The organism is Nocardia sp. NPDC057668 (genome assembly GCF_042799795.1).
Classification (GTDB): Bacteria; Actinomycetota; Actinomycetes; order Mycobacteriales; family Mycobacteriaceae; genus Nocardia.
Genome location: NZ_JBHVIC010000001.1, coordinates 55625 through 280739, shown reverse-complemented (window position 1 = coordinate 280739; position 225115 = coordinate 55625). Strand labels below are relative to the sequence as shown.

Sequence of the window (225115 nt, the reverse complement as noted above, 5' to 3'; positions counted from 1 at the left end):
GGGCATGGCGGGCTTTCGGGGTCGGCTGCTCGGGTGGGCGGTCGGTGTTCGGTGGGGTGCCCACTCGTCGCCGTGCGTACCGCCGGTACGAGTTTCGATACTGGCAGTACGTTTTGGGTGAGCGCAATGCCGGGTGGTTGATCGGGGTTGTGGCCTCGGTCACGCGATGTTCGGGTTGTCGCACGGTTCGGCGGGCGAGGGTGCGCTGGGAGCCCGTCGTACCGTCGGTACATGTACACTGCGCTGGTGGTTCGGACATCTGCCGGTACGGCCGCGGTGACCCGCGATGACATCGTGAACGCGGCGATTCGGGTGATCGATCGTGATGGTCCCCGGCCGAGCATGGATGACATCGCTCGTGAGGCGGGTATCACCAAGCCGCGCCTGTATCGCCAGTTCGCGGACAAGGGTGATCTGTTCACCGAGATCGCCACGCGGATGTCGCAGCGCGCGTTCTCGGCGGCGGGTTCGGATATGACGCTGATGCTGGCGCCGCCGCGGGTGGCGTTGCGGCGGGTGTTCACCGATTACGCGAACGGAATCCTGGAGCACCCCAATGTGTTCCGGTATCTGGGGCAGGCGCCTGTGTTGCAGCAGTCGGGGGTGTTGCAGCTGGATCTGGGGCGGGAGGCGTCGGGGCGGTTGTCGGCGATGGCGCGGTCGGTGGCCGAGGCGGTGCCGCTCGAGACCTCGGGGATCGATTATCTGTCGCGGGCGCTGGTGGGTGCGGTGGTGGCGATCACCGATCTGTGGTTGCGCGATTCGGATCGGCCGTCCCCGGGTGAGACCGATGAGTTCATCGATCAGGCAACGGAATTGGTGTGGGGGTTGATCGATGGGTTCTTGCGCAGGCAGGGGATCGAGGCCGATCCCGATGTTCCGATCTTCACCACGTTCGCCGAGGTGAATCAGTCACGGGCGGGGGATGCGGGGTAGTGCCGGGGGCCGGCTGTTGACACTTTGTTGACACGATGCCAATAGCAGTGCACCCTTGTCCACGAGGCGCGGTGGTGCGCGCCCGGGACACGAAGGAACGACAATGGCACGCCCGGCATGGAGCGACGACGAGGTCGAGGCCGTACGCGGACTCGCGAAAACCTTCTTCGAGAAGGAGGTGGTCCCGCACGAGGACAAATTCATCGAGCAGGGCCATCCCGACCGCGAGCTCTACCGGCGCGCGGGTGAACTCGGCCTGCTGTGCGCTGCGATCCCGGCCGAATACGGCGGCGGCGGTGGCACTTTCGCGCACGAGGCGGCCATCATCGAAGCCCAGTGCCAGCAGGGCGACGGGGCCATGGGCATGCCGGTGCACTCCTCGATCATCGCGCCCTACATCCACGAGTTCGGCTCCGAGGAGCTCAAGCGCTCGGTGCTGCCGCGCGCGGCCAGCGGTGAGATGGTGCTCTCGATCGGTATGACCGAGCCGGGCACCGGTTCGGATCTGCAGGCGATCAAGACCCGCGCGGTGCGCGAGGGCGACGAATACGTCGTCACCGGATCGAAGATCTTCATCTCCAACGGGTGGCTGTGCGACGGCATCATCCTGGCGGTCAAGACCGATCCGGCGCTGGGCGCGGCCGGGGTCTCGCTGATCTTCGCCGAGGTCGGGGACGACACCCCCGGATTCACGCGCGGGCGCATCCTGTCCAAGATGGGCGGCAAGGGCCAGGACACCGCCGAGCTGTTCTTCGACGGGCTGCGGGTGCCGGCCACGAATCTGCTGGGCTCGGCCGAGGGCCAGGGCTTCTATCAGATGATGCAGATGCTGGCCCAGGAACGCCTGGTCACGGCCATTATGGCGGTGGCGATGACCGAGCGCGCGGTGGAATTGACCATCGAGTACACCAAGGGCCGCGAGGCGTTCGGCAAGCCGCTGTTCGCGATGCAGAATACCCGCTTCGAGCTCGCGGAGTGCGCGACCATCGCCAAGGTGGGCCGGGTTTTCCTGGACGACTGCATCAGCAAGCACCTGCGCGGTGAGCTGGACATTCCCACCGCTGCCATGTCGAAGTACTGGTTGACCGATCAACTCGGTAATGTGGTGGATCGCTGCCTGCAGTTCTTCGGCGGCTACGGGTACATGACCGAATACCCGATTGCCCAGCTGTACACCGGCGCCCGGATCCTGCGGATCCTCGCGGGCGCCAACGAGGTGATGAAGGACCTCATTGCCCGCTCACTCTGACAGTCACGCACCGTCGAAGCCCGGCGGTACCGGCCCGGTGACCGCCGACGACGCCCCGTCGCGGCGGCGCCGGCTCGAGCCCGACGAACGCCGCGCGCAGATACTGTCCTGCGCGATCGACATGTTCGGCGAACGTCCGTACGCCGCGGTGTCCACCGCCGAGCTCGCCCAGCGGGCCGGGGTGGCCCGCGGGCTGATCAACCATTACTTCGGCAACAAGCGCGACCTGTACCTGGCGGTCGTGCGCCGCATGGTGACCCTGCCGCGCGCGCTCGAGATGGGGGTGCCCACCGGCACCACCCGCGAGCGCGTGAACGCCAGCGTGGCATGGCTGCTGGACACCATCGGCGAACACGGCACCACCTGGGTCAAGGTCACCGGCCTCGAGGGGATCGGCGACGACCCCGAGGTGCAGCGCATCCTGGACGAGGCCGACAACGCCGCCGCGATTCGCGTCGTGCAGATGGTCGGGCTCGAGGATTCGCTGCACAGCGCCGAACTCCAGGCCCTGGTCCGCTGTTACGGCGGGCTGGTCAAAGCCGCGGGCCGCGAATGGATCGTGCGCGGCAGCCTGACCCGCCCCCAGGTCCACGACCTGCTCGCCGACACCCTCACCACCCTGATCGGCGAGTCCTTCCCGAAGGTCCACGGCGCGCGCTGATCTCGGGCACGCACCGCAGGCGTGCACTCGATGCGACAACACCCGATGGTCCCGGCTCGAACCGGGACCATCGCGGTATCGCCCGGTTACGGGGTGTGCGGAACGAAGACCGGCGCCGGGTCGGTCCGGACAGGTGCGCGCGTGGGTCGAATCGGCCGACCGCGGCTCGGTCGGCGGCGATCTCCTGCGCCAGACAGTCCTGATCAATGTCGTCCAGATTCGCACGCGCGCAGCCGAACCCGAACCGAAGCGACAGGCCATCGTCATCCGCGCGACCGTGGAGAACGTCTGGGGGGCGCTGGCTCGTCAGCGACATCGACTCCCCATTGATGTAAGCCGAGCATCAGGTGCGCCCCGCCCGATCGGCAGTGAATGTCCGGGTGGGGGTGGCCGGGCTCGCTAGAGGCGGGGGTCGAAGACCAGGCGGAAGCCGGTCAGGGTCAGGGTGTTGTCGGGGGCGTGGGCGGCCTCCACCCAGAACTCGCGGCCGGGCAGCTCGTTGCGGGGCAGGTCGGCTTGGGCGGCTATCTGGGCGGCGGGCCATTGGATGGCCATCCAGGATGGGTGCCAGGGGGTTTCGAGGTAGGCGATCGCTTTGTCGCCCTCGCCGATTACCAGGACGCAGCGCACCTTCACGCGCTCGGTGCTCACCCCACCATGGTGCATCGGGGACCGGTGCGGCGGGGGCGGCGTGCGCGGTTGTGCCGACAATGCGGCCGCGCAGTTACCCGGCGGGCCGGTGCGGCGGCGCACGCCGAGTGCCGGTCACAACGGCGAACAGTCACCGTCCACCAGCCGCGTTCGGTCGTACCCGGGTCCGGGCGCGGCCGATGAAGTGGGCGGCCGGTGCGGAATGTGCCTGCCGTGCACGCTTATCGATGTTCTTGCGGCACGCGGAGTCCGGCATGCGCGAGCGCCGCGCGGACCACTCTGCTGCTAGTCGGCGTCCTTGCGGGCCCGTGAGGGTTGTACCCGCGAGGGCTCGTTCGGCATTTTCGGGTACTGCGGGGGCCAGGGAGCATCCTGGAGGCCCGCGGCCAAATCCTTGTCGGACAGCTCGAGCAGGGGAGTCAGGTCCTGGGGCGTGCGGTCGGACCAGGGGTCGCCGAACTCGGCGACGCGGGCGGGGACCGTGGCGATGGTCAGCTCGTCGTTGGTGACCTCGGGCAGCGCGTCCCAGGAGATCGGGGTCGAGACCTGGGCGCCGACCTTCGGGCGCACGCACCAGGCGCCGAACACCGTTTTGTGCGGGGCGTTCTGGTTGTAGTCCACGAACACCCGGGAGCCGCGTTCCTCTTTCCACCACTGGGCGGTGATGGTGTCGGGGTGCCGGCGTTCGAGTTCGCGGGCCAGGGCGACCGCGGCCGCGCGCACCTGGTAGCCGTCCCAGCGCGGTTCGAGCAACGCGTACAGGTGCAGCCCGCGCGACCCGGATGTCTTGATACGCACGTCGATTCCGAGTTCGCCGCACAGCTCGCGGGTGCGCTGGGCCGCGGCGCGCAGATCGTCGAAGGAGATGCCGGGCGAGGGATCGAGGTCGATGCGCAACTCGTCGGTGACCCCGGTCGGGGGCAGCAGTTCCCCGGCCGCGTCGTACACCGGCGGTGCGGTGCCGGCCGCGGGGGCGTCGGCGTGGGTGGGCCAGACGTGAAATCCCAAGCAGCCCAGGTTGACCGCCCACAGCAGGTGCGCCATGTCCGCGGCGACCAGGGCGTCGCTGACCGTGCCGTTGGGGGTGGAGACCTCGGTGGTCTGCAGCCAGGACGGCACCGATTTCGGGACGCGTTTCTGGAACCAGGACTTGCCGCCCGCGCCGTCGGGATAGCGTTCGAGCAGCACCGGGCGGTCCCGGATGGTGTTCATGATGGGTTCGGCGACCGCGAGGTAGTAGTTGACCAGATCGAGCTTGGTCTCCCCGCGCTTGCTGAAGTAGATCTTGCCGGGGTTGGAGATGGCGACGGTGCGCCCGTCGACCTCGATCTCGACCGAATCGCTCACCGCACAGTGCCTTTCGCCGCTCGGGCTTGATCGAAGATGTCGGCCAGCTCGGCGGGGGCGACCTCGTCGAGCTGGGCGTAGGTGCACGATCGCGGGGTGCGATCGGTGCGGAAGCGGGCCAGGCGCCCGCCGTGGCGGAACCGCCCGGCCATGACGTGTTCGTAGCGGACCTCGGCGACCAGTTCCGGGCGCAGCGGCTCCCACGACAGGTCCTTGCCCCCGGTCCAGCGGCTCACGCCGCCGGGCATCTTGCCGTCCGCGCGGGCCTGGGCGGCCGCGTCGGCCCATTCGCGCCACGGATGGTTCTCGAGCGCGTTCTCGCGCAGCGGGGCGAGTTCGGTGACGAGTTCTTTGCGGCGTTTGGCGGTGAAGGAGCTGGCCACGCCCACGTGATGCAGGTTGCCGTCCTCGTCGAACAACCCCAGCAGCAGCGAGCCGACCCCTTCGCCGTCCTTGTGCCAGCGAAATCCCGCGACCACGCAGTCCGCGGTGCGTTCGTGTTTGACCTTGAACATCACCCGTTTGTCCTGCAGGTAGCCCAGATCCGCGGCCTTGACCATGACCCCGTCGAACCCCGCGCCCTCGAACCGGGTGAACCAGTCCTGGGCGACCTCGGGATCATCGGTCATCGGCGTGAGGTGGATGCGGGTCGCGCCCGCGTCTGGTCCGCGCGTATCGAGCAGGGTTTCCAGCAGGGCGCGGCGTTCGGCGAACGGTTCACCGGTCAGATCCCGGTCCCCGAGCGCGAGCAGATCGAAGGCCACGAAACTGGCCGGGGTCTCGACCGCGAGCTTGTTCACCCGCGAGGCCGCGGGGTGCAGGCGCTGTTGCAGGGTGTCGAAGTCGAGGCCGTGCTCGGTGACGATCACGATCTCCCCGTCGATCACGCACTTGTCCGGCAGCACCGTGCCCAGCAGTTCCACCAGTTCGGGGAAGTACCGGGTCAAGGGGCGATCGTTGCGTGAGCCCAGTTCGATCTCGTCCCCGTCGCGGAACACGATGCACCGGAAGCCATCCCATTTGGGTTCGTAGCGCAGTCCGGATTCTCGCGGCAGGGCCGAGACCGATTTGGCGAGCATCGGTTTGACCGGCGGCATGACGGGCAGCTCCACACGACCTCCTCGGGTTGTCCTACCCAGGTAGACGGTGCGACCGGTGACAAATCACCGGTCGCGGTCCCTCGAGATCGTACGGGGTGAGCGGTCTGTTGTGCCCGAACCTCTAGCTTTCCAGCCACCCGTGCTGATCGGCGAACGCGGTCAGCCGGTCGCGGATGGTCAGTATTTCCCCGGCGGTGAGCGCGGGTGAGGCGTCCAGCAGCAGTTCGGTGATGAGCCGGCGATGTTCGGCCGCACTCAACTGACCGTGCACCCGTTCCTTGCTCTTGTGGGTGCGCACCGGCGGCGGCGGTGCGCTCGCACCCGCGGCCAGCGCCAGATTGACCGCCTTGGGTCCCCGATCACCTTCGGTCACGTCGAATTCGAAGACCCGCCCCTGCCGCAACTCGTCTTCATCCAGTCCGATGTCGTTGACATGGACGAACACGTCCGGCCCACCGTCTTCCGGACGGATGAAACCGAACCCCCGAGAGCTGTCGAACGACACCAATTTCCCGATGGACACCTGAACACCTGCTCCTCGTCGCCGCGTCCCTCGCGGTAACTCTAGTCCGCGGCTCGATCATTGTCGGAGGAAAGTGCCTTTTGCAACGAATTGAAGACAGTCAGGCCCTGACCAACCATGCCATTGATGATTTCGCCGACCCCCTCTGGGCCATTGAGGACCGTAACATTAGCGTGCGCCAAACCGGCCGCCGCGCTCTTGACGATCTCCGGAAGTTGTTCGATCAGAAGCTGATCCAGCGCGATCCGATTGTTCGAGGCCGCCGCCTCGGCCTGGATCCGGGTGCGGTTCGCCTCGGCCTCGGCCAGAATCCGCACCCGCTCGGCCTCGGCCAGCGCGGGCTTGACCACCTCGGCCTGCAACTGCTGTTCGCGCAGCTCGGCCTGTTTGCGCGCCTGCTCGGCCTGGGCCTCGAGCACCTCCTGCAACGCCACCGCCTGCGCGAGCGGACCGGCCTGGGCGGCTTCGGCATTGGCCTTGTCGATGTCGTGCTGATACTGCGCGCGCAGAATCGAGGTCTCGCGCGAATACTCGGCCTGGCGGCGCAGCGATTCCTGTTCGGCCTGGGCGGCGGCCTGCGCGGCCGCGGCCTGGGCGATCTGGGCATCACGCTGGACCGCGGCGTTGTGCGGGGCGGCCAATGCTGTGATGTAGCCGAGGTTGCCGTCATCGATCGACTGGATCTGGAACGAATCGACCGAGAGCCCGATGTTGCCCATCTCGACCTTGGAGGCCACCAGCACCTCATCGGCCAGGCGCTGGCGCTCGCGGATGATCTCCTCCACCGTCATCGAGCCCACGATCGAGCGCAGATGACCGGAGAAGATGCGCCCGGTCAGCACCGACATCTCCTGTTCCTGTTCGGACAGGAAGCGTTGGGCGGCATTGACGATGGACTGGGTGTCGTTGGCGACCTTGAACGCGATGACCGCGCGCACATCGAGCTGAATGGCCTGTTTGGTGACGCATCGTTCGGCGATCTCGGCCTCGAACATCGCCAGCGACAGGAACCGCACCTTGCGGAAGAACGGCAGCACCCAGGTGCCGTGACCGATCACCACCCGGAACGGCGCGTTGTCCTTGCTGCCCCCGCCGCTGACCAGCATGGCCTCATCGGGGTCGGGTACGTGATAACCCAGCACTGTTGTCTCCCTTGATAATTCACATGTCCCCACGATGGCCGCCGGGTAAGGGGATCCACGGCACCACATCGACGATCCGCCCCGGATGCACGCCCACCACCAGCACGGTGGCGCCGGAGTCCAGCGGCTCCGCGGCGCGCGCGATGTACAGCTCGGTCCCCCCTCGAATGGCGACCAGAACCTCACCGAGCATGTGCGGGCCCCGGATCGGCGTGGTCAGCGTACCGGTCAGTCCCAGCACGGGGTCGGACATCGCTGGGAACTCCTTGCCATTCACGGTGAATGCTCAGCGTACGTGGACAAGTGGAGCGTTCCGCGGCCTCGGGGAGGTGAATTCTCGGCCGAATTGTTAGCTAAAGATTCGCTATTTCTCAGTATCGTGGCTGAGGTCCGACGCTGGATGGCGCTGTGTGCGATGGCGAAAGGATCTCGAATGGTTCAGCGAGGTGGAGCCGGCGAAATATTCGGGCGTGTCGGGGCGAACGGCTATTGGTTCTGCGGCGATCGAGCTGGCAGGCTTAAGCGGTGACCACTCCTCCGGATTTAAGCAAAGCGGGTGCGCCCGGCGATGACAAACTCGACGCCGGCGTACTGAAGATCGCCGGCGTCGTCGTTCTCGGCGCCATCATGTCGATTCTCGACATCACCGTGGTGACCGTCGCGATCCCCAAGTTCCAGGAAACCTTCGACACCACGTATGCCATCGCGGCGTGGTCCATGACCGGCTACACCCTGGCCCTGGCCACGGTCATCCCGCTGACCGGCTGGGCGGCGGACCGATTCGGCACCAAACGCCTCTACATGGCGGCGCTGGTGTTCTTCGTGCTCGGCTCGGTGCTGTGCTCCACGGCCTGGAGCATCGAATCGCTCATCGCCTTCCGCGTCATCCAGGGCCTGGGCGGCGGCATGCTCATGCCGCTGGGCATGACGATCATGACCCACGCCGCGGGCCCGCACCGGATCGGGCGCGTCATGGCGGTCCTGGGTGTGCCGATGCTGCTGGGCCCCATCCTGGGCCCGATCCTGGGCGGCTGGCTCATCGACAGCTTCTCCTGGCACTGGATCTTCCTGATCAACCTGCCCATCGGCATCGTCGCTCTCGCGCTGGCGGCGATCATCTTCCCCGCCGACCGGCCCGAACCCTCCGAATCGTTCGACTTCGTGGGCATGCTGCTGGCCTCACCGGGCCTGGCGCTGTTCCTGTTCGGTGTGTCCTCGATCCCCGAGGCCGGCACCGTGGCGTCCAAGCGCGTGCTGATCCCGGCGATCATCGGCCTGGCGCTGATGGTGGCGTTCGTGTTCCACGCCATGCGCGCCAAGCACCCGCTGATCGATCTGCGCCTGTTCCAGAACAAGTCGCTGCGCTACGCGGTCATGACCATGACCCTGTTCGCGATGGCGTTCTTCGGCTCGGGGCTGCTGCTGCCCAGCTACCTGCAGCAGGTACGCGGGGAATCCACGCTCATGGCCGGCCTGCTCATCGCCCCCCAGGGCTTGGGCGCGATGCTCACCATGCCGATCGCGGGCCGCCTGGTCGACAAGATCGGACCCGGCAAGATCGTGCTCACCGGTATCACGGTGATGTCGCTCGGAGTGGCGTTCCTGACCCAGGTCAGCGCTGACACCCCGTACCCGATGCTGTGCGCGGCGCTGTTCGTCACCGGTCTGGGCATGGGCTGCACCATGATGCCGACCATGACCGCGGCCATCCAGACCCTGACCCACGCGCAGGTCGCGCGCGGCTCGACCCTGATGAACATCGTCAACCAGACCGCGGGATCGATCGGCACCGCGGTCATCTCGGTGGTGCTGACCAACCTGCTCAACAACCAGACCCTGGCCCAGCCCGCGATCGCCTCGAACTACGACCCCACGATCGCCGACAAACTGCCACCGGGTGCGCTCGAGACCGGATTCGACCAGGCCGCAACCGCTTTCGGGCACACCTTCGTGGTGGCCCTGGTGCTGCTGGTGGTCACCCTGATCCCGGCGTTCTTCCTGCCCCGGGTCAAGCCCAAGGATCCCGAAGTGGCCGGACAGGTCGTGGCCGCGCACTGATCCGCGCGCACCGATCCACCCGCCGAAACAGCGAAACCCCGTACCGGACCGCGATTCTCATCGCGGAAAGGTACGGGGTTTTCGTGTTCACGGGCTCGCGACCCGCCAGTGGTGCTCAGCTCACGCGCAGGCGGGGGAGACCACGTTGCCCAGGGTCAGCATGTTGCAGATCCACTCCTTCTGGACCTTCCACTTGCCGTCCTCGACCACCATCGGCACGGTCGCCTGCTGCGGGGCGCCACCGGCGATCGCGGCCTGCGCGTCCGCGGTCAGCGTGCCGTTACCCAGATCGGTCACCCCGGTGACGGTGATGGTGGCCTTGTTCTGCTGGTAGAAGTCGGTCAGCAGCTGGGGCAGGTTCGGGTCGGCCGAAACACCCTGCAGGAACGTGGTCTTCTGATCCAGGGGCACCGCGGGATCGGTCACGCGCTGCAGTTCGGCGTTCAGATCCGCCACGGTCGGGGCGGGCGGGTAGTTGCCCGCCGGGGCGGCCGTGGTCGCCTTCGAGGTGGTGCTCTTGGCGGTCGTGCCGGGCTTGTCGCCCTCACCGCACGCGGACAATCCCAGGGCGGTCACGACGGTCAGCGCGGCGATCGCGATGCGTCCGGTCATGTGAAGCGTCAACTGCTCGTCCTTTTCATTTCGTATACCTCCGGGCCGCAACAGCTCCGGGGCCCAATCCGCACGGCCGCCCCGCGAGCGAGGTGACCGTCCGCTGACAGACCTTACTGAGAAGTACGCGAGAAAACCCGCCCCCGGTCGGTCAGCGGGGTCCTTTGCCGCCGAATCCTCATCGCGCGCTCACCAACTCCTCAGAGTTCTCTAACTCGTCGCGGTCAGGTGATCGCCGTAGAACAGCATCAGCCCGGTCGCCGCGGCCACCGCTCCCAGCAGCCAGAACCGGATCGAGACAGTGGTTTCGGGCCAGCTGCTGAGCTCGAAGTGATGATGCAGCGGCGCCATCCGGAACAGCCGGCGCTTGGAACTTTTGAACACCGCGATCTGCAACAGCACCGACAGGATCTCCGCGCAGAACAGCGCGCCCACGACCACCATCAGCAGTTCGGTGCGCGAGGTGATCGACAACCCCGCCAGCAGCCCGCCCAGCGCCAGCGATCCGGTGTCGCCCATGAAGATCTTGGCCGGGGCCGCGTTCCACCACAGGAACCCCACGCACGCCGCAGCCGTCGCCGCGCACACCATCGCCAGATCCAGAGGATCGCGCACGCTGTAGCAGCCCTGGCCCGGACGGGTGGTGCACGCGTTGGTGTACTGCCAGAACGTGATCAGCACATAGGCGCCCAGCGTCAGGCCCATCGCCCCGGCCGCGAGACCGTCCAGCCCGTCGGTGATGTTGACCGCGTTGGACCAGGCCACCACCAGGAACACCACCAGCAGCAGGAACACCGGGGTGATCAGCGAGAGCCACGGCAGGTCCCGCAGGATCGAGACGTGCCGGCTGCCTGGGGTCAGCCCGGTGCTGTCGGGGAACCGCAGCACCAGCACCCCGAACACCACCGCCGCGCCCACCTGCCCCACATACTTTCCGGTGGCGGTCAATCCGAGGTTGCGGCGCTTGTACAGCTTGATGAAATCGTCCAGGAATCCCACCACCCCCAGGGCGGTGGCCAAACCCAGCACCAGCAGCCCCGACGCGGTGACCCCCGGTTCGTCGTTGCCGATCCCGATCAGATGCGACCCCAGGTACCCCGCCCACATCCCCAGCACGATCGCGATCCCGCCCATGGTCGGGGTCCCGCGTTTGGCCAGGTGCGTGCGCGGCCCGTCCGCCCGGATCTCCTGCCCCAACTGCTGCCGCGCGAAGATCCGCACCAGCACCGGCGTCACCGTGATCGACACCGCCAACGCGATCATCGCCGCGAACAGAATCTGCTTCATAAGGCCCCCACGGGCCGCCGCGAGCCGCGCGGCCCAATAGATCTGACACTGTCCAAAACGTTTCAGATGCTAGTCACAACCGGGCCCGCACACCCATCCGCACACAATCGCACCCCCGCGGGATCGGTCCTCACCCGTAGTGCACGTGCCAGCTCTTGATCGCGTTGAGCCAGCTCGAGCGCAGGCGGACCGGGTCCGAGACCTGGCGCAGGTTCGGCATCACCTCGGCGATCGTGTTGAACATCAGGTCGATCTGCAGGCGGGCCAGGTTCGCACCCGCGCAGTAGTGGGTGCCGTTGCCGCCGAAGCCCACGTGCGGATTGTGGGTGCGCAGGACATCGAAGGTGTACGGGTTCTCGAAGTGATCCTCGTCGAAATTGGCCGAGGCGTAGAACAATCCGACGCGGTCACCGCGCGCTATGCGCTGACCGCCGATCACGGTGTCCTCGAGCGCGGTGCGCTGCAGGGCCACCACGGGGCTGGCCCAGCGCACGATCTCATCGGGGGCCGTGCGCGGGCGCTGATCCTTGTACAGCTCCCACTGCTCGGGGTTGTCCACGAACGCCTTCATCCCGTGGGTGATGGCGTTGCGGATCGTCTCGTTGCCGCCCACGATCAGCAGCACCACGAACCACGCGAACTCGTCCGAGGCCAGCGCCTCGCCCTCGATGTCCGAGCGCAGCAGCGAGGTCGCGATGTCGTCCATCGGGCAGGCGCGCTTCTCCTCGGCCAGACCCCACGCGTACCCCATGACCTCGGCGGTGGCCATGCGGTGATCGCCCTCGAAATCGGGATCCTCGTAGCCCATCATCTGATTGGTCCAGCCGAAGATCTTGTGCCGGTCGGCCTGGGGCACCCCGATCAGATCCGCGATCGCCTGCAACGGCAGCTCCGCGGCGACCTGCTCCACGAAATCACCGCCGCCGCTGCGCTTGGCCTCGTGCACGATCCGCTGCGCCCGCTCGCGCAGCGCATCACGCAGCGAGTCCACCGCGCGCGGGGTGAAACCCTTGGCGATGATGCGCCGGTACTTGGTGTGCCGGGGCGGATCCATGTTCAGCAGCAGCGCGCGCTGGATCTCGATCTCCGGGCGCGTGGTGTCCTCGGTGAACCGGATCACCACCGTGTTCTCCTCCGAGGAGAACACCTCGGGTTTGCGCGAGATCTCTTTGACGTCATCGAGTTTGGTCACCGCCCAGTAGCCGTCGGAGTCGAAGCCGCTGGTTCCGCGCGGCTGCGGATTCCAGTACACCGGTGCGGTGCGGCGCAATTCGGCGAACTCGGCGATGGGCAAACGCTGGGCGAGCAGATCCGGATCAGTGAAGTCGAAACCGGGGGGAATGGACGGCGCGGGCACGGAACCTCCTGTGGCACATGATCATCAGAAGTCAACCACGCCCGCGCCGGGTCGGCGCGCCGTGCGATCGCCCCCGCCCGCTCTCAGCGCCGGCGGATATGTTCGGGCAGGTCGCTCAGGCCCGCGGGATCGGCGGTGATCCGGCCCGAATCGGTGTCGTAGTCGAACAATTCGCCGTAGCGGCCCCAATCGATCGCGATGTCGAGCTGCCGGCGCGCGTCCTCGGCGGAGAATCCGCGCCGCAGCAGATCCAGGAAGAAGTCCGCGCGCACCGTGCCGTCCGCGCTGCCGATCAGCGCGCTGCAAACAGTGCGCACCAGCGGGGCCCGCCGCCGCGCCTGGGTGGCGAAAATGTGTTTGCTGGTGTGAATGTTCGCGGTCGTGATGTTGGCCCCCACATTGGTCAGCAGCACATCACCGGACTCCACCAGCAGGAACCCCAGCAGCGCCGCCGCGTCCACCAGCGGCAGCAGATCATCGAGTTCGAAACTCAGATCATCGGCGATATCGGGCAGATCCGCGCGCCCGTCCGCGGCGTACACCAGCTCGAGCAGGCCCGCGATCCCGCCGACCGAGGCCTGCGGCAGCGGGGTCGCGAACGGGGTGCCCGCATCGGGGGCCGCGCTCTGGATCTCGGTGTCGCGCCCGGTCAGCAGACCGTAGATCTGATCGACCGTGGCGGTGAACCCCGGCGCGCGCCGATTGCGCGGGCGCGGATGCTCGATCGCGACCTCGGCGATGATGTGCCCGGGATTGGCGCCCAGGATCACCACCCGATCGGCCAGCTGCACCGCCTCCTCGATGTTGTGGGTCACGATCAGCACCGCCTTGGTCGGGAAATCGTCCGTGGCCCACAGCTTCACGAGTTCACCGCGCAGATTCTCCGCGGTCAGCACATCCAGCGCCGAGAACGGTTCGTCCATCAGCAGCAGATCCGGTTCCAGGACCAGCGCGCGGGCGAAGCCCACCCGCTGGCGCATCCCGCCCGAAAGTTCCTTGGGATAGGCCGATTCGAACCCGTCCAGGCCGATCCGGTCGATCGCCGCGAGGGCGAGTTCGCGCCGGGTGCGCGGATTCACCCCGCGCGCGGCCAGCCCGAGTTCGACATTGTCCTGCACGCTCAGCCACGGCATCAGCGCGAAGGACTGGAACACCATGGCCGCACCGGGATTGGACCCGGTCAGCGGCTCACCCCGGTAGCGGACCTGCCCGCTGGTGGGGGCCAGCAGGCCCGCCACCGCCCGCAGCAGGGTGGACTTGCCCGAGCCCGAACGGCCCAGCAATGCCACGATCTCCCCGTCGTGCAGGCGCAGATTCACGTGCTCGAGCACGGTGAGAGGTTCCCCGGCCGAGCCGGTGAACGACATGCCGACATCGTCGATGTCGATGAGGACCTCGCCGGATGCGATGGTCATGAGCGTCTCCTTCTACAGCGAGTAGCGGCGTTGCGCCAGTGCGTACAGGCGCCGCCAGAAAATTCGATTGATGCCCACCACATACGCGCTCATCACCAGCACCCCGACCAGGATGCGCGGGGCGTCCCCGGCGGTGGTGGCCTCGGCGATATAGGCGCCCAGGCCCGTGGCGACCAGGGTGGTGGGGCCGAACTCCACGATCTCGGCCACGATCGAGGCGTTCCACGCCCCGCCCGCGGCGGTGATCGCGCCGGTCACATAGCTGGGGAAGATCGCGGGCAGAATGAGCCTGCGCCACCACAATCGGCGCGGCAGGCGCAGATCGGCCGCGGCTTCGCGCAGATCGTTGGGCACCGCCGCGGCCCCGGCGATCACGTTGAACAGGATGTACCACTGCGCGCCCAGCGCCATCAGCACGATGCCCGCCCACTGCAGGCTCGCCCCGGTGGCCACCAGCACCGCGGTCACCAGCGGGAACAGGAAGTTCGCCGGGAAACTCGCCAGCACCTGCACGATCGGCTGCGCGATCCGGGACACCTTGGGATGCAAGCCGATCCACACCCCGATCGGCACCCAGACCGCGGTGGCCACGATCAGCAGCACGATCACGCGCAGCAGGGTGATCGCGCCCAGCTGCGCCGCGTGCGCGAGTTCACCGAACCCGACCGTGTCGCGGATGTAGCGCAGCATCAGCAACGATCCGATGCCCAGGGCCACGCTCACCACCGTCGTGAACGCGATGTCGTTGGCCCGCCGGCGTTTCGCGGGCACGCACAGCCGGTGCTCGGCCAGGCCGAACACGCGCATCACCCGATCCAGCGGATACACCAGCGGCCCGAACGCGCGGCCCAGCAGAGCCGGAATGTGCGAGCGGCGCAACAGATCCCGCACCAGGCTGCGCGGGGCGTGCGCGGCCTCGGTGTCCTCGACCCGGAATCGCTCGGCCCACACCGTGATCGGGCGCCAGAACATGATGTTGAGCCCGACCACCATCACGATCATCGCCACGATCGCCCACAGCACCTTGCCGGTGTCGCTCTCGGCGGTCGCACCGGCCACGTAGGAGCCGATGCCCGGCAACACGTACTCGCGGTTGTTGACGCTGATCGCCTCGGCCGCGGTGAGGAAGAACCAGCCGCCGCCGAAACTCATCATTGCGTTCCACACCAGCGGGAACATGCCCGAGGGCACATCGACCCGCCAGAACCGTTGCCAGCGTGAGAGTCCGAGGTTGCGGGCCGCCTCGTCGAGCTCGCGGGGCTGGGAGATCAGACTGTGGTGGAACGCGAACGCCATGTTCCACGCCTGGGAGGTGAAGATCGCGAAGATCGAGGCCGCCTCCAACCCCAGCGACGAGCCCGGGAACAGGGCGATGAACCCGGTGACGGTGACCGCCAGGAAACCCAGGATCGGCACCGACTGCAGAATGTCCAGCAGCGGCAGCATGATCTTGTCCGCGCGCGGCAGGCGCGCCGCGGCGGTGGCGAACACGAACGTGAACACCAGCGACAGCCCCAGCGCGATGATCATGCGCAGCAGCGAACGCGCCGCGTAGTACGGCAGCGACGCCGGATCGGTGTCGATGCTCGCGGGCGCGGACGCGGCGTCGAAGGGCACATCCATGCCCGCCGACACCCGCACCGCGACCCAGATCAGCACCGCCGCACCGGCGAACACCGCGATATCGGCCCAGCGTGAACGCGGGCGGTCGAGCACCCCGCGCGAGGGGAAAGTGGTGCTCACGCCTGCTCCTCCCGCTCGGGCACGATCCGCCACCCGACGCTGGTCACCGCCGGCTCGAGACTCAACCGGCTCACCGCCGACTCCATCTGACGGTCGTCGCGGCGATCACCGGTCAACTCCGCACGCACCTCGACCCGGCCGGCGACCGTGTCATGACTCGAGATCGAGACCAGCCGGAAATCGGTGCGCGTGAGCGACTGCACCAGCAGCGCCCGCACATGCGCCTCGTGCGCGTCATCGGTCGCGGCGGTGAACGCGTACAGCGAATCGGTGCCCACCCCGTCGGTGAGCGGGCGATCCACCGCCCGTGCCGCACTGCGCAGCGCGGTGTTGACCACCACGACCACGAACGCGCCCGCCACCGCGGTCGAATACATGCCCGCACCCGCGAGCGAACCCACCGCCGCCGCACACCACAGCGTGGCCGCGGTGTTCAATCCGCGGATATTGAACCCGTCGCGCAGGATCACCCCCGCGCCCAGAAATCCGATACCCGAAACAATTTGTGCCGCAACACGAGTCGGATCAGCGGTACCACCGTTGAACCCGTGCGCGGACAACAGCACGAACAGCGTCGCGCCCGCGGCGACCAGCGCGTTGGTGCGCAGCCCCGCCATCCTGGCCCGATACTGCCGTTCGAACCCGATCACCGCACCCAACCCGACACCCGTGCCGAGCCGGAGCAGCATTTCCCACGTGGTCATGACGCCCTCCACCTAGAGGCCGGCGCACTCCACACCGCACGTCAGGGCCGGCACACGAGCAGACCACGAGACACGGAGGAGACGCCTGGTAAACGATTGGCTAACGGAACAGAGTCCAATCCACCGGGCATGACAACCACCTCCTCGACTGCGCGCACGCGCCAGAGGGTGGGAACGGCGATAGTCGCCGGAAAAGGACACCACCCCTCGTAAGACCTTTGGCACTCCACGGCGTAAACCCATCGCACCAGGCGTGGGAGCCGGTCGGGATCACCCCTTAGCTCGGGGAGACCTGTCCTGACCCGGGGCGTCTCTCGACATTTGGGGTCGCCGGCCTGTATCCGCGGAGGAGCCTCAGCTAACGACGGCACCTTGCGTCAGCGAGTAAACACCCCCGCCACCGCCGCGCGCAACCCGATGTGGCGTGGGTCGCAACCGGCCACCGGGCCGGGGACGCCGCCGAGAGTCGCGGTCACCAGCGTCTCACCGCCCGAACCCGGCCAGGCAAGCAGCGACTATGTGGCAACCGAAACGCCGATGCGGCGTCGCGATGCCTCACCGCACGTGCGCGGCCGATCACGCCGTGGCCCCGTCGGCCCGGTTGCGCAATCGACGGCGACCCGGCTGTCTCGACGTCGGTGTACCCCGGTGCCGATCGTTCGCGCCGGACAATGCCTGGTCGCGACCACCCGGCTCGGTGGCGGTCCGGCACTGCGAACCGGCGGATGCTCCGGCCGCCGAGGCGACGAGTCGCGCCCGCTCGGCGACAGTTCCGACCACGCAGGATGCGGTCCACCGCGCCTGCCGGCGGTACGCGATCGTCGTTGCGGTGACCCGGTGACCTCGGCGGACAATCCTGCCATAGTGGAGGTGTTACCCGCCGGGCGAGGGAGAATGAATCACGCTGGCGCGGAACGAGATCGGGCGAGAACGCCGTCTCGGCATCGCGCCGGGGCAGGTGGGCGAGCATCGAGCCGAGGGGAGCTGGAACATGCCGCGATATTGGCCGCTCGAGCGGGGGCGGGTGCTCACCAGCGGGTTCGGCCCGCGCGACGGGGGATTCCACTGGGGCGCGGACTTCGGGTTTCCGGGCGGATCCGCGTGGCGCCCGGTCTACGCCACCGGCGGGGGAACCGTCGTATTCGCCGGGCCCGCAGCGGGATTCGGCGGCCCGGACCCCGCCGGATGGGTCGTGATCGACCACCCCTCCCAGCAGGGCAACGGCACCACCGTCTACGGCCACATCGTGCGCGAGGTCGCGCTCGGCCAGCAGGTGCGCCCCGGCCAGCGGATCGGCTACATCAACCCCGACCCCGCCACCAACGGCGGCGTGGCCCCCCACCTGCACTTCGAATGGCACCGCACCCTCTGGTCCCCACCCGGCCCCGACCGCCTGGACCCCCTACCCAAACTCCGCCTGTCCCTGGACCCTCCGCCGCCGCCGACGGTCTCCGGCCCCCGCCCCGCCGCCGCCGACAGCACCCCCACCCCGAAAAGCCCCTGAGCACCTCGTCCCCACACCGGCCACCGGCCTGGCACGCAATTCCCGGTACTGGACCGGCCGTGCCCTCGCACCGACAGACCCCGGCCACCGCCGTCCGATCACACCGGCACAGATCGTGCCGGCCCAGGCTGATCCGGCGCACCCACCGGCACGGGAGCGTGGGGCTGGCGCATCTGCTCTCGCGATGTCGGCATCGGCACGACCTCGCGAAACCCGTTGCGCCAGAAGCTCGGTGCAGTGGGCGGCACCGCCGTCGACGGCAGTACCACGCTCACGGTCAAGAGCGAGAGCAAGAGCCGCACGATCATCGCCATCACGAAGGGATCCATGTAGACGGAGTCTGCTGCGAGGTAGGCGGTCGATGCAGGGGTGCGCATCGTGTTCGGTCACGGACCGGAAATTCGTTCGCCGGACGGGTGGGGTGCTGCGTACGGTGCGCGTATGGAGCAGGAGGACGGGACCATACCGGCGGGTGAATACGTGATCACCGCACGGTCTTTGGACGAGTACCGAGCCATGTTCGGACTCGAGGACGGGCAGGTGCGGGGGCGGATCCTGGACTGCCCGGGCGGGGGATCGAGTTTCGCGGCCGAGGCGGGGGTGCTGGGGGCCGAGGTGATCGCGGTCGACCCGGTGTACGCGATGGGCGGTGAACGGCTGCGGCGCGAGGTGCTGGGGGCGATCGAGAACACCGGGTGGGCCACCGCCCATCCGGAGCGGTTCGTCTGGGACTTCTACGGCGATATCGCAGGGCACCAGGCGATTCGAGAGCGCGCCGCGGCCCGCTTCCTGGCCGACCTGGACTCGAATCCGCGGCGGTACCGGGCGGGCCTGCTGCCCGAACTCGACTTCCCCGACGCGCATTTCGATCTCGTGCTCAGCTCACATCTGCTGTTCACCTACGCCGACCGCCTGGACTACGACTTCCACCTGGCGGCCCTGCGCGAATTGCTGCGGGTCAGCGCCGGACAGGTGCGCGTGTTCCCGCTCGTGGACTACCTCGGCGGCTCGTGCGAGGACCTCATCGACGCACTGAGCCTGGACCTGGCCGCGGACGGCGTGCGCGCCGAGCGCGTCCCGGTCGAGTTCGAATTTCAGCACGGCGCGACCTCGATGCTGCGCCTGCGCCGCGGCTGAGAAACCTCGCGGACGGCCACGAGTACCGCTCCGGCGGCATCAATGAGCTCGCGAATGCCCAGGGTCGTCGGGACCGGCGCGGCGACCCTGGGCACTCGCGCGTGGAGCGGCGACGCTCAGCCGCGAGGTGGGTCGATCCGACCGCCGCCGCGCCTCGGCGAGGCACCGCGAACACCGCTCAGCGGTAGATCCCGCGATAGGCAGCGATCGTCTGCACCAGGTGATCCACGATCTGCTCGCGGCTCGCGCGCAGCGTCCCGTTCAGCCAGGCCGAGAACATGCCCGCGTTCCCGCTGGCCATCGTCACCGCGGCCAGCCGCCGCCGGGTCGGATCCTGGATATGGGCGAACAGATGATCCTGGATCAGCCGGGTGAACGCGGGCATCACCGCGATCGTGGTCTGCCCCAGCCCGGTCGAGGAATACGGCTCCACCAGAAATAGTCGCGACTTGCGCGGATCCTGCAGCACCTTGTCCACCAGCACCTGCGACAGCGCGCGATCGCGAGTGGGATCGTCCGCGACCGCGAACGCGGTCATCGGCTCGAGGAACTCCTCCGCGATCTGCCGATACAGCACATCCAGGAGTTCGTCGCGGCTGGCGAACGATTCGTAGAAGTACCGGTCGGTGAGATTGGCCCGCCGGCACACCGCCCGCATGGTCACCGCGCCCGCCCCCGATTCCCCGATCAGATCCAGTGCCGCCTCGAGCAGCGCGACCCGGCGCGCCTCACGGCGTTCGGTGAGCGTGGTTCCACCCCAGATGCGGGGTTCGGCGTCGGGGGAGGGCTGGCCTGTCTGCACCGTGCCCAGGGTAGTGCCCGGAACCGGGTGTGTGCGCACACCCGGCACCGAACACCGGGACGCACCCCTCACACCACCACGCAGGCGCTACCCAGATTGATCCCGGTCCCCACCGTGATCGAGCCCGTGGCCGCGCTGCCGTAGTAGGAATCGGCGTAGATCCGATGCCACCCGGCGGCCTGCGGCGTCCACGAGGTCGAGGCCCGCCCGTCCGTGCCGATCACCACCGTCTGCGGACTGAACGTGCCGTAACCCTCGATGTCGTAGAACCAGGCCGCATCACCCGGGCGGCCCTGCACGGTGACCGTGTACGAGCAGCCCGCCCCGTACTGCGAGGTGCCCAGTCCGATGGACGTCCCGGCCGAGACGTCCACCCGCCACACTTGAGCGCTCGCGCCCGGCGCGGTCAGGACCAGGGCCCCGGCCAGGGTGGCGAGACCGGCGGCGAATACGGAGGTGCGGTACCGGATCATTGCGATCATCCCCTTTGGGAAATGCCGGTGGAAACGCGCGAAGACACTGGCGCGTATACGCCAGTGTCGGCGCATTTCGGCACCGGCACACCCGGAATGGGACTACTCGTTCGGTAATCGATTGCCGCGCAACACACTTGGTGATCTCTTGCTATCGAGCCGCAATCGCCGCCTCAGCCGAGCTGCTCGTCCAGATAGCACCAGCGCCACGATTCCCCGGGCTCCACACTGCGCATGACCGGATGCCCGGTGTGATGGAAGTGCTTGGTGGCGTGATTGCCGACCGAGGAATCACAGCAGGCCACGTGCCCGCACTCGAGGCACATGCGCAGGTGCACCCACACCAGCCCCTCGGCCAGGCATTCCGCGCACGCGTCGGGCAGATCGGGCACCGCGGTCCGCGGCGCCGCGCGCAGATGCTCACAGCCCGCGGTGACCGGGGCGGTCAGCAGCTCCCCGTCGTCGCCGTCGGTGTCCAGGACCCGGTCGATGGTCGATTCCTCGAGATCCAGGGTCGCCATCACCTCCTGCAGCACCTCGTGATCGACCACGCCCGAATCGCGCACGCGCAGAATGGTTTCGCGTTCGGCCCCCAGCATCGCCAAACGCAGGCGCCGATACTCCCCGCTGGGGGTGACCCGCTGGGATTCCGAGCGCCCCAGCAACTCCCACGCCGAGCGCGCCCGATACTCGACCCGATGGCGCAGCGCGTCCACCACCTCGGGCGGGGTCTCGGGGGTGATGTTGGCCTCGAGCGCGGCCAGGCCCGCGGTGGTGGCCTGCTGCAGCAGATTCGCCTCCTGCAACAGGTCCTCGGCCCGGCTGGGCCCGCGCATGTCGAGCGTGCGCACCAGCAGCGGCAGCGAAAGCCCCTGCAGCAGCAATGTTCCGGCCACCACCACGACCGCCAGCAACACCAGCGTGGCCAACTCGGGGGTGTCCGCGGGCAGCAGCAGCGCCGCGGCCAGGGTCACCACCCCGCGCATGCCCGCCCACGAGAGCACCGCGGGCCCGCTCCAGTGCGGGCGCTGTGCTCCGTGCCTGCGGCCCTCGATCCGCCAGGCCAGATGGGTGGCCGGGAACATCCAGATCGGGCGCGAGAGAATCACCGTGGCCAGCACCGCCACGCACGTGATCGCCAGCGTGGAATGCGGCAGGTCACTGTTCCAGGCGTCCTCGAAGATGTGCCGCACCTGCAGCCCGATGAGCAGGAACACCGTGCTCTCGAGAATGAATTGGATGGTGCGCCAATTGGTCTGCTCGGCGATGCGCGAGGCCGCGGACTGCCAGCGCGGTGCGCCGTGCCCCAGGATCAGCCCGCAGGTCACCACCGCGATCACCCCCGAGGCGTGGAAGCGCTCGGCGGGCAGATACGCGATCCACGGCGCCAGCAGGGACACGCTCGTATCCAGGACCGGGTCGGTGATGCGCCGGCGCAGGAACATCAGGAACGCCGCGGCCGCGCCGCCGATCAGGGCGCCGCCGCCGGCCGCGCCCAGGAAATCCCCGCCCGCCTCCCAGATGGTGACCGTGCCCGCCATGGCCGCGATCGCGGTCCGCAGGGTCACCAGCGCGGTCGCGTCGTTGAACAGCGACTCGCCCTCGAGCAGGGTGATCAGCCGCCGCGGCATGCCCACGCGCCGGGCCACCGCGGTCGCGGCGACCGCGTCCGGCGGGGCCACCACCGCGCCGATGGCCACCGCCGCCGCGAACGGCACCGGCAGCAGCCACACCACGACCCCGGCCACCGCGAAGGTGGTGAACAGCACCAGCCCCACCGACAGCAGCGTGATGGAGACCTTCTTGGGCCGGAAGTCGATCAGCGAGGTGCGAATCGCGGTGGTGTACAGCAGCGGGGGCAGCAACCCCAGCAGCACCAGCTCGGGTTCGATGTCGAACTCCGGCACGAACCACAGATAGGAGCCGATGACCCCCGCCACGGTGAGCACGAACGGCTCACCGACCCCGATCCGGCGGGCCAGCGCCGCCAGCGCGACCGCGGCCCCCACGAGCACGACCAGTCCCAATGCCCATTCCACGAGATCACATCGTGCCAGCACGCCCGCCCACCCCGCGAACCGACCGGCCGGTGCGCCCACCCCGATTCGACCGCCCCGAACCCCGGACCGCCCCCGATGCACACCGGGCCATACCCGCTGCGGGCTCCTCGAGCCCGACGCGGCCGCCCTGGTGCGCGCCCGCCGCCGTCGATCGCGCACCGGCACTCGACGTCGGCGCCGCGCACCCGGTGATGCGACGCGGGTGCCCGAGTGCCCGAGTGCGCGATCAGCCGTTGCGCGGGGCGGACTCCATCGCCTTGCCCGCATCGCGCCAGGCCGCGATCCCGCCCGCCAGGCTGAACGCCTCGTACCCCGCGCGCCGGGCCAGGGCCGCGAAGCGCACCGACAACTCACCCACCGGGCACACGAAAACCACTGGGCGCGAGCGCGAGAACGGGATGCCGTGGGCGAACATGTCCTCGAGCTGATCGTCGCGGATGTTGATCGCCCCCGGCACGTGCGCGATCCGGTAGGCCATGGCCCCGCGCGTGTCGACGATCGTCGGGCGCTGCTCGCGGTCCAGGGTCTCGAGCGCGTCCGGGGTCAGGGCGGGAACCGCGGCCAGCTCCGGGGCGGCCGGGGGCGCGGGACGTCCGGTGCGCCCGAACAACTCGGGGCGGCGTTTGCGAATGTAGGACAGGTACGGCTCGATCCGGTCGCACACGATGAACACCGCGATCAGCGGCCGCTCGCCCGAATGCTCCAGCGCCCCCAGGTGTTCCAGCGCCGCCGCGTAGGTCGCCCCGCTGGTCGGGCCGGCCAGCACCCCGTGCCCGGTCGCCAGATCCAGGGTCGCGTCGACCGCGCGCCCGGCCTCCACCGCCATGATCCGGTCGTAGAAGTCGGGCTGGAACAACCCCACGTCCCACAGTTCGGTCTCCGAGCGGATCCCGGGAATGAAGTCACCGCGCTCGGACACCACCGCCACGGTCCGCAACTCGGGATTGTGCTTGCGCAGGAACGTCGCGGTCCCGCGCGTGGACCCGGTGGTGCCCAGCCCGCCGATCAGATAGTCCACCCGGGTGATGCCGTCGCGCGCCAGATCCTCGTGGATCTCGCGCCCGGTGCCCTCGTGATGGGCCTCGATGTTCTTCTCACTGGTGTACTGCGAGGGGTGATGCCAGGCCCCCGGCGCCCGCGCCATGGTCGCGTCGATCACCGAGTACACATCGTTCGGCGCGGTCGGGTCCGGGCATTCCGAGAGCCCGGGCAGCTCTTCGATATCGGTGCCGAACACCTGCAGCAGCTCGCGCACCTCGGTGACCCTGATGCGGTTGGTGACCGCGCGCAGGCCCACCCCGTGCATCGCGCCCAGAATGCGCAGCGCCTTGGCGGTATTGCCGCTCGAGGCCTCGATCAGGGTCTGCCCGCGCGCGACGATGTCGTCGAGTTCGTCGCGGATCATGCCCCATGCCACCCGGTCCTTGACCGAGCCGAAGGGATTGCAGGACTCCAGCTTCGCGTACAGCTCCACGTGCGCCAGCCCGTGCACTGCCGGATCCAGGCGCAGCAGCGGGGTGTTGCCGATGAGTTCGGTGATGTGGTCGTAGCGCATCAGTGCACCCCGTGCCCCGGGACCGAGGCCCCCTCGGCGGACAGCTCCGCGCGCGGCTCGTACAGCTCATCGGGGCAGACCCGGAATCCCGCGCCGTCCTCGTGCCAGACCGCGAGTTTGGGTGGCAGCGCGTGCATCGCCGCACGCGCGGCCGACAAATCCATGTGGTAGGCCCCGGTGTTGGGGAACACCACCAGATCCCCGGGCCGCGGCCGATGGGGCAGCCACACCTTGTGATTGGTGATCAGATCGCGTTCCAGGCACAACCGCCCGGCCAGGTACACCCCCAGCGGGGCGGGGTCCGCGGGCTCGGCGGCGGGCACCAGCAGCGGATCCACCATCACCTCCTGATCGGCCGGTGTCACGGTGTCCCGGCTCAGATCCAGATTGACCAGGACGCTGCCGTCCGCGGTCTCCTTCACGAATTCCACCCGCGCCACGGTGATTCCGGCGTGATCGACCAGCGCCTTACCGGGCTCGAGCCACACCTCGAGCAGGTTCTCCGCCGCCACCTGCGCGAAGCTGCGCCCGCCGTGCGCCTCGAGCCCGGCATCGAGCAGATCGGCGAGCATGCGGTCCGCGGGCACGGTGTTGGCGTACTTGTGAAAGACCGGGGTGCCGTGCACCGCGCCGCCGTCGAGATGGAACCCGAAGGTGTTGCCGCCCCACGCCATCGGCTCACCCCGCCCCAGCAGCGATTCGCGCAGCGCGATCACGTAGGCGTCGAAGGCGGCGGCGTCGGCGGTGAACACCTGCCGGAATCCGCCGCCGATGTTCAGCACGGCGGGTGCGAGCCCGTGCGCGTAGGCGCGTTCGGTCAATTCCAGGCACGCCTCCACCGCGCGCAGACGCTCACCGGGCTCCCCGGAATCGATGTGAAAGGCGAACCCGCGAAAGGCGATCCGGTCCCGCCGCGCGGTGAGCACCTCGAACACCTCGTCCACCCGATCCAGCGGCACCCCGAACCGGCTCACCGGGGTGCCGGGGATCCCGCACACGCGCACCAGCACCGGGATCGGCGCCCGCCCGCCGGCCAGCTCGGCCACCCGCCCCAGCTCCCACACGTTGTCGACGTTGATCGCGGACCCGGTCGCGGTCAGCGCGCGCAGGAAATCCTCACCCTTGGGCCCGGTGACCTCGATGCGCGCGCACGCGAACCCCGCCCCGCGCGCGCTGGCCAGCTCCTGCGGGGAGGCCACGTCGATGCCGATCCCGGCGTGCTCGGCGGTGCGCACGAACGCGCGCGAATGATTCACCTTGTGCGCGTAGCAGATCCGATACCGCGCGCGCCGGGCCTCGAGCACCGCGCGCAACCGGTCCAGGTTGTCCGCGAACACCTGAGGGAACACCAGATGCGCGGGGGAGCCGAAGCGCGCCACCACCTCGCGCGCCCCGCCCGGCCCGCTCAGGAACGCGCGCACCAGCGGATGGATCTGCGCCGGCAGCCCCGGCGGCATCGGTGCGGTCATACGGCCGATTCGGTGGCCGCGGGCGCGGGCGAGCCCTGGGCCGGGTTGTATCCGCTGTCGCGCAACGCCTCGAACGCGCGATGGCGGTTGCGCGGACTGCGGAACTCCGCGACCACCCGCTTGCTCAGCAGGTCGATCTCGTGCACCGCGATCCCCATCGACTCGAGCACCCCGGTGATGGTGCGCACGCAGTGCTTGCAGTTCATGTCCGGCACCGAGAACACCTGATCCTCGGCCGTCAGCTCCCCGCTCTCGGCCCCGGGCAGCGCCGGGGTCTCGGCCAGGGTGAGCCGTTCGGTGATCACGGTGAACAGCTCGGTGAACGCATCGGCCACCAGCGGCAGCAGACTGTAGTGCTGGCCGTCGATCTGATGCGGCATCGCGGCCAGACAGGCAGGGCGCGTGCCCGGGGGCAGCAGCGCGTACTGGCGTGAGATCACATCCAATTCGTCGTGGTACTTGGCGATCGCCTCGGCCACCGTGAGCTTTTCCACCAGCGTCGCGCGCCGCATCACCCGGTGCGCGTCCTCGATGGTGGCGTCCTTCATCGCGCGCAGGGTCGCCACCGTCTCGAGTGAATAGCGCACCGTGCCGTCGGGCTGGGTGGTCAGCCCGGCCGCGATCATGCCGCGCCGGTAACTCGAGGCCTGCAGCTCCCAGTACCAGCGGGTGGCGACCGCGCTGTAGATGCTCGAATCGCGCATGCCGACCGCGAATTCGTTCGCCGTGCGGTAGGGCGTCCAGCGTGCCAGCAGCGCGTGCTGGGCCAGCGCCCGCCCGGTCGCCTCGATGCCGACCCGGAAGATGTCCAGGGGTTCGTGGTCGGTGGTGGTGCCCTCGAGCACGGCCCGATCGCGCGCGCTCAGGCCCGAGATGCGCTGCGCCAGTCCGGTATCGGCCTCGAGGGCGTGCCACAGCGCCAGGACCGTCTCGCGCATGGCGATGGGCACGATCGGCCCCAGCCCGCCGGTGCGGATGTGCCCGGTGTTGGGAATGCCGTCGCTGTCGGTCCACACGATGCGATGGGTGGCGCTCACGACCTGTTCGGCGCGGCACGGGCGCATGTACCGCTCGAGGTACAACCGCTGGGACAGGGTCAGGTGCGAGCCCGGCTCGGTGACCATGTCGGTGCGGGTGTACTCGATGCGCCGGGCCGGGGGCGCGATGGCCTCCGCGCACAGTCCGGGGCGAGCCAGGGCGGCCAGCACGCGCGAGGCGGCGCGGCGTTCGTAGCGGGGCGGTTGACCGTTCATGGTCGAGAGACCTCCTCGGCGATCGTGGTGACGCAGTCGGTGAACCGGTCGATCTCGTCGTCGGTGGTGTAGAGGTGGGTGCTCACGCGCACCGAGTCGGTGTCGCCGATCTCACGGGCCTCGGGCACGCAGTGCGCCCCGGCCCGCACCAGGAAACCGAGTTCGCCGAGCACGAAACCCAGATCCCCGGCGCTGATCCCCTCCAGGGTGAACGACGCTATGCCGTAGCCGGTCTCGCACGGGGCGTAGGCCGGGCCGGGCAGGAACTCGAGTCCGGGCACGGGGCGCAGTGCGGTGAACAGGCGCTGGGTCAGGGCGAGATTGTGCGCGTGGATCACCTCCGGTGAGACCTCTTCGAGCAGGTCCAGGGCGGCCCCGAGTGCGAGAATGCCCGCGATGTTCGGCGTTCCGCCTTCCAGCAGCTGCGGCATCGGTCCGGGCATGAGGTTCGAATCTACAAGGGAGACACCGGAATTGCCTCCCGGTAGAAAAGGAATGAGTTCGCTGTGCCGTCGCCGGGCGCAGTACAGCACCCCGGTTCCGGTGGTCCCGAACATCTTGTGCGCGGCGAACACCGCGAAGTCCGCGCCGAGTTCGTCCACCCGCACCGGCAGATGCCCGCCGCTCTGACTGCAGTCGAAACACAGCGCGATACCGGGATCGATGCGCCCGCGCAGTTCCTCGAGGGTGCTCAGAGCCCCGAACACGTGATGCAGGTGCGCGACGGTGATCAACCGGGTGCGCGGGGAGATCTTGGCCTCGATATCGGCGATGTCGGCCTCGCCCATGGCATTGACCCGGTACGGCACCGCTCGCACCGTGCGCCCGAATCCGCGCAGCACCCCGCACAACTGCACCCACGGGTACACGTTCGAGGCGTGATCGAGTGGGCTGTACAGGATCTCGTCGCCGTCACGCAGATTCGCCAGCCCCCACGCCAGCGCCACCGCGTTCAGCGCCGCGGTGGAACCGCCGGTGAACACCACCTCATCCGGTGCGGCGCCCACGAATCCGGCCATGCGCTCGCGCACGCCCTCGACCTCGCGGGTGACCGCGCTCGCCCACGGGTAGGTGCCGCGCCCGGCATTGGCGGTGCGCTCGCGGTGATAGCGCTCGACCACCTCGATGACCTGTCGCGGTTTCTGGGTGGTGGCAGCGGAATCGAGGTACACCTCGGCGCATTCGGTCAGGGCCGGGAACAGGTGCCGGGGCAGCCCCGCGCTCCGGGCGAGAGACCCGGCAGTGGAGTCAGGCACACGGGAGCGCAACGTGCCTCTCCCTCCGAGGAGTTCGCGCTGGACGTCACCAACGATACCCACAATTGCCGAACGGCTCGAAGGTTCTCGCGGGCAAGAGTTTTCGCCGACGCTCTCTCGTTACCGCGGGCAACGAACGCTCAGCGTTCGGGCCCGCCCGGATTGCACAGCGTGTTCACCGTCTCCTGATAGCCCACCGCGGGCCGCCACGGCTCCAGATTCCAGCTGGTCTTGTTGGGCGCCACCACCCGCGCCCACTCCCAGTGGCAGATGAACTGATCGCGCATGCCGGGGGTATCGGCGTCGGGGGACAGACCGAGCACCTCCTGCCACGCGCGCTCGCCAGCCGTGGGGAAGGTGTCCTTGCGCCCGGCCTGGGTCGGGAACACCAGCAGCCGGGTGCCGTCGATCGCCTCGGTCCACTCGGTGCGTTCGATGAGTGCCTGATCGGCGAAGGGATCCACCGCCGGGGTCGCCGGGGTCGGGGGAGCGGCGATGGGCGCGCTGCGCGCCACGGTGGTGGGCGCCTGCGCGGGGGCGGGCGCCGCGGACGAGGAGTCCAGTGAGCCGATGACGATGGGCGCGGATTCCTCCGCCGCCCCGCAACCGGCCAGCACCAGCGCGAACGCGGCCAAGCCACCCGATAGTTTCCAGCGCGGCCCCATGGGCTCGGCCCCCTTCCACTGCTGCGAACCGTGCCGAGGCGGAAGCTACCAGCGATAACCGGATGATCGGGAATCGATCTCGGCCATTGAAACGTAATTGTCTCGCATTTGCTAGCGCTGGTGCATTGACCCAGACGGCACCTACGATGTCACGCGCGGGGCGGTTCTCGAAAATGGGGGCCGTCGCGCAACCGTGGTTACCGAATGGTTGTCGTGCCCGCGGTCGTGTTCGCACGGCATGGGGTGGCTGGATCGATGTAGGGGCAGGATGAACTCACCGACAGTGAAATGTCTTGTCTGGGAGGTGGACAACTCCCTGTGGGACGGAGTGGTGTGCGACTCCACCGATGGGGCGCTGCGTGCGGAGGCGGTGCGATCGTTGCGCCTGCTGCGCGAACGCGGCGTCATGCACGCGGTGGCCAGTCGCGGTGAAGGAGAGTGGACGGTCGCGCAATTGCGCAAGCACGGCTTGCACGATCGTTTCGCGATGATCGAAGTCGGGTGGGGGCGGAAGTCAGCCGCCATCACCCGCATCGCCCAGACCCTGGGCGTGGGCCTGGACCAGGTCGGGTACATCGACTCCGAACCGCTCGAGCGCAGCGAGGTGGCGCACGCGCTGCCGCAGGTGCGCTGCTACGCGGCCCGGCACGTGGATGTGCTTCCCGCGCTGCAGGAATTCCGGGCGCCGGTCGGGGCGGTTCCGCCCCCGACCTCACCCATGGGGTTCTCGCACATACACGCGGGCTGACTCCCGTTCGCACGGGACGGCGACCCCGTGCGACAGGTGCATACACGACCCGGCGGCACGAACAATGGCGATGCCCCACCGCACACCGCCCGGGTGTGACAGCGGGGCATGCTCGGATCGGGCCGGGCCCTACGCGGATTCGGTGGTGGGGGTGCGGATCTCGATGATCGGCAGCACCAGTGCCGCGGGCGCGCTCGCGGGCACCACCGGCTGATTCGGCTGCACCGGCGCGATGCGCTGATAGGCGCTGCCCTGGGCCGGGCGGGTGTCGAGCTCACCCTTGTTGGGCCACATGGCCGCCGCGCGTTCGGCCTGCGCGGTGATGGTCAGTGACGGATTCACACCCAGATTCGCCGACACCGCCGCACCGTCCACCACGCTGAGCGTGGGGTAGCCGTACACCCGGTGGTAGGGGTCGATGACACCGGTGTGCGCGTCCGCCCCGATCGCCGCTCCGCCCAGGAAGTGCGCGGTCAGCGGAATGTTGAACACCTCGCCCCACGAGCCGCCCGCCACGCCGCCGATCTTGTCCGCGACCGCGCGGGTGACCTGGTTGCCGGCCGGGATCCAGGTCGGATTCGGTTCGCCGTGACCCTGTTTGGAGGTCAGCGTGCGCCCGAACAGCCCGCGCTTGGTGTACGTGGTGATCGAATTGTCGAGGTTCTGCATGACCAGCGCGATGATGGTCCGCTCGCTCCAGTTCTTCACCGACAGGAACTGCAGCAGCGTCAGCGGGTGCAGCAGCACCGTCCACAGGAACCGCAGCCAGCGCGGCACCCGCCCGCCGCCGTCGACCATCAGGGTCTGCAGCAGGCCCATGGCGTTGGAGCCCTTGCCGTAGCGCACCGGCTCGATATGGGTGTCGGGGGTGGGATGGATCGAGGAGGTGATCGCGACCCCGCGGGTGAAGTCCCGGTTCGGATCCACCTTGCGGGTGGCCGCGCCCACGATGGACTCGGAATTGGTGCGGGTCAGCACGCCCAGGCGCGAGGACAGATCCGGCAGCACCGCCTGATCGCGCATCGCGAACAGCAGCTGCTGGGTGCCGCGCGTTCCGGCGGCCAGCACCACGTGCCCGGCGGTGTAGACCTTGGGCTGCTTGCGGAACCAGGCGCCGGTGCGCACGGTCTCCACGTCCCAGGTGCCATCTTGCAGCGGGCGCACCGCGGACACGGTGGTCAGCGGAACGATCTGCGCGCCCGCCTTTTCCGCGAGGTACAGATAGTTCTTGACCAGGGTGTTCTTGGAGCCGTGCCGGCAGCCGGTCATGCACTCGCCGCATTCGATGCAGCCGGTGCGCTCGGGGCCCACGCCGCCGAAGAACGGATCGGCGACCTTCTTGCCTGGTTCGCCGAAGAACACCCCGACCGGGGTCTGCACGAAGGTGTCACCGACGCCCATGTCCTCGGCGACCTGCTTGAACACCTCGTCCGCGGGGGTCATGTGCGGGTTCTGCACCACGCCCAGCATCTTCTTGGCCTGGTCGTAGTACGGCATGAGTTCGGCACGCCAGTCGGTGATGTCGCGCCATTGCGCGTCCTGGAAGAACGGGGCCGGGGGCACATAGAGGGTGTTGGCGTAATTGAGCGAACCGCCGCCCACGCCCGCGCCCGCCAGAATCAGCACATCGCGCAAGGGGTGAATACGCTGAATGCCATAGCAACCCAATTTGGGTGCCCACAGGAATTTGCGCAGATCCCAACTCGTCTCGGGCAGTTCGTCATCGGCATAGCGCTGACCGGCTTCCAGGACACCGACCCGGTAACCCTTCTCGATCAAACGCAGCGCGGTGACACTGCCGCCGAATCCGGAGCCGACGATCAATACGTCGAAATCGGTCTCGCGTTGGGGCATAGCAAACTCCCTTGTCGTCGTCGACAGTGTGGCGGCGGTTACGCTAACGCGGACAGTAGGAGCTGTCAACGTTGGCCGGTTGCGGTCTCTATGCTGATCGGGTGGATCGATACAGCCGCTCCCAGCTCGCCGAATACAGCGGGGTGCCCGCGCGCACCATTCGCTACTACCACTCGCTCGGTGTGCTGCCCAAGCCCGGACGGGCGGGCAAGGAAGCTGTCTACGGGAGCGAACACCTCGAACGCCTGGAAGCGATCGTGGCCATGCAGGGCCGGGGGCTGCGGCTCGAGGCGATCCGCGAGGTCTTCGACGCCGAGGCGGCCCCCGACGGCGAATGGCGCAAGGTTTTCGATCCACGCTACGCCCGCGCCGACGCCGATGCCGGAGCCGAGACCAGCGGCATCATCGTCGAGGACGAGCAGCTCTCGGAATTGCTCGGCGATCGCCGCCCCGAAATTCTGGACGAACTCGTCGCCGCCGGATACCTGCACCCGCGCGGCCCGCGCTGGCACATCCCCGAACCGCCCATGCTCAGCGGCGCGCTGGTGCTGTACGACGTGGGCGCGGACATCTCCCTGTCCGGGGATCTGCGCACCCTGATCCGCACCCGCCTGGCCGACCTGGCCGATGAGATGGTCAAGACCTTCCGCGCCGCGGTGGGCACCACCTACGGCGGGGAAGGGGTCCGTTCGGACCTCATGCGATTCCAGGAGCGCTACCGGGCCGCCGCGCGCGAAGTCGGCGGGGCGACCCTGGCCGCGGAAATCGAACGCGCCGTGCGCGAACTCGACCTCGAGGACTGAGCGGCGCGCACACCGATGCCGCGGGGTCCTAGCCCGCCGGAATCCGGAACTCCGAGACCTTGTCATCGCGCACGGTCACGAAGGCCTCGGACTCGCCGTTGAACACCCGGCTGCGCCAGCCGAACCGCAGATGCGTCACCGGGCCCCGCACCTCGGCGCCGGTCACCGTCATCTGCGCGCCCGCGCCGATGGCGTCGGTGTTCGCCCAGTCCCGGACCCCGGCCGCGCCCGAGAGCCGCCGGCCCCAGTCGTCCACCACGCCGTCCTCGGTGAACGCGTTGACGAACGCGTCGGTGTCGGCGGCGTTGATCGCGTCGACCACCGCCTGCACCGGCGCGGACACTCGCACATCCTCTGTCATGTCGACTCCCTGATCGGTTGTGGACTCACAGCACGCGCTGACCCATGCTAACGAAACACCCGAGGCGTGGGTAGCCGTGGGATAGCTCGTAGATGCCCATCGAACCGGGGCGACGCGGCGGTGTGCGCCGCGCGCCGAATCAGGGGACGGTGACCGGGGATTCGCAGCTGGCGGGCGGATCGACCAGATTGCAGTCCGACACCGGATGGCGCACCGGGGTGTACCAGGAGGGGACCCCGCCGGAGGTGACGATGCCGCGGTAGGAGTCCACCGCGTCGGTGGGGGTGCGGGTCAGATTCGGATCGGTGGTCACATCGACGGTGTAGAGACCGAAACGCGGTGTGTAGGAACTCCACTCGTAGTTGTCGGTCAGGCTCCAGTAGTTGTAGCCGATGATGTTCATGCCGTCGATCTTGGCGCGCTGGAGCCAGTAGACGGTGTCGCGCAGGTGATCGGAGCGGGTGTAGCCGTCGGCGCGGGGTTTTCCGCCCTCGGTCGGCATGCCGTTCTCCACGATCCACAGCGGCTTGTCCGGGAACTTGCGCGAATAGTGTTGCAGCGCAAAGTAGATTCCCTCGGGACGTACCGGCAGATCCCACATGCCCGCGGGGGCCGGAACCGAGCCGTCGGGGCGATGGGAGACCGCGTTGGAATTGGGCGGCTCGTACCCGAAGTAGTAGTCCACGCCGATGAAGTCCAGACGTTCGCCGATTCTGTCCATCAGCGGGCCGTTCACCTCGGCCTCGGCGCCGGCGACGTAGCCGACGTTGCTGGTGACCTGCGCTCCGGGCTGCACCCGGTGGATGTAGTCGTAGATCTCGTTGTGCGCCATGGCGACCAGATCGAGCATGGCGGGTGCGTCGGTGCCGTTCTGTCTGACCTCGTGCATGATGTACGCGACCGGCTCGTTGATGGTGACCCACACCGGATTCAGCGCCGCGTACCGGTCGACCACGGTGCGCATGTTGGCCAGCCAGTCCTGGACCATGCCCGGGTTGTTCCAGCCGCCGCGATCGGCGGCCCAGCCCGGATACACCCAGTGATCGAGGGTCAGCATCGGCTTCATGCCCGCGTCCAGGATGGCCTGGATGACCGAGTCGTAGAAGCGGAAGCCCTCTTCGTTCCAGGCCGCGGCGGTGGGCTGCACCCGCGCCCATTCGATGCCGATGCGGAACACCTTGACCCCGAGCCCGGCGGCGAGGGCGATGTCGTTCGGATACCGCGAGCGGAAGTCCACCGAATCCTCGTACCGGTCCCAGTCGGGGTTCGCCTGGATGTAGCGCAGCCAGTTGCTGTCGGCGGGGTAGCCCTCGGACTGGAAGCCCGAAGCCGCTACGCCCCACAGGAAGTCCTTGCCGAGCGCCCCGTGCGCGCCGGCCGCCGGGGCCGGCGGGGTCGCCGATCCCACCGCGACGACGGGCAGCAGGGTGGAAGCGGTGGCAATGCCGGCCAGGACCAGGCGTTGCAGCCGTGTGCGCATCGGTTCTCCTCCTGGGGACATGGTCGGATATGTCCCATTCGGAGAGTAACTGGAAGGTAGCTGCATTCCGCCGCAGCCGGAGGCGTGTCGCTACCGGCCCGTGACCGTGCGCGCGGGCGGCGAGCTACGCCCGATCCGACGCGCGACGGGGGCGTATCCGGGCGCGAACCACGCGGGGCTCGAGCGCGGCCGCGATCGGGCGACGGAGGTAGCGGGCGGCCAGCGTACGGGGATCCAGATCCGCCAGCACCTCCCAGCGGTCATCGAGCAGCAGATCTCGGGGCGCGCCGACGGCCGCGCTCGCGTGCTGCTCGGGGTGCTGCTCGCCCGGCGCCTCCCAGCGCACCTCGCGCGGCACGCTCCGGTTCTCGGCGCGCGGCGGTTCCCGATGCCCGGTGACCGTCGGCTGCCACCCCGCGGGGCACGACGGCGGACCGGCCGCGGCGGGCAGGTAGTCGAAGACGATCTCGCTGCCCGGTGCGAGCGCGCCCGGCCGGGGTAGCGGGTGCGCCGGTGCGTCCGCGCGATACCCGAGCCGGATCACGAACACCGGCGCGGACGCGTCGAAATCGGTTGCGGTCAGCACGCTCTCGAAATCGGCGTCGCCCGCGAACTCGAACACCCGCAGCTGCGCGTACGGATTGTGGGAGGCGAAAGTGTCCAGGGCGCCGCCGAACAGGACCGCCTGGCGCAGTCCCGCCGACACGGCGTCGGCGAGGCTGTCCTCGGCGAAACGGCAGCGCGCGGCGCGCAGCAGGCGACGCCGGGCCCGGCACAACTCGGGCGGGTCGGCGGTGGCGGGCATGGTGCGGCTCGCCGATCAGGCGCCGGGAAAGCGCGGCGGGCTGGGCGGCCAGCCCGGAATCGGCGGCATGGGCGGCATTTTCGGCATCTTGGGCAGTTCCGGGAAGGGCGGCGGTGGCGGAACCGGGGGAACCGGCGGCGTCTGCGCGCCCGCGCCGCCGAAGCGCTGGAACGCGGCCTGACGCGAGGTGCCGAAGATCTCGCCGATCTCGGCCCAGGTCCGGCCCTCGTCGCGGGCCTGTGCCACCAGCGAGCGCAGCACGTCGTCGACCACGCTGTCGAGATTGCGCGCCGCGCGCAACGCGGCCATGACCGACGGGGCCGGAGAGCCCTCGGCCGGGTACAGCACCTCGGCCACGAATTCGGCGTTGGAGGACAACATCTTCGCCAGGACCGCGCGTTCGTCGGCGGGGTCGCGATGGTGGGGATCGTTCATGTGTAAATGCTGCCTTTACGCGAATGCTGTTGTCAAGGAATCATTTACATCACGGATCGGCCCGATGTTTGCCGAGTCCCCTCGACGGCGCACCCGAGCACGCGGTCGTTCATCCGGCGGCAAGACGATCGGTCCCGGGTGTGCGAATCGGATTCATCGGCGGTTATCCGGCGCGGCTAGCGTGAGCCCCGGCAGGAAGGAGCCGATGCCATGGAGCTTCGACATCTGGTGTCGTTCCTCGCGATCGCCGAGGAGCTGCACTTCGGGCGCGCGGCCGCGAGCCTGCACATCACCCAGCCCAGCCTCAGCGCCCAGCTGCGCAAACTCGAGAAGGCCGTGGGCGCGCAACTGGTCGCCCGCACCTCGCACGAGGTCCGATTGACCGCTGCCGGACGCGAATTCGAGATCCAGGCCCGCCAGATCGTGGCCCAGGTCGAGCGCGCGGCCCGCGCCGCGCGCGCCACCGCCGCCGGGCGCGCGGGCACGGTGAACGTCGGCTACAACGTGCCCGCCAGCCGGCACGTGCTGCCCGACGCGCTGGTGCGCATGACCGCGCGGCACCCCGACATCACGGTGTCGCTGTGGGAGAAGCGAACCGGGCCGCAACTGGCCGCCCTGACCGCGGGATCCCTCGACGTGGCCCTGGTCTACGGCCACCCCAGCACCGCGGCCTTCCGGTATCGCCGCATGCTGCACCGTGTTCCGCTGGTCGCGGTGGTCGGGCGCGGGCACCGCTGGGCCGAACGCGCGGGCGTGCCGTTCGCCGAACTCGCCGACCAGGAATGCGTGCTGTTCGACCGCGAGCAGTGCCCGGCCATGTACGACGCCATCTTCCGGGCCGCGGCCCAGACCCGGATCGCGCTGACCGTGGGACATTCCGCCGACGATCCCGGGGCCACCGCCCATATGGTCTCGGTGCGGCCCATGGTCGGATTCGCCTCGCTGCCGCGCGCGATCTCCATGGGCATGGGCGCGCCCGGCAGCAGCTCGGTCGCGGTCAAACTCGTCGACCCGGTGCCCACCCTGGACCTGTACGCGGTGTGGCGGGCCGAGGAGGACAACCCGGCGGTCGCGCAATTCGTGGACTGCCTGTCCGCCGCCGCCTCGGTACCGATCCCGGCCTGAGCTCACTTGAGCCCGGACCGCACGAACCCGTCCACGATCTGACGCTGCAGCACCACGTACAGCAGCAGCACCGGCAGGCACGCCGCCCCGGCCACCGCCATCAACGGCCCCCACTGATCGCCCTCGGTCCCCATGAAACCCCGCAACCCCAGCTGGACAACAGCATTGGACCGGCGCAGCACGATCGCCGGCCAGAAGTACTCGTTCCAGGCGTTGATGAACAGCAGAATCCCCAGCGCCGCCAGCGCCGGTCGCAGATTAGGCACCACTACCGTCCACAGAATCGACCACGACGAGCGCCCGTCCACCCGCGCCGCGGCCACCAGCTCACGCGGGAACGCGGCCATGTGCTGGCGCAGCAGCAGGATGCCCAGCGCCGAGCACAGGGTCGGCAGCACCACCCCCGCCAGGGTGTCCAGCAGCCCCAACCGGTTGAGCAACAGGTAGTTCGGCAGCATGGTCACGTGGAACGGCACCAGCCACGTGCCCACGAACGCCAGGTACAGCAGCCGCTGCAGCGGAAAGGTGTACATCGCGAACGCGTAGGAGGCCAGCAGCGCGATCAGCAGCTGCCCGGCCGCCGAACCGGCCGCGATCAGAAAGGTGTTGCCCAGCAGACGGATCAGGTCCACCTTGTGGGCGGCGTCGGCGTAGTTCGCGCCCGAGAGCGGCCACGGCAGCACCGACATCGAGTACACGTCCTCGGGCCTGCGCACGCTCGTGGCGAACATCCAGTAGATAGGGAACGCGCACACCAGCGCCGTGCCCGCGGACAGCAGATGCCCGCCGAGCAGGCGCACACGGTCAATCATCATGGAAGCTCACCTTCTCCGAGAGCCACACCAGCACACCGGCCACGGCGGCGAAACCCAGGAACAGCAGCACGCCCGCGGCCGCGCTGAGTCCGGCGTCGAAACTGTGGAACGCGTACTCCCACAGCAGGTAATAGATGTTCGTGGTCGACTGCGCGGGCCCGCCCTGGGTCATCGAATCGATGATCGGGAAGGTCAGCACCGGACTCAGCAGCACCGTGGTCAGCACCAGGAAAACCAGCGTCGGCGACAGCAGCGGCAGCGTGATCCAGCGCCGGATCTGGCCCGCGCTCGCCCCGTCCGTGCGCGCCGCCTCCGCGTAGTCCCCGCTGATCGCGGCCACCCCCGCCGAGACCACCAGCTGCGCGAACCCCACCAGCTGCCACCCGGTGATCACGATGATCACCCCCAGCGCCGTGCGCGAGTCGTACACCCAGTTGCGATCCGACCCCAGCACCCGATCCACCAGCCCCGATCCCGGATGCAGCAGCCACCGCCACACCGCGGCCGCCGCGACCGGCGCGACCAGGAACGGCGCGAACACCAGCGCCTGATACACCCCGCGCGCCCGCCCCGAAATCCGCTGTCCCGCAAAGGTCAGCGCGACCGGCAACACGACCGTGAAGGGCAACAACCCCACGATCAACACCACGGTGCGCACCAGTGCGTCCCCGAACGCGGGCAGCTCGAGCAGCCGCCGGTAGTTCGCGCCCCCGACCGGCCGCATCGGCACGGCCGGCAGCAGATTCCACGAATAGGTCGACAGCTCGACGGCCTGCGCCAGCGGCCGATAAGTCCACACCACCAGCAACACCAGCGCGGGCGCGAGATACAGATACGGCACCGCCCCCCGCCCGGCCCGCCGCAGGAACCGCCACCGCGCGCCCGGGTACGCCCGTCGACCGAGCCCGTTCACCCCGCCTGCCCGGTCGGTGTGGTCCGGTCCGCAGGACACCTGTGGTTCCGGTGAATCGTCAGTTGGGAGCATCGATTTCGGCGATGCGGCCGGACCTTCGACCACGAGCATCTCGCAGGATGTGGCGCCACCGTGCCGGGCGATCGCCCGGTCGGTGCTGGGCCGGGCAGGTCTCGCACGACCGGGGAGCGGTCGGGGCCGGACATCGGGCGGCCTGCCGAGGCTCTCGTCGGCCACCTCCGGTCCGCGGTAGGCAGTTTCCACACAGTCGGGAGCGGACGGCCAACCATCCCCCTGCCCCGGCTCATCTCCCGCAGTGCCGGCGCTCGCCGGGTGATCTGCCGGTGTGTGTGAACCGGCGGTTCGCGCCCGTGCGCCGAAGGCATCGCCCGGTTCGTCGGGGTGTGACCGGTGTCCGAGGGCACCGGCGGAGGGATGCGGTATGACCGGATTGCGCTGTGGGCCGGATAATTTCGGTGCTTGCGATGGATCGTCGATGACGAACATCGGGCTAGCCGTGTTCGGGGGTCAGGGCGGCCAGGCGGCGCAGCTCGGCCGCCTCGTCGCGGTCGTACAGCGGTGCAGCGGTGGGCACCTCGATCGCGGTCAGGACGAAGGTGTCCTCGATCAGGTCGATCCGGGTGTAGCCCGCGCCCGCGGCGGCCTGCTGGCGGCCGACCGGGGCCATGCCCTCGATCCGGTAGGCCACCGCGGGGCCGATCCAGGCCGGAATGCCCGCCAGGGTGCTCGCGGCCGTCAGGTGATGGTGGCCGGAGATGATTTGGCGCACATCGGTTCCGGCGAGCACCGCGGCCAGCTCGGCGGTGTTGCGCAGGCCAAGCACCTTGGCCGCGGCCAGGGACGAAGGCAGGGGCGGGTGGTGGATGGCCAGTAGCGTGCCGCGCGCGGCCGGGGTCCGCAGCTGGTCGGCGAGCCAGTCGAGCTGACCCGGTTCCAGGTCGCCGTCGTGGCGGCCCGGGATCGTGCTGTCCAGGGCGATGACCCGCAGCCCGTTCACCTCCAGCACGTGATCGTGTGGGCGCGCGGGAACGGATCCCGGTGCGCGCCCGAGCAATTCGTAGCCGAAGGCGCGGCGCTCGTCGTGATTGCCCATCACGTAGAGGACCTGGGCGCCCAGCTCCGCGGCCACCGGTTCGATCGCCGATCGCAGGCGGCGATAGGCGGCCGGGTCACCGGCGTCGGCGAGGTCACCGGTCAGCAGCAGCGCGTCGATCGGCCCGCCGAAGGCGCGCAGCCGGTCCAGCACCCGGGTCAGGTTCGCGTAGGTGTCCACGCCGTGCTGCACCTGCGCGCCGTCGGCGCGAATATGGGTGTCGCTCAGCTGGATCAGGGTCAGCGCGTTCATGCGGCGGGCAGCAGTGCGGCGCCCTGGGCGCGGGCGGCGGCGAGCGTGCTCTGCGGGTCCCTGCCCTGGAAGACAACCGCTTCCACCGCGTCCATCATGCCGTCGCGGATCTGCAGGTAGTTGGTGCCCGGCAGCGCGACCCACGGTTCCATGACCGCCAGCTGCGCCACGTTCGGGGCCAGCAGCGGATTGCGCCGGGACCACTCGTACAGGGCATTGGGCTGCTCCAGCAACCCGGTGCGCAGGGGTAGATAGCCGATCTTCTCCGAGATGGTGGTGTACGCCGATTCACTGGTGAGGAACTTGATCAGCTCCCAGGCCGCGCGCTGCTTGGCCGGGTCCTCGGCCAGGATGTGCAGTCCCGCACCGGAATTGGTCGGCACCGCGGGCCGGTCGCCGAAGCGCGGCATGGCCGCCGAACGCAGCTCCCACTTGTCCTTGGCGCCGGTGACGAAGGTGCCCTGGATCGCGCTGGTCTCGAGGATCATGCCTACCTCGCCGCGCGCGAACGCCTCGTAGCCCTGCTTCTGATTGAGCCGGGGCATCGCGCCGGTGTTCACCAGATCCTGTGCCATGCGGGTCACCTCGACCGCGGGGGCCTCGGCGAATCCCAGGGTGCGCCGATCCTCGGAGAGCACCCGGCCGCCGTTGGAGCGCACCAGCGACTGGAAGCACCAGTCCTTGGCGCTCTTGGTCAGGCAGTCGATGTACACCCCGCCCCGGCCGGTGCGGGTCGCGATCGCGCGGGCGGCCTCGGCGACCGCGGCCCACGTCGCGGGCGGGGAGTCGGGATTCAGCCCGGCGGCGCGGAACAGATCGGCGTTGAGATACAGCACCGGGGTCGAGAACACGAACGGCACCCCGTAGGTGTGCCCGTCACGATCGTCCAGGGTGCGGGCACGGTCGGCGTAGGGCAGGGCGCCGCCGAAATTGCGCTGCACCTCGTCCTTGCCCAGCAGCACATCCAGCGGTTTGGCCCGCAACTGCTCGATCGTGAAATCCAGGTCGCTGAAACCCAATTGCGCCACATCCGGCGGGGACCCGGCCACCAGCTGGTTCTGAATGCTGGATATGGTGTCGCTCGCCGGGTTGGGGCTGTTGCCCTGCGGCTTCTGCGCGGTCACCTTGATATTGGGGAACTTGCGCCCGAAATCAGTGATCAGGGTGTTGAACGTGTCGGTCCACGCCCCGGCCAGACCGTAGTTGTAGGACTCGAACACGATCGACACCTGCTGATCGGCAGCGAGTTCGGGAATGCGTTCGGCGGTGGACTCGGTGGCGACGGTGCCGCCGAGACCACACGCGCCGAGCGTGAGAGCCGCGGCCAGCGCGAGGCTCGACAGGGACAGGGTGCGTTTCACGAGGGTTCTCCTGAGCGGGATGGGGGTTCAGTGCACGGCCGCGACGGCGGGTTGCCAGCGCAGGCGCAGTCCGGAATCGGCATGGAAGAGATGCAGGTCTGTGGGATCGGCGCGCAGGGCCAGGTGCGCGCCGCGCACCACCCCGCACGGGCGCGGCAGGCGCGCGCACAACGGCCCGGCGGCAGTGTCCAGGTGCACGAGTTCCTCGCTGCCCAGGTTCTCCACCAGGCGCACCCGGCCGCGGAAATCGCCGTCCGGATCGATGCGCAGGCGTTCGGGCCGGACACCCGCGGTCACGGCGGTGTCGGTGCTCTGCTCGGCGGCCCAGCCGAGATCGATGTCCGCGTCCCCGGCGCGCAGGCGCAGCACGCCCTCGTGGGACACGGCGCGGGCGGCGAACAGATTCATCGGCGGCGAGCCCAGGAACCCGGCCACGAACACCGACCGCGGCCGGTCGTAGAGTTCCTCGGGTGTGCCGGTCTGTTCGATCCGGCCCGCGTTCAGCAGCGCGATCCGCGACGCCATGGTCATGGCCTCGACCTGATCGTGGGTCACGTACACGAACGTCGAACCCAGCCGCTGATGCAGCGCGATCAACTCCGCGCGGGTCGCGCTGCGCAGGGCCGCATCGAGATTGGACAGCGGCTCGTCCATGAGGAACGCCCCGGGATCGCGAACCATGGCCCGCGCCAGCGCGACCCGCTGCCGTTGCCCGCCCGAGAGCGCGGCCGGACGCCGATCCAGCAGCGCACCCAGCTCCAGCAGCTCGGCGACCTCGGCCACCCGCTGCGCGATCCGCGCCCGTCGCTGCCGGCGCGCCCGCAACGGAAACCCGATGTTGCCCGCGGCCGTCAAATGCGGGTACAGCGCGTAACTCTGGAACACCATCGCCAGATCCCGCTGCTGCGGGGACTGCTCGGTGATATCGCGCCCGTCGAGCAGAATCCGCCCGGACGACGGCGATTCCAGCCCCGCCAGCAACCGCAGCAGCGTGGATTTACCGCAGCCGCTGGGCCCGAGCAGGACCAGGAACTCCCCGTCGGCGATGTCCAGGCTCACCTCGCGCACCGCCTGATGCGCACCGAATTGTTTCGACACCTCGTCGATCTGCAACCGAGCCATGCGCTCAGTCTCGATCCGCGCCACGGGTCTCGGCCTCGGCGATAGGCAGTGACGATCGCCCGAATCGCATTGCCGCATCGACGCTCGGCCGGCGGCGGGCTCGGCCACGGTTGTGCCGACGCGCGGACCGGCCGCGCCGTCACCGCTGGATCAGAAGGACTCGGAAATGAAGAACAGAACGCGCATCCTGGCCACCGGCCTGACCGCGCTCGCGGCGATCACCGTGCTCGAGCAGTCGGCCACGGCCGCACCGGCCACCGACCCGGTCGTCAACTACACCGTCACCAACACCGCGACCAGCACCGTCATTCGCACCGACGCCGGGACCATGGTCGTGGACGACGGCGTGTTCACCGTGCGCTCGGCCGCCGGGGATGCGCTGGCGGGGACCGAATTGTCCTTCCGCGTCGATGATTTCGTCTTCCCCATCGCCGCCGAGGTCACCGACCGGCGCGCCATCCTCACCCCGCGCTTCGATCTCGAGCACGCGCGCTACGCGCCGGTGGCGCTGCCCTTCGAGAACCAGGCTCCCTGGAAGAGCGAGTACGAACGCGAACAGGCCGCCTGGAACCGCATGGCCACCACCATCAGCATGGGCGCCACCATCGGTACCGTGGTCGGCGGCATTTCCGGTGCGGCCCTTGGCTGTTTGCTCGGCGGTGCCGGAGGCGCGGTACTGACCGGTGCGCTCTCGGCCATGTTCGGCGCGCTGCCCGGTGCGCTGGGCGGCTGTCTGGCCGGTGTCGCGGTGATCGGTTTCCTCGGCACCCTGGCCGGGCAGCTGCTGGTCACCGCGCCGGTCGCGATTCTCGCGGCGGCACAGTACTTCACCACGATCAATTCGCCCTTCCCGGGCAAATGATCCGTTCGGCAACTCTCGATTTGCTGGAAGAGGGTTCGGGGCCCGCGACGCGCCTATAACCTCAGAACGCGAGCAAAGGTGCGGGGTGAGGATGCCGATGTTATGACCGATACGGAGAACGAGCACGCGTTGTTCGAGCTGGTCCGCAAGGCCGGGTTCGAGGGGCCGCCGTGGACGCTGCTGGCGGAGAGACTGGTTCGGCACGGATTGGCGGTGGTGGGGCCGTGGATCCGCTCGGGCCGGATCTTCTCGGTCGCGGCGCAGAAGGGCTGGCCCCTGCAGCCCACCATGCAGGAGCGCAGAACGGTCGCGGGCCGGCTCCACGAGGATTTTCTGCAGGAGACGGTGACCCTGGCGCTGGAGAAGTTCCGGCGCAAGGCGATCGACGGCGACGGCTGGCGCTCGGACGGGGGCACCAGTCTCGCAACGTATTTCATCAACGCGTGCGTGCAGGCGTTCGTGGACTACTTCCGCCGCAGCCGCCGTTCGGGCGAGCTGTACGACGTCCATATCGACTACGCCCTGCCCGGGCTGGTCGAGGACGGTCCGGCCGCGGTGGAACTGGTGCCGTGCCGCACCGATGTGGCCGCGCTGGTGGTCAATCGGATGGCCTGGCACAGCCGCCTGGCCCGGCTCGGGGATCGCGATCGCGGGCTGGTGTGGGGCAAGACCGTCGGCCTGCGCGGCGCCGAGATCGCCGAGCTGTTCGGCTGGCCATCGACCAAAGCTGTCGAGCAGCGCTGGTCCAGATTGAAACGCGATACCGATTGGATTAGCGGTCTCACCGGGACGGAGGAGTGATGGGCCACGAGAACGAGGATCTCGCACGGCGGGTCGCCGCGCTGCTCGAAGAGTCCTCGCTGAATGATCCAGTGCTGCAACGCCTGCGCGAGCGGGTGCCGCAGGAACTGGTCGACGCGATCGTGCGGCGGGTGCCCGGCGGCGCCGTCCGGCAGCCCTCGGACTTCGCGACCCGCCTGAACAAACTCTTCGAGACGGTCCACCCGCCCGGCCGCGCGCCCCACACCAATTCCGAGGTGGCCGCCGCCCTGACCGCGGCCGGGCACCCGATCGCCAAACCGTATCTGAGCCAGTTGCGCTCGGGCCGGCGCACGAACCCCTCCGATCAGTTGGTCGTGGCCCTGGCCAACTTCTTCCGGGTCCGCCCGGCCTACTTCTTCGACGATCGCTACGCCGCCACGATCGACCATGACCTGGAGCTCCTGTCCTCCCTGCACGCCTACAACCTGCGCCGCCTCTCCTCCCGCGCCTACGACCTGAGCGCGGAGTCCGCCGACCTCCTGACCGCGATGGCCGAAAAACTACGCGCCAGCGAGGGTTTGCCGGAGATCCCCCCGGACGTCACCGACTGACGCCGGTCACCCGGAAAAGCGGCTCGCGAGCCACTCCCGCGTGAGCCCGGCCCTGCTGACCTGAAAGGCCCGCAGTTCCGGTGAGCCGGAGCCGGCAACCGGCTGTTGCGCTCCCAGAATCCGCACAGCGCACAGCACAGGGCGTCGATGGCGCGCGGGTCGACCGCGGCCACCAGCGGCCGGGTCAGCACCCGATCCGGGTCGGCCCCGGCGTCCAGGAGTTCGGGCAGCAGGCAGGCCAGATCCACCCACGCCGCCCCGCGGCAGGTCCACGCCCAGTCGACCAGCGCGACGGTGCCGTCCGCGCGCAGCAGCATGTTGTCGGGCCGAAGATCGTTGTGCAGCAGCGTGTCACCGGCGACCCCGAGCGACCACTGCGATTCCAGTGCCGCGAGCTCGTCCAGGTGCGCCCGCGCCCACGGATCCAGATCGGCCGGCGGCCCGCCCGCCGAGAAGTCCCGCCACGCGGTGAAGCTCGGTCCGAGCGCGTCCTCGATTCCCACGAGGCCCGCCACCGGCGCGGGCGTCGACACACGCAGCGCGCACTCGACGGCCTCGATGGCCGCGATCAATTCCGCGGGCCGATCGAACCGCGGGTGCCGTCCGGCCACGAACTCGAACACCATGACCAGCCAGTCCGCGACGGACACACTGAACAACATGCGCGGTGCCGGCACCCCCGGCGGCAGCACGAGACCGGTTGCGGCCTCGGTGCGATAGGACTCGATGAGCCGGTCGTCGGTCCGGATCGCCTTGCCGAAAACCGCACGCCCGTCACCGAGTTCGAGCCGCGCCGCCATCCCGTGGCTGAACCCGCCGGTGACCGCACCGACCCCGACCACCCGCGCGCCCAGCCGTTCCTCGACCGCACCCCGTACCGGACCGGGCAGCTGCTCCCACCGCGCTCGATCCACGCCCCGCGCTGTATCCGTCACCGTGCCATGGTCCCCGGGGGACGCCGCGGACGGCGACCGATTTTCGACGGGAAGTCGCAGGCGTGCAGGCAGACCCGGCTCGGGACATCGCGCCGAGTCGCCGGGACTCACGACCACGATCCGCGCCGTATTCTTTCCGGCCACCGGTGCGCAGTTCGGGGTCATGGTCGTTGTTCCGGCCTGCGCCGATCTGATCGCGATCGACATCGCCGCGCGGCTGCAGACCGGCGGGTCCGCACCGCTGGGCGCATCCGGCGGTGTTCGCCGCGCCGCACACCCCGTGCCCGACCATTCCGGGCACGGCATCGCCTACCCGGTGGGCGTGGTGCGGCACCCATGTCGGGCCGGGTCGACCTGCGGACCGAGGGCGCTGTCCGGCTCGGTACGGCGGCGCGAGACCGGCCAGGAAAGACGCGGTCGGGCATGGAGACTCGACCCGGCGCGGCACGGTGGTGACGCGCGGCGTGACAGCGGTCGCTCAGCTCTCGGCCGCTTGGGCACAGAAGTGGGTGCGGGCGGCGGCCACCGTCTTGAAGCTGGTCTTGCTCAGTCCGGGTGCGCTGGTGATGGTGCATACCGGCGGCGCGTCGGTGCCGTTGGTGAACTTCGACTCGGCGATGACGACGGGAACCATGACGTCGTTCTCGTAGGTCCAGAAAGTATGGGTGACGGACTGATAGCCGTTCTTGTGCGCGGTATGAGCCAGACCGTCCGGGGTGGGATCGATTCCCGTGCCGGGGAACTCACCGGCCCGTGTGTACTCGGTGGCATCGCCGGTGGCGTGATAGACGACGAACCGGTACCAGTAGGGGCCCACCTCGACGGGAATGACGAGCTCGTCGCGGCCGTCGGAATCGGTGTCGATGGCCCTGGGGTTCGCGGAGCGGTCACCCGCCTGTTCGGTGATCGTCTGGGTTACGGTGCCGTCGGGGGCGATCACCTCGATCGTGACGGTGCCCTCCGGGGTGCGCCGGGAATCGAAGACCACACCGGTCTTGTCCTGTGTGCGGGCACGGCAGTCGAGCTCGTCGACCACCCCTTCGGGGCAGTCCGGGAGCGCCACCGGTCCGGCCGGAGCGGAACTCGTTGGCGCCGAGGTCGTTTGCGACGTGCTCGAAGCGGTCGCGGCCGACTCGGCGGGTTTGGGATCGGTGTCGAGACCGCTGACGCTGTCGCAACCCGAGACCAGGACGACGGTGGCGAACGCGAAGCAGACCGCGGAGTTCCTCCCCATGCCGGAGAGCATAGTGATCAACTTCGGTTTCGCGAATTCGCCCCCGGGGCGGGGGCGAACAGCGCGGTCGGTACGGGCACGGGTGTGGGGCACAGAAGATTTCATCGCCCGCGAGTGTGCACGCGGCAGGGGAGTTCACGGCGTGTCGCCGCACCGCCCGCACCCTCGCGGGGCCCGAGAACCCGGATCGCCGGCCCGGTTACGGCCGGGTCAGCGCGGCCGCGACAGGTAGGCCAGCCAGCCGCCGTACTCGGTGATGTCGGTGGCCGTGGCGGTCGCGTCGTGGGTCGCGGTGAAGCCCACCACCGAACGACCGTCGGCCAGCTCGATACTGGTCAGCGCCATCGGCGCGGGCAGCGCCGCCAGGAACCGGCCCAGACCGGCCTCGGACACCAGGAACAGCTCCCCGACAATCGGCGCGCCCTGCCCCGGCCCGGTGCGCACCAGGCCGGGCTTGAGCGGGGTGGTGTCCATCGCGGTCAGCCGGTAGGCATCGCTGGTGTGGATGTCCCCGGCGAACCGCGCGCCGAGCTCCTCGAGCTGCCAGTGCAGCGGCTGCCCGCGCAGATGCGCGCCGAACACCGCCAGGTGCACCCCGTGGTCGGCGAAAAGCGGTGCGGGCCCGCCGGTCTGCAGCCGCGCGGCGATGTCGACCGCGATCTGATCGGCGAAGGCCGGAACCACGACCATGACCCCGAACGGCGCACCGGTGGCCGTCGGCACACCCGGCACCGCCACCGCCGCCATATCCAGCAGATTGCAGAAATTGGTGAAGGTGCCCAGCCGGCGGTTGATCCCCACCGGATCCGCGGCCACCGCGGCCAGACTCGGATGCTCGGTGGTGGTGGGCAGCAGCACCGCGTCGAACGATTCCAGCAGCACCGCGGCCTCGGTGCGCGCGCGGGCGAGCGCGTCCAGATCCCGCGCGAACGCCGCACCCGTGGGTGTGGCGGCCGCGCCGATGATCGCCGCCACGGTCGGATCCGCCCCGGCCGGCCCGGTCGCCAGGAATTCCCCGACCGCCGCATACCGCTCGGCCACGATCGCCCCGTCGTACAGCAGCCGGGCGGCATCCAACAGCCCGGTGAGATCCACGGTTTCGACCTTGCAGCCCGCCTCGACCGCCGCGGCCACGGTCTGCTCGAACGCGGTGGCGTACTCCGGGCTCAGCGCCTCCAGATTCGCGGCGACCGGAATGGCCAGGCGCGGGGTGTGCGGCGCGGCGAGCCGGATATCCGACGGCCAGCGCCGGCTGCGCGGATCGCGCGGTTCGGGCCCGGCCATGACGCGAGCCGCGATCGCCGCCGTGTCGAGCGATCCGGCGAACACGGTGAGCGCGTCGTAATCCACGCACGCGGGCACCACCCCGTGCGTGGGAATGATTCCGAGCGTGGCCTTGATCCCGACGATGTCGTGGAACGCCGCGGGCACCCGCCCCGAACCCGCTGTGTCGGTGCCGATTCCGATATCGGCGATGCCCAGCGCGACCGCGACCGCCGAACCCGAACTCGACCCACCGGAGATCAGCTCGGGATCCAGCGCGTTGCGCACCGCCCCGTACGGGCTGCGCGTGCCGACCAGTCCGGTGGCGAACTGATCGAGATTGGTCTTGCCCAGCACGATCGCACCGGCCGCGGTGAGGCGCTCGACCGCGGCGGCGGTATCGGCGGGGGTGTACGCGAATTCGGGGCACCCCGCGGTGGTCGGCAGACCGGCCACGTCCACGTTGTCCTTGACCGCGACCAGCAGCCCGGCCAGCGGCAGGTCAGCGCCGTCGGCGATCCGCTGTTCCACCGCGAGCGCGTCGGCGGCCACATCGGCCCGCTCCCGCAGGGTGATCCACACTTCGGGCCGATCGGCCGCGGCGATGCGGGCGAACGCGGCAGCGACCCGCGCGGACGGGGAGATCTCCAGGTTGGTCATTCAGCGACTCCGATCACGGCTAGTGGGGTTCCGGGTTCGACCTTGGCGCCGGGCGCGGCGAGTACCCGCAGCACGGTGCCGGTGACCGGACTGGGCACGGGCAGTTCGAGTTTCATGGCTTCGAGCACCGCCACCGGATCACCCTCGCGCAGGGTGTCTCCCTCGGCGATGTCGACCCGCCACACGTTGCCGACCATCGGCGCGGTCACCACCGACGCGTCCGGCGGCAGATCCGCGAGCAGGTCGTCGTGCGGTTCGGGCGGCGGTGCTGTCACCACCGAGCGGTCGAATTCACCGGCGGCATGCCAGGCCTGTTTCTCCGCGGCGAACGCGGCGGCCTGGCGGGCTTCGAACGCGGCGATATCCTCGGCGTTGTCCGCCAGCAGCCGTAGGTGATCGGCGAGCGCGAACGTGCCCTCGCTGACCTCGGCGTCGAACCGCCCGGCCTGGGCGGCGGCACGCTGGTCGAGGAGCTGTTCGGCGCTCACCGGCTCCCAGATGATGCGGTCGAAGAACCGGAACAGCCACGGCGTGCCGTCCTCGAACGGCGCGGACTGGCGATAGCTCGACCAGATCGGAATCGTCCGCCCGATGAGCTGATAGCCGCCGGGGGAGGCCATCCCGTAGACGCACAGGTACTTGCCGCCGATGCCGACCGCGTCCGAGGGCGTCCAGGTTCGCGCGGGGTTGTACTTGGTGGTGACCAGGCGATGCCGCGGATCGAGCGGAACGGCAAGGGGCGCACCGAGATACACATCGCCCAGCCCCAGCACCAGGTATTCGGCGTCGAACACCGTGCGCCGCACGTCCTCGACGCTGTCCAGGCCGTTGATGCGGCGGATGAACTCGGTATTGGACGGCAGCCACGGCGCGGTGTCGCGAATTCCACTGCGGTAGCGATCGATCGCCTCGGCGATGGAGGGATCGTCGAAGGACAACGGCAGACGAATCGTGCGACTGGGCACCACCAGATCCCCGGTGGCGGGCAGCTCCTGCTCCAGCTCGGCGAGCAGTCCCAGCAGCCGGCGCTGCGGCAGCACATCGGGATCGAAATGAATGTGCAGGGACCGCACGCCCGGGGTGATGTCGATGATGCCCGCGGGCGCGGCGGCCGTCAGGGCCTGCGCCAGCGCGTGCACCCGCATGCGAAGCCCGAGATCGAGCACCATCTCGCCGTACTCGACCAGGATGTTGTCGTCGCCGCCGCGCAGATAGCGCACCGCGGGCCGATCCGAGCCGGTCTCGGCCGCACCCAGGATGCCGCGATCACGCAGGGCCGCACCTTCGTCGGTGAGCGCGCCGGCGGCCCGGGTCGCGGTGTCGGACCGCAGCGCGGTCGCGGTGTCATCGCCGATCGGCACGAAGCGCAGCGCATCGCCCGGGCGCACCTGGCCGAGCTTCCAGCGATGGGCCGAGACCACGGTCAGCGGGCACGCGAACCCGCCGAGGCTGGGACCGTCCGGACCGAGCAGGATCGGGGTGTCGCCCGAGACGTTCAGCGCTCCGACGCTGTACGGATTGTCGTGCAGGTTGGACGGGTGCAGGCCCGCGTCACCGCCGTCGGCGCGGGACCATTCGGGTTTGGGCCCCTCCAACCGGATTCCGGTGCGGTTGGCGTGACTGCCCACGCGCCACGGCTGCCCGTAGAACTGTGCCATATCGGCGTCGGTGAAGTAGGCGGGCGCGGTCTGCGGACCCTCGCCCACGGCCAGCTCCCACTCGTGGGTGAACACCGGGCGGTGCTCGAGCGGCACCGGCCCCGCCCCGGGATGCGGATCATCGCCGATGGCGGCGATGCCCAGCACGTCACCGTCGGCGACCGCGCGGCCGTTGATGCCGCCGAACCCGCCGAGCGTGAAAGTCGAAGCGCTGCCGTGATACAGCGGGGCGTCGATGCCACCGCGAATGGCGAGGTAGGTGCGCAACCCGGCATCGGCGGGCGCACCGATATCGAGCACCGACCCTGCGCTCACGGTCACCGGCTCCCACTGGGGGACCGGCGCGCCGTCCACGGTGACCGGAGCGGGCGCGCCGCTGACGCAGATGACCGCGGCGCCGGCGAACCGCAGGCGCGGGCCCTGCAGCGTGCATTCGAGCCCCGGGACCCCGGGCTGATTGCCGACCGCGATGTTGGCCAGGGTGAACGAGAGGTCGTCCATCGGACCGGACGGCGGAATACCGACCTCCCACAACCCGATTCGGCCCGGATGATCCTGCACGGTGGTCATCGTGCCCGCCCGCACGACGTCCACGCGGCGGCTCGAGAAGTCGATCTCGGCCAGCGATCCGGTGATGTGCGACCCCGCGCGCACCACCGGAGCGGTGGCGGCGGCGCGCAACTGGGCCAGGTTCGTCTGCACGCCGTAGACGCGCGTCTCGCCGAGCGCGGCGGTCAGCCGGTCGAAGGCCGCCGCGCGAGTGTCACCGTGCGTGATGACCTTGGCCAGCAACGGATCGTAGTAGGCGCTGACCTCGGTGCCGGTGCCGATCCAGGAATCGACCCGAGCGTCCTCGGGAAACCGTGTCTCGGTGATCAATCCGGCGCTGGGGCGGTGATCGTTGCCGGGATCCTCGGCGTACACGCGGGCCTCCACGGCCCACCCGGTGATCGCCGGACCGGCCTCGGACAGCTCGTCCAGCATGGTGGCGTCCCCGCCGGCCAGGCGCAGCATCCACTCCACCAGATCCACGCCGGTGATCGCCTCGGTGACGGGGTGTTCCACCTGCAGGCGGGTGTTCATCTCCAGGAAGGAGGCCGCGCCGCGTTCGGTGTCGTACACGAACTCCACCGTGCCCGCCGAGCGGTACCCGACCGAACGCGCCAGCGCGCGTGAGGTTTCCAGCAGCTCCGCGACGACCTCATCGGAAAGCCCCGGAGCGGGCGCTTCCTCGATGACCTTCTGATTGCGGCGCTGCAGCGAGCAATCGCGCGTGCCGAGGCTGACCACCCGGCCCGCGCCATCGCCGAAGACCTGGACCTCGACGTGTCGGGCGCGAGAGACGAAGCGCTCCAAAAAGACTCCGGCGGAGGAGAAGTTGGCCAGCGCCAGGCGCTGCACGCGGTCGTACGCGGTGACCAGCTCGTCGGCGCTGAAACACGCCTGCATGCCGATGCCGCCGCCACCGCCGATGGCCTTGAGCATGACCGGGTAGCCGATCCGCTCGGCCTCGGCCACCGCGTGCTCGACCGAATCCAGGACGCCGCTGCCGGGCACCAGCGGCACGCCCACGGCCCGAGCGGCTTCACGAGCGGTGTGCTTGTCGCCGAACACGCGCAGTTGATCGGGTGTGGGACCGACGAACGCGAGTCCGGCGGCCTCGACCGTGGTTGCGAACTCGGCGTTCTCGGACAGGAATCCGTAGCCGGGGTGAATAGCGCCCGCACCGGCGGCGAGCGCGGCCTCGATCACGCGATCGGCGCGCAGATACGACTCGGCGGCCGGTCCGGGGCCGAGTCGCAGCGCGGTGTCGGCCATGCGCACGTGGGCCGCGCCGAGATCGGCGTCGGAGTACACCGCCACCGTTTTCAGCCCGAGCGCGCGAGCGCTGCGCATGATGCGGCAGGCGATCTCCCCGCGATTGGCCACCAGCAGGGTGTCGAAATTCAGGCTCATATTCCTACTCCTCGGTCGCCAGGGACATGGCGACCATGGCCCGGCTGACTCGGTCGAGAACGACATCCAACGATTCGCCGATATGCAGGCGCAGCAGGTCGTAGGCCAGCGGAAGGTCTTCCGCCAGCACGGCATCCAGGATCGCCAGGTGTTCGGCGATGGTGACCTCGATGCGGTTGTTGACCATGAAGTCGTACATCCGCACGTGGCGGATGCGAGCGTTGACCGCGAGCAGCGCGCGCACCATCTCGGTGTTGCCCGACGCGGTCAGCAGCGCGACGTGGAATTTCTCGTCCACCACCACGAACGAGGGCTCCTGCACCGGGGGATTGGCCCGCAGGGACAGCCAGCGTTCACGCTCGGCCCACAGCAGCGCGTGATCGTGGCGCACACCGGGGTTGGTGATGGCGCGCTGAATTCCGCCCAGCTCGAGGGTGATTCGCAATTCGTACAGATCCCGCACCAGCGGAATGCTGGGCCGCACCGGGCTGAAGCCGACCTCGTCGCGGCGCAGCAGTCCGTCCGAGCAGAGCATGGCCAGCGCCTCGCGGGCCGGGGTGCGGGAAATGCCGAAGCGAGTGGAGATCTTGGGTTCGGTCAGGCGCTGACTGAACTTGATGCGCCCGTTCATGAGTTCGTCGCGCAGGGTGGAATACACCATGTCGCGCAGGTGTCCGCTCGCTGCGGCGGAGCGGGAATCCACTGTGGTCGACATGCTTGAATACGCTATTGGCCTGGGGTTTCCCGAAAATCACTTCCGGTAACGGGAAAGTAAGCAAGCCCTCACAGGGCATCGGCCGGGCGTGAGATGCGCCGTGCGGGGCCGGACGCGAGATGCGCTGTCGGGTCGGCGCGAATCGTGGATCGGCCGAAGGGGTATGCCGCGCGGTTCGGCGGCTGTCCGGACGGCGGGGCCGCTTGCCCGCGTCGAACCCGCGCGATACCCTGAGATTGTCTCAGACAGCGAGGTTCGTATGGCTGACCAGTGTGACTCGACGTTCGGGCGCTACCTGCGCCCGCCGGAGGGCGTGATCCGCACCCGCACGCAGCACGCCCGGACCGATGCGATGTCGCTGCTCATCGCCGCACCGCGCGAACGAATCTGGGAGCTGGTCACCGATGTCACCGGCATGGGCCGCTGGAGCACCGAGAACCGCCGCGGCTACCGGTTGCACCGGGGGACCGCCCCGCGCACCGGATCCTGGTTCGTCGGCCTCAATCGCATCGGGCCCGTCGTGTGGGCGACCCCGTGCGAGGTCACGGTGGTCGCGCCGTTGCGGCACTTCGAGTTTCGCGTGCACATCGTCGGCCCGCACTGGGGTTACTGCCTCGATCCGCATCCCGAGGGCACCCTGGTCACCGAATACCGGGAGTGGCCGAACGCCTCGGCTTTCCATCGCCTGCTGCGGTTCTCGGGACCGCTGGGCGAGCCGCGGGACAATCACGCGCTGCACGGCATCCCGGCCACCCTGCACGCGCTCAAGGCGCACGCCGAAGCGGTCACCGTGTCCTGACCGGGTCGCGATGTGCCCTAGGGAGATTCCCGCAACGGCCACACCTCGACCACCCCCTGCGCCACCGCGCAGGGCGTTTGCGACACCAGCCGAACGGCGTCCGCCAGGCTCTCCGCCTCGATCACTGCGAACCCGGCAACGGGCAGCTCGGACTTCATGAACGACCCCTCCGAGGTCCGCACCCCGGCCCCGTCATGGTTCCGCACCTGCACCGGCGTCCCCGCGATTCCCATCTCGACCCCCTCCTCCCGCAGCCGCGCATCGTGCGCGTGCGCCGCGTCCCGGATCCCCGCGTCGGTGCCCTCGTAACCGGCCTGGTCGCCGTACCCGATGGTGATGAACTTCGGCATGACAAATCCTCCTGGTTCGAAACCGTTCACCAGTACTGACGCCCCGGGCTCGCACAACTCATCGGTGTCCCTCGAACACCCGGTGTCCGGCAGCCGTGCTCAACGCCCGAGTTCGTGCACCGCCGCGGCGAAGATCTCGAGCGCCCGATCGTCGAACAAGACGAACCGCACCAGCTCGAGATCGGCCTCCGACGCGTTCACCGTCTCCACCGCGATCCGGGCCCCGTCGTCCATGGGCCATCCGAAAATCCCGGTGGAGACGGCCGGAAACGCCACCGTCCGCGCCCCCAATTCCGCTGCCACCAGCAAGGATTCCCGATAACACGACGCCAGCAATCCCGAACGGTCCTCGTCCGGCGACCACACCGGACCCACCGTGTGAATCACCCACCGCGCCGGCAACCGCCCCGCGGTGGTGGCCACCGCCTGCCCGGTACCCAGGCCCTTCCCGTACTTCGAGGCGCGCAGCTCCCGGCAGGCCGCCAGGATCTCACCGCCCCCTTTCCGATGAATGGCACCGTCGACCCCGCCCCCGCCCAGCAGCGAGGAATTGGCCGCGTTGACCACCGCGTCCACCCGCTGCTCGGTGATGTCCCCTCGCACCGCCTCGATCCGCATCATCACCCCATTCTGCCGACCCGGCGGCGATCCGCGCCCGATCAGCGACGACTTTCGAGCAGTCGGCGCAGCGCGTCCTGTCCGGGCGGACCCCACGTCGGCTTGCCGCCGGGCCGCCCGCGCAGTCCGGCGTCGCCGATGAGAATCCCGGCGAAGGCCCGCAAGACCGCCCAGCCGCGAGCCCTGCGCAGCGTCGCGTCCAGGTGTTCCCCGTCCACGCACGGGGTCGTCCCATACGCCGCGTGGAACAGGTCGGTCGCGCCGTCGGGCAACAGAATCCACGCGGCCGCGAGATCGAACGCCGGATCGCCCGCGAAGAGATCGCCGAAGTCGATGACGCCGCGGAGGGCGCCGTGCGCGGTGAGGACATTGGCGGGATGCAGGTCACCGTGCAGCCACAGCGCGGGGCCGCGCCATTCGGGTGCGGCGACGGCGTCCTCCCAGACCGCGCGGACCCCGGCCGGATCGGGAATCAGGCCCAATTCCGTCAGCGCGCCCAGCTGCTCGGCGAACCTGGCCGCGGAGCGCGACAGCGGCCCGCCGCGATCCCGGCCGGCGGGCGCCGTCGCCGGAGCGGGTTGATGCAGGGCGGTCAGGAAAGCCGCCAACCTGGTGGCCGAGGTGGCGCGGGTGATCGGGACGCGATCGGCGGGCTCACCGTGAATCCAGGTGGTCACGATCCACGGCCGGGGAAATCGTTCGGACGGCTCGCCCAGGCGCTGGGGCACGGGAACCGGCAGCGGGAGGTGCGGCGCGATCGCGGGCACCCACGCGAACTCTTTGCGCAACAGCGCATCCGCGGATTCCGTCGCCCACGGCAGCCGCACCGCCAGATCGTCGCCGAGCCGCCACAGCTGATTGTCCCAGCCCCGCGCGCCGAGCCGAACCGGAAGATGCGCCAGGTCGGGGTGTTGCTCACGGAGCAGATCCCGTACCAGCTCGGCGGTCAGGTCCATTCGAGAGTGCATGTCGTCCAACCGTATCCGGCGAGGGCCGCGGCCGTTCGAAGAACGTTCGCGAGTCCGACGAAGTTCGCGAGTCACCGCCCGTTCGGGATCAGCGCCTCGTGCCAGCGAGCGGTGTCGGTGTACTGGTGGAGCCAGCGGATGCGGCCGGAATCCACCCGCCAGAAGTGGGCGAACTCGGCCTCGTAGGCGCGGCCGGTGGCGCGTGCGGTGCCGCGGTAGTGGCCGGTGACGACGATCGTTCCGTCGGCGGTCTCGGACCAGGACTCGGGGTGGGGAGCGGTGTCGAAGTCACGGTTCACCGCACCCCAGACCTTGGCGAGGGCCTCGTGCGGGCCGTGAAAGGTGCCGCCCGCGCCGCTGGGAAGGCCGGGGGCGGTGTGTATCTCGAAATCGGGGTGCAGGACCGCGAGGATCGCGCCGGCGTCGCCGGACAGCACCGCGGTGTAGAAGGTTTCGACGGGTTCGGTAGCGGTGGACATGGCCACTCCTGTATTAGAATCTGGATTCTAGAATGATGAAACTATATGGGAAGCAGGGGAGCGATGGGAAGGCCCGCGAAGTTCACCAGGGACCGGATTCTCGACGCCGCGGCGGCGCTGGCGGGCGAGGGTGGGGTCGCGTCGATCACGATGGCGTCCATCGCCGGGCAACTGGGCGGGCCGGTCGGGTCGATGTATCACCGGTTCCCCTCGCGGGATCTGCTGCTGGCCGCGCTGTGGCTGCGCACGGTCGGCCGTTTCCAGGAGGGGCTGCTCACCGCCCTGGCCGCGGGTGATCTCGAAGCCGCCGCGCTGCACACCCCGCGCTGGTGCCGGGCACACCCGGTCGAGGCGGCGCTGCTGGTACGGCACACCCGTGAAGCCCTCGTGCCGCGCTGGCCCATGGAATTGGCCGCCGACCGCGAACAGGTGAACTCGGCGCTCCTGGACGCGCTGCGGTCCTTCGCCGATCGTCGTGCCGACATCGATTACGAGCGAACGGTTTTCGCGGTCGTAGACGTGCCCTACGGGGCTGTGCGGCGGCATCTGCTGGCCGATCAGGCGGTACCCGGACACCTCGACGAGCTGATCATCGCGACCTGCCGCGCGGTCCTCGCCCTGCCGCCGCTCGACCCCGGTGCCGGTGGGGATTCCGCCGTGCCGTCCGCGTCCAACCCCTGAGGTCCGGCGCCTGCCGGACAAAACCGTTGTGGCACAGCATGTGCTGCCGCTCGAATTCCCGTGGGTCGCATCAGCGGCACGCCGACGCATCAGGCATGATGCACGCCGGTCCCGGGAACTCTCGTGTCATACGCGCGAACCCCGGGATCGGCTCGGCCCGCCCGAGCCCGAAACCGCATGCGCGACAAGAATCGAAGATCGATCCCGCGGCGCCCGCGCCGCGACACGAGGTGAACAGTTCCATGACAACGCTGGGCGATGCCGAGCCCACAACGGCACACGAAGCGGACAGGGCCATCGCCCTGGTGCGAGCCAACGCGCCCGACGCACGCTTCGGCAGATTCACCGCCGCCCCGGTCCCGAATCGCCGCGACACCTGGCAGGTCACCCGTGTCGACGCCGACGGCCTCATCCTGCGGGACGGCTGGACGTTCCTGGTCAACCTGCGCACCGCCGCGGTGACCCGCAAGTCCTGGAAGTCGCTGAATCCGGAGTAGCCGTCGCAGGCGGTCGGACCGCCTGCCGGGGGTGGATCACGCTTTGAAGTAGACCAGCTGATGGCCGGTGGCGAGCAGGGTTCCGTCGCCCGTCCACAGCTCGGCGGTCTGGTCGGCGAAGCCGGTGCCGAAGTGCTGGGAGCGGGCCGTGGCCAGGATGGGCTCGTCGCCGACCTTGTCGATCGTGGCGGCGTCGGCGTGGAAGTAGATGCTCAGCGACACGGTTCCGGCCGGCACGAGCCGCCCGAGACGGACCATGATCCGGGGGATGAACACATCGCTCAGCGCGGTCAGGGACAGCTGATCCAGCAGTCGCGGCGGGTTGTCCCGGACCCACAGCGTCGTGGTCGAATCGCTCGCCGTCGACGAGCCGAGGGCTCCGAGACCGCCCGCGGTGAAGCGCATTTCGTAATTGTCCATCCAGGCGATGCCCTCGGGCGTCGGCTCGGGGTCGATCGTCCGCGCCTCCGCGGAAGGCGGCGGCGTGATCTCGGTGGCGCCGAAGGAGTCGCGACGCACGCCGAAAACCGCTGTGGCAGTGGTGTTCACCACCTCACCCTGGGTCATCGTCACGTTCCAGTGCTGGGTGGAGCGATTGGTCCGCGTGGGTGTCGCGATGATGGTGAACGGCCCGTCGGCGATCGGCGCGGCGTAGTTGACGGTGAGCGAGAGCGGCTCGCCGAGGCGCTGCGGGTGCTGTGTGATGGCCTGCAGCAGGGTCGCGGCGGTGATCCCGCCGAACGGGCCGACCATATTGGCGTAGCGCGGACTGGTTTGCCCGGTGAAGGTTCCGGTGCCGGTTGCCGCGAGATGCACGGCGTCGTCGAACGGATGGTGAATGGCGGTGCTCACGAGTTCTCCTGTCGGAAGGGTGCGCTAGGGGCGCGGCATCAGGCCGCGCGTCAACCGGGTCACGGTGTCGTCGAGCAGATCGTCGATGGCGTCCGGGGCGATCAATCCGGCGCCGGCGAAGCTCGCCAGACCCTGCAGGGCGACCGCGACCGTCCAGCCGATCCGCAGTGGGTCGCCCGCGATCACCTCGCCGCGCGCCTGGCCCTCGGCGGTGATCGCCACCGGCACCGCGAAGGCGCGGGTGACGGCCTCGGCCATCGCCGCGCCGCCGGACGCGCTGTGTTTGCGCGCGAACATCAAGGTCAGCAGCGTCGGATTGTGCAGTGCGAAGTCGAGATACGCGCGTGCCAAGGTTTTGAACCGGTCCTCGACGGGCAGGTCGTCGCCGGTGGCGGCCGCGGCCACGAACGCGTCGCCGAGTCGCCGGAAACCCCTGAGCGCCAACGCGTCCAGCAGCGCCTGCTTGTCCGGGAAATGCCGGCTCGGCGCGTTGTGGGTGACGCCGACTTCACGGGCGACCTGGCGCAGCGACAGCTTTTCGACCCCGTGTTCGCGCAGCGCTTTCTCCGCGCCGTCGAGAAGCTGATCTCGCAGGTCACCGTGGTGGTATCGACGATCGGGGGCCATAGTGCCCCGAGCCTAGCATTCATGTGGACATTGACCACTTTGTGGACAGTGTCTACATTGGGGGCATGACGAACTCACAGTGGAACGCAGCCGATCTCCCCGAGATGAAGGGCCGCACCGTCGTCGTGACCGGCGCGAACAGCGGGCTCGGCCTGGTGACAGCCCGGGAACTGGCCCGGGCCGGCGCGCGGGTGATCCTCGCCGTGCGCGATACCGCTCGCGGCGAACAGGCCGCCCGGCGGATCGAGGGCGACACCGAGGTCCGGGAACTCGACCTGGCCGACCTGGCATCGATCCGCCGGTTCGCCGACGGCTGGTCCGGTGACATCGACGTCCTGGTGAACAACGCCGGAATCATGATGGTGCCCTTCGGAACCACCGCCGACGGCTTCGAACGCCAGCTCGGCACCAACCACTTCGGCCATTTCGCCCTGACCAACCTGCTGCTGCCGCACATCACCGACCGGGTGGTCACGGTCTCCTCCCAGGCCCACCGCCGCGGCACGATCGACCTGACCGACCTGGACTGGCAGCGCCGCCGCTACAACCCCGCCGCGGCGTATTCCCAGTCGAAACTGGCCAACCTGCTGTTCACCCTGGAACTGCAACGCCGCCTCGACGCCGTGCGCGATTCGCGCCGTTCCCTCGCCGCGCACCCGGGCTGGGCGGCGACGAACCTCCAAAGTCATTCGGCCCAGCCCGTTCTCGACTTCGCGATGCGGTTGGGTAACAAGGCCATCGCCCAGGAGCCGGAGATGGGCGCGCTGCCGACGCTCTTCGCCGTGAGCCAGGATCTACCCGGCGCGTCCTATGTCGGCCCGGACGGGTTCTACGAGTACCGCGGTCACCCGACTCTCGTCGGCCGTTCGGCGGCGGCTTCGGATCTCGAGGTTGCCGCTGAACTCTGGAAGGTTTCCGAGTCCCGCACGGGCGTCTCTCTCCGCGTGTAGCGCGGGGGATCGGTCGAAAGACTCAGCCGCCGTAGGGGGTTCCCGCGAAGCCGTGGGTCCGCATGTCCTCGGCCGTTCGCAGATAGGGGTTGCGCGCGGGGTCGAGCCCCGAGAGGAATGCGTCCACTCGCGCGTGCGCGTCTTCGGTGGTCGTCCAGGCGAAGCCGGGCCAGAAGGACTCCGGCGGCACCGGCTTCCACACCAGTTGGGCGTCTTCATCGTCGGGGTCGTCGTCGGCCACCGCATACGACAGCGTCGCCTGCGCGATGGCGTCATTCAACCACCGTGCGAACTCTCGGTGCGGTCCCATCAGCCGCCGGGCCAGCAGGATGAGCGACATGCACTCGCCCTGCAACTCGTCGCCCTGAACGGCTGATCCGTACAACCAGAACAGCAGGGTGCCGCAGACCCACAGCGGCTCTACACTGCGCGGTTCGGCGTGGTCGGCGTACACCGGGGGATCGGTCAGCCGCGCGTAGCGCGGTTCGGCGCACAGCGCCCACATCGCCTCGATCCGCAACCGGACGTCCGCGAGGTCTGATTCGCCGGCGTGCCCGTCCATCCGCGCGACAACCCACTCGGCCGCCGCGATCCCGAGCCCGAAAACCGCTTCGTCTCGCAACAGTCCCAACTGGTCGGCCAACAGCAGATCCCGCTCGTCATCATCGTCGAGCAGGGTGTTACGAATCGGCTCGTCCCAATCGAATTCGAGCGGCAGTTCCGACACCCCGAGCCCCGCCAGGTATCGCGCCCCGGCTCCGCCCCGCCCCGACGCCGGTGTCTCCGCGCCGGAGGCAGGTCCGTGCACTCGGTTCGCAGACGGGTTCTCGGGCATAGCTGGTTTCTCCGTGACTAACGTGCGGCCGCCGATCCGCCGAATCGTATCCGCCTGCGCCCGACCGCTTCTCCCGCCCGGCCCGGCGGTGCGGGAAAAGCGGCGGCGGCAGCTGGGTTAGCGGGGTCATTGACCGGGCAGCAGGTCTGGATCCAGTTTCGACCTCGCACCGAGCACCTCGATACCGACTATGACTCCATTGGCGTCGAGATCGAGGTTGACCATGCCTCCGATCGCGATCGGGTCAACCGGAACCGTCTTGGTCACGCCCCCAGCCGGAATCTCGCGTGTGAGGTATATGTACGCGGCGTCGGCAACCGGGTCGTAGGTGACTCTGGGTTCGATCATGCTCACATCCTGCCCCCGCGCACTCGTCTGCCGCTGACCGCGCCGACCACATTGGCCGGCGCGGGCGTGCATGACACCACCTTTCGATGCCTACAAGTACGAAACCCGCCACACCGGCGTTGACAACTCGAGCTGGCGATACGCGGACGTGACGATCGAGACATGCGCCCACTGCGGCACCAAATGGCTCCGGTACTTCTATGAGCACGAGGCATACCGGAGCTACAGGAAGTGGTATCGCGCGGTCATCACATCCGAAGAGGTGGAGTCGTTGACTCCGACAACCGCGGCTGAATTTCTCGAGTCTCAACCCTGGTACTTCTACGGCGGTAGCTACTGGCGCCCGGCAGGGCGCAAAGGGCGGGGCGCAATAGAGGACTGAACTTTCGATGGACTCCTGCGGACATGCTTCGCAGACCGCCACCGGATCACCGTGGTCAGAGCATTCGCTCCTGCCAATGACCGGGATGGTGCCCGAGCGCGCCATCCTGCCGACCGGCTACCGCGTGCTCAGCTGCAGGTCAGTAGCAACGCGAATGCGTCGAGCAGCTCAGTCTTACGAAAGAGGCGGCCGCCGGTGGCGGCGTCGCCGCTGCGAGGCAAGACGAGGTAGCGCTCAGCCTGAAACAGGAACTCACCCCACGGTTGTCGCGTGTGGACCCGTGCAACCACGCGACTGCAGCCGAGGCATTCGAACCACGGGATAACGACCATCCTCGCGGTGGCGGGGTCGGTTATCCCGACCTCGGAAGGCTCGAACGGTTCTACCTGTTTATCAGGCAAAAGTCGTATCGAGGCATCCTGCTCGGATGCCCTGACGCACATCGCGATCTCGTCGTGTCGGGCGAATCGTTCACCCCAGTGCTCCGCGAGCACTTCGATCTCGACCCGGGTGCGGTCGGTAATGGGAACCTGGTGCTCGAGGAGACTGTGAGTCAACAGCTGCAGGCCTGCTTCCTGCTCTCCGATTTCGCGGCAATCGCGGAACTGTCCGGCGTCTCGGTCCGAGGGTAGGAGAGCAGCCAAGCGTTCCCAGGTATCGAATTCAAAAGTGTCATAACCGCTGTCGCGTCGCACCGTCGGGACGGTACCCGCGGATCCTGGAGATGTGGACAGCGGGCACGAAGGTGCATCGGTGATCGGTGGGCATACAAACCCATCTGCGGCTGATCGCGTTGTTCGGATCGGCCGGTGGCGACCGAGGTACGGAAGCGCCGTGTGCGTGGCAGGGTTTTGGCCCGCAGGGGCGGGATGGTTTCAGGCTCGTCGGGTGAGCGCGTCGAAGCGGTGTGAGGCCCATATGCGGTGAGACCCTGTGCGGATACAGCCGACGCACTTCGACTGTGTCCCAGTGACCCATCGAGCGTGGCCGATCCTGTGGTTCAACGGATTTCGGTCCGATATCGTGGCGGTTGATGATCTATGAAGAGCGTTTCGGGTTCACTGCGAAGTCGGTGCTATTGCTGGTGGGGACGGCGGTGTTGACTCTGAGCGCGGTCTTCGTGTCGGACCGGGGTGCCGTCTTCACGATTGCCTGTGTCGCATTGTTCGGTGGTGGCTTCGTTCTGATTCTGATCAATTCGCTGTCCCGAAAGGTGGCGATTCGAGTCGACGAACGTGGCATTACACTCGGTGGGCCACCGCTGAAGTACGAGGCACAGACGCACCGGGTCGAGTGGAATGACGTCGCGGTCGTGTCACTCTGGCGAGAACGAACGGGGATAGCGGGCAACGTGAACATCGGAATTCTGCGGATCAGCGCCACGCCGCCGCAGACCCGACCTCAGGCAGCGATGTTGTCGGTGGCCTCCGCGCTCAGCGGTCCGCCTGACGACCGTCTCTTGCAGTGTTACCAGTCGGTGGAGGGCTGGGATCTCGACGTCGGGGCGTTGAAGTCGGCGTTGCGAGCTTTTGCCCCGCATGTTCGGTTGTACGACCACCGCTGAGTTGCTCGTCAGACGCACTGCGCCGGAAGCGGATTCGATCTCCCGGCGCACCGGGTAGTTCCTGCGGTCAGGGCGGGGTCCCGGCGCGGACCTCAGGCTTCGGCGCGGAGTTTGGCGGCTCGCTCGCTCGGGTCGTAGCCGGGGCCGACGCCCTCGATCAGCAGCAGGTCGCCGTCGATGTGGTCGGTGCGCAGGTGGGCGATCTCGCGGTAGGCGGGGGAGTGATACCAGGCCCGGGCACGGTCGAGATCCGCGAACTCCAGCAGCACCATGCTGCCGGGCCAGTGGCCCTCCACCACCTCCGCGGGCGGGCCGTGAATGACGAAGCGACCCTCGAACGGGTCCAGGGTGGCCTGGATCCGCTCCAGATACTCGAGGATCTCCGGGTGCGGGCGACGAGCGCGTAGATGCGCGAAACCATAGGCGGACAAGGGAACTCCTTCGAGGAAAGGGCTACGCACCGGGCGGACGGGATCGTGTCACCGAACGACTCTTCGACGGTAGGACGCGATGCCGGGGCATCCAATTACCTCTCGGGTAATGCCCGGGTCCAGAGGCCGGTAGGTTCGCGCCGGCTGATCATCGAACACGGCTTCGCCCTCTTGGACCCGCACACAGCCGGTCGGACGACTAGCGGTGCAGGACGGTCTCCCGGGCCATGCGCGACAGCTTCTCCGGGTTACGTACGGAGTAGAGCCCGGTAATGAGCCCCTCGTCGACGTGGACGGCGATCACCGTGTCGATCTCACCGTCGAGCCGGAGGACGAGTGCCGGGAAGCCGTTGATGGAGACGGGCTCGGCAGACAGTTCGCGTCCTATTCGGGGGAGGGCAGCCGCCAGCAGCTCGGCGACCGCGTCCGATCCCATAATCGGTTGCAGCGCAGCCTGTTTGATGCCACCACCGTCTCCGAGGAAGACGACGTCCGGGGCGAGCCTGTCGAGCAGGCCCTGGATGTCACCGGTGTCGATGGCGCGCCGGAATGCCGCCACCGCGTCCCGTGTGTCCGTCGGGGATACGCTGCCGCGCGGGCGGCGGGCGGCGACGTGCCCCCGTGCGCGGTGGGCGATTTGGCGGACCGCGGCGGAGGTTTTACCGACCGCCTCGGCGATTTCGTCGTAGTCGAGGTCGAAGACCTCGCGCAGGACGAAGACGGCTCGTTCGGTGGGGCCGAGAGTTTCCAGAACCAGAAGCATGGCCATCGACACGCTGTCGGCCAGCTCCACGTCCTCGGCCACATCCGGTGCGGTGAGCAGCGGTTCGGGTAGCCAGGGACCGACGTAGGACTCCTTCCGTCGGCCGAGGGCGCGCAGCCGCATGAGGGACTGGCGAGTGGTGATGCGGACCAGATACGCGCGCCGATCCTGCACGGTCGCCAGGTCGACGCCGATCCACTTGATCCAGGTCTCCTGCAGCACATCCTCGGCGTCGGCGGCCGAGGCGAGCATCTCGTAGGCGATGGTGAACAGCAGGTTCCGGTGGGTCACAAACGTTTCCGTGGCGGTGCTGCCGGGTCGGCTCATCGATACTTCCCGTCCGTTCGATCGTGTCTCTCGCGGACATGGGATGCCGGAGCCGCCCGCTTTGTGACAGCCCGGCGCAGTGGGGTGAGTCACAGCGACACCCTGTCACGGGGCTCGCGCCGTCGGCATCTCATGGTCGTCAAGCACAACAACACCACTCGAAAGACGATGTCATGGAACCCCGTTTCAACCTGTTCACCAACGACCTCGGCGCCAAGTTCGCGAAGCGGTTCGGAAATGCCAGCATGGTGCTCGTCCAGTCGGAGCTACCCCGGGCCACACAGGATCTGGTGATGCTGCGCGTGAGTCAGATCAACGGCTGCGCCTACTGCACCGACGTGCACAGCAAGGATCTCGCGCACGCCGGCGAACCCGCGGTTCGCGTCAATCTGCTCGCGACCTGGCGCGAAGCGACGGTCTACACCGACGCCGAGCGGGCCGCGCTCGCCCTGGCCGAGGAAGGTACCCGCATCGCCGACGCCCACCCCGGTGTCTCCGACGAGACCTGGACCCAGGTGCGCAAACACTACGACGACGACCAAACCGCGGCGCTGGTCGCCCTGGTCGCCCAGATCAATGCCGCGAACCGACTCGGCGTGATCGTCCGCCAGCAGGGCGGTTCGTACGAGCCCGCTTCCTGAGCAGGGATCTCCCAGCGCGGCGATCGAGACCGGAGAGATGACCCGGGCGCTCTCCGGAACCTCAGCGAAGTCGGCAGTTTTTCGATCAGCCGCATGCGAGCGGCTGCCGTGACGTCGTCGCGCATCGGCGCAGCCTTCTCGCGTGCATATCCTGTCGGCGATCTACCCGTCGAGCACGGCCGCATCCGGACTCGGCTCGGTGCGAGCAAGGCCGTTACGATGTCAGCGCTCCATGATCGACTGCCTGTTCCCAGCGGAGTGGTAGTGGGCGACTTTCGTAGAAGGGGGATGGGATATGAGGGGTTTGGCGGGGATACTCGGTCTCCTGATCGCCGTCGCCGGGGCCGTCCTGATGTGCTTCGGATACATGGCTCAGCACGACCTACGTGACGAATCCGCGCGTACACCATTCGATCTGGGCATGATGTGCCAGGCGAATCGGGACCGGCCAGATTTGCAGGAGTGCACTTGGGGTCGGTGGAGTGGGAACAAGAGCACACCGGGCGAGGACGTACTTCCGACGAAGGAGCGCGCCGGTGAGCTCAACGGCGACGTCATCCTGATAGGCGCCGCGCTGTTCGTAGGCGGTTTGGTGTTGACCGCGGGGGCGCTCGCCGCCGGGAGCAGGCCGCATGGCCCTACTGCGCCTGCGCAACAGCTCCAGCCGAACCATGCACCGGCGCAGTGGCCGCCCGCCGGTCATTGACGGCTCTGATCGGAGGGTGCCGGATCTACACCGTTGTGCCACGCCAATATTGCGCTCGGCGGGTCGAGGTTCGGTCGCGGGTTATCCGCACGTCAGTCCGGTAGCCAATGCAGCTCGCGCGCCGAGGTTCTGGCGATTGCCGGGAAGCTATTTGGCCGTGGACCGTGGGGTTGGCGATGCGGTCCGGCAGGTGTATCGGGTAGGCGGAGGTGGTGCGGTGGTCACCGACTACCCGGTGCAGGACGGGCGCGGCTGAGGTTGCCAGAGCGCACGCCCCGCCGATACTGTGCGCTCCGCGCGCAATCGCGCCGCACAGGGGCAATCGCATGGGGGATTACGTTGCACGACTCATTCACCGGTACGCACGCGGGTTCGCACGCACCGCAGCACTTCCCGGCGCCGACACCGGTCACCGCCGCCAACGGCGTGTACTGCCGATACTGCGGTGCGACCCCGGCGGTCCACGTCGACCTGCGCGGTCACCGCGCCTTCATCATCTTCATGCAGTTCCTGCGCTCACCCGGCCCGTTCTGCCGCGACTGCGGCCTGGCGACCTCGCGCCGGCTGACCGAGCAAAGCCTGATCCTGGGCTGGTGGGGGATCATGTCGCTGTTCATCAACCCGATCACGATGCTGATCAACGTCGCCGCACACAAACGGGTCGCCGAGCTGCCGCCCCCGATCCCGGGCAGCCCCCGCCGCCCGATGGATCCGGGCAAACCCCTGATGCGCCGCCCCCTCCCGATCCTGGCTACCGCGGTCGTCGGCATCCCGATCGTGTTGTTCGCGCTGCTGTTCGTGGTCTCGCTGTTCAGCGTCCTGCTCGGGCGGTAGTCCACCCGTGGTCGGCCTCGGCGGGTAGCCGACCACCCCGATCGGTGGCGAGATATGTTCCGGACCAGCGGTATTCACTGATCGGCTGCCCATGACCGCACTCTCATACCGACGGATGATTGTCATGGTTGTCCGGGGCTCAACCCGCCAGCGTGTAAACGGCCCGCCCCAATGACAAGCCGGGTTCAACCATCGAACGCACCATAAATACAGCTCTTGGCGCTGACCGAATCGGACCCGCTCTGGCACAGGCCGCGATCGAGATTGTGCGCGGCACGGACGCGGACCTGCTCTACGGCGAGTACGAGGCGACCGACGGCGTGCTCGAGCGGTTCAACACACCGTGGACACCTGACTAGACTTCGCGGGTCGACGGTGAAATGACATTGGGGGGTTCGTGAAATCTGTTCGGGTGATCGTGGCTGTGGTGGTGTTGGTGTGGGGAATCGCATTGATCATCGGCGGCAGCGTAGGTGTGTCTCGCAGTCAGCAGGTCGCTGTGGACAGCGTGTCCAAGCAGCTGGTCGCGGCCGGAATCGTTCTGCACGAAGACATTCCGGTTTTGCTCGAGGCGTCTCCCACGCGCTCGGTGGTGGAGGACGTCAATCCGGTGTATCGGGCGCTGAGCGCGATGCCGGAGGTCGAGTCGGTCTCGCCGCCGATTCCATCGATGATGTCCCCGGACAAGAGCGCCGCGGTCATCGCCGCGGCCTTGAAAGCCGGAACCGACACCGAGTCCGCCAGGACCGCGATCGCCGACCGGCTCGCGCACCTCGACGGCCTACCCGCAACGCTCGAGGTCACCGTCCTGGGCGCCACCGCGCCCTCGTCGCCGTCGAACACGCCATGGATCGCGCTCGGAATCGGCGCGCTCATGGTGTTCGCTTCCGGGGCAATCGGATTCGCACATCCCTGGCACCGGGGCACAGCATCGCCGCAACCGCAGCCCGCCGCCGGGTGGACCGGTACAACTCCGGCGCCCGTCCCCGCTACGGGATCGCCCCAGCATCCTGCAGGCAGACGCGCGTTGACCGCGGACGAGAGTCGCGACCGCGCACTGATGCTGATATCCGCTGTCCTGACCCTGCTGAGCCTGGCCGGACTCATCTGTCTCTTCTCGATCTTCGACGTGCCGCCCTCGAACCTCACCCGCGTCCCTTCACTCGGGCTGCTGACAATGACCATGGCATTCATCGGCGGCGCGATCAGGATCACCCGGGACTCCCGTCGATCCTGACAAGCACAGGTACTCAGCATCTATCATGCTGATTCCGTGCGGTCGGTGGTTTCAGCTCGGACGCGAGGGCACTACTTCCTCGCGATCCTCTCGAAAACGACCTCTCGACCGCATCAGTTCGAGCGCCGCAGCCGCGACCGGCGCGATGCGCCCAGGCCAGCCCGAAGCGACGAACTCCTCATCGGAGGAAATCCGAGGTGTCGCGGCACAAGCATCAAGGACTGCTCGCCGCACCCTGTCGAGCGCGGCCACCTCTGCCGATGTGAACGTTGACCATTCGCGCCATCGCCACGGCCCGTCATCGTCAATCGTGTCGAAGAACTCGTTGATGTATTCCCCGTACCCCCAGGTACGAACACCCGCGTCCCCCTCTGCGAGTGTCACCAGTGCCTCTATCGCACGGTTTCGCAGTCGCTGCTCGACAACCCGCTCACTTGGCCTGTCCTGGTGTCCCACGCTCGTGATGCTAGTTTCCCCGACGGGCTCTCTTACCGCGTGCGTGCTGACCCTCTGCCATGCGGCCGATCGCGGACCAAGGGCATTCGCTTGCAGAGTTACAGATGCGCCTCCTACGAAGTAGACAGCGGCACCACGACCCTGGGCGCGCCTGCGAGCACGCCCGTTTGCCAAAGATATTCGGCGATCGCTCCGGCGAACTGCGGGGGCAGGAATTCGAGATGCTCGCGGGTCACTATCCCCGTCCAGGCAGCGTCACCGAGCGCGATGACATCGGCGGGATCCACCACATTGGGTACAAGTTCACCGGTGTCGAGGTCTTCGCCGATCCATTCAGAGCACAGCGCTCCCGTCTCCAGCTCGCTGGCGAACTTCTCGGCGTCCACGGCACTCTGCAGGGCCATGAACAGGCCATCGTCCGCATCGGAATCGTCAGCGCGATCGCCGACTATCGTGCGATCGAGGGGAGTCCGGTCCCACTGCTGACCATCCCACCAGCGCACGAACGTGATCACAGGGTCCGACAATCGCGGATGGCTCACTGTCCGATCGATGCCTCGAACCCATCCGGGTGCGGCTGACCACGGATCGTAATCGGTGTCATACAGATCGGTGGACTCGTCGCCCCCGAACAGCAGAGCGCGCTCATCGGTCAGGCGAACCAGGACGTACCAATTTCCTGAACCGTCTTCTTCGGCCAGGCGGCCATCGTTCACGCGGACATACTCGTCCAGCTCCCGCAGCGCCCCTTGTACGTCACTGACATCAGCGATATTCAATGACGTCAGACTGACGGCAATCGTTCTCGCCCAAATCAGTTCGGGGTTAGGCAGCTCACATTCCATGATCTGCAACGTACTTGCCGTCGCCGACACCAACGCCCGGGGAATCTTCCGCCCTCCGGTTACCAAGCCCATGGGTCGGTCGTCGGCATGACGGCCTTCGTGCAGCGGTCTTTCAGGCCGGCCGATCTGGACGCCATCGCCGACGAACTCAACGGACGCCCTCGACAAACCCTCGGATTCCGCACACCATCAGAAGCACTCGAAGACGTGTTGCGATGACTGCCTGAGCCCGCACCGATTATCGAGTGGTGGCCGTCGAACGGACATTGATACAGTGCGAGCCTTCCCACGAAGGGACGAATATGCCCGTGGTGCGGCGGTTCTGGATCGAATTCGATCGGGACCGCGAACCGGCTTGGCCCGGACCTTACGTCGGTGTGACCGGCTACGGTGAGCAGGACTGTCTGGCTATGGTGGCCGATCTGCTCCCCGACGGCGAGGAATTACGCCCGGTGCGCCGCATCACGCCGGATATCGTTGTGGACGAGAACCTTCCGGTGAACATACGCGCTCTCGGAGTCCCGGTGTGGCGCGGCGTCTGGTATCCGCCCAGCAACCTCCGGACCGGGCCGACGTGGCGTCCCCGCGGCGTCGGCCGAAATCCTGCCGCACCCGCCTCCGGCCCGAAACGCCGCACGGATTCACCCACACAGCCGGGGGCTGCCATGCGCCCCGACCCACTGCCGGAGTGGTGGGACGAAATCCCGCATGTCGACAGTCTGCTGTGGCCGGTCGGCATGTTGCCCTACACCTATCTGGGTGATCAGATGTGGCGGTACGCACCAGAACTGCGCCGCGCCATCGTCGAGGAGCCGAGCTATGGGGACATGGTGCGCGAAGCCCTCGACTACGTGATCGCCCGACGTCTGACACCGAATGATTGGTTCGACCCGAACACGACCACGCTCCTCGATCAACAGCATCAGAACGAATATCTGCAAACCTTCCGCGACTACTTGTTCGGACACCACCCGGATCCGATCTACCCTCCCCGCAAACGACTTGCACCCGACGCAGACACCACACCGTTCGACGAATGAGCGCGGGCCATGAGCAACCCGTAATGCCGCGTGGCGCGGTGAGCGAAGCGGTCATGAGGCGGTGGCGGGGTGTCAGACCGCTGCTGTGACGCCGGTGACCCCTCCGCGATGATGGGCGAATGGAGCTTCTGGGATATGTCATGGACGCCGGCGTGCGAGCGGAGTTGTACGACGCGACCGAACTCACTGCGAACCCGGCATTCTGGTCCTATCACCTGTGTGGCACGGTCAACGACGCCGACCAATTCTTCGGGGTATCCGACCACGAGTTCCTGCACATGCGGGATCGCCTGACCGATACCGCGCGCTGGCCGGTGCTGCCGATACCGCTGGCGGACGGGCACGAGATGTTCATCGTGTACGAGAACTACGAGCTGACGCCGGGTACCGACTACGAGTACGAAACCAGCTACCTCCTGCGGCTCGCTGATTCACCGGACCTGTTGGCGCTCAGTACAACTGACATGCACGGCTCCTACGCGGGCATACGCTGGCCGGAACTCGCCGCAGCGGCGGCGCCGGCCGACACCGGTGGGATCCAGCGCACCGCCGCCCGACTCCTGAGCCTCCTCCCGATCCTCGGCGATGCGGCGCTCCCGCTGCCGGAGGCTACCGAGGTGCTCGCGAAGGCGCTGCGCGCGGTAGGTGCGACCGACCCGGCACGCCAGGCGACAGCCCTGCTCACCGACCGCGAATTCTGCGGCGACGAGTCCTGGTCCGTCGACGCCGCCGGGGTCTGGACCTGCGACGAGCCATCCAGCCGACGGCACGCTGCCAATCGCGCCCCAGGGGAGCTGGCCGCGATCAGCCACGCACTCCTGTCGGCGGTGTAGCCGTCGGCGGGCCGACTGGCTCCTCGCGACGGCTGCCCCGTGCCCCGGGGTCAACATCCGCACCTGCCGCTGGTCGTGCGGATCACCAAGCTGCGCCATAGTTCTGCCGGATGCTATGAGCTCTGTGGCGGGCTGTTGCGCGGTAATGGTCCGGCACAGTCCAACGATCATGCGGACGAACGCATCCATCAAGGGAGATCAATGGCTATCGGAGCTGCCACGCTGAGGGAGCATCTCGTTGCACTGCGCTGGCAGGTTGCCCGCATGATTGCCGCGGTCACGTTGATCCTCGCCGCGCTCATGGTCTTCGTGCTGAGGTCGGACCCGCCCGTAGGTGAAGTGCCAGCGGCACCTCTGCCTCCGATCACCGCTCCGTTGGTGCCGGCACCTCACGAGCCGACCTCCCCACCGCTTCGCGATTGACCGAGCACCTCGCATTCGTTGGTCGCACTGACCGAACCCGCTGGCGCCGCCGGTTCGATGAGGCACGAGCCGAGGCGGTGCGGCAGAACACACCAAATTGCCGAGTTGCGGGCGACCCCTACCTATCGTGCACTGTCGGCCCTTAAATGGCGGTTTCCGCCAGATCTCCGGTGATAGTGCACGATAATTCGCCGCTGAGAGCGGCGCCGCCCTTCAATTCCGCACACCATCAGAAGAACTCGATGAGGTGTTGCGATCACCACCTGAGCCCGCACCGCTGATCGCGCTGTCTGAAACGGCCAGCGTGGAGTGGTCGAAGGCTGAGTCGGGTCAACCTTCGAATGGGTCAGTCCCGTGGCCGGTGCAGGGTCGGACCGATCGGAGTGGTTGGTACCAACGGGGAGGTAGCGACAGGTAGCGAGATGGCCGGTACATCCTGCCTCGCAGCGGGATTCGACTGGAGCGGGAGGACTATCGTCGCTGGCAGAACCAGCACCACTTCCCACATCGAATCGGCGAGCGTCGCGGACTCCTCCGCACCTACCGAATGGATGGTTTCGTGTCGGAGGCTCGCGATACTGTGCGAGCGGCTGGCGCTGTGCCAGTCGACTGAACGCAAGACCGGAACCGGGGGAACGGCAATGGGATACGGGATTATGGCCTATGCGGTAGAGATCGAGGTTCTACGTGCGCCGTCCACGTTCGCGGCCGAACCGCAGGAGTTCTTCGACTGGATGGTTCAGGTCCATCGATCCAGCCTCGAGTCCGAGGACCGTCGTACCGCCCTGGAGGAGCTGTTCTTCTCGCGACCGGCTACTGGCAGCGAAGGATTCGAGTACGGCTATGCGCTGAAAATCCTGTGCGAGCGGTTCGGCGGCAGTTTGAACAACGGGCACTGGTACCCGGTCGGATCGAGAGGACTCGATATGATCGGAGAGGCCCTCGCCGGGCTGGGTGTGCAGTTCGATCCCAACGACCTGGCGTACTCCGGATCCCCGGTCCAACTGCCACAGATCGACGACTTCCCGGCAATCGGGCATCTCACCCGCGCGGAGATGGTGCCGCTCGCAAAGGCACTCGAAGACGTCGATCTGTCGACTGTCGAGGACCGCGGCGTCGCCCGAGCCATTGCGGAACTGCGTGAGTGGTGCCTGTTCTGCACGGAGAACGGTTTGGATCTGGTCAGCTTCTATCACTGACCTGCGCGGGCAAATTCGCAGGTGTTGCGCGTACCGGTCCCAGTTACACCGGTACGCGCAACGATGATCGTCGTAGCCCGCCACTGGCGTTCGCAGTCACGTAATGACTGTTCAAGGGGTGGTCGGTATTCGACTACCAGTACTCGACCCCTCACAACCCCAGTTTCGTAACCGCGTTGTCCTCCAACGGATTCGCCGTCCGGATGTACCCGTGCACCGTGCGCGGGTTGGACCAGCGCCCCTGGCGCATGATCTCGCGGTCGCTCGCGCCGCCCAGCGCGGCCTGGGTCGCGAAGCCCGCGCGCAGGGAGTGGCCGGAGAACAGGGCGGGGTCCAGGCCCGCGCGGGCCGCGTAGCGTTTCACCAGTTCCGCCACCGCGCGGCCGGACATCGCGGTGGGGGCGAGGCCGCCGTGGCGGGTGATCGTGGGGAACAGGGGGAGGGACGGATCGGTCAGGGTGGTGCCGGTGAAGCCGTGGCAGCGGTGGATGTGGGCGGGGGCGGGCTCGGTGGACGCGAGCCAGGCCGCGAGGGTTTCGGGGTTGGCCGAATGTGCCTCGCGCAGGCGAATCCAGTCGGCGAAGGCACAGACGGGGCAGGTGTGCGGATGTTTGCCGCGGGGCAGCACCACACGCTGTTCGTGAATGCCGGTGGGATCTGTTTTGGTGGTGGGCAACTGGATGAGGAGCAGCGGTTCGCCGCTCGTGTGGTCGGTGACCACCCGGACATCCGCGATGCGCAGGCCCGCCAGCTCGCTGCGGCGCAGCGCGCCCGCGAAACCGGCGAGCAGCAGCAGGGTGTCACGGCGGCGGGCCGGTTCGGTCGGCCACCCGGGCGCGGGGAGCTCGCCCAGCAGCTGATCGAGCGTGTGCAGCAGGACCGGCCGTTTGCGCTTGGGCTGGGTGCGGCGGGTTCGGCGAATACCGCGCAGGGTCAGGCGCACCACGTCCGCGCGAGTGGGCGAGGGCAGCCCGTTCGCCGCGTGCACCGCCGCCAAAGCGGCGGCCTTGCGTTCGAGAGTGGCCGCGCTGAAAGCCCATTCACCGTTCTCGCGACGGGCGTCGGCGGCAGCGGCCAGATAAACCGCCACGTCCAGGGGATCCGCGGGCAGCGCCTGCCGGCCCTCGGTCACGCACCAGCCCGCCCACGCGATCCAATCCGTGCGATAGGCCCGCACGGTGTTGGCCGACTGCGAAGCCTCCAGGTAGCGCCGCAGCGCCCCGGCCTGCTCGGCGTCGAACCGCTCGCGCACCAACCGCAGTGCGGCGGAATCGACCAGGACACTGCGCACCCCGCGCCGCAGCTCGGTACGCACCGCGTCCGGCACCGCGATCACCGGATCGGCCTCGAACGGCACGACGGCCTGCGACTCCCTCTCACCGGTCATGGCCCCGACCCTACGGCACCGGCGCGGGCGAACTCGCGCACTGCCGCATCGGATTCCGGGTGATCTCACCCGTTCCGATGAGAGGATGGGAGGCTCGATTCTCGAGAAGGACACCCGTCATGACCGGTCCCACACTCTCGTCCGAATACGGTTCGCCCGACGCCCTGCGCGTGCGCATGGCCACGCACGACAACTACAGCGAACGGCGCGAGGATCCCACCGCCGCGGTGCTGAAAGCGCTGCGCCTCAACGGAGAAGAGACGCTCGCCGACATCGGCTGCGGCGACGGCCGCTTCCTGGCCCACCTGCTCGAGCGCGGACATCGCGGTCGCATCGTCGGACTCGACACCTCACCCGGCATGGTCGCGACGGTGAGCCGGATTCCCGGGGCCGCGGCGATCGTCGGCGACGCCGAGCAATTGCCCTTCGCCACAGCGGAATTCGACCGCACCACCGCTCGCCACATGCTCTACCACGTCCCCGACCCGCTGCGCGCGCTGCACGAATTCCGGCGCATCACCAAACCCGGCGGGGCGGTGGTCGTGGCGATCAACCTCACCGAGAGCTACGCCCGCACCCAGGCGGTCATCCTCGAACGCGCCCGCGCCTACGGCCTCGCCCCCATCGGCGAACTGGCCTTCACCGTGGGCCCCCGCACCCTGCCCGGACTGCTGCGACAGGTCTTCCCCTACACCCGCATCGAGCGCTTCGACGACGCGCTCGTCTTCGACACCCCGGCCCCGCTCATCGATTTCGCCGAGGCGATGTTCTCCTTCTGCGGCATCGCCGCGGACAGCCCGCATCGCGCCGCCATCCTCGAGCAGATCACCGAGGACTTCGAGGCCTGGTTCGCCGCCAATCCCGGGCAGCGGTGGCGCGATCCCAAGGGATTCCTGATCGCCACCGCCCCCGTCCCCGGCTGATCCGGATCAGTCCTGCACCCGCAGCGCCTGCCGAATGGTCAACCGCCCCTGCGTCTGCATGAGCGACCGGCGATACACCTTCTCCGCGGTCACCACGATCCCGTAGGTCGCGATCACCATGATCGCCAGCGCGACAATGGGTTCCCACCAGGTCGCGGACCCCTCGGCCAGGCGCGCGGGCATGGCCACGATCGAGATGATCGGCACGTACGACGCGATCACGCGCCCGGTCCCGGTGATCAGCAACCCGCCCAGCAGCACGATGATGATCAACATCGACAGCGGCGTGGAGGTGGCTTGCAGATCCTCGCTGCGCGTGGCCAGCGCCCCCGCGACCGCCCACATGCTCGCCAGCGCCAGGAACCCGACCACGAAGAACACCAGGAACCAGCCCGCCGCCCCGCCGATCTGACCGACCTGCCCACCCTTGCCGGTGGCCGCCAGCCCGATCAACCCGGCCGCGGCGAACATGACCAGCTGCCCGAGCGCCATCACGGTGTTGCCGACCACCTTGCCGATCAGCAACTGCCGCAGCGGAATCGCACTGGCCAGAATCTCCACGATCCGGTTCTGTTTCTCCTCGACCACGCTCTGCGCGATCGCCAGGCCGAACATGATCGAGGCCAGGTAGAACACGAACGCGAACACCAGCGTGACGATCTTCGCGAGACCGGGATCGATCGCGCCCGGTTCGAGCACGTCGTAGTCCACCGCCCCGCCGCGCGAGAGCTGCTCGACCGAGGTCCCCGCGGCGGCCGCGTTGCGCTGCACCGCGAGCTGCCCGGCGGCCGCGGTGAGATAGGTGGCGGCGTTCTCGTTCTCGGCCGCCTTGCCGTACAGCTTCCAGCCGTTCGTGTCCGGGCCCAGCCCGACATCGGCGGACTCGTCGCGCACCTGCGCGGTCACCGCGTCGAGGTCGGGCACGGTGTGCGCGACGAACGACACCTTCTCGTCCGCAGCGGTGGCGAGCTGATTCGCCAGCGTGACGATCTGCGTCGCGTCCGCACCGGTCACGGCCACGTCGAGCGTTTCGGTGCGATTGCTCGCGAACCCGCTGACCACCAGCGACCCGACGATGAGCAGCGTGGTGACAATGGTGGAGATCAGGAAATTGCGGTCGTGCAGCTTCACCGAGATCTCGCGCGCGGCGACTATGCGCCAGATACCCGACGGCGCGGCGCTGTCCCGTTTCGAGTCTTCGATACTCATGCGGTCACCTCGCGATAGATTTCCGACACCGACGGCCGCACCTCGGCCAACTCCCGCACCGAGCCGCGACCCAGCGCCGCGGTGAGCAGCGCATCGGTACTCGCCCCGGTCAGCTCGAACAGCACGCTCGAACCGGTCTGCTCGATCACCCGGATCCCCTCGAACGCGCGGACCCAGTCCGCATCCGCGTCCAGGACGAGTCGATAGCGCAGCGGACCCGCGCCCCGCAGCTGCGCCGCCGAGCCCTGCGCCACCACCCGCCCGCCCGCGAGGATCACCAGCTGATCGCACAGTCGCTCGACGAGATCGAGCTGATGCGAGGAGAACAGCACCGGAACGCCCTGCCCGGCATACTCACCCAGCAGCGCGGCCATGGAATCGATGGCGACCGGATCCAGTCCCGAGAACGGCTCGTCCAGAATCAGCGCGACGGGCCGGGTGATCACCGCCGCCGCGATCTGCACACGCTGCTGATTGCCCAGCGACAGCGATTCCAGCTTGTCCTTGGCCCGATCCCCGAGTTCGAAGCGGTCGAGCAGCTCCTGCGCGCGCCGGGTCGCGTCCGCGGCGCTCACTCCGCGCAGCCGCGCGAGATACACCAGCTGGTCTCGCACCGGCTGTTTGGGATAGAGCCCGCGCTCCTCGGGCATGTACCCGAACGACCGCCGGTCCGCGACCGTCACCGGCCGCCCCGCCCAGCGCACCTCCCCGCCGTGGGTCGCCAAGACGCCCATGATCATTCGCATGGTGGTGGTCTTGCCGGCTCCGTTGCCACCGACGAACCCGGTCAGCGCGCCCGGCGGCACCGTGAACGACACGTCGTCCACCGCCACCGCGTCCCCGAAACGCCGCACCAGATGCGCGACTTCCAACATTGGCTCTCCCCACGTCATTGTCAGCGGTACCTGCGGCCACTCTTCCAGGCCGATCTCGGTCGCGCCCCGCATCGGGATGCGCCGCGCGCGTTCCGGACTCGCTGCGCGACCGCGAATCATCCAGCGCACGGCCCGAATTCGCCGAGAAGCCGCCCGGCACGCGATGCGACTGTGCATACACTGCAACCCGTGGGGGCTTATCCGCGCGGAACGGCGGGGGAGTCCGGAGGGTCGTGCCGGTCGAGGCTTGGATGCGACTGACCGATTTGTTCTGGGAAGTGCCGCGACGGAAGGGGTTCCATCCGCGAGATCGGGCGGGACCGAATTCTCATCGACGAGCAAGGAGGGTTGCCGCATGGTGACGGTTATCGGCGGCGGAATCGCCGGAGCGGCGCTGGCCGGGGCATTGGCACTGCGTGGGGAACGGGTGCGGCTGTTCGAGCAGCAGGCTCGCAACAGCGGGGGCGGAGCGTTCCTGTTCATCGATGACCGTGGGCACCGGGCACTCTCGGAACTGGGCGTGCCGGGCGATCTGGTGCGCGCGGGGTCCTATCCGGTGGCAGGCGGGCTCGTCTACGCCAACAGCCTGGGCCGGCGCGGAGCGATCAACGGCCGGGGACACCGCTTCTGGATGCGGGATTCGCTGGTGCAGATCCTGCGCGAGTTCATCGCCGAGGCCGGGGTGGACACCGTCTACGGCGCCCCGATCACCGATGTCACTGTGACAGAGCGCGGTTGCGTGCTCCGCCGCGGCGACGACACGACCGTGCTCGAGGACGAACTCATCGTCGGGGCGGATGGCATCGACTCGGTCGTGCGGGCCGGCCTCGAACCCGAGCGCGGCACCGAATACGCCGGTGATGTCGTGCTGTACGGCATGACCAGCCGCCCGGTCACCTTGAAGACCGACCCCGCGACCCTGCACTTCTTCGCCGAGATCGAGAACGGCAGGCCCGCGAGCACCCTCGGGCACATTTGGCGCCCGGGCGATCCGGCGGCGCTGTGGTTCCTGCGTGTTCCGCGCGAGGCGCTGCCCGGCAGTGACGACCTGGGCCGGCGGCCGATCGAGGAATGGGCCGAGACCATCACCACCGCAACACCTTCCAATCAGGCCCTGATCAGCGCGTTCCTGGAAACCACGGAGTCGGTGCACGTCAGCAACGCGCGCAATGTGCCGCTGACCGGCGCGGCCACCCCCGTCGACCCGGTGGTCCTGATCGGCGACGCCGACCACGCGATCACGCCCGCCGCCGGTGTCGGCGCTCGCGACGCCCTCGAAGACGCGCATGCGGTGTACGAAGCCCACCTGTCCGGCGCGTCACCGGCGGCCGCCATGCTCGAACGCCGCCGCCGCATCCTCGAAGACCGCGAACTGGCCCTGCGCACCCGCGCCCGCTAGCCCGACCCCGAGCACCTCGCCGGCCCGCCCGCCGAGCCGAGGTTGCCGCCGAAGGGGCGAGCTGTGCGGACCGGTGGCCCGGACGAGGACGCCGCGCCGTCTCCGGTCTCCGCGCACGATCGCGTGCTTCGACCCGCCGCCGAGCGCTTCGGGCTCAGTCGGGCAGGATCGGGACCGAAACGCCCTCACCGCGGCCGAGCAGCGCCGCGCGGGTGACGGTGCCCGCGCCGAACCGATCGCGCAGCGCGTCCAGGGTCGAGTCGAGGGTTGATTCGGCGCGGGGCTCCAGCGGCAGGGTGAGCTGCACGGTCGCGGCGTGTTCGAGGTTGGTCAGGGACAGTCCGACCAGGGTCAGGCCGCGCTCTCGGATCGTGGGCAGCGCCGCGGCGAGCAGGGTGCGGGCGGCGCCGGCGATGGCCTCGCCGCTGTCGGTGGCCTCGGCGAGGGTGTGCGAGCGGGTCGCGCGGGCGAAATCGTCGAAGCGCAAGCGCAGCACGACCGTTCGGCACACCCGGTCGCCGGCGCGCAGCCGGTGCCCGAGTCGATCGGCCAGGCCGTACAGGTAGGCCTCGATCTCGGCATCGGTGCGGGCCCGGCGGCCCAGGGCGCGCTGTGCGCCGATCGATCGGCGGCGTTTGCCGGTCTCGACCCGGCGTGGGTCGCGGGCCCAGGCCAGGGCGTGCAGATGCCGTCCGGCACCGGGGCCCAGGGCCGCGCTGAGCGGTCCTGGGCCCAGCTCCGCGAGCTGACCGACCCGGGTGATGCCCCGCTCCCGCAGCTCGCGGGCGGTCACCGCCCCGACGCCCCACAGGCGTTCCACCGGCAGCGGATGCAGGAACTCCAGCTCCCGATCCGGCGGAACCTCCAGCAGCCCATACGGTTTGGACACCGCGCTGGCGACCTTGGCCAGAAACTTGGTGCGCGCCACCCCGATCGAGATCGGCAGTCCGACCTCGTCCCGCACCCGCACGCGCAGCCGCCGCGCGATCTCCACGGGCGTGCCCGCGATGCGCCACAGCCCGCTCACATCCAGAAACGCCTCGTCGATGGAGATGCCCTCCACCTCGGGCGTGGTGTCCCGGAAGATCGCGAACACCGCCTTGCTCGCCGCCGAATACGCCGACATGCGCGGCGGCACGACGATGGCGTGCGGACACAGCCGCAGGGCCTGGCGGGCGTTCATGGGCGTGCGCACCCCGAACGCCTTGGCTTCGTAGCTGGCCGCCAGCACCACCCCCGAGCCCACGATCACCGGCCTGCCACGCAGGCGCGGATCGTCGCGCTGCTCCACCGAGGCGTAGAAGGAGTCCAGGTCGGCGTGCAGAATCGCCGCCCGCGCGGGGCGGTCGTTCGCACTGCTCACGGGACCGGACACGAACATATGTTCGCATACACGGGTTGCGGGGTGGTCGCTGAGCGTGTCGCCGACCGTCTCAGTACCCCGCTGCACGGCTCGGACCTGCGCAAACGCCGGCCCGCCCGCGATGATCTCTATCCTTGGGCGAATGAGCCCAGGCGCGATGGTGATGGTCGATCCGAATCTGGACACGGTGACGACGGTCGGACCCGAGGATGATCCGGCCGCCGCCGGTCTCACCCCGGCCGCGATCGAGACGATCTGGGCGGCGGTGCGCGACTGGTACAGCCTCGGCACCACGCCCGCCATCCAGCTGTGCCTGCGCCGCGACGGTCACGTGCTGCTGAACCGCGCCATCGGCCACGGCTGGGGCAACGCGCCCAAGGATGGACCCGACGCCGAGAAGCGGCTCATCACCCCCGACATGCCGTTCTGCGGATTCTCCACGGCGAAGGGCGTTTCGGCGGCGGTGATGTTCATGCTCATCGAGCAGGGGGCGTTCGCCCTGCACGATCCGGTATGCGAGTACATCCCGGAGTTCGCCGCGAAAGGCAAGCAGCGCATCACCATCGCCGATGTGCTCTCGCATTCGGCGGGTGTTCCGTTCATCACTCCGCCGTACCGCGGCACCGAGCTGATCCTGGACGAGGAACTGGCCGTGCGCGGGCTGGCGGATATGAAGCCGAGCTGGAAGCCGGGCCGTTTCCGGGTCTACCATGCGCTCACCAGCGGCCTGATCCAGCGCCTGCTGGTGCGGCGCGCGACCGGCATCGCGATGCGCGATCACCTGCGCACTCAGGTCCTGGAACCGCTCGGGTTCCGCTGGAACAACTTCGGCGTCGATCCGGCTGATGTCGACCAGGTCGTGCCGAGCGTGAAGGTGGGCCCCGGCCCGTCGCGTATCTGGCAGCATCTGGCGGGCCGGGCGCTGGGCGGCGGGCTGTCCGGGCCGGCCAGCGAGGCCGACACCCGCGCTTTCCTCACCGCCGAACTGCCCTCGGGCAATCTGATCACCACGGCCTTCGAGCTCTCGCGGTTCTACGAGATCCTCACGCGCGGAGGAGAACTGGACGGTGTCCGCATCATGAAGCCCGAGACGCTGCGCACCGCGGTGCAGCCCGCGCCGTGGATCCCCGGGGTCGCGGGCCGGGTCTCGGTGGCGGGCTACGAACTCGGGGCGCGCCGCTCCAAGTTCGGCCGCGACACCGGATCCCATTTCGGCCGAAGCGGACTCACCACCCAGTACGGCTGGTCCGATCCGGCTCGCGGAGTATCCGGGGCGATCCTGACCAACGGCAAGGCCCTCGCCGACACCGCCCGGCCGCACCGGGTGGTGTCGTTGATCTCCGGGCTGATCGAACCTCACGCCTGAGTCGGTTCCGGCACGGGGTGGCCGCCCCCTGCCGGGGTGAACGGATAGGTGAGCTGGTCCAGGTAGTCGACCGGGAAGTCCGGTTTGGCGGCCATGCCGAGCTGGTCGGAGGTGAAGACCCGCGCCGGATCGTAGGAGTACGTGCGGAACAGGTGATCCCAGATCAGGGTGAACAGGCCGAAGTTCACGTCCCCGATACCCGCCCATTTGAGGTGATGGAAGCGGTGACCCGCGTTGAGCGCGAGCAGGTATCGGGCCGGTCCCACCCGGTAGTCGGCATTGGAATGCTGCAGCAGCAGTTGCACCGCGGTCGCCAGCGCCAGGGCCGCGGCCACCTGGATCGGCAGGCCGATGAGAACGAGCGGCAGCACCCCGGCGGCCATCTCGACGGTCTGGTGCAGCGGATGCTTCATCAGACCGTTGAGCCCGTAGAACCGGGTGATGCTGTGGTGCACGGCGTGGAAGCGCCAGAGCACGCCGATCTTGTGGCTGGCCAGATGGACGACGGTGATGCCGAAATCCGCGACCAGAATCGCGAACAGCACCTGCACGACGAAAGGCCAACTCGCGGGCCAGAGATCGGGCGCGGGGACGATCGCGCTGAGCAGTGGAATGGCGGCCACGCTCACCAGCAGCAGGGTCTCGTTCACGGCGGCGTGGATGCGGTCGCGGCGACTGTCCGGCTGTTCCCCGTTCCACGATGTCTCGTACGGGATGAGGCGTTCGACGGTGAACGACAGAGCGATCGCCGCCGCCAGCAGAAGCAGCAACCAGTATTTCGGGGCTCCGGCCCCGGCGAGCGCGATGCCCAGGCCGTTGACCCCGAGCAGCATCAGGGGTACGTAGCCGTAGCGCGCGAGGCGTCGGACGAAGGTGCGAGTGTGCATGCGCTCGATACTGGGCCGCGGCCCGCCCGCTCGGCTTGAACGATTCGGCTACAGCGAATGCGTGATGTGCCAGTGCACGTTCCGGCTCAGCGCCGACGGCGCCAGGCCGAAGTTCTCGCGGCAGGTGCGGGTCAGATGCGCGCTGTCGGAGAACCCGGCGGCATGGGCCGCTCTGGTGAGATCGCGGCCGGCGGCGACCTCGGCGATGGCCAGGGTCAGGCGCAGCCACAGCGCGTAGCGGCGCAGCGGGAGCCCGACCTGGGCGCTGAACAGGTGGGTGAGCCGGCTGGTCGAAAGTCCCGCTCGGGCGGCGATGTCCGCGGTGCCGACGGTTCCGCCGGCCACCAGCTCGGGTAGCAGGTCCAGGGCGTGCTGGACGGCGGGGTGACGCGGGGTCGCGGCGGTGTGTTCGCCGTCGGGAGCGAGCGTCTCGAGCACGGCGGAGACGAGCCGGTCGAGCCCGAGTTCGTCGGCGGCGTGCGGGATCAGCGGCGCTCCGCTCGTCCAGCCGAGCGAACGCGCGCGCAGTTGGGCGGCGTGCCCGGCAGCGGATTCGGGGTCGAGGAAGACGACGACACCGTTGTCCGCGCCGCGCTCGATCCGGTGGGAAGCGTCGGCGGGAATCACGAATTGTGTTCCCGTACCGCGACTGTCATCGGCGGCGACGACGGTCATGGCGTCCCGGGCCGCCATGAGCTGTACCGCGTGATGGGCGTGCGTGTCCGTGGGGCCGATCGTTCCGGTGAAGGCGAAGACGCCGGGACGGATCAGGACCGCGCCCTGCCAGCTGGTCGCGGACATGCGAAAACACTAGGGCATGAAGCCGAACGGGCACGCCGCGGGCCGAGTGGTGGATGACCGGTGGATGTGGCACGCCGCGATCGCGTCCGCCTCCGGGGTGGTCGCGCCGATCCGTGCGATCCTCCTCGGTATCGCGGTTTCCGGGCGACGCGCGGGGGCTCGGGGGTCATTAGTACAGAATATTCTGTACTGTCAGGGTATGGCCACCATGGTGCACAGCGACGCGCTGTCCCGATTCGGGTACGCGCTCTCCGATTCCACCCGCGCGCAGATCCTGCTGGCGCTGCGCACTGAACCCGGCTATCCGTCGGAATTGGCCGAGCGCATCGGGGTCACCCGCCAGATCCTGTCCAATCATCTGGCCTGCCTGCGTGGTTGCGGACTGGTGGTGGCCGTGCCGGAAGGCCGGCGCAGCCGCTATGAACTGGCCGATCCGCGCATAGCGCGCGCCCTGGACGACCTGCTGGGCCTGGTGCTGGCCGTGGATCCGGCGTGCTGCCCGGACGCCGAGCGCGAAGGATGCTGCTGATGGGCGAGGCATGCTGCGGGGAGCGCGAGCACCGCCCGGCCGACGATCGCGATCAGCGCCTGTGGCAGGTCCGGGACATGCAACTGGCACTGGTCGCGGGTGCGCTCCTGGTGGCGGGCTTCCTCACGCGCAAGCTGGGCGCCGAGACCCCGGGTGGCATCGTCTATCTCGCGGCAGCCGCCATCGGAGGCCGGACCTTCGTTCCCGGCGCCCTGCGCGGGCTGCGGCACGGGCGGATCGGCGTCGGAACGCTCATGACGATCGCGCTGATCGGCGCGCTCGCCCTGGGCGAATACGCCGAGGCCGCCGCGCTGGCCTTCCTGTTCTCGATCACCGAGGCGCTCGAGGAGCATTCGCTCGCGCGCACCCGGCGTGGTCTGCGGGCGCTGCTCGCGCTGGTGCCCAAGCGGATCACGGTGTTGCGAGCGGGAGTTCAACGGGGGATCGAACCCGCGGAGCTCGTCGTCGGCGACGTCATGGTGGTGCGCGCGGGCGAGCGCGTGGCCAGTGACGGGATCGTGCGCGAGGGGCGCTCGGCCGTGGACACCTCCGCCATCACCGGCGAGTCCATGCCCGTCGAGGCCGGCCCCGGCGATCCGGTGTTCGCCGGTTCGGTCAATGCGAACGGGGTGCTGCTCGTCGCGGCGACCGCGACCGTCGAGGACAACTCGCTCGCCAAGGTCGTGCGCATCGTCGAGGACGCGCAGCGGCGCAAGGGCGTGCGCCAGCGCATCGCCGACCGCGTCGCGCGCCCGCTGGTGCCGGTGATCATGGTGCTGGCCGCCCTGATCGCGGGATGCGGTGCGCTGCTGGGTGATCCGGCGCTCTGGTTCGAACGGGCGCTGGTCGTGCTGGTCGCGGCCGCACCGTGCGCGCTGGCCATCTCCGTGCCGGTGACCGTGGTCGCCGCCGTCGGCGCCGCCACCCGGCTCGGCGTGCTGGTCAAGGGCGGCGCGGCCCTCGAGACACTGGGCGCGGTGCGGGCGGTGGCGATCGACAAGACCGGAACCCTCACCCGCAATCAGCCCGCGGTCACCGATATCGTGCCCGCGATCGATGTGCCCGCCGATCGGATCCTTCGGGTAGCGGCGGCGCTGGAAGCGCGCAGCGAGCACCCGCTCGCGGCCGCCATTCTCGCCGCCGCACCGAATCCCGAACCCGCCGTGGATGTCTCGGCCGTCCCGGGCGCGGGGCTCGCGGGTCGCGTCGACGACAGGCCCGCTCGATTGGGCAGCCCGGGCTGGGTCGATCCGGGGCCACTGCATCCCGAGGTGATCCGCCTGCAGGACGCCGGGGCGACCGTCGCGGTCGTCGAGCACGACGGTGACGTGCTGGGTCTCATCGCAATTCGCGATGAACTCCGTCCCGAGGCCGCCGCGGCCATCGCCGGCCTGCACGCCGCCGGGGTCTCGGTCACCATGCTCACCGGCGACAACCGCCGCACCGCGCGGGCGCTCGCGGACCTCGCCGGCATCACCGAGGTGCACGCCGAACTGCGGCCCGCCGACAAGGCCGAGCTCGTCACCCGGCTCCGGGCCGAGCGGCGCGGCGCGGTCGCCATGGTCGGCGACGGCATCAACGACGCACCCGCACTCGCCACGGCCGACGTCGGTATCGCCATGGGCGCCATGGGAACCGACGTCGCCATGGAAACCGCGGACGTGGCCCTGCTCGGAACCGACCTGCGCCACCTCCCGCAGGCCCTGGCCCACGCGCGCCACGCCCGCACGATCATGCTCCAGAACATCGGGCTGTCCGCCGCCATCGTGCTGTCGCTCGTTCCGCTCGCCGCGCTGGGCATCCTCGGGCTGGCCACGGTCGTGCTCATCCACGAGATCGCCGAGGTCTTCGTCATCGCCAACGCGTTCCGAGCGGGGCGACTGCGGCCGCTCGCGGACGGGCGGCCCGGCTCGGCTCCGCAGACCGTTGCGTCCCAGCCGATTCCGTCCGTCCCCGCCGCGGAGGGGTGCGCCTGCTGCCCGACGGACGCCCCGAACCCGGCCGATGCGCCCACCGTATCGGCACCGGCCGCGCTGACCCTCACCATCCGCGAACGCTGACACCGTTCAGAACCCGCCATAGGGGCTGAGCTGCGGAATCCGACAGCGAAACGCCGTCGGAACTAGATCGGTTCGTATCGTCCGGATGTCATCCTGGATCGATGAAGCTCCAGGTGGAGCAGGACAGCGGGCCGTTCTACGACGGGGGCAGGGCCCCGGCCGAGGCGGCGGCCGACGCGGTCGCTCCCGATGCGGTAGTGGTGAACATGCCCCCGGCGAACGAACCCCCGGCGCCGCCGCCCGGACCACCCGGGCCGGTGACGCCAGAGGGCGGCGGACCGGACGATCCCGGCAAAGAGCCCGAACCCGATCTCACGATCGTGCTGGATCGGCGGTTCAACAACGAGACCCGGCGCGAGGAGTTCCGGCTACTGCGGCGGATCGGATACAACGACGACGCGCCGGGAATCGGTGTCGGCACCATTCTGGTGCCCGCCGACCTGGCGAACTGGACCACCGACCTCACGTCGGTGCCTGCCTTCCTGACGTGGCTGGTTCCCAAGACCGGCGCGCATCTACCCGCGGCGATCCTGCACGACGGTCTGGTGCTGAACGGGGACGAACCGGCGAGCTACATCGCCGAACGAGAGATCTTCCGCGACGAGGCGGACCGGATCTTCCGTGATGCCATGGCCAAGACCGGAACCGGGCTCATCCGGCGCTGGATGGTGTGGTCGGCGGTCACCGCCGCGACGATGCACCATGCGCGCCAGGTGGATTGGAGCCCACTGCAGAAACTGCACTACCGCGCCGCGCTCTACGGCACGCTGCTCGTCATCGTGCTGCTCGGACTGTGGTCGACCCTCGACCTGTTCGACACCCCGGGCATCCCCGGCGTCCCGTGGATCGGCGAGGAACCGCTGCGGGCGGTCGTCGGCGGGCTCGCGGGCGCGATCGTCATCCCGTTGATCCTGGGTACCACGTGGGGCAAATTCCGCATCGCGGGCTGGATCATCGGGCCGCTGGTAGCGCTGATCATTCCGGCGGTGCTGCCGATCCTGCTGATCGGTGGCCTGTACGTCGCCGTGGAGCGCCTGCAACGCTGGCGGCCGTGGCTCGCGCAGGCGCTGGCGGTACTGCTGGTGACGACCGCGTTCTGCCTGTTCGTACTGTCCTGGTGGCAGGCCTGAACCGTGCCGGGTGTCCCGCCGGCCAGGGCGGGGCTGTTCGGAGAAGGTCCAGGCTCGGTGCCCCGGAATCTAGGGCGGACACTAGATTTGCGCGACTATTGCGAGAATTCGCAAACGCGTGAATCGCAGAACTCGGCGCGAGTCGTTTCGAATCGAAATCCGCCGCCGTGCAGACTCTGTCGTGCCATGGCGGCCGCACCCGGACAACCCCTGCCCGGGTGCGGACGCCATTGGCGGCCAACGGGGGTCGGTCGACCGGCTCAGCGCCCGCGGGCCTCGGTGCAGGCGAGCCGGGCCAGGCCATTGTGATACCCGGTGTCGTAGCCCTCGCTGAACCCGTACGGATAATCACCGACCCCGGCCGGCGCCACCGGGACGGGCGGATCGCTCTCCGGGTTGTGGAGCATCGCTTGCTTGAAACCTTGCCGGTAGCCGCTTCGATACCCTCTGGTGTAGGCGGGCGTTTGCATCTGAGGACTCCTCGATTCCGCACTGTGGATCGTTGAGGATGCGCGAAGAATGCGTGGTACCAAGTGGTTTCGTGTTCGATGTGCGACGGGCTCGCTGGTCGCTCCGTCGTCGATTTCTCCGCACACCATCGTGGTGGTGAAAACTCACCATCGGCGCCACCCCGCGGTACCAGCCCGGCTCGGCAGCAACCCACTGAATCACGGCCAACCTCTGCCGCGTGGAGAGCGAATGCGGCGATCCCGATTCTTCCACTCGGGTACAGCGACCATCCGGCATTCGGCGCAACGCGCGAAGTAGTTCCGGAATATCCGGTTCGAGATGAACTGCGGCCCAGCGGGAACGGCCGCGGTAGTGGCCCCCGGTCCGGCATCGCCGGAGTCGGAGGCCACCGCGACAGCAAGCAGGCGGCCTATTCCATTGCCCGCTGGATATTTCCACGCTGACGATTTCAAACGGTAGCAGTGGATTTGCGCTCGCGTGGGGCGGGCGCTCGGTTTCTGTCAGAGCTCAAAATCGCCCCGGGGGCGGTTGTCACCGGTGACAAACCGGACAGCGGGAATGATCGAATATTCGGTGGACCGGCGCGGGTCGAATCCGGATGATCGTCGGAATGACTTCCACACCCCAGGAACGGCTTCGGCTGGTCGGTCGCGAAGAGGCGACGCCCGCGGCGATGTCGTGGGTGATGAGCCTGGACGACTCGGACTCGCCGCGCGACATCATCGACGCGCTCGGGCTCGCGCCCTTCGTGAGCGGTGAACACCCCCATGCCCTGTCCGCCGAACTCGAGCGGGTCAAGCCCGATGCCGCGCTCTGCCCGGAGGACGCGCGGATCCTGCGCACCAGTGACGACGAAAGCACCAAAACCGTCCTCGCCGCCGGTGAGGGCTGGATGCTGCGGGTGCTGCGGCGGACCAACGGCACCGCCATGCTGCACGTCAGCGCCGTGACCGAGGAACTCGCCCGCACCGTGATCGAGGTGTGCTCCAAGGACGCCACCGTGGCCGAGGAAGCCGATGACACGCAGGTGTCCATGGGGTTCTGGCACAGTGGCGCACACGGTTTCAGCCGCCGCGAACGCACCATCGGCGCGGCCACGTGGCCCGAGATCGAGCAGAACTACAGCGGTGACATCAGCGCGGCCCTGGGCCGGTTGATGGCCCTGCGCGCCGAGGACGTCAGCGGCCGGTTGCTGCTGCTGCACGGGCCGCCCGGCACCGGCAAGACCTCGGCCCTGCGGGCGCTGGCCCGGGAGTGGGCGCAGTGGTGTCAGGTCGACTGCGTGCTCGATCCCGAGGTGCTGTTCTCGAATCCGGGTTACCTCATGGAGGTCGCGATCGGAGTCGACACCTACGACGACAGCAAGCGGAAATGGCGGCTGCTGGTGCTGGAGGACTGCGACGAGCTGATTCGCGGCTCGGCGAAAGAGTCCACCGGACAGGGGCTTTCGCGCCTGCTCAACCTCACCGACGGCATGCTGGGACAGGGCCGGGACGTGCTGGTGGCCATCACCACCAACGAGAACCTGTCCCGCCTGCATCCGGCCGTGGTGCGACCGGGTCGCTGCCTGGCGCAGCTCGAGGTCGGGCGGCTCTCGCCCGCGGAGGCGACCGCCTGGCTGGATCGCGAACTCGGTGACCGCCCGAAGCCGGCGGTGGAGGCGGGCGGAATGACTTTGGCCGAGTTGATCGAAGCGCGTGATCACCCCACCCGGATTCAGGCCGCGCCGGCGGATACCACCGCGGTGGGCAGCTACCTGTGACCGGTCCGGGGCGTCGCCCGCACGGAGGCGCCCTGGGTCGATCGGTCGATTCCGGTTGCGCCGGAGTCGCTTTCGGCGACATGCCGGTCTACCGGATCGCTCGTTCGACCAGCAGCAGGGTGCCCATGACACCCGCCGCGGCGACTATCGGGTAGAAGCCCTGTGACCTGCAGTAATCGTAGGTCGACGCGGCGATGATCATCGCCAGGGCCAGGAACAGGAAACGCATCTTCACGCTGCTCGCCCCCTAGATGGAATCTCAGGGTACGTAGCACGGAACATCAACTGCCACAGCGGGACTGGCCAGTGGCAGTGTTCGGCTGGTGAAGTGTCAGGGCAGGGGCGGTACGCGTACGGAATCGGTCAAACAGGGCAGTGTGCGGGTCATGGCGCGACGCCGGGCAGAGCCCGCCGCAGCGGCTCCGCCTGCCCGCGCAACCCGCACCGACTTACCAGCCCGAAACAGTGCGCGCAGAAGCCGTTTCGACGCCCAGGGACAGTTCGCGGGGACCGGTACGACGTGCTCGAGACGCTGTCGCGGATAGCCGCGCGCAACCGAGTACCTGGGCCACCGCTCGACGGCGGATGACCTGCTTTCCGCACATGCGCCGGGGCCTGCACGGTGGCCGGTGCGCAATGGACGGCGCGCACCGGCGCGGGTTCAGTCCTTCGGGCCGAGTTCCACCACCGTGCCGGGGTGGGCCAGGGACGCGACGGTGATGCGGCCGCCCTTGGATCGGTCGATGATCTGGCCCTGCCAGGCCACGAAGCAGGAGGCGATCTCGCTGTTGTAGGCCCGATCCAGAATCGGGGCCAGGGTCTTGGCCAGTTCGCCTTCGGCGGCGATGAGCTGGGCGCGGTAGGGGCCGTAGTACGGCAGGATCGCTTCCAGCACAATCGCTTCCACGCCCTGCACCTGGGCGATGATGGGGTCGATGAGCGGTTGGTGCTGGGTGATCACCGGGGAGATCTCGGCCAGCACCGGGCCGACCAGGCGCAGGATCGGCTGGTAGACCGAGCCGAGCGCGAACGCCTCGGAGGAGAAGGGTCCGGCCAGGGGCGCCAGTCCGATGAGCGAGGCCAGTCCGCCCTGCTGTTTCGGTGCGGGCCAGCCCAGCGGGCAGGCGGGCTGGGTGTCGACCGGGGCGGTGGCGAAGGGATTGGCCGCGGCGAGCGGGGTACCCGCGCCCGGGTCGGTGGCCGGCGGCACCGATGCGCCGGGGGCCGAGTTCAACGGAACGGATGCCGCGGGGCCGGCGCCGGGGTTGAGCGGGACGGACGCGGCGGGGCCGCCGCCCGGGTTCAGTGCCACGGTCGCGCCGGGTCCCCCGAGAGCCACACTGGCCGCCGGCCCTTCACCCGGTGGCACAACGGCATTGGGATCTGTGGCCGCGGCGGGCGGGACCGCCGCGGGGGCATCGACACCGGGCGCTGCCGGCGCGGCTGCCACCGGTGCGGCGGGCGCGTTAGCCGCAGTACCCGCATGCTGTCCGGTGGACGTCGAGGCGACCGGCCGCTGGTCGTCATCCAGTACGGTCAGCGCCGTGACGGCGGCCGCGCTGCCGATGACGGTCAGGGCGGCGATGGCGCGGATGGCCGCGGCCACCCCGGGCCGCCTCGTGGTTTCGGCGGTAGTCATCGCCCTGTGCTCCTTGATGTCGTGGTGGGCGAACCCGCCGTCGTGCCGGGTTCGAAGATGCCCTCCAGGTGCCAGACGCCGGTGAAGCCGTTGAACGGCCCGCCGACGATGAGGCTGGTCCACTCGAGGGTGAAGGCTCGGGTTGTCTGGTCGTAGGCGCCGGTGGCAGACGGGCCCTGGGCGGCGTCGGCGCTCGGGCGGTCGAACCAGCGCTGGGCCACCCAGTCCCAGACGCGTTGCACCTGTTCGGCTCCCGCGACCTGGGCACCCTGCTTCTCCGGGGGTTTGGGCGCGCCCTGATTGAATTCCTGATCGTTCCAGGACGCGGCCCAGGCCGAGAGGTCGGCGGTGAGCCTGCCGTTGTCGTTGACCACCGTGGGCGGCGGCACCGGTCGGCGGGTCTGGGGATCCACCGGATTGGTGGAGGTGCCGAACTCCACGGCGAAGAACTTCGTCGGCTTGGTGATCGAGGCCGCGAGCGAATTGCCCTGTGCGAAAGCGGGAACGGGTTCGCTCTGGTAGCCGCCGATCCGCAGCCCGCCCTCGGAGCCCGGTTCCAGCAGGGTGGTGGCACCGCCCTGCGCGGGGGAATCGCCGTTGGGCATGTACGGGCCGTCGGCGGGGGTGCCGCCGGGCTGGACCATGCGGAACCAGGTGCCGGACACCGAGTCGCCGCTGACCGCGCCCGCGGTGAAACGAAGCAGGCCCGTCAGTTGTTCGGGACCAGCGGCGGGTGTGCCCGCATCGTCGCCGCCACAGCCGCTCACCGCGATCGCGGTGACCGCCGCCAGCGCGGCGAGCACGCGTCCGGATCTGCGTCCGAGAACTCTCATGCCGAGGCACCTCCTGTGGAACCGCCTGGGCGGGAATCGATTCGGGACAGTCGCCAGCCCGCGGCCGTGAACGCCAGGGCGAGCGCGCCGGGGATCACGAAGCCCCAGCCGAGAACGCGGAACGCGGTGACGCCCAGCGGGCGGGTCGAATCATCGAGCGCCGCGACGGCGTCGAAGTTCTCGACGTTGTCGTTGAGTACGCCGACCAGGCTCGCGAACCGCGCGGTCATGGGCTGCCAGCGGGTTTCCAGCGCGGTGATGCCCGCGCGTTCCGCCCCGGGGTGCGCGGCGGTGAGCGCGCCGGAGTAGCGGCTGTTCAGTTCGCCGTCCGCGCCGACGATGGTCACGAAGTAGCCCTGCACCGTGCGGACCTGATCGGTGGTCAGGATGGGCCGGAAGTCGTCGATGAGCGGCTGCGCGGCGGGGGCGGCCTGGAACAGTCCGCCGGTGGCGGGCACCAGCAGCAGGCCGAGTCCGGCGAGGGCGGCCACGCCGTACCAGCCGGGTCCGCGCCGGCCGTTCGCCGCGGCGCGCAGGCCGAAGCCGCCCGCCGCGACCAAGGCGAGTCCGGGCAGCGCGAGCAGCCAGGGGAGCGCGCCGAATGATGTTGTGCCCGAGAGCTTGCGGTAGTTCTCCTGATTGGCGTCGATGCGGTCGACCATGCCGGTCAGGTCCGTCTGAATGGCCGGGTAGTCGCGCACGAACTTGTCGATGAGCGGGAACTGGCCGGGCTGTTGCCCGTTCGCCCGGAGCGTGAGCAGGTTCGTGCGGGCGTCGTCGAGCACCCGCAGATCCTCGCGGTAGTCCCGCAGGCTCACCGGATCCATGTGCGGCCGGAACGCCTCGATCATGGCCTCGCCCTTGATCGCTCGCGGAAACATGCCGGTGAGCAAGGGGGCGAGCACGAGCAGGGCGCCGAGGACGATCAGTGCGATGAACGGCCAGCGACTGCCGGCCCGGCGGGGCGCGCTTTCGATATGTGAGACGTAGTCGGCGTAGGCGGGCAGCCCGGTCGACGGTGGTGCTGCGGTCATCGGCGAATCCGGATCCGGGCCAGGCGGCCGGCGCCGAACACGCCGCCGGTGGCGACGACGGCCAGGGCGACCAGACCGGCGATGAGCCACGAATTGCTCTGCTTCGCAGGGAGTTCGGTGACCTGCGCGACGGGGGACGGCGCGGCCTGTGCGGTCTGGGGTGCGGGAATGGCAGGGGCCGTCGCGGCGGGAATGGCGGGTGCGGCCGCCGGAGCCGGGGCTACCGGATCGGTGCCGGGCGCGGCGGCGGCCGGGGGAGCGGCCTGCGGTGCCGCGGGCGCGAGCGGGGCGGCGGCGGGTGCGGCCTGGGGCAGGGCGCCGCGGTACTGCCCGGCCAGATGCCACAGGCCGGTGAAGTTGTTGAACGGCCCGCCGACGATCTGACTGGTCCACTCGATGACGAAATTGCCTGCCGCGTCGATGCTTCCGTTGATCGGGCTGGTCTTGCCGGGCAGGCCGCCGCCGGGCTTGGGCGAACCCTGGTTGAAGACCTGGTTGTTCCAGGTGACGCCGAGGCTGCTCAGGGCACCGGTGAGCCGGCCGCCGTCGCTGAACAGCTGGGGCAGGGCCGCGCCCGTGCCGGTCTGCGGATCGGTGGGGTTGGTGGCGGTGGCGAAGTCGACGCCGTAGAACCGCACGGGCGTGGTGACCCGTCCGGAGACCGCGTTGCCCGCGGGGTCGAACGCCGCGGCGGGCTGGGGCTGGTAGCCGCCGCTGACGAGCCCGCCGTCGCTGCCCGCGGACAGCGGGGTGACCGTCTGGTCGCTGCACCGTGAGTCGCTGTTCTGCAGGTAGGGGCCGTTCGCGTCGCCGGTGGGCAGGATCATGCGGAAGAAGCTGCCGGTCACCGCACCGTTCGCGCACACCCCGGGTGCGAGGGCGAACAAACCGTTGAGCGGTGCGGGATCGGCCTGCGCGGGCGGCGCGGCCAGTACCGTCAGGCCCAGCGCGGCGATGCCCGCAGCAAACCGGTACGAATTGTGACCCATGACGTTTTCCCTCGATCGATGCGGTGCTGGTGTGCTCCAACTTCTCGGACAGCACACACATGGCAACTCGAGTCGAGGAAAAAGTAAGCGTTTGCGGTCAGTCTGATCGCAATCCGCTATATTCCGGCTAAATCCCGGAAACCGCCGCTGACCTCAGCGGTCACCCAGTTCCGCCCGGGTGTCGGCGAACCACTTCTGTGTTCCGACCAACCCCGCGGCGATGTCCTTACGCGCCCCGTTGAATCCGTAAAGGTTGCCCGCGTACCGAGTCAACACGGACCCCTCGTGCTCTTCCACTTCTTCGAGCACCGCACCATCCCCCAACAGATAGGCGACGTCCGCGATTTCCCCCGGTGTCCACTCACCCCGGAACGCCTCCCACCCCCGCTCCCGCACGGCAAGCGCCCGCTCCACCAACTTGGCCCGCAAGGCCGCCCGCTCACCCTCCCCGGGCTCCCGGGACTTCAAATGCTCCCAACTAACCGGCTCCGCACCCATCCCAACCACACCCTTCCGTCAACCCCCACCCCAACCTATCCCACCCCCACCAGGCCCAACGCCCCGCCGGTCCCTCACCGCACCGCGTCGGCGAGCAGCTCCTGCCACCGCAGTAACACCAGGTCGGTGTATGCTGCCGCGTCAATCTTGTAGGCCCCCAGCGCGTATCCGTCATTGGCCTCGACCAACGCGGTCCGTCCGTCCGCCAGTACTCCGAAATCGATCGCGTATGCGGCCGGGGCCGTCCGGGACGCGCGATATTTCGCGAGGGCTTCGCGTACCACGCCCATGTCCACCGGCACGGACGCGTCACCGTCGTAGTGATCCACACCGACGACGTCGGCATCGATGACGTACACGCGATACTCCGACACCCAGGTCACCACCTCGGCGCACCAGATGCGTTGGCGCCGTGTGACATTACCGAGCGCGGCGATGTCGCGTCCGGACCAGCAGACCGCACCGGTGAAGCTCTTCCTGCGATCCGCCGGCTTGACGAACGTGGGTGGTACCGAACCAGTTTCCATCGCACGCTCGAGCTCGCCCAGGGTGCAGGTCCACACCTTCCGGTGCAGGAATTCGCGCAGGCAGTCCGGATAGTCGTCGGGCTCGGGGATGGGCACGCCCAGCTGACGCAGCGCGCCGTGCACGGCGTCCATGTCACCGGCGAGGAAGGTATCCGGTCCCAGCGGCAGCTGACGGCGGTGCACACGTTTGATCGTGTAGTGCCGCACCGGAATTCCACGCTCGAGCAAGCCCGCCGTCAGCAGCGCTTCCTCGTGCCGCAGCGGTCCGCTGCCAGCGTGCTGCAGATAGGCGATCGTGAACATGATGCGCCCATCATGCCGTGGTCAGAGGGTGGGGAGGCGGGCGGTGCGGACGAAGAAGTCGTCTATTTGTTTTATGGCTTCCAGGAAGTGGGGGAGGTCCACGGGTTTCGTCACGTAGGCGTTCGCGTGGAGGCGGTAGCTGCTCAGGACGTCTTCCTCCGAGGCGGAGGTGGTCAGGACCACCACGGGGATGGTGCAGAGGTCGGGGTCGGATTTGACGCGTTCCAGGATTTGGCGGCCGTTGTATTTCGGGAGGTTCAGGTCCAGCAGGATCAGGTCGGGGCGGGGAGCGCCGGCGTGGGGTGGCTCCCGGAAGAGGAAGTTCAGGGCCTCCAGGCCGTCTCGGGCCACGAAGACGGTGTTGTGCGCCTCGTTCTCGCCGAGGGCCTCGAGCGTCATCATCTCGTCCCCGGGATCGTCTTCCACGAGCAGGACGGTGATGGGGTGGCCGAGAAGGTGCACAGAGCGCTCCTGGACTGTGAGGGGTCCCCGGCGGACGGCGGGGGTCGTGGGGGTGCGAGGACATGCTGTACGCGGCCACGACGGCGACCCCGGCCCGGCGGAAATCCGGGCGGGGCGAGCGCGCAGCGGCCCGGCGACCCACGGATGCGGGCCGTCGCGGCGAATGCTGGAACGGCAGAGCTAGAGACGGAACCCCGGCGTCGGCGAGTCGCCGCGCGGGTGTCTCCTGGAAACGGTGATGTTCATTACGCGCGTCTGCCGATGCCTTCCCAGGGGTCGGATACGAACCGTTGCCACCGGGGTCTGGGGTGGAAAAGGGATGAACCGAACATACTGGCCGGCAGCCACTTTCGGTTCGGAACAGATGATAGCCCGGCGCAATCGGAAAGGCCGTGTTCAGCGGCCGGCGGGACGTCCGTCACGTCCGGAGCGGGCCGCGGCACCGTGTCGTAGCGAGCGTGCGGGGTAGTGCGAAAGGACAGGACAACGACGCACGGGAGGTTGGTATGTCCTATGACAGTGAAGCGCTGCTGAAGGTGCTGGCTCGTTTCGCGCGCCTGTTACCCACCGAGTACGACGTGCCCACGGCGCTCGACGAACTGGTCGACGGCGTGGCGACGGTGCTCGATCTCGCCGGCGCGGGCGTCTCGCTCTACACCGACGGGCAACTGCGCTTCGTGACCGCGCCCAACGAGGCCATCGCCGCGATCGAGCGCTGCCAGGAAGCCACCCAGCAGGGCCCGTGCATGGGGGCCTTCGACTCGGGCCTGCCGTTCCCCGTCACCGACCTCGCCGAGCACGCCGAGAGATGGCCGGACTACACGGCCGTCGCCGCCGAGCACAAGATCGTGTCCGCGGCCGGAATCCCCATGCATCTGGGCGAACCGGTCGGTGTGGTCAATCTGTACGACGTCACCCAGCGGGAATGGAAGCCGGCCGAACTCGAAGCGGCTCGCGTGCTGGCCGACATCGCCACGGGCTATGTCGTCAACGCGGACAAACGCCGGCAACAGCAACAACTGATGGAGCAGCTGCAGCACGCGCTCAAATCCCGCGTGGTGATCGAACAGGCCAAGGGCGTCATCGCCACCACCCACCGCATCACCACCGACGAGGCGTTCGAAACCATCCGCCGCTACGCGCGCCAGAACCAGTTGCGCCTGCACGCGGTAGCGGCGGCCATCGTGGACGCGGGCCTGCGGTTATGAGCCGGATCCGCTGACCGGCTCGGTCGCGCCGCTCAGCCGGTCGAAGGCGCCGGCGATGTGCGTGATGCGCGACTCTTCGAGCTCCGGCCGCGGATAGGTGGACCGGAAGATGGCCTCCCCGTCGAACATGTGAATCAGCGAGGTGGCCAGCAACCGGGCCATATCCGCGGGCAGCGCGGGCGAGAGCGCGGCTACCGCCAGCTCCTCGACCTCGGCGAGCAGCGCCCGTGCCACCGGCTCGAGGCGTTCGCGCAGATCGGCTTCGGTACGCGCGGCGACCAGCAGTTCGAACCACACCGCGTTGGTCCGATGCCGGATCTGCCCGCGCACCCGCACCATGAGCTCCACCAGATCGATGGGCCCGGTGCGGTTCTCGGGCCGGATCACCTCGGCCGCACTGCGAATGTGCCGGTGCCGCACCTCGTTCGCCGCGGCCACGACGAGATCGGTGCGAGAGTCGAAGTGCCGGAAGATCGCACCCTTGGAAATCCCGGCACGCTTGCTGATCTCACCCAGCGAAGCCCCGTGATACCCGACCTCGCCGATGGCCTCGATGGTCGCCTCGACCAGCGCGGCGACGGTGGCCGCGCTGCGCTCGGCCTGGGTGCGGCGTCCGATCGTCGCCGTCATCGGCCTCCCGCCCGCAGGAACCGGCCGGTGCGGCGTTTGCCCAGCACCGGCGCCGCGACGCCGTCGCCGAACACGAATTCGCCGCCGATGAAGACCGCCGAGACGGTGGCGTCGTTGCGATTGACCATGCGGGACAGATTGTCATACGCGGGAATGACGTCCTCGGCGTAGGCGTCCAGGCTCGCGTCGAGGTGCTCGGGATCGATGACGATCAGATCCGCGCGATCGCCCTCGCGCAGGCGGCCCGCGTCGATGCCGTACCAGTCCGCGAGCTCGCCGGTCATGCGGTGTACCGCGCGCTCGAGCGAGATGATCGGGCGCCCCGCCTGTTCCGCGCGATGGATCCGGTGCAGGAACCGCAGCCCGAAGTTGTAGAAGGCCATGTTGCGCAGGTGCGCGCCCGCGTCCGAGAAGCCGAGCTGCACACCGGGATCCGCGCTGTAGCGGTCCAGGATCTCGGGCCGGTGATTGGAGATCGTGGTGCGCCAGCGCAGTTTGGTGCCGTACTCCACGACCAGGTCCAGGAAGGCGTCGACCGGGTGCAGGCCACCGCGGTCCAGGCCCACCTGCCCGAAAGTCTTGCCGATGACCGCGTCGTCCGGGCACTCCACGATCTCGGCGTCGAAGAAGTCCCGATGCCACACGCGCATACCGAATTTGGCGTCGTACTCTTTGCGGAAGCGCCGCCGGTACGTCTCGTCACGCAACAGCGCGTTGCGCTCGACCTGATCGGCCAGGTGCAGCGCGGCCGCGCCCGCCCCGAACTCCTCGAAGATCACCAGGTCGATGCCGTCGGCGTACACCTCGAACGGCACCGGCAGATGCTGCCAGCGGAAGTCCCCGCCCAGCGCGTTCAGCAGCCGCGCCAGCGGCCCCATGATGTACACCAGGTAGGGATTGGCCTTGAGGTCGGCCGCGGACAGCAGGGTGGTCTTGAGCCGGGGCCGGAACAAACCCAGCGTGCTCAGCGTCATCGCGGCGATGCTGCGCGGCGAGGCGATGTCCGGCCCCGCCTGCAGAACCCGATCACGCTGTCGCAGAATGCGATTGAGCCGCCGCCGTTCCTTGGCCCGCGCGTAGGTCGAGGGCAGCGTGCGCGACCGGGCCACATCGCCGTCGAGCCTGTCGAACAACAGCTGCTGGGCCGACATCCCCACGAAGCCGGCGTCCAGCGCCTCGCACAGCGCGCCCTCCATGGCGGCCTGTTCGGCGGCAGTGGGCCGCACGCGCTTGCGGGTGGCGCGGTCCAGGCCCATCAGCGCGGTGCGCACATCCGAATGTCCCAGCATGGCAGCCACATTCGGCCCCAAGGGCAACTCTTCTAGAGCCTCGACGTACTCGTGCGCGGTGCGCCAGGTCTTCTGCTCGACCGCCTCGATCACGTGCTGACGCGGAATCGCCTCCACCCGCCCGAACAGATCACCGGCGTCGGTGGCCTCCACGTGCACCGTCGAGAGCGAACACGACCCGAGCATGATCGTGGTGATCCCGTGCCGCACCGACTCCGCCAGCGCGGGGGCCTGCAGCACCTCCACGTCGTAATGCGTATGTATGTCGATCATTCCGGGCACCACCCACTTGCCGGCGGCGTCGATGACGTGCGGGCAGCCGGTCTCGTCGAGCGGTTCGGCCGAGACCGCCGCGACGCGATCCCCGCGCAGTCCGAGGTGGCGAAGGGCGGAGGGCGCGCCGGTGCCGTCGAACCACCGGGCGCCTTTGATGATCGTGTCGTAGGTCACACGAACATTGCAACCGATCGGTTACTAACTGTCAATACGCAAAAGAAACAAGCGCTTTGGGCAGGGTGCACGAGCCCGCAGGGATTCAGGATCGGGCTGAGCGCAACCATTCGGTCGGCCCGTCCCTCGGACTTACGGTGTCCGCACACTTCTTCTCGGGTGAGGACACCGTCCATGACACTGCAATTGGCGCCCCTCGCGCCGGCCGTTTCCCCGGCTCTCGTCGAGGTCGACACCAAGGAATCGGGGACCCGGCTCCGCCGCGTGATCGGTTCGGCGCGCAAGGCCTCCGGGTTGGTGCTGGTCCTGGTGCTGTGGCAGCTGGGCGCGCGGGGCTGGCTCGGTCCCACGACACCCGCGCCCTCGGAGGTGATCGAGGCCGGCTGGGAGCTGATCCGCACCGGCGAGCTGTGGCGGCACCTGGCGGCCTCCTCGCAGCGGGTCGCCATCGGCCTGAGCATCGGCATCTCGATCGGCCTGGTGCTGGGCGCGGCGGCCGGATTGTTCCGCGCCGCCGAGGATCTCGTCAACGGACCTTTGCAGGCGCTGCGCATGCTGCCGACCCTGGCGCTGGTTCCGGTGTTCATCATCTGGTTCGGCATCGGGGATCCGTTCAAGATCGCGCTGATCATCGTCGCGCCGGTGTTCCCGATCTACCTGAACGTGCTCGCCGGCATTCGCGGGGTGGACCGCCGCCTGGTGGAGGCCGCGGAATCGCTGGGCCTCAATCGATTCGAGCTGACCACCAAGATCATCCTCCCGGGGGCGCTGCCGCAGATCCTGGTCGGTCTGCGCCAGGCGCTGGGCATCGGCTGGCTCACCCTGGTGGTCGCGGAGATGCAGACCACCCCCGTCGGGCTCGGCTTCCTGATGAACGACGCCAAGGAGTTCCTGCGCACCGACCAGATCTTCCTGGTGCTGGTCATCTACGCGGTGCTCGGCCTGCTCACCGATACGTTCGTGCGCCTGCTGGAACGACGATTCCTGGCCTGGCGCACCGGATTCGAAGGACAGTGATGACCACGAGCACCGGCGCGGGCGTCCGCATTCGCGGCGCGGCGCGCAGTTTCGCCGGGCGCAGCGTCCTGCGCGATGTGGACCTCGACATCGCCCCGGGTGAATTCGTGGCCCTGCTGGGCGCGAGCGGATCGGGCAAGAGCACCCTGCTGCGCGGGCTCGGCGGCCTCGATCGCGGTTTCAGCGGGGTGTTCGAAGCGCCCAGGACCAAGGCCATCGTCTTCCAGGAGCACCGGCTCATTCCGTGGATGAACGTGTGGCGCAACGTAACCCTGGGCGTGGACCGCGGCTCGAAGGGGCAAGCGCTGGCCGCGCTCGAGGAGGTCGGGCTCGCCGCCAAGGCCGATGTCTGGCCCTCGACGCTGTCCGGCGGTGAAGCCCAGCGGGTCGCGCTGGCCCGCGCCCTGGTCCGCAACCCCGAACTGCTGCTGCTCGACGAGCCCTTCGGCGCGCTCGACGCCCTGACCCGGCTCAAAGCCCAGGCCCTGGTGGCTCGCCTGTGGACTCAGCACCGGCAGGCGGTGCTGCTGGTCACCCACGACGTGGAAGAGGCGCTCCTGCTGGCCGATCGCGCCCTCGTACTGCGCGACGGCGTCATCGCCGAAGCCTTCGACATCACCGTGGCGCGCCCGCGCTCGGTGGTGCACCCCGAATTCTCCGCACTTCGCCGCCGGCTGCTCCTCGCGCTCGGCGTCAACCCCGATGCACCGACAGGAGCGGACCTATGACCGACACATGGCAGCGCAGCACCGACGTCCTGGTGATCGGCGGCGGCCCCGCCGCCTGCTGGGCCGCGATCCACGCCCGCGAAGCCGGGGCGCAGGTGATCCTGGTCGACAAGGGCTACACCGGAACCAGCGGCGCCACAGCGCCTTCGGGCACCGGCGTCTGGTACGTGGCCCCCGAGGCCACCGCCCGCGCCAACGCCAAGGCCAGCCGCGAGGCCCTGGGCGGGCACCTGGCCGACCACTACTGGATGGACCGGGTACTGGATCAGACCTACACGAACATGAACCGCCTCGCGGTCGAGGGGCGCTACCCGTTCCCCGCCGATCCGAACACCGGCGAACCGGTGCGCACGGGCGTACAGGGACCCGAGTACATGCGCCGCATGCGCGCCTGGCTCAAGCGCCTCGACGTCGAAATCCTGGACCACTCACCGGCTTTGGAGTTGCTGGTCGACGCCGACGGCGTGGTTCGCGGCGCGGCGGGCTATCAGCGCCAACTCGACCGTGACTACCGCATCGCGGCGGGTGCGGTGGTGCTGGCCACCGGCGGCTGCGCCTTCCTGTCCCGGGCGCTGGGCACGAACGTGAACACCGGCGACGGCGCGCTCATGGCGGCCGAGGTCGGCGCGCGGTTCTCGGGCATGGAGTTCTCCAACGCGTACGCCATCGTGCCCAAGGGCTCCACCGTCACCAAGACCGCCTACTACGGCTACGCCACCTTCTTCCACGAGAACGGCGACGTCCTCGAGGGCGCGGGCTCGACCAAGGGCCGCTCGGTTATCGCCCGAACCCTGCTGTCGGAGAAGGTGTTCGCGCAGCTCGACCGCGCCGACGCCACCGTGCAGGAGCAGATGCGGGTCGGTCAGCCCAACTTCTTCCTGCAGTTCGACCGGCGCGGTATCAACCCCTTCACCGACCGGTTCGAGGTGGATCTGCTCGCCGAGGGCACGGTCCGCGGCACCGGCGGCATCGATGTCGTCGACGAGCAGTGCGCGACCTCGGTGCCGGGCCTGTACGCGGCCGGCGACGCGGCCACCCGCGAACGCATCTGCGGCGGTTTCACCGGCGGCGGCAGCCACAATTCGGCGTGGGCCATGTCCTCGGGCAGCTGGGCGGGCCGGGGCGCGGCCGGATTCGCGCTCGCGGGAACGCGTCCCGATCACGCCGCGCTCACCGGCGCGGGCCGCACCGGGCTGCACCCGGATGCGGGGGAGCAGGTCACCGCCGACGAGGTGGTGGCCGCCGCCCAGCGGGAGCTGATCCCCTTCGAGAAGAACTACCTGCGCCACGGCGACCGCATTCGCCCGGCCCTGCGGGCACTGGACGGTGTCTGGGAGCGGGCGCGCGGGCTGTCCGGGACCACCGGCGACGAGCGGGTCCGCAACCGGCAGGCCGCGGCCATCACCGCGGTCGGGCGGCTCATGTACGAATCGACGCTGGCGCGCAAGGAAACTCGCGGCATGAGCAAGCGCGCGGATCATCCCGACCTGGATCCGGGCCAGCACCATCACATTGTCTCCGGCGGACTCGACAGCGTGTGGACCGCGACCACCGCCACCGCCAATACCGGACTGGCGGTGGCCTCATGATCGAACTGGTACGCGCGGACGACTGCATCGCCTGCGACAAATGCGTCGACGTCTGCCCGACGAACGTGTTCGACCGGACCGAGAGCGGCATCCCGCTCATCGCCCGCCAGTCGGACTGCCAGACCTGCTTCATGTGCGAGGCGTACTGCCCCGCCGACGCGCTCTACGTCGATCCGAACGTGACCGCGCTGCCGGATCCCACCCTGATCCCGCAGGACCACATCGGCCGCTACCGCAAGGAAATCGGCTGGGGCCGGGGCCGCAAGCCCGGCAGCCTCATCGCGGTCGGCCCCCGCCTGCCGCACGGTGCGCCACCCCCGCGCCTCTCCGAACTCTGATCTCCCCGAAAGCTTTTCATGTTCAAGCTCAAACGCGTTCTGCCCGCCGCCCTCGCCGCGCTCGCACTGGTCGTGTCGGCCTGCTCGTCCGGCGACGACGGGTCGGCGACCCGAACCAAGATCGAAACCCTGCGCATCGGCGTCATCGGCAGCGGCAACGTGCTCACCGGCCCGCTCGGTTTCGCACACCAGCGCGGCGCGCTGCTGCCCGCGCTCGCGCCCCTGGGTGCGGAGAAGATCGAGGTCTTCAGCTTCCCCAACGGGCCGGACCTCAACCAGGCGCTGGTCGGCGGCCGGCTCGATGTGGCCACCTACGGTGACACCCCGGCGCTGGTGGCCAAGGGCAGCGGTCTGCAGACGCGGCTGCTGGCCATCGCCGCGGTCGGCTACAACGCCGGTGTTGTCGCCAAGAATCCAGCCATCAGGACGCTGAAGGACCTGGCGGGCAAGAAGGTCGGCGTGCAGTCCGGCTCGTACATCGACCGCTACCTGCAGGGCGCGCTGAAGGCCGAGGGCGTCGAGGCGGCCCAGCTCATCCACCTGCTGTCCACCGATGCCGAGGCGCCGCTGACCAGCGGCGAGATCGACGCCGTCGCGCTGCCGGACACCAACCCGAACTCCTACCTGCGGGCGTTCCTGGCCAAGGGCTTTCACCAGGTCGATTCGATTCGGGACAATCACCCCACGCTGGCGGGCACCAGCTCCTCGGTGAGCAGCCAGCCGTTCCTGGACACCAACCCCGACTTCGGCGGCACGTGGCAAAAGGTGCTGTCCGAAGCGAACAAGTACGCCCAGGATCACTGGGACGAGTACGTGAACTACGAAGTCGCGCAGTCGAAGCTGCCCGAGGCGGTGGTTCGCGCCGCGGCCCAGCGCGACTACTTCCCCGAGGACGTCTTCTCCGAGCGGGGGATCACCCTGCTCACCGGTACCAAGCAGTTCCTGGTGGAGCAGAAGAAGATTCGCGAGGACTTCGACCTCCAGCAGTGGTTCTACCGGCCGGAGCAGACCAAGAAGGGCTGAGACCCGGGTATCGACGCCCGCTGGGATCCCAGCCGAGTTCGGGGGCGGCATCGTGCACACGCGATGCCGCCCCCGAACGGCGTCACGGTGCGCGTACCGCGACGCGGGAGGAGTCGGGTGACCTACCGGCGTGCCTCCTGGAGCGCCGGGCCATGGTGTCGGCCAATTCGCCGCTGCGGGAGCGCGGGCCGGGTTTCACGGGCGCGGAACGCCGGGTTCTATGGCGGGTCGGCGTACAGCGTGGTCAGCGCCGCCGCGCGCTCGCGCAGGGTGGCCCGCAACCAGGCCGGGGTCAGTGCTTCCCCGTGGGTGCCCAACTGCCACACCGCCCATTCCGCGTGCCGGGGATCCTGGAACGTCACCGTCATGCGCAGCCGGCCGTCCGGCTCGGTCGCTTCCGCGAGCACGGCCAGCACCGTGCCCACGAGCTCCTCGCGCCGCACCGGGTCGACCCGGACCTCGACCGTCACCTGGTCGCCGCCGGTGCGGAATTTGACGCCGTGCTCGCGCCACATGCGGTCCAGATCGACCTGGTCCGGCCGTTGCGCGGGTTCGTCGAGCTCCTCGGCGTCCAGGATGCGCGAGAGCCGGTAGGTCCGTTCGGCCCCGGACCGCATGGCCAGCAGATACCCGTTGCCGCGCACCGTGACCAGGCCGATCGGGTCCACCGTGCGCCAGCTCGTCTCCCGATCCAGCGCCGTGTAGTGGATGCGCAGTCGGTGCCCGGCCAGCACCGCGCGCCGCACCGCGGTCGCGATGGGATCGGGCAGTTCCTGCCCACCGGTCGTGCGCGAGAACAGATCGACCTCCGGGTCGATCAGCAGCCGTTCCGCCGCCCCGGACGCGGTGATCCGATAGCTCTCCGGCAGCGCGTCCACGACCTTGCGCATGGCCGAGGCCAGCGGTGAGGCGAGGCCGAAAGCCTGTGCGCCACGGCGTGATCCGGCCACCAGCAGCGCCAGGGCCTCATCGTGATTGAGTCCGGTCAGTTCGGTCTGGAAGCCGGGCAGCAGTGCGAACCCGCCGAGCCGCCCGCGTTCGGCGTAGACAGGCACGCCCGCCGCCGAGAGCGCATCGATATCGCGCAGCACCGTGCGCGTGGAGACCTCGAGCTCCCGGGCGAGCGCGGGCGCGGACATGCGGCCGTGCCGGCGCAGCAGCAGCACCAGCGACACCAGACGATCCGCACGCATGAAAAAATCTTGTCACAAATACACGACACAAGATGTCGTGATTCGCTGGCAGGGTTGTTCTCATGACCGAGAACAAGATCGCAAACCACCCCCACGAACTTGCCGACCTCTTCGTCCAGCTCGCCAACGCGGGCGACGTCGACGCCCTCGTCGCCCTGTACGAGCCCACCGCCGTCCTGGCCTTCCCGCCCGGCAGCGTCGCCACCGGCCACGCCGAGATCCGCAAGGTGTACGAGGGGTTCGTCGCGCACGCACCGGTGCTGGTCCCGGGGCGGCAGCATCCGACCCTGGTCAGCGAAGACGTGGCGCTGACCGCGACCACCCTCACCACCGGTGAGATCGCCGTCGAGATCGCGCGCCGCCAGCCCGACGGCACCTGGCGCTACGCCGTGGACCAGCCGGTGCTGCTGCCGTGATCCGGCGGCGGTGGGCTCGGCCGGTCCGAGCCCACCGCCGGGCCGCGGCGACATCAACCTGGCGCGCACCCATCGGCGCGCCACCGATCGACTCGGGTACGCCATGACACGAATCCTGACAATCGGCGTCTACGGCTTCACCGCCGAGACCTTCCTCGACACGCTCGCCACCGCGGGCGTGACCCTGCTGCTGGACCTGCGCCAGCGCCGGGGCGTGCGCGGTCCCGACTACAGCTGGGCGAATTCGCTGCGGCTCCAAAGCGCCCTCGCCGCAACCGATATCGAGTATCGGCACATCCGGAACCTCGCCCCGACCACCGAGTTGCGTCAGCTGCAATACCGGGAGGACGACAGGCGCGGGGTAGGCAAGCGCAATCGCGTGGCCCTGGCCCCGGAATACACCGAGCGCTACACCCGCGAAATCCTGACCCCGTTCGACCTGGACGCCCTCGTGGCCGGGCTGCCCACGGACGCGTCCGTCGCGCTGTTCTGCGTCGAACGCGACGCCGGCGCCTGCCACCGCTCCCTGGTCGCGGCGCGCCTGCGCACCGATCTTGGGATGGCGATCACGGACCTGCACCCGGCGGCGGCTATGACAAGGGAGCCGTAGCATCCTCCGAATTCCGGACAGATATGGCGTAACCCGCTGGTGGGGGCCGAGTTTGGGCTGGTCGCGCGTACCATGGCCGGTGAGCGGATGATGGCCGATGTCCCCGTGCCGACAAACCCGCCCAGCGCGTCGATCGATCAGCGTGGCGTGACGAGCCGGGCTTCGTAGGCGAAGATCGCGGCCTGGGTTCGGTCGCGCAGGTGGCGTTTGTCGAGAATTCGGCTGACGTGGGATTTGGCCGTCTGTTCGGAAATGACCAGATCTCCGGCGATTTCGAGGTTGGAGCGGCCACGCGCTATCAGAGTGAGGACCTCTATCTCCCGGCCCGTGAGGCCCGCCAGGCGGTTCTTCACCGGGGCGGGGGGATCGGCCCGGGCGGCGAACTCTTCGAGCAGGCGGCGGGTGACCGATGGCGCGAGCAGCGCGTCGCCGCGCGCGACCACCCGGACGGCGTCCGAAAGCGCTTGGGCCGAAGACTCTTTGAGCAGGAAGCCGCTCGCCCCCGCGCGCAGTGCGGCGTAGACGTACTCGTCGAGGTCGAAGGTGGTCAGCATGATGACGCGGGTGGACGGGGCGGCGGCAGCGATGCGGCGGGTGGCTTCGATGCCGTCCATGACCGGCATCCGAACATCCATCAGCACGATGTCGGGACGATGGTGTTCGACCTCGTGGATCGCTCGCATGCCGTCCTCGGCGAGCGCGACGACGTCGATGTCGGGCTGAGCGTCGAGCAGGACGGCGATGCCCTCGCGAACCAGGCGCTGATCGTCGGCCACCAGCACGCGAACGGTCATGGCTTCGGCTCTCCGATCGGCAGGGAAACGGCGACGCGGAACGCGCCTGACGCGTCGGGTCCGGCGTGAAATGTGCCGCCCAGCAGTGTGACTCGTTCACGCATGCCCGGCAAACCCTGCCCGGTGCCGGGTGCGGTGCCGGCATCGCGACGGATCTCGTTGTCGATCCGGATTCGAATCCGTTCCGGGGCGATGTCGATCGCGATCCGCAAGGGCGCTCCGGGGGCGTGCCGCAGGGCATTGCTCGAGGCTTCCTGCACGATCCGATACGCGGAGAGACCGAGGCCGGGTGGCAATCCGGCGGGGTCGCCGGTCACCGCGCAGTCGACGGGGGTTCCGGCGGCGCGCACCGAGTCGATCAGGGCATCGATGTCGGTCAGGGCGGGCTGGGGGAGTAGTCCGGTCTCCCCGGAGCGCAGCACACCCAGGATGCGCCGCATCTCCCCGAGCGCGGTCACCGCGCTGTCGCGAATGGTGTCGAGACCGGCGAGGGTGGGAGGGGCGGCCGCGGGGTCGCGAACCCGGATCGCTTCGGCCTGGATTGCGATCACCGACATATGGTGTGCCACCACATCGTGCAGCTCGCGCGCGATACGCGCGCGTTCCTCGAGCAGGGCCCCGCGTTCGCGCTCCCGGTCGACGGCATCGCGCTGGCGGCGCAGGGTGCGCCTGGTTTCGAGCAGAGCGCGGGACGCTCCGCCGGCCACCAGTGCGAGACCGGCCAGGACCGCCAACTCGATCGACCCGGCAACCGCGTCCAGGGGGCGTAGCGCCACGGTCAGCCCGACGGCGAGAACCAGTGACACACACCAGTACCCGGCCGCGATGCGTGGTGCCGTGCCGAACGCGATGAGCGCGAGCACGGCGAGGTGGCTGTTGAACATCGGGTCCACCCACAACCCCGCGTCCACCCACACCGAGCACAAGGCCGTCGCCCCGGCCGAGATCGCCCACGCGGCGTGCGGTACGCGCACCGCTATCAGCAACGCGAGCCCCTGCGCCAGGGCCAGCCCGAGGGCCTGCCGGTTCGACAGGCCGGTATCGGATTGCAGGGTGTGCAGCACTATCGCGAAGGTCAGAATCGTCAGCACGGCCGTCGCCGCGAGCCATCCCCACTGCCGGACAACGGGATTCGCGAATCGATTCATACGTCACGCCGATCGAACAGCACGCCCGCGCCGGCCAGCGCGAGCATCGAGTATCCGAACATCACCGCCAGGGCGGCCCAGCCACCCAGGGTTCCCAGGAGCTCGGGCGCGGCGTCCGAACTCTGTGCCAGTTTCGCGACGACCGCCGACGGACTCGCCCCGCTCACCCACGGCCCGGCCCCGCCGAGCAGCGGACCGAGGATTCCGGGCAGCACGGCCACCGACAACATCAGCGCGACCGCGCCGGCGGACGATCGCAATGCCACGCCCGCCGCCACCCCGAGGCAGGCCATCGCCGGATAGCAGGCCGCGACCCCGAGCAGCGCCGGAAACGCATCGCCCGCAGCGTATTTCGATGGATCGAGCAGCGTCGTGCCGAGAGTCAATGCCAGACTGCCGGACAGCGTCCCGACAGTGCTCGCCACGAGCACCGCGACAAGCGTCTTGGCCGCGAGAACCACCTGGCGGCGGGGCCGGGCGGCCAGCACCGCCCACAGCGTGCCCGTCGAATACTCGGTGGTCACCAGCAGTGCGCCCCAGGCCCCGATCAGGGCGAGACCCAGCTCGGCTCCGGTCAGCGACCCACCGAGCACCGTATCGTCCGGACGCAGGCTTTCGGTGAGCCCGACCAGCAGCGCCACCGCCGGGCCGAGCAGCGTCGTCAGCAGTGGCAGCGCGCTGAGCGACCGCACCGATCGGACCTTGTGCGCCTCCGAACGGACCTGTGCGGCCAACATTCACGCCACCTCCCCGGCGACCCGGTGCCGATGACGCCCGTGCGGGGTGACCAGGTCGGTGTACACATCCTCGAGCGAGGCCCGCTGTTCGGTCAACTCGGAGACGATCACCCCGGCCTCGGCCGCTATCGCACCGACGCGGGCGGCGGGCACGTCCCGGATCACCAGCCGGTGTTCGGCATCCGGTTCGATCCGGTCCGCGCCGATTCCGGCGCGGGCGAAAGCCCTTGCCAGCGCGGCATTGTCGTCGGATCGAACCCGGATGGCTCCCGCCGTGCTCCGGGCGATGAACGCGGGCATGGGTTCATCGGCCAGTAATCTGCCGCCGCCGATCACGAGTAGGTGATCGGCCACCAGCTCCATCTCGCTCATGACGTGACTCGACAGCAGCACCGTGCGACCCTGTCCGGCCTGCCCGCGCAGGAAGCCGCGCAACCATCGAATGCCCTCGGTATCGAGCCCGTTGGTGGGTTCGTCCAGCAGTAGCACCGCGGGATCGCCGAGAATGGCCGCGGCGATGCCCAGGCGCTGCAACATGCCGAGGGAGAACCCGCGCACCCGCTGCCGCGCGACCGAACCCAGGCCGACGACGGCGAGCACCTCGGCCACGCGCGCGCTCGGAATCGCATTGCTCAGCGCGAGCATGGTCAGGTGATCGCGGGCGCGCCGATCCGGATGTACCCGGCGGGCATCGAGCAGCGCCCCGACAGTTCGCAACGGTTCACGCAGGGTGCGATAGGGCCGGCCGCCGATCAGCACGGTGCCCCGGCCGGGCAGGTCGAGGCCGAGGATCATGCGCATGGTCGTCGATTTTCCGGACCCGTTGGGGCCGAGGAAGCCGGTCACCCGGCCGGGCTCGATTGTGCAACTCAGCTCCGAAACCGCAACTGTCGCACCGTAGTTCTTGGTCAGGGCATCGCATTCGATCACGCATTCCACGCTATGACCGCGGTTCGCCGACCACATCCGGCGAAGGAGTGCACCCGCGCATCACTCTCGAGGACCATTCGGCACGATCCGATCGCATCGCGCATCCGCCCGGGCGACCACTCGCTGCGCCGATGTCGGCCGAGCGTGCTGACCGGCGGAACGAGAAGACGGGCCGAGGTGATGTGGGCATCGTCCGCATACCGCCATGTCGGCTGGATTGGATGGATGCCAGATCCTGCTCGGCCGATAGCGGGGCGCTCGATCGTTATCCGGTGGGCGAACCGCGTCGAACAGGACGAGCCGACTCGGCGGGAGAGGACTGTCCGCGACCCCGGACATGGGCGGGGGCAAGGAGAGAAATCATCCTTGCCCCACTTCAATATATAGCTCACCCCGGGGCTTGCGGCAAGGCCCGGGTGATGCTGCACAATCATCGGCCGAAGCCGGTACCTGCGGAAATCGGGTTTCGCGACGCATCCGCGCACCGCTTCGCCCGGGGGTTCCGCAGCAGGTGGAATCTCCGGATGAACGGCGCGGGGGAGTCGGGAACGCTCGGTGTGGAGCGGCCGGCCGAGGTGGATCGAGGGAACGGAGAGTTCATGATTGATGTGATCGTGGCCGGCGGCGGGCCGACCGGGATGATGCTCGCCGGTGAATTGCGGCTGCACGGGGTGGAGGTGGTCGTCGTCGAGAGGGACCCCGAACCGACGCCCGTCGTGCGCTCGCTCGGGCTGCACGCGCGCAGTATCGAGATCATGGATCAGCGTGGCCTGCTGGATCGATTCCTCGCGCAGGGCACGAAGCATCCGGTGGGCGGATTCTTCGCGGGCATTCCCAAGCCGTCACCCGAGGGGCTCGACACCGCGCACCTGTACACCCTGGGCATTCCCCAGACCCGCACCGACCGGTTGCTCACCGAGCACGCCCTCGAATCCGGCGCCGAGCTGCGGCGCGGCTGCGCGGTGACCGGGCTCGACCAGGACGAGCAGGGGGTGCGGGTGGAACTGTCGAACGGAACGAGTCTGCGGGCGCGGTACCTGGTGGGGTGCGACGGCGGCCGCAGCACCGTGCGCAAACTGCTCGGCGTGGACTTTCCCGGCGAACCCGGCACGGTGGACACCCTGCTGGCCGAAGCGAAGTTGACCGCGTCCCCGGAGTACATCGACGAGATCGGGGCCGAAGTCCGCAAGACCCAATTACGTTTCGGCGCAATGCCGCTGGGCGACGGTGTGTACCGGATCGTGGTCCCCGCCGCCGCGGTCGCCGAGGACCGTTCGGTGCCGCCGACCCTGGACGAGCTCAAAGCGCAGCTGATCGCGACCGGCGGCACCGACTTCGGCGTGCACTCGCCCCGCTGGCTCTCACGCTTCGGCGATGCCACCCGCCAGGCCGAGCGCTATCGCGCCGGACGGGTGTTCCTGGCGGGCGACGCCGCGCACATTCACCCGCCCACCGGCGGGCAGGGGCTGAACCTCGGCGTCCAGGACGCGTTCAATCTGGGCTGGAAGCTCGCGGCGGCGGTCAACGGCTGGGCGCCGGAGAATCTGCTGGACACCTATCACGCCGAACGGCATCCGGTCGCGGCCGAGGTGCTCGGCAACACCCGCGCGCAAATGCAGCTGATGCTGCTGGAGCCGGGGCCGCAGGCGGTCCGCAAGCTGGTGGCGCGACTGCTCGACTTCGAGGATGTGAACCGCTATCTGACCGAGATGATCCTCGCGATCGGCATCCGCTACGACTTCGGCCCCGGCCCCGACCTGCTCGGAAAGCGCCTGCGCGACATCGAATTGAAGGAAAACGGCCACCTCTACGCCCGCATGCGCCGGGGCCGTGGTCTGCTACTCGATCAAACCGGCAGGCTGTCGGTGGCAGGCTGGGCCGATCGCGTGGACCTGATCTCGGACGCCAGCCACGAGCTCGACGCGCCCGCCGTACTGCTCCGCCCCGACGGTCATGTCGCATGGATCGGTTCCGAGCAGGCGGATCTCGCCGACCACCTGCCGATCTGGTTCGGCACAGCCACCGGGTAGTGCGCCTGGTTGGGCCGGCCGATTTCGAGAGGGTCCGGAATCGGCCGGTACCTGTGCAATTCATCCAACCGAGTCCCGTGACTCCTGGCCCAGCCACTCCGACGTTCGGGGAGATACGGGGGCCGGTGGCTGGAGGACGTTCATGCACATCCGCGCGCAGTCGGCGGCGAGCTCGGCGGCGGTCATGGTGATCGCACCGGACAACCATTCCTCGATGATCTGGTCGACGCCGCCGGTGATGAACAGGCTGGCGCGGCGGAGCCGGGCGGGGTCCGGGGCGAATCCCAGGGCCGCGGGGGCGTATTCGACGACCAGGTCGGCGACGGTGTCGACCACGGCGCGGCGGCGCTGGGCGAGGGCGCCGATGCCTTTGGGGTCACTCGAGATGATGCGATGTAGATGCGGGTCGCTCGCCACGGCTTCGAAGAACGCCTCGAGCGCCGCGACCAAACGCGTTTCGGCCGGTCCGGTGCCCGCCAGTCCGGCAGTCACCATCGCGGCCAGCAGTTCGTCGCGGACCTGGTCCGCGACCGCGAGCAGGAGTTCGTCGAGGTTGGCAAAGTGCTCGTAGAAGTAGCGCGGAGTGAGGCCGGAGGTTTTGCATACGCCCCGCACGGTGACCGCGGTGATGCCCGACTCTCCCCACGCCGCGGTCGCCGCGGCCAGTAGCCGATCACGGCGGGCGGAGCTGCGTTCCGCCGCACTCACACCGCCGTAGGGACGGGACTCCTCAGACATTGACAGCAGTGTAATCGGCTCCTACATTCTGATAACGCTCGTATGCAGAATACGCGCGTTATCAGAATTGGTTCAAAGGAGAACCGCGATGACCACAGCGCGAACCGGCCGGGGCCTGACGCCCTATCAGCAGGTCACAGCCCCGCTACTGGACGAGCACGACTACCGCGTGACCCGGATCGACGGCGCCCTTCCCCCCGACCTGACCGGAACCCTCTACCGCATCGGCCCGGGCAAGTACCAGGTCGGCCGCACACTGCTGCACAACATCTTCGACGGCGACGGGATGATCTCCCAGTTCATCCTCGACGGCCGCTCGGTGCGATTCCGCAACCGCTACGTGCGCACCCGGCACTTCGAGCACGGTCAGAAATCGAACACCGTCCGATTCCGTGGCGTCGGAGATCAGATCCCGGGCGGCTTCTGCGCCAACGTCGGCCGGTTGCCGGAGAACGTGGCGAACACCAACATCGTCAACTACGCCGACGAACTGCTAGCGCTGTGGGAGATCGGCAACCCGCACCGGATCGATCCCGAAACCCTGGACACCCTCGGGCGCACCGACTTCGACGGTCAGCTCGGATACCTCGGCGCCTTCTCCGCCCACCCGAAGTGGGACCCCGTCACCGGCGACATGTACAACTTCGGCCTCGACCTGCTCCCCACACCCCGCATCCGCACGTTCCGGATCGACCGCGGCGGCAAGCTCACCAAACTCGCCACTGTCCCGATGCTGGATCTGCCCTGGAACCACGACTTCGCATTGACCCGGAAGTACATGGTGTTCGTGCTGGACCCGATCATGCCCAACATCGCCAAGATCGCGCTGTCGATGACCTCGTTCGTCGACTCTCTGGAATTCAAGCGCAACAGGGGAACCCGGTTCGTCCTGGTCCCCAGGAACGGCGGTCGCGTCCGCATCGTGGAGCACGAGGCACTGCTGCACGTCCACTTCACCAACGCCTACGACGACGGCGACGATGTCGTCGTCGAACTCCCGCGCCTGGAAACCGACTGGGACAAACTACGGAACATGACCGGGGTGGTCAATCGCACCGACCGCGGCATCCCCGAGTACCCGGACTCCACGCTCATGCAATACCGGATCACCAGGGACGGCCGCATCATCGAGAATCAGATATCGGACCGATCCGGTGAGTTCCCGCAGTACGACTGGCGCCGGGGCACCCGCAAACACCGCTACACCTACTTCGCCGGCAAGGGCGGCCCGGCGAAGCTGTTCAATTCCGTGGTCAAGGTCGATACCGAGACCGGCGAGACCACCGGCTGCGACCTCGGCCCCAGCTCGGTCGGCGAACCACTGTTCATCCCGCGCAGCCGCGACGCGGCCGAAGACGACGGCTGGCTGCTGGCCATGAACCACCATTTGGACGAGGACCGCTCCCAACTCGTCGTCCTCGACGCGCGCGATCTCGAGCGCGGGCCGCTGGCCACCGCCTGGCTCGACCACCACATCCCCTGGGGATTCCATGGCACCTTCAAACACCGGATCGCCGCTCCGGCGCCGGTGTGGTGATCGAGACACCACGCGACACCCCACGGCAACGACGATGCCCGCCCGGAAGACTTCCCGGACGGGCATCGTCGGTACTCCGAATCAGCTGACCGGCACCGGATCCGGCTTCGGCTTGCGCTTGGGCCTGGCGAAATTCTTCATGATCGGCAGATCCACCCAGTGGTACAGCACCGCCGCGATGGCCGTCGCGACCACCAGGCTCAGCAGGGAGAAGCCGGCCCAGCCGAGAATCCCGAACTGCTTGCCGCCGATGAGGTATCGGGTGATCACCACCATGACGGGGAACTGGATCAGGTAGAAGGCGAACGACACGTTGCCGAGCCAGACCATCCGCGGGTGCGAGTTGATGCCGCGGATGCCCGCCAGATCACGGGTGGCCATGGTGGCGACGACCGCGGTCATGGGCACGAGCATCAGTACCGACATCTTGTAGTTGACCGGGACGACCCAGGTTGCCGCGTAGGTGATGGCGAGGGTGAGCAGGGGCAGCACCATACTCGTGTTGCGCCACTTGCCCTCGAGCACCATGCGGGCCGCGAGCACGCCGAGGAAGAACTCCGGCAGGCGCGAGAGCGGGAAGGTGTAGCTCAGCCAGTACGACAGCGAGACGGGGATGTCGGGCTGGGCGAACCACGCTGGGGAGGCGTGCAATTCGTAGTACGGCGAGTTGTCGCCCGGGACCAAACGCGGGGCGAAGGCGTTGGCCGTGCCCTTGAATCCGTCGACCCAGAAGAAGTAGCTGGTGTGCAGCGCCACGATGCCGAGCATGAGCAGGCCCGCGGCCAGGAGCAGATGGCGCGTGGGGATGCGCCGGATCAGCGGCAGCACCAGCGGGAAGGTCGCGTAGAACAGCACTTCCGAGGCCAGCGACCAGGAGGGCACGTTCAGTCCACCGACCGTGGTCCACTTCGGCACCCAGGTGTGCACCAGCAGCAGGTTGGGCACCCAGACCACCACGCGGCTCAGCGGCACACTGGCGGCGACGATGAACGCGGCCGCGGCCAGCAGGTGGGTCGGATAGATCTTGAGCACCCGGCGCCGATAGAACGCGCGCGTGGACATGCCGGGCCGGACCGACCAGTAGATGATGAACCCGGACAGCACGAAGAAGAACGTGACGCCGGCCGCGCCCAACTGCATCGGAATCCACTGGTGGATGGTCTTGAACGTTTCCGACTTCTGGAACGGATAGACCGGCAGGAACACCAGCGCGTGCAGCACGAAGACCGCGAACGCCGCCCACCAGCGCGCGCCGGTCAGCGAGGGCAGCGGGGGCCGAGTCCGATCTGCATCCGCTGCCGTCACCGCGGCAGCGGATTGCACTGGGGGAGCGGTCGATCCGGCTTGCGCCGCAGGCACGACCTCGGGTGGGCGGGTCATCGGACGTACCTTTCGTACAGCGCATTCGCGACTACGGCGTCGCCGGTGGGCGACGGGTGGAACGGCAAGCCATCGAACTTGACGGTCGGATCGAAGACGCCGTTGACCCACGGTTCGGGCGAACACAATCCGTGCCCGGTGGTCACGGCGCGGGCGTCGAAGTACTCCACGTTCAGTTCCCGGGCGGCTTCACGCTGCGCCAGGTCCATCCGGTTGAGGTATTCGACGATGGTGCGGCCTCGCGGCTGAACGAAGGGTACGACACCGAAGAAGTTCAGGCAGACCGTCTCCTGCTCCTCGCGGAACAGTTCGGGATAGCCGACGAGCACGATGCGCGCGGCGGGCGCGTAGTAGCGAATGTAGGTGACCGCGTTGCGAATACGATCGGCGAACGCCGCACCCGTGATGGCCTGCGCGTCGGGCATGCGCCCCTCGGCGACCGCCTCGGTGCCGCAGCCCTCGGCGAGGTCGAAGACGCACGCGCGCATCGCATCCCACAGCGACGTGTCCGACCCGCCCCAGCGATCGTTGAGTCCGAACTGCAGCGTCACGAGTTTGGTGGCGGGCCCGAAAGCCCCCGCCGTGGCGCCGGCCCGCGTCTCGTGGGTCAGCGTGTGTCCCGGCGGGGTGTCGATCGACGCGCCCAGACACGAGATGTCCGCGACCTGCTCGGCGCCACGTGCGCCGAGCCTGCCGGTCAGCTGCGCGGGCCATGCCGTCGGCCCGCGCAGGCACTCGTTCGTGGGCAGCGGGTCCCAGACATTCGCGGTGAACGAATCACCAAGGACGACAATTGGTTTGCCCTCGGGAGCAGGCGCCGCATGCGCTCCCGGAATCGCCGTCAGGGCGGTGGATGCCGCCACTACCGCGGCGCACAACCACCGTCCACTGTTTCCCGACACCTGAGTAGCTCCGAATCCCTCGGCTCAGTAGCCGGCGCGCGGCTCGAAGCCGGGGGCGTCCAGGGTGGGCGGCGCGGGCTTCTCGGGCGCCTTGGTCTCCGGGGCGGGCTTGGGCGCGGGCGCGGCAGGCTGCGGCGCGACCGGCTCGGGGGCGGCGGGCTGCTCGGGGGCGGGCTGCTCCGGCGCGGCCGGCTGCGGAGCGGCCTCGGTGGTGGCGGCCGGGGCGGTGGTCGCGGCGGGGGTGGTGGTGGCGGCCGGCACGGTGGCGCTGGACGGGGTGGTGGTGTCGGCCTTGTCGTCGCCACACGCGGCGACGCCGCCGACGAGCAGCATTCCGCCGAGCACCGCGGCCGCGGAACGCATCACGAACACACCTGGGGTACGCATCTTCATAGAGTCCTCGAATCGAAAAATGAAGTGTGAAAAGTTCACTTCAGCGGGGAGTGTACAAGAGAAACGAGCGTTGTAGATCCGGTTCCCGCAAGCCCCAAAACCGCAGGGCAATACGGTGTTCCGGGTCGATAGCTAATGGCTGTCAACCCTGTTGCGGGGTGGTTTTCGGCCTGCGCCGACCCCGAGAATTCACTTGCCGTAGCGTTCGTAGAGGGCGGTGGCGACCACCGAATCGCCCTTGGTGGACGGGTGGAAGAACAGGCCGTCGATGTCGGTCCGGGGGTCGAAGACGCCGTTGAGCCACGGCTCCTCCGAGCACAGGCCGTGTCCGGTGGTGAGGGCGCGAGCATCGAGGAATTCGATCTTCAACAGCTGCGCGGCCTCGCGCTGGGCCTTGTCGATGCGGTCCATGTACTCGACCACCGCGCGCCCGCGCGGCTGGATGAACGGCGCCGCGCCGAGGATGTTCAGGCACACCGTGCTGGTGCCCGGGGTGAACAGCTCCGGATAGCCGACGAGGACGATCTTGGCGTTCGGCGCGTAGTAGCGGATGTAGGTCACCGCGTTCTTCATGCGCTCGGCGAGCAGCTTGCCCGAGACGCCGTTGAAGTCGGTCATGCGCCCCTGGGCCACCGCGTCGGGATCGCAGCCCTCGGCGAGGTTGAACACGCACGTCGGCAGCGACTTCCAGAGCGTCTGCTCGGAGCCGCCCCACTTGTCGTTGAGGCCGAACTGCAGGGTCACCAGTTTGGTGCGTGGTCCGAAAGCGCCCGCCTTATCCGCTTTCGAGGCCTCCATGCCCATGGTCCAGCCGGGACCGCTGTCGACCGACGCGCCGGGACACGAGGTGTTGACCATCTGGTCGGTCCCGTGCACGCCCATCAGGCCGCCCAACTGCGCGGGCCAGGCGGTATCGCCGTGCCGCAGGCAGGTATTGCTCTCGTCGAAGAAGTCCCACGCGTTGGCGGAGAACGAATCGCCGAGTACCACCAGATCTTTCCCCCCGGAGGCGGATTCCGCCCCCGCCCCCGCGATCCCGGTCATGGAGACCGAGAGTGCTACCCCGGTGGCACACAGCCACCGTTTGCTATTGCCGAACACCTGTATTCCCTGGCCTTCTCATCGCCCGCGGATCGAATCCGGCGCTGCCGGATCGGGGGTGCGGGCTCGTGCGTATGCGGAGCGGGTCCAAACTGAAGTGAACGATGTTCACTTCAGCGGGAGTGTACAAAAGGGCTCCGGACATACCACCCATAACGGTGAAAAAACCTGCCCCGAAAATCCGGGGGGCACGATCACGCCAGGTCATGGGGCGTGATGGGTCAACCGAGCGGGCGGGCCTGCCGTCCGACCTCGTCGAGATGGCGCATGGCTTGCGCGTAGGACACGAAGAGACCGGTCTCGGCGTACGGGACGGCGATCTCGGCGCAGAAGGCCGCGACCATGGGCTGGGCCCGGCGCAGATTCGGCCGCGGCATGGACGGGAACAGGTGGTGCTCGACCTGGTAGTTGAGTCCGCCGAGCAAGGTGTCGATGAAGAAGCCGCCGCGCACGTTGCGCGAGGTGAGCACCTGGCGGCGCAGGAAGTCGGTGGTGTCGCCCTCCTCGAACACCTCCATGCCCTTGTGGTTGGGCGCGAACGTGCAGCCCATGTAGAAGCCGAACAGGCCCTGCTGCACCGCGATGAAGACCAGCGCCTTGCCCGGGGGCAGCACCAGGAACACCGTCGAGAGGTAGCCGATCGCGTGCGCAGCCAGCAGCGCCCCCTCCCAGCGGCGATGCGGGATCGGCCAGCGCAGGCACGCGCGCACGCTCGAGAAGTGCAGGCTGCCCGCCTCGAGGAACAGCAGCGGGAAGAACAGCCACGCCTGGTAGCGGAAGATGAAACGCCGCCAGCCCCGTTCGGCCGCGGCCCGGCCGCCGGAGAAGGCGAGCACGCCGCCGACATCGGGGTCGGCGCCCTCGGTGTTGGGATGCGCGTGGTGCCGGTTGTGGTTGCTCGTCCACCAGCCGATGCTGAGGCCGATGCCGAGGTTGCCGGCGATCAGGCCGTACAGGTAGTTGGCCCTGCGGGTGCGGAAGATCTGCCGGTGGCCGGCGTCGTGCCCGAGGAACGCGATCTGGGAGAACACCACGGCCAGCAACACCGCGGGCGCCAGCGTCCACCAGGAATCGCCGATCAGCGCGAAGGCCGCCCAGCCCGCGAGGAATGCGCCGCCGGTGATCGCGCTCTTGATCGCGTAGTACCCGTAGCGCCGGTCCAGCAGTCGCGCCTCGCGCATGCGTCGCTTGAGCACCGCGTACTCGCTGCCCCGAATGGGGGCCGACTCGGCGACCCGGGGCGGCCGATAGTCGGGCTCGGTCCGCATCGGCCGAAGCGGTGCCATCTCAATTACCACGGTCGCTGCACATCCTGGGTGTCGCTGTTCGAGTCGCCGGACTCGACACGAGCATGACGGGACGCGACCACCGCCGGGTGAACGGACCCGTGGAATAGCGACACATCTGCATGACAATCTCGCGCAGAATGCCGGGTTCACGACGTTTGTCGTGAACTGCCCTCGGGGCGTCAAAACGGCTTCTGCGCAACTTGTTTCGGGTCGGTCAGGCGGTGCGGGTTGCGCGGGCCATTATTCATGACCTTTCGGACGGGTCCGCGCCGGGGGACCGTCAAGGCCCCGCGATCAGGAACGTAGTCGCTCGAGGCCGTCCAGCACCAGGTCCAGGCCGAACTCGAACTCGCTCTGATCGTCGCACCAGCCCAGGGTCGCGCTCTGGTCGTCGTGGCCCGGATCCTCGGCGAGCATGCCCGCGATGTTGGGGAAGCGATCGGCCATGGTCGCGAGGGTCGCGGCGCCTTCGCGTTCGTGTTCTTCGGACATCGGCTGGAACAGTTCCTGGGTGAACCCCAGTGCGCGACTGCCCAGCGCGTGCATGGCGTGGTGGGTCAGGTCGTAGGAGAAGCCGCCCAGGCGCAGCAGGCCGATGATCGAATCGAAGTAGGCGATGATCGAGAGCGTCATGGGTGAGCGCGAGCCGATCAGCGCCGGCGCCCAGGGGTGGGTCAGCAGGACGCCGCGGGCGGTGAGAATTCGGCTGCGCAGCACGGGTTTCCACTCGGCCGGGGAGTTCGCGGTCACCGGGCCGACCGCCACGTTGATCGCGTCGAGCACGACTTCGACCATGCCGTCGAGCAGTTCGGCCTTGTTCGCCACGTGGTGGTAGAGCGACATGGCCTCGACCCCGAGGTCGGTGGCAACGCTGCGCATGGTCACGGCCTCGATGCCGTCGCGATCGGCGCGGGCCACGGCCGCGTCCAGGATCTGTCCCCGGCTCAGGCGGGGTCGTTGCTCGGTGACCATGGTTTCCCAACCTACCGTACGTCGTAAGTTTGCCCGCTCTTGACAGCCTTACGTTGTAAGTGTTTCGCTGGGAAGCGTACGACTTACAACGTAAGGGAGCAATCATGTGGGTTCTCATCGCGATGGCCGCGGGCACGCCGATCGGGCTGGCGCTGGCCTGGTTCCTGTTCCTGGTGGTGGTGATGCAGACCGGCTACGCGCCGGGGCTGGCCGTGGTCCGCCGGTTCAATCGCCGGGTCACCAATCGGGGCGTCATGAAGTCCGCCGGGCAGCCCGGGGCGTCCGCCTCGATCATCCGGCACGTCGGGCGCTCCAGCGGAAAGGCGTATGCCACCCCGGTCGGGATCACCGAAGCCGGGGACGACTTCCTGATCTCGCTGCCCTACGGCACCTCGCCGGACTGGCTGCGCAACGTGCTCGCCGCCGGCCGGGCCGAGGCCGTCCACGAAGGCCGGACCTACGGGGTGGGTTCACCCGAGCTGGTGCCGGCCGCGTCGGTCGCGCGCTATCAGTCGCGCACGGAACGCCTGGGGCAGCGCGTGTTCGGCGTCGATCAGGTGCTGCGGCTGCGCCGGACCGCGATCGAGGGCTGACGGCGCGGGCTGGATCCGGAAGGGGAAATGCCATGACCCGATACGCGATTCGCGCTCAGGGCCTGCGCAAGCGGTTCGGCGATACCGTCGCGGTCGACGGGATCGACCTGGCCGTGCCCGCGGGCTGCGTCTACGGGGTGCTCGGCCCCAACGGCGCGGGGAAGACGACCACGATTCGGATGCTCGCGACGCTGTCACGACCCACCGGCGGGCGGGCGTGGATCTTCGGACACGACGTGGTCGCCGAACCCGCGGCCGTGCGCTCGCGGATCAGTCTTACCGGCCAATACGCCTCGGTGGACGAGGATCTCACCGGAATGGAGAACCTGGTCCTGATGGGCAGGTTGCTCGGACACCGGCGACGAGTCGCCGCCGAGCGCGCCCGGGAACTGCTGGCCGCCTTCGGGTTGGAAGCAGCCGCCGACCGCCCGGCCAAACGCTATTCCGGCGGCATGCGGCGGCGACTCGACATCGCGGCGAGCATCGTCGTCACCCCCGATCTGCTGTTTCTCGACGAGCCGACCACCGGGCTGGACCCGCGCAGCCGCACCGCGGTGTGGGATGTGGTGCGGGAGCTGACCACCACCGGCACCACCGTGCTGCTCACCACCCAGTACCTGGAAGAAGCAGACCGTCTGGCCGATCGGCTCGCCGTGATCGACCACGGGCGCGTGATCGCCGAGGGCACGACGACCGAACTGAAAGCCGCCGCCGGGCACAGCACGCTCGATGAGGTGTTCCTGGCCCTGACCGCCGCCGAAGCGCAAGCCCGCGAGGAGATTCCGGAATGACCACCGATTCGGCCGGCCCGCTGCGGGCGGCACTCTCGACCATCGAACGGCCGCCGCGCGCCGATGCCGTCGCCGCCGTCGCCTCCTTCGTCTGGCGCGCGATGCTGCGCATCAAGCATGTGCCGGACCAGCTTTCGGATGTGACGGTCTTCCCTTTGATGATGCTGGTGATGTTCACCTACCTGTTCGGCGGCGCGCTGGCCGGTTCGACCGGCGACTATCTGCAGACGGTCCTGCCCGGCATCCTCGTCCTGACCGTCACCATGACCACCCAGTCGACCGCGGTCGCGCTCAACGCCGATATCGGCAGGGGGGTGTTCGACCGCTTCCGGTCCCTGCCGATCTGGCAGCCGGCCCCGCTGGTCGGGGCGCTGGTGGCCGATGTCGCGCGCTATGTGATCGCCGCGAGCGTCATCGTGGGAGTCGGTGTGCTGCTGGGCTTCCGGCCCGGGGCCGGGGTGCCGGGGCTACTGGCCGGGGTGGGGTTGGTGCTGGTGTTCGCATGGAGCCTGTCGTGGGTCTGGACCACCCTGGCGCTGCTGGCCCGCACCCCCGAGTCGGTGATGTTCCTGGCGATCCTGGTGACGTTCCCCCTGACCTTCGTCAGCAATGTCTTCATCGACCCGGCCACCCTCCCCGGATGGCTCGAGGCGTTCGTGAACGTCAATCCGATCACGCAGCTGGTGACGGCGGTGCGTGGGCTGATACACGGGATGCCGGCCGGAACGGAGGTCGCGCGGGTGCTGGGGATCTGCGCGGCGCTGGTGGCGGTCTTCGGCCCGCTGACCATGCGGCTGTACCGCCGCGAACGATGAGGCAGGGCACGTAGCTCAGGAACGGTCACGCAATGGCGGCAACGTCTCCGTCGTCGAAATGAATCGACTGGTGCAGCCGACCCCCGAGTGCCATCGCATATCGGGCGAGCACCTCTTGACCGGAGATATGACCTCGTTCGATCTGTGAGATCCGGCCCTTGGTCACACCCATACGCACGGCAAGTTGCTGCTGGGTGAAACCGCGGCTCTTGCGGATCTCGGCCAGCCGATGTCCCACGATTTCCGCAAGAAGCTGTTCCTTGCCGGCCTGCACGGCGGCTTCGCCACCCGCACGCTCGACAAAATCGCCCCGAATGTCCTTCCAACGAGAGTATCCGCTCATCGCCGACCCTCTTCTTCCTCTCGCCGATCCTTCACGTACTGCTCATATCGTTGCTCCGCCAAGGGGATTGCGGTGCGGTACCAGGAAGCCCAGCGTCGCGCTTTGTCGCCCGCCACCAGCAGGATGCACGTTCGCCACGTACATCTCCCACTCCTGGTCGGCCATTCCGGAAGTATAGGAATCACTACACATCCGTGTGTAGAAATCAGCGGAGGCGGAAGCGCGCGAACTCGCCCCGGCCGGCGTGGTGTCAGTTGCGGAACCGGACATAAGGCGGAACGTTGCGGAGGGAGGCCGGATCGGACGGCGCGGTTGGGGTCAGGCGCCCCTGGGGCATCGGGGGCAGTGCGCCTTTGGGTGGTGGAGTCGCCGGAGGCCCGCCGCGGCGAGTTGATAAAGGAACGCAGGTTTATGGCCGACGACCACGCAAGCAAGTTCTACGACAGCGCAGTCGAGTTATTCGACCCCCTGACCGCGGTGGGTGGTGAGCCAGGTGGCGAGGATCTCGAAATCTGTGGGGCCGAGGCCCGTTCGGGGGTTCACTCGGTGGAGGAGGGACGGGGCGGGGTGGTGGGTTGAGGCGTATTCGGTGTCTCTCGGGGTGATTTCGTCGTCCAGCCAGATGAAGGGGCGGGTGGCGGCGTAATCGAGGAGGGGGCGGGTCTTCCAGTGGAGGCCGTACCAGGTGTCCACTGGGTCGTCGGTGCGGGTCGGCCAGGGTACGACCGGGAGGACTGGGAGGTTCAGCAGCGGGCCCAGCGTGTGGTTTGCCTCGTCCATCCACGTTGTTGCCCAAATCAGTTCGCAGGGGAGTGCGGTCAGACGGGGGCCGAGAGTTCGGTCCAGGCGGGAGATGAGGGGGCTCGTGGTGTCTCGGTGCTCGGCGCGGGGTGGCGAAGTGGGCGGGTGGTTGCCGCCGAAGGGGAGCAGGGGGCCGTCGACGTCGAGGAACAGGAGCGTATTCGGCACCGTCGCAGCGTAGTTGGTTGGCGAAGTGGGGGCCGAATTCGAGGCTTCGTTCGATTCGATGAGCCGAATCGATTCGACCTTCGCCGGTTTGATGGTCACGTGACGAATATGCGGGACGTCGGGTGCCGACACTTTCGTACGGCGGCACGGTTTGTGAATTCACGCGCCTTGTTCCGCGGGGTCGTGTGGGGTGCTTGAGTAGGCTCATGGCAACCCGAACCCGTGCGATGGTCGCGCACGAGCGCCGCAGCCTCGCCGAACTGCTGCGCACCCTCACCGCCGAACAGTGGGCCACCGAATCGTTGTGCGCCGGTTGGCAAGTCCGCGACGTCATTGCGCACCTTCTCTATGAATCCACCCCGCCGCTGACCTATGTTCTGGAAACCGTGCGTGCGCGCGGCTCTTTCGACCGGATGAACGCCGACTATGTTCGCCGCGGGCGGGAACTGTCACTCGAAGAACTCCTGACCCGGTTCGAAGCCACCATCGAATCCGGTCTGGCCGCCCGCACCGTTCCCCGAATAGCGCTCGCCGACACCCTGATCCATCACCAGGACATCCGCCGAGCCCTCGCCCTGCCCCGTGTCGTCCCGGCTCCCCATCTGCTCTCGGTCCTGCGCCATCCCGACCCCTTCATCCGCCCCGGACGCCGAACCCGCAGCCTCCGCCTCACCGCCACCGACCTGCCCTGGCAGCACGGCGCCGGACCCGAAGTGACCGGCCCCGGCGAGGCGATCGTCATGGCGATCGCCGCCCGCCCTGCGGCTCTGGCCGACCTCGAAGGCCCCGGCCTGCCGCTGCTCCGCGCCCGCCTCGACTGATCGAGGAAACACTCCCGCTTCGGCCGAATATCGCGGCGGTGGGAGAATGGTCGAATGGCTGGTGCCGGCAGGCAACTGATTTACCGAAATTCCGTAGTTGATTTTGAGGCCGAACCGCAGCACGGAATGGTCGAATCCAGTCGAGATTTGCATATGGCCGGTCAGATAGGTGTTTTTCAGCGCGTCGGCGAATAAGTAACGTGTGCGACCCCGCCACGCGATGTTCAAAACAACATCGATTCAGGAGGTCGAAATGCTATCAGCGAAGCGCATTGCCGCCGGAGCATTTGTTGCAACCGCAGCCGTGGGCACCGTTCTTGCCGGTGGGGGCGCCGCACAGGCGGACGTACCGGTGTGGCAGGCCAACTGCCACGTGTACAACGTCTTCAATACCGGCGGAATGTCCAATTGCGAGCTGCCGACCTGGCATCAGGTGAAGCTCACCTGCGTCGCCTGGCCCGTGCCGTTCACCTACTGGAAGTACGGCCCGCCCCAGTACGGCCAGAACCAGTCCTGGGCCAGCTGCGATTCCTTCAACGCAATGGTGAACATCGAGGTGATTCAGGCGTAGGCGGGCGCGGTTCAATGCCGGTAGCGACCGATGAGGTGCTCCGGCATTTTCCGTGCGGGAATTCGGATCAGCGTGCGGCGCTGTCGAATACGCGGTGAAAGATCTCGGTCGCGTGGCTGCCGGGTTGTGGCGGAGCAGGGTTCAGGTGGAACGTGCGGGCGCCGGTGGGCAACGGGTCGGCCCGGAGAAACAGGTCGGTGGAGTGGGCGGCGGCGTGGCGGGCGCGGGCGAACTCGTAGAGATGGGTGACGAACACGAACTTCACGCCCGATTCGGTGAGGGCGGCGACGAGGGGCGTCGCGATGCGGGTCGCGTCGCGTTCGCTGGTGGAGGCGAAGGATTCGTTGCACAGCAGTAGGGAATCGGGGGAGATGCGGTCGACGATGGCGCTCATGCGGGCGAGTTCGTCCACGAGCTTGCCGTGGGTCATGGTGCGGTCCTCGTCGGTGACGAAGTGGGTGAAAACGCCGTCGCGGACATCGGCTTCGAAGGCATCGGCCAGGACGAACATGCCGGACTGCATCATCAGCTGCGCGGTGCCGAGGCTGCGCAGGAATGTGGACTTTCCGCCGTTGTTGGCGCCGGTGACCACGATCAGGGTGCGGTCATCGGCCCGCACATCGTTGCCGACCACCGCGCGACCCGAGGACAGACACAGAGCGAGATTGCGCAGTCCCGCGCAGCGCAGCCGCGGCCTGCCCGCGTCGTGGACGACCGGCATACAGGTCGGCAAGCCCGCCGCGCCGATCCGATCGTGCAGCGCGAGACAGCCGATGTAGAAGGCGAGTTCGGTGCGCAGCCGCTGGAAGAAGTCATGGACGTGGTCGGCCGCGTAGGCGACGATCTCCGCGACCTCGGCCAGCGCGCGGTCTTGTAACTGCTTGATCGGATTCATCGCCGGATTCGCGGCGGCCTCGGGATCCTCGATGGGGCGGAAGGCGCGATCGGCACGCCGCCCGATCCCGAACCGGGCGCGGCGCGGCCGCACCGGCTCGTGCAGCACGATGTCCGCAATCTTGTTGCCGACGCCGAGCCCGGCGGTGAGGTGTACGCCGTTCTCGAAATACAGTGCGGCCAGGTGTGATTCGACGGTGTCGAGATAGGCGTCGTCGAACCGCTCGCTCACCCCGGCGACCAATCCGGTGAGCCCGGCCGAGCCGAACACGGACGCGTTCCGCTCACACAGCGCGCGCAGCCTGCGCAGGCACGAGAGCAGATCGGTGAACGGTTGCAGCGACAGCAGCATCTTGCCGCCGCTCTGACGTCCCGGGGCGAGCGGCCAGCGGCGAATCTCGGTGGGCTCGACCGCGATCGTGTAGAGCTCGCGCACCACGGCGGGGTGGGCCAGACAGTCGGTGAGCACGGCCTGGCGGTAGCGAATCACCTCCGGGTCGATCAGGGTCGCGGGCACGATCGAGCGCACGGCCTCGAGCACGATCGGGTCACCGGCGGCCATGGCGCTGTACAGCGACTCCATGCCGAGGTCGTCGAACGCGCGGTCGCCGTTGGTCGCGATGCGTGGCGTCACGCCCGCCGGTTGCAGCAGATCGACCCTCATCGTGCGATCCTCGCCGTCACTCGCTCGTAGGTCAGCCCGTATCGTTCGGCCAGCACCACGGCGTGGGCGTTGCCGTCGGCGGGCCGTCGCACGATCCGGAACGTGCGCTGTGCCGAATCATCCGATTCGGTGACCGCCACCATGCTGACCGTCTCCGGTCCCGCGTGCGCCAGCTCGTCGAAGAACGTCACCCACACGGCGATCGACCCCCGCGCGATGATCTGCCGCAGCACCTCGAGGCCGATCCGCACGCCGTCCACGGTGCTCGTCGAGCTGAAGCTCTCGTTCAGGATGATCACGCTGTCCGCGGTGGCGTGCTCGAGCGTGTCGCGTACCCGTTCGAGCTCGGCCAGCAGGCGGCCATCGGTATCGGTGGCCTGTTCGGCGCGCTCGAAATGCGTGGTCAGCCTGTCCGGGAGGGGCAGTCGAGCCGATGCAGCCGGCACGGGGCAGCCGAGTGCGGCCAGGTAGGCGAGCTGGCCGACCATGCGCGCGAAGGTGGTCTTCCCGCCCTGGTTCGGGCCGGTGACCACGAGTATCCGCTCCGGCCCGGACAGCTGGAAGTCGTTGCACACCAACGGCTGATCGCTACCCCGTCGGCGATTCGCCAGCGCGAGATCGAAAGCCCGCTCCGCGCGGACTTCCGCGGTCCCGGAGGCCAACTCCGGCAGGCACATCGTGCGGCCGTCGGCGGCAAGACCCCGGGCGAAGTCGAGGTACAGCAGGTAGAAGTGGATTTCCCGATCGAAGGTGACGACGTCGAGATCGGCGAAATCCCGATGCCCGGCAGCGAATTCGGTCAGCCGCGCGAACGCCTCGGGTCGCAGGGCCACGACCCGGTCGAGGATCTGTTCCTCCATCTGATTCATGTCGGCCCACTCACCCGCCCGTCGAACCGCGGGTGGCGGCCCGGCGCCGAAGCGGGAGAGCAGATCCGCGACCGTCGCGCTGTAGTCCGCGTCGTCACCGGCCGCGCCCACCTCGACGGTCCCGTCGACGAGCCGAATGCTGTATCGAACCGTGGCCAGTGCCCGCTGCACCTCCCGGACATCCTCGGTGAGCCTTCCGAATTGCGAACCCGCGACCGAGAAGTCGAGGAATGCCCGCCACCGCCGCAGTGCCCGCGAGGTCAGATCGAGGTCCGCCAGCTCCGCGGCCATGTGCGAGACCGCCGTGACGTATTCGGCCGCGGCGTCGAGCCGCCACCGCTGTTGCTGCAGGGGATGGGTGAGTTTCTCCGCGCCGGCGAGCCGCCGCCGCATGCGTCGCATACCGGCCGCGAAATCGTCGAAGACCCGGCGGACGGCGTCACTTCCCAGGTCCGCGAAGACTTCCTGCCGATACCGTACGACCTCCAGGTCCCGGACCGGCCGCCTGAACACCGAGTCGAGCTCGTATTCGTGCCCGTCCCGCAGCACCGCGGCGATCACCTGGTCAAGATTCAGATCGGCTACGGTCTCGGGCTCGACCACCATCTCGGCGACTCCCGCCGAGCCGTCCGGCCACAGCACGCTGTCGGCTCGCATCCCCACCCCTCACCGTGTGCACGGCCCGCACGAAGGCGCTCGCACCTACCCCTGGCACCCTAGGTAGCCCTCGGACGAAGCGTCAAGAATGCCGAGCCGAACCGCTCCACGTGTCGCCATCGAGCGGCGGGGGCAGCTCGCGCGTGCGAGGCGGGCGCGGTACAGCGTGCCCAATCCATCCGGGCCATAACCTTCGAGCCCGGCCCGCACGAAAGAGAATGGCCGGGAGTCGCGGCATTCAGGGGGATTCACACACACGAATGCGCGGCCGGTGTGGCTTCGGGTAGCCGCACCGACCGCGCATTCTCGACCCGCCTGCGCGGATCAGCTTCTGGCTCAGGGCTTCTGCTTGCACTCCGCGGGAGCGACGAGACCCTGGTTGGCGACGTTGTTGCCGAGCAGCACGGTCACCTTCGACTCGACCGTGGTCTGGCCGGGGGCCGAGATCTTGACGGTGAAGGCCTCGGTCTTCTCCGTGGCGGACGCGGTGCACAGCGCGGTCCAGGCGATCTTCTGCCCGTTGTCGATGATCGAGAAGGCGATGTAGCCCTTCTTCGGCTCGGCGCTGGTCACCAGTTCGATCTTGGGGGTGACACCGGCGGGAGCGTCGGCCAGTTCGGAGATCGGGGTCTCGGCGCGACCGAAGGTGTTGACCGAGGCGCGATCCTCCTTGGCGGTGAGCTTGGCGCCCTGCCCGGTGCCGACGGTGGTGGTGATGAGGGTGTTGGACGCCGCGGTGGTGTCGAACGCGCCGTTCGGGGCGAAGCCCTTGACGACGGCCTCGCTGGAGATGGCGGTCTTGTCGGGCGTGGTGCCCGCGACCATGACGGTCAGGGTGCCGGTGCCGGGCTTGGCCTTGGTGACCTCACCGAGGTTGAACACGACCTTCTGGGTGCCCTGCAGGGTCCCGCCGGACTGGTAGACGGTGTTGCTCGGGATGGTCACCTCCGCAACGACATTGCTGAAGGTGTCGTTGCCGGCGGTGCTGACGGTCAGGGTGCAGGCCACCTCGTCACCGGGGAACAGGCTGCCCGGGGTCTGCAGGTCGCGGCACTCGTACTTCGAGGTCGGCCCGGCCACGGCGTAGGCCGGGGCGATGCCGAGCTGCATGCCGCCGGCGGCGAGGGCGAACGCCGACGCGGCGAGGACGACTCGTTTGAGGGCGGGCTTGGCGGAGCTGGTCATTGTCTTGTCACCTTTCTCGTGGGTGGACCAGCCCCGCTGGTGCGGTTCGGATCACCGTTGCTTTGTGTCTGAACCCATGGTCGGATGCGCCACTCCGCATCCACCAACGAAGCACTAACGGCCGGATCGCCCCGGAAGAACCGGTCGGGAGCCCCTGATAGAACTCCGTCGTGGTTGATACGACGAACACCGGCCGGGAACACACCCCGCCGGTACCCCCGCAGTTGGAAGCCTTGGCGCACATCGAGTTCGACATACGTGGTGGGTCCGGTGTCGAGTCCGCGATCGGCAAGGCGCGGTCCGAGTTCCCCGAATTCGAGCAGACCATGGCGAGACTGCGCTTCGAGAAGCCTGTGAACTATCCGCTGTTGTTCCCCGCCGAGATGGCCCGGGCGACCCACGCCGAGGTGGCCGCGAAGGTCGATCGGCTGCGGGCGCTCCTGCCGAATGGTGACTATGACGACTACATCGCACAGTTCCCGCCCGGTGTGGAACTCGATGAGCGCCAGCTCCTCGATTCGTACCTCGAGTGCATTGATTTCGAAGCCGAGTACCGAGGCGGCCCGGCCCACGCCGGCTCCCCTCGGGACGATCTCCGGGTGCCTCCCGAGTTGATCGTCCTGTTCGGCATCACCGGGCACCCGCGGGCCGGTTACCTCGACCTCGGTCTGAACCCCCGTCGTCTCCAGGGCGAGATCATGGACCCCGACGGGGAGTGCTGCCGCCTGGACGAGCACTGGATCCGGGTCGGGCTTCTCGGTAACGACCTCTTTCTGGTGAGTCTCACTTCCGGCGAGGTCATGTTCGCGGACCAGTACTTCTGGCGGTACGCCGAGAAGGACGCCTCCCGGGTCGTCGCGCCCGACCTGCTGACCTTCTTCAACGAGTACCTGGTCGGGCCGCGATACCTCGAATTCGCGTCTCCGGAGGAGCTGGAGAACCCGAGGGGATGGTTCGCGTTCCTGCGGAACAACGGCTTCGCGTGACCGGTGTCCCAAGTCCGGGGCAGTACGGCGGTCTCCGATTCGGGCGATCTGGCGGGAATGGGACGGGTGTACAGGGGTGCACAGTTTTTGGTGGGTTTAGTTGTAGATACGTTTCGTTTGATGCGACCACACGTAAACGTATTGTTTGCGACGTCAGAACGGGGAGGTCAGGATGCTGACGCCCGATAAGGTTCACTTATCGGCGGTTAGGGCAAGATGGGTTGATTTGGGGCGGAACGGGATTCGTTTCGTGTTGTTGCGTTGGAAATGACGGAACAAACGCTACGATTCTGCGGTGTCGAGCATCTGCAACTACCCGGGCTGCACCAAGCCGATTACCCGCAACGGGGGGCCGGGCAGGCCCTCGGAATACTGTGAACACCCGGACCACACGCGCTGGCGAGCGTGGCGAGAGCGACAGCGGCTGTCGCAGGAGGAGGTGGCGGGTCCGGCCGCGAACGTCACTGTGACGCAACGCGGTCCGGTGACCGTGGCCCGATTACGGGCCGATGAGCTGCTGGTTCAGTTCCGGACGCTGGCGGAGCAGCTGAACACGACGCTGGCCGCCAGTGTGGCCGAGTTGTCCACGCTGGCCGACCCTTCCGTGGCCGAGGCGCAGGTCCAGGCGGTCCAGGCGGACGCGGGGCGCAAGATCGCCGAGGCCGAGATGGCCATGGTCGGCGCCGAACAGGCCCGGCGCGAGTCGGACGACGCGCGCACCGCCGCCGAGGCCGCCGCGGAGGACGCGATCACCGCGGCCGAGGCGGCCGAGGGCCGAATCGCCGAGGCGCTCAGTGCCCGTGACGACGCGCTCGGAGAAATGGAGCGGATCACCAAGCAGGCCGCCGACGACGTCTTCGCCGCCCGCACCGAGGCCGAGGCCGACGTGCGGACAATTCGCCGGGAAGCCGCCGAGGATGTGGAACGGGCCCGCCAGCAGGCCACCGAGGAGATCGAACTCGCCCGGTCCAAGACCGTCGCGGAGATCGAGCAGGTACGCCGGGACACCACGCAGCGAATTACCGCCGCCGGCGCGGAACGCGATCTGGCCGTGCAGCGCGCCGCCGACGCCGAACGGGCCATCGAACGCGCGGAACAGGCTGTGGCGGAACGCAATCAGGTGGTCGCGGAGACCCGGGACGAACTGGCCCGGGTGCGGGAGGAACTGGACAGGGTGCGGTCCGAGATGGCGGCCGTCCAGCGCGCCGCCGCCGCCGATATCGCCGCCGTGCGCGCGGACTCGGCGACGGCCCTCGAGCAGGTGCGCCAGGAAGCGGCCGCGCGAATGGCCACCCTCGACGACGCCCGGCTGCAGACCCTCACCCGCGCCGAACGCGCGGAGCGGCAACTGGACGAACTGGTCGCGAGCAGTCGCGCCGGGCGCGGCAAGGCCGCCGAGGTGACGGGCTGAGGACATGCGGCGCTACCGGGGCGTGACCTCGATACGGTAGGTTTCCGCATGACTCGCAAACGAATGTGAGTCTCAGTAACGATGCCTGGTGGAACCTGCTGCGGCGCATCGAGGTTCGTCATCCGCAACCCGCGAGCGTTATTGCCATGAGAGGGTCTGAGCGTGGGTTCGTCACGGTATTGTCTGAGGGAAAGCGCGTTCCGTCCGAGCGTTGATCTGGAATGATCTTCAATCAAGGTTCTGCCGGAGGCGAGCTTCCCGTGCGATCGACAAACCCGCTGGTGCACGGAGGGTAAAGGGGTGTGAGAGTTGAACATCAACACCATGCGACAACGGCAATCGCGGCCGAGTGTCGCACGCGTATACAGCTACGTACTCGGCGGCCGGGATCACTACGGTGTCGACAAGGATGTCGGCGACTACTTCAAGGGCGACCTGCCCGGTTCCGACCAACTCGCGATTACGAACCGCCACGCCGTCCGGCGCGCGGTGAGCAGCATGGCGAAGCAGGGCATTCGGCAATTCATCGATATCGGTTGCGGCCTCCCCGATCCCGATAATTCCGACGTCCACCAGGTGGCGCGCGAGCAGCACGCGGACGCCCACATCGTCTACGTCGACAACGATCCGTTCGTGGCGGGCCACGGCCGCGCACTGCTCGCTGTCGACTCCGGTATCGCCTTCGTCGAAGCCGATGCGAGCAAACCCGAAGCGATCCGGGAACACGAAGATGTCAAGCGGCTCATCAACTTTGACGAGCCGGTCGGTATCCTGTTTGCCGCCGTCCTGAGCTTTCTCGAGGACGACGAGGATCCGTCGGGCGTGGTTCGCTACTGGACCGAGCAGGTGCCCACAGATAGCCTGATCTACATTTCGCACTTCCGATCCGGCGAGACCCGCGAGGCCATCGCGACGGAACGGAAGATCATCGACGCGTTCGGGCGCGGCCGGCTGCGCCCGATCAAGGAAATCGAGGCGCTCTTCGGCGATCTCGAACCGCTCGACACTCCGACGGTGCGGCCGTGCGCGGAATGGCGCCCGGACGACACCATGGAGCCGCACAAGCTGACCGACTTCGAGACGATGGTCGTCGCGGGAATCGCGCGCAAGCGCTGAGTACAGCCACAGGTACGACGGCCGGACGCAATCAAGCGTCCGGCCGTCGTGCGTTGTGGCGCGTGTGCGGCCCGTTCATCCCCGGGCGTCGGGGGATTCGGCGGTGCGGCTGATCACGCGTGTCACCCCGAGCGCGGCGAGCTTGTCCGGGTTGCGAATCCCGTAGCCGTTGATGATCTTTCCGCCGGCGAACTCGAGCACGACCACGGCCTCGAGCCGCTCGCCCCGGTAGATCGCGACCGCGGGATCGCTGTTGCAGTGCACCTGCTCGATGCGGGTGTCGGGCAGCCGGTGTATCGCCTTCATCAGGGTCACGAGCATGACGGCCACCCGCGTCGCGCCGGTCATCAGGAGCTCACGCACCGCGAACGCTTTGCCGCCGCTGTCGGTGGTCCAGTGGACGTCCGGCGCCAGCAGCGCCAGCAGCCCGTCCAGATCCCCGGTGGCGGCGGCGTTCAGGAACCGGTCGGTGAGTTCGCCCGTGCGGGCGGTGTCGACGGGGCCGAACCGGTTACGGCGGGCGTGCACGTGCCCGCGAGCGCGATAGGCCAGCTGACGCACCGCCGACGCGGATTTGCCGACCGCCCCGGCGATTTCGTCGTGCTCGAAGCCGAAGACCTCGTGCAGGACGAAGACCGCGCGCTCCTCGGGCGTGAGCGTCTCCAGCAGGATCAGCATGCCCATGGAGACCGATTCGGCGAGCACGACGTCCGCCGCGGCGTCCGGCGCCAGCAGCAGCGGTTCGGGCAGCCACGGCCCGACGTACTCTTCCCTGCGCCGCGTCCGGGACCGCAGGACATTGAGTGCCTGCCGGGTGACCACCTGCGCCAGATACGATTTGGTGTCCCGGACCGCCGACAGCTCGACCTCGGCCCAGCGCAGATAGCTCTCCTGCAGCACGTCGTCGGATTCGGTTGCGGAACCGAGGATCTCGTAGGCGATGGTGAACAGCAGCGGCCGCAGCAGGGTGAAACGCTCGGCGTGCTCGTTGGGGGAGTTCACGGGTTGCCGACCTCCTCGGCGTCGAGCACGACCGCCGCGGGCCGCGGGCCGCCCTTGGCCCAGATGAGTGAGCCGGGCCTGCGGGCTTCGGTGCGGATCGCCCACAGCGTGGCCCGGGTCGCGCCCTCCTTGACCGGGGCCGCGACGCGCCCGCGCAGCACGAGCCGGCGCGGAGTGTCGTCCCTGTGGGTGAACTGGACGACCGCCGCCCGACGGCCCAGGCTGACGTTCGCGCCCAGGAATCCCATGTCCAGTGCCGCGGGCCGCGTTCCCGCGACGCGGCTCAGGATCGTCTCGGCGGCCTGCGCGCCGAGTGGGCCTGCGGCCTGGCAGCTCATGCGCAGCGGCCTGTTCGACGGTGCGGCGGCGTCGCCCGCGGCGAGTACACGATCGTCGTCCAGGCTGGTCAGGGTTTCATCGGTGAGCAGGCGGCCCAGCCGGTCGGTGCGCAGACCACTGCGCCGCGCCAGTTCCGGAACCCCGAAGCCGGCGGTCCAGATGGTGACCGCGCCGGGCACGACGCTGTCGTCGGCCAGCAGCACCCGCCGCGCCTGCACCTCCGTCACCGGCATCCCCTCGATCACCCGGACATCATGTCGCGCCAGCCAATCCGCCAGTGCGTGGCGGGCACGCTCGGAGAAGGTCGGCGCGAGCTTGCCGCCGCACACCAGGGTGACGTCCCAGCCCTGTTCGATCAACTCGGCCGCGGTTTCGATGCCGGTCAGTCCGCCGCCCACGACGGTGACCGGTGCGCCCGGGGGCAGCTCCGCGAGCCGTGCCCGCAGCCGCTCGGCGTTCTCCAATTCGGCCAGGGGATAGGCGAATTCGGTCGCGCCCGGTATCGCGCCGGGCACCGCCGCGGTGCTGCCGACGGCATAGACGACGTAGTCGTAGCCCAGGTCGCGTCCCGAGGCGAGGCGCACGGTCCGGCTCGCGGTGTCGATCCGGTCGGCAGCGTCGACGACCAGGCGCACCCGTTCGCCGAGCAGTGGGCCGTAGTCCGCGGTCACCGTCCCGCTGCCGGCCACCAGCTGGTGCAGGCGCAGTCGTTCGACGAACCTGCTCCGCGCGTTCACGAGGGTGACCGCGACGTCCTCGCGCTGTCCCAATCGGTTGGCTGCGACGGTGCCGGCGTACCCGCCGCCGATGACGACGACTTCGGTCTTGGAGGTGGTGCTGTTTCGAGTCATGCCATCGAGACACCGGCCGTGGCGACTGCGTAACAGCGCGTGACCCAGGTCACGTACTCGACCGGGCGGGGTCGAATACGTACACCGGATGCTCCGACGCCGAGCGAATCATGTCTTCGCGACGGCCCGGCCGCGGTTCCGCGCCGCCCGATCGCCGACCCGAGATCGCGAGACTCGCGAGGCGAGCTTTCGAGTCCCGGATTCAATGTTTGCCAGAAGTAAGCTGTCGCAATGATCAGCCGCCCGGCGAATCAGTCGAACCGTGATGCCGTCCCGCCGCAGGCCCGAACCGGGCGCGAGCAGGCGGATAGGCAGTGGCGAAGACGCAGCCCGCTGACCTGGATCGGCCTGGCACTGTGCGTCTATCTCGCGGCCACCTCGGCCGCCTTCGGTATATTCCCGCCCGCGGCGGCCGCCGCCCCGCTCACCGAGCTCGCCCCCTGGCACTTCCGCCTCGGCGCCATGGCTTTCGGCCTGACCTGCGCCCTCGCCTTCACGGCCTCCGCGATCTGGATCTGGCGCCGCACCGGGCGACCGGCGGGTGCCGGACCCGCCCTCGAGTCACCTCTCACCTGACTCGAGGGCGAGCGACTCAGCCCACTACTTCGTTGAGCTTGCCCGTGGCGACGTCGAACACGAACCCGCGCAGGGACGTGGTGGCGGTGACGAACGGGCTCGACTCGATGCGCCGAATCGATTGGCGCACATCCTCGTCCAGGTCCGGGAAGGCCTCGGCGGACCACGCCGGCTTCAACCCCGTCTCGTCCTGGATCGAACGTTTGAAGTCGTCGTCGGTGAAGGTGAGCATACCGCAGTCGGTGTGGTGAATGAGGATGATCTCCGTGGTGCCCAGCAGTCGCTGACTGATGGCCAGCGATCGGATTTCGTCGTCGGTCACCACCCCGCCGGCATTGCGGATGACATGGGCTTCGCCGTCTCCCAGCCCGAGAATGCGGTACACATCGAGCCGGGCGTCCATGCACGCCACGACGGCGACGTGCTTGCTCGGCGGCAGTGGCAGCGGGCCGCTGAACTGCGCGGCGTACTCGGCGTTGTTGGCGAGGTATTCGTCGGTGACGGTCATATCGCGTCCTTGCGTCGATGAGGGTGAGGACATGCGAATCTCTGCATCGACGACGGTGGCCTACCGGCGGGCCGGGCGCGAGGGATCCACGCACGGTGAACGAAACACTTGTGCCGCGAGGTTGCCGGCCCCCTCGGCGATTCACCCGGCGTGGCGTGCGATCAGGTGGAGATGCGTTTGACGTCGCTGATCAACCAGCGGCCGTCGGGTTGCTCCTCGGCGGTCACGGCCGCGGCGATCAGCGATATCGAGGGGATCGGGTCCAGATCGCTCGAGGTCGATTGTTTGACGTAGCCGATGCCCAGGGCGGTGGTGCCGGTGATCGCGCGCAATCCGGCGTTGAATTCGATGACCTGGCAACGACTGTTGGTGGAGAGAAAGTATTCTCGCGTCGAATTGCGCGTATCGATCAATTGCTGACGGCACGCGCCGGTTGTCGTTTCGATGGCGCCGGCGAAATACGCGTCCAGCGATTGCGGTTCGTAGTTCGAGATATGAGCCAAATAGTTGTGAATGGCGTGCAGCGCGGCGATATGCCGGCTGCCGATCTTCGAGATCTCGGGCTGCAACCCCTCCGGCGGCGCGGATTGCGTGGGGATGGTGTCGGCGCCCGCGGCGGTGCGGGCGGGAGTCTCGGCGCTGTTGCGCACTTCGGCGTGCTGATTGCCGTCTTCGCCCCGGACCAGGAACGCGGTGCCGACGGCGGCCGCGCCCAGCGGCAGCACCCCGGCGATCGCGGCGAGTTTGCGACGGGACATTCCACGCTTCGCCGGTTGCGGTTCGGGTTCGGGAAATGGCGGAGGCTCAGCCGGCGGAAAGGACATCGACACATTCTCGTCCTGAGTCATCGGGTTCCTCACTGTTGGTAGGCCATTGCGAGATGCTACCTGCCCGCAGGATTCCCGACAGTGGAACCAACTCCGAAAGCCATTAATGACGGAATTGGGCGAAATGCGATTCTTGTGAATGAAATACGATTTCTCCGGGAACTCCGCCGCGCCGCGGGTCGAGCGCGGCGGGGCGGAGCAAACCCTCAGAGGCTGAAGAAGACCGAGCGCAGGATGATCGCCAGCACGAACACGATGGTGAAGGCCAGGTCGATGGCCAGCCCGCCCGCGCGGATGGGCGGGAGCACCTTGCGCACCGGCGCGATCACCGGCTCGGTCAACTTGTGGGTGATCTCGCGCGCCCGATACGTCGAGGAGGGGTTGTCGCTGAGCGTGGCGATCCAGTCCAGAATCAGCCGCGCGAGCATCACGAGGATGAATGCCGTCAGTATGTATCCGAGTACCGCGCCGATGAGGCTCATGATCAACTCCTTCGCGGCGGCCGCATCGGCCGCCCTACCGGTTCCAACGGACAGCCGATGCAAAAGTGCCGGTTTTGTCGCATTCTCAGCTAACTGATATCACGGCGTGCCCGCTGCCGGCGCCCACGGACACGCCGCGCCCGCGACTCAGCGCGGCGTCCGCCACATGGGCCACATCAGCGGACCGCCATCGGTGACATCCAGCTCCTCGGTCTTCTCGAATCCGAACCGTTCGTAGTACGGCACATTGTCGGGCTTGCTGGATTCCAGATACGCGGGCGCACCCTCGGCGTCGCAGCGATCGAGCCGCGAATTGAGCAGGGCCTGACCGAAACCCCGCCCGCGCGCACTCGGCAGCGTGCCGATGAACGCCAGATACCAGTGCGGTTCCTTCGGATGGTGCGCGGCCATCGCATCGGCCATCCGGCCGGCCTGCGCGAGCCGCAGGCGCAGGGCACGCGCGAGCGCGGGGAAAACGCGCAGGGTCGCGGCCCCGCCGGAATTCCATTTGCCGGGCGGCGCCCACACCGCGGCTCCGACCAGTACGCCATTGTCGTCGAGCGCGACGTCGGCGCCGCCGTGTGCGAAGAACTGGTATCGGATGAACGCCTCGAACATGAAGGCGGCGCGCCGGGGACGGGTTTTGTCGTCGGGAATGAGCCAGGTGAACACGGGGTCGTCGGAGAAAGCGACCCCGAGCACCTTGGCCATGGTGGGAATATCCGATGCGAGTGCCGGGCGAACCGTGACGTCCATGGCATCACGCTACTGGGTGCGTACCCGCTTCCGAATCAGTCGTGAGAGTGAGAGCGGCGGCGTGGTCGTGGGTTGGGACGACGGTCGTGACGTGCCGCGCGAGGTGCAGCCGATGCAGCGTCCTGAACGCCAGGTCGCGATCGTGATCCACCAAATTGCCGGGGAAGCTGGACTTCTGGCGGATCTCGGAGATCTGCAGCGTGTGCCACGCGGCGTCACCGGCCAGCAGCACCCAGCCGCGCGCGGTGTGGGCGAGCACGCCGATGCTGCCGGGCGTGTGACCGGCCAGATCGACCAGCACGACACTGCCGTCACCGAACAGGTCGTGGCTGCGGGTGAAGGTGAGCACCGGCGGGCCGTCCAGGTCGTAGTGCACCACGGGCCGGTCGAGCAGTGCGTCGCGGACGCCGCCGACCGGTGCGACCGGCCCGGCGGTGACCCAGTCGTATTCGGGCCGGTGCATGTGCACGGGCAGCCCGGGCAGATCGAGCAGGCCGCACACGTGATCCCAGTGCGCGTGGGTGGGCAGCGCGAATTCCGGTGCGGGCAGGCCGGGTTGGTTCGCCAGCGCGGTGACGGTCGCCAGGGTGGCGGCGGGCGGTCGCACCACCGCGCGCAGGATCGGCGCGAGCTGTGCGATGGCCCGGCGTTCGGCGTCGAGACAGACGCTCGGATCGACCAGGAACGTCGCCCCGGGATGGCGCACCAGGAAGGTGGTGAGCGCGTTGGTGATCCGCCGCGGCGACCGGACTCCTTCCACGATCGCCGCCGTCGGCACGCTGCGCGGCGCCTGCTCGAGCGCGGTGACCCGCACCGTGGCGCGCGGACGGGGGAGCCCGGCATCGGTGATCGAACGCAGGAACCGCTCGTCACGCGGGCGCGGGCGGACCAGGCCGCGCGCCAGACCGGCCACGGCCGTGCAGCATTCGAGCAGACCGGGGGAATGAACCGGATCGGACATGTGCTGAATCTCCATCCACCGCTGGGAGATCGGCCCGACGGCCGGTGCGGTGCGAGCACGGTAATACTTGATGTCGACCTGAAGTAAAGGGGCGAGTGTTGATCACCACCGAACCGCTGCGCATCGGCGATGCCGCGGCCGTGCTGGGCACCGAGGCCCATGTGCTGCGGCATTGGGAATCGGTCGGGTTGCTGCATCCACGCCGCAGCCCGTCGGGCCACCGAACCTATGACGCACAGGCCCTGAATGTGGCCCGGCTCATCCGCCGGCTGCAGCGAACGGGCCTGTCGCTGGCTCAGATCCGCCGCCTGGGCGTGGGCGGGCACGACGAGCGGATCGCCCTCATCGACGCCAAGCGGGCGGAGGTGCGCGAGCACATCGACCTGCTGCGGGCCACCGATCGCTTTCTCGCGCACCTGACCGAATGCGGGCACGCCGTCATCACCGAATGCCCGGAGTGCGCGGAGTTCGCCGGGCAGGAGCCGGCCGGGCCGTATGCCCAGGGGCCGATCAGAGCGCGGTGAGCCGCACGGGTGCGCCGTGCGCGGGCACGTGGGTGATATTGCGAATGCGGGCGCGCTCACCGGTCACGCCCGCGGGCAGCGAAAGCCGGTAGTGCGTCAGCACTTCGCGCAGGATCACGGTGCCCTCCATGATCGAGAATCCCGCGCCGATGCAGCGTCGTACGCCGCCGCCGAACGGCAGCCAGGTGTTGGCGGCCACGCTCCCGTCGAGGAAGCGCTCGGGCCGGAATCGGGCGACATCCGGGAAGCTCTCGGTGCGCCGGTGCGCCAGCAGGATCGAGGTGGACACGATCGTGCCCCGGGGCAGATCGATCCCGCCGATGGTCATGTCCCGGGTGAGCCTGCGCCCGGTGGCCGCGATGACGGTGCGCAGTCGCATGGATTCCTTGAGCACGGCCTCCAGGTATTTGTCGTCACCCCCGAGCGCGGCGGCGCGAGCCAGATCCTGGATGGCGGGATCGGCCGCTAGTTCGTGGCAGGCCCACGCCAGCGCCGACGCGGTGGTCTCGTGCCCGGCGAGCAGCAGCGTGATCAGTTGATCGCGCAGTTCGGCGTCGGACAGCGGTGCGTCCGAGGTGTTCTCACCGGATCCGAAGGCCAGCAGCCGGGACAGCACATCGGCGCGCTGTGCCAGTTCGGGGTGGGCGCGACGCTGCACGATCTCGCGGTAGAGCAGCTCGTTCATCGCGGTCTGGTTGTCGTGGAAGCTCTTCCACGGGCCGAAGCGCTGCAGGCGCGGGTACTTCCAGCCGAAGAACACGATGGGATTGATGTTCACGATGCGGCGCAACCGGGGCGCGAGTTCCGCGCGCCGTGTCTCCTCGGTCATGCCGAACACCACCTGCATGATGACATCGAGCGTCAGATCGTTCATGCGATCGAGCGTGTGGACCTGCGACCGGCCCGCCCAGCGTTCGATATGGGTCTTGGCGATGGCCTCGACCAGCGTGCGATAGCCGCGCAGGGCGGATCCGGCGAACGCGGGCATGAGCAGGCGCCGGGCGCGGGCGTGCTCGGCCTCGTCGGTGAGCAGCAGCGAATGCTCGCCCATGACGTGCACCAGCAGCCGATTGCCTTCGCCGGCATGCAGATCGGCGGGGTCGGCGGCGAAGATCTGCCGGATGTGCTCGGGCCGGGAGAACACGACGACGCGTTTGCCGTAGGGCGGAACGAGGCGCAGTCCGAACACGTCACCGTAGCGCCGCTGGGCGCGGGTGAGCAGTGCGGTGCGCCATTGCGCGTACATCGCGGTCTGGACGATACGGGGCAGCCGGGGCCCGGGTGGATATGCGATGGTCACGACGCCGATCCCTTCGCGCGGGCCGCTTCGGGGCAGCAGCCGGAAAACGCCTGCCCTCCAGCTTAGGTCGCGGGCCCGCCCGTCGGCGGTCGCGGCCGAGATCGGGCGGCGTTATCCCGGGCGATACTCGCGATCGGGGGCCTGCCCGGAATTGGCGGGGACGGATCGGCAGATCTTGTCGATCAGCCCGTCCACCGCGGCCAAGGACGACGACGCGTTGGCATGGCTCAGTGCGGGAAATTGTTCGGACCTGGCGATGAACGCGGCATCGCGGGCCGACCACCACACCTGGATGGCCGACAGGCGAATCCGCTCAGCGATGTTCTGCATCGCGACTTACCTTTTCGACAGTGGGACTGTTGTGTTGCGCCGGTCGCCCGGTGGTGGCCGGACTCCCGTCTGCCCCCTGACGTACCCCGGCTTTCGGCTGTCAATCGCTCTATCGGGTGTGGAAATGTTCCGGCGCCGAACGTCACTGTGACGCAGCGGGGTTCGCCGCCGGGGTGGCGGCGGTGCAGCGGCGGGCCAGATTTCGGATCTGTTCGACCAGCTCGGGCGGCTCGACGACGGTGAAATCGGTGTCGATGGAGGTGATCATCCAGGACAGTGCCCAGGGCGAATCCGCGCCGACGTGCAGCAGGCAGCTGTGCTCGTCGACGGCCTCCAGCACGCCCATTCCGGCCCAGATGCGTTCGGCGAGTTCGGCTGCCGGGCGATGCAGGGTGACGGTGGCGCGGAAGGGCCAGGCGCCGGAGGAGAGCCGGTGCGACAGGAAGGTGACCACGTCGCCGTCCGGTGGATCGCGGGGTTCGAACCGCGGCCCGGTGGGCGTGCGCGGATCGAGGCGATCCACGCGGTAGGTGCGCCAGTCCTGCGCGGTGATCTCCCAGGCGACCAGGTACCAGCGCCGGTTGAAGTTCACCAGCGCGTGCGGCTCGACTTCCTTGCGCGACTGCCCGCCCGTGTGGTTGGTGTAGTCGAAACGCAGGCGCTCGCGGCGGTGACAGGCGTCCGAAATGGCCAGCAGGGCATCGGGTTCCACGCGCCCGGTGCCCGGTTCGACGCGAACGACCGTGCGCTGCAGGGCTTGCAGGCGATACCGCAGTCGCGACGGCATGACCTGTTCGAGTTTGGCCAGGGCGCGCAGGGAGGCTTCCTCGATCCCGGTGACGGTGCCGCCGGTGGTGGTGCGCAGCCCGACCGCCACCGCGAGGGCTTCCTCGTCGTCGAGCAGCAGCGGTGGCAGCGCGCTGCCGGCGCCGAGCCGATAGCCGGCGATACCCTGCACGGCGTCGACCGGGTAGCCGAGTTCGCGCAGGCGGTCGACGTCGCGGCGCACGGTGCGCCCGCTGACGCCCAGCTTGCCGGCCAGGTCCGCACCGGACCATTCGCGATGGGTCTGCAGGAGCGACAGCAGTCGCAGCAGCCGGGCCGAGGTTTCGAGCATGTCTCCAGGTTGCCATTTTCTTAGGACAGAGGCTGGCCTAACCGGGTTCTACCGTTGAAGCATGACGAATTCCGAGCCATTCCAGATCGATGTTTCCGCCGCTCAGCTCGAGGATCTGCACGCTCGCCTGGGCAACACCCGCTGGCCCGACGAGCTGCCGGGCGTGGACTGGTCGTACGGCATTCCGACCGCGTACGTGCGCGAGCTCGCCGAGTACTGGCGCACCGAATACGACTGGCGGGCGCACGAGGCCGCGTGGAATCGGCATCCGCAGTTCGTCACCGAGATCGACGGGCAGCGCCTGCACTATCTGCACGTACGCTCGCCGGAGCCGAACGCGCTGCCGCTGGTCTTGATTCACGGGTGGCCGTTCGCCGATTTCACCGAGGTTATCGGACCGCTGACCGACCCGCGCGCGCACGGCGGTGATCCCGAAGATGCCTTCCACCTGGTGATTCCGACGCTGCCCGGATTCGGCTTCTCCGGTCCCACGCGGCAGCCGGGGCAGGCGAGCACCGAACGCAGTGCCGAGCTGATCGCCGCGCTCATGGCCGAACTCGGGTACGACCGCTATGCCGCGCAGGGCGGGGACGCCGGATCCTTCGTCGCCCCGAACCTCGGCCGCATCGATGCCGAACGCGTGGTCGGGGTGCATCTCAACGACCCCATCACCATCCCGGCGTGGGACGAGGACGGTTCCGGGTACAGCGCCGCCGATCAGGAGAAGCTCGCGGCGCTGTCGGATTGGAGCAGCCAGGACACCTCGGGATACGCGGGCATACATTCGACGCGGCCGCAGACCCTCGCTCCGGCGGTCGCGGATTCGCCCGCGGGTCTGCTGGCCTGGGTGCTGGACGTGGTGAATACCTATGTGAACCCGGACGCATCGACGCCGGACGAGGCCATCGACCGGGACATGCTGCTGACCAACATCTCGGTGCTGTGGTTCACCAACACGATCGGCTCCTCGATGCGCCTGTACAAGGAATCGCAGCAGTGGGGTGCGGACCTGCCGAACTCCGGCGTGCCGACGGCGGTGGCGGTGTTCCCCGGCAACGGCACCGTGCGGGGTATTGCCGAGAAGCAGAACACCGTCGTGCGATGGTCGGAGTTCGAGCGCGGTGGCCACTTCCCGTCGATGGAGACCCCGGATCTGCTGATCACCGATCTGCGCGAATTCCTGCGCAAACTGCGCTGATCCGGTGCCTCGCCGCTAGCCGGTGGTTCGACCGGTTATCAGCATGAGCAGTTCGACGGCCCGGGCTTCGGTGACGACACCGGAGCCGGCGGCCCAATCCAGGTCCGTCGCGATCAGGCGGCGGCCCCGGAAACGCCGCTGCGCCCGGAAATCGCGCATGCCCCACACGTGTTCGAGTGCCAGCCGGCCCGCGAACGCGGGCACGGGGTGATCGATGCCCAGGGGAATCGCGATGTCCTGTGCGTGGACGACGAGGTCCATGAGCCGGTCGATGGGCCCGGTGCCGAACGGGGTGAATCGCACGGGGACGGACTCGCGCAGCTGGGCCAGCAGTTCGGTGGCCGAGTGCTGTTCGGCGTGCGCGATGGAACTGTCGCGGATCAGCCCGTGGATGTCGCCGCGGGCGCGGATCAGCTCGCGCAGCAGCCGGGGGAGCCGGACCTCGGAGCTCAGGATCAGGTGGGCGACCACGTCGCGGACGCGCCAGTCGGCGCACAGGCTGCGGGTGTCCCACGCGCGTTCGGGCAGCGGTTCGAGCAGTGCGAGCAGCGCCGCGCGTTCTTCGGCTACGGCGCACCAGATCTGGTCGGCGGTGGGGGTCGGCTGGCTGGTCATGGGACGGCTCCTGCTCTGTCGGGTGCCGGTACCGTAGAAACTCCACCGGGGTGGAGGTTCAAGTGACGGTCGGCCGGCAGACGCGCCGCTCGCCGATCGGCGAGCTTTCCGAGGCGACGGGCGTGCCGGTGCGCACGATCCGGTTCTATTGCGACACCGGACTTCTCGCGTTCGAGCGCACGGGCGGCGGGCATCGCACCTTCGACGCCGCGGTCGCGGTGGATCGCCTGCTGCTGATTCGGCGGCTGCGGGCACTGGGGCTGGGGTTGGCCGCCATCACCGAGGTGCTCGGCGGTGAGCGATCGATCGGCGAGGTGGTGGAGGCCGAGCGGGCCGCGCTCGATATCGAAGTCGAGGCCCTCGCGTGGCGGCGCGCCGCGCTGCTGGCGGTGCGGGACTCGGATCCGGACGACCGCGCAGCCCGTCTGGAACTGCTCGCGGGCGTCGCCGACCGCACGGTCGCGCAGGACACCCTGGTGCTGTTCTGGCACGGTGCGCTGAGCGCCCTGCCGCCGGAGCTGCTCGACGCGTTCGTCACCATGAATGTGCCGATGCTGCCCGGCGAGCCGAGCCCGGGGCAGCTCGTGGGCTTCGCCGAACTTGTTGCGGCGGTGACCGATCCGGCGGTCCGGCTACTGCTGAAGCAGCAGCTGTGGCGGCGTGATCCCTTCCGTGTCCGGGATCGGCGCGGTCTGCTGATCGGCGTCGCGGAGGCGTGTCTGGAGGTGGGCTCGAGACTCGCCGAGGGTGTTCCGCCCCGCCCGGGCGCCGAACTGGATCGCTTCGTGGACGCGCACGCGCGGGCCCGCGGGGAGCGGGACACCCCGGAGTTGCGGCGGCAGTTGCACATCGGCGGGTCGGGCGCGCGGGTCGATCGCTACTGGAGTGTGACCGGCGAGTTGCTCGGCGATCCGATCACCTCGGCGACCGCGCTGTGCTGGCTGGACGAGGCCCTGGCCCTGTCGTTGCCGGGCGCGGTCGATCGGATCGTGCCCGCGTAGCTCTCGGCGATCTTCGCGATGTTCCGTCAGTCCGCTGATCAGGGTGGCGGTCTCGACCTGATCGAGCCCGGCAGGCTGATCGGCCGGTTCGCGGATCTCGTCGATGATTCGGGGCGCGGACTCATCCGACGCCGCGGCGACCTATCGCGGTGTCAGCCACGGCCCTTTCGGTGGACGGCGTGCCGGGTCGTAGCCGTCGTGCGGGTGCGCCCCGCTCCTGACAAGATAGCCGAATGGTTGCTTCGATCTTGGCCGTGACGGTCACCATTGTCGTGTGGGCGCTGCTCGCCGCGAAGCTGGACGCGTGGCGCGTCAGCCCCGCGGTGGTGGTCGTGGCCGCCGGGGCGCTGGTGGGGCTGAGCACCCGCGACAGCATCGGTACCGCGCTCAATACCGATGTGGCGCTGCATACCGCGGAGATCGTGCTCGCGGTGCTGTTGTTCGTGGACGCTGTCGAGGTGCGCGGCGGGCTGCTGGGGCGCAATCCGGGTGCGGCGCTGCGGTTGTTGTTCATCGCCATGCCGTTGAGCCTGGCGGCAGCCGTCGGGCTCGGATGGTTGGTGCTGCCGCAGTTCGGCTGGGCGACATGGCTGGTCGTCGCCTGCGTGGTGGTGCCCATCGACTTCGCGCCGGCCACGGCGATTCTGCGGGACAGCCGCCTGCCGACGCGGGTGCGCGACATCCTGAACGTGGAGAGCGGATACAACGACGGAATCGTCTCGCCCATCATCATTTTCGCGCTCATCGTGGCCGGTGACGTCACCCAGCAGCAGTCGCCCGCCGGGGCGCTGGGCACCGCGCTGCCCGCAGCGCTCGAGGCGATCGCGGTCGGTGTGCTGGTCGGCGCGGTGCTGGCGGGGCTGAGTAATCGGTCCGACAGCGCGAATCTCATGAGTTCGCAGGCCAAACGGATGATTCTGGTCGCGGCGCCGCTGCTGACCTACGCGCTCTCCACCCAGATCGGCGGCAACGGGTTCGTGGCCGCGTTCGTCTGCGGGCTGGCCATGCACCGCTTCCGCAAGCGCGAACAGCACCTGCGTGAACTCGAGCTCATCGACGACGTCGGCTTCCTGCTCACCATCGTGATGTGGTTCGCGTTCGGCGCGGTCGCGGTGTACATCCTGGGCGAGGTGGGGGATTGGCGGCTGTGGCTGTTCAGCGCGGCCGTGCTGACGGTGATCCGGATCGTGCCGGTGCTGTTGTCGCTCATCGGTTCCCGGCTCACGTGGATCGAGAGTCTGCTCATCGGCGGGCTGGGTCCGCGCGGCACGACCTCGATCGTGTTCGCGCTGCTGGCGTTCAATCAGCTGCGCGACGAGGACGACGCGAATCTCGCGCTGACGGTCATGGTGCTGACCGTGTCGGGCAGCGTGGTGCTGCACGGTCTGGGGTCATCGTTGACCGCGCGCACGTATGCGCGGCGCAGGCCGCACCGCAACCGGCGGGTTCGCGCGGCGGTCGAGGGTGGTAGTGGCCCGGCCTCCCTACCGCCGTCGAGCTGACGCAGACTGCTTGCCATGATGCGATATCGACTTTTCGGCAGGACCGGGTTGCGGGTGTCCGAGCTGGTCCTGGGCACGATGGCGCTGCGCGAGGAGGCCGAAACGCGCCGGGTGCTGGAGGTTTTCGCCGAGGCGGGCGGGAACTTCATCGACACCGCCTCGGCCTACGGCACGAGCGAGGAGGTGCTCGGCGCGACCATCGAAGGTCGTGACCGGTTCGTCCTGGGCAGCAAGTACACGCTGACCCGCGACGCCGCCGACCCCAATGCGGGCGGCAACCATCGCAAGAACCTGGTGGCCTCGCTCGAACAGAGTCTGCGCCGGCTGCGGACGGACTATCTCGACGTGTACTGGGTGCACGTCTGGGATAGGCGCACGCCCATCCAGGAGACCCTGCGGGCGCTGGACGACATGGTCCGCGCGGGCAAGGTCCTGCACATCGGCATCTCCGACGCGCCCGCCTGGGTTGTGGCCCAGGCCAATACGCTCGCCGATCTGCGCGGCTGGACCGAGTTCGCGGGTCTGCAGGTTCCCTACAACCTGCTGCAGCGCGACATCGAGCGCGAGTTGCTGCCCATGGCGGAGGCGTTCGGGCTCTCGGTCACCGCCTGGGCTCCGCTGGCGCAGGGAAAGCTGACCGGTGTCGCCGGAAATCGCTCGAATCCCGCTGAACTGACCGGCCACGAGCGGGCCACCGCGGACGCCGTGACCCGGGTCGCCGCCGAATTGGGCGTGCTCCCGGCGCATGTCGCCATAGCCTGGACCCGGCACCACTCGCGCGCGGTGCTGCCCATCATCGGGGTGAGCAACGCGGCCCAGCTGGAGACGAATCTCGCGGCGACGGCCCTGACGCTGCCCGCGGACGCCGTTGCGACCCTGGAGGCGGCGTCCGCCTTCACCCTCGGCTTCCCCGGCGATTTCATCGCGGCCTGTGATACTTCCGCCCACGCCTACGGAGAGGCCGTGGACCGCACCGACACTCGATGAGCGGTCACCCCGCGGTCGACCGTCGCCGGCCGATTGTGAGGGTCGCTCCCCAATGCCGGACCAGGGTTCCGTCGGCGCGCTTCGCCAGCAACCGCCGAACCTCGCCGTAGAGGTGATCGCGTTTGTCGGCCGGCATCGCGATGTGATTCGAAAAGGTGTTCAGCAGTGCGAGGTACGTGTCCGCGGTATAGGTCACGGACCACAGGTACGGGCGCACGAGGGTGACATCGAACAGCCCGGATTCCGCCATCTCCGCCGCGGTGGAGTCGGCCTGGTGCAGCGGGGGAGGCCAGGGCAGATCCGGCTCCCCGATATCGAGGTAGACCCGCTGGATCTCGGTGAAGAACGGATCGAAGTCCGGCGGGAAGGCGTGCCCCGCGGACCAGACGGCGAGATGCCCACCGGCTCCGAGCAGGTCGGCCGCGCGCCGGTATCGCACGGCGGGGTCGATCCACTTCCACGCGGTGGCGCAATAGACCAGATCGAATGCGCTTCGATCACCGGGATCCCACTGCTCGAACGGCGCGGTGATCACTTCGAGAGCCGGAAACTCGGCCAGCCGGTCCCGGGCCACCTCCGCCAGCGCCGGCCCCAGCTCGACCGCGGTGATCGTGTACCCCCGCCGAGCCATCGGGACGGTCGCGATACCCGGTCCGCACCCGATCTCCAACAGCCTTGCCGCAGTATCCAACTCGGTCGCCGCGATCAGGTCGTCGAACAGCCGCTCCGGATATTCCGGCCTGGCCGATCGATACAGCGCCGCCGCGGTGTCGAAGGTATCGCGCAGTTCTCGTCCGCTCCCCATGTCCTCATTCTCGTGGACCGGCGGGTGGGGCGAAGAAGGCGGTCAGGCGGTCGAGGAGCCAGGCGGGCTGTTCCTCCGGGATGAAGTGCCCGCAGTCGGGGACGAGTTCGAGGGTCATGTCGTCGGCGTAGTCGCGGTACGAGGGTGGAACGGCTTCGCTGAGCGGGTCGTTCGCGCCGTTCAGGTGCAGGGTGGGGACGCGCAGGCGGAGCAGCCGGTAGTGGCGGGCGAACTCGGGGATCTCGCGGCGAATGACGTTGCGGTTGAACGCGATCGTGGCGGTCCGGGCGGCGGGACCGCGCATGGGGCGCAGGTAGATCTCGGTTTCCCGCGGCGTGAAGTGGCCTTCGTGTCGCCAGGCGCGCAGGCAGCGCGCGGTGAGGCCGCGGTAGAGCGGGGTGGAATTGCCCAGGGCCGCAAGGACGTAGATGTGCCAGGGCCGGTAGAGGACGGGTGCGGAGATGCCGTCGAGACACCAGGGATGGATCCCCGCCATGGCGACGAACCGCTCGAATCGTTCCGGCCAGTTCAGGCATGCCCGGTAGCCGGTCGCGAGCCCCCAGTCACGTCCGACGAGCCGTGCGCGCGGAATGTCCAGGGCGTCCATCAGATCCACGACGTCGCGGGCGAGCCGTTCGAAGCTGTACCCCGTCCCGTCTCCCTCGGACCAGCCGAGCCCGCGCACGTCCGGGCAGATCACCCGATAGCGCTGCGCGAGTGGCCCGATGAGGTGCCGCCATTCCCACCAGTGCTGCGGCCAGCCGTGCAGGAGGATCAGCGGGTCACCCGATCCGGCTTCCGCGTAGTGGATGCGCAGTCCGTCGATCATCGCGTAGCGGTGGCGCACGCCGGCGAGGGAGCTGTCCGTAATCGATTCGAGCACAGTGGATTCGGCGAGTTCGACGTGCACGGTATCTCCTCGGTTGGAACGTATGCCGCCGACCGTAGCATATGATTCTGGAGTATGAGCTACCTGTTTTGTGAGTAGATGAGACGTGAAGCTAGAGTCGACTCATGACGCGGCGTTCCTACAGCCAGTACTGCGGCCTGTCCCGCAGCCTCGATCTCGTCGGTGAGCGCTGGACGCTGCTCGTCGTGCGCGAGCTGATGTCCGGTCCGAAGCGCTACACCGACCTGGGCGCGGCACTGCCGGGCATCGGCACCACCCTGCTCGCGACCCGCGTCAAACAACTCGAACAGGACGGCATCGTCACCCATCGCCAACTGCCCCCGCCCGCGGCCTCGCAGGTCTACGAACTCACCGACGTCGGCCACGAACTCGCGCGGGCCCTTGTGCCGCTGGCGATGTGGGGCATGCGTCACCAGCTCGAGCACACCCGCGAACCCGGCGAGACCTACCGCGCGGAATGGACCCTGGTCTTTCTGGCCGACCTCATAGATCCGTCGTCCATAACCGGCAAGTACGCCACCTACCAGTTCCACATCGAGGACTCCACCGCCCGCCTGGAGCTACGCGACGGCCACGCGACGGTCACCCCCGGTACCCCCGAACCTCCCGCCGACGCCACCCTGACCACCACCCTGGCCACGATCATCGACCTGACCCGCGGTGATCTCGACATCGCGGCGGCGGTCGCGTGCGAACGAATCACCGTGGAGGGCAACGCGAGTGCTATCAATCTGCTTGTGCAGGCACTGACCCCGCTGACGCCCGGCTAGCTCTCGGTGACCACCGTCATTCCCGCCACCTCGGAGACCCGGTCCGGGCTACCGGGTCCGCGCACCGCTATGCCGTACAGACCGGTCGGCGCCCCCTGCTCGAAACGCACCTCGGCACCGGGCAGCGCGACCGTTGCGCCGTCGACCGGACAGTCGACGAGGGCGCCGAGCAGGCGGGCCTCGGACTCGGGGTCGGCGCTGCGGACCAGCAGGGCCGACAGGTCGGGACCGCTGCCGGCGGTTACACCCTGGGCCGCACGGTATTCGGCGCGCATGCGGGCCAGCTCGGCGCGGGGCGGGTCGTAGGTGATGAAGAAGGGGAAGTGGGCGGGAGCGTCGCGGACGAAGACCTCGACGAAGCCTACGTTCCGCTCCTCGAAACGCACCTCGACCTCGTCGACCTCGCGGCCGGCCGCGCGCAGGCGCGCGGCGACGGCGCGGGCGTCGGGTACGTCGACGGCGAAGGTCAGCAAACCCGGACCGGGCAGGGCCTGTACCGCCGGACGCAGGATTTCCAGGGCTTGCGCGTATTTCGAACTCGCCACCGCGTCCCAGTCGTCCACCGTGGCCAGCTCGACGTAGCGTTCGTCGTCTACGGTCCAGCCGGCGTTGCGGAACCCGGGCATGGTGAGGGACGCGTGCGTAGGCAGGCCGAGGGCGTCGTAGGACGCCATGGCGGCGTCGATGTCATCGACCCAGTGGATCAGATGGTCGAAAGCGGCAACGTATTCGGACAAGGGACCTCCCACATCGGCAGCTGGTTAGGTGAGCCTAACTCGTGATCGCGGGAAAGTGTTCCGCTCCGTCGCCGGCGGGGGATGTGGATCATGAGCTGCCGGAATCGAAACTGCCGGTGTACTTTTCGCAGCCGTCGCCGGTGTAGGACAGTTGCTGGGGCGCGGGCGATCTCGGCGGAGCGGGAAGTTCAGCGATCGAGCTGATGCCCTTGCACCGGCGCATCGTCGGGATGTGCGTTCCCTCGCTCATCGAGCGCCCCCACGTGCGAGGCCTCGAGACCCCGGGCAGCGGCGGCCCGACACGCCGTCGGCACTCCGCGTCGACGTGCGGGATTCCCGGACCTCCGACCAACTGGACTAATCGGTCATATCATGAAGCTATGCCCACCAATCGGGTCGAGGGGCGTACCGCGGTGTTTGCCGACTGGGCTTGGCAAGCGCTGATCATCAGTGGGATCTGCACCATGGCCGCGGGGGCGGCACTTGCGGTGTGGCCCAACAAGTCCGAAGTCGCCATGGGCGTGCTGGCCGCGTTGATCCTGCTCGGATCCGCGGCCGCGCAATTCATCGTGGCGTTCGGCGCGCAGCTCCCGACCGCGCTCAAGGTGCTCGAGGGGCTCAGCGGCACGGCGGCGCTGCTGCTGGCCATCTGGTGTTTCGACAGCGGGCAGTGGGTGCTGTTGCTGGCCTTGTGGATCGGCATGGGCTGGATGATCCGGGGTGTCGTGCTGGCGATCGTGGCGGCGTGGTCGAACGAATACGTCGGGTCGGGCGTGCAGGAGGCCGTGGGTCTGGCGACCGCGGCGGCGGGCATGTTCATCGCGGTCGGGCCGTTCCGGTCCGACACCTCGTTCGCGGTGACGGTGGGCCTGCTGACCGTTCTGGTCGGCGCCAGCGAGTTGGTGGCGGCCGCGCGCGTGGAGCGCGACGCGGTCCAGCCGGTCTCCAACTGACACTCGGCCGAGGCCCGTCGGGCTCCAATTCCCTGATTGCCGACTGTTTGCCGGTACGGTTTCGGCTATTCGTGTGCTCGAATGGCCGATCGTGTGGCGGGTGACGTCGCCGGTCATCGTGGAAGGCGGGTCAGATGGCGCGGAACAGCGGCGGTTATGCGCTGGACGGCGAACTAACCGAGGCTCTCATCAAGTCCAGGAGATTCTTCACGCGCACCGAGATGTCACCGGACCTGCGCAGCGAGTACCTGCGCGGCGGGCGCGAGGCCGACGACTTCTATCGCGACCGCTGGTCGCACGACAAGGTGGTGCGCTCGACGCACGGCGTCAACTGCACCGGCTCCTGCTCGTGGAAGGTTTTCGTCAAGGACGGCATCATCACCTGGGAAACCCAGGCCACCGATTACCCCTCGACGGGACCGGACCGCCCCGAGTACGAACCCCGCGGCTGCCCGCGCGGCGCGGCCTTCTCCTGGTACACCTACTCACCGACCCGGGTGCGCTACCCCTATATCCGGGGCGTGTTGCTGGAAATGTACCGAGAAGCCAAGAAGCGGTTCGGTGACCCCGTACTCGCCTGGCAGTCGATCGTCTCGGACCCCGAACTCTCGCGCCGCTACAAGAGCGTGCGCGGGCGCGGCGGGCTGGTCCGCGCGAGCTGGGACGAGGCCGTCGAACTGATCGCCGCGGCGCACGTGCACACGGTGAAGCAGTACGGGCCCGACCGCATCGCCGGCTTCTCCCCGATTCCGGCCATGTCCATGACCTCGTTCGCCGCCGGCTCACGCTTCATGTCGCTCATCGGCGGGGCCATGCTCTCGTTCTACGACTTCTACGCCGATCTCCCCGTGGCCTCGCCGCAGGTTTTCGGCGATCAGACCGACGTACCCGAGTCCGGAGACTGGTGGGACGCGGGCTATCTCATCATGTGGGGCTCGAACGTCCCGGTGACTCGCACCCCGGACGCGCACTGGATGGCCGAGGCGCGCTATCGCGGGCAGAAGGTCATCTCCATCGCCCCGGACTACGCCGACAGCGTCAAGTTCGCCGATGAGTGGGTGGCCCCGCATCCGGGTACCGACGGCGCGCTGGCCTTCGCCATGGGTCATGTGCTGTTGCGGGAGTTCTTCATCGAGCAGCAGGTCGAGTACTTCCAGCAGTACGTGCGCCGCTACACCGATCTGCCGTTCCTGATCCGGATCGAGCGCACCGCCGACGGCTACCGCCCCGGCAAGTTCCTCACCGCGGCCGATCTGCCGGAATTCGCGGGCGAGGCCAACTCCGCGTTCAAGACCATCTTCTTGGACGGCGCGGGAAATCCCGTGCTGCCCAACGGTTCCCTGGGCTTCCGCTACGGCGAGGAAGGCGCCGGGAAGTGGAATCTGCAACTCGAGGACGTCGAGCCGCTGCTGAGCATGGACGGTCAGGATTCGGTGCCGATCTCGTTGCCGCGCTTCGACACCGGTGACGGCTCGGCCGCCGAGATCGCCCGCGGTGTGCCGGTGCGCACCGTCGGCGGCCACCTGGTGACCACGGTCTTCGACCTCATGCTGGCCCAGTACGGCGTCCACCGCCCGGGTCTGCCGGGCGAGTGGCCGACCGGTTACGACGACGCCGCCCAGCCCGGCACCCCCGCCTGGCAGGAGGCGATCACCGGCGTGAAGGCCGAGGTGGCCGCCCGGATCGGGCGCGAATTCGCCACCAACGCAGCGGAATCGCGCGGCCGGTCGATGATCATCCTCGGCGCCGGCACCAACCACTGGTTCCACTCGGACACCATCTACCGCACGTTCCTGGCGCTGACCACTCTCACCGGGTGCCAGGGCGTGAACGGCGGCGGCTGGGCGCATTACGTCGGGCAGGAGAAGTGCCGCCCGGTCACCGGCTGGGCGCAGGTCGCCAACGCGCTGGACTGGACCCGCCCGCCGCGCCAGATGATCCAGACCGCGTACTGGTACCTGCACACCGATCAGTTTCGCTACGACCCGTTCAGCGCCGACGCCCTCACGACCACGACGGGTGCGGGCAAATTCACCGGCAAGTCCACCGCGGATCTGCTCGCCCAGACCGCGCGTATGGGCTGGATGCCCTCGTTCCCTACCTTCGACCGCAATCCGCTGGATCTGGTGGACGAGGCCGAAGCGGCCGGGGTCGAGCCCGCCGATCACATTGTGGCGCAGCTGAAATCGGGGGAGCTCGGCTTCGCGTGCGAGGATCCGGACGATCCGAAGAACTTCCCGCGCGTGCTCACCATCTGGCGGTCGAACCTGCTGGGCTCCTCCGCCAAGGGCAACGAGTACTTCCTCAAGCATCTGCTCGGCGCGGATTCCTCACTGCGCGCCGAGGAAGCACCCCTGGGGTCACGGCCCACGGAGGTGCGCTGGCGCGACGAAGCGCCGACCGGGAAGCTGGATCTGCTGCTGACCCTGGATTTCCGCATGACCAGCACGACCATGTTCTCGGACGTGGTGCTGCCGGCGGCGACCTGGTACGAGAAGCATGATCTGTCCTCCACGGACATGCATCCGTTCGTGCACTCGTTCAGCCCGGCCATCGCCCCGCCGTGGCAGACCCGCACGGACTGGGACGCGTTCATGACCATCGGCGCGGAGTTCTCCAAGCAGGCGCGCAGGCACCTGGGCGTGCGCAAGGACCTGGTCGCGACCCCGCTGCTGCACGACACCCCGGATCAGATGGCCAATCCGCACGGTGTGGTCCGGGACTGGAAAGCCGGTGAGTGCGAACCGATTCCGGGCGTCACCATGCCGCGCCTGACGGTGGTGGAACGCGACTACACCGCGGTGCACGCGAAGATGCGCGCGATCGGCCCGCTGCTGGACAAGCTCGGCGCGACCACCAAGGGCATCACCTACCGGGTCGAGCGCGAGATCGATTACCTGGGCAGGCACAACGGCATCGTGCACGGCGGACCGGCCGACGGGCGGCCCTCGCTCGCCCGCGACATCGACGCCTGCGAGGCGATTCTCGCGCTCTCGGGCACCACCAACGGACACCTGGCCACCCAGGGATTCCGCACCCTGGAACAGCGCACCGGCACCGCGCTGGCGGATCTGGCCGCCGAGCACGAAGGCAAGCAGGTCACCTTCGCCGATACCCAGCGCGCGCCGGTCCCGGTCATCACCTCCCCGGAGTGGTCGGGGTCGGAGAGCGGCGGGCGGCGGTACTCGCCGTTCACGCTGAACGTGGAGCGGCACAAGCCCTGGCACACGCTCACCGGCCGCCAGCACTTCTATCTCGACCACGATTGGATGCAGGAGGTCGGCGAGGGACTGCCGGTCTACCGGCCGCCGCTGAACATGACCGCGCTGTTCGCCGAACCGCCGCTGGGCTCCCACGGTGAGCAGGGTTTGACGCTGCGCTATCTGACCCCGCACTCCAAGTGGTCGATTCACTCGGAGTATCAGGACAACCTGTTCATGTTGAGCCTGTCGCGCGGTGGTCCGACCATCTGGATGTCGAACCTGGACGCCGCCAAACTCTCCATCGCGGACAACGAGTGGATCGAGGCGGTCAATCGCAACGGCGTGGTCGTGGCCCGCGCGGTGGTGTCGCATCGCATGCCCGAGGGCACGGTGTACATGCATCACGCGCAGGATCGGCTCATCGACGTGCCGCTGGCCGAGACCTCCGGAAAGCGCGGCGGCATTCACAATTCGCTGACCCGCCTGCTGATCAAGCCGACCCATCTCATCGGCGGCTACGCCCAGCTCTCGTTCGCGTTCAACTATCTCGGCCCGACCGGTAATCAGCGCGACGAAGTGACGGTCATCCGCCGTCGCAGCCAGGAGGTTCGCTACCGATGAAGCCCATGGCCCAGATGGCAATGGTGATGAATCTCGACAAGTGCATCGGCTGCCACACCTGTTCGGTCACCTGCAAGCAGACCTGGACCAATCGCGCGGGCGTGGAGTACGTGTGGTTCAACAACGTGGAAACCCGTCCGGGACAGGGGTATCCGCGCACGTACGAGGATCAGGACAAGTGGCGCGGGGGCTGGGCCCTGGATCACAAGGGCCGGTTGAAGCTGCGCGGCGGCGGGCGAATGCACAAGCTGTTCACCATCTTCGACAATCCGATCCTGCCCGAGCTGGCCGATTACTACGAGCCGTGGACCTACGACTACGAGACGCTCACGACCGCGCCGGTGCAGCAGAACACCCCGGTGGCGCGGCCCAAGTCGCTGATCAGCGGCAAGGACACGAAGATCACCTGGTCGGCCAACTGGGACGACAATCTCGGTGGCGCACCCGAACTCGCGCAATCGGACCCGATCCTGAAGAAGGTCGGGGACAGGGTGAAGTTCGAGTTCGATCAGACCTTCATGTTCTATCTGCCGCGCATCTGCGAGCACTGCCTGAACCCGGCGTGCGCGGCCTCGTGCCCGTCGGGCGCGATCTACAAGCGCGAGGAGGACGGCATCGTCCTGGTCGATCAGGATCGGTGCCGGGGCTGGCGCATGTGCGTCTCGGGCTGCCCGTACAAGAAGGTGTTCTTCAATCACCGCACGGGCAAGGCCGAGAAGTGCACGTTCTGTTTCCCGCGGCTCGAGGTCGGGTTGCCGACGGTGTGCGCCGAAACCTGTGTCGGGCGACTGCGATACATCGGCGTCATGCTGTACGACGCCGACACGGTCGCGCAGGTCGCGGCCACCCCGGACGAGAAGGATCTGTACGCGGCCCAGCGGGACGCGTTCCTGGATCCGTTCGATCCGCAGGTGATCGCGGCCTGCGAACGGGCGGGAATGCCGCGCGACTGGGTGCAGGCGGCGCAGGACTCGCCGGTCTACGCCCTGATCCGCAAGTACCGGGTCGCGCTGCCGCTGCATCCGGAATACCGCACCGTGCCGATGGTCTGGTACATCCCGCCGCTGTCGCCGGTGGTGGACGCGCTGCGCGATACCGGACACGACGCCGAGGATCACGGCAACCTCTTCGCCGCCATCGAGGCGCTGCGGATTCCGGTCGAGTACCTGGCCGAGCTGTTCACCGCGGGTGATCCGGAGCCGGTGAACGATGTGCTGCGCAAGCTCGCCGCCATGCGCAGCTATATGCGCGACATCAATCTCGGACGGGAGTCCCGGCCGGAGATCGCCACCCGGGTCGGGCTGACCGAGCAGGAGATGTACGACATGTACCGGCTGCTCGCTATCGCCAAATATGAAGAGCGGTACGTCATTCCGTCCGCGCATGCCGAGCAGGCCCACGGGCTCGAGGAGCTGGCCACCGATTGCTCGCTGGACTACGACGGCGGGCCGGGGATGATCACCTCCGGGCCGTTCGGCGAGAGTTCGGGAAGCCCGACGCCGATCGCGGTGGAGAACTTCCGGATGCTGCAGGATCGGCAGACCGCGGACTCGTACGCGGGTGTGGAGGGCAGCGGCCGGGTGAACCTGCTCAACTGGGACGGTCGCGGGACGCCGGAGGGGCTCATGCCCGAGACCGACGGCGGGAGGCATCGCCGGTGAAGCTGTCCGAATCCGTGCGGGCCGGCGCGTTCCAGGTGCAATCGCTGCTGCTCGCGTATCCGGATGAGAGCGTGCGGGATTCGCTGCCGATGCTGCGCCGGGCGGCGGCGACGCTGCCCGCGCCGATCGGTGCGCCGTTGCGTCCGCTGCTGAATCATCTGGAGAACACCGATCCGGTCGAGCTGGCCATCGAGTTCGTGGACACCTTCGACCATCGCAAGCGCTTCAGCCCGTACCTGACCTGGTTTCTGTACGGGGACACGCGTAAGCGCGGGATGGCGCTGCTGCGGTTCAAGCAGCTCTATCGCGCGTCGGGACTGCTGCTCGAGGACGGGGAGCTCTCCGATCACCTGGCGGTGGTGCTGGAGTTCGCGTCGGCGCATCCGGCGCCCGGGCAGGAGTTGCTCGAAGAGCACAGGGCCGGAATCGAAGTCATGCGCCGGGCGTTGCGTGAGGCCGACTCGCCGTGGGCCGGGGCGCTCGATTCGGTGTCGGCCACGCTGTCGCCGTTGCGCGGCGACGAGCAGGCCGCCGTGGATCGGCTGATCGCGGCCGGGCCGCCCGGCGAGGACGTCGGATTGGAGCCCTTCGCACCACCCACCTACATGCCGCAAGTGATCGGAGGCCGTCGATGACACTGAGTGCGAAGGACGTGCTGCTGTGGGTGGGCGTGCCGTACGCCGCCCTGGGCATCTGCGTCGTGGGGCTCATCTGGCGCTACCGCTACGACAAGTTCGGGTGGACGACCAGGTCCTCGCAGATCTACGAGAACCGGCTGCTGCGCCTGGGCAGTCCGCTGTTCCACTACGGCATCGTGTTCGTGTTCCTGGGCCACGTGATCGGCCTGGTGATTCCGGAGTCCTGGACCGAGAAGGTCGGGATCAGCGAGCACACCTATCATTTGGCGTCCTACAGCCTGGGCGTCGTGGCCGGCGTCGCGACCGTGGCCGGGCTGCTGATCCTGATCTACCGCCGCCGCACGGTCGGCCCGGTGTTCTCGGCCACGACCCGCAACGACAAGGTCATGTACGTGCTCCTGGGCCTGACCCTGGCCCTCGGCCTGGGCGCGACCCTCTACGGCAATCTGACCGGCAATCCTCACAACTACCGCGCGGACGTCTCCCCGTGGTTCCGCTCGATCTTCTACTTCAACCCCGAGCCCGAACTGATGGTGAACGCCCCCTTGGGCTTCCAGCTCCACGCCCTGTCGGCCTGCGCCCTGTTCGCGTTCTGGCCCTTCAGCCGCCTGGTCCACGTCTTCTCGGCCCCCGTCGGCTACCTGACCCGCCCCTACATCGTCTACCGCAGCCGCGACAAGGCCACGATAGGCACCCACAAGACCCGCCCGGGCTGGGAACGCGTGCAGTAATCTCGCCCGCCGCACTCCCACCGAACCGGCCCCCGGAATCATCCGGGGGCCGGTTTTTCTCGGGTAGCCGTCGCCAGGCCTTCGGGGCGGACAGCAGCAGGAGGGCGGGCCCGATGGGTTACGGCTGGGCCGGCCGGACTTCGCCTGCCTTGCGGTACTTTCCGTGTCCGCCTTCGCCGATGACCCATGTCACCGGCATGCCAGGCGTGATGAGTTGTTCGTCGCCCCGGTATTCCCAGAGGGTGAACGTCAGGTCGCCGGAGTGGCAGGCGATGAGGCCGTCGTAGCTGTCGGGCAGCCACCATCGGACCACGCCGTCGAGGCTCGGATCAGGATCCTTCGCGGCCTTGACCTGCCCGTACGGTATCAGGCCGCCCGGCCCCTGCCATCCGTCCCGGGTGGGAAGCAACGGCTGGTCCCCACCCGCGGGGTCGGCAGGCCAGATCTTTCCGCTGCGGGCCAGGATATCGTCGTGAAGGGACCAGGCAAGTTCGCACGCCACACCGCTCGGGGTGTGCGCGATAGGGGTAGAGCCAATCATGACTTCCAAAGCCGGGACGGTGAGTTCGATCCACCAAGCCGGTGGGAAAGGTTGTCTGAGTAGGCGTTCGGGGATCGTTTCGCCGATGTGTACCTCGAAACCCAGAGCTGACCGGATGTCACTCGCCAGCAGGTCGGCGCCGCGCCGCGATATCTCCTGATCCATGTAGCCATCCTGCCCGAATAGGGGATGCTGCAACGGTTCACGGGAACACGGTGAAACATTCGGTGCGCGACAGACGTTTGTTGCTCGTACGGCTTCCCGACAGCTCGAAGCAGAGGTCACATGCGCTCGCTCGATCAGGCCGAGATCGGTGCGCTGCTGGCGCTCGATACCGTCGCGCATCTGGCGACGATCGACGAGGAAGGGTATCCGCACGTCACGCCCGTGTGGTTTCTGTGGGTGCGGGGGACTTTCCATGTGACCAGCTTCGGTGACCGGCCGCATGTGCGCCGGATCGCCGCCAACCCCCGGGTCGGGATGGTCATCGACGTCGAGGGGGAGCTGCGCGCGGACGGGCAGCGGCCGAACAAGCAGGTTCGGGTGACCGGAGAGGCGGTGGTGTCCGTTGACTCGAATGGGTTGTGGACCAGACGTATTCGAGACAAGTACATCGGCGCGGGGTGGGAGACGCGGATGGCCGGCTCGGATTCGAGGTCCGAGCGGGTGATGGTGGCGATCACCCCGCGACGGATCAATGCCGTTGCGAGCGTGTAGGCGTGGGTGTTCCGTAACCGCCTTGTTCGGCGGGGTGGCTGGATAGTGTTGTGGCCCATGGAGTCTGATCGGAGCGAGTACATCGCGGGGCTGCCGCGCAAGCGGATGGGGGCGGGGGCGGTGTTCGTCGACTCCGAGGACCGGGTGCTGCTTGTCGAGCCCACGTACAAGGACCATTGGGAGTTGCCGGGTGGGGTTGTCGAGGCCGGCGAATCGCCGTTGGCGGCGGTGGTTCGGGAGGTGGGGGAAGAGCTGGGGCTGGTGGTTTCGATGGGGCGGTTGCTGGTGGTGGATTGGGTTCCGCCGGGACGGTATCCCAGTGACGGGGTGATGTTTCTGTACGACGGCGGGGTGCTGGACCCGGAGCAGAGCGCGGCGATCGTGTTGCAGGAGGCCGAGTTGCGCAGCTGGGCCTGGTGCGACGCGGACGAGGCGGTGGAGCGGTTGCCGGCGTTGCTGGCCCGGCGGGTGGTCGCCGCGCGGGCGGCTCGGCACTCGGGGCGCACGGACTACCTCGAAAATGGTTTTGCCACATTGAGATAGGGCGGGCTTTGCCTTAGCGGATAGCCTGGCGCGCGGCAGCGCTGCCGCGCTACCCGGCCAGCGCCGCCGCGAGATGCAGATTGTCGACGCTCCGCAACTCTCGTTCGCCGGGGATCCGCAGACCGGACTTTCGGCAGATGTCCACCAGGCGGAAATGGACTCCCCAGGTCAGCAGTGGCGGCTCGGTGAGCAGGGGTAGCAGCGGTTCTATGCGGTCGCCGAGCAGCGAGATCGCCTCGTCGCGGATGCCTTCACGAAGGTCGTTGCGCGCCAGCGTGATCAGGCACTCGTCGAGTTCGCCCGGTGCGGTGTGGGCGGCGCAGGTGGCCAGGGCCTCGTAACCGGCGGTGCCCGCGACCGCGCCGCTTTCCACCAGGTTCCAGGTGAACGTGGCGATCTCCCGGGAAGGGGGCACGTTTCGCAGGTGGTAGACGGCCGACTTGCGAACTATCAGGTTCGGATCGTGGGCCAATTCGAGCAGGCGGTCGGCCTCGTGCCAGTCCGACAGCGGACCACAGCTCAACGTCCGCACCTGCGGATCCGGGTGGGCGGCAAGGAAGGCGGCCAGTGCCGGGCGATCGGAGGCCGGCATCGCGCTCCAATCGCGGTCGAACAGCATCGCGATTCGCGACGCCCACGAACCATCGGGATCGGAGAACGCGGTGATGATTTCCGACGCCGGCGGTGCAGCCGGTTTGACCGGGGACGGCCCCGGAGACCACGGTTCCGGCTCGGTGACATCGCCCGTCCCCAGCAGGTCGGCGATCGGCGCCATCCAATCCGCGAGCCGCACCCGTTCGGGCTCGAAGTCGCCGAGCAGGTAGAGCTCGGCGTCCCGGGCCATCTCCGCCCGCTCACCGGTTCCCTGCGCTATGTCGTGCAGCAGCCGCAGCGTCGCACGGCCGGGGTAGTAACGGAGTGTGTCCAGCGCCGCGCACGCGACGGCCTCGTCCGCGTCGGCGGCCGCGCGATGCAAACCGGGTTCGGCCGCAACGGGTTCGTCCCAGCACAACGAGTCAGCAGCGGTTCGCCGCACGACAGGATCGGCATGTTCCAGCGCAGCGATCTTGTACACCTGCCAGCGTGGCTCCTCGAAACCGAACTGGAGTCCGACCAGCGCATCCCGATACAGCGGATGCTGCGGGTCGCGGGCCACGGGTTCGATCAGATCCGTCTCGGCGCGCGTGGCCTCGCGCAGCACGAACGCGCGCACGAGGTCGTCCCCGACTGCCCACCATTCGCGCAACTCGGCGCTGCCCGGCACCGACGCCGCGTCCGAGAGCACCCCGAAGGCAGCCTCCCGCACGACGTCCGGCTGTCCGAGTTCCCGCCCGATCGCGACCAGCGCCGGAACCGCGCGGGGATCACCGACCCGCGCGAGCGTCTGGACGAGGTCGCTCGAAACAGCCCCCGCGGCACCCGATTCGGTCAGCTCCCGAATCAACTCGAAGGTCGCGGACCGATCCTGCTCCTGAGCGATCCGATCCAGCTCTTCCTCGGAGTGCATCAGCACATACTGTCCGACCGGTGGCAGCGAAGCCAGCGAGAATCGCCCTGCTCCGGACGGTAGTGGGGCGGTCGAGTCCAGATTTTCGTGCACTATCCGATGCCCACCGGCAGGATTCGCGCGGACCGACCCCGATAGTGCACGAAAATTCGCACGGGACCGCCCGGATCAGCCGACTCGAACCGGGTAACGAATCAAAGTCTTCAACTTCTCCGGGGCGACCCGACCCGGCGCCGACAGGTAGATCTCATGATGCCTGCCCCTGATCGTGCGCCCCTGCGCGGCAAGGAATTCCATCAGGCGATCCCGAGTGGGCGGCTCGGTGGCATAGGGGCCGACGTGCAGGATCTGGCCGCACTCGCCCTCGTCGAAGAGCTCCCAGCGCACCTCATCGATGGGCAATTCGGGCTTCTTCCCGCGCACACCGGCGAATGCTTCGTCCACGACGTCCACCGCCCGCGCGGGCTGCTGCAACATCATGGTCCAGGTCCAATCGGACCTGTCCGCGGTCGGTCCGCCGTCCCACTGCCCGGACAGCGGTGGCACCGAGTAGATCACCGTCCCCGCGGATTTCAGCAGGCCGCGGATCCCGTAGGCGACCGAGTACAGGGCGCTGACCGCGGCCGCGTACTCCGCGCCGTCCGGATCACCCTTCCCGTCGATCATCAGGTAGGGCAGCTCCGGCACGGTGAGCAGCACCGGCTCCGGCCGTGCGGCGTACAGCTCCCGGTACTGCTTCTTGAAGTCCAGTGTGTCCATGAGGGGGAGTATCGACTCTCCCGCGGCGGGAGAGTCAACGCCGCGTCGTACGACCGATACGGTGGCCCCATGACCGATGTGCAGACCGCCGTCACGCACCCGGAACTGGGCGTGTTCGAGCGCGCCCGGACCGAGCTCACCGACGGGCAAGTGCTCGAACACGATTGGTACGAGGGCCGGGCGCTGATCGCGAACGAGGAACTGGAGCTGATGCTCGAGACCTCCGACCCCGACTCGGCCCGCGCACTGCTGCCGGTGATAGCCACCGCGGTCGGCGCGCTCCCCACGCTGAGCCGTATCGCCTCCGACGCCGTGGTCGGAAGGTTCGGGGATCAGCCGCCCACACCCGAAGAACTCGAGGAAGCGGCGACCGACCTGCGCGTGGTCACCGTCGCGGCGCGCATGGACGGCACCGTCGTGCTGCATTTCGAGGACACCTGCGGTGAGCACTTCCTGGAGGGCTACTGGCCCGCGGTGGCGCTGGACTCCGCGTTCGAGGTACTGGACATCACCGTCGAAGCCTGACTCCGGACCAGGTGTGGCTGGAACACGATGCCGATGGGGGCCGCAGTTCGAGATGCGCGGGATGCTACGGAATGCCGAGGTCGGCCCGGGCGGCCTCGAGGAACTTCTCGTCCCCGTTCGTTTTTTCGGGGGAGTCGTTCAGCCCATCGATCAGTAGTCGGACTTCGGCATCCGACAGTTGGCGGTCCATCGCCTGGGCCAGCGAAAACAGCTTGCTCGAGCATTTCATCAGCTCACCTACGACGGTGAGATACGCATCATGGGTGGGCTCGGGGAAGAGAAGCAGCGCTTCGCCGTTCACCTGGATCACGGCGTCTGCCAGTGCGTCGTATTCGTCTCGGGCTGCCTGCGCCATGGCTGGAGTCAGTCGCCCATCTCGAAACGCGAGCACCAGCCGGGTGTCGATTCCTTGGAACCCCTTGTACGCCGCGTCGAGCTTGTTGATGACCTGTACGTACAGCTTCTTGCGTTCGTCACGTATCCACTGAGAGGTCTGGCCATCGACCTGGGCCTCCGCTGCCGATATCGTTCCCGCGACCTGGTCTTGGGCCGCCACGATTGTCGCTGTCGAACCCACCCCGGCGCCGAGCAATGCCGCCACCGCCGCGATCACACCAACCATGTACGTGGCCCGCCTCTCGGCACGGCGCTGGTCCGCCGGCGGGGCCGGCTCGGGCGCGGGAGGGGCGGGAGCGGGTGCAGGGGGTTCCGGAGCGGGCAGCGGCTCACTCTCGCCAGGCGAGCCCCCCGGTGGCGCGTTCATGAGGCCACGGTAGGCGAAAGGTGTTGCCGCTGCACTCCGTCCGGAGCACATCAGTCCGCCGGACGGACACGGGGCAGCGTGAGTTCGTCACCGCATGCGCTCGAGCGGCACTTTGCGGCGGTCGAACATGCAGCAGTTCGACTGCGGCACTAGGTATTCGGTGTCCGCCGGGACGATACCGAGTACTACGCGCGGCAGGGACATGGCGATCAACAGCCGGTCGAGTTGGCCGATCATAATGTCGTTGTCGCCGACCGTGGTGCGCAACGCCTGCTCGGCGATCACGAAGTGGAACCGGTGGCTCCTCACTACAGGACGCGTTGCGATGGCGTCGATCCGGGAGAACCGGGAAAGCCGCTGCACAGCAGCATTGTTCGGCCGAGATGACAGGTGGTTGATGTGAACGCGGTCGCGGTTCCCGGTGTCGCGCTGGGTGTGCTGTGCGTCGCCATGGTGGGCGCGGCGGCCGTCGTGTACCGCGTCGCCGGGCTGGGGCCGATGGCCGTCGCGCCGCGAGCAGCCGGGCGAGCCGTCGTGCAACTGGGCGCGGTCGCATTGATTCTCGCGGCGGCTCTCGCTCAGCTGTGGTCGGCCGCGCTGGTGCTGCTGGTCATGTTCGGGGCGGCGGTGGTCACGACGGCCCGGCGTGTGGGAGCGGGACGCTCGGGGGGATGGCTGACGGTGAGTCTCGGCGCGGGGGCGGTGGCCACCCTGCCGGCGATGCTGCTCAGCGGGGTGGTTCCGCTGACCGGGGTCGCGGTGGTTCCGATCGGGGGAATCATTCTGGGCGGCACCATGACCGCCACATCCCTGGCGGGGCGGCGTGCCTTGGACGCGCTGTCCGAGCGGATCGGCGAAGTGGAGGCGGCGCTGAGCCTCGGATTCGCCGGCCGGGAAGCACGCCTCGAGGTCATCCGGCGCACGGCCGCCGACGCGCTGTTGCCCGGGGTGGATCAGACCCGCACCGTCGGATTGGTCACGCTCCCCGGCGCTTTCGTGGGCGTGCTGGTGGCGAGCGGCTCGGCGACCCAGGCCGCGGCCGTGCAGCTGCTGGTGCTGATCGGACTGGTGCTGGCGCAATCGTGTGCCGTCGCGGTCACGGTCGAACTCGTTGCCCGCGAGCGCGTTCGCCGGGACTCCGGTCCGGCCGGGACCGCGCACGGTTGAGGAGACCGAACCGCGGCAATTCCCAAGTGAGCGCTTGTTCATCAATTGTTGGCTCGCGGAACAGCATCCGGCCGTACGCGGCTCGCCCATCGGTCATGTGCCGTGGTCAAGGTGATGCGATTTTGTTCAGCAGGATGTGAGGTTTCGATGAGCAGTTCCACACTCGGGCGTATCCGGTGGGCGGCGGCGATCGCCGGCGCCGTGGTGGCAGTGACGAGCGCGGTGAGCTGGGTCGTGCCCGGCGAGGCCGCGGCGGCCGCGTGCAACACCGTGTCCAGCGGATCGGGTGGCCTGGCCGGCGGCGGCGCCTACGGGTGCGCCAAGGCGGGGGAGTTGCTGGACGTGCGGATCGGCGACGTGCTGCCGACGCAGCCGTCGCTGGGCTACGACGAGGTCTACTACAAGCTGGGCCGGTACACGCTCGGCAAGGACGAGATCAACAAGAAGTTCGACGACTGGTGTGAGGCGAACGGCCAGGGCGTGGCGGCATCCGCCACACCCGGTGCGAAGCTGAGCGATCCGTCCTCGTTCGCGTGCACGATCGCGGTCGGCAAGGAAACCGCCGACTCCATCGCGCCCATGAAGACCGTCGTGATCGGCCCCGGCGGGCAGGCGTACCTGACCGACGGCCACCACACCCTGACCTCCTTCCTGGAGACCCCGGACGGCGGTGCGAACAGCCATGTGCGACTGCGGGTTCTGGACAACCTGAGCAACCTGTCGACCCAGGATTTCTGGGATCGCATGAAGGCCAACGGCTGGGTCTGGCTGCAGGACGTGGCCGGCAAGCCGATCCAGGTCGGTCAGCTGCCCCGCACCCTGGGCCTGGCCAACTTCGCCGATGACAAGTACCGCAGCCTCATGTACTTCGGCCGCGACATCGGTTACGAGGCCGGCACCATCCCGTTCCAGGAGTTCTACTGGGGCGCGTGGATGCGCGACAGCAACGTCGTGGGCGACTGGAACCGCAACGATCCCGCCGCCTACCTCGCCGCGGTCAAGACCGTGACCGAGAAGCAGGTGGCCCTGGGTGCGGGCACCGTTGTCGCCGCGGGGAAGACCGCCGGTGAACTGGGCGCGCTCGCCGCGTGGAACGACGGAAAGGCCGCCACCAAGGGCGAGTTCGCGAAGCTCTCGGTGCCGTACTCCGAGGCCAAGCCCGGCAAGATCGCCTACGCGATCGAGTACCGCCTCCGCAACAAGCGCTGACGGGAAGCCGTCGGTTCCCGGTCCGGCACGCGTTCACGTGCCGGACCTCCGGCCCGCGCCTTATCCGCGCGCGACGCGCACTGTCAATACCGCTCAGGTCGTTTCCCGGGTGGGTGCTGTGGCCGATGTGCGCTGACGTTGCCGCTCGTTAGCGTGACGCCCATGGCTGATGAGGAGAGGGCGGCGGGCGGGCGGCGGATCGCGGAGATCGACGTGCTGCGGGGGTTCGCGCTGTTCGGGATCCTGGTCACCAACGCGCTGGTGGGGACGATGCTCATGTCGTTCACCGGAACCGCGGACAACCCGGCGCCGATGTTCGACGGCGGTGTCGATCGGGTCGTCTACGCGGTGATGTACGGGCTGTTCCTGGGGAAGTTCTACCTGCTGTTCGCGTTCCTGTTCGGGTACTCGTTCACCCTGCAGATCGCGGCGGCGGAGCGGGCAGGCGCGCGGCCGGTGCCGAGACTGCTGCGGCGCAGCGGCGCGCTGTTCCTGATCGGGCTCGCGCACGTACTGTTCCTGTGGATCGGGGACATCCTCACGCTGTACGCGATCCTCTGCGTGATCCTGGTGCTGCTGCGCAAGATTCGCCCCCGGACGGCACTGATCACCGGCGTCACGCTGTACCTGCTCTATGTCGCGCTGTCGTTCTTCACCGGTGGCGGCGGGGTCGCCGGGCTGGGTGAACTGCTCGATCTGCCGCGCATGCACACCGGATACACCGGCGATTTCGGCGAAACGCTGCGCATCCAACTGGAGACGGCCCCGATCTTCATGCTCTTCACCTGGCTCGGCCAGGGCGTCCCGAGCCTGGCGATGTTCCTGCTCGGCCTCGCGGCGGGCAAACGCCGCCTCTTCGAGGATCGGGAACTCCTGACCCGCTGGACCCCCATCGCCCTGAAGGTGGGTTTTGCCGTGGGACTACCGGTTTCGCTGATCACGACGGCGTTCTGGTCGATCGAGGGGCGCACCCCCGACGTACTCCACGGCCTCCAGGAACTCGCGAACCCGTTCATGACCCTCGGCTACGTGGCGGCCGTGGTCTGGCTGACCCGCTGGCGCTGGGCGTCCCCGATCACCGACCTGGCACCCGCCGGAAAAATGGCCGCCACCAACTACATAACCCAGTCCCTGATCTTCGCCCTGATCTACACCGGCTACGGCCTGTCCCTGGCCGACCGCCTCCCACCCTGGGCGGTCCTGGCGGTCGCCCTGCTGACCTACGTCCTCCAGCTCCGGGCAAGCACCCGCTGGCTCCGCACCCACCCCTACGGCCCCGTCGAATGGCTCCTGCGCGCAGCCACCTACCGAACCCTCCCACCCTGGCGCAGGCAACCCGTGCGCGTATCCGAACCGGCCTGATCGGGACCGCCGAACACACCCACGCAATTCGGCGCGGGCGACCGATGAGTTTCGGCGCGGGCGACCGATGAGTTTCGGGGCGGGGCAGCGTCTGAAGAGGTGACCTTATCGCTTGTTCGCAGGGAGAGATCATGACCTCGTCGATCGCCGCCACCACCGCAAACCTGACAGTTCCGGACGGGAGTCTGTACTACGAAGTCCGGGGGAGCGGGCCGTTGGTCGCCTTCGTCGGCGCGCCCATGGACGCGGGGCCGTTTCAGGGTGTGGCCGAACTCCTGGCGGACGAGTACACCGTGTTGACGCTGGATCCGCGAGGGCACGGGCGAAGCGTGCTCAACGACCCGGACAGCGACTCCACGCCCGAACTGCGGGCCGACGATCTCGCGCGGCTCATCGCGGCCGTCGGTGCGGGGCCGGCGGCAGTGTTCGGGTCCAGCGGCGGCGCGGTCACGTGTCTCGCTCTGGCCCAAACACATTCGGAGCTCGTGCACACCGTCATCGCGCACGAGCCGCCCCTGCGGGAGCTGCTGGCGGACCGGGAGAGCTACCGGGCGCAGACCGACGAGATGATCGCCGCGCACCGTGCCGGTGACGCCGAGGGTGCGTGGCGCAAGTTCTTCGCCATGACGGGGATGGAGATCCCCGAGCCGATGCTCACCCAGATGCTGGCACAGATGACCGGCCCGGACCGTTCGGCCGCCGAGATCGCCTCGGACGACTTCTTCTACGAGCACGAACTGCACCCCACCTCCGGCTGGCAGCCCGACCTCGAGGCGCTGAAGACCGCGCCGGCGCGGATCGTCATCGGAATCGGCGACGCCTCGGCGGGGCAGTTCTGTGACAAGACCTCACGCGCGCTGGGCGCGGGGATGGGTATCGAACCGATCCTGTTCCCCGGCGGTCACGGCGGCTTCACCGAGGACGTCGAAGCCTTCGCCAAGCGGGTGCGGGAAGTACTGCGGGAGAACTGATCTCACCGGAGGGCCGGGGCGCGGCGGATGTGCGTCCGCCGCCCCGAGCCGGGTTCAGGGATGACCGGCCCGCGGCGCCGGAGCGGGCGCGGTGAGAATCTGCCCGGTCCGGCGATCGGGCGACATCCCTTCGGACCCAGCCCATTCCGCGACCATCACGTACAGGGTGCTCGACTGCGGACCACCCAGCATGCAGGCGAAGGCCGCCCGGTCCAGCGGCACCTCGGCCAGAATCTGCCCGCCCTCGCGCACCCGGACACACCGCGTCATGGCCGCACACCAGATCGCGCCCTCGGCATCGATGCAGATGCCGTCGGGGTGACCGTCCACCTCGGCCCAGACCCGGCGATTGGACAGCCCGCCGTCCGGCTCGATGTCGAAAGCGGTCAGGCACTGCGCGTAGGACTCGGACACGATGAGCGTGCCGCCGTCCGGCGTGATCACCATGCCGTTCGGAAACCGCAGATCACCGGCCACCTGCCGCGCACTGCCGTCCGGCGCGACGACCGCGATGATCCCCGGCTGCGGCTCCGCTCCGCCCATCATGTCGAACCCGATGGAGTTCACGTACGCGTTCCCGTTGTCCGCGACCACGATCTCGTTCCACGGATGCGGCGACAGCGTGCTGAGGTCCGCCACCGTGTGCAGCCGCGTGCTGAATTCGCGCCGCAGCAGCTTGCGCCCGTCCCCGTTCGACAGGATCAGCATGCGCCCGTCGGGCAGCCAGTCGAAACAGAAAGGCAGACCGGACATTTCGAGCTGCACGAAGTGCCTGCCCTGGTAGTCGACGGTGAGCACCTGCCCCGCCAGCCAATCCGAGAGCCACAACCTGCCGTCGTGCCATCGAGGTGACTCGCCCAGCGCGAGCCCCTCCATCAGTACCGTGGGGGTTATCGAGGAGCTTGTGGTCATGCTTCACCTCCGGATCGGTATCGTCCAAAAGTGCAGACGGCCTCGAGCTCGAACTTTCATCGGTCCTATCCCAGCGGCGGTAGGACCCAGCGGGCGTAGGTGTTCTCCGGGCTGACGGTGATCACATCGGCCAACTGCACTATATCGTCGGGTACCGCCCCGTCGAAGTGCTCGAGGCTGGGGGTGATGATCGCGTCGGCCTCGAGGTCCGACACCGCCGCTGTCAAGCCCGGTTCCGAACGCTCTGCGCGCGGATCCAAGATCATGGTCTGGCACAGGTCGTAACCCAGGCGCCGGGCCACATGCTGGATCTGCGCCCGATGCCACTGTAGTTGAACTCCCGACACGTCCCGCCGGAGAAATCCGATCGCTGCCGGATGTGCTCGCATTTGTCCGCCTCCCACCGAGTCCCGGCCCACTGTTCACGCTATGACGAAGCCACCGCGCCCACCGGGGAACTCGCATAAGTCGCAAAACAATTATGGGTCAAAATCGGGCACGCGCCAGCGAAAGCCGGAACTCGCACCGGGGCCTCGGGTACCAGGCACGAAACAGGCCCGCCGTCCGGGACGGCGGGCCTGTCGGGGACCTCGGAACGAAAGCCTCAGCGTGCGAACGTCGCAGCCTGATCGGCGAGATCGAGCAGCGGCTGCGGGAACACGCCGAGCACCAGCGTGGCCGCGGCCGTGAGGGCGACGACGGTGGTGGTCAGGGTCGGGAATACCAGCACCGGCGGTGTGGCGGGGGAATCGGTGAAGAACATGAGCACGATGACCCGCACGTAGAAGAAGGCCGCGATGGCACTGCAGATCACGCCCACGATGACCAGTGCGGACGCGCCGCCCGAGGACGCCGCCTCGAACACCGCGAACTTGGCCATGAACCCGCCGGTCAGCGGAATGCCCGCGAAGGACAGCAGGAAGAGCGCGAAAATCGAAGCCAGCCAAGGCGATCGGCGACCCAGACCCGCCCACGCCGACAAAGCCGTTGCCTCATCACCGTTGTCGTCACGCACCAGCGAGACCACCGCGAACGCGCCGAGCGTGCCCAGCCCGTAGACCGCGAGGTAGAACAGCACCGCCGAGACGCCGGAGTCGTTGGCCGCGACCAGCGCGGTGAGAATGAAGCCCGCGTGCGCGATCGAGGAGTAGGCGAGCATGCGCTTCATATCGGTCTGCGTGATGGCCAGCACCGCGCCGGCGATCATGGTCGCGATGGCCACGGCCGCCAGCACCGGCCGCCAGTCGTTGCGCAGATCCGGCACCGCGACGTAGAGCACTCGCAGCAGCGCGCCCACGGCCGCGATCTTGGTCGCCGCGGCCATGAACGCCGTCACGGGCGTCGGCGCGCCCTGGTACACATCGGGCACCCAGGACTGGAACGGCACCGCACCGATCTTGAAGAGCAGGCCGACCGCGAGCATCGCCACGCCCAGCACCGCCAGCGTGTGCGACCTGCCCGTGTCCCGGGTGACCGCCTCGGCGATGCCGGAGAACCGCACGGTCCCGGCGTAGCCGTACAGCAGCGCCATGCCGTACAGGAAGAACGCGGAGGAGAACGCCCCGAGCAGGAAGTACTTCAGCGCCGCTTCCTGCGACAGCAACCGCCGCCGCCGCGCCAGCCCGCACAGCAGGTACAGCGGCAGCGACAGCACCTCGAGCGCGATGAACATCGTGAGCAGGTCGTTCGAGGCCGGGAACAACAGCAGCCCGGCGACCGCGAACAGCGTGAGCGGGAAGACCTCGGTGGTCGAGATGCCCGCGCGCATCGCCGCGATCTCGTCCGAGCTGCCCGGCATCGACGCGGCCTGCGGGGTGAAGGCGTCCACCCCGCGCGCGGCGGTCAGACTCCAGGTGCCCGGGCCCTCCCGGTACATCGGCACCCGGTCGGCCCGCCGCTCGGCGATGAAGAGCAGGCCCAGGATGGAGACGACCAGGATGGCGCCCTGCAGGAACAGCGTCACCCCGTCGACGGCGACCGCGCCGACCACCGCCGTCGCCCGGGAGCCCCGCAGTCCGATGACCGCGCCCAGCGCCACGCCCATCCCGCCGAGTCCCAGGATCAACTGGATCAGGTAGCGGGATCGCCTGGGCGCGAACGCTTCCACCAGCACGCTGACGACCGCGACACCGAACACGATGAGCATCGGTGCGAGAAGCCGGTATTCGATACTCGGCGCGGGCAGCGCCGCCGCCAGTGGCGATTGCGCCACCGCGGCCAGCATCAGGGGTGTGCCGCTCACTTGTTCCCTCCTGTCGGGGACGCCTCCGGCGTGACCGCCGGAACCGGATCGTGCTGTCCGATGGTGGTGAGGGTGCGGGTCACGGCGGGATCGATGGTGTCCAGCACCGGTTTCGGATACACCCCGAGGAACAGCAGGGCCGCGAGCAGCGGCACCACGACCACCATTTCGCGCGGCAGCAGATCGTAGAGCCGCTCGTTGCCCGGCTTCACCGGCCCGGTCATCATGCGCTGGTACATCCACAGGATGTACAGCGCGGCCAGCACCAGCGCCGAGGCCGCGAAGATCGCCGCCACCGGGTAGCGCGTGAAAGTGCCCATCAGTACCAGGAATTCGCTGATGAAGGGCGCCAGCCCCGGCAGCGAGAGCGTGGCCAGACCGGAGATGAAGAACGTGCCCGCCAGAATCGGCGCGACCTTCTGCACCCCGCCGTATTCGGCGATGAGCCGGGTGCCCCGGCGCGAGACCAGGAAACCGGCGATCAGGAACAGCGCGGCGGTGGAGATGCCGTGATTGACCATGTACAGCGTCGCCCCGGTGCTGCCCTGCGTGGTGAGAGCGAAGATGCCCAGGATGATGAAGCCGAAGTGCGAGATCGAGGTGTAGGCGATCAGGCGCATGACATCGGTCTGCCCGATCGCCAGCAGTGCGCCGTAGATGATGCCGATGACCGCGAGCACGCAGATGAACGGCGCGTACGTGGCGGTGGCGTCGGGGAACAGCAGCAGGCAGTAGCGCAGCATGCCGAACGTGCCGACCTTGTCCACGATCGCCATCATGAGCACCGCGCTGGCCGGGGTCGCGGCGACAGCGGCATCGGGCAGCCAGGTGTGCAGCGGCCACAGCGGCGCTTTGACCGCGAACGCGAACATGAAGCCCAGGAACAGCGCGTTGAGCACCACCGGCCCGGCGCCGAGCTGCCCGGAGTTGGCCGCCTCCATCACGATTCGGAAATCGAAGGTGCCGCCGCCGTTCGCGCCGAGCTGCTCCCGCGCGGTCAGCACGTACAGCCCGATGACCGCGGCCAGCATGATCAGTCCGCCGAACAGGTTGTACAGCAGGAACTTCACCGCCGCCCGCGAGCGCTGGGCGCGCATGGCCGCGTCGGCGGTCTTGGGTCCGAAGCCGCCGATGAGGAAGTACATCGGGATGAGCATGACCTCGAAGAACACGTAGAACATCAGGATGTCGAGCGCGGTGAACGACAGCAGCACCATGGCTTCGACCACCAGGGTGAGCGCCACGTAGTAGTGCGCCACCCGCGGCCCGGTGCCCACCTCGCGGTCGTCCTGCCAGCCCGCGAGCAGCAGCAGGGGGACCAGCCCGGCGGTCAGCAGCACCAGAACCATGGCGATGCCGTCCAGGCCCAGGGTGTACCCCGCACCGAAAGCCGGGATCCATTCGTGGGATTCGACGAACTGGAAGTGATCGCCGCCGGGCTGGAACATCCAGGCCAGCCACATGCCGACACCGAGCGTGGCCAGGGAGACCACGAGCGCGAAGATCCGGGCGGCGTTCCGCCACCCGGCCGGGAACAGCAGCACCAGCACGGCTCCGATGGCCGGAACCGCCCACAGCGTCGTCAGCCAGGGAAAGTCACTCAAAACAACCTCACCGCCAGCAGGGCGGCGGCCACCAGTGCCGCGCCGGTGAACATGGACAGGGCGTACGAGCGCACGAAACCGGTTTGCACGCGCCGGATTCGGCCCGACAGTCCGCCGATGACGGCCGCGGTGGTGTTCACCAGACCGTCGATGCCGCGATTGTCGACGAACACCAGCGATCGGGTCACGTGCTGTCCGGGCCGCATGAACGCGGCCTCGTTGAAGGCGTCGCCGTACAGGTCGCGGCGCGCGGCCACGGTGAGCCGGGAGCCGGCGGGCGCGACCTCGGGAATCGGATGATTGGCGTACTGGTCGTAGGCCACCCACACGCCGGCCGCGACGACCGCGAGGGCGAACAGCGTGATCGCCCACACCGGGATGATCGGTTCGCCGTGATGCGCGCCGACCACCGGTTCGAGCCAATTCTGCAGGGCCGAACCGTAAGCCAGCAGCGCGCCGGAGAACACCGAGCCGAAGGCCAGCAGAATCATGGGGCCGGTCATGGAGGCGGGCGACTCGTGCGGGTGCGTGCCCTCCTTCCAGCGCTTCTCACCGAAGAAGGTGAGCAGCATGACGCGGGTCATGTAGAAGGCGGTGATGCCCGCACCGGCCAGGGCGGCGATGCCGGTGATGATGCCGCCGAAACCGCCGTGCGCGAAGGCCGCCTCGATGATCCGGTCCTTGGAGAAGAATCCGGCGAAGGGCGGTATGCCCAGGATGGCCAGGTAGCCGAGTCCGAATGTCACGTAGGTGATCGGCAGCAGCTTGCGCAGGCCGCCGTACCGTCGCATATCGGTTTCGTCGTTCATCGCGTGCATGACCGAGCCCGCGCCCAGGAAGAGCCCGGCCTTGAAGAAGCCGTGCGTGAGCAGGTGCATGATGGCCGCGGCGTAGCCGACCGGACCCAGGCCCACCGCCAGCATCATGTAGCCGATCTGGCTCATGGTCGAGGCGGCCAGGGCCTTCTTGATGTCGTCCTTGGCGCAGCCGATGATCGCGCCGTACAGCAGCGTCACCGCGCCGACCGCCATGACCGCGGCCTGCGCACCCGGGGCGAGATCGAAGATGGGGTTCGAGCGCGCGATCAGGTACACGCCCGCGGTGACCATGGTGGCCGCGTGGATGAGCGCCGACACCGGGGTCGGGCCCTCCATCGCGTCCCCGAGCCACGCCTGCAGCGGGACCTGCGCGGACTTGCCGCACGCGCCCAGCAGCAGCATCAGCCCGATGCCGGTGAGCGCCGCGGAGCTCGCCTGGTCGGCGGCCCCGAACACCCCGCGGTAGTCCACGGTCCCGAAGGTCGCGAACATGATCATGAGCGCGATGGCCAGGCCCATGTCGCCGACCCGGTTCACGATGAACGCCTTCTTGGCCGCCGCCGTGGCGGAAGGCTTGTCGTACCAGAAGCCGATGAGCAGGTAGGACGCCAGGCCCACACCCTCCCAGCCCAGGTACAGCACCAGGTAGTTGTCCGCCAGGACCAGCACCAGCATGGCCGCCAGGAACAGGTTCAGGTAGGCGAAGAAGCGCCGCCGCCCGGGATCGTGCGACATGTAGCCGACGGAGTAGATGTGAATGAGCGACCCGACGCCGGTGATCAGCAGCGCGAAGCACATCGAGAGCTGATCGAGCCCGAGCGCGAAGTCCACGTGCAGCCCGTTGACCGGAACCCAGCTGAACAGCGTATGCCGAACGGCCCGTTCGTCGTTCGCGCGACCGAGCATCTCCCAGAAGGCCCACGCGGCCACCCCGAACGAGCTCAGCGCGAGCCCCGTCCCGAGCAGGTGCCCCCACTTGTCACTGAATCGCCCGAGCAGCAACAGGATCACGGCGCCGCTCAGGGGCAGCGCCGGCAGCAGCCACAGCATCAACTGTGCGGTATCCATGTCAGTACCGCAGCAGGTTGGCGTCGTCGACCGAGGTCGAGCGACGGGCGCGGAAGATGGTCATGATGATCGCGAGGCCGACCACGACCTCGGCGGCGGCCACCACCATGGTGAAGAAGGCGAAGACCTGACCGTCCAGATTGTTGTGCAGGCGCGCGAAGGTGACGAACGCGAGGTTCACCGCGTTGAGCATCAGCTCCACGCACATGAACACCACGATCGCGTTGCGCCGCACCAGCACCCCGGCCGCGCCGATGGTGAAGAGCAGGGCGGAGAGGTAGAGATAGTTGTCCGGGTTCACCGCAAGCCTTCCGTGTCAGATCCGGAGTCGTCGCTGTCCTTGCCATTCCCGTTGCCGCCGTTGTCTTCCGCGCCGCTGCCGACGGTGCGCACCACGGCTTCCTCGTGCGCGCGGTTGCGGCGGTGCCGCAGGATGCTGCTGACCGAGAGTTCCTCGAAGGAGCCGTCCGGAAGGCGCGCGGGGGCGTCGACCGCGTTGTGGCGGGCGTACACACCGGGCGTGGGCAGCGGGGTGACCCGCTTGCCGTCCCGGAACCGCTGTTTGGACATCTCCCGCTGATCCTGACGCGGCCCGAAGCGCTCGCGGTGCGCGAGCACCATGGCGCCGATGGTCGCGGTGATCAGCAGCGCGCCGGTCAGCTCGAACGCCCAGATGTACTTCAGGAAGATGAGTTCGGCCAGCGCGGCGACGGTGTCGTTCCCGCCCAGCCCCGGACCGGTCGCCGCCACGTCGGGGGCGTTCATCCCGCGCGCGATGCCCGCGATCATGAGCATGCCGAAGCCGACGCCGACCACGATCACCGCGATGCGCTGCCCGCGCAGGGTTTCGCGCAGCGACTCCGCGGAGTCCACGCCGACCAGCATGAGCACGAACAGGAACAGCATCATGACCGCGCCGGTGTAGACCACGATCTGCACCACGCCCAGGAACAGCGCGCTCTGGGCGATGTAGAAGGCCGAGAGCGTGATCATGGTGGCGGCCAGGCACAGCGCGGAGTGCACGGCCTTGCGGGCGCACACCATGCCGAGCGCGCCCGCCACGGCCACCACCGACAGAATCCAGAACTGCACGGCTTCACCGGTACCGGTGTGCGTCATGACTTCTTGCGCCGGTGCGGCATTGAGGATGTTCATCACTTCTTCCCCTCCGCTGCGGCCAGCTCGCTCGGCGCGCCGGGAACCTCGCCGCGGTAGTACGAACCCTCGTCCGCGCCGGGGTACATCTCGTGCGGCGCGGCCACCATGCCCGGCTGCATCGGCGCGAGCAGGTCCCGCTTCTCCAGGATGAGATCGACGCGATTGTCGTCGGCCAGTTCGTATTCGTTGGTCATGGTCAGCGCCCGCGTCGGGCACGCCTCGATGCACAGGCCGCAGCCGATGCAGCGCAGGTAGTTGATCTGGTAGACGCGGCCGTAGCGCTCACCGGGGGAGAAGCGCTCTTCCTCGGTGTTGTCCGCGCCTTCGACGAAGATGGCGTCGGCCGGGCAGGCCCACGCGCACAGCTCGCAGCCGATGCACTTCTCGAGCCCGTCCGGATGCCGATTGAGCTGGTGCCGGCCGTGATAGCGCGGCTGGGTCGGTGTCTTGACCTCCGGGTAGAGCTCGGTGTTGGGCTTCTTGAACATGGTCGCCGCGGTGACGTAGAAGCCGCCGAGCGGTTCCAGCAGACCGGGTTTCGGCCCCGTCTTGCCCGCCGCGGCGGGCATGGGCGGCACCGGGAAATCCGAGTACTGGCTTGTCGATTCGGGATCGGGGGCCGCCTTGGTCCGGTCGTCGCCCGCGTGCCCGGCCCTGAGCACCAGTCCGATCAGCAGACCCGCGATCAGCAGGCCGCCGATGATCATGCCCGGGGTCTGGACCCGGATGCCCTCGTTCTCGAGTGCGCGCAGCGTGGCCACGAACATCACCCAGGCCAGCGACACCGGAATCAGCAGCTTCCAGCCGAGATTCATGAACTGGTCGTAGCGCAGGCGCGGGAGCGTGCCGCGCAGCCAGATGAACACGAACAGGAAGGTCCACACCTTGGCCGTGAACCACAGCATGGGCCACCAGCCCGAGTTCGCGCCCGCCCACAGGCTGATCGGGAACGGTGCGTGCCAGCCGCCGAAGAACAGCGTGGTGGCCAGCGCGGAAACCGTTGCCATGTTGATGTACTCGGCCATCATGAACATGGCGAACTTGAGCGAGGAGTACTCGGTGTGGAAGCCGCCGACCAGCTCGCCCTCGGCCTCGGGGAGATCGAAGGGCGCGCGGTTGGTCTCACCGACCATGGACACCGCGTAGATCAGGAACGAGGGCAGCAGCAGGAAGACGTACCAGGTGCCGTACTGGGCCTCCACGATGCCCGAGGTGGCCATGGTGCCCGAGAGCAGGAACACCGCCGCGAAGCACAGCGCCATGGCGATCTCGTAGGAGATGACCTGCGCGGTGGAGCGCAGCCCGCCCAGCAGCGGGTACGTCGAGCCCGACGCCCAGCCCGCGAGCACGATGCCGTACACGCCGACCGAGGCCATGGCCAGCACGTACAGCACGCCCACCGGCATATCGGTCAGCTGCAGCGGGGTGCGCTCGCCGAAGATCGAAACCTCCGGGCCGAACGGGATCACCGCGAACGCCATGACCGCCGGGATCAGCGAAATGATCGGCGCCAGAATGAAGATGGGCTTGTCGACGATGGCCGGGATGATGTCCTCTTTGAGGAGCATCTTCACGCCGTCGGCGATGGACTGCAGGCTGCCGCGCGGGCCGACCCGGTTCGGGCCGACGCGCATCTGCATGAACGCCACGATCTTGCGCTCGGCGTAGACCGCCAGCATGGGGATCAGCAGCAGGAACACGAAGATGCCGACCGACTTGAGCAGGATCAGCCACCACGGGTCACGGCCGAACACGCCCAGCGGATCGGGTTCGGTTCCGGCGGCCTGGGCGAGCAGGTAGTGACCCGCGAACGCCCCGGTCGACACGAGCTCACTCACGGTGGTCCTCCCGTCGGATACGCACCAGGTGACCGGGTGTGGTGCCGAGTTGCACCAGCACGTCGGCGCCGGATGAATTCATGGGCAGCCAGACGACCCGGTCCGGCATCTCGGTGATGACCAGGGGCAGGGTGATGTGGCCGTGATCGTTGTTCACGGTGACCGGATCGCCGGTGGTGGCGCCGATTTCGGCGGCGGTGGCCTGCGAGAGCCGCACCACCGGCGGCCGGGCGGTGCCGGCCAGATTCGGTTCGCCGTCCTGCAGGCGGCCGCGGTCGACCAGCATGCGCCAGGACGCCAGCACCGCGGTGCCCGAGGCCGCCAGCGTCGGCGGCTGCGGTGGATCGGCGGGGGTGGCCGGAGCGGGGCCGTCCCAGGCGCCCAGATCGGCCAATTCGGCACGGGCGCTTGCCACATCGGGCAGGCCCAGGCGCACGTTCATCTCCTGGGCGATGGCGTCCAGCACCCGATGCTCGGGCATCGGCATGGCCTCGCGGCGCACGGTGGCGTCGCGCAGCGCGGCGTCGAATTGGCGGTGCCTGCCCTCCCAGGTGAGGAAGGTGCCCGCCTTCTCCATGGCCGAGGCCACCGGGAACACCACGTCGGCGCGATCGCTGATATCGCTGCGCCGCAGCTCGAGGCTGACCACGAAGCTCGCGGCGTCGATGGCGGTGAGCGCGGCGTGCGGATCGGGCATGTCGCCGACCTCCACGCCGCCGATGAGCAGAGCGCCCAGCGTCGGCGCGGACGCCAGGATGGCGGCGGTGTCCCGGCCCGGTTCCGTCGGCAGGTTCTGCACGCCCCAGGCGTCGCGAACCTGCTGGCGCGCAACGGGATCGGCCACCGGTCGGCCGCCGGGCAGCACGACGGGCAGTGCGCCCGCCTCGAGCGCGCCGCGCTCGCCGGCCCGGCGGGGAATCCAGGCCAGGGCGGCCCCGGTCTCGTCCGCCAGGCGGGCCGCGGCGGACAAGCCGCCGGGGATGCCGCCGAGCCGCTCACCGACCAGGATCAGCGCGCCCTCCGCGCGCAACAGGGTCCCGATGTGGTGCAGCAGGCCCGGCGCGACCTTGTAGGTGTCCGACGTGCCGGTCCGAATCGCTTCCAGCAGATGCGATTCCGCGCCCGGCGCGGCCGGGAGCAGGGTGCCGGACATGCGTTGCAGACCGCGCGTGAGATACGGCGCGATGGAAATGATCTCGGTGCGGAACTTGCGCGCCGCCTTGCGCAGGCGCAGGTACACCATCGGCGATTCCTCTTCGGCCTCGAACCCGGCCATGAGCACGATCGGGGCGCGCTCGAGCGCCGCGTAATCGACCGTGATGCCCTGTCCCGCAATGCGAGCCGCGAGGAAGTCGGCCTCCTCCGCGGAGTGTTCCCGGGCGCGGAAGTCGATGTCGTTGGTGTTCAGGCCGACGCGGGCGAACTTGGAGTAGGCGTAGGCGTCCTCGAGGGTGACGCGCCCGCCCACCAGCACACCGGCGTTGCCGCGGGCCGCGGCCAGTCCGCGCGCGGCGTGCGCGATCGCCTCGGACCACGACGCGGGCTGCAGCGTGCCGTCCCAGGTGCGCACCAGCGGGGTGGTGAGCCGGTCCGGCTCGGTGGCGTACTGGAAGGCGAATCGGCCCTTGTCGCAGTTCCATTCCTCGTTGACCTGCGGATCGTCACCGGCCAGGCGGCGCATGACCTTGCCGCGCCGGTGATCGGTGCGCTGGGCGCAACCCGAGGCGCAGTGCTCGCACACCGCCGGGCTGGACACCAGATCGAAGGGCCGGGCCCGGAACCGGTACGTGCTGCCGGTCAGCGCGCCGACCGGGCAGATCTGCACGGTGTTGCCGGAGAAATAGGAGTCCATCGGCTCCCCGGCGGCGATGCCCACCTGTTGCAGCGCCCCGCGATCCATCAGCTCGATGAACGGGTCCCCGGCCACCTGCTGGGAGAACCGCGTGCAGCGCGCGCACAGCACGCAGCGCTCACGGTCCAGCAGGATGGCCGAGGACAGCGGAATCGGCTTGGGATAGGTGCGTTTGACCCCGTCGAACCGGGATTCGGCGCGTCCGGTGGACATGGCCTGGTTCTGCAGCGGGCATTCGCCGCCCTTGTCGCACACCGGGCAGTCCAGGGGGTGATTGATGAGCAGCAGCTCCATCACGCCCTCCTGCGCCTTGGCGGCCACGGGGGAGGAGACCTGGGTGTGGATCACCATGCCCTCGGCCACGGTCTGGGTGCAGGAGGCCACCGGCTTGCGCTGGCCCTCCACGTCGACCAGGCACTGGCGGCAGGCGCCGACCGGGTCGAGCAGCGGATGGTCGCAGAAACGCGGAATCTGCACGCCGATGAGTTCGGCGGCGCGGATCACCAGCGTGCCCGCGGGCACGGAAACCACTGTGCCGTCGATGGTTACGCTCACCATGTCGGTGGGTGTCACACCGCTGGCGCTGGTGTTGGCTATCGCGGTCATTCCACTCCTTCAGCCCAGACGGTGGTCTTGGCCGGGTCCAGAGGGCAGGCGCCGAGGCGGATGTGTTCGGCGTACTCGTCGCGGAAGTACTTCAGGGAGGAGAAGATCGGGCTGGCGGCGCCGTCCCCGAGCGCGCAGAAGGATTTGCCGTTGATGTTGTCGGCGATGTCCATGAGCTTGTCGAGGTCGGTCTCGTGGCCCTGCCCGTTCTCGAGCCGTTGCAGCAGCTGAACCAGCCAGTACGTGCCCTCGCGACAGGGGGTGCACTTGCCGCAGGACTCGTGGGCGTAGAACTCGGTCCAGCGCAGCACCGCCCGCACCACGCAGGTGGTCTCGTCGAAGATCTGCAGGGCCTTGGTGCCTAGCATGGAGCCCGCGGCCATCACGCCCTCGTAGTCGAGGGGGACGTCGAGGTGCTCCTCGGTGAACAGCGGGGTCGAGGAGCCGCCCGGGGTCCAGAACTTCAGCGTGTGCCCGGCGCGAACGCCGCCGGCGTGAACCAGCAACTGCCGCAGCGTGATTCCCAGGGGAGCTTCGTACTGCCCGGGTTGCGTCACGTGACCCGAGAGCGAATACAGCGTGAAGCCGGGGGATTTCTCGCTGCCGAACGACCGGAACCAATCCACGCCGTTGGCGATGATGGCCGGGACCGAGGCGATGGATTCCACGTTGTTGACCACGGTCGGACAGGCGTACAGGCCCGCGACCGCGGGGAACGGGGGCCGCAGCCGCGGCTGACCGCGGCGGCCCTCGAGCGAATCCAGCAGCGCGGTCTCCTCACCGCAGATGTAGGCGCCCGCCCCGGCGTGCACCACGATCTCCAGGTCGTAGCCCGAACCCTGGATGTTGCGGCCCAGATAACCCGCGGCGTAAGCCTGTTCGACCGCGGCCTGCAACCGGCGCAGCACCGGCACCACCTCGCCGCGCACGTAGATGAACGCGTGCGAGGCCCGGATGGCGTAGGAGGCGATGACGACACCCTCGATCAGGGTGTGCGGGGTCGCCAGCATGAGCGGAATGTCCTTGCAGGTACCCGGTTCCGACTCGTCGGCGTTGACCACCAGGTAGTGCGGTTTGGTGACGCCGTCCGGACCGGGGCCCTGCGGGATGAAGCCCCACTTCATGCCGGTGGGGAAGCCCGCGCCGCCGCGACCGCGCAGACCGGAGTCCTTGACGGTGGCGATGACCTCGTCGGGCTGCATCCGCAGCGCCTTGGGCAGGGCCCGGTAGCCGCCCTGCGTGCGATAGGCGTGCAGATCCCAGGAGTCGGGCTCGGCCCAGTGCTTGGAGAGAACGGGGGTCAGCGTCGTCACTTCGTACCTCCCTGTTCCTTCTCGGCGGCGTGCAGTCCGGCCAGGGTGGCCGGGCCCGCGACGCCGTCGGTCGCGCCGGGGCGGGTGTCGGGATAGCCGGCCAGGATGCGCGCGGTCTCGCGGAAGGTGCACAGCGGAATGCCGCTGCGCGAGGCCGTCACCTGGTCGCCCTTGCGCAGCGAATCCACCAGTGCCCGAGCCGATTCGGGAGTCTGATTGTCGAAGAACTCCCAGTTGACCATGATCACCGGCGCGAAGTCGCAGGCGGCGTTGCACTCGATGTGCTCGAGGGTGACCGCGCCGTCGGGCGTGGTCTCCCCGTGCTTGATGCCCAGGTGCTGTTTCAGATCGGCGAGGATCTCGTCGCCGCCCATGACCGCGCACAGCGTGTTGGTGCACACGCCGACGTGGTAGTCACCGGTGCGCGTGCGCCGGTACATGGAGTAGAAGGTGGCGACCGCGGTCACCTCGGCGTCGGTCAATCCCAGCTGCTCGGCACAGAATTCGATGCCGGTGCCCGAGACGTACCCCTCCACCGACTGCACCAGGTGCAGCAGCGGCAGCAACGCGGAGCGCGACTGCGGGTACCGGGCGATGATCTCCCGGGCGTCGACCTCGAGCCGGTCGTGCACCGGCTGCGGATACGGGATCGGCCGTGCGGTCAGGTTGAGCAGGATCTCTGTCATCGGTCAACGCCACCCATCACCGGATCGATACTGGCCACCGCGGCGATGACGTCGGCGACCATGCCGCCCTCGCACATCGCCGCCACCGCTTGCAGATTCGTGAACGAGGGATCGCGGAAGTGGACCCGGTAGGGGCGGGTGCCGCCGTCGCTCACCATGTGCACGCCCAGCTCGCCGCGCGGGGATTCCACCGCCGTGTACACCTGGCCCGGCGGCACGCGCAGGCCCTCGGTCACCAGCTTGAAGTGGTGGATCAGCGACTCCATGGACTCGCCCATGATCTTGGAGATGTGCTTGGGCGAATTGCCGAGGCCGTCGGGACCCAGTTCCAGGTCCGCGGGCCAGGCTATCTTCTTGTCCGAGACCATGATCGGACCCGGACGCAGCTTGTCCAAGCACTGCTCGACGATCTTGAGCGACTCGCGCATCTCGTTCACGCGAATGAGGTAGCGGCCGTAGCAGTCGCAGCCCGTGTCGACCATGACGTCGAATTCGTAGTTCTCGTAGCCGCAGTACGGCTGGGCCTTGCGCAGATCGTGCGGCAGTCCGGTCGAGCGCAGCACCGGGCCGGTGATGCCCAGGGCCATGCAGCCGGTCAGATCCAGGTAGCCGACGTTGCGGGTGCGGGCCTTCCAGATCGGGTTCTCGTTGAGCAGCAGTTCGAGATCGCGCAGGCGCTTGGGCAGCAGGTCCAGCAGCTCACGGACCTTCTGCACGCCGTCCTCGGGCAGGTCCTGGGAGACGCCGCCGGGCCGGATGTAGGCGTGATTCATGCGCAGGCCGGTGATGTTCTCGAACACGTCCAGGATCAGTTCGCGCTCGCGGAACCCGAACAGCATGGGCGTGAGCGCGCCCAGCTCCATGCCGCCGGTGGCCAGGGCCACCAGATGCGAGGAGATGCGGTTGAGTTCCATGAGCATGACGCGAATGACGCTGGCGCGTTCGGGCACATCGTCGGTGATGCCCAGCAGTTTCTCGACGCCGAGGCAGTACGCCGTCTCGTTGAAGAAGGGGGACAGGTAGTCCATGCGGGTCACGAAGGTGACGCCCTGCACCCAGCTCCGGTACTCGAGGTTCTTCTCGATTCCGGTGTGCAGGTAGCCGATTCCGCACCGGGCCTCGGTGACGGTCTCGCCCTCGATCTCCAGAATGAGCCGTAGCACCCCATGTGTGGAGGGGTGCTGCGGTCCCATGTTCACGACGATGCGTTCTTCGGCCGCTCCATCGAGGGATTGGCGGATCTCGTCCCAGTCGTTGCCCACCAGCGTGATCGAGCGTTCGGGCCGATCCGCGGTGTCCGGCCGGGACTGAATGTCAGTGTCGTTCATTAGCTGTACGTCCTCCGCTCGTCGGGCGGCGGGATACGCGCACCCTTGTACTCGACCGGGATCCCGCCGAGCGGGTAGTCCTTGCGCTGGGGGTGTCCGCGCCAGTCGTCGGGCATCGAGATACGGGTCAGCGAGGGATGACCGTCGAAGAGGATGCCGAAGAAGTCATAGGTCTCGCGCTCGTGCCAGTCCGTGGTGGGATACACGGAGTAGAGCGAGGGCAGGTGCGGATCGGCGTCCGGAATCGAGATCTCCAGGCGCACACGGCGATTGTGCGTGATGGAGTTCAGGTGATACACCGCGTGCAACTCCCGGCCCGTCTCCTCCGGAAAGTGCGCGCCGTTCACGCCCAGGCACAGTTCGAACCGCAGCGCCGCGTCGTTGCGCAGGGTCAGCGCGACCACCGGCAGGTGCTCACGCCGCACGTGCAGGGTCAACTCGCCCCGGAACACCACGATCTTCTCGATGGCGTCCTCGAACCGCGACGCGGTGCCCTCGAGCGCGCGGCGCAGCGCCGCGACCAGGTCGTCGAAGTAGCCGCCGTACGGGGGCGCGCTGCCGCCGGGCAGCGCGACCGTGCGCACCAGCCGGCCGTAGCCGGAGGTGTCGCCGGTGCCGGACACACCGAACATGCCCTGCCGCACACCGATCACCTCGTCGGGCGGGGCCTGCGCGGGTTCGGTTGCGGGGGAGTCGGATTCGCTCGCACCCTGCGCCTTGATCGCGCTTTCCTCCGGCGGGCTCTCGGTATTCGACGTCGAATCGAAGGTCATCGCAGCAGCCCCTTCATCTGAATGGTGGTGGGGCTGCCGAGGGCGGCGGCTTCCGCGGCGCGGATCGCTTCCTCGCGATTGACGCCGAGCGGGGATTCCTGAATCTTCTCGTGCAGCTTCAGGATCGCGTTCAACAGCATCTCCGGGCGCGGCGGGCAGCCGGGCAGGTAGATGTCCACCGGCACGACGTGATCCACGCCCTGCACGACGGCATAGTTGTTGAACATGCCGCCCGAGGATGCGCACACACCCATGGCCAGCACCCATTTCGGTTCGGTCATCTGGTCGTAGACCTGACGCAGGACCGGGGCCATCTTCTGGCTCACCCGGCCCGCGACGATCATGAGATCGGCCTGGCGCGGGGACGCGCGAAACGCCTCCATGCCGAAGCGGGCGATATCGAATCGCCCGCCGCCGGTGGCCATCATTTCGATCGCGCAGCATGCCAGGCCGAACGTCGCCGGCCAGAGCGAACTCTTGCGCAGATAGCCGGCCATATCTTCCACCGTGCTCAGCAGAAAACCGCTGGGCAGTTTTTCCTCGAGACCCATGTCGGACTACATCTCCTGGATCGGAACCACCCCGCGTGCGCGGGGTGTAGTTGGAATCCCCCTGACGCCGCTCAATCCCAGCTGAGCCCGCCTCGCCTCCACTCGTAGGCGTACGCCACCGAGACGTTGAAGATGAACAGCGCCATCGCGGCCAGCCCGAACAGACCGAGCGAGTCGAAGTGGACCGCCCACGGGTAGAGGAACACGATTTCGATGTCGAAGATGATGAACAGCATCGCGGTGAGGTAGTACTTCACCGGGAAGCGTTGCCCCCCTGTGTTTCCCGGCCCGCCACCGATGGCGTGCGGGGTCGCTTCGATACCGCATTCGTAGGGTTCGAGCTTGGCGCGGTTGTAGCGCTTGGGCCCGACGAGCGAAGCCAAGAGAACGGAGAACACTGCGAACGCGGCGGCTACCGCGCCGAGCACGAGCGTCGGCACTTCGATATTCACAACAGAACTACCCCTCCTGCGGACTGGACGCGTGTGGACGGCAGCTGCCGAGGCGGGCGGACAGCATCGGCGGCCGTGCCAGTCGCATCGGGGCGCCGCTCGTCGACGGCACGGACTTCGGGGACTGACGCGGCTGCTTTGATACCGACGCCCGCGCTCATGTGAGCTACGGCACAGCCTACAACTCACACGAGAACATACATGACGTTTCGCGACCGCTTTTGATCGCATTCGGAACGGTCTTTCATGACCGATTCGACGGAATCGCGGACGTCACGTGACAGAGATATCCCCTGGTGGCGGGGAGATGGAAGACTAAGCCGCAGGGCGGCTGCGGATTACCCCGAGCACGGCGTCGGTGAGACGGATGGGGTCGATGGGGTGTGAGACCGCGGCGTCCGCGCGCGACCAATTGGCAAGCCAGGCATCATCGGGACGCCCGGTCAGCACGAGAATCGGCGGGCAATCCGCGATTTCGTCCTTGAGCTGTTTGGCCAGCCCGAGACCACCGGTCGGGGCAGCCTCGCCATCGAGGATGAGCAGATCATGCTCGTGCGCATCCAGGCGCTCGATCACGATCGGACCCGTCGCCACCTCGAGATACTCGAGCGGTGGAAGGTCTGGATACGGCCTTCTACCCAGGGCCAGCATGACCTGGCTCCTGGTGTCGGCATCACTGCTGTAGACGAGAACCCGCAGTACGGCGGGGCGTTTCGCATCAGCCACGCACCGGATGGTACGTGCCGGACCGGTGCTCTCGTGGCAGCTTCGCGCGAACGCGCGTGCGCGTCGGCGGATCGCCTGTCGCACAATGTGTTGCCGGGCGTCGATGCGTGAGTCGTGACCGGTAGCATCCGCCGAATGCGGGGAGCTGTCACCGGCAGGCCGATCGAAACCGACGTGTGGACCGATGAACCGGCGGGGGAGTGCGCGGTCGGCGTAGTCTGGAATGCGCTGTATCACCCGCTTCGGCAATTCCGATGGGAGAAGGACCGGCCCACAGTGTTCGGGCCGGTGACCATCGTGAACGAGGGTCTTCGCATGTGGCTGCCGGTGGACGGTTCGAGACCGATGCCTTCATCGCGGCCGCTGCCGCCGCGAGTCGAGCTGCCGCGCCGTCGTTTTCGCGGAGGCTCGATCCGGTGAAGGGGCGGGTGGAAGTGGTGCCCGGTGGGCACCTGGTCGCGTGTATCGACGGGGTGATCATCGTGGTCGCGCACCGCGCGGACGAACCGGTGACCGCCGACTCGGAGGCGGTGACGGTGCTGGACACCCTGGCCGAACTCGTCCAAGAGGCGGCTTCGCAGGAAACCCGGCGCACCGGAAGAACTTTCGCGCGGCTGGTCTCGAAGTGGCTGATGGGTCGCGCGGACGAGGATCGGGTCGAGTTCGGCGTGCTGACACCGGGAACCCGAGGCTTGTCGGTGTTCCTGCACGGCGGGGTGACGGCGATCCTGGAGGACGCCGATCACTTCGAGGTGCTGCACGGACGGGATGCGGGCTTCACCATCGACCGGGTCGTGACCCCGGCTCCCGCGCACGCGGCGGCGGTCTTCGTGGACGGGGACTCGCCCCGCACCGAACTCCCCGAACCGGGGATCTGGTCACTGTCCTCGGGACTCATGCCCGGTGACGGCGCGATGCTGTGGCTCGGTGCGCGCGCGGAGGTGGCGGCGCAGCGCGGCGCCGGCGCTCGAGAACTGCGCCCGCGCACACTGCCCTCGGTGGCGGCACACCGGGATTCGGCGGAGCACAGCGGCGAGCCGCCACGCGGCGACGGCACATCCCTCGCCGACCATGGAGATGCGGAGTCCATGGATCGCGGCGACCGGGCACAGCGCGGATACAACGGCGAGCACGGTGCAGGGCTGCGCAACCCGGAATCCGAACGCGGCACCGACGGCATCGACAGCGGTGCCGAGAACGCCGAGCAGGGTGATGCCGGCTCCCCACCAACAGGACTTGTTCACGGCGAGAGGGGAGCCGAACCGCATCGCTCGTCGACACTCGGTCCCGGCGCAGCGACCGGGCACACCGGCGACCTTTCCGCCGAGTCGGGGCGCGAGCGCGGTGAGCCTGGCCGCGTGAACACACCTTCCCACGACGGGTCCCCGAGTGCGGGCAACGACCGCCCGGCGGGGCCTGGCCACGACGGCACCCGCACCCCGCACAGTGGCGATCCATACAACTCGGGCGGTATCCCAGCGCGCGGCATCACGCCGCCGCGGGCGCAGCCGATCGTGCGCGGTTACCTGTGCGCCCGCAGGCATCTCAACGACCCACGCGCACACCTGTGTTCACAGTGCGGCGCCCGCCTCGATCAGCCCACCCGCGTCCTCGGCGAAGGCATCCGCCCGCCCCTGGGCCTCCTGCTACTGGACAACGGCACCTTCTACATCCTGGACTCCGACCTGGTGATCGGCCGCGAACCCGAACGCTCGGACCAGGTCCGCCGCGGCGCCCAGCCGGTCCGCATCCCCGACGCGTCCGCGGGCATGTCCCGCGTACACGCCGAAATCCGCCTGGTCGAATGGGATGTGGTCGTCGTCGACCGGGGCTCGGCGAACGGCACCCACATCCAGCAACCCGGCCGCCAGGACTGGCTGCGCGCGATGCCGGGCCACCCGACGCCGATTCAGCACGGCGCGCGAGTGACGTTGGGAGGCCGGGTGTTCACCTACGACTCCCAGCGTCGGCAGCGATAGCGCGAACTGCTCGCGGCGGGCGGAAATACGAGTCACGGGCACGGTGCGACCATTCCGGTCGAGGCCGGCGGCCGGTCGGCGGCGAAGTAGTCACCGCCGTCGGCCCGAGCGATAGATGCGCAGCCATACGGACCATCGCGGCATCGCTCCGCGTGAGCCGATTTCGCTAGCGTGCGAACAGGTTCCGGGATCAGTACCCCGAAGCTGCCGCACGCAAGGTTGCGGCGATTACCTGGCGGGTCTCGGCGGGATCGATGACGTCGTCGATCTCGAAGACGCGGGCTGCGTTCAGGGCCTTGACGTTGTCGCGGTAGGCGGCAGTGGCCTGGGCGACCACCGGTTCGCGGTCGGCTTCGGGGAGTTGGGCGAGCTGTTTGGCCAGGGCCAGGCGGACCGCGCCCTCGATGCCCATCGGCGCCAGGTGCGCGGTCGGCCAGGCCACGGTGAGCAGCGGGCGGTGGGTGCTGCCGCCGAGCATCGCCTGGGCTCCGAGGCCGTAGCCGCGACGCAGGACAACGCCGACCAGCGGGACCGTCAGGCGCGCGCCGGCGGTTACCAGGCGGGAGGCGTGCCGGACCAGGCCGGTGCGTTCGGCGTCGGGGCCGACCATGAAACCCGGTGTGTCGACCAGGGATACGACGGGCAGCCGCCAGCGTTCGCAGAGTTCGAGGAAGTCGGCCGCCTTCACCGAGGCATCCGCGGTGAGCGCGCCCGCGTGGGTCACGGACTGATTGGCGATGACGCCCACCGGGATGCCGTCGATCCGAGCCAGCGCGGTGACCAGTTCGCCCGCCCAGCCCGCGCGCAACCAGGTGACGCTGTCGGCGTCGGCCAGCGATTCCACCAGCGGGCACACGTCGAAGGCGGTGCGATCGTGCTCGGGCAGCGCCTCGCGCAGCAACAGCGGGTCCTGCGCCGATTGCCCGGCGGGACCGGGCTTTTCGAGATAGGACAGCAGCCGCCGCACCATCTCGACGGCTTCGGCCTCGTCCGCGACGACGATGTCCAGGACACCGTTCGCGAACTGGTCCGACACCGGGCCGATCTCCTCGGGCGCGTAATCACCGAGACCCCCACCGGAGATCATCGCCGGACCCGCCATGCCCAGATTCGCGTCCGGTGTCGCGATCCGCAGATCGGCGCACCCCGCGAGCACCGCGTTCCCGGCGAAACACCGGCCCGAGACCACCGCGATCCGCGGCGTGTCCAGCGCACCCCACAGCGCGAACGACCCGACGTCCAGGGCCGAGACCACCGGGTAATCGGTGTCGTTGGGCCGGCCGCCACCACCCTCGGTGAAGAACACCGCGGGCAGCGACATCCGTTGCGCCACTTCGATCAACCGGTCGGACTTGTGATGCCCGCGCATGCCCTGCGTTCCGGCCATCACCATGTAGTCGTAGGACAGCACCGCGCAGGAGCGCCCGTCGATGGTCGCGGTGCCGCCGATCAGACCGTCGGCGGGAGTCTGCAGCACCAGGTCCGCGAGCTCGCGACCGCGCTCCTGCGCGGCGGTGGCGAAACGCCCGTACTCGACGAAACTGCCCGCGTCGACCAGATCGTGGACGTTCTCGCGCGCGGTGCGCCGTCCGGCGGCATGCCTGCGCTCGACGGCCTCGGGCCGCGCCGCGTCGGTGGTGAGCTGGCGCCGGGCCAGCACCTCGGACAATCCCGTCGCCGGACTCGCGGTCTCCATGGTCATGATCACGAACGTACTGGAGTCCGGTGCGGCGCAGGTCCGGATCGTCAGCGGCCGTAGTCGGCGGGGGAGCGACCGACGGCGGCCTTGAAGTCGCGGGTGAAGTGCGCCTGATCGGCGTAGCCCAGTTCGGCCGCCAGGGTCGCGAGTTCGATCTCGCGCGCGTCCAGGCGCTGGGCGGCCTCGTGCAGGCGGTAACGCTGAATCACCCACTTCGGGCCGACGCCGACGTGTTCGCGAAACAGCTTCTGCAGCACGCGTTTTCCCAGGCCGTGCCGGTCCACGAGATCGTCCACGCGCAGGCATTCGCGGTCGTTCATGATCTCGTCGACCAGGCTGTTCACCAGGTCGAGCGCGGGGGTGGGGGCGGTGAGATGGTCGCGGACGAACGTTTCGGCGATCACCCGGCGTTCGTCGATGTCGCCGGTGCTCGCGATCCGCGCGGCCATGCGCTCGGCGGCCGGGCCGAAAACGTCCGTACCGGGAACGACCCGGTCGGTCAGACCGGACACCGGACGGCGCAGAAGCGGCCGGAACCCGGCCGGGCGGAACGTGGTTCCGAAAATGTCCCCGGCCTCGGTCAGTGCGTGGCTGAACCGCCCGCGCAGCACGCCGTGCACCCTGCACTTCCCGCTCTCCACCACCAGGACCACCGCCGGACCGGGCAGTGTCTCGACCTCGTAGGGAGCGCTGCCGCGCAGGTCCCAGCGCACCGCCCAGTGATGCGCCACGATGCCTGCGAGGTCGGCCGCCGCCGGTATCAGCGCCTCGCGATACACCCCGGCGCCGGCGCGGGGATCGAGCAGCCCGCGCGGTGGCGTGTCCACGGTCGGATCCATACCCGCCATTGTCGCGCGTTCGCGTTTGTTCAAGACCACCTTCGGGCCTCGGCCATACCGTCGAGCCATGAGTGAAACGACCACCGCCACCGGCGCCATCGAATCGAAATCCTGGGAACAGACCGAGTACGCGCCCGTCCCCGGCGCTCCCGCCCTCGCCACCGCCAAGGGCTACGACCTCTATCGCGGCGACCTCGACGGCGACGCCGACTGGCAGGGCCTGATGTTCGCCGGTCCCGACGGGTCGGGCACCTTCCACAGCCTCCAGCGCACCCGCGGCACCCTGGGCGGGCGCACCGGCAGTTTCGTCCTGGAGCTGAACGGGACGTTCGCGGCCACCGGCGAGTCCCGCGCCGACTGGCGCATCGTCCCCGGGTCGGGAACCGGGGATCTCGCCGGTATCACCGGAACCGGCGGCTACGAATCCGGCGGATCGTCGGCCACCTACACCCTGATCTATCGGCTGCCCTAGACGATTCAGTGTCGCTTCGACGGGCGGTCGGGCGCGATGTCGCCATGCGTTTTCGCGTCCTTCACTCCGTCGCGATAGCGGGCCAGGGATTCCGCCGAGTAGTGCCGCTTCCAGCTGGTGTTGCCGTAGCGCAGGCGCAGCCTGAGATACGTTCCCGCCCACTGCCCGGTCACCCGCGCGGGCAGCGCGTTCCAGACCGCGCGGTGGGCGCGGATGCTGAGTTGTTGTGCGCGTGAGGCTTTCATCCCCACCAGCTCCTGCACCTCCGGATCCATGACGATGAAGGTGCTGGTGCGCAGGAGATTCAGGGCCGGCCACATCAGGGTGTTCCACACCGGTCCGGGCAGCCAGGGCGCCACGCCGGGCAGGATGGGGGAGTAGACCTGGGACATGATGAACCGGCCCGCGCCGGTGTCGAGCGCGACCGGTTTCCAGTGTTCACGCCAGTACCGGAGGAATTCGGCGTAGTCCTCGGGTAGACCCTTGACGCCGATGAGGTCACCGAGCTGCAGCCAGCCGACATACGCGTCCTGGAGAAATCCGGGGGCGAGCGGACCGCGTAATTCTTCGTAGGAATCCATGACGGGCTTGAGGATTCCCGCCCATGTCCAGGACCACAGCTCCCGATTCCAGGCGTGATACGGGGTGCCGTCGTCGAGGGTGCCTTCGATGTGTCGGTGCAGTTCCCAGATCGCGTGTCCGATGGCCGCGCGTTCCTCGTCGTCGGCGAAGGCCAATCCGATGACCAGGTCGAGGCTGTCGATCAGGCGGACGAGCAGATCCTCCATGCGGACGGAATCGCGGTTGGCGATCTTCGCGACGCGGTCGTGGTCGTCGACGCCCTTCCCGCCCGCTTCGCTCAGCACCACGTAGACGAACGCGGGGACGATGGCGTAGACGGCGCTGCCGTCGCTGAGCATCTTGTGTAGCGCCGATCCGGGGCGGGTGCGGTCGCCGTAGGCGGCCAGGCGGATATTCGACCTGGTAGAGGACTTACGGGGAGAGCTCACGTGAGCTGACTGAATAGTCATTCCGCAATGGTAGACACGCCGAGGCGGATCCGACAAGAGCTGACTGACCATTCAGTCCTACGCTGACTGAATGGTCACTCCTGCTCCCGGCTCTCCTAGAATGGCCACCATGACCGCCGCGAAATCACGCTCGAGCGCCAACGGCGCGGGCAGCGCCGACGACGACCTCACCAACCGGCGGCGCAAGGAGATAACCCTGGGGGCCTGCGCGGTCTTCGACGAGCGCGGCTACGCCAACACCCGCATCGCCGACATCTCCGCGCACCTCGGTATCGGGCAGGGCACGATCTACCGGTACTTCACCGGCAAGGAAGACCTGATGGACAGCATCATCGGCTACGGGATCCGGCGCATGCTGGCGGCGATGCGGGAAGATCCTGCCGTGCGCGCGGACTCGGCCGGGTCCGCCGCCCAGTTCCGCGAGCAGATCACCGCCGTGGCACATCGTCTGCTGGACATGGCGGCCACCGAACAGACCCTGGTCCGGGTCCTGCTGTCGCAGGCGCCGGCGGCCCGGCCGGAGGCCATCGACGAGCTCACCGACCAGCTCTCCGCCACGACGGCGTCGTATCTGGCCGAGGGGGTCCAAAACGGTTACCTGCGTGCGGAATTGGACACCTCCATGATCGCCGACGCGATGTCGGGGATCGCCGTACCCGCGATGCGGCGGGTGTTGCGCGGGCAACTCGACGCCGACGGGCGGGCGGCGACCGCGCGGACGATCGGTGAGCTGATCACGGTGGGGATCAACGCATAACGCGACTGCCGGGCACGGTCCGAGGCGAGGGCCGACCGGTGCCGGGGCGATCCCGAGGTGGTAGTCGGCGCGGTTGCCGGAAAGCTCGGTGCGACCGGTGAACTCGCGGGATTCACCGGTCGCACCCGGGCTGTGGATCACGCTTGCCTGGACGGCGCGTCCTCGTCAGGCGTGGTCGTACGCCCCGGCGCGGATGTCCTCGAGCAGGGTGGGGCCGGACGGACTCCAGGCGAGCAGGCGGCGGGTGTCCGCGTTGGCGGCGGACATGGTCAGGCCGAAGAAGCGGCCGACGAAACCGAAGTGCTCGGCGGCGTCGCCGGGAGCGATCGAGGTGACCGGCAGGGCGAGGGTGGTTCCGATCGCCTGCGCGATGTCATGGGTGGTGACGGACTCCTCGGCGACGACATGCAGTATCGAACCGGCGGGAGCACCCTCGAGACCGAGCCGGACCACGCGCGCCGCGTCGGTGCGATGGATCGCCGCCCAGGCCGGAGTGCCCGCGCCGAGATAGGCGGAGACGCCGTGCCGGCGTGCTGCCGCAACGAGATTCGCCACGAACCCGGTGTCACCGGCGCCGTGCACCGAGGGGGCGAATCGGGCCGCGATGACGCGGACGCCCTTCGCCGCGTACTCCAGGGCGAGGTTCTCCGAGCCGCCGCGCGGCGAATCGGGTCCGACCGCGGGCGAGGGGTCGGCTTCGGTGGCGGGTCTGCCCTGCACCAGGCCGGACAGGACCGAGGCGAACAGGAACGGGCGATCACTGCCGGCCAGGGCGCCCGCGATCGCCTCCACCGCCGCGCGTTCGGAGCGGATGGTTTCGGCAGGGTTGGACCAGTCGTGCTTGTTGCCCAGGTGGACAACGGCTTCGGCGGCGTCGGCCGCGGCCCGGAGACCGTCCAGGTCATCGAGATCGCCGCGGCGGACGAGCGCACCCTGCCGCCGGAGAGCGGTCGCGGCGGCATCCGAGCGAGCCAGGCCCGTGACCACGTGGCCGGTGTCGAGTAGTTCGTCGACGACCGCGGAGCCGATCCAGCCGGTGGCTCCGGTGACGAATACATGCATGGGGTTTTCCTTCGGGGTGATGGGGTCGGTCAACGACGGGATGCGCGGCGGGACAGCAGTGACTGAAGCGCCACGAGCGCGCCGAGTAGCAGGACCGCGATCCCGACGAACCTGAATCCGCCGTCGGCGCCCGAAACGAACGCCGCGACAACCTCGTTCGCTCGATCGGGTGCGCCGGCCAGTGCCTGGGCGACGGTGTGCGGGTCACCGGTGGCGCGGATGTCCGCGGGCAGGGCGTCCACGAACCGCGCGGTGAGCACGGTGCCGATCACCGCGACGCCCAGGGCGCTGCCGAACTCGCGGGTGGTGGCCTGCAATCCGGCGCCGACTCCGGCCAGCGCCTGTGGAAGCGATCCGGATATCGCGGCGGACAGGGTCGGAAGTGCCAGTGTCACACCGATTCCGGTGACGACCAGCCATCCGGCGTACGCAAGGTAGGGGGTGTTCGTGCCGCTGGTCGAGAGCCCCAGCAGACCGCCGCCGACGAACGCGAAGGCCAGCGCAACCGTGGCGTCCACGCCGATGCGGCGGGTCAGCCGCTCGACATGCCGGGCACCGAGGATCACCGGGACGGTCAGCGGAATGATGCCGAGGCCGGTCCGCAGCACCCCGAATCCCTTGGCGTACTGCAGGAACGAGGCGTTCACGTAGAACAGCGCGAACATACCGAAGAAGACGGTGGTCATTCCCAGGCAAGCGCTGCGCAGGGCGGGAAGCCGGAACAGACGGGGATCGAGCAGGGGGTGTTCGACCCGGAGCTCGACGATCGTCCACACCGCGAACAACACCGCGGCACCGGCGAACCCGGCGACGACCAGCGGGCTACCCCACCCCGACACCGGCCCCTCCACGATGCCGACCAGCAGCGCCACGGACGCGGCCACGAGCAGTACCGTGCCGATCGGGTCCAAGCGGCGGTCGTGGCGTGCCGACACCGGCGCGATCCGGGCCACCAGGGCGGCAAGCAGCAGGGCCAGGGGCACGATCGCGAGGAAGAGCCAGCGCCACGAACCGCCCGTCAACACCGCGCCGCCACCCACATTGCCGAGCACCCCGCCGATACCGGTCATGGAGGCCCAGGTCGCGATGGTCGCGCCCTTGCGCTCGGGCGGGACCGCGTGCAGCAGCACGGCGAGGGTATTGGGCAGCACCGCCGCGGCGCCCGCCCCGGTGATGGCGCGGCCCACGAGCAGCACCGCCACGTTCGGGGCGAGCGCCGACAACAGCGCCCCCGCGGCGAACAACCCCAGGCCGGCGAGCAATACGCCCTTGCGGCCGAAGCGGTCACCGGCCGCGCCGCCGGGAATCACCAGGCAGGCGAAGAGGATCACATAGGTGTCCACGATCCACACCAGGGCGGAGGCGGAGGGGTGCAGCGGGCTCGACGCGAGCATCGGGACGGCCAGGTTGATGGCGGCGACCATGCCGACGACGAGCACCACGCAGGCGCACATCACCGCCAGCAGACCGCGGCGCCCGACCGGCGTCGGTGCGGTCGCGCTATCGCGAGAGAGCAGGTTGAGTTGCATGCATAGCACGGTATTGAGCTGCGATATGTCCATGCGACGCAACTTTGACAATTACTGATTGCGTACGATGCAACCATGCCCCAGCAGCTCGACCTGAACCTGCTCCGGGTGTTCGACGCCCTGTTGCAGGAGGGCAGCGTCACCGCCGCCGCCGACCAGTTGAACCTCTCGATTCCGGCGACAAGTCGAGCCCTCGGCCGACTGCGCCGCGGGATGGGCGATCCGATCCTGGTGCGCGCCGGGCGCGGCATGGCTCCCACCCCGTTCGCCCTGCGCACCGCGCCGCGAGTTCGCTCGCTGCTCGAGGAGGCGTCGGCCCTGATCAGCGCCGACCGCGAGATAGATCTGTCAACCCTGAAGCGCACCTTCGCGATTCGCATCAACGACGGCGTGGCCGCGACCCTGGTGACGGCGGCGGTGGAAGCGACCGCCGCGCTCGCGCCGGGCGTGGTCCTGCGCTTCGTCCCCGAAGGCAACGAGAGCGCCGAGGCCCTCCGCGACGGTTCGGTGGACCTGGACATCGGCGCCGGTGCGAGTACGGCCCCCGACATCCACACCACCGTCCTCTACCGCGAGAACATCGTCGGCATAGTGCGAGCCGACAGCACGCTGGGCCGCCACCGCCGCCCGACCCTCGCCCAGATCTGCAAGCACCCCCACGTGTCCGCCTCCCGCCGCGGCCGGGCTCACGGACCCCTCGACACGGCCCTGGCCGCCGAAGGTCTCCAACGCCATGTGGCCGCCGTGGTCCCGACCTCCGCACTTGCGGCACTTCTGGTTTCGTCGACTTCCTACGTGGGCCTGGTCCCGCAACGGCTCGCCGAGCAATACGAACGCACCCTCTCCCTCCGCTGGTTCCCGATCCCCGCCGCACTCCCCGAAATAGACATCTGCCTCACGTGGCACGCCCGCCTCGACGCCGATCCCGCCCAACGCTGGCTCCGCGAAACCCTCCGCGCCGCCGTCGCGACTCCGGGCACGTAGGTCCCGGCCGCTCTCCGAGCACCGGCTCCGCCTGGGCGAGCAACCCCCGTTACCTGCACGGTTCTTCCCGCCACGCATCAACGGGTCTACCGTGAAGACAGCAGTTGATCTCTCTCAGGAGGTGGGTCCCATGCCCAGAAAAGTAGCCGACTGCCGTCGCTTCCCCAGCGATTCGAATTGCACCCTGACCATCTCCGGCGAGGAGGACGAGGTCCTCACCGCCGCTACCGCCCACGCGGTCTCGGTGCACCAGCACGAAGACACCCCCGAGCTGCGCGAACAGGTTCGCGGAATGCTCGAGGACGAGGCGGCGGTGGTTTGAGGATCAACCGTCGCTGATTGGGCTGCGCGGGCCTTTTCGTAGTCCGCGCCTGCAACCGCAGGGCTCGAAGGTCCGCGGTGGGGGGGTAGTGCGGCGGCGGGTGCCGGGATATGGGCCGCCGACTGGCAATCGAGAAGTTGTATTCGTGCGGCGCTGCCTGCGATCGGCCAAGGGGGTGCGTGATGTGGTGTTCGAATTCCCGCACTTCTGGATTCTAGGATTTCACGGATAGGGCATGCCGAAATCGGGGGTTTCTGAACAGCTTACAAGTCTGAATATTGTTGTATCACAATTGAATTGGGCTATATCTGCTTGCTATTGAGGAGTAGAATAGGGGTATGAATTCGGGAGGGGAAACCACCATCGCGCAGAGTGTCACCGCGCACGCTGCCATTGTGGAAGACCTGCTCGAATCGCCTCTGTTCTCGTTGGCCGATGCCGAGTTCATCGAGAAGATGCAGGAACTCGAGACCAGTTTCCGCATGCTCGAAGCGGTGAAGCAACGCTTCGTCCTCGAATGCGGTGTGCGGGGGTTGAACACGCAGGCCGGAGTGAAGAGTCTGATCGTGTTCCTGCAACAAACGCTGCGGATCTCCCACTTCGACGCGGCTGCCCGGGTGCGGAACGCCGACCGGCTGTCCACCGTGTCCGAAGGATCGGTTCAGCGCCCACCGGTGTTCCCGCACATCGCCGCCGCCCAGCGCGCCGGGGAGATCTCCGCCGAGCACGTGCAAGCGATCGTGAAAGTTCTGGACCGGATCCCCGCGAGCGTGGAACCGAAATTGAAGGAACTCGCCGAACAGTCCCTGACCGACTTCGCATGCCTCGGTGACCCCAAAGAGGTGACTCAACTCGGTGTCCGGGTCCTGGCCTACGCCGACCCCGATGGGGTGTTGACCGCCGACAAGGACCGTCAGCGGATGCGCGGCATCTGCATCGGGCGCCAGCGCGCGGATGGGATGTTCCCGATCTCGGGGTTGCTCACCCCGGAGTTGGGTGCGGTGTTCCTGCCCATGTTCGCCAAGTTCGCGCGACCCGGCATGTGCAACCCCGACGACCCGGACAGCCCGCACACCACCGCACAACTCGGGATCGACACCGAAACCGAAACCGACGACAGTGACGCCGATGCTGCCACCGTCGCCGCTCGGAACGTGTTGCGGGCCGCTGCCAAGCGTGATCACCGCTCCGAAGCGCAACGCAATCACGATGCGCTGCTGCGGTTCCTGCACCCGGACATGGGACCCACCAAGCTCGGGTATCACCGGGGGCTGCCGGTCTCGACCGTGGTCACCATGCGGTTGACCGACCTCGAGCAGCGTACCGGGCTGGCTACCACGAATACCGGTGGCACGCTCTCGATCACCGAAGCGATCACGTTGGCCGCGCGGTCGACCCCGTATCTGGTGATCGTGGATGCCAACGGCCGCCCACTGCACCTGTCCCGTGGTCAACGCCTGGCCTCGGCAGAGCAGCGCCTGGCACTCACCGCGGTCGAGCGGGGCTGCACGCGCCCCGGGTGCGACGCCCCCGCCACCCGCTCGGCGGTCCACCACATCAAGGAGTGGGCTGATGGTGGCGAAACGGACATCGAGAATCTGACGTTCGCGTGCGATGCCTGCCACGCACAGGTGAACACCGGCCCGAATGGCTGGAAAACGATAGTGATGCCCGATGATTCGGAGCATCCGGGCAAGACCGGGTGGATACCACCACCGCATATTGATCCCGCTCGTAGACCTCGGGTGAATTTCAGTCATCACCCGCGTGTGCCGAGTCCTTCGGGTGTGCCGGGTATCCCGACGCGGCGACTCTGCTAGAGCACTGCCCTCCAGCCGAAACCCAAACCCCCAAACCCAACCCCAAAGAGCGGCGTTGGTGTTCACTCCAGTGGCCGACGTAGCCGAGACCCGCACGCACCCTTCATCTTCCGGCGGGGTTCGGGAGAACAAGCAAGAACAACGAGGCAGTGCTGGTTACCTCGCCTGCCGTACCCGACTTCGGCTCCCCAGCCGGGAGCGCTTTCGCCCTCCCAGCCTGGCTGGATGGCCGGGGGAACCTTCTCGAGATCTACAGACAAAGATCCGTCATATCTGAATGCTGGTACTGCCTCCGAGGGTGATTGTGGTGAGCGGTAATCGATTCGAGGCGTGCTCGTACCCCCGCCGGTGGTGGATCCCGTTTATCGGCCCGGGAGGGCTGGTACCGCCGTCGAGGCTCCCAACCCGGCCACGCTGGGCCTCCGTTATCCAGGCTGCTTTGCCCCGGGAGGGCTGGAACCGCAGCCCGACTCTCCCCACCGCACTCCGCTGGTTCTCGTTATCCAGGCTGCTCTCCAGGAGGGGGCTGGAACCGCAGCCCGACCTCCCTAGCCAACTCCGCTGGTATGTCGTTATCCAGTCGTCTGTCAACGGCAACCAGCTACCCATCCCGCCGATAGCCCGAAACCCGGCAACGCATCCACAATCCCGATCCCGCCTATCAGCCCGGTAGCGCTGAGACCGCAATATCAACGACCCGCCCACGGCGATCAGCGACTACCCACGCGAACCCGAGCCCCGCCACACACTCACTCCCAAGCGAACCGAGGCTGGTCGTAGTGGTCGACACGAGTATGACGGTGCCGCAACACCACTTCACGAAACTGATAGAGGATCGCAGCGGTAGGCGCATGAAGATGCCCCCCGAGCAGAGGAAGCTTGATCGCCGGGTTGTCAGAGCCCGGAGTATCCGTGAATCGAGGCTCGACATCCAATTCAGACATCGGGATCCAGTGCAGCACAGCCACTTCGGCTGGGTCGGGAATAGGAACCGGGGAATTCTCGGCCCAAGCCACCACCGGCGTCATGATGTAGCCGGACCGGGTCGGATAGTCGTCGAGCAGCCCGAGAACCGCGGAGTCGGGAAGAAGCACACCGAGCTCCTCGTGCAGCTCACGCAGTGCCGCCGCTATCGCGTCCTCGCCGGGATCGAGTTTGCCGCCGGGCAGTGCGAATTGACCGGCGTGTGCGCGGAGACTCGGCGATCGCTCGGTCAGCCAGATTCCCTGTTGCCCGTCCTGCTCCACGATCGCGATCAACACTGCTGCGGGCCGCCGGCCATCCGCTGCGATGGACCGTCGCGGAAATGTGCGCAATGCTTCGCCCACTTCGGCTCGCAGCTGGTCAGCGGGCACATCACTCCAGCGGTATCCGCAACTGTCCTCTTCGACCGGCACCAGCCGAACCTAATTCCCGCTGCCACTCACCGTCAACGCACGTCCCACTCCCGCGATTCATCGCGCACCAGTGCCGAACGTGGCGCACGACGATGGCACTCCGTGATGTGTGGCGATTCGCGGCACAACTCGCCCCGCTAGGGAGTCCGGCTGCAGACACACGGCTGAGCCTGTACCCCTGCGCACCACACTGATTCGGCCCCGACGCGGCTACCTCCGGACACTCCGTGCGAAGTCGCGTCAAGTGCGAACGGAGATCCGGGGGCGCGACGTGCCGGGGTGGTCGGTGCGGGGAGCGAAGGTTGGGGTGATGCTGGTGGGGCAACGGGACGGAATGCGGAGAGGGAGTGGCGGGATGTCGGTGGAGACTGTCGATGCGGTTGTGGTGGGGATGGGACCGGGTGGGGAGGATGTCGCCGCTCGGTTGGCCCGCGGTGGGTTGAATGTCGTGGGAGTCGAAGGACGGTTGGTGGGCGGAGAGTGTCCCTACTTCGCCTGTGTGCCCACCAAGATCATGGTTCGGGCGGCGGATGCGCTGGCCGAGGCCGGGCGGGTGAACGAACTTGCGGGGGAAGCCGTTGTGAAGCCCGAGTGGGGGCCGGTGGCGGCTCGGATTCGGGATGAGGCCACTGATAATTGGGATGATTCGGCCGCGGTCGAGCGGTTCGAGAAAGCGGGTGGGACCTTCGTTCGGGGGTGGGGCAGGATTTCCGCGCCCGGGGAGGTGACCGTGGCGACCGAGCAGGGGGAGCGAGTTTTCCGGGCTCGGGCTGTCGTGCTCAATCCGGGAACGGCGCCGGCGGTGCCGCCGCTGCCGGGGCTGGCGGATACGCCCTACTGGACCAATCGCGAAGCCGTGCGGGTTACCGAATTGCCCGCATCGCTGATCGTGCTGGGTGGTGGGCCGGTCGGCTCCGAGTTCGCGCAATTGTTCGCGCGGTTCGGGGTTCGGGTCACCATCGTCGTGCCCAAAAGGCTGGTGCCGCAGGATGAACCGGAGGCGAGTGCACTGCTCGCGGAGGTGTTCGAGGCCGAGGGCATCACCGTGCGCAGTGGTGCGCGCGCCGCGGGTGTCGAGTACGACGGGCGTGAATTCACCGTCGCCATGAGCGAAGGCGAGCCGGTGCGGGGGGAGCGGTTGCTGGTCGCCACGGGACGGCGGACGGACTTCGCCTCGTTGGGCATCGGCGTGCTCGGGCTGGACGAACACGCGAAGTCGATCGACGTCGACGAGCGCATGCGGGCTGCCGATGGACTCTGGGTGATCGGCGATGTCGCCGGGCACGGGGCCTTTACACATATGTCGATGTATCAGGCGCGGATCGCGGCGGCCGATATTCTCGGTGAGTCCGGCGAGACCGCTCAGTATCGGGCGGTGCCGCGGGTGACCTTCACCGATCCCGAGGTCGGATCGGTCGGACTGACCGAAGAACAGGCGCGAGCGGCGGGTTTGACCGTCCGCGTCGGAAAATACGACATCCCCGCCAGCACGCGCGGCTGGATTCACAAGGTCGGCAACGAGGGCTTCATCAAGCTCGTGGAGGATGCCGATCGCGGTGTGCTCGTCGGCGCGACGTCCATGGGTCCCACCGGTGGTGAAGTGCTCTCCGCTCTCACGCTCGCCGTGCACGCTGAGGTCCCGACCAGCACTCTCCGCACCATGATCTACGCATATCCGACATTTCACCGCGCTATCGAAGCCGCACTCGATGCACTCCCGTCGAGTTAGGCATCAATTCGCAATCGTTGATGTTCAAGCGCAGGTAAAAGCGGGATCCTGAGATACATCGATGGTCCGAGGAAACTGGCGGTGGACATATGCGAATCTCGGAGATACTGCGTCGAAAAGGACCCGGCGTCATCACGATCGCACCCGATGCGAGCGTGCGCGAACTGCTGCGGGTACTGGCGGTACACAATGTGGGCGCGGTGGTGGTCTCCGCGGACGGTGTGGTCCTGACCGGCATAGCCTCCGAGCGCGATGTCGTGCGGCGACTACACCTCGATGGTGCGGGGCTACTCGATCGGCCGGTCTCGGCGATCATGACCGCTGTCGTGCACACCTGTTCCCCCGACGATCGCGTGGAAACGCTCAACGCCACCATGACCGAGCACCGCATTCGGCATCTGCCGGTCGTGGCCGATGGCCGGATGGTCGGGGTGGTCAGCATCGGCGATGTGGTCAAGAACCAGATCTCCGAGTTGGAGAACGAACGCGAGCACCTGGTGCGCTACCTGCACGGATGAGTCACGGCAGTCCGTGCGCCGCCTCGGCGAGCGTGCGGACTCCGGTGGCGATGTCGGCCGCGGCCGCGAAATCCAGGCGCAGTTCCAGATCCGCCGAGTCGGCCGGTCCGTCGTAATGCGTGATGCCACCACCGGTGATCACGTAGTGCAGTGTCGTCTCCCCGATGTGCACCGTGACGATTCCCTCCGGAAGCTGTTCGGCCACAGCGCGTCCCAGTGGCAGGGCGAACCAGTGCGCTCGCACGGCATCGGTGGCCCGGCGCTCGCCCAGCAGTGGTGCGCCCCACTGCGACAGCGCGTCGAGTGCCGGTCGCAGTGCCGCACCGGATTCGGTCAGCTCGTACAGCGCGGTCCCCGCGCGCGGCCCGACGCGCCGGCGCACGAGAATCTCGTCGCGCTCCAATTCCTTGAGCCGGGCCGCGAGCATATCGGTGCTGATACCCGGTAGATCCGCGAACAGATCGCTGTATCTGCGCGGGCCCGAACACAGTTCGCGAACCACCAGCAGACTCCAGCGGTCGCCCACGAGTTCGAGGGCGCGGCTGACCGCGCAGTAGTGGTCGTAGCTTCGACGTGGCACGCTTCCACTGTAACCACTCGCTTGGAAATTCCAAGTGCAAACTTGGAAAATCCAAGTAAGGTGTGTGACAAGCGCATCGAGAAGGGACGTCCATGCAGGTCAAGCAGTCGAGCAAGCTCGCGGGTGTGTCATATGAGATCCGCGGACCGGTCGCGGAGCATGCCGCGCGGCTCGAGGCCGAGGGTCATCACGTGGTGAAGCTCAATACCGGCAATCCGTTGCCCTTCGGCTTCGAGGCGCCCGCGGATCTGCTGCAGGACATGGTCCGCAACCTGCCGGTTTCCAGCGGTTACTCCTCCTCCAAGGGGCTGCTCTCGCCCCGCCGCGCGGTGGTGCAGTACTACCAGACCCTCGGGCTCGAGGGCGTGGACGTCGAAGACGTGTACCTGGGCAACGGCGTCTCCGAACTGATCATGATGGCCATGACCGCGCTGCTGGAGAACGGCGATGAAGTCCTCGTTCCCGCACCGGATTTCCCGCTCTGGACCGCGGCCACCGCGCTCAACGGCGGCCGGGCCGTGCACTACATCTGCGATGAGTCCTCGGACTGGTTCCCGGATGTGGCCGATATCGAATCCAAGATCACCGATCGCACGCGGGCGCTGGTGCTGATCAACCCGAACAATCCGACCGGCGCGGTGTACTCACCCGAGGTGCTGCGCGAGATCCTCGAGGTGGCCCGCCGCCACAATCTCGTGGTCTTCTCCGACGAGATCTACGACAAGATCCTGTACGACGGCCTGAACCACACCTGCACCGCGACCCTGGCCCCCGATCTGCTGGTGCTCACCTTCTCGGGTCTGTCCAAGTCCTACCGCGCGGCCGGTTTCCGCTCGGGCTGGCTCGTCGTATCCGGTCCCACCGAGCACGCTCAGAACTACCTCGAGGGCCTGACCATGCTCGCGGGCCTGCGCCTGTGCGCGAATGTCCCTGCCCAGCAGGCGATTCAGGCCGCACTCGGCGGGCACCAGAGCATCTTCGACCTCACCCGGCCCGGCGGCCGGCTGCACGAGCAGCGCGACCGCGCGTGGGAGGCGCTGAACGCCATTCCCGGCGTCTCGTGCGTGAAGCCCAAGGGTGCGCTGTACGCGTTCCCGCGCATCGACCGCTCGATGTACCCCATTCACAACGACGAGCAGTTCGTGCTCGATCTGCTGTTGCAGGAGAAGATCCACATCGTGCAGGGCACCGGCTTCAATTGGCCCGAGCCCGACCACTTCCGGATCGTCACCCTGCCGCACGCGGACGATCTCGAGGCGTTCATCGAACGCATCGGGCGGTTCCTGGCGACCTACCGGCAGTGACGGGCCACGGGCGTTCTCACCGCTCCCGGCCGAGCCCGCGTTCGCGGGACCGTTCCCGGCGGCGCACGCGCCAAGGGCCGTAGACGCGTTCGGGCTCAACGGCTCTGGTGGTCGCGGAGTTCATCTGCAACACCCGCAGACCCGGATCGGCGGTGGGATCGTCCACCACCGATTCGACCCGGCGATCCGGGGGCGGGGCGGTGCGATAGCCGGCCGCGTTCACCGCCCGCATCGCCTGTTCCAGCACCTCCATCAGCTCGCGGCCCGCACTGCCGGAGAAATCGTTGGCCCATAATTTGCGCAGCTCGTCGGCGAATCGCAGGCGTAGTAGATACGCCTCGTGCGAATCCCTGACCAGCTCCGCCGCTCGAATGATCGCCCACAGATCCCCAGCGTCATAAGACATTGCACTACCCGCCTTCGCCGGCCGCTCCCTACACGGCCGACTCCCACCCTATGGGGTCGCACCGACAGCGCCGGAAAAAGATTTCGAGAAAAATTTCCGAGATAGGTAGAAGACGCGAAACCGGCTCCGACCGATAGGTGACAACAGCTTCACCACATCGCGAGGAGCCCATCATGAGCACCACCGTCAACACCTTCTTCTGGTTCGATGCCAACGTCGGGGAGGCCGCCGATTTCTACGTCGCCGCGATTCCGAACTCCGCCGTCACCTCCTCCACCCCCGGCCCGGACGGCTCGCCGTTCGTGGTGACCCTCGAGCTCGCCGGGCATTCGATCACGCTGCTCAACGGCGGACCCGGTCACCCGCTCAACGATTCGGCGTCCGTGCAGGTCATCGTGGAAACCCAGGAGGAGGTCGATCGACTGTGGGACGCGCTGACCGCCGGCGGCGGCGAGCCCGGCCCCTGCGGCTGGCTGACCGACAAGTACGGGCTCAGCTGGCAGGTGGTCCCGTCCGCGCTGTTCACCCTGATGTCGGGTGAACCGGCCCGGAGCATGGCGGTCAACACGACGATGCGCACCATGTCCAAGCTCGATATCAAGACCTTGCAGGACGCGTACGACAACGCGTAACCGGATCGGGGCACGGTGGTCGGTGCGGGCGTGCTGCCCGCACCGCACCCGCCGGCGGCCGGTGTCGCCGCCGGCTGTCGTTCGGCCGCGTTCTAGAGTGAACGATCGTGGGCCCCGGCGAACTCGAGAATTTGCGATCCGCGCTGTCGTGCGTGTACCTCAAGCTCGAGGCCGAGACGATCACCGAACCCGACGTCGTCGAGTTGCAGACGCGCGCCGAGGTTTTGGAGGGGGAGATCGGCGCGATTCTGGACGCGGAGGTCATCGAGCGCATGGGGGAGCGCCCACGCGGTGCGCCGTCGCATTCGAGCGATTCGGCTGACACATTGTTCTGAAATCGCTCGACGGGCCGAATTCGTTCGCCCGCGATCGATTTTCGTGCCTGGACGCGGACCCGCTCAGGCGGGCGAATCCTCGTCCAGCGCTTCGATGAGCGTGCCCAGCGAGGACAGCAGCGTCCGGCGCTGCTCGGGCTCGAGCCGATCCATGGCGGCCGCGAAGCGCTGGATCCGCGCCGAGGTCAGGCCCGTCACCAGATCGTGCGCCGCCGGGGTCGCCGAGAGCAGTTGGGCGCGGCCGTCTTCCGGATCCGCGTCCCGGGTGAGGTAGCCCGACTTCTCCAGACTGGTCACCACCCGCGACATCGTGGGCGCGCTGACGCGCTCGACACCGGCCAGATCGCTGAGCCGCATGGGCCCGGATCGAGCGAGGGAGGCCAGCGCGGACGCGGCGCCGGGGCTGAGCGCGCCCAGATCCCCGGAATGCCGCAGCAATCGCAGCAGACGGCCGATCGTGTGATAGAGATCGGCGGCCTCGCTGAGCTGCTCGGTGTCCGCGGCACTGAGTTCGGTGTCGGCGATACCGGAATGCGCGGACAGCGTGGCCTCCTCGATCATGGGGTCAGATTCCCGCGCGGTCGGCTGCGCGGAGTTCGGCGGCTTCCGCGGGAGCGTTCCCGTTGCCGGCGAACCACGATGCCACCGCGCCGATCAGCATCATAAGTGCCGCGCCGAGGAAGACGACCACCAGTCCGGAGTGGAACGGGCCCGAGATCAGGTTGGGGAAGAACTCCTGACCGGTCAGGACTTCGGTCTGCACGCCCGGATGTTCGAGGGTGCCGCTCGGGCCGAGCAGTTCCTCGATCGGGTTGTACCCCAGGAACGCCGCGAACAGGCTGCCGACCGGGGGCAGGCCGGCCGCGTCGGCGGCGACCTCCGGGGACACGCCCTGCGCCTGGAGTCCGGAGTCGAGCGCGCCGGGCAGCGGTGAGGACAGGCCGACGACCATGAGGGAGAAGAAGATTCCCATGGACAGCGCCATACCGCCGTTGAGCAGTGTGGCGCGAATGCCCGAGGCCACACCGCGCTGGTCCGCGGGCACCGCGTTCATGACCGCGGCGGTGTTGGGCGAGGTGAACAGGCCCGAGCCCAGGCCGTTGAGCAGGATGATGCCCGCGAAGACCCAGTAGTTGAAGTTGACCGGGATCGCGACCAGCAGCACGAAGGTCAGCGCCATCACCGACATGCCCAGCGTCGCGAACGAGCGCGCGCCGTAGCGGTCCGACAGCCAGCCCGAAACCGGTCCCGCCGCAAGGAATCCCAGGGTCAGCGGAAGCATGTAGATGCCCGCCCACAGCGGGGTGACCTCGTAGTCGAAGCCGTGCAGCGGCAGCCAGATGCCCTGCAACCACATGATCAGCATGAACTGCAGCCCGCCGCGCCCGATCGAGGCCATGAGCCCGGCGACGTTGCCCAATCCGAAAGCGCGCGAACGGAACAGCGAGAGCTGGAACATGGGCGCGTCGACCTTGCTCTCGATCACGCAGAACAGCGCCAGCAGCGCGAAACCGCCGAGCACCGAACCGATCACCCACGGATTGCCCCAGCCGGTGTTCGAATCCCCGTACGGCTGAATGCCGTAGGTGATGCCGGTGAGCAGGGCGGTCAGGCCGAGCGCGAAGGTGAGGGTGCCGGGCAGGTCCAGCTTTCCGGGCGTGCGCTGACCGATGTCGTGCAGCGCGCGGTACGACCAGATGGCGCCGACGATGGCGAACGGCACGCTCACCCAGAACACGGCCTTCCAGTGCCATTCCGACAGCAGGCCGCCGATCACCAGTCCGAGGAACGAACCCGCCACCGCCGCAACCTGGTTGATGCCCAGTGCGAAGCCGCGGCGCTCGACCGGGAACGCGTCGGTGAGGATCGCCGCCGAGTTGGCCATCAGCATGGCGCCGCCGACGCCCTGCACCACGCGCCAGCCGATCAGCCACAGCGCGCCCGCGTCATGGGTGAACGGCACCAGCGACAGCGCGACCGCCGAGATCGCGAACACGACGAATCCGAGGTTGTAGATCCGCACGCGCCCGTACATATCCCCGAGTCGCCCGAACAGCACCACGAGCACCGCGGATACCAATAGGAAGCCCATGAGCAGCCACAGCAGGTAGCCCACGTTCCCCGGTGAGAGCGGATTCAGGTCCACACCGCGGAAGATCGCGGGCAGCGAGATGATGACGATCGAGGAGTTGATGGTGACCATCAACATGCCCAGCGTGGTGTTGGCCAGCGCCACCCACTTGTACCGCGGATGGTCATGGTCCATCCGCCGCCGCCGGCGGATCGTCTGAACATCACCGGTGTCGAGCTCGGTGGTGGTGGCGGACACAACGCCTCCCGAAGAGATAGCAGTACGAACAACTCATTCAATATAGTTGTTAGTTGCTAACTAACCAATTCGGACGGGGTCGACGCGGTGGCAAAGCCCGCGAATGCTCGGCGTGACCGGCCCCGATACGGGCGATGAGGTGCGGGCGGGGCATGATTCGGGCATGGGATCGGTGAGCGGCGGGTACGTGCGGCGGGCGGTGCTCGATCGCGACGGAGTGCCCTCGTTCGAGGCGTATCCGTTCGCGCTGCCGGTGGTGCGCTGTCTGGTCGAGCTGGAGCTGCACCCCCGGGTGACGTTTCTGGTGGGGGAGAACGGCAGCGGGAAGTCGACACTGCTCGAGGCGATCGCGACGGCCTGGGGGTTCAACCCGGAGGGCGGCACGCGGAACTTCAATTTCTCCACGCGGGGATCACATTCGGAATTGCACGAATACCTGCGGCTGGTGAAGGCCGTGCACAAGCCGCGGGACGGGTTCTTCCTGCGGGCGGAGAGCTTCTTCAACGTCGCCACCAATATCGAGGACATGGATCGGGAGCCCGCGAGCGCGCCGCCGCTGATCGATTCCTACGGCGGGGTCTCCCTGCACGAGCAGTCCCACGGCGAATCGTTCTTCTCGCTCATGCTGCATCGCTTCGGCGGGGACGGACTCTACGTGCTGGACGAGCCGGAGGCGGCGTTGTCCCCGAGCCGGCAGCTGGCGATGATCGCGCGGATGCACGAGCTGGTGCGGGCGCGCTCGCAGTTCCTGATCGCCACGCATTCGCCGATCCTGATGGCCTATCCCGACGCCTGGATCTATCAGATCGGCGAGGACGGGTTCGAGCGAGTGGAATACGAGGACACCGAGCACTACCGGGTGACGCGGACGTTTCTGGAGAATCCCGGCAAGTATCTCGACGAGCTGCTGGACTGAGGCGCGCCGGCGCCCGATCCGTTCGGGTGCTTGGCTTTTCGGCGATCAGGTGGTCTTGCGGATGATCAGCTCCGGGGTCAGCAGGGTGTTGGACGCCGTCTGGTTCTCACTCCGGATCAGCGAGCGCAGCAGTTCTGCGGCGCGCCGGCCGGAGTCGGCGAAATGCTGGCGGATGGTGGTGAGGTCGAGCGCTTCGGCCAGTGGGCCGTCGTCGAAGCCAGCCACGGCGATATCGGCGGGGGCCCGGAGTCCGGCGTCGCGCAGGCCGGCGAGGAAGCCCGCGGCCAGGACGTCGTGATGGGCGACCACGGCGGTCGGGCGGTCCGATCGGCTCGCCACCTCGGCGGCGAGTGCGCGCGCGGCGTCGAAAGTGTTGTGCGGCAACGTCAGTTCCTCGACCGCGTGCGCGTCGCCGCCCAACGCGCGGATGAAACCGCGCCGGCGGAGTTGGCCGGGGGAGACGTAGTCCGTCGAGCGCTGGGGTTCGTGCAGATAGCCCAGGCGTTCGTGGCCATGATCGCGCAGGTGGGCGGCGATCAGATATCCGGCGTGCTCGTCGTTGAAGGCGACGGTGCTGAACGCGGGGTGCACCGAGTCCACCAGTACGGTGGGCGGCCCCCAGCGCCGCAGCCGGTCCGCGCCCTGCTCACCGAGCGGCACGCCCATGATCAGCAGCCCGTCGACGTCCCCGCGCACGGGCAGCGTCTCGAGCAGCGGCGAACTCGCTTCGGCGGCCGACGGGCTGTCCAGCACCACGACCTCGACGTCGTCGGGGCCGAAGGTCTCGAGAATCCCGATCAGGCGGGTGCGGTAGGTCTCGTAGCTGCTGAAGGGCGCGAGTACCGCGATCCGGCCGGTGCGGCGCTTAGCACGCTCGGAAGCCGTTGCGCCCGGGCGGTAACCGAGTTCGCCGGCGATGCCGATGATGCGGTCGCGGGTGGCGGAACTGACACGGTCGGGGTGGTTGAGCGCGAGGGACACCGTGGAGATGCTGACACCGGCCGCCTGGGCTACCTGGTAGATCGTCACGCTCGAATTCCCCACGTTCTCACCCTAATCCATCGTCGACGTGCGGCCGGTACGACCGTTGACTATTGCGCCGATCACACTTTAAAGTCCTTCGTAGAAGCACTTCGATGGAGGACTCGATGTCAGATTACCTGGCACGCGCCCGCGCCGCGGGCTGCGAGCCCGCCGTGTCGGACTGGCTCGCGACGGTGTACGCGACCAGGAGCTCACTGCCGCAGCCGCCGCCGGACGACTGGATCGGCCGGCGCACGGTCGCCCGCGAGATCTCGGACATCCTCGCGGCCCGGTTCACCGCGCCGGGCCCCGCCGCGTGCGAGGTCACCCGTCACCGCGTGCCCACCCGGGCCGGGCAGATCACCGTGGTCCACTACCGGCCGCCGACGGCGCGACCGCGCATGGCGCACCTGATCTTCCACGGGGGCGGGTTCGTGCTCGGCAGCGTGGACGAGGACATCAACAACCGGGTGTGCCGGACCCGCGCCCTGGCCGCGGGCGTGGACTTCTTCGATGTCGACTACCGGCTCGCGCCCGAGCACAAGTTCCCCGCCGCCCTCGAGGACTGCCTGGACGTTCTGCACTGGCTGCGCGCGAACGCGGCCGAATTCGGCTTCGAGACCGACCGGATCGGCGTCGGGGGCATCTCGGCGGGCGGCAATCTCGCCGCCATGGTCGCGGTGCACGCCCGCGACCTGGGCGTGCCGCTGGACCATCAGATCCTCGAGGTACCGGCCACGGACCTGCACATCGAGCGGGACGAATCCTTCCTCGCCTACGCCGAACTGAACGATCTGGGCGGGGATTTCACCGCACTGCGGGCGGCGTACCTCGGCGCGGATCACTCGCCGGTCGGCCCGGCGGCGCCCGCCGAGGTGGCCGACCTGTCGAATCTCGCACCCGCCCTGGTGATCACCGCCGAACTCGACCCCCTGCGCGACAGCGGGGAGGCGTACGCGGCGGCGCTGGCCGCGGCCGGGGTGCCCGTGCGGCACTGGCGCGCACCCGGTCATCTGCACGGCAGCGGGACGCTGACGCTCACCTCCCCGACCGCGCGCGCCTGGCAGGACCTAGCCGTCGAGTTCCTGCGCAGCCGCGCGATCCAGCCCGCATCGACCCATTCCTGATCGGAGCCACCATGCCCCTCGACGCCAATCTCGTTCGCGCACTGACCGAACTCGGTGTCCCGCTGCCCGAACCCACCGATGACCCGGTGAAACAGCGCACGCGCGCCTACGAATTCGAGGAGGCGGTGTTCCCGGCGCTCGGCCTGCCCGGACCGCGGGTGCCCATCCACGACCATGTCGTGCCCGTGCCGGGCTACCCGGATGTGCCGGTCCGGCTGTTCTACCCGCGGGAACCCGCCAGCGGTTCGGCGCTGCCGGTCTGCCTGTTCTTCTACGGCGGCGGCTTCAGCCAGGGCGGGCTGCATCATGCAGGCGTGGCGGCCCAATGTGCCCGGCGCGCCGCCGAAGCCGGGGTGATCGTCGCGGCGGTCTCGTACGCCCTCGCCCCCGAGCATCCCTATCCCACCGCCCTGGAACAGGGGTACGCGGCACTAGAGTGGGTGGTGCGCGAGGCGAGCGCGCTCGGGGCCGACGCGACGCGGATCGGGGTGTCGGGACAGTCCTCGGGCGGGAATCTCGCAGCCGCGCTGACCCTGCTCAATCGCGACCGCGGCGGGTACCCGCTGGCGCTGCAGATTCTCGAGGTGCCCTTCCTGGATCTGACCGACGACCCGGGCGAACGCGATCTCGGCGAGGTCACCGCGGAGCTGATCGCGGACCTGGCCCGGCTGCTGCGGTGGTATCTGCCGGAGGGCGCCGACCGTCGCGACCCGTACGTATCCCCGCTGCGGGCAACGGATTTCACCGGCCTACCCCCGGCCTACATCGTCACCGCCGAATGCGATCCGATCCGCGGCGACGGCGAGCGCTACGCCGCCGCCCTCGCGAACGCCGGAATCCCGGTGTCGGCGCTGCAGCTGATCGGCCTGCCGCACAACGGCGGACTGTTCGAGCGGGCCTCGCTCACCGCCCGCTCGGCGGGCCAGGCCATCGTCGCGGCGCTGCGCACCCTGCACGACTGAATCACCCGCTCGCACAACGGAAGACAATGATGTCCGACACCGACCTGACCGCGGCGACCAGCGTCGCCTTCCCGGGCAGGAAGCAATCCCCGCTGTTCCTGCCGACGCTGGTGCTGGCGTATCTCGGCGCGGCCCTGGCCGCGCTGTCGGCCGGGTTCGTCAGCATCCCGCTGCGTTTGGCCGCCCTGGCTCCCGAGCACAAGTCCCAGCTGCTGTCGCTGACGGTGGCCGCCGGCGGCATCGTGATCATGGTGGTCTCGGCGCCGCTCGGGCGGATCAGCGACGTCAGCACCGCGCGGGCGGGGATGCGACGGCCCTTCATCCTCGGCGGCGCGGTGGTCAGTACGCTCGGCATGCTCGTGCTGGCCTTCGCGCCCGGTGTTCCCGCGATTCTGCTCGGCTGGGCCATCGCGCAGGCCGGGTTCGGCGCGACCACCATGGCGCTGAACGCGCTACTGGCCGAACAGATTCCGTCGACCATCCGGGCGCGGGTGGCCGCGGCGTTCGGTATGAGCACCGGACTGGCTCCCGCAGTGGGCAGTTGGCTGGTGGGGGCGCTGCCGGGCGATCCCGCGTACTGGTTCGGCGTGCCCGCCGCGTTCGCGCTGGCCGCCAACGTCGCGATGTTCGCGGTGTTGCGCGACATCGTGCGCACCGAACCGGTGGCGCTGAGCCGGCGGAGTCTGCTGGGCAGCTACTGGATCAACCCGGTGCGACACCGGGACTTCGCGTGGGCGTGGGTGTGCCGCCTACTGGTCACGCTCGCCCTGGTTTCTGTGGCGACCTACCTGCTGTATCTGCTCACCGATCGGCTCGGGCTCTCCGAGGCCGAGGCGACCCGGGCCCAGGGCGCGGTGATCGGCGCGATGTTCGCGGCGAGCGTGGTCACCAGCGTGCTGTTCAGCTGGCTGTCCGACCGCACCGGCCGGCGCAAGCCGATCGTGTACTCCTCGGCGCTGTGCACCGCGTTCGGCCTGCTGGTGACCATGTTCGCGCACGATCTGACCGTGTTCACCGTCGGTGTGACCCTGGTGGGGATCGGGCAGGGCGCGTTCGCCTGCGTCGACGTGGCGATGATGACCGAGCTGCTGCCGGACTCCTCGGACGCGGGAACCGGGCTGGCGGTGATCGCGCTGTCCTATCAGCTGCCCCAACTGCTGCTGCCGGTGGTGGCGACGCCGCTGCTGGCCATCGGCGGATCCGGGCCGAACTACACCGCGCTCTTCCTGGGGTCGGTGCTCGCCGCCGTCCTCGGCGGACTCGCCGTGCTGCCGATCAAGTCCGTGCGCTGAGCGCGCGGCCCGAGCAATCTCTTTCTCGTAGCAAGGAATAAACCATGAATGAGTCCGCTGATCGCCCGCCGCGCCGCCGCCGGGCCCTGCTGAGTGCCGCGCTGGGCGCGGGTATCGCGGTGGCCTGTGCGCCGGTGTCGGCGGCACCCGCTGCCGCGGCCGCGGTGATCACCGCCGAGCACTGGCTGACCCCGCGCACCGTGCAACTGACGGTCGCCACCGATGCGTTCGCCGCGCCCGTCCCGGTGGAGGTGACGTTCCCCGCCGGCTACGAACCGGGCGGTGCGCGCCGCTGGCCGGTCACCTACTACCTGGCCGGAACCGCGCACGACGAGGCCACCTTCCGGGCGATCTATGACGGGGAGACCATCACCGCCGACTACCCCTCCCTGGTGGTCTCCCCGCGCGGTGACGCCGGATTCTGGTCCGATTGGCTCGACGGCAGCGCGAAATACGAGACGTTCGTGATCGATCAGCTGATACCGCTCATCGACGCGAGCTTCGCCACCCACGCCGATCGCGCCCACCGCGCGATCATGGGGGAGTCCATGGGCGGCGCGGGCACCCTGCTGCTCGCGGCGCGGCATCCCGACGAATTCGCCGCCGCCGCAAGCCTGTCCGGTGCGGCCGACACCAACATGCCCGACACCTGGAACGTGGTCTCGATCGCGCCGGCGCTGCAGGGCGCGGCTCCCGACGCCATCTACGGCCCGCGCGCGAGTCAGGAGATCCGCTGGCGCGGGCACAATCCCGCCGATCTGGCGAGCAACCTGGCCGGGGTCGACCTCCAGCTCTACACCGGCAACGGGGTTTACGACCCGGCGCACGGGGAGACACAGGTCGAAGCCTCGGTCGGGTGCGCGCTGGAGAGCGCGGCGATTCACGGACCGAGCGTGAGCACGCACGGGCGCATGCTGGAGTTGGGAATCGCACACGAGTGGGTCGAACTGCCCTGGGGTTGCCACGGTGTGGCGCTGTTCCAATTCGAGATGCGAGCCGCCATAACGCGATTCGAGGAGCTGTTCGCCGACCCGGCGGCGGTCCCGGAGTCCTTCGACTACCGCTCGATCGAACCGGCCTTCGAGGTCTGGGGCTGGGACGTGCGCGCCGATCCCGCCCGGGCGGCCCAGTTCCTGGATCTGCACGAGGTGAGCGCACGCGGGCTGCGGGTCACCGGCAGTGGCACGACCACGGTTACGACCCCGCCGCTGTTCGCCGCGCGAGCAGCGGTCACCGTCACGGTCGACGGCATCCGGTCCCTCGTGACCCCCGATGCCGAAGGCCGCGTGACGGTCTCGGTGGATCTGGGCCCTGCCGATCGGCAACAGCAGTACACGCCGGGCGCTGTGGCCAGCGCGCGCACCGCCGAGGTGTCGTTCGAAGGCTGAGAGCGGGAGTGCACTCGCGTCGGCGGGTGGAACGCTGGGCCGCCGCGCGCACGGCGAGCTCGGCGGCCGCGTGCGGGCTGTTCGACGCGGTGACCGACCGTGTGCCTGCCGGGCGCGCGGGTACGCCGAGTATCGGGCACGTGCCTACCGCCCCACGGTCGTGGCGACCGCTGGTTACGGGTACCGGCCGCTGCCGAACGCCGTCCGCAACGACGAACAACTCGTTCGGAGGCCTGCCCGTCCCGCACCGATCGGTGTTGTCCCGCACCGGGTCAGCGCGGGTGCGGGAGGCGAGCCATAGCTCACCGCCCGTCGGGCAGGGTGCGTGTGAGCATCGCGGGGCGATTCAGGGACGGCGGTGGGTGCGGGTTAGGGTGGGCGGCATGGTGACGCCCGAGGCGAATGAGATGGGGGCTCGCGGTCACGCCGCCGGCCCCCGCAACGACTGAGCACTTGAATCGCGTTCCGCGGCTACTTGCCGCGGGGCGATCGTGCGCACCTTCGGGTCCCGGCCGCGGTGACGAGACGTCTTCCTGTCGTTCTCTCACTTCGGAGTTCTCGATGCCTGTTTTCCTCTACCTGCTTGCCGTGGCGGTATTCGCCATGGGCACTTCCGAATTCATGCTCGCGGGGCTGGTGCCCGACATCGCCGCGACACTCGACGTGTCGATCGGTGCGGCGGGGCTGCTCACGTCGGCTTTCGCCGTCGGCATGGTTGTGGGCGCGCCGCTGATGGCCGCGCTCGCACGCCGTGCCCGCGCCCGGACGACACTGCTGTTCTTCGTATTGCTCTTCGCCGCAGCGCATCTCGTGGGTGCGCTCACGACGAGTTTCGGGGTGCTGCTGGGGACGCGTGTGATCGCGGCGCTGGCCAACGCCGGATTTCTCGCCGTCGCGTTGAGCACCGCCGCCGCACTGGTGGCCGCCGATCGGAAGGGCCGCGCGCTGGCGGTTCTACTGTCCGGCACCACACTGGCCACCGTCGCCGGGGCCCCGGGTGGCGCGCTGCTCGGGGCGTTGCTCGGCTACCGAGCTACGTTCTGGGCGATCGCGCTGCTCTGCGTGCCCGCCGCGTACGGCATCGTCCGGGGAATCCCCGCCGATGCGGGAGCCGCGGACAACGCGACCGCACCGTCCCTGCGCGACGAGATCCGCGAGTTGGCCCGGCCCGGACTGCTACTGGTCATCGTCCTCGGCGCGCTGGTCAATGCCGCGACCTTCGCCACGTTCACGTTCCTGGCCCCGATCGTCACCGGCACGGCCGGGCTGGGCGAACTGTGGGTTCCGGTGGCGCTGACGCTGTTCGGCCTGGGCTCGTTCGCCGGTGTCACCGTGGCCGGACGCATCTCGGATCGCCGGCCCGGCAGGGTGATCGCGTTCGGCGGCCCGGCGCTGCTGCTCGGCTGGATCGCACTGGGCGTCCTGGCCGGGCAGCCGGCGGCGCTGCTGAGTCTGGTGTTCGTCCAGGGGGCGCTGGCCTTCGCGGTCGGCAGCACCCTGATCGCCCGCGTGCTCTACGCGGCCGAGAACGCACCCACCATGGGCGGGTCGTACGCGACGGCCGCGCTCAACATCGGCGCCGCGGGTGGCCCCGCGGTGGCAGCGGCGACCCTCGGCGCGGGTGAACTCGGCCCCGTGTGGGTGAGCGGCCTCCTGATGGCGATAGCGCTCGTCATCGCGCTGCCGCTGCTGCGGGTCGTCGCGCCCCGAGCTGTTCCGGCGCCGCGCTGATCCCGAGCACGCACGCGTCCCCGATCCGGTTCCGGCGCACCGGGACAACGTCTCGGCGTCAGTTCCCGGACGGCGCGACGCAGGTGTTCACCGGCGGAACACCTGCGAAACGGTCTGCGATGTAAGGCATTCCGGCGGCGAGGGCGGCCAGCCCGGCGGCAACGTGGTCGAGGCCGGCGTACTCGCGAACTTCCACCGGCGCCCCGCCGGCACAGAGGGTGCGTGCCAGGCTGCGCTGGTCCTCGGCCAGGGCGACCCCGTCCCCGATGCCGTCGCTGATGCCGAAGGCGATGAGCATCGGGAATCGGGGCGTGCCGACGGTGCCCATGACGAGCGCGCCGGTCATGTCGGTCAGTGGCGAGAAGCGATGGTAGTCGGCGTATTCGGGGGCGAAGAGCGACCGCATCTCGATGACCGGCAGCGCCTGCGCCTCGAGGGCGCACAGATCGGCCGCACGCGCCATGATCTGTGTTCCATACGGCGACAGGTAGGGCGTGAGGTCCACTTCGAAGCCCCGGCTGATGCCGGTGAGCACCAGCGGCAACACCTTCGACCACACGGGCGAGCCGTCGATGTAGTCGATGGTGTGCAGGAAGTTCACCGGCAGTCCGCCTTCCACCGCGCCCACGATGCGCAGCTCCGGCGCGTACCGGGCCGCGAGCTCGGCGGCGAACTGGGTCGCAAGGCCGCCGCCGGAGAAGCCCAGCAGCGCAACGGGTGTGACACCGGGCGCGACGTCCAGGACCTGTTCGGCCGCCCGGATGCCGTCGAGGGTGCCGTAGCCGGATTCGTGCCCCGCCCCGTAGTGCAGGCCGGTCCCTTCGTAATCCGCTGTCACCACGGAATATCCGGCCGCCAGGGCCGCGGTGAGCACCGCGTGGTCCAGGCCCGGCGGGCCGAAAGCCGTGGCGTAGGAAGGATTGCACCGCGAGCTGAGCGCGTCGTATGCCGCCTGATACGAGACCAGGCGGGGCGCGCCGGCAGCTCCGGGCGGGCGCACGATCAGCGCGGCGGTCACCGCCGGTCGGCCCAGCTGATCGGTGGTGCGATACAGCGCCTGGGTCGCGGCGCCGGGCAGGGCGGCGCTCACCTGCCGGGTGCGCAGGACGGCGCCGGGCGCGATGTCCGCGAGCGCGCCGTCGTATCGATAGAACGAATCCTCGGCGGGCAGCGGGGGCTGGACCGCGGGGGGCGGCTGGGCGGCGGCGACGGCCGAGGCGGTCAGGGGCAGCGCGGCCAGCAGCGCGCAGAGGGCGAGCTTTCGCATGAAGGGGAAGAGTCCTAGCGGTCGATCGAAGAGCTTCTACGAAGAACTTTAGACACCTCGCTCTCGATTTCGCGGCCGATTGCCGAAGCTCGGATCGAAGTCCGGCAAAGTCAGTAGAGACCGGTCGGTTCAGAGTTAGGCTGGGCGGACGCTAAGCACGTATCCAGCGGACCCGGACGGAGCGCGTTATGGGATACCGGCGGAGTTTGGGGGCATTGCTGCTGGCCGCGGGGCTGGCGGCCGCGACGGGATGCGGGACGTCGAGCGAGCGGGCCGCCGAGCCCGATTACGCGGCGACACTGCGGCCGATCATCGAGAAACTGATGCGGGACAACGCTATTCCCGGGGCTGCGGTGGTGATCCGATCACCGTCGGACGGCGATTGGACCGCCACGTTCGGTACCGGGACGATCGGCGAGAACGACCCGATCACCGTGGACGATCACTATCGCATCGGCAGCAATACCAAGACGATGACCGTGACCGTGCTCCTGCAACTGGCGCAGGAGGGCAAACTCGCACTGGACGATCCGATCGCGAAATACGTGCCCGACGTGCCCGGCGGCGATCGGATCACCCTCGCCCAATTGGCCGAGATGCGCAGCGGGCTGTACAGCTACACCTTCGATCCGGACTTCAACGCCGCACTGGACGCGGACCCGCGCCGGGTCTGGACGCCGCGGCAACTGCTGGACATCGCCTTCGCGCACCCGGCCAATTTCGAGCCCGGCGCGCGCTTCGAATACTCCAACACCAACACCATCCTGCTCGGGCTGGTCATCGAGCAGGTGACGAAAACCGCTGTGGCGGAGAGTTTCCGAACCCGCATCTTCGAACCGCTGAACCTGCGGAACACCAGTTTCCCGGCCGCGAACGACGACGCGATCCCGGATCCGCACCCGCGGGGCTATGCCTTCGGCACCAATGTCTCGACCATCGACACCTACGCGCTGCCGCCGGATCAGCAGGCGGCCGCCGTCGCCGGAACGCTGCTGCCCACCGATCAGACCGTCGCGAGCCCGTCCTGGGCGTGGACCGCGGGCGCGGCGATCGGCACCGTCGACGACATGGCCACCTATGTGAAAGCGCTCGCCGACGGCGGACTGCTCGACGCGCGCATGCAGCAGACCCGTCTCGACAGCATCGAGCCGATCGACCCCGCCAATCCCGGTGTCGCGGGCTACGGCTTGGGCATCGTCCGGTTCGGCGAACACCTGCTCGGCCACGACGGGCAGATTCCGGGCTTCATGACGTTCATGGGTCACGACCCCGACGCCGATCGCACCATCGTGATCGCCACGAATCTGGCGGCGGTGCCTGCCGGGGAAGGCTCGGCGCTCGTTCTGGTCAAGGGCATCCTGCCGACGTTCTACGGCGCGAACGCGGTCGGTGGCCACGATCCGGCGCGTCCCTCGCCGGGCCCGAGCGGGTCGTCGGAGCCCGCGCCCACGACGCGTTAGGCAGGGGCGGTTCGCCACGGCGACACGAGGAACCCCGTTCGGCGCATCGCTTCGCGCCCCGGGGTCCGGCACGACGAGGGCCGAACCGACCCGCTCACCGGGCACTCGTGCCCCGAGTTATCGGGGCGGTCGAGGACGAACACGCAGCCGGGCCGGGATGTCGCGGACGACTTCGTGGGTGATCAGGGCGTCCGGCGGGCTCGCTCACAGTAGGGTTCGCACTCGGAACAGGACTGTGAGGAGAACAGATGCCCGCCGGGTGGATTCGAGTCGTGCTGAGTGTGTCGCTGCTGGCCGCGGGAGCGGTAGCGGCGGCGCCGGCCGCGAGCGCGACGGGGCCCGAGGCCGCACCGGGGCTGGAACGGTACTACGGGCAGGAACTGCGGTGGCGGGGGTGTGACGACGCGCAGCTGGACCAGGCCGGGGCGCAGTGTGCGAATGTGGTTGTGCCGCTGGACTACAGCAAGCCCGACGGGCGCACGCTGACGCTGGCGCTCTCGCGGATCGCGGCGACCGACCCCGGGCAGCGGCGCGGCATCCTCATGTCCAATCCGGGCGGGCCGGGCGGCACCGGCCTGCGATACATGGTGACCACGCAGCAGAATTTCTCGGCCGAGGTGCGAGCGCGGTACGACCTGATCGGGATGGACCCCCGGGGCATCGGGCGCTCGGACAAGGTCGGCTGCGCGCTGCCGGTGCCCAGCATCCTGTTCTCGGCCGGATTCGACCTGTTCGGGTACGCGCGCGACACCGCCCTCGCCAGCGCCTTGGCCACCGCGTGCGTCGCGCCCGATCCGGACAAGATCCGGAACATCAACACCCGCAACACCGCTCGCGACATGGATATCGTGCGCAGCGCGTTCGGCGAGCAGAAGTTCAGCTACTTCGGTGCGTCCTACGGGACCTACCTCGGATCGGTGTACACGCAGATGTTCCCGGACCGGGTGGACCGGGTCGTGCTGGACAGCGCCGTGGATCCGGACATGATCTGGATCGGGCACTACCAGCACATGGGACCCGCCAACGAATACGCGCTCGACGACTGGGCCGCGTGGGCGGCCGGGCATGACGACGAATACCGGTTCGGTGCGACCGCCCCCGCGGTGCGGGCCTTCGTCGCCGACACGATTCGCCGGGCCGGAGCGCATCCGGTGTTCAACACCAGCTTCCTGGTCGACGAGCACACCGTGCCGCTCATGGTGTTCGCGCTGCTGTCCAATCCGCAGTTCAACGCGCGCCTGGCCACGGTGGTGCGCATGATCTCCGACGGCGCCGAGGGCAAGCCGATCGATCTGGACGATCTCAAGGCCAAGGTCACCGCCGCGGTGCCGCTCGAGGCCGCGAGCCTGGCGGCGGTGCTGTGCGGGGACCGCGCCGCTCCCCGCGATCCCGCCTGGTACCTGGCCAACATCGAGCGCACCCGCGCCACCCAGCCGATATTCGGGGCGTTCGCGAACAACATCAGCGCGTGCGCGTACTGGCCGGATCCGGTCGAGCCGCCCACCGAGATCGGCAACGCCCATCCCGCGCTCATTCTGGCCTCGACCCATGACACCCGCACCGTGTACGAGGAAGGTGTTGCGCTGCACCGCCGTTTGACCGGGTCACGACTGGTGACGCTGGCGGACACCAGGATTCACGGCGCGTTTCGGGTGGGCCTGAGCCCGTGTGTCACCGACGCGGTCAACACCTATCTCGCCGACGGCGTCCTGCCCGCCGAGGACATCACCTGCGCGGCGGATCCGAGCTACTTCCCGCGGTAGCGGCGGGCCACCCGGCCACGGCGACGGCGGCGTCCGGACGGATGCCGCAACGGTCCGGCGCCGGGTGGGCGAAACGACATGGGTGCGACTGTCGCCGGGCCGCCGTACGCTCTCGCCCCATGGGTCTAGCGATATCAGTTCATTCCTACGCTTTCGCGCTGTCGGAGGGGGACCTCGAGTACGCCGAGGATCTGCGGCGGGACCTCGCCGCGATCAATCGGGTACTGGCCGAGAACGACCTGCCCGCGCACGAGGAACCGGAAACACGGGGTGCGGCGACCCGGCGCGAGCATATGGGCAGCTTTCCGTACAGCTTTCTGCACTACCTGCGCCGGGCCTACGCGCACGCGTACACCAACCCCTCCGAGCCGCTGACGCCCGTCGCCGCCGGCGAGAATCCCACCGAGGACGAGCTGGTCGACGATCTGCTGTACATGTTCGACTGCCATCTCATCAGCCATTCCGATGCCGAAGGCTGCTACGTTCCCATCGATTTCGACCATGTGCTGGCCGCGGAGGCCGCCGATATCGCGCTGCCCGGCGGCATCCTCGGGTCGTCGGTGGCGCTGCTGCGCGAATTGACCTACCTCGCGCCCTATCTCGGCATCGAACTGCGGGACGGCGTGCTCACCGACGAGGTGGCGGCGACAATGGCCCGGACGGAAGACGACGATCCCTTCGCTCGCGAACGCGAAGTGTGGCTGACGCTCTTCGAGAGCGCGCGGGTCTCGGTCGCGAACAACACACTGATCTCTTTCGGCTGACGGTCCGGTTCGAGAGGTTCGGCCGACGCCACGAAGGCCGGGGCGCGGACCATGGCCCGAACCGCCCGGTGACGAGCGGTTCGGATAGCGGTGACCCAGCTCGTGTGGGAGCCCGGCGCCCGTGGCGTGGTCGTCGCCGATGGTCTGTCAGTCGGACCACAGGCGAGTGTCGCGTGCCTTCACCTGTGCGGCGACACGGGCGACAGCGTCGACGGCGCTCAGCGCGGGTAGCCGCCGCCCGTCTCGCAGCCGGATCGACACCTCGCCGGCGGCGGCCTCCTGCGCGCCGAGGATGAATTGATAGGGCGCGAGCCGGGTTTCGCGCACCCGGCCCGCCAGGCTGCCGTCGCTCACCACCCGCACCCGCAGTTCGGCGCGCAGGCAGTGGTCGCGAAGTGCGGCGGCGGCCGAGTCCTGGGCTTCGGACACCGGCAGCACTACGACCTGCACCGGGGCGAGCCACGCCGGGAAGGCGCCGCCGTGCTGTTCGATCAGGTGCGCCACCGCGCGCTCCACACTGCCGATGATGCTGCGGTGCACCATGACCGGCCGGTGGCGGTCACCGTCCGCGCCGACGTAGTGCAGGCCGAACCGCTCGGGCTGATGGAAGTCGACCTGCACGGTGGACAGGGTCGACTCCCGCCCGGCGTGATCGGTGACCTGGATGTCGATCTTCGGGCCGTAGAACGCGGCCTCGCCCTCGACCGCGTCGTAGGGCACCTCGGCCCGGTCGAGCACCTGTCGCAGAATCTCGGTCGCCCGCAGCCACATCTCCGGCGCGGCAACGTATTTGCCACCGGCACCCGGCAGGGAGAGTCGATAGCGCGCGTCGGCGATTCCCATGTCGCGGTAGGCGGCGGCGATCAGCGCGAGCGCGGCGGCTGCCTCGTCGGCGACCTGGTCGAGGGTGCAGAAGATGTGCGCGTCGTTGAGATGGATACAGCGCACCCGGGTCAGCCCGCCGAGCACGCCCGACAGCTCCGAGCGGTACATCACGCCGAGTTCGGCCATCCGCAAGGGCAATTCGCGGTAGCTGTGGGACCGGGAGCGGTACATCAGCGCGTGATGCGGGCACAGGCTCGGGCGCAACACGACCTGCTCGTCGCCGATGTCCATCGGCGGATACATGTCGTCGGCGTAATGCGCCAGGTGCCCGGATATCTCGTAGAGTTCGCGCTTCCCGAGAACGGGGGAGTACACGTGCTGATATCCGGCCCGCCGTTCGACGGCCCGGATGTAGTCCTCGAGGCTCTGCCGCACGATCGCGCCATCCGGGAGCCAGTACGGCAGTCCCGCCCCGATGAGCGGGTCGGTGTCGAAGAGGCCGAGCTCCCGGCCCAGTTTCCGATGGTCGTACACGATGGTCGTCCTTCCGTTCGCGGGCGGATGACGACACGAGAAAAGCCCCGGGCGTCCGCCCGGGGCTTGATCAGAGATGCATCAGCGCGCCGGGTGCTCCGGCGTCGTGGTGACGAGTACGCGCTGCATGTCGGCGAAGGTATCTCGCAAACGCCCGCCCGGCAACCGATTTCCGTGGGCACCGGTCCGAATATCGATCGATAGCGTCCGGGGATGGCCAGCGTGATGGCCGTTCGGGGGCGGCGATATCGCCGATCGTGGTCACCGCCGGGGCCTACGCGGTGCTGGTGACTCGAGCGCGGCGACGGGACTCGGAGGCGGGGTGGTCGGGCCCTGGCAGGAGAGGTGGGATCCGGGGGCGTTGCGGGCGCAGGCCCTGACCGAGGTGCATGCGGAGCAGGCCGCACCGGATCCCGCTCCGGTGTTCAGCTCCTGAGCTTGCCCGGGGCGGGCGGATTCTCCTGTGCCGCGGCAGCATAGCGGCGGGCGAGGTCCGCGAAAGCCGTTCGGAGGGCCGGGGGGTCGATGACCTCGATGGCGGTGTCGAACCTGCCGAGAGACGCGGCCAGGGCGGGCCAGGACCAGGAGCCCAGGGTCACGCGGGTGCGGGTGGGGGTGACGGGCTCGGCGGTGCCGTCGTGGAGGAAGGGGGTGATGGCGGACAGGGGGAGGTCGAGGATCGCTTCGCCGGTGCAGGGCCAGGCCGGGGCGGTGGCGTCGGGGGAGCCGCGGAATTTCGCGTTCACGAAGGTGGCGGGGTCGGCGGCGGGGAGGTCGCGCGGGGTGAAGCGGGGGCCGGTGGGGATGCGCGGGGTCATGCGGTCGGCGCGGAAGGTGCGCCAGTCGGCGCGGTCCAGGTCCCAGGCCAGCAGATACCAGCGGCCGGCGCGGACCACGAGGTGGTGGGGTTCCACGCGGCGGGGCGGGGAATCGGGTTGCGGCCCGGCCGATTCGGACGCGTAGTCGAAGCGCAGCACCTCGCGGGCGCGCACCGCCGCGCTGAGGGCGAGCAGGACATCGGAGCTCACCCGATCGCGCGGATCGCCGCCCGGGCGTTCGACGGTCGCGAAGCGCAGGGCGTCCATCCGGGCGCGCAGGCGTGCGGGCATCACCTGCCGGACGGTCTGCAACGCGCGCAGGGCCGCTTCGGAGATATCCGCGCCGCCCAGGGTCGCGGTCCGCAGCGCCACGGCCACGGCGACCGCCTGCTCGTCGTCGAACAGCAGGGGCGGCAACTCCGCGCCCGCTTCCAGGCGATAACCGCCGTCCGGACCCTTCGCCGTCGCGATGGGATATCCGAGTTCGCGGAGCCGGTCGATATCGCGGCGCACGGTGCGCGGACTGATGTCGAGCCGCTCGGCCAGCAGCGCGCCGGGCCAGTCGCGCCGGGCCTGCAACAGCGAGAGCAGGGCCAGCAGGCGTCCGGAAGTCTTCGGCATGTTTTTCATACTGCCTCGAGTAGCGGACACATCCTGGCCTCTTCTCTCGAGAGGGTGGTTTCGGACCAGCCGATACGAGAGCAAGGAGTCGATCATGACCATTCAGACCACCACGCACCTGAACTTCCGCGGCGAGGCCCGGGCGGCCCTGGAGTTCTACCGCTCGGTGTTCGGCGGCGACCTCACGGTCATCACCTACCGCGACGCGAACGCGGTGACCACCGAATCCGCGGCCGACCAGATCATGTGGGGACAGGTGCTCTCGGACAACGGCTTCCACGTCATGGCCTATGACGTACCCGAGGCGACCCCGTACGACGCCGGTGTGAATCCGGTGTTCGTCTCGGTGCGGGGGGAGACCGTCGAGGAGATCACCGAGTACTGGAAGGGCCTGTCCGAGCGCGCCACGGTCCTCGCCCCGCTGGCCCCGTCGGGCTGGGCGCCCGCCTACGGGATGCTGCGTGACCGCTTCGGGGTCACCTGGGTGCTGGACGTGGCGGTCGAATACCACGGGTGAACCTCGGACACACCGGACGCACACCCGGGCCGCCCGATCGGCCCGGGGTCGTTTTTCAGGGGAAGCTGGGGGTCTGGAAGTCCAGGGCCTCGGCGAATGCGGCCAGATCGACCTGGCGGCGGGCGTTGGAGATGCCGGTCACCACGCAGGTGCCCAGGGGGCCGGTGCGGTCGTAGATAGTGGCGGTCGCGATCGCGATGCCGTCGCCCGCCACCTGGTCCTGGGCGAGGATGCCCAGCTCAGGGCCCAGGGGCAGGCGGGCCAGGGTCACTGTCAGATCGCTGTTGATGTAGCCGACGCCCTCGGTGCCCCAGTTGCAGACCAGGTTGGTGGCGTCGCCGACGAAGGCCGCGCGCTGGAAAGGGGAGATGGGCTCGCCCTCGACCAGAGCGGGCAGGTTGTGCCAGGCCGACTTTCGTTCGCTG

222 protein-coding genes, 1 pseudogene and 1 riboswitch (2 of these 224 cut by a window edge) are annotated in these 225115 nt (G+C 68.5%); of the genes and pseudogenes, 88 read left to right on the top strand and 135 right to left on the bottom strand.

What is annotated here, in order from left to right:
* Positions 1-6: the beginning of a hypothetical protein gene (locus ACFVBH_RS01385; protein WP_354985572.1), read on the bottom strand. It extends 210 nt beyond the left edge of the window; the window shows 6 of its 216 coding nt (coding positions 1-6); it begins with the start codon at positions 4-6; its stop codon lies off the left edge, out of view.
* A gap of 240 nt (positions 7-246) precedes the next feature.
* Between ACFVBH_RS01385 and ACFVBH_RS01380 the strand changes: the two genes are divergently transcribed.
* The 3 genes from ACFVBH_RS01380 to ACFVBH_RS01370 all read left to right on the top strand — a co-directional run bounded on the left by ACFVBH_RS01380 (position 247) and on the right by ACFVBH_RS01370 (position 2846).
* Entirely contained in the window at positions 247-936 is a 690-nt protein-coding gene (locus tag ACFVBH_RS01380; protein ID WP_378998736.1) for a TetR/AcrR family transcriptional regulator, read from the top strand.
* A gap of 103 nt (positions 937-1039) precedes the next feature.
* Complete coding sequence (locus tag ACFVBH_RS01375) at positions 1040-2185, top strand: acyl-CoA dehydrogenase family protein (RefSeq protein ID WP_378998733.1); 1146 nt, start codon at positions 1040-1042, stop codon at positions 2183-2185.
* A gap of 37 nt (positions 2186-2222) precedes the next feature.
* Positions 2223-2846 (top strand): TetR/AcrR family transcriptional regulator, encoded by a 624-nt coding sequence (locus ACFVBH_RS01370; RefSeq protein ID WP_354985575.1) that lies wholly within the window; start codon positions 2223-2225, stop codon positions 2844-2846.
* A gap of 399 nt (positions 2847-3245) precedes the next feature.
* Here the strand turns inward: ACFVBH_RS01370 and ACFVBH_RS01365 are convergent, their stop codons facing one another.
* From ACFVBH_RS01365 to ACFVBH_RS01340, 6 genes are all read right to left on the bottom strand, one after another.
* Positions 3246-3497: a hypothetical protein gene (locus tag ACFVBH_RS01365; RefSeq protein ID WP_354985576.1), complete on the bottom strand. Its 252-nt coding sequence runs from the start codon at positions 3495-3497 to the stop codon at positions 3246-3248.
* Positions 3498-3782: 285 nt separating this feature from the next.
* Entirely contained in the window at positions 3783-4844 is a 1062-nt protein-coding gene (locus tag ACFVBH_RS01360; RefSeq protein ID WP_378998730.1) for a DNA polymerase domain-containing protein, read from the bottom strand.
* Positions 4841-5956, bottom strand: coding sequence for an ATP-dependent DNA ligase (locus tag ACFVBH_RS01355; RefSeq protein ID WP_378998728.1), 1116 nt, complete (start codon positions 5954-5956; stop codon positions 4841-4843). Before ACFVBH_RS01355 ends, ACFVBH_RS01360 begins: the two co-directional genes overlap by 4 nt.
* 109 nt (positions 5957-6065) lie before the next feature.
* Positions 6066-6449: a cold-shock protein gene (locus ACFVBH_RS01350; RefSeq protein ID WP_379001550.1), complete on the bottom strand. Its 384-nt coding sequence runs from the start codon at positions 6447-6449 to the stop codon at positions 6066-6068.
* 59 nt (positions 6450-6508) lie between these two features.
* Positions 6509-7609 (bottom strand): SPFH domain-containing protein, encoded by a 1101-nt coding sequence (locus tag ACFVBH_RS01345; protein WP_379001548.1) that lies wholly within the window; start codon positions 7607-7609, stop codon positions 6509-6511.
* 19 nt (positions 7610-7628) lie between these two features.
* Positions 7629-7862, bottom strand: coding sequence for a hypothetical protein (locus ACFVBH_RS01340; RefSeq protein WP_354985580.1), 234 nt, complete (start codon positions 7860-7862; stop codon positions 7629-7631).
* Between the two features lie 272 nt (positions 7863-8134).
* Between ACFVBH_RS01340 and ACFVBH_RS01335 the strand changes: the two genes are divergently transcribed.
* Complete coding sequence (locus ACFVBH_RS01335) at positions 8135-9667, top strand: DHA2 family efflux MFS transporter permease subunit (protein ID WP_378998726.1); 1533 nt, start codon at positions 8135-8137, stop codon at positions 9665-9667.
* 120 nt (positions 9668-9787) lie between these two features.
* Here the strand turns inward: ACFVBH_RS01335 and ACFVBH_RS01330 are convergent, their stop codons facing one another.
* From ACFVBH_RS01330 to ACFVBH_RS01305, 6 genes are all read right to left on the bottom strand, one after another.
* Complete coding sequence (locus ACFVBH_RS01330) at positions 9788-10291, bottom strand: hypothetical protein (protein WP_354985582.1); 504 nt, start codon at positions 10289-10291, stop codon at positions 9788-9790.
* Positions 10292-10489: 198 nt separating this feature from the next.
* Positions 10490-11566, bottom strand: a complete 1077-nt coding sequence (mraY, locus tag ACFVBH_RS01325; RefSeq protein ID WP_378998723.1) for a phospho-N-acetylmuramoyl-pentapeptide-transferase — start codon at positions 11564-11566, stop codon at positions 10490-10492.
* A 130-nt stretch (positions 11567-11696) separates the two neighbouring features.
* The gene (locus ACFVBH_RS01320; protein ID WP_378998721.1) at positions 11697-12923 is read right to left on the bottom strand and encodes a cytochrome P450; all 1227 of its coding nucleotides are present in this window, start codon (positions 12921-12923) and stop codon (positions 11697-11699) included.
* Positions 12924-13006: 83 nt separating this feature from the next.
* Positions 13007-14338 (bottom strand): nitrate/sulfonate/bicarbonate ABC transporter ATP-binding protein, encoded by a 1332-nt coding sequence (locus ACFVBH_RS01315; protein ID WP_378998718.1) that lies wholly within the window; start codon positions 14336-14338, stop codon positions 13007-13009.
* Positions 14339-14350: 12 nt separating this feature from the next.
* A complete protein-coding gene (locus ACFVBH_RS01310) occupies positions 14351-16081 on the bottom strand; it encodes an ABC transporter permease (RefSeq protein WP_378998716.1) in 1731 nt (576 codons plus the stop codon).
* A complete protein-coding gene (locus ACFVBH_RS01305; protein WP_378998714.1) occupies positions 16078-16785 on the bottom strand; it encodes an MgtC/SapB family protein in 708 nt (235 codons plus the stop codon). The genes ACFVBH_RS01310 and ACFVBH_RS01305 overlap by 4 nt, the downstream gene beginning before the upstream one ends.
* Before the next feature lie 195 nt (positions 16786-16980).
* A riboswitch (M-box (ykoK) riboswitch) is annotated at positions 16981-17158 on the bottom strand.
* Positions 17159-17776: 618 nt separating this feature from the next.
* On the opposite strand from ACFVBH_RS01305, the gene ACFVBH_RS01300 reads away from it, so the two are divergent.
* Positions 17777-18289, top strand: coding sequence for a M23 family metallopeptidase (locus tag ACFVBH_RS01300; RefSeq protein ID WP_378998712.1), 513 nt, complete (start codon positions 17777-17779; stop codon positions 18287-18289).
* A gap of 98 nt (positions 18290-18387) precedes the next feature.
* On the opposite strand, the gene ACFVBH_RS01295 is transcribed toward ACFVBH_RS01300, so the two are convergent.
* Entirely contained in the window at positions 18388-18618 is a 231-nt protein-coding gene (locus ACFVBH_RS01295) for a hypothetical protein (protein WP_378998710.1), read from the bottom strand.
* Positions 18619-18730: 112 nt separating this feature from the next.
* On the opposite strand from ACFVBH_RS01295, the gene ACFVBH_RS01290 reads away from it, so the two are divergent.
* Entirely contained in the window at positions 18731-19426 is a 696-nt protein-coding gene (locus ACFVBH_RS01290) for a hypothetical protein (RefSeq protein ID WP_378998708.1), read from the top strand.
* Positions 19427-19604: 178 nt separating this feature from the next.
* Here ACFVBH_RS01290 and ACFVBH_RS01285 read toward each other — a convergent pair whose 3' ends face one another.
* The 8 genes from ACFVBH_RS01285 to ACFVBH_RS01250 form a co-directional block, all read right to left on the bottom strand.
* Positions 19605-20228, bottom strand: a complete 624-nt coding sequence (locus ACFVBH_RS01285; protein ID WP_354985590.1) for a TetR/AcrR family transcriptional regulator — start codon at positions 20226-20228, stop codon at positions 19605-19607.
* A 68-nt stretch (positions 20229-20296) separates the two neighbouring features.
* Entirely contained in the window at positions 20297-20710 is a 414-nt protein-coding gene (locus tag ACFVBH_RS01280; RefSeq protein ID WP_378998706.1) for a hypothetical protein, read from the bottom strand.
* A gap of 164 nt (positions 20711-20874) precedes the next feature.
* A complete protein-coding gene (locus tag ACFVBH_RS01275) occupies positions 20875-22740 on the bottom strand; it encodes a Na+/H+ antiporter (RefSeq protein WP_378998704.1) in 1866 nt (621 codons plus the stop codon).
* A gap of 247 nt (positions 22741-22987) precedes the next feature.
* Complete coding sequence (locus ACFVBH_RS01270) at positions 22988-24316, bottom strand: pyridoxal-phosphate dependent enzyme (protein WP_378998702.1); 1329 nt, start codon at positions 24314-24316, stop codon at positions 22988-22990.
* Positions 24316-25785, bottom strand: a complete 1470-nt coding sequence (locus ACFVBH_RS01265; RefSeq protein ID WP_378998700.1) for a decarboxylase — start codon at positions 25783-25785, stop codon at positions 24316-24318. The genes ACFVBH_RS01270 and ACFVBH_RS01265 overlap by 1 nt, the downstream gene beginning before the upstream one ends.
* Complete coding sequence (locus ACFVBH_RS01260; RefSeq protein ID WP_378998698.1) at positions 25782-27038, bottom strand: heavy-metal-associated domain-containing protein; 1257 nt, start codon at positions 27036-27038, stop codon at positions 25782-25784. The genes ACFVBH_RS01265 and ACFVBH_RS01260 overlap by 4 nt, the downstream gene beginning before the upstream one ends.
* Positions 27035-28294, bottom strand: a complete 1260-nt coding sequence (locus ACFVBH_RS01255; protein ID WP_378998697.1) for an aminotransferase class V-fold PLP-dependent enzyme — start codon at positions 28292-28294, stop codon at positions 27035-27037. The genes ACFVBH_RS01260 and ACFVBH_RS01255 overlap by 4 nt, the downstream gene beginning before the upstream one ends.
* A gap of 140 nt (positions 28295-28434) precedes the next feature.
* The gene (locus ACFVBH_RS01250) at positions 28435-28929 is read right to left on the bottom strand and encodes a DUF2599 domain-containing protein (protein ID WP_378998696.1); all 495 of its coding nucleotides are present in this window, start codon (positions 28927-28929) and stop codon (positions 28435-28437) included.
* Between the two features lie 334 nt (positions 28930-29263).
* On the opposite strand from ACFVBH_RS01250, the gene ACFVBH_RS01245 reads away from it, so the two are divergent.
* Positions 29264-29707 carry a hypothetical protein gene (locus ACFVBH_RS01245; RefSeq protein WP_354985598.1) on the top strand — a complete coding sequence of 148 codons (444 nt, stop codon included), beginning with the start codon at positions 29264-29266 and terminating at the stop codon, positions 29705-29707.
* 129 nt (positions 29708-29836) lie between these two features.
* On the opposite strand, the gene ACFVBH_RS01240 is transcribed toward ACFVBH_RS01245, so the two are convergent.
* Positions 29837-31561, bottom strand: a complete 1725-nt coding sequence (locus ACFVBH_RS01240; RefSeq protein WP_354985599.1) for a GMC family oxidoreductase — start codon at positions 31559-31561, stop codon at positions 29837-29839.
* A 101-nt stretch (positions 31562-31662) separates the two neighbouring features.
* Between ACFVBH_RS01240 and ACFVBH_RS01235 the strand changes: the two genes are divergently transcribed.
* Positions 31663-32364, top strand: coding sequence for a MerR family transcriptional regulator (locus ACFVBH_RS01235; protein ID WP_354985600.1), 702 nt, complete (start codon positions 31663-31665; stop codon positions 32362-32364).
* A 28-nt stretch (positions 32365-32392) separates the two neighbouring features.
* On the opposite strand, the gene ACFVBH_RS01230 is transcribed toward ACFVBH_RS01235, so the two are convergent.
* The 4 genes from ACFVBH_RS01230 to ACFVBH_RS01215 form a co-directional block, all read right to left on the bottom strand.
* Positions 32393-32725 (bottom strand): nuclear transport factor 2 family protein, encoded by a 333-nt coding sequence (locus ACFVBH_RS01230; protein WP_354985601.1) that lies wholly within the window; start codon positions 32723-32725, stop codon positions 32393-32395.
* Positions 32726-32864: 139 nt separating this feature from the next.
* On the bottom strand, positions 32865-34205 hold the full coding sequence (locus ACFVBH_RS01225) for a family 1 glycosylhydrolase (protein WP_378998691.1): 1341 nt from the start codon (positions 34203-34205) through the stop codon (positions 32865-32867).
* A 124-nt stretch (positions 34206-34329) separates the two neighbouring features.
* Positions 34330-35010 carry a class I SAM-dependent methyltransferase gene (locus ACFVBH_RS01220; protein WP_378998689.1) on the bottom strand — a complete coding sequence of 227 codons (681 nt, stop codon included), beginning with the start codon at positions 35008-35010 and terminating at the stop codon, positions 34330-34332.
* 15 nt (positions 35011-35025) lie between these two features.
* Complete coding sequence (locus ACFVBH_RS01215) at positions 35026-35445, bottom strand: hypothetical protein (protein WP_378998687.1); 420 nt, start codon at positions 35443-35445, stop codon at positions 35026-35028.
* 210 nt (positions 35446-35655) lie between these two features.
* Here ACFVBH_RS01215 and ACFVBH_RS01210 point away from each other — a divergent pair, with 210 nt between their 5' ends.
* Positions 35656-36570, top strand: coding sequence for a LysR family transcriptional regulator (locus ACFVBH_RS01210; protein WP_378998685.1), 915 nt, complete (start codon positions 35656-35658; stop codon positions 36568-36570).
* Positions 36571-36572: 2 nt separating this feature from the next.
* On the opposite strand, the gene ACFVBH_RS01205 is transcribed toward ACFVBH_RS01210, so the two are convergent.
* The 5 genes from ACFVBH_RS01205 to ACFVBH_RS01185 form a co-directional block, all read right to left on the bottom strand.
* Positions 36573-37385, bottom strand: coding sequence for a carbohydrate ABC transporter permease (locus ACFVBH_RS01205; RefSeq protein ID WP_354985606.1), 813 nt, complete (start codon positions 37383-37385; stop codon positions 36573-36575).
* Positions 37375-38370: a carbohydrate ABC transporter permease gene (locus ACFVBH_RS01200; RefSeq protein WP_378998681.1), complete on the bottom strand. Its 996-nt coding sequence runs from the start codon at positions 38368-38370 to the stop codon at positions 37375-37377. Before ACFVBH_RS01200 ends, ACFVBH_RS01205 begins: the two co-directional genes overlap by 11 nt.
* Before the next feature lie 439 nt (positions 38371-38809).
* Positions 38810-39664: a metallophosphoesterase family protein gene (locus tag ACFVBH_RS01195; protein WP_378998679.1), complete on the bottom strand. Its 855-nt coding sequence runs from the start codon at positions 39662-39664 to the stop codon at positions 38810-38812.
* Positions 39661-41025, bottom strand: coding sequence for an ABC transporter substrate-binding protein (locus tag ACFVBH_RS01190; RefSeq protein ID WP_378998677.1), 1365 nt, complete (start codon positions 41023-41025; stop codon positions 39661-39663). Before ACFVBH_RS01190 ends, ACFVBH_RS01195 begins: the two co-directional genes overlap by 4 nt.
* 27 nt (positions 41026-41052) lie before the next feature.
* Positions 41053-42147, bottom strand: coding sequence for an ABC transporter ATP-binding protein (locus ACFVBH_RS01185; RefSeq protein WP_354985610.1), 1095 nt, complete (start codon positions 42145-42147; stop codon positions 41053-41055).
* A gap of 166 nt (positions 42148-42313) precedes the next feature.
* Between ACFVBH_RS01185 and ACFVBH_RS01180 the strand changes: the two genes are divergently transcribed.
* From ACFVBH_RS01180 to ACFVBH_RS01170, 3 genes are all read left to right on the top strand, one after another.
* A complete protein-coding gene (locus ACFVBH_RS01180; RefSeq protein WP_378998674.1) occupies positions 42314-43009 on the top strand; it encodes a hypothetical protein in 696 nt (231 codons plus the stop codon).
* Between the two features lie 102 nt (positions 43010-43111).
* Positions 43112-43810, top strand: a complete 699-nt coding sequence (locus ACFVBH_RS01175; RefSeq protein WP_354985612.1) for a hypothetical protein — start codon at positions 43112-43114, stop codon at positions 43808-43810.
* A 131-nt stretch (positions 43811-43941) separates the two neighbouring features.
* Positions 43942-44382, top strand: a complete 441-nt coding sequence (locus ACFVBH_RS01170; RefSeq protein ID WP_354985666.1) for a helix-turn-helix domain-containing protein — start codon at positions 43942-43944, stop codon at positions 44380-44382.
* Here the strand turns inward: ACFVBH_RS01170 and ACFVBH_RS01165 are convergent.
* From ACFVBH_RS01165 to ACFVBH_RS01145, 5 genes are all read right to left on the bottom strand, one after another.
* Positions 44280-45317, bottom strand: coding sequence for a phosphotransferase (locus tag ACFVBH_RS01165; protein WP_378998671.1), 1038 nt, complete (start codon positions 45315-45317; stop codon positions 44280-44282). The genes ACFVBH_RS01170 and ACFVBH_RS01165 overlap by 103 nt on opposite strands.
* A gap of 478 nt (positions 45318-45795) precedes the next feature.
* Positions 45796-46551, bottom strand: a complete 756-nt coding sequence (locus ACFVBH_RS01160; RefSeq protein ID WP_378998669.1) for a hypothetical protein — start codon at positions 46549-46551, stop codon at positions 45796-45798.
* 210 nt (positions 46552-46761) lie between these two features.
* Positions 46762-48474: an allophanate hydrolase gene (atzF, locus tag ACFVBH_RS01155; RefSeq protein WP_354985614.1), complete on the bottom strand. Its 1713-nt coding sequence runs from the start codon at positions 48472-48474 to the stop codon at positions 46762-46764.
* Positions 48471-52088 (bottom strand): urea carboxylase, encoded by a 3618-nt coding sequence (gene uca, locus ACFVBH_RS01150; RefSeq protein WP_378998666.1) that lies wholly within the window; start codon positions 52086-52088, stop codon positions 48471-48473. Before uca ends, atzF begins: the two co-directional genes overlap by 4 nt.
* A gap of 4 nt (positions 52089-52092) precedes the next feature.
* Complete coding sequence (locus ACFVBH_RS01145) at positions 52093-52803, bottom strand: GntR family transcriptional regulator (RefSeq protein ID WP_354985616.1); 711 nt, start codon at positions 52801-52803, stop codon at positions 52093-52095.
* 259 nt (positions 52804-53062) lie between these two features.
* Here ACFVBH_RS01145 and ACFVBH_RS01140 point away from each other — a divergent pair, with 259 nt between their 5' ends.
* Positions 53063-53602 carry an SRPBCC family protein gene (locus ACFVBH_RS01140; RefSeq protein ID WP_354985617.1) on the top strand — a complete coding sequence of 180 codons (540 nt, stop codon included), beginning with the start codon at positions 53063-53065 and terminating at the stop codon, positions 53600-53602.
* 17 nt (positions 53603-53619) lie between these two features.
* Here ACFVBH_RS01140 and ACFVBH_RS01135 read toward each other — a convergent pair whose 3' ends face one another.
* The 4 genes from ACFVBH_RS01135 to ACFVBH_RS01120 form a co-directional block, all read right to left on the bottom strand.
* A complete protein-coding gene (locus ACFVBH_RS01135; protein ID WP_378998663.1) occupies positions 53620-53952 on the bottom strand; it encodes a transcription initiation protein in 333 nt (110 codons plus the stop codon).
* 99 nt (positions 53953-54051) lie between these two features.
* Positions 54052-54573: an O-acetyl-ADP-ribose deacetylase gene (locus ACFVBH_RS01130; protein WP_378998661.1), complete on the bottom strand. Its 522-nt coding sequence runs from the start codon at positions 54571-54573 to the stop codon at positions 54052-54054.
* A gap of 38 nt (positions 54574-54611) precedes the next feature.
* The gene (locus ACFVBH_RS01125) at positions 54612-55538 is read right to left on the bottom strand and encodes an aminoglycoside phosphotransferase family protein (protein ID WP_378998659.1); all 927 of its coding nucleotides are present in this window, start codon (positions 55536-55538) and stop codon (positions 54612-54614) included.
* A gap of 71 nt (positions 55539-55609) precedes the next feature.
* Positions 55610-56017, bottom strand: coding sequence for a nuclear transport factor 2 family protein (locus ACFVBH_RS01120; RefSeq protein WP_354985621.1), 408 nt, complete (start codon positions 56015-56017; stop codon positions 55610-55612).
* A gap of 63 nt (positions 56018-56080) precedes the next feature.
* Here ACFVBH_RS01120 and ACFVBH_RS01115 point away from each other — a divergent pair, with 63 nt between their 5' ends.
* Both ACFVBH_RS01115 and ACFVBH_RS01110 read left to right on the top strand, forming a co-directional pair.
* Positions 56081-56698 carry a TetR/AcrR family transcriptional regulator gene (locus tag ACFVBH_RS01115; protein ID WP_378998656.1) on the top strand — a complete coding sequence of 206 codons (618 nt, stop codon included), beginning with the start codon at positions 56081-56083 and terminating at the stop codon, positions 56696-56698.
* Between the two features lie 242 nt (positions 56699-56940).
* Positions 56941-57195, top strand: coding sequence for a hypothetical protein (locus ACFVBH_RS01110; RefSeq protein WP_378998654.1), 255 nt, complete (start codon positions 56941-56943; stop codon positions 57193-57195).
* A 36-nt stretch (positions 57196-57231) separates the two neighbouring features.
* Here ACFVBH_RS01110 and ACFVBH_RS01105 read toward each other — a convergent pair whose 3' ends face one another.
* Entirely contained in the window at positions 57232-58047 is an 816-nt protein-coding gene (locus tag ACFVBH_RS01105) for an acyl-CoA thioesterase (protein ID WP_378998652.1), read from the bottom strand.
* 24 nt (positions 58048-58071) lie between these two features.
* Entirely contained in the window at positions 58072-58674 is a 603-nt protein-coding gene (locus ACFVBH_RS01100; protein ID WP_378998650.1) for a TetR/AcrR family transcriptional regulator, read from the bottom strand.
* 65 nt (positions 58675-58739) lie between these two features.
* On the opposite strand from ACFVBH_RS01100, the gene ACFVBH_RS01095 reads away from it, so the two are divergent.
* Positions 58740-59624, top strand: coding sequence for an oxidoreductase (locus ACFVBH_RS01095; protein ID WP_378998648.1), 885 nt, complete (start codon positions 58740-58742; stop codon positions 59622-59624).
* 22 nt (positions 59625-59646) lie between these two features.
* Here the strand turns inward: ACFVBH_RS01095 and ACFVBH_RS01090 are convergent, their stop codons facing one another.
* The 3 genes from ACFVBH_RS01090 to ACFVBH_RS01080 form a co-directional block, all read right to left on the bottom strand.
* Positions 59647-60351 (bottom strand): hypothetical protein, encoded by a 705-nt coding sequence (locus tag ACFVBH_RS01090; RefSeq protein ID WP_378998646.1) that lies wholly within the window; start codon positions 60349-60351, stop codon positions 59647-59649.
* A 234-nt stretch (positions 60352-60585) separates the two neighbouring features.
* Positions 60586-60807, bottom strand: coding sequence for a DUF2283 domain-containing protein (locus ACFVBH_RS01085; RefSeq protein WP_378998644.1), 222 nt, complete (start codon positions 60805-60807; stop codon positions 60586-60588).
* A 510-nt stretch (positions 60808-61317) separates the two neighbouring features.
* Positions 61318-61884, bottom strand: a complete 567-nt coding sequence (locus ACFVBH_RS01080) for a hypothetical protein (protein WP_378998642.1) — start codon at positions 61882-61884, stop codon at positions 61318-61320.
* 338 nt (positions 61885-62222) lie between these two features.
* Here ACFVBH_RS01080 and ACFVBH_RS01075 point away from each other — a divergent pair, with 338 nt between their 5' ends.
* Positions 62223-62753 (top strand): hypothetical protein, encoded by a 531-nt coding sequence (locus tag ACFVBH_RS01075; RefSeq protein WP_378998640.1) that lies wholly within the window; start codon positions 62223-62225, stop codon positions 62751-62753.
* Between the two features lie 92 nt (positions 62754-62845).
* Here ACFVBH_RS01075 and ACFVBH_RS01070 read toward each other — a convergent pair whose 3' ends face one another.
* Both ACFVBH_RS01070 and ACFVBH_RS01065 read right to left on the bottom strand, forming a co-directional pair.
* Positions 62846-63184, bottom strand: a complete 339-nt coding sequence (locus ACFVBH_RS01070) for a DUF1330 domain-containing protein (RefSeq protein ID WP_354985632.1) — start codon at positions 63182-63184, stop codon at positions 62846-62848.
* A 199-nt stretch (positions 63185-63383) separates the two neighbouring features.
* Positions 63384-64274, bottom strand: a complete 891-nt coding sequence (locus tag ACFVBH_RS01065; protein ID WP_378998637.1) for an RNA polymerase sigma-70 factor — start codon at positions 64272-64274, stop codon at positions 63384-63386.
* Positions 64275-64447: 173 nt separating this feature from the next.
* On the opposite strand from ACFVBH_RS01065, the gene ACFVBH_RS01060 reads away from it, so the two are divergent.
* The 3 genes from ACFVBH_RS01060 to ACFVBH_RS01050 all read left to right on the top strand — a co-directional run bounded on the left by ACFVBH_RS01060 (position 64448) and on the right by ACFVBH_RS01050 (position 67692).
* On the top strand, positions 64448-64915 hold the full coding sequence (locus tag ACFVBH_RS01060) for a carboxymuconolactone decarboxylase family protein (RefSeq protein WP_378998635.1): 468 nt from the start codon (positions 64448-64450) through the stop codon (positions 64913-64915).
* Positions 64916-65960: 1045 nt separating this feature from the next.
* On the top strand, positions 65961-66455 hold the full coding sequence (locus ACFVBH_RS01055; RefSeq protein ID WP_378998633.1) for a hypothetical protein: 495 nt from the start codon (positions 65961-65963) through the stop codon (positions 66453-66455).
* A gap of 412 nt (positions 66456-66867) precedes the next feature.
* Positions 66868-67692 carry a hypothetical protein gene (locus ACFVBH_RS01050; RefSeq protein WP_378998631.1) on the top strand — a complete coding sequence of 275 codons (825 nt, stop codon included), beginning with the start codon at positions 66868-66870 and terminating at the stop codon, positions 67690-67692.
* A 51-nt stretch (positions 67693-67743) separates the two neighbouring features.
* Here ACFVBH_RS01050 and ACFVBH_RS01045 read toward each other — a convergent pair whose 3' ends face one another.
* Together ACFVBH_RS01045 and ACFVBH_RS01040 are read right to left on the bottom strand one after the other, a co-directional pair.
* Positions 67744-68148 (bottom strand): hypothetical protein, encoded by a 405-nt coding sequence (locus ACFVBH_RS01045; RefSeq protein WP_378998629.1) that lies wholly within the window; start codon positions 68146-68148, stop codon positions 67744-67746.
* A gap of 113 nt (positions 68149-68261) precedes the next feature.
* Positions 68262-68993 (bottom strand): hypothetical protein, encoded by a 732-nt coding sequence (locus ACFVBH_RS01040; protein ID WP_378998627.1) that lies wholly within the window; start codon positions 68991-68993, stop codon positions 68262-68264.
* A 248-nt stretch (positions 68994-69241) separates the two neighbouring features.
* On the opposite strand from ACFVBH_RS01040, the gene ACFVBH_RS01035 reads away from it, so the two are divergent.
* From ACFVBH_RS01035 to ACFVBH_RS01025, 3 genes are all read left to right on the top strand, one after another.
* Positions 69242-70033 carry a hypothetical protein gene (locus ACFVBH_RS01035; protein ID WP_378998625.1) on the top strand — a complete coding sequence of 264 codons (792 nt, stop codon included), beginning with the start codon at positions 69242-69244 and terminating at the stop codon, positions 70031-70033.
* A gap of 119 nt (positions 70034-70152) precedes the next feature.
* Positions 70153-70866, top strand: a complete 714-nt coding sequence (locus ACFVBH_RS01030; protein ID WP_378998623.1) for a hypothetical protein — start codon at positions 70153-70155, stop codon at positions 70864-70866.
* Positions 70867-71711: 845 nt separating this feature from the next.
* A complete protein-coding gene (locus ACFVBH_RS01025; protein WP_378998621.1) occupies positions 71712-72488 on the top strand; it encodes a hypothetical protein in 777 nt (258 codons plus the stop codon).
* A 151-nt stretch (positions 72489-72639) separates the two neighbouring features.
* On the opposite strand, the gene ACFVBH_RS01020 is transcribed toward ACFVBH_RS01025, so the two are convergent.
* A complete protein-coding gene (locus ACFVBH_RS01020; protein ID WP_354985641.1) occupies positions 72640-73875 on the bottom strand; it encodes a site-specific integrase in 1236 nt (411 codons plus the stop codon).
* Positions 73876-73994: 119 nt separating this feature from the next.
* On the opposite strand from ACFVBH_RS01020, the gene ACFVBH_RS01015 reads away from it, so the two are divergent.
* Positions 73995-74798: a class I SAM-dependent methyltransferase gene (locus ACFVBH_RS01015; protein ID WP_378998618.1), complete on the top strand. Its 804-nt coding sequence runs from the start codon at positions 73995-73997 to the stop codon at positions 74796-74798.
* Between the two features lie 6 nt (positions 74799-74804).
* On the opposite strand, the gene ACFVBH_RS01010 is transcribed toward ACFVBH_RS01015, so the two are convergent.
* Both ACFVBH_RS01010 and ACFVBH_RS01005 read right to left on the bottom strand, forming a co-directional pair.
* The gene (locus ACFVBH_RS01010; protein ID WP_378998615.1) at positions 74805-76007 is read right to left on the bottom strand and encodes an ABC transporter permease; all 1203 of its coding nucleotides are present in this window, start codon (positions 76005-76007) and stop codon (positions 74805-74807) included.
* On the bottom strand, positions 76004-76882 hold the full coding sequence (locus ACFVBH_RS01005; RefSeq protein WP_378998613.1) for an ABC transporter ATP-binding protein: 879 nt from the start codon (positions 76880-76882) through the stop codon (positions 76004-76006). The genes ACFVBH_RS01010 and ACFVBH_RS01005 overlap by 4 nt, the downstream gene beginning before the upstream one ends.
* A 355-nt stretch (positions 76883-77237) precedes the next feature.
* On the opposite strand from ACFVBH_RS01005, the gene ACFVBH_RS01000 reads away from it, so the two are divergent.
* Positions 77238-78281, top strand: a complete 1044-nt coding sequence (locus tag ACFVBH_RS01000) for an FAD-dependent oxidoreductase (RefSeq protein WP_378998611.1) — start codon at positions 77238-77240, stop codon at positions 78279-78281.
* A gap of 154 nt (positions 78282-78435) precedes the next feature.
* Here ACFVBH_RS01000 and dinB read toward each other — a convergent pair whose 3' ends face one another.
* Complete coding sequence (gene dinB, locus ACFVBH_RS00995) at positions 78436-79662, bottom strand: DNA polymerase IV (RefSeq protein ID WP_378998609.1); 1227 nt, start codon at positions 79660-79662, stop codon at positions 78436-78438.
* A gap of 124 nt (positions 79663-79786) precedes the next feature.
* Between dinB and ACFVBH_RS00990 the strand changes: the two genes are divergently transcribed.
* Positions 79787-81010: a serine hydrolase gene (locus tag ACFVBH_RS00990; RefSeq protein WP_378998606.1), complete on the top strand. Its 1224-nt coding sequence runs from the start codon at positions 79787-79789 to the stop codon at positions 81008-81010.
* On the opposite strand, the gene ACFVBH_RS00985 is transcribed toward ACFVBH_RS00990, so the two are convergent.
* Both ACFVBH_RS00985 and ACFVBH_RS00980 read right to left on the bottom strand, forming a co-directional pair.
* Positions 81001-81897 carry a sterol desaturase family protein gene (locus ACFVBH_RS00985; RefSeq protein ID WP_378998604.1) on the bottom strand — a complete coding sequence of 299 codons (897 nt, stop codon included), beginning with the start codon at positions 81895-81897 and terminating at the stop codon, positions 81001-81003. The genes ACFVBH_RS00990 and ACFVBH_RS00985 overlap by 10 nt on opposite strands.
* Positions 81898-81945: 48 nt before the next feature.
* A complete protein-coding gene (locus ACFVBH_RS00980) occupies positions 81946-82698 on the bottom strand; it encodes a helix-turn-helix transcriptional regulator (RefSeq protein WP_378998602.1) in 753 nt (250 codons plus the stop codon).
* 199 nt (positions 82699-82897) lie between these two features.
* Between ACFVBH_RS00980 and ACFVBH_RS00975 the strand changes: the two genes are divergently transcribed.
* The 3 genes from ACFVBH_RS00975 to ACFVBH_RS00965 all read left to right on the top strand — a co-directional run bounded on the left by ACFVBH_RS00975 (position 82898) and on the right by ACFVBH_RS00965 (position 86417).
* The gene (locus tag ACFVBH_RS00975; RefSeq protein WP_354985650.1) at positions 82898-83227 is read left to right on the top strand and encodes a metalloregulator ArsR/SmtB family transcription factor; all 330 of its coding nucleotides are present in this window, start codon (positions 82898-82900) and stop codon (positions 83225-83227) included.
* Positions 83227-85287 (top strand): heavy metal translocating P-type ATPase, encoded by a 2061-nt coding sequence (locus ACFVBH_RS00970; protein ID WP_378998599.1) that lies wholly within the window; start codon positions 83227-83229, stop codon positions 85285-85287. Before ACFVBH_RS00975 ends, ACFVBH_RS00970 begins: the two co-directional genes overlap by 1 nt.
* A gap of 101 nt (positions 85288-85388) precedes the next feature.
* Positions 85389-86417, top strand: a complete 1029-nt coding sequence (locus ACFVBH_RS00965) for a DUF1353 domain-containing protein (protein WP_378998597.1) — start codon at positions 85389-85391, stop codon at positions 86415-86417.
* 260 nt (positions 86418-86677) lie between these two features.
* On the opposite strand, the gene ACFVBH_RS00960 is transcribed toward ACFVBH_RS00965, so the two are convergent.
* A complete protein-coding gene (locus tag ACFVBH_RS00960) occupies positions 86678-86824 on the bottom strand; it encodes a hypothetical protein (RefSeq protein WP_354985653.1) in 147 nt (48 codons plus the stop codon).
* Between the two features lie 674 nt (positions 86825-87498).
* On the opposite strand from ACFVBH_RS00960, the gene ACFVBH_RS00955 reads away from it, so the two are divergent.
* Complete coding sequence (locus ACFVBH_RS00955; protein ID WP_378998594.1) at positions 87499-88650, top strand: DUF5925 domain-containing protein; 1152 nt, start codon at positions 87499-87501, stop codon at positions 88648-88650.
* Positions 88651-88738: 88 nt separating this feature from the next.
* Here ACFVBH_RS00955 and ACFVBH_RS00950 read toward each other — a convergent pair whose 3' ends face one another.
* From ACFVBH_RS00950 to ACFVBH_RS00915, 8 genes are all read right to left on the bottom strand, one after another.
* Positions 88739-88885: a hypothetical protein gene (locus ACFVBH_RS00950; RefSeq protein ID WP_354985655.1), complete on the bottom strand. Its 147-nt coding sequence runs from the start codon at positions 88883-88885 to the stop codon at positions 88739-88741.
* A 426-nt stretch (positions 88886-89311) separates the two neighbouring features.
* Positions 89312-90289 (bottom strand): hypothetical protein, encoded by a 978-nt coding sequence (locus ACFVBH_RS00945; protein ID WP_378998592.1) that lies wholly within the window; start codon positions 90287-90289, stop codon positions 89312-89314.
* On the bottom strand, positions 90286-91122 hold the full coding sequence (locus ACFVBH_RS00940; protein WP_378998590.1) for a hypothetical protein: 837 nt from the start codon (positions 91120-91122) through the stop codon (positions 90286-90288). The genes ACFVBH_RS00945 and ACFVBH_RS00940 overlap by 4 nt, the downstream gene beginning before the upstream one ends.
* Positions 91119-92156 (bottom strand): hypothetical protein, encoded by a 1038-nt coding sequence (locus tag ACFVBH_RS00935; RefSeq protein ID WP_378998588.1) that lies wholly within the window; start codon positions 92154-92156, stop codon positions 91119-91121. Before ACFVBH_RS00935 ends, ACFVBH_RS00940 begins: the two co-directional genes overlap by 4 nt.
* Positions 92153-93145 (bottom strand): hypothetical protein, encoded by a 993-nt coding sequence (locus ACFVBH_RS00930; protein WP_378998586.1) that lies wholly within the window; start codon positions 93143-93145, stop codon positions 92153-92155. Before ACFVBH_RS00930 ends, ACFVBH_RS00935 begins: the two co-directional genes overlap by 4 nt.
* A 153-nt stretch (positions 93146-93298) precedes the next feature.
* The gene (locus ACFVBH_RS00925) at positions 93299-93643 is read right to left on the bottom strand and encodes a hypothetical protein (RefSeq protein ID WP_354991504.1); all 345 of its coding nucleotides are present in this window, start codon (positions 93641-93643) and stop codon (positions 93299-93301) included.
* A 74-nt stretch (positions 93644-93717) separates the two neighbouring features.
* Positions 93718-94473, bottom strand: coding sequence for an ATP-grasp domain-containing protein (locus ACFVBH_RS00920; RefSeq protein WP_378998584.1), 756 nt, complete (start codon positions 94471-94473; stop codon positions 93718-93720).
* Between the two features lie 21 nt (positions 94474-94494).
* Entirely contained in the window at positions 94495-94935 is a 441-nt protein-coding gene (locus ACFVBH_RS00915; protein ID WP_354991503.1) for a response regulator, read from the bottom strand.
* A 506-nt stretch (positions 94936-95441) separates the two neighbouring features.
* Here ACFVBH_RS00915 and ACFVBH_RS00910 point away from each other — a divergent pair.
* Positions 95442-96143 carry a GAF and ANTAR domain-containing protein gene (locus tag ACFVBH_RS00910; protein ID WP_354991502.1) on the top strand — a complete coding sequence of 234 codons (702 nt, stop codon included), beginning with the start codon at positions 95442-95444 and terminating at the stop codon, positions 96141-96143.
* On the opposite strand, the gene ACFVBH_RS00905 is transcribed toward ACFVBH_RS00910, so the two are convergent.
* Both ACFVBH_RS00905 and ACFVBH_RS00900 read right to left on the bottom strand, forming a co-directional pair.
* Positions 96138-96773, bottom strand: a complete 636-nt coding sequence (locus ACFVBH_RS00905; RefSeq protein ID WP_378998581.1) for a TetR/AcrR family transcriptional regulator — start codon at positions 96771-96773, stop codon at positions 96138-96140. The two genes, ACFVBH_RS00910 and ACFVBH_RS00905, sit on opposite strands and share 6 nt — an antisense overlap.
* Positions 96770-98512 (bottom strand): amidohydrolase family protein, encoded by a 1743-nt coding sequence (locus ACFVBH_RS00900; RefSeq protein ID WP_378998579.1) that lies wholly within the window; start codon positions 98510-98512, stop codon positions 96770-96772. The genes ACFVBH_RS00905 and ACFVBH_RS00900 overlap by 4 nt, the downstream gene beginning before the upstream one ends.
* A 174-nt stretch (positions 98513-98686) precedes the next feature.
* Here ACFVBH_RS00900 and ACFVBH_RS00895 point away from each other — a divergent pair, with 174 nt between their 5' ends.
* From ACFVBH_RS00895 to ACFVBH_RS00875, 5 genes are read left to right on the top strand one after another with little or no spacing between them, the layout of a single operon-like run.
* Complete coding sequence (locus ACFVBH_RS00895) at positions 98687-99529, top strand: ABC transporter permease (protein WP_378998577.1); 843 nt, start codon at positions 98687-98689, stop codon at positions 99527-99529.
* Positions 99529-100257: an ABC transporter ATP-binding protein gene (locus tag ACFVBH_RS00890; RefSeq protein ID WP_354991498.1), complete on the top strand. Its 729-nt coding sequence runs from the start codon at positions 99529-99531 to the stop codon at positions 100255-100257. The genes ACFVBH_RS00895 and ACFVBH_RS00890 overlap by 1 nt, the downstream gene beginning before the upstream one ends.
* Positions 100254-101846 carry an FAD-binding protein gene (locus tag ACFVBH_RS00885; protein WP_378998574.1) on the top strand — a complete coding sequence of 531 codons (1593 nt, stop codon included), beginning with the start codon at positions 100254-100256 and terminating at the stop codon, positions 101844-101846. Before ACFVBH_RS00890 ends, ACFVBH_RS00885 begins: the two co-directional genes overlap by 4 nt.
* Complete coding sequence (locus ACFVBH_RS00880; RefSeq protein ID WP_354991496.1) at positions 101843-102184, top strand: 4Fe-4S dicluster domain-containing protein; 342 nt, start codon at positions 101843-101845, stop codon at positions 102182-102184. Before ACFVBH_RS00885 ends, ACFVBH_RS00880 begins: the two co-directional genes overlap by 4 nt.
* Positions 102185-102202: 18 nt before the next feature.
* Complete coding sequence (locus ACFVBH_RS00875) at positions 102203-103207, top strand: ABC transporter substrate-binding protein (RefSeq protein WP_378998572.1); 1005 nt, start codon at positions 102203-102205, stop codon at positions 103205-103207.
* Between the two features lie 218 nt (positions 103208-103425).
* Here the strand turns inward: ACFVBH_RS00875 and ACFVBH_RS00870 are convergent, their stop codons facing one another.
* Positions 103426-104400 carry a helix-turn-helix transcriptional regulator gene (locus ACFVBH_RS00870; protein ID WP_378998570.1) on the bottom strand — a complete coding sequence of 325 codons (975 nt, stop codon included), beginning with the start codon at positions 104398-104400 and terminating at the stop codon, positions 103426-103428.
* 62 nt (positions 104401-104462) lie between these two features.
* Here ACFVBH_RS00870 and ACFVBH_RS00865 point away from each other — a divergent pair, with 62 nt between their 5' ends.
* Positions 104463-104816: a nuclear transport factor 2 family protein gene (locus ACFVBH_RS00865; protein WP_354991493.1), complete on the top strand. Its 354-nt coding sequence runs from the start codon at positions 104463-104465 to the stop codon at positions 104814-104816.
* 10 nt (positions 104817-104826) lie between these two features.
* Entirely contained in the window at positions 104827-105426 is a 600-nt protein-coding gene (locus ACFVBH_RS00860; protein WP_378998567.1) for a DUF488 domain-containing protein, read from the top strand.
* A 137-nt stretch (positions 105427-105563) separates the two neighbouring features.
* Here the strand turns inward: ACFVBH_RS00860 and ACFVBH_RS00855 are convergent, their stop codons facing one another.
* From ACFVBH_RS00855 to ACFVBH_RS00840, 4 genes are read right to left on the bottom strand one after another with little or no spacing between them, the layout of a single operon-like run.
* Positions 105564-106220, bottom strand: coding sequence for a response regulator (locus ACFVBH_RS00855; protein WP_378998565.1), 657 nt, complete (start codon positions 106218-106220; stop codon positions 105564-105566).
* Positions 106217-107368 (bottom strand): sensor histidine kinase, encoded by a 1152-nt coding sequence (locus tag ACFVBH_RS00850; RefSeq protein ID WP_378998563.1) that lies wholly within the window; start codon positions 107366-107368, stop codon positions 106217-106219. The genes ACFVBH_RS00855 and ACFVBH_RS00850 overlap by 4 nt, the downstream gene beginning before the upstream one ends.
* A complete protein-coding gene (locus ACFVBH_RS00845) occupies positions 107365-108105 on the bottom strand; it encodes a hypothetical protein (RefSeq protein ID WP_378998561.1) in 741 nt (246 codons plus the stop codon). The genes ACFVBH_RS00850 and ACFVBH_RS00845 overlap by 4 nt, the downstream gene beginning before the upstream one ends.
* The gene (locus tag ACFVBH_RS00840) at positions 108106-109035 is read right to left on the bottom strand and encodes an ABC transporter ATP-binding protein (RefSeq protein WP_378998559.1); all 930 of its coding nucleotides are present in this window, start codon (positions 109033-109035) and stop codon (positions 108106-108108) included.
* A gap of 599 nt (positions 109036-109634) precedes the next feature.
* On the opposite strand from ACFVBH_RS00840, the gene rox reads away from it, so the two are divergent.
* The gene (rox, locus tag ACFVBH_RS00835) at positions 109635-111065 is read left to right on the top strand and encodes a rifampin monooxygenase (RefSeq protein ID WP_378998557.1); all 1431 of its coding nucleotides are present in this window, start codon (positions 109635-109637) and stop codon (positions 111063-111065) included.
* A 60-nt stretch (positions 111066-111125) separates the two neighbouring features.
* Here the strand turns inward: rox and ACFVBH_RS00830 are convergent, their stop codons facing one another.
* The gene (locus tag ACFVBH_RS00830; protein ID WP_378998555.1) at positions 111126-111803 is read right to left on the bottom strand and encodes a TetR/AcrR family transcriptional regulator; all 678 of its coding nucleotides are present in this window, start codon (positions 111801-111803) and stop codon (positions 111126-111128) included.
* An 88-nt stretch (positions 111804-111891) separates the two neighbouring features.
* On the opposite strand from ACFVBH_RS00830, the gene ACFVBH_RS00825 reads away from it, so the two are divergent.
* Positions 111892-113340: a carotenoid oxygenase family protein gene (locus ACFVBH_RS00825; protein ID WP_378998552.1), complete on the top strand. Its 1449-nt coding sequence runs from the start codon at positions 111892-111894 to the stop codon at positions 113338-113340.
* Between the two features lie 81 nt (positions 113341-113421).
* On the opposite strand, the gene ACFVBH_RS00820 is transcribed toward ACFVBH_RS00825, so the two are convergent.
* From ACFVBH_RS00820 to ACFVBH_RS00795, 6 genes are all read right to left on the bottom strand, one after another.
* Positions 113422-114645: an acyltransferase gene (locus tag ACFVBH_RS00820; RefSeq protein WP_354986683.1), complete on the bottom strand. Its 1224-nt coding sequence runs from the start codon at positions 114643-114645 to the stop codon at positions 113422-113424.
* Positions 114646-114716: 71 nt separating this feature from the next.
* Entirely contained in the window at positions 114717-115583 is an 867-nt protein-coding gene (locus ACFVBH_RS00815) for an SGNH/GDSL hydrolase family protein (protein WP_378998548.1), read from the bottom strand.
* 63 nt (positions 115584-115646) lie between these two features.
* Positions 115647-116009, bottom strand: a complete 363-nt coding sequence (locus tag ACFVBH_RS00810; protein WP_378998546.1) for a hypothetical protein — start codon at positions 116007-116009, stop codon at positions 115647-115649.
* Positions 116010-116204: 195 nt separating this feature from the next.
* Positions 116205-117059: an SGNH/GDSL hydrolase family protein gene (locus ACFVBH_RS00805; RefSeq protein WP_354986686.1), complete on the bottom strand. Its 855-nt coding sequence runs from the start codon at positions 117057-117059 to the stop codon at positions 116205-116207.
* 278 nt (positions 117060-117337) lie between these two features.
* Positions 117338-118384 (bottom strand): acyl-CoA desaturase, encoded by a 1047-nt coding sequence (locus tag ACFVBH_RS00800; protein ID WP_354986687.1) that lies wholly within the window; start codon positions 118382-118384, stop codon positions 117338-117340.
* Positions 118385-118699: 315 nt separating this feature from the next.
* Entirely contained in the window at positions 118700-119377 is a 678-nt protein-coding gene (locus ACFVBH_RS00795; RefSeq protein WP_378998543.1) for a TetR/AcrR family transcriptional regulator C-terminal domain-containing protein, read from the bottom strand.
* Between the two features lie 104 nt (positions 119378-119481).
* Here ACFVBH_RS00795 and ACFVBH_RS00790 point away from each other — a divergent pair, with 104 nt between their 5' ends.
* The 3 genes and pseudogenes from ACFVBH_RS00790 (at position 119482) to ACFVBH_RS00780 (ending at position 121576) form a co-directional block, all read left to right on the top strand.
* Positions 119482-119970 carry a nitroreductase family deazaflavin-dependent oxidoreductase gene (locus ACFVBH_RS00790; protein ID WP_378998541.1) on the top strand — a complete coding sequence of 163 codons (489 nt, stop codon included), beginning with the start codon at positions 119482-119484 and terminating at the stop codon, positions 119968-119970.
* A gap of 32 nt (positions 119971-120002) precedes the next feature.
* A pseudogene (locus tag ACFVBH_RS00785) lies at positions 120003-120698 on the top strand (ATP-binding cassette domain-containing protein); the annotation flags it as partial.
* 59 nt (positions 120699-120757) lie between these two features.
* Positions 120758-121576, top strand: coding sequence for an ABC transporter permease (locus ACFVBH_RS00780; RefSeq protein WP_378998539.1), 819 nt, complete (start codon positions 120758-120760; stop codon positions 121574-121576).
* Between the two features lie 25 nt (positions 121577-121601).
* On the opposite strand, the gene ACFVBH_RS00775 is transcribed toward ACFVBH_RS00780, so the two are convergent.
* From ACFVBH_RS00775 to ACFVBH_RS00765, 3 genes are all read right to left on the bottom strand, one after another.
* Entirely contained in the window at positions 121602-121919 is a 318-nt protein-coding gene (locus ACFVBH_RS00775) for a helix-turn-helix domain-containing protein (RefSeq protein ID WP_378998537.1), read from the bottom strand.
* A gap of 42 nt (positions 121920-121961) precedes the next feature.
* Positions 121962-122084, bottom strand: coding sequence for a hypothetical protein (locus tag ACFVBH_RS00770; RefSeq protein WP_378998535.1), 123 nt, complete (start codon positions 122082-122084; stop codon positions 121962-121964).
* Between the two features lie 291 nt (positions 122085-122375).
* A complete protein-coding gene (locus ACFVBH_RS00765) occupies positions 122376-122888 on the bottom strand; it encodes a hypothetical protein (protein ID WP_378998533.1) in 513 nt (170 codons plus the stop codon).
* A 206-nt stretch (positions 122889-123094) separates the two neighbouring features.
* Here ACFVBH_RS00765 and ACFVBH_RS00760 point away from each other — a divergent pair, with 206 nt between their 5' ends.
* A complete protein-coding gene (locus ACFVBH_RS00760; RefSeq protein WP_378998531.1) occupies positions 123095-123709 on the top strand; it encodes a maleylpyruvate isomerase family mycothiol-dependent enzyme in 615 nt (204 codons plus the stop codon).
* 304 nt (positions 123710-124013) lie between these two features.
* A complete protein-coding gene (locus ACFVBH_RS00755; RefSeq protein WP_378998529.1) occupies positions 124014-124280 on the top strand; it encodes a hypothetical protein in 267 nt (88 codons plus the stop codon).
* 67 nt (positions 124281-124347) lie between these two features.
* On the opposite strand, the gene ACFVBH_RS00750 is transcribed toward ACFVBH_RS00755, so the two are convergent.
* From ACFVBH_RS00750 to ACFVBH_RS00740, 3 genes are all read right to left on the bottom strand, one after another.
* A complete protein-coding gene (locus ACFVBH_RS00750; protein ID WP_378998527.1) occupies positions 124348-125838 on the bottom strand; it encodes a DNA mismatch repair protein in 1491 nt (496 codons plus the stop codon).
* Positions 125835-127364, bottom strand: coding sequence for a DNA mismatch repair protein MutS (locus ACFVBH_RS00745; protein WP_378998525.1), 1530 nt, complete (start codon positions 127362-127364; stop codon positions 125835-125837). Before ACFVBH_RS00745 ends, ACFVBH_RS00750 begins: the two co-directional genes overlap by 4 nt.
* Before the next feature lie 336 nt (positions 127365-127700).
* Positions 127701-128549 carry a hypothetical protein gene (locus ACFVBH_RS00740; protein WP_354986697.1) on the bottom strand — a complete coding sequence of 283 codons (849 nt, stop codon included), beginning with the start codon at positions 128547-128549 and terminating at the stop codon, positions 127701-127703.
* Between the two features lie 170 nt (positions 128550-128719).
* On the opposite strand from ACFVBH_RS00740, the gene ACFVBH_RS00735 reads away from it, so the two are divergent.
* From ACFVBH_RS00735 to ACFVBH_RS00725, 3 genes are all read left to right on the top strand, one after another.
* The gene (locus ACFVBH_RS00735) at positions 128720-129535 is read left to right on the top strand and encodes a hypothetical protein (RefSeq protein ID WP_378998523.1); all 816 of its coding nucleotides are present in this window, start codon (positions 128720-128722) and stop codon (positions 129533-129535) included.
* A 466-nt stretch (positions 129536-130001) separates the two neighbouring features.
* A complete protein-coding gene (locus tag ACFVBH_RS00730) occupies positions 130002-130946 on the top strand; it encodes a hypothetical protein (RefSeq protein WP_378998521.1) in 945 nt (314 codons plus the stop codon).
* 309 nt (positions 130947-131255) lie between these two features.
* Positions 131256-132062, top strand: coding sequence for an SAM-dependent methyltransferase (locus ACFVBH_RS00725; protein ID WP_378998519.1), 807 nt, complete (start codon positions 131256-131258; stop codon positions 132060-132062).
* Positions 132063-132137: 75 nt separating this feature from the next.
* Here ACFVBH_RS00725 and sigJ read toward each other — a convergent pair whose 3' ends face one another.
* Positions 132138-133064, bottom strand: a complete 927-nt coding sequence (sigJ, locus tag ACFVBH_RS00720) for an RNA polymerase sigma factor SigJ (RefSeq protein WP_378998517.1) — start codon at positions 133062-133064, stop codon at positions 132138-132140.
* Complete coding sequence (locus ACFVBH_RS00715; protein WP_378998515.1) at positions 133061-134254, bottom strand: NAD(P)/FAD-dependent oxidoreductase; 1194 nt, start codon at positions 134252-134254, stop codon at positions 133061-133063. Before ACFVBH_RS00715 ends, sigJ begins: the two co-directional genes overlap by 4 nt.
* Positions 134255-134485: 231 nt before the next feature.
* Between ACFVBH_RS00715 and ACFVBH_RS00710 the strand changes: the two genes are divergently transcribed.
* Positions 134486-134830 (top strand): hypothetical protein, encoded by a 345-nt coding sequence (locus ACFVBH_RS00710; RefSeq protein ID WP_354986703.1) that lies wholly within the window; start codon positions 134486-134488, stop codon positions 134828-134830.
* A gap of 16 nt (positions 134831-134846) precedes the next feature.
* On the opposite strand, the gene ACFVBH_RS00705 is transcribed toward ACFVBH_RS00710, so the two are convergent.
* From ACFVBH_RS00705 to ACFVBH_RS00685, 5 genes are all read right to left on the bottom strand, one after another.
* Positions 134847-135338: a beta-class carbonic anhydrase gene (locus ACFVBH_RS00705; protein WP_378998512.1), complete on the bottom strand. Its 492-nt coding sequence runs from the start codon at positions 135336-135338 to the stop codon at positions 134847-134849.
* A 161-nt stretch (positions 135339-135499) separates the two neighbouring features.
* A complete protein-coding gene (locus tag ACFVBH_RS00700; RefSeq protein WP_354986705.1) occupies positions 135500-136096 on the bottom strand; it encodes a hypothetical protein in 597 nt (198 codons plus the stop codon).
* 275 nt (positions 136097-136371) lie between these two features.
* Positions 136372-136647, bottom strand: a complete 276-nt coding sequence (locus tag ACFVBH_RS00695) for a YggT family protein (protein ID WP_354986706.1) — start codon at positions 136645-136647, stop codon at positions 136372-136374.
* A gap of 147 nt (positions 136648-136794) precedes the next feature.
* Positions 136795-137403, bottom strand: a complete 609-nt coding sequence (locus ACFVBH_RS00690) for a GNAT family N-acetyltransferase (protein ID WP_378998509.1) — start codon at positions 137401-137403, stop codon at positions 136795-136797.
* Between the two features lie 4 nt (positions 137404-137407).
* Entirely contained in the window at positions 137408-138364 is a 957-nt protein-coding gene (locus ACFVBH_RS00685; protein WP_354986708.1) for an MBL fold metallo-hydrolase, read from the bottom strand.
* A 98-nt stretch (positions 138365-138462) separates the two neighbouring features.
* On the opposite strand from ACFVBH_RS00685, the gene ACFVBH_RS00680 reads away from it, so the two are divergent.
* Positions 138463-138888: a MerR family transcriptional regulator gene (locus ACFVBH_RS00680; RefSeq protein ID WP_354986709.1), complete on the top strand. Its 426-nt coding sequence runs from the start codon at positions 138463-138465 to the stop codon at positions 138886-138888.
* Here the strand turns inward: ACFVBH_RS00680 and ACFVBH_RS00675 are convergent.
* The 3 genes from ACFVBH_RS00675 to ACFVBH_RS00665 all read right to left on the bottom strand — a co-directional run bounded on the left by ACFVBH_RS00675 (position 138875) and on the right by ACFVBH_RS00665 (position 141635).
* A complete protein-coding gene (locus ACFVBH_RS00675; RefSeq protein WP_378998506.1) occupies positions 138875-140188 on the bottom strand; it encodes a cytochrome P450 in 1314 nt (437 codons plus the stop codon). The two genes, ACFVBH_RS00680 and ACFVBH_RS00675, sit on opposite strands and share 14 nt — an antisense overlap.
* 111 nt (positions 140189-140299) lie before the next feature.
* On the bottom strand, positions 140300-140518 hold the full coding sequence (locus tag ACFVBH_RS00670) for a hypothetical protein (RefSeq protein ID WP_354986711.1): 219 nt from the start codon (positions 140516-140518) through the stop codon (positions 140300-140302).
* A gap of 142 nt (positions 140519-140660) precedes the next feature.
* Positions 140661-141635 carry a helix-turn-helix transcriptional regulator gene (locus tag ACFVBH_RS00665; RefSeq protein ID WP_378998503.1) on the bottom strand — a complete coding sequence of 325 codons (975 nt, stop codon included), beginning with the start codon at positions 141633-141635 and terminating at the stop codon, positions 140661-140663.
* A 61-nt stretch (positions 141636-141696) separates the two neighbouring features.
* Between ACFVBH_RS00665 and ACFVBH_RS00660 the strand changes: the two genes are divergently transcribed.
* Positions 141697-142833 (top strand): epoxide hydrolase family protein, encoded by a 1137-nt coding sequence (locus tag ACFVBH_RS00660; protein ID WP_378998501.1) that lies wholly within the window; start codon positions 141697-141699, stop codon positions 142831-142833.
* Positions 142834-142848: 15 nt separating this feature from the next.
* Here ACFVBH_RS00660 and ACFVBH_RS00655 read toward each other — a convergent pair whose 3' ends face one another.
* Positions 142849-143448 (bottom strand): maleylpyruvate isomerase family mycothiol-dependent enzyme, encoded by a 600-nt coding sequence (locus ACFVBH_RS00655; protein WP_378998499.1) that lies wholly within the window; start codon positions 143446-143448, stop codon positions 142849-142851.
* A 50-nt stretch (positions 143449-143498) separates the two neighbouring features.
* Here ACFVBH_RS00655 and ACFVBH_RS00650 point away from each other — a divergent pair, with 50 nt between their 5' ends.
* The 3 genes from ACFVBH_RS00650 to ACFVBH_RS00640 all read left to right on the top strand — a co-directional run bounded on the left by ACFVBH_RS00650 (position 143499) and on the right by ACFVBH_RS00640 (position 146938).
* Positions 143499-144449, top strand: a complete 951-nt coding sequence (locus ACFVBH_RS00650) for a MerR family transcriptional regulator (protein WP_378998497.1) — start codon at positions 143499-143501, stop codon at positions 144447-144449.
* A 233-nt stretch (positions 144450-144682) separates the two neighbouring features.
* Positions 144683-145951, top strand: a complete 1269-nt coding sequence (locus ACFVBH_RS00645) for a cation:proton antiporter (RefSeq protein WP_354986716.1) — start codon at positions 144683-144685, stop codon at positions 145949-145951.
* 15 nt (positions 145952-145966) lie between these two features.
* Positions 145967-146938: an aldo/keto reductase gene (locus ACFVBH_RS00640; protein ID WP_378998494.1), complete on the top strand. Its 972-nt coding sequence runs from the start codon at positions 145967-145969 to the stop codon at positions 146936-146938.
* A gap of 4 nt (positions 146939-146942) precedes the next feature.
* On the opposite strand, the gene ACFVBH_RS00635 is transcribed toward ACFVBH_RS00640, so the two are convergent.
* Positions 146943-147743, bottom strand: coding sequence for a class I SAM-dependent methyltransferase (locus ACFVBH_RS00635; RefSeq protein WP_378998492.1), 801 nt, complete (start codon positions 147741-147743; stop codon positions 146943-146945).
* Between the two features lie 4 nt (positions 147744-147747).
* Positions 147748-148653, bottom strand: a complete 906-nt coding sequence (locus tag ACFVBH_RS00630) for an alpha/beta fold hydrolase (RefSeq protein WP_378998490.1) — start codon at positions 148651-148653, stop codon at positions 147748-147750.
* Positions 148654-148757: 104 nt separating this feature from the next.
* Here ACFVBH_RS00630 and ACFVBH_RS00625 point away from each other — a divergent pair, with 104 nt between their 5' ends.
* Positions 148758-149423, top strand: a complete 666-nt coding sequence (locus ACFVBH_RS00625) for a winged helix-turn-helix transcriptional regulator (protein WP_378998488.1) — start codon at positions 148758-148760, stop codon at positions 149421-149423.
* Here ACFVBH_RS00625 and ACFVBH_RS00620 read toward each other — a convergent pair.
* The gene (locus ACFVBH_RS00620) at positions 149420-150160 is read right to left on the bottom strand and encodes a VOC family protein (RefSeq protein WP_378998486.1); all 741 of its coding nucleotides are present in this window, start codon (positions 150158-150160) and stop codon (positions 149420-149422) included. The two genes, ACFVBH_RS00625 and ACFVBH_RS00620, sit on opposite strands and share 4 nt — an antisense overlap.
* A gap of 380 nt (positions 150161-150540) precedes the next feature.
* Here ACFVBH_RS00620 and ACFVBH_RS00615 point away from each other — a divergent pair, with 380 nt between their 5' ends.
* From ACFVBH_RS00615 to narI, 5 genes are all read left to right on the top strand, one after another.
* Positions 150541-151113, top strand: a complete 573-nt coding sequence (locus ACFVBH_RS00615) for a DUF308 domain-containing protein (protein WP_354986723.1) — start codon at positions 150541-150543, stop codon at positions 151111-151113.
* A 134-nt stretch (positions 151114-151247) separates the two neighbouring features.
* The gene (locus ACFVBH_RS00610) at positions 151248-154937 is read left to right on the top strand and encodes a nitrate reductase subunit alpha (protein ID WP_378998483.1); all 3690 of its coding nucleotides are present in this window, start codon (positions 151248-151250) and stop codon (positions 154935-154937) included.
* The gene (narH, locus tag ACFVBH_RS00605; RefSeq protein ID WP_354986725.1) at positions 154934-156598 is read left to right on the top strand and encodes a nitrate reductase subunit beta; all 1665 of its coding nucleotides are present in this window, start codon (positions 154934-154936) and stop codon (positions 156596-156598) included. Before ACFVBH_RS00610 ends, narH begins: the two co-directional genes overlap by 4 nt.
* Positions 156595-157233 carry a nitrate reductase molybdenum cofactor assembly chaperone gene (gene narJ, locus ACFVBH_RS00600; protein ID WP_378998480.1) on the top strand — a complete coding sequence of 213 codons (639 nt, stop codon included), beginning with the start codon at positions 156595-156597 and terminating at the stop codon, positions 157231-157233. The genes narH and narJ overlap by 4 nt, the downstream gene beginning before the upstream one ends.
* Positions 157234-157235: 2 nt before the next feature.
* Positions 157236-157967, top strand: a complete 732-nt coding sequence (gene narI, locus ACFVBH_RS00595) for a respiratory nitrate reductase subunit gamma (RefSeq protein ID WP_354986760.1) — start codon at positions 157236-157238, stop codon at positions 157965-157967.
* 118 nt (positions 157968-158085) lie between these two features.
* Here narI and ACFVBH_RS00590 read toward each other — a convergent pair whose 3' ends face one another.
* A complete protein-coding gene (locus ACFVBH_RS00590; protein WP_378998478.1) occupies positions 158086-158673 on the bottom strand; it encodes a hypothetical protein in 588 nt (195 codons plus the stop codon).
* A 120-nt stretch (positions 158674-158793) separates the two neighbouring features.
* Here ACFVBH_RS00590 and ACFVBH_RS00585 point away from each other — a divergent pair, with 120 nt between their 5' ends.
* Together ACFVBH_RS00585 and ACFVBH_RS00580 are read left to right on the top strand one after the other, a co-directional pair.
* The gene (locus tag ACFVBH_RS00585) at positions 158794-159225 is read left to right on the top strand and encodes a pyridoxamine 5'-phosphate oxidase family protein (protein WP_378998476.1); all 432 of its coding nucleotides are present in this window, start codon (positions 158794-158796) and stop codon (positions 159223-159225) included.
* A gap of 57 nt (positions 159226-159282) precedes the next feature.
* Complete coding sequence (locus tag ACFVBH_RS00580) at positions 159283-159768, top strand: NUDIX domain-containing protein (protein WP_378998474.1); 486 nt, start codon at positions 159283-159285, stop codon at positions 159766-159768.
* A 49-nt stretch (positions 159769-159817) separates the two neighbouring features.
* On the opposite strand, the gene ACFVBH_RS00575 is transcribed toward ACFVBH_RS00580, so the two are convergent.
* The gene (locus ACFVBH_RS00575) at positions 159818-161275 is read right to left on the bottom strand and encodes a hypothetical protein (RefSeq protein ID WP_378998472.1); all 1458 of its coding nucleotides are present in this window, start codon (positions 161273-161275) and stop codon (positions 159818-159820) included.
* A gap of 168 nt (positions 161276-161443) precedes the next feature.
* Positions 161444-162034, bottom strand: a complete 591-nt coding sequence (locus ACFVBH_RS00570) for a GyrI-like domain-containing protein (protein WP_378998470.1) — start codon at positions 162032-162034, stop codon at positions 161444-161446.
* Between the two features lie 69 nt (positions 162035-162103).
* On the opposite strand from ACFVBH_RS00570, the gene ACFVBH_RS00565 reads away from it, so the two are divergent.
* On the top strand, positions 162104-162559 hold the full coding sequence (locus ACFVBH_RS00565) for a hypothetical protein (protein ID WP_378998468.1): 456 nt from the start codon (positions 162104-162106) through the stop codon (positions 162557-162559).
* A gap of 64 nt (positions 162560-162623) precedes the next feature.
* Here the strand turns inward: ACFVBH_RS00565 and ACFVBH_RS00560 are convergent, their stop codons facing one another.
* Both ACFVBH_RS00560 and ACFVBH_RS00555 read right to left on the bottom strand, forming a co-directional pair.
* On the bottom strand, positions 162624-163181 hold the full coding sequence (locus ACFVBH_RS00560) for a hypothetical protein (protein ID WP_378998466.1): 558 nt from the start codon (positions 163179-163181) through the stop codon (positions 162624-162626).
* Positions 163182-163409: 228 nt separating this feature from the next.
* A complete protein-coding gene (locus tag ACFVBH_RS00555; protein ID WP_378998464.1) occupies positions 163410-163685 on the bottom strand; it encodes a Scr1 family TA system antitoxin-like transcriptional regulator in 276 nt (91 codons plus the stop codon).
* An 87-nt stretch (positions 163686-163772) separates the two neighbouring features.
* Between ACFVBH_RS00555 and ACFVBH_RS00550 the strand changes: the two genes are divergently transcribed.
* From ACFVBH_RS00550 to ACFVBH_RS00535, 4 genes are all read left to right on the top strand, one after another.
* Entirely contained in the window at positions 163773-164489 is a 717-nt protein-coding gene (locus ACFVBH_RS00550; RefSeq protein WP_379001545.1) for an ABC transporter permease, read from the top strand.
* Positions 164490-164636: 147 nt separating this feature from the next.
* Complete coding sequence (locus ACFVBH_RS00545) at positions 164637-165698, top strand: ParB/Srx family N-terminal domain-containing protein (protein WP_378998462.1); 1062 nt, start codon at positions 164637-164639, stop codon at positions 165696-165698.
* Between the two features lie 162 nt (positions 165699-165860).
* Positions 165861-167060 carry a DUF418 domain-containing protein gene (locus ACFVBH_RS00540; RefSeq protein ID WP_378998460.1) on the top strand — a complete coding sequence of 400 codons (1200 nt, stop codon included), beginning with the start codon at positions 165861-165863 and terminating at the stop codon, positions 167058-167060.
* Between the two features lie 131 nt (positions 167061-167191).
* Positions 167192-168031 carry an alpha/beta fold hydrolase gene (locus tag ACFVBH_RS00535; protein WP_378998458.1) on the top strand — a complete coding sequence of 280 codons (840 nt, stop codon included), beginning with the start codon at positions 167192-167194 and terminating at the stop codon, positions 168029-168031.
* A gap of 54 nt (positions 168032-168085) precedes the next feature.
* Here ACFVBH_RS00535 and ACFVBH_RS00530 read toward each other — a convergent pair whose 3' ends face one another.
* From ACFVBH_RS00530 to ACFVBH_RS00455, 16 genes are all read right to left on the bottom strand, one after another.
* Positions 168086-168943, bottom strand: coding sequence for an SMP-30/gluconolactonase/LRE family protein (locus ACFVBH_RS00530; protein WP_354986737.1), 858 nt, complete (start codon positions 168941-168943; stop codon positions 168086-168088).
* A 65-nt stretch (positions 168944-169008) separates the two neighbouring features.
* The gene (locus ACFVBH_RS00525) at positions 169009-169332 is read right to left on the bottom strand and encodes a hypothetical protein (RefSeq protein WP_354986738.1); all 324 of its coding nucleotides are present in this window, start codon (positions 169330-169332) and stop codon (positions 169009-169011) included.
* Between the two features lie 215 nt (positions 169333-169547).
* Complete coding sequence (gene nuoN / locus ACFVBH_RS00520) at positions 169548-171167, bottom strand: NADH-quinone oxidoreductase subunit NuoN (protein ID WP_379001543.1); 1620 nt, start codon at positions 171165-171167, stop codon at positions 169548-169550.
* Positions 171168-171181: 14 nt separating this feature from the next.
* Positions 171182-172789: an NADH-quinone oxidoreductase subunit M gene (locus tag ACFVBH_RS00515; protein WP_378998455.1), complete on the bottom strand. Its 1608-nt coding sequence runs from the start codon at positions 172787-172789 to the stop codon at positions 171182-171184.
* The gene (gene nuoL, locus ACFVBH_RS00510; RefSeq protein WP_379001541.1) at positions 172786-174657 is read right to left on the bottom strand and encodes an NADH-quinone oxidoreductase subunit L; all 1872 of its coding nucleotides are present in this window, start codon (positions 174655-174657) and stop codon (positions 172786-172788) included. Before nuoL ends, ACFVBH_RS00515 begins: the two co-directional genes overlap by 4 nt.
* 19 nt (positions 174658-174676) lie before the next feature.
* Positions 174677-174976 carry an NADH-quinone oxidoreductase subunit NuoK gene (gene nuoK / locus ACFVBH_RS00505; RefSeq protein ID WP_354986740.1) on the bottom strand — a complete coding sequence of 100 codons (300 nt, stop codon included), beginning with the start codon at positions 174974-174976 and terminating at the stop codon, positions 174677-174679.
* Positions 174973-175830 carry an NADH-quinone oxidoreductase subunit J gene (locus tag ACFVBH_RS00500; protein WP_378998453.1) on the bottom strand — a complete coding sequence of 286 codons (858 nt, stop codon included), beginning with the start codon at positions 175828-175830 and terminating at the stop codon, positions 174973-174975. Before ACFVBH_RS00500 ends, nuoK begins: the two co-directional genes overlap by 4 nt.
* Positions 175830-177629 carry an NADH-quinone oxidoreductase subunit NuoH gene (gene nuoH / locus ACFVBH_RS00495; RefSeq protein ID WP_379001539.1) on the bottom strand — a complete coding sequence of 600 codons (1800 nt, stop codon included), beginning with the start codon at positions 177627-177629 and terminating at the stop codon, positions 175830-175832. Before nuoH ends, ACFVBH_RS00500 begins: the two co-directional genes overlap by 1 nt.
* Positions 177630-177663: 34 nt before the next feature.
* Complete coding sequence (locus ACFVBH_RS00490) at positions 177664-180129, bottom strand: NADH-quinone oxidoreductase subunit G (protein WP_378998451.1); 2466 nt, start codon at positions 180127-180129, stop codon at positions 177664-177666.
* Positions 180126-181442: an NADH-quinone oxidoreductase subunit NuoF gene (gene nuoF / locus ACFVBH_RS00485; protein WP_378998449.1), complete on the bottom strand. Its 1317-nt coding sequence runs from the start codon at positions 181440-181442 to the stop codon at positions 180126-180128. Before nuoF ends, ACFVBH_RS00490 begins: the two co-directional genes overlap by 4 nt.
* Complete coding sequence (nuoE, locus tag ACFVBH_RS00480) at positions 181439-182128, bottom strand: NADH-quinone oxidoreductase subunit NuoE (RefSeq protein ID WP_354986744.1); 690 nt, start codon at positions 182126-182128, stop codon at positions 181439-181441. The genes nuoF and nuoE overlap by 4 nt, the downstream gene beginning before the upstream one ends.
* Entirely contained in the window at positions 182125-183456 is a 1332-nt protein-coding gene (gene nuoD, locus ACFVBH_RS00475; protein WP_378998447.1) for an NADH dehydrogenase (quinone) subunit D, read from the bottom strand. The genes nuoE and nuoD overlap by 4 nt, the downstream gene beginning before the upstream one ends.
* Positions 183456-184229 (bottom strand): NADH-quinone oxidoreductase subunit C, encoded by a 774-nt coding sequence (locus ACFVBH_RS00470; RefSeq protein WP_354986746.1) that lies wholly within the window; start codon positions 184227-184229, stop codon positions 183456-183458. The genes nuoD and ACFVBH_RS00470 overlap by 1 nt, the downstream gene beginning before the upstream one ends.
* Positions 184226-184780: an NADH-quinone oxidoreductase subunit B family protein gene (locus ACFVBH_RS00465; protein ID WP_354986747.1), complete on the bottom strand. Its 555-nt coding sequence runs from the start codon at positions 184778-184780 to the stop codon at positions 184226-184228. The genes ACFVBH_RS00470 and ACFVBH_RS00465 overlap by 4 nt, the downstream gene beginning before the upstream one ends.
* 71 nt (positions 184781-184851) lie before the next feature.
* On the bottom strand, positions 184852-185232 hold the full coding sequence (locus ACFVBH_RS00460; protein ID WP_354986748.1) for an NADH-quinone oxidoreductase subunit A: 381 nt from the start codon (positions 185230-185232) through the stop codon (positions 184852-184854).
* 315 nt (positions 185233-185547) lie between these two features.
* Positions 185548-185958, bottom strand: coding sequence for a hypothetical protein (locus tag ACFVBH_RS00455; RefSeq protein ID WP_354986749.1), 411 nt, complete (start codon positions 185956-185958; stop codon positions 185548-185550).
* Between the two features lie 416 nt (positions 185959-186374).
* On the opposite strand from ACFVBH_RS00455, the gene ACFVBH_RS00450 reads away from it, so the two are divergent.
* Positions 186375-187937, top strand: coding sequence for an FHA domain-containing protein (locus ACFVBH_RS00450; protein WP_378998443.1), 1563 nt, complete (start codon positions 186375-186377; stop codon positions 187935-187937).
* A gap of 190 nt (positions 187938-188127) precedes the next feature.
* Here ACFVBH_RS00450 and ACFVBH_RS00445 read toward each other — a convergent pair whose 3' ends face one another.
* The gene (locus ACFVBH_RS00445; protein ID WP_379001537.1) at positions 188128-189633 is read right to left on the bottom strand and encodes an acyl-CoA carboxylase subunit beta; all 1506 of its coding nucleotides are present in this window, start codon (positions 189631-189633) and stop codon (positions 188128-188130) included.
* Between the two features lie 50 nt (positions 189634-189683).
* A complete protein-coding gene (locus ACFVBH_RS00440; RefSeq protein WP_378998441.1) occupies positions 189684-190475 on the bottom strand; it encodes a helix-turn-helix domain-containing protein in 792 nt (263 codons plus the stop codon).
* Positions 190476-190542: 67 nt separating this feature from the next.
* Here ACFVBH_RS00440 and ACFVBH_RS00435 point away from each other — a divergent pair, with 67 nt between their 5' ends.
* The gene (locus ACFVBH_RS00435; RefSeq protein WP_378998439.1) at positions 190543-190947 is read left to right on the top strand and encodes a DUF3224 domain-containing protein; all 405 of its coding nucleotides are present in this window, start codon (positions 190543-190545) and stop codon (positions 190945-190947) included.
* Between the two features lie 5 nt (positions 190948-190952).
* Here ACFVBH_RS00435 and ACFVBH_RS00430 read toward each other — a convergent pair whose 3' ends face one another.
* Positions 190953-191978 (bottom strand): oxygenase MpaB family protein, encoded by a 1026-nt coding sequence (locus ACFVBH_RS00430; protein WP_354986753.1) that lies wholly within the window; start codon positions 191976-191978, stop codon positions 190953-190955.
* Between the two features lie 109 nt (positions 191979-192087).
* Between ACFVBH_RS00430 and ACFVBH_RS00425 the strand changes: the two genes are divergently transcribed.
* Positions 192088-192735: a TetR/AcrR family transcriptional regulator gene (locus tag ACFVBH_RS00425; RefSeq protein WP_378998437.1), complete on the top strand. Its 648-nt coding sequence runs from the start codon at positions 192088-192090 to the stop codon at positions 192733-192735.
* A gap of 165 nt (positions 192736-192900) precedes the next feature.
* On the opposite strand, the gene ACFVBH_RS00420 is transcribed toward ACFVBH_RS00425, so the two are convergent.
* Together ACFVBH_RS00420 and ACFVBH_RS00415 are read right to left on the bottom strand one after the other, a co-directional pair.
* A complete protein-coding gene (locus ACFVBH_RS00420; RefSeq protein ID WP_378998435.1) occupies positions 192901-193797 on the bottom strand; it encodes an SDR family oxidoreductase in 897 nt (298 codons plus the stop codon).
* Positions 193798-193826: 29 nt separating this feature from the next.
* Complete coding sequence (locus ACFVBH_RS00415; RefSeq protein WP_378998433.1) at positions 193827-195326, bottom strand: MFS transporter; 1500 nt, start codon at positions 195324-195326, stop codon at positions 193827-193829.
* 75 nt (positions 195327-195401) lie between these two features.
* On the opposite strand from ACFVBH_RS00415, the gene ACFVBH_RS00410 reads away from it, so the two are divergent.
* The 3 genes from ACFVBH_RS00410 (at position 195402) to ACFVBH_RS00400 (ending at position 198452) form a co-directional block, all read left to right on the top strand.
* On the top strand, positions 195402-196310 hold the full coding sequence (locus tag ACFVBH_RS00410) for a LysR family transcriptional regulator (protein WP_378998431.1): 909 nt from the start codon (positions 195402-195404) through the stop codon (positions 196308-196310).
* Positions 196311-196440: 130 nt separating this feature from the next.
* Positions 196441-196632, top strand: a complete 192-nt coding sequence (locus ACFVBH_RS00405; protein ID WP_354986758.1) for a DUF1059 domain-containing protein — start codon at positions 196441-196443, stop codon at positions 196630-196632.
* 338 nt (positions 196633-196970) lie between these two features.
* Positions 196971-198452 (top strand): DUF222 domain-containing protein, encoded by a 1482-nt coding sequence (locus tag ACFVBH_RS00400; protein WP_378998428.1) that lies wholly within the window; start codon positions 196971-196973, stop codon positions 198450-198452.
* A 749-nt stretch (positions 198453-199201) separates the two neighbouring features.
* Here ACFVBH_RS00400 and ACFVBH_RS00395 read toward each other — a convergent pair.
* Positions 199202-199849: an NUDIX hydrolase gene (locus ACFVBH_RS00395; RefSeq protein ID WP_378998426.1), complete on the bottom strand. Its 648-nt coding sequence runs from the start codon at positions 199847-199849 to the stop codon at positions 199202-199204.
* Between the two features lie 109 nt (positions 199850-199958).
* On the opposite strand from ACFVBH_RS00395, the gene ACFVBH_RS00390 reads away from it, so the two are divergent.
* Both ACFVBH_RS00390 and ACFVBH_RS00385 read left to right on the top strand, forming a co-directional pair.
* On the top strand, positions 199959-201578 hold the full coding sequence (locus ACFVBH_RS00390) for a dihydrolipoyl dehydrogenase family protein (protein ID WP_378998424.1): 1620 nt from the start codon (positions 199959-199961) through the stop codon (positions 201576-201578).
* An 89-nt stretch (positions 201579-201667) separates the two neighbouring features.
* Positions 201668-202096: a CBS domain-containing protein gene (locus ACFVBH_RS00385; RefSeq protein ID WP_378998422.1), complete on the top strand. Its 429-nt coding sequence runs from the start codon at positions 201668-201670 to the stop codon at positions 202094-202096.
* Between the two features lies 1 nt (position 202097).
* Here the strand turns inward: ACFVBH_RS00385 and ACFVBH_RS00380 are convergent, their stop codons facing one another.
* Positions 202098-202676, bottom strand: coding sequence for a helix-turn-helix domain-containing protein (locus ACFVBH_RS00380; protein ID WP_354989031.1), 579 nt, complete (start codon positions 202674-202676; stop codon positions 202098-202100).
* A gap of 92 nt (positions 202677-202768) precedes the next feature.
* Between ACFVBH_RS00380 and ACFVBH_RS00375 the strand changes: the two genes are divergently transcribed.
* Positions 202769-203980, top strand: coding sequence for a pyridoxal phosphate-dependent aminotransferase (locus tag ACFVBH_RS00375; protein WP_354989032.1), 1212 nt, complete (start codon positions 202769-202771; stop codon positions 203978-203980).
* Positions 203981-203996: 16 nt separating this feature from the next.
* On the opposite strand, the gene ACFVBH_RS00370 is transcribed toward ACFVBH_RS00375, so the two are convergent.
* Positions 203997-204386, bottom strand: a complete 390-nt coding sequence (locus ACFVBH_RS00370) for a hypothetical protein (RefSeq protein WP_354989033.1) — start codon at positions 204384-204386, stop codon at positions 203997-203999.
* A 173-nt stretch (positions 204387-204559) separates the two neighbouring features.
* Between ACFVBH_RS00370 and ACFVBH_RS00365 the strand changes: the two genes are divergently transcribed.
* Complete coding sequence (locus ACFVBH_RS00365) at positions 204560-205018, top strand: VOC family protein (RefSeq protein WP_378998418.1); 459 nt, start codon at positions 204560-204562, stop codon at positions 205016-205018.
* 107 nt (positions 205019-205125) lie between these two features.
* The gene (locus ACFVBH_RS00360; protein WP_378998416.1) at positions 205126-205353 is read left to right on the top strand and encodes a hypothetical protein; all 228 of its coding nucleotides are present in this window, start codon (positions 205126-205128) and stop codon (positions 205351-205353) included.
* Positions 205354-205416: 63 nt separating this feature from the next.
* On the opposite strand, the gene ACFVBH_RS00355 is transcribed toward ACFVBH_RS00360, so the two are convergent.
* Both ACFVBH_RS00355 and ACFVBH_RS00350 read right to left on the bottom strand, forming a co-directional pair.
* Entirely contained in the window at positions 205417-205914 is a 498-nt protein-coding gene (locus ACFVBH_RS00355; RefSeq protein ID WP_378998414.1) for a MarR family winged helix-turn-helix transcriptional regulator, read from the bottom strand.
* 4 nt (positions 205915-205918) lie between these two features.
* A complete protein-coding gene (locus ACFVBH_RS00350) occupies positions 205919-207619 on the bottom strand; it encodes an MFS transporter (protein WP_379001534.1) in 1701 nt (566 codons plus the stop codon).
* Between the two features lie 226 nt (positions 207620-207845).
* Between ACFVBH_RS00350 and ACFVBH_RS00345 the strand changes: the two genes are divergently transcribed.
* Entirely contained in the window at positions 207846-208598 is a 753-nt protein-coding gene (locus ACFVBH_RS00345; protein WP_378998412.1) for an AAA family ATPase, read from the top strand.
* Positions 208599-208643: 45 nt separating this feature from the next.
* On the opposite strand, the gene ACFVBH_RS00340 is transcribed toward ACFVBH_RS00345, so the two are convergent.
* A complete protein-coding gene (locus ACFVBH_RS00340) occupies positions 208644-209642 on the bottom strand; it encodes a LacI family DNA-binding transcriptional regulator (RefSeq protein ID WP_378998410.1) in 999 nt (332 codons plus the stop codon).
* 104 nt (positions 209643-209746) lie between these two features.
* Here ACFVBH_RS00340 and ACFVBH_RS00335 point away from each other — a divergent pair, with 104 nt between their 5' ends.
* The 5 genes from ACFVBH_RS00335 (at position 209747) to ACFVBH_RS00315 (ending at position 216121) form a co-directional block, all read left to right on the top strand.
* Complete coding sequence (locus ACFVBH_RS00335) at positions 209747-210748, top strand: alpha/beta hydrolase (protein ID WP_378998408.1); 1002 nt, start codon at positions 209747-209749, stop codon at positions 210746-210748.
* Positions 210749-210759: 11 nt separating this feature from the next.
* Positions 210760-211710, top strand: a complete 951-nt coding sequence (locus ACFVBH_RS00330) for an alpha/beta hydrolase (protein ID WP_378998406.1) — start codon at positions 210760-210762, stop codon at positions 211708-211710.
* 29 nt (positions 211711-211739) lie between these two features.
* Positions 211740-213002, top strand: a complete 1263-nt coding sequence (locus ACFVBH_RS00325; RefSeq protein ID WP_378998404.1) for an MFS transporter — start codon at positions 211740-211742, stop codon at positions 213000-213002.
* Between the two features lie 44 nt (positions 213003-213046).
* Complete coding sequence (locus tag ACFVBH_RS00320) at positions 213047-214390, top strand: alpha/beta hydrolase (protein WP_378998402.1); 1344 nt, start codon at positions 213047-213049, stop codon at positions 214388-214390.
* A gap of 561 nt (positions 214391-214951) precedes the next feature.
* A complete protein-coding gene (locus ACFVBH_RS00315; protein WP_378998400.1) occupies positions 214952-216121 on the top strand; it encodes a Cmx/CmrA family chloramphenicol efflux MFS transporter in 1170 nt (389 codons plus the stop codon).
* 58 nt (positions 216122-216179) lie between these two features.
* Here ACFVBH_RS00315 and ACFVBH_RS00310 read toward each other — a convergent pair whose 3' ends face one another.
* On the bottom strand, positions 216180-217388 hold the full coding sequence (locus ACFVBH_RS00310) for a lipase family protein (RefSeq protein ID WP_378998398.1): 1209 nt from the start codon (positions 217386-217388) through the stop codon (positions 216180-216182).
* A 188-nt stretch (positions 217389-217576) separates the two neighbouring features.
* Here ACFVBH_RS00310 and ACFVBH_RS00305 point away from each other — a divergent pair, with 188 nt between their 5' ends.
* The 3 genes from ACFVBH_RS00305 (at position 217577) to ACFVBH_RS00295 (ending at position 221375) form a co-directional block, all read left to right on the top strand.
* Positions 217577-218848, top strand: a complete 1272-nt coding sequence (locus ACFVBH_RS00305) for a serine hydrolase domain-containing protein (RefSeq protein ID WP_378998396.1) — start codon at positions 217577-217579, stop codon at positions 218846-218848.
* Positions 218849-219096: 248 nt separating this feature from the next.
* A complete protein-coding gene (locus ACFVBH_RS00300) occupies positions 219097-220611 on the top strand; it encodes an alpha/beta hydrolase (RefSeq protein WP_354989046.1) in 1515 nt (504 codons plus the stop codon).
* 119 nt (positions 220612-220730) lie between these two features.
* Positions 220731-221375, top strand: coding sequence for a hypothetical protein (locus ACFVBH_RS00295; RefSeq protein WP_378998394.1), 645 nt, complete (start codon positions 220731-220733; stop codon positions 221373-221375).
* 147 nt (positions 221376-221522) lie between these two features.
* Here ACFVBH_RS00295 and thrS read toward each other — a convergent pair whose 3' ends face one another.
* Positions 221523-222734 (bottom strand): threonine--tRNA ligase, encoded by a 1212-nt coding sequence (thrS, locus tag ACFVBH_RS00290; RefSeq protein ID WP_378998392.1) that lies wholly within the window; start codon positions 222732-222734, stop codon positions 221523-221525.
* Between the two features lie 425 nt (positions 222735-223159).
* Positions 223160-224173 (bottom strand): helix-turn-helix transcriptional regulator, encoded by a 1014-nt coding sequence (locus ACFVBH_RS00285; protein WP_378998390.1) that lies wholly within the window; start codon positions 224171-224173, stop codon positions 223160-223162.
* 94 nt (positions 224174-224267) lie between these two features.
* Between ACFVBH_RS00285 and ACFVBH_RS00280 the strand changes: the two genes are divergently transcribed.
* Positions 224268-224690, top strand: a complete 423-nt coding sequence (locus tag ACFVBH_RS00280) for a VOC family protein (RefSeq protein ID WP_354989050.1) — start codon at positions 224268-224270, stop codon at positions 224688-224690.
* A 55-nt stretch (positions 224691-224745) separates the two neighbouring features.
* Here ACFVBH_RS00280 and ACFVBH_RS00275 read toward each other — a convergent pair whose 3' ends face one another.
* Positions 224746-225115 carry the end of an acyl-CoA thioesterase domain-containing protein gene (locus ACFVBH_RS00275; protein ID WP_378998388.1) on the bottom strand. The gene runs 407 nt beyond the window's last position, so the window shows 370 of its 777 coding nt (coding positions 408-777); the start codon falls outside the window, past its right edge; its stop codon occupies positions 224746-224748.

Coding starts and splice junctions, on each gene's coding strand:
- ACFVBH_RS01375 (WP_378998733.1), top strand. CDS start 1,040: ATGGCACGCCCGGCATGGAGCGACGACGAGGTCGAGGCCGTACGCGGA.
- ACFVBH_RS01340 (WP_354985580.1), bottom strand. CDS start 7,862: ATGTCCGACCCCGTGCTGGGACTGACCGGTACGCTGACCACGCCGATC.
- mraY (WP_378998723.1), bottom strand. CDS start 11,566: ATGAAGCAGATTCTGTTCGCGGCGATGATCGCGTTGGCGGTGTCGATC.
- ACFVBH_RS01315 (WP_378998718.1), bottom strand. CDS start 14,338: ATGACCATCGCATCCGGCGAGGTCCTCATCGACATCGACGATGTCGGC.
- ACFVBH_RS01305 (WP_378998714.1), bottom strand. CDS start 16,785: ATGACCACGTGGGAAATGCTGCTCCGGCTCGGCACGGGTGTCGGGTTG.
- ACFVBH_RS01300 (WP_378998712.1), top strand. CDS start 17,777: ATGCCGCGATATTGGCCGCTCGAGCGGGGGCGGGTGCTCACCAGCGGG.
- ACFVBH_RS01295 (WP_378998710.1), bottom strand. CDS start 18,618: ATGGATCCCTTCGTGATGGCGATGATCGTGCGGCTCTTGCTCTCGCTC.
- ACFVBH_RS01290 (WP_378998708.1), top strand. CDS start 18,731: ATGGAGCAGGAGGACGGGACCATACCGGCGGGTGAATACGTGATCACC.
- ACFVBH_RS01280 (WP_378998706.1), bottom strand. CDS start 20,710: ATGATCGCAATGATCCGGTACCGCACCTCCGTATTCGCCGCCGGTCTC.
- ACFVBH_RS01270 (WP_378998702.1), bottom strand. CDS start 24,316: ATGCGCTACGACCACATCACCGAACTCATCGGCAACACCCCGCTGCTG.
- ACFVBH_RS01265 (WP_378998700.1), bottom strand. CDS start 25,785: ATGACCGCACCGATGCCGCCGGGGCTGCCGGCGCAGATCCATCCGCTG.
- ACFVBH_RS01260 (WP_378998698.1), bottom strand. CDS start 27,038: ATGAACGGTCAACCGCCCCGCTACGAACGCCGCGCCGCCTCGCGCGTG.
- ACFVBH_RS01240 (WP_354985599.1), bottom strand. CDS start 31,561: ATGCCCCAACGCGAGACCGATTTCGACGTATTGATCGTCGGCTCCGGA.
- ACFVBH_RS01230 (WP_354985601.1), bottom strand. CDS start 32,725: ATGACAGAGGATGTGCGAGTGTCCGCGCCGGTGCAGGCGGTGGTCGAC.
- ACFVBH_RS01225 (WP_378998691.1), bottom strand. CDS start 34,205: ATGCGCACACGGCTGCAACGCCTGGTCCTGGCCGGCATTGCCACCGCT.
- ACFVBH_RS01220 (WP_378998689.1), bottom strand. CDS start 35,010: ATGCCCGCCACCGCCGACCCGCCCGAGTTGTGCCGGGCCCGGCGTCGC.
- ACFVBH_RS01215 (WP_378998687.1), bottom strand. CDS start 35,445: ATGAACGATCCCCACCATCGCGACCCCGCCGACGAACGCGCGGTCCTG.
- ACFVBH_RS01210 (WP_378998685.1), top strand. CDS start 35,656: ATGGAGCTTCGACATCTGGTGTCGTTCCTCGCGATCGCCGAGGAGCTG.
- ACFVBH_RS01205 (WP_354985606.1), bottom strand. CDS start 37,385: ATGATGATTGACCGTGTGCGCCTGCTCGGCGGGCATCTGCTGTCCGCG.
- ACFVBH_RS01200 (WP_378998681.1), bottom strand. CDS start 38,370: ATGCTCCCAACTGACGATTCACCGGAACCACAGGTGTCCTGCGGACCG.
- ACFVBH_RS01195 (WP_378998679.1), bottom strand. CDS start 39,664: ATGAACGCGCTGACCCTGATCCAGCTGAGCGACACCCATATTCGCGCC.
- ACFVBH_RS01185 (WP_354985610.1), bottom strand. CDS start 42,147: ATGGCTCGGTTGCAGATCGACGAGGTGTCGAAACAATTCGGTGCGCAT.
- ACFVBH_RS01180 (WP_378998674.1), top strand. CDS start 42,314: ATGAAGAACAGAACGCGCATCCTGGCCACCGGCCTGACCGCGCTCGCG.
- ACFVBH_RS01175 (WP_354985612.1), top strand. CDS start 43,112: ATGACCGATACGGAGAACGAGCACGCGTTGTTCGAGCTGGTCCGCAAG.
- ACFVBH_RS01160 (WP_378998669.1), bottom strand. CDS start 46,551: ATGGGGAGGAACTCCGCGGTCTGCTTCGCGTTCGCCACCGTCGTCCTG.
- atzF (WP_354985614.1), bottom strand. CDS start 48,474: ATGACCAACCTGGAGATCTCCCCGTCCGCGCGGGTCGCTGCCGCGTTC.
- uca (WP_378998666.1), bottom strand. CDS start 52,088: ATGAGCCTGAATTTCGACACCCTGCTGGTGGCCAATCGCGGGGAGATC.
- ACFVBH_RS01145 (WP_354985616.1), bottom strand. CDS start 52,803: ATGTCGACCACAGTGGATTCCCGCTCCGCCGCAGCGAGCGGACACCTG.
- ACFVBH_RS01140 (WP_354985617.1), top strand. CDS start 53,063: ATGGCTGACCAGTGTGACTCGACGTTCGGGCGCTACCTGCGCCCGCCG.
- ACFVBH_RS01135 (WP_378998663.1), bottom strand. CDS start 53,952: ATGCCGAAGTTCATCACCATCGGGTACGGCGACCAGGCCGGTTACGAG.
- ACFVBH_RS01130 (WP_378998661.1), bottom strand. CDS start 54,573: ATGATGCGGATCGAGGCGGTGCGAGGGGACATCACCGAGCAGCGGGTG.
- ACFVBH_RS01125 (WP_378998659.1), bottom strand. CDS start 55,538: ATGCACTCTCGAATGGACCTGACCGCCGAGCTGGTACGGGATCTGCTC.
- ACFVBH_RS01120 (WP_354985621.1), bottom strand. CDS start 56,017: ATGTCCACCGCTACCGAACCCGTCGAAACCTTCTACACCGCGGTGCTG.
- ACFVBH_RS01115 (WP_378998656.1), top strand. CDS start 56,081: ATGGGAAGGCCCGCGAAGTTCACCAGGGACCGGATTCTCGACGCCGCG.
- ACFVBH_RS01110 (WP_378998654.1), top strand. CDS start 56,941: ATGACAACGCTGGGCGATGCCGAGCCCACAACGGCACACGAAGCGGAC.
- ACFVBH_RS01100 (WP_378998650.1), bottom strand. CDS start 58,674: ATGGCCCCCGATCGTCGATACCACCACGGTGACCTGCGAGATCAGCTT.
- ACFVBH_RS01095 (WP_378998648.1), top strand. CDS start 58,740: ATGACGAACTCACAGTGGAACGCAGCCGATCTCCCCGAGATGAAGGGC.
- ACFVBH_RS01085 (WP_378998644.1), bottom strand. CDS start 60,807: ATGATCGAACCCAGAGTCACCTACGACCCGGTTGCCGACGCCGCGTAC.
- ACFVBH_RS01075 (WP_378998640.1), top strand. CDS start 62,223: ATGATCTATGAAGAGCGTTTCGGGTTCACTGCGAAGTCGGTGCTATTG.
- ACFVBH_RS01065 (WP_378998637.1), bottom strand. CDS start 64,274: ATGAGCCGACCCGGCAGCACCGCCACGGAAACGTTTGTGACCCACCGG.
- ACFVBH_RS01060 (WP_378998635.1), top strand. CDS start 64,448: ATGGAACCCCGTTTCAACCTGTTCACCAACGACCTCGGCGCCAAGTTC.
- ACFVBH_RS01040 (WP_378998627.1), bottom strand. CDS start 68,993: ATGGAATGTGAGCTGCCTAACCCCGAACTGATTTGGGCGAGAACGATT.
- ACFVBH_RS01030 (WP_378998623.1), top strand. CDS start 70,153: ATGGAGCTTCTGGGATATGTCATGGACGCCGGCGTGCGAGCGGAGTTG.
- ACFVBH_RS01025 (WP_378998621.1), top strand. CDS start 71,712: ATGGCCGGTACATCCTGCCTCGCAGCGGGATTCGACTGGAGCGGGAGG.
- ACFVBH_RS01020 (WP_354985641.1), bottom strand. CDS start 73,875: ATGACCGGTGAGAGGGAGTCGCAGGCCGTCGTGCCGTTCGAGGCCGAT.
- ACFVBH_RS01015 (WP_378998618.1), top strand. CDS start 73,995: ATGACCGGTCCCACACTCTCGTCCGAATACGGTTCGCCCGACGCCCTG.
- ACFVBH_RS01010 (WP_378998615.1), bottom strand. CDS start 76,007: ATGAGTATCGAAGACTCGAAACGGGACAGCGCCGCGCCGTCGGGTATC.
- ACFVBH_RS01005 (WP_378998613.1), bottom strand. CDS start 76,882: ATGTTGGAAGTCGCGCATCTGGTGCGGCGTTTCGGGGACGCGGTGGCG.
- ACFVBH_RS01000 (WP_378998611.1), top strand. CDS start 77,238: ATGGTGACGGTTATCGGCGGCGGAATCGCCGGAGCGGCGCTGGCCGGG.
- dinB (WP_378998609.1), bottom strand. CDS start 79,662: ATGTTCGTGTCCGGTCCCGTGAGCAGTGCGAACGACCGCCCCGCGCGG.
- ACFVBH_RS00990 (WP_378998606.1), top strand. CDS start 79,787: ATGAGCCCAGGCGCGATGGTGATGGTCGATCCGAATCTGGACACGGTG.
- ACFVBH_RS00985 (WP_378998604.1), bottom strand. CDS start 81,897: ATGCACACTCGCACCTTCGTCCGACGCCTCGCGCGCTACGGCTACGTA.
- ACFVBH_RS00980 (WP_378998602.1), bottom strand. CDS start 82,698: ATGTCCGCGACCAGCTGGCAGGGCGCGGTCCTGATCCGTCCCGGCGTC.
- ACFVBH_RS00975 (WP_354985650.1), top strand. CDS start 82,898: ATGGCCACCATGGTGCACAGCGACGCGCTGTCCCGATTCGGGTACGCG.
- ACFVBH_RS00970 (WP_378998599.1), top strand. CDS start 83,227: ATGGGCGAGGCATGCTGCGGGGAGCGCGAGCACCGCCCGGCCGACGAT.
- ACFVBH_RS00965 (WP_378998597.1), top strand. CDS start 85,389: ATGAAGCTCCAGGTGGAGCAGGACAGCGGGCCGTTCTACGACGGGGGC.
- ACFVBH_RS00960 (WP_354985653.1), bottom strand. CDS start 86,824: ATGCTCCACAACCCGGAGAGCGATCCGCCCGTCCCGGTGGCGCCGGCC.
- ACFVBH_RS00955 (WP_378998594.1), top strand. CDS start 87,499: ATGACTTCCACACCCCAGGAACGGCTTCGGCTGGTCGGTCGCGAAGAG.
- ACFVBH_RS00945 (WP_378998592.1), bottom strand. CDS start 90,289: ATGACTACCGCCGAAACCACGAGGCGGCCCGGGGTGGCCGCGGCCATC.
- ACFVBH_RS00940 (WP_378998590.1), bottom strand. CDS start 91,122: ATGAGAGTTCTCGGACGCAGATCCGGACGCGTGCTCGCCGCGCTGGCG.
- ACFVBH_RS00935 (WP_378998588.1), bottom strand. CDS start 92,156: ATGACCGCAGCACCACCGTCGACCGGGCTGCCCGCCTACGCCGACTAC.
- ACFVBH_RS00930 (WP_378998586.1), bottom strand. CDS start 93,145: ATGGGTCACAATTCGTACCGGTTTGCTGCGGGCATCGCCGCGCTGGGC.
- ACFVBH_RS00925 (WP_354991504.1), bottom strand. CDS start 93,643: ATGGGTGCGGAGCCGGTTAGTTGGGAGCATTTGAAGTCCCGGGAGCCC.
- ACFVBH_RS00920 (WP_378998584.1), bottom strand. CDS start 94,473: ATGTTCACGATCGCCTATCTGCAGCACGCTGGCAGCGGACCGCTGCGG.
- ACFVBH_RS00910 (WP_354991502.1), top strand. CDS start 95,442: ATGTCCTATGACAGTGAAGCGCTGCTGAAGGTGCTGGCTCGTTTCGCG.
- ACFVBH_RS00905 (WP_378998581.1), bottom strand. CDS start 96,773: ATGACGGCGACGATCGGACGCCGCACCCAGGCCGAGCGCAGCGCGGCC.
- ACFVBH_RS00895 (WP_378998577.1), top strand. CDS start 98,687: ATGACACTGCAATTGGCGCCCCTCGCGCCGGCCGTTTCCCCGGCTCTC.
- ACFVBH_RS00890 (WP_354991498.1), top strand. CDS start 99,529: ATGACCACGAGCACCGGCGCGGGCGTCCGCATTCGCGGCGCGGCGCGC.
- ACFVBH_RS00885 (WP_378998574.1), top strand. CDS start 100,254: ATGACCGACACATGGCAGCGCAGCACCGACGTCCTGGTGATCGGCGGC.
- ACFVBH_RS00880 (WP_354991496.1), top strand. CDS start 101,843: ATGATCGAACTGGTACGCGCGGACGACTGCATCGCCTGCGACAAATGC.
- ACFVBH_RS00875 (WP_378998572.1), top strand. CDS start 102,203: ATGTTCAAGCTCAAACGCGTTCTGCCCGCCGCCCTCGCCGCGCTCGCA.
- ACFVBH_RS00870 (WP_378998570.1), bottom strand. CDS start 104,400: ATGCGTGCGGATCGTCTGGTGTCGCTGGTGCTGCTGCTGCGCCGGCAC.
- ACFVBH_RS00865 (WP_354991493.1), top strand. CDS start 104,463: ATGACCGAGAACAAGATCGCAAACCACCCCCACGAACTTGCCGACCTC.
- ACFVBH_RS00855 (WP_378998565.1), bottom strand. CDS start 106,220: ATGACCGTTCGCGTGCTGGTGGCCGACGATCAGCGCCTGGTTCGCGAG.
- ACFVBH_RS00850 (WP_378998563.1), bottom strand. CDS start 107,368: ATGAATCGATTCGCGAATCCCGTTGTCCGGCAGTGGGGATGGCTCGCG.
- ACFVBH_RS00845 (WP_378998561.1), bottom strand. CDS start 108,105: ATGTTGGCCGCACAGGTCCGTTCGGAGGCGCACAAGGTCCGATCGGTG.
- rox (WP_378998557.1), top strand. CDS start 109,635: ATGATTGATGTGATCGTGGCCGGCGGCGGGCCGACCGGGATGATGCTC.
- ACFVBH_RS00830 (WP_378998555.1), bottom strand. CDS start 111,803: ATGTCTGAGGAGTCCCGTCCCTACGGCGGTGTGAGTGCGGCGGAACGC.
- ACFVBH_RS00825 (WP_378998552.1), top strand. CDS start 111,892: ATGACCACAGCGCGAACCGGCCGGGGCCTGACGCCCTATCAGCAGGTC.
- ACFVBH_RS00810 (WP_378998546.1), bottom strand. CDS start 116,009: ATGCGTACCCCAGGTGTGTTCGTGATGCGTTCCGCGGCCGCGGTGCTC.
- ACFVBH_RS00805 (WP_354986686.1), bottom strand. CDS start 117,059: ATGACCGGGATCGCGGGGGCGGGGGCGGAATCCGCCTCCGGGGGGAAA.
- ACFVBH_RS00800 (WP_354986687.1), bottom strand. CDS start 118,384: ATGCGGACCGAGCCCGACTATCGGCCGCCCCGGGTCGCCGAGTCGGCC.
- ACFVBH_RS00795 (WP_378998543.1), bottom strand. CDS start 119,377: ATGGTCACCGAGCAACGACCCCGCCTGAGCCGGGGACAGATCCTGGAC.
- ACFVBH_RS00790 (WP_378998541.1), top strand. CDS start 119,482: ATGTGGGTTCTCATCGCGATGGCCGCGGGCACGCCGATCGGGCTGGCG.
- ACFVBH_RS00780 (WP_378998539.1), top strand. CDS start 120,758: ATGACCACCGATTCGGCCGGCCCGCTGCGGGCGGCACTCTCGACCATC.
- ACFVBH_RS00775 (WP_378998537.1), bottom strand. CDS start 121,919: ATGAGCGGATACTCTCGTTGGAAGGACATTCGGGGCGATTTTGTCGAG.
- ACFVBH_RS00770 (WP_378998535.1), bottom strand. CDS start 122,084: ATGGCCGACCAGGAGTGGGAGATGTACGTGGCGAACGTGCATCCTGCT.
- ACFVBH_RS00760 (WP_378998531.1), top strand. CDS start 123,095: ATGGCAACCCGAACCCGTGCGATGGTCGCGCACGAGCGCCGCAGCCTC.
- ACFVBH_RS00750 (WP_378998527.1), bottom strand. CDS start 125,838: ATGAGGGTCGATCTGCTGCAACCGGCGGGCGTGACGCCACGCATCGCG.
- ACFVBH_RS00745 (WP_378998525.1), bottom strand. CDS start 127,364: ATGCGAGCCGACAGCGTGCTGTGGCCGGACGGCTCGGCGGGAGTCGCC.
- ACFVBH_RS00740 (WP_354986697.1), bottom strand. CDS start 128,549: ATGACCAGCTCCGCCAAGCCCGCCCTCAAACGAGTCGTCCTCGCCGCG.
- ACFVBH_RS00715 (WP_378998515.1), bottom strand. CDS start 134,254: ATGACTCGAAACAGCACCACCTCCAAGACCGAAGTCGTCGTCATCGGC.
- ACFVBH_RS00710 (WP_354986703.1), top strand. CDS start 134,486: ATGATCAGCCGCCCGGCGAATCAGTCGAACCGTGATGCCGTCCCGCCG.
- ACFVBH_RS00705 (WP_378998512.1), bottom strand. CDS start 135,338: ATGACCGTCACCGACGAATACCTCGCCAACAACGCCGAGTACGCCGCG.
- ACFVBH_RS00700 (WP_354986705.1), bottom strand. CDS start 136,096: ATGTCCCGTCGCAAACTCGCCGCGATCGCCGGGGTGCTGCCGCTGGGC.
- ACFVBH_RS00695 (WP_354986706.1), bottom strand. CDS start 136,647: ATGAGCCTCATCGGCGCGGTACTCGGATACATACTGACGGCATTCATC.
- ACFVBH_RS00690 (WP_378998509.1), bottom strand. CDS start 137,403: ATGGACGTCACGGTTCGCCCGGCACTCGCATCGGATATTCCCACCATG.
- ACFVBH_RS00685 (WP_354986708.1), bottom strand. CDS start 138,364: ATGTCCGATCCGGTTCATTCCCCCGGTCTGCTCGAATGCTGCACGGCC.
- ACFVBH_RS00670 (WP_354986711.1), bottom strand. CDS start 140,518: ATGCAGAACATCGCTGAGCGGATTCGCCTGTCGGCCATCCAGGTGTGG.
- ACFVBH_RS00665 (WP_378998503.1), bottom strand. CDS start 141,635: ATGCTCGAAACCTCGGCCCGGCTGCTGCGACTGCTGTCGCTCCTGCAG.
- ACFVBH_RS00660 (WP_378998501.1), top strand. CDS start 141,697: ATGACGAATTCCGAGCCATTCCAGATCGATGTTTCCGCCGCTCAGCTC.
- ACFVBH_RS00655 (WP_378998499.1), bottom strand. CDS start 143,448: ATGACCAGCCAGCCGACCCCCACCGCCGACCAGATCTGGTGCGCCGTA.
- ACFVBH_RS00645 (WP_354986716.1), top strand. CDS start 144,683: ATGGTTGCTTCGATCTTGGCCGTGACGGTCACCATTGTCGTGTGGGCG.
- ACFVBH_RS00640 (WP_378998494.1), top strand. CDS start 145,967: ATGATGCGATATCGACTTTTCGGCAGGACCGGGTTGCGGGTGTCCGAG.
- ACFVBH_RS00635 (WP_378998492.1), bottom strand. CDS start 147,743: ATGGGGAGCGGACGAGAACTGCGCGATACCTTCGACACCGCGGCGGCG.
- ACFVBH_RS00625 (WP_378998488.1), top strand. CDS start 148,758: ATGACGCGGCGTTCCTACAGCCAGTACTGCGGCCTGTCCCGCAGCCTC.
- ACFVBH_RS00615 (WP_354986723.1), top strand. CDS start 150,541: ATGCCCACCAATCGGGTCGAGGGGCGTACCGCGGTGTTTGCCGACTGG.
- ACFVBH_RS00610 (WP_378998483.1), top strand. CDS start 151,248: ATGGCGCGGAACAGCGGCGGTTATGCGCTGGACGGCGAACTAACCGAG.
- narH (WP_354986725.1), top strand. CDS start 154,934: ATGAAGCCCATGGCCCAGATGGCAATGGTGATGAATCTCGACAAGTGC.
- ACFVBH_RS00590 (WP_378998478.1), bottom strand. CDS start 158,673: ATGGATCAGGAGATATCGCGGCGCGGCGCCGACCTGCTGGCGAGTGAC.
- ACFVBH_RS00585 (WP_378998476.1), top strand. CDS start 158,794: ATGCGCTCGCTCGATCAGGCCGAGATCGGTGCGCTGCTGGCGCTCGAT.
- ACFVBH_RS00580 (WP_378998474.1), top strand. CDS start 159,283: ATGGAGTCTGATCGGAGCGAGTACATCGCGGGGCTGCCGCGCAAGCGG.
- ACFVBH_RS00575 (WP_378998472.1), bottom strand. CDS start 161,275: ATGCACTCCGAGGAAGAGCTGGATCGGATCGCTCAGGAGCAGGATCGG.
- ACFVBH_RS00570 (WP_378998470.1), bottom strand. CDS start 162,034: ATGGACACACTGGACTTCAAGAAGCAGTACCGGGAGCTGTACGCCGCA.
- ACFVBH_RS00565 (WP_378998468.1), top strand. CDS start 162,104: ATGACCGATGTGCAGACCGCCGTCACGCACCCGGAACTGGGCGTGTTC.
- ACFVBH_RS00560 (WP_378998466.1), bottom strand. CDS start 163,181: ATGGTTGGTGTGATCGCGGCGGTGGCGGCATTGCTCGGCGCCGGGGTG.
- ACFVBH_RS00550 (WP_379001545.1), top strand. CDS start 163,773: ATGGTGGGCGCGGCGGCCGTCGTGTACCGCGTCGCCGGGCTGGGGCCG.
- ACFVBH_RS00545 (WP_378998462.1), top strand. CDS start 164,637: ATGAGCAGTTCCACACTCGGGCGTATCCGGTGGGCGGCGGCGATCGCC.
- ACFVBH_RS00540 (WP_378998460.1), top strand. CDS start 165,861: ATGGCTGATGAGGAGAGGGCGGCGGGCGGGCGGCGGATCGCGGAGATC.
- ACFVBH_RS00535 (WP_378998458.1), top strand. CDS start 167,192: ATGACCTCGTCGATCGCCGCCACCACCGCAAACCTGACAGTTCCGGAC.
- ACFVBH_RS00530 (WP_354986737.1), bottom strand. CDS start 168,943: ATGACCACAAGCTCCTCGATAACCCCCACGGTACTGATGGAGGGGCTC.
- ACFVBH_RS00525 (WP_354986738.1), bottom strand. CDS start 169,332: ATGCGAGCACATCCGGCAGCGATCGGATTTCTCCGGCGGGACGTGTCG.
- nuoN (WP_379001543.1), bottom strand. CDS start 171,167: ATGCTGGCCGCGGTGGCGCAATCGCCACTGGCGGCGGCGCTGCCCGCG.
- nuoL (WP_379001541.1), bottom strand. CDS start 174,657: ATGCTGTGGCTGCTGCCGGCGCTGCCCCTGAGCGGCGCCGTGATCCTG.
- ACFVBH_RS00500 (WP_378998453.1), bottom strand. CDS start 175,830: ATGAACATCCTCAATGCCGCACCGGCGCAAGAAGTCATGACGCACACC.
- ACFVBH_RS00490 (WP_378998451.1), bottom strand. CDS start 180,129: ATGACCGCGATAGCCAACACCAGCGCCAGCGGTGTGACACCCACCGAC.
- nuoE (WP_354986744.1), bottom strand. CDS start 182,128: ATGACAGAGATCCTGCTCAACCTGACCGCACGGCCGATCCCGTATCCG.
- nuoD (WP_378998447.1), bottom strand. CDS start 183,456: ATGAACGACACTGACATTCAGTCCCGGCCGGACACCGCGGATCGGCCC.
- ACFVBH_RS00470 (WP_354986746.1), bottom strand. CDS start 184,229: ATGACCTTCGATTCGACGTCGAATACCGAGAGCCCGCCGGAGGAAAGC.
- ACFVBH_RS00465 (WP_354986747.1), bottom strand. CDS start 184,780: ATGGGTCTCGAGGAAAAACTGCCCAGCGGTTTTCTGCTGAGCACGGTG.
- ACFVBH_RS00445 (WP_379001537.1), bottom strand. CDS start 189,633: ATGGAGACCGCGAGTCCGGCGACGGGATTGTCCGAGGTGCTGGCCCGG.
- ACFVBH_RS00440 (WP_378998441.1), bottom strand. CDS start 190,475: ATGGATCCGACCGTGGACACGCCACCGCGCGGGCTGCTCGATCCCCGC.
- ACFVBH_RS00435 (WP_378998439.1), top strand. CDS start 190,543: ATGAGTGAAACGACCACCGCCACCGGCGCCATCGAATCGAAATCCTGG.
- ACFVBH_RS00430 (WP_354986753.1), bottom strand. CDS start 191,978: ATGACTATTCAGTCAGCTCACGTGAGCTCTCCCCGTAAGTCCTCTACC.
- ACFVBH_RS00425 (WP_378998437.1), top strand. CDS start 192,088: ATGACCGCCGCGAAATCACGCTCGAGCGCCAACGGCGCGGGCAGCGCC.
- ACFVBH_RS00420 (WP_378998435.1), bottom strand. CDS start 193,797: ATGCATGTATTCGTCACCGGAGCCACCGGCTGGATCGGCTCCGCGGTC.
- ACFVBH_RS00415 (WP_378998433.1), bottom strand. CDS start 195,326: ATGCAACTCAACCTGCTCTCTCGCGATAGCGCGACCGCACCGACGCCG.
- ACFVBH_RS00410 (WP_378998431.1), top strand. CDS start 195,402: ATGCCCCAGCAGCTCGACCTGAACCTGCTCCGGGTGTTCGACGCCCTG.
- ACFVBH_RS00405 (WP_354986758.1), top strand. CDS start 196,441: ATGCCCAGAAAAGTAGCCGACTGCCGTCGCTTCCCCAGCGATTCGAAT.
- ACFVBH_RS00400 (WP_378998428.1), top strand. CDS start 196,971: ATGAATTCGGGAGGGGAAACCACCATCGCGCAGAGTGTCACCGCGCAC.
- ACFVBH_RS00385 (WP_378998422.1), top strand. CDS start 201,668: ATGCGAATCTCGGAGATACTGCGTCGAAAAGGACCCGGCGTCATCACG.
- ACFVBH_RS00375 (WP_354989032.1), top strand. CDS start 202,769: ATGCAGGTCAAGCAGTCGAGCAAGCTCGCGGGTGTGTCATATGAGATC.
- ACFVBH_RS00370 (WP_354989033.1), bottom strand. CDS start 204,386: ATGTCTTATGACGCTGGGGATCTGTGGGCGATCATTCGAGCGGCGGAG.
- ACFVBH_RS00365 (WP_378998418.1), top strand. CDS start 204,560: ATGAGCACCACCGTCAACACCTTCTTCTGGTTCGATGCCAACGTCGGG.
- ACFVBH_RS00355 (WP_378998414.1), bottom strand. CDS start 205,914: ATGATCGAGGAGGCCACGCTGTCCGCGCATTCCGGTATCGCCGACACC.
- ACFVBH_RS00350 (WP_379001534.1), bottom strand. CDS start 207,619: ATGGACCATGACCATCCGCGGTACAAGTGGGTGGCGCTGGCCAACACC.
- ACFVBH_RS00345 (WP_378998412.1), top strand. CDS start 207,846: ATGGGATCGGTGAGCGGCGGGTACGTGCGGCGGGCGGTGCTCGATCGC.
- ACFVBH_RS00335 (WP_378998408.1), top strand. CDS start 209,747: ATGTCAGATTACCTGGCACGCGCCCGCGCCGCGGGCTGCGAGCCCGCC.
- ACFVBH_RS00330 (WP_378998406.1), top strand. CDS start 210,760: ATGCCCCTCGACGCCAATCTCGTTCGCGCACTGACCGAACTCGGTGTC.
- ACFVBH_RS00325 (WP_378998404.1), top strand. CDS start 211,740: ATGTCCGACACCGACCTGACCGCGGCGACCAGCGTCGCCTTCCCGGGC.
- ACFVBH_RS00320 (WP_378998402.1), top strand. CDS start 213,047: ATGAATGAGTCCGCTGATCGCCCGCCGCGCCGCCGCCGGGCCCTGCTG.
- ACFVBH_RS00315 (WP_378998400.1), top strand. CDS start 214,952: ATGCCTGTTTTCCTCTACCTGCTTGCCGTGGCGGTATTCGCCATGGGC.
- ACFVBH_RS00310 (WP_378998398.1), bottom strand. CDS start 217,388: ATGCGAAAGCTCGCCCTCTGCGCGCTGCTGGCCGCGCTGCCCCTGACC.
- ACFVBH_RS00305 (WP_378998396.1), top strand. CDS start 217,577: ATGGGATACCGGCGGAGTTTGGGGGCATTGCTGCTGGCCGCGGGGCTG.
- ACFVBH_RS00300 (WP_354989046.1), top strand. CDS start 219,097: ATGCCCGCCGGGTGGATTCGAGTCGTGCTGAGTGTGTCGCTGCTGGCC.
- ACFVBH_RS00295 (WP_378998394.1), top strand. CDS start 220,731: ATGGGTCTAGCGATATCAGTTCATTCCTACGCTTTCGCGCTGTCGGAG.
- ACFVBH_RS00285 (WP_378998390.1), bottom strand. CDS start 224,173: ATGCCGAAGACTTCCGGACGCCTGCTGGCCCTGCTCTCGCTGTTGCAG.
- ACFVBH_RS00280 (WP_354989050.1), top strand. CDS start 224,268: ATGACCATTCAGACCACCACGCACCTGAACTTCCGCGGCGAGGCCCGG.